Consider the following 230,686-nt stretch of genomic DNA (forward strand, 5'->3'; position numbering starts at 1 on the left):
AAGCTTCTGCCAGAATTGTACCCAACCACAAAAAGTAGAACCAGAAATAAACAATCATCCAGCTTAAGTTCGTTGCTTGACACAGTATTAACAAAGCAATAAAGCTAGCAAATGCCCGTTGAGCAGTTCTTTTCCCTCGCAATGCTGGTTGCCAAAAGAACCATAAAGTTATTGATACAGCAATGGCAAAGAATGCGAATCCAAAGATTCCGTGTAAATACAGAATTTGCGCGTAAGTTGAAAAAGTTCCAAGCGGAAGTTCAAAAGCTCCGTTACCCCAGGTGACTGTTCGTTCGACAATTCCCCACCCAATCCAAGGTGACTCTTTCCAAGCTTTAAGAGTCGCAGCCACAACCAAAGCTCGGTCTTTTGATGAATCAGCTCGAGCACCATTGAAAGTTTCCATAGGTTTGTCTAGTAACTCGGTTACTTCCATCCCTATGAGGGCGCAAATAAAACAAATGAGTGTCGAGAACCAAAGGAATCCTTGACGTGCTGAGGCTTTGCGAAAGCAAATGACTGCTAAAAGTGCTAATGGGAAACATATCCACGCTAGCCGACTTTGAGCAATAATTAACGTTGCAGTGCAACCTGCTAAAGCATATTTACGTAGGTATTTATCTGCTTCACCAAAGCACATAAAAAAGCATAAAAGCGCACAAACTCCTAGAATGGGTGGATCTGCAGTGTAAAGTTCTGTCCGGGCTAGAGGAAGCCCAAAAAAGGGTTGAAACACTGCAAACTTAACCATTAAACTGAGTTTATCCCCTGGAATTGCTTTAGCCAAAGGCGGCATAATAGCCTTCTGTGGACCAGTCCCAAATAAGATGAGGATCTGAATGCCAAGAGACACTAAGTAACCAGCTGTCATCCAAGAAACAGCTCGTGTCACAACACTCATTCTAATACGATGCCAAAAGGGCAGTGTTAGGCAAGAAAAAACTAAAAAGTAACCCTTTAATAGGGTTACCATGAGGGCAGCGCTTTTCATGGGGTTAAAGCTGATTGACGATAACCCCTGAATGTTAGTCCAGAGTACTGCGATACTCAGTAATAACCACGTCCAGTTACAGAGTGGTAGCGATCGCTTAACAAGTTTGTCTATATGAAAATCATAAGCTAGCAAATAGAGAGCAACACCAGGATAAAGCAGAGTCTGTACCCCTAAGACCCACCAAAGTGGCGTTAGCACAATCGTCCAATAAACCACTCGTTCTGCGTGCGACAGATTTTCTAATTTGCTTTCTGCCTCTAAGAGAATTAATTTCTTAGGGAATATGTTAAACATTTAAATTTTTGGTTAATTCCTCTTTTAAAGAGTATGAATTTCTTTATACTCTTCATATTGTCTTCCGGCAACACCTGCTAACATTCCTAAACTGTGATAAATATATAGTAAAGTTTTAACACCTCGGTGTTGTCCCATAATAAAGGACAGAGGAATAAATAGTATACCTTTGATAATTCGCCTAATTCCCTTGTAAATACAACGAGTTTTAACTATAATCGAGGGTTTTAAATCTATCTCACAAAAACTCTCTGTAATGCCAATTCGGTAACTCCGTTGCAGCAACCATTTTAAATTGGTGCGACTTTGAGGTATCCACTCATGTACCAAAGCATTATCTGCCCACACTATTTTATAGCCTGCACGTTGCAATCGCATAAAAAAGTGCCAGTCAGAACCACCAGAAAGCGCCAAACGCTCATCTAGTAACTTATCTTGTTCTCTAAAAACTTCTGCACGAATCAGTGTATTGTTGTTAGCAGCACTTTTCAGTTCATAACCTGTAGGATAGCGGGGACGCTCAAAAAATTCTCCTTTGGCGAGCCAATGAGGAATAGCATGGGCAAAGTAAGGTATAATTCTTCCCCAAACAACATCAGCATTGTATGCAATTTGGACATACAAAAGTTCATCAAGCCAATTGGGTTCGGGAACTTCGTCATCATCAATAAAAGCGACAAAGTCTATATTTTCTGCAATAGCACAAGTAATAGCTTTATTTCGTGCAAAGGGAATACCCCGGCGTGGTTCAACATAGCACTTTAAAACCCATTTAAATTCTGAACTGATTTCTTGACAGAATTTACAAGCATGACCGATTGAGTCATTATCAACAACAATAATTTCTATGTCAGGGGTTTCACAGTGATGGAAAGTTAATTGATTAAGACCATCTAACAGGCGCTTTAATCCACCGGGACGCTGACAAGTATTCAAGCAGATGGCGACTCGCATTTTCCTCCTCAGGTTCTAAAACCCACTTAGGTGAGCTAAGGTAAGGCGAATAGAATTCGCTACTACACAAACGAAGTCCGCCTACGCGGACTACTCCCTTTCCGCTATAAGACTACCGAACAGATGTTCCTCTTTCTTTGCGCTCTTTGCGTCTTTGCGGTTCATTTAATTAGGTAATCTTCAAGTGGGATAGGAGTAATCGAGAATTCAAGTTTTAAAACCCACGTAGGTGAGTTTTACTTGTATAGCCGAATTCTATTCGCCAAGGCAAGTATTTTTATTTGCTGTTCCATTTAGTGACTAAACGTTGTGCAATATTACCTAATAAATATTGATATTGTAAAAATTGTTTAGCAGCTAATAAGCGAACCAAAAATAAATATATAATGAGAAATAAGATGGGTTGTATAATTTCAGGAAATTTTAGAGAAACTACAATTGGTAAAAGTGTTATTAAAGGTGCTTTAAACACAAAAATTAAGAACTTTTTAGAAGACCAGTTTAATTGACGACAAGCCTCCCACCAACAGTAAATAGTCCAAAGAATTCCTAAAACTACAGCAACCGCGATACTGACACCAATAATTCCTTTTATCCTTGCACCGAGCACAAAACTTAATACAGCAACAGGAGCAATGCTAAGGCTGAGTTTAGCATTAACTCCCGGTTTCCCTTTGGCAGACAGCATGGAAAAAAGCTGACTGTTTATCAGGCGAGAGTAAGCGAAAATGAGCAATCCTGGAATAACCGTACAAACAGGAATCCAGTGGGTTCCAAAGAGAAAGGAAATGGTTTGTTGGTTAACAACTAAAAAGAATAAGGCGTATAAGGGAGCCGCTAGGAAAGAAGTTTGTTCAATAACTTTAACCAAAGCGTTTTCTCGCTGTTGATCATCTTCTAATTGAGCAAACACCGACATCCCAACTTGACTCATCGCCTGAGAAAGAATAGTTGTTATCGCCATTGTTAACTGGTAGGCAAGATTGTAGAACGCAAGACTAGTTGTTCCTAGAACGACGCTAACCACAAAATTGTCACAGTTATAAATAACGAAATATCCCAAGCTGAAACCAGTATTGCCTAAACAATAAGACAAAACTTCCCATCTGACCTCTGAGTAAATACGCAAATTGAATTTCTGTTTGGCATAATGATGCATAAGAAGGCACCCTGTTATCCAACCTGCCGTATCTCCTATGACAAATGACCAGTAACTTAAACCCAGTAAGGCGCTCCCAATTGTGGAAAATACTCTGACGAATGAGGCAATTAGGTTAGAGTTTGCTAACTCTCGATACTGCATTCGTCTTCTCAAAACTCCTTCATGTACGGACTGAAATGAGGAGAGTATGAGGTTAAAGCCAAATATCAGGAGTATCCATACTAGGTCTGGTATGCTGTAGTAGCGTGCTGCTATTGGGGATATTAACCCAAGCACTACAGCTAAAAAGCATCCAATAATTAAACTGATGGTGTAGGTTGTATCTAAATAACGCTTATCTTCAACGCCCTTATAAACGATGAAAGATCCAGATGTGCCTTGGTTAAATAGATTTCCAAAAGCCCAGAAAATGTAAGCAGTACTGATAACACCAAATTCAGCAGGAAGCAACAGCCTTGCTAGTAGTAAGTTACTGAATAAGGCTAGGAAGCGTGTTGCGATCGCTCCATAGGTCGCCCAAAATCCATTTTTGAGTATAGCAGACAACTTCATGGCTACTTTTGAGTATACCTCGCTGAACCAAGCGCTTGTCGGATTCCTAGCTTAGCGAGTGGTGCCAAACGCACTGCTAGTAAAGTCAATAGCGATCGCGGATCGCGGTAAAAAATCGACCAATTACAAGCTAGAGCCTTGTCAATAAAGTGACTGGCTTGGTCGAGATTGCCTCCTTGGAGAGATAATCTTGCTAAGTAGCGATACATATAAGCGTAGGCAGTCGGTAACATTGGTTTTACCAATTGTGGCGATCGCTGATAAGCGCTTTGAATAACCTGTTCGGTGCATCGCTGCATTTGTGCTACATTAAACGAAAGACCGGATGGACGAACGCGATAGTAACACAGAGTACTCTTTTCTCGGTAAAATTGCCATTTTCGGGTTGTTGCGACTCTCAACCAAAAATCAATATCTTCCGAACTGCGTAAGGTTTCATCAAATTCACCGACTTCATTGATTAATGAACGGCGGAATACTGCGTTAGAACCATGACCAACAAAGTTCTTACAAAGTAAAGCCAGCAGTGGCTCGGAATGAACGGGCTTACCACTAAGGTAAATGGGTGTCGGTTTTCCATCGTCACGAATTGCCTGAGATGCACTGTAAACAACCCCGACTTCTGGATGATGGTTTAGTGTTGCTACATGACGGGCTAGTTTATCTGAGTGGTAAACATCATCTCCATCTAGTAAGGCGATATATTCTCCACGTGCATGACGGATACCGTGATTGCGTGCTGATGATAAACCTCCATTTTGTTTTTGCCATAACTGAAAGCGCGGATCGCTTTTCACGTAAGGCTTAACAATTTCTGCCGTGTTATCAGTAGAACCATCATCAACAATCAGAACTTCAAATTCTTTAAAAGATTGATGTTGTAGCGATCGCAATGCATCTTCAATATAAGAACTTACGTTGTAGGCTGGGACTACAACACTAACTTTAGGGATAAAAACCATAACTACATTACACCCCTACACTCTCGTACCCTGAACCCTCTGAAGGAGTTTGGTTAGGTAATGGCTTGGGTTTCTTTGTTAAGAGAAGACGTAACCAAGTCCGTTTCTCTGTAGGAATCAGCCACATACCCAGACACAAAAAAATGTCCGTTAGTTGAGGTCTGCCAAAACGAATCGCTTCCCATAAAAGCAGGAAAAATGCTTTCCAATCACGAGTACGAGCAGCTCGCGCACTCACTTCTGCCAAAATAAAAGAGGAATAAGCGCGAGGAGTCACTAAGTCGCGTTTTGCTCTAATCCAGTCTAATGAAAATTGCCAATTGTTGCTGCTACTTAAAGTAGGACGTGCATCTCCTATATACCAAATAGAGAGAACTTCTGGTACAAACTCGACTCCTACCCCCTCTACACTCATGGCTCGTAATATCCAGTCCCAATCATCGTGTCTTTGAATCGTAGTGGAAAAAGGAACTTTTTCTAATAACTCTTTTGCTGTAAAAATGGTTGAAGATTGAATAAGCCCTTCTCCTTGAAATAAGGTCTTGCGAACAAACAAATATTCACTCAATGCCTCTGATGGCTGAGGAAATCTTCTAGGCCAAATAGAATCTCCTTGAGGTGTTTGAGCTTTCAAATAACAGGAGATAATAGGAAACTTATACTGGGAAAGCCTAGCAGTTTCAAGTTGCATTTCTAATTTTTGGGGCATCCATTCGTCATCGTCATCTAAAGAAGCAACCCATTTGGCAGAAGCTGCAGCAATTCCAGTATTTCGTGCTACACGACAACCTTGATTGGTAGGCAATTCTATCGCTCTCAGTCTGGAGTCATCAATTTCTGATAACACAGTCTGAGTTTCTGGCTGCGGACCGTCAATGACAACGATGACTTCGATTTCTTTGAGGGTTTGTGCTAGAGCACTCATAACCGCTCGTTTAACTAACTGGGGTCTGCGATACGTAGGGATAACTACGCTGACTAAAGGTTCCAAGTCAATTCCCTCCTGATTCTTTTCTTAAAAATAGCAGTACTAATATAACGTCTGTTTTCTTTATTCAAAGAAGCTTTGTTCCCAGACGCTAGGGATTGTAATGCGTGGTCATTATCTCGGATAAATGCACTTATAAGAGTTTAAAAACCTGATATTTTTTTTAGAGAACAAGCTAATAACAGTTATGGCACTTTTTTTCTAAAGTGGCATCCCAAATATTTCGTAATTTGAAAACTTTTTTTCAAATTGTGCTTGAAAATCAACAGCTATTCTAGATTAATAACTTTGTCAACCGAAAAAATACGGCTATGCTTGACTATTGCTCAAACCTTTGAGGAGGATAGATAAAGATAAAATTGCTTACCTCATACCAATGGAAACAAAAATGGGATAGCTAGTTGGGTGAAATTAAATCTAGGCAAGGCTTTCTCAATCCAAAATCCAAAATCTAAAATCCAAAATCGTATTAAATTGATGGGCTACTAGAATACAGTACAGGTGCAACTGATACGGGGATTTCCTGTTCTTGATTGCGGTTGTTGAAATTTAAGTACGAGTTACTAACAGGAACAGCAAGTTCTGGATTGAAAGTGTCAATTGATGGCAAAAGTTCTACTCGTAGTGGAGCATAAAGCTTGCCCAAAGCAACCTGCAGCGCAAAAGCTGGATTACCAAGCAAATAACGTGCTGCCAAACGTTTTGGTTCGCGGCACAAACGATACAGCCACTCTAAACCTAAATCAGAAAGGGTTGATGGGCAATCAGGTACAACACCTGCAAGTCTGTCAATCACTGCTCCACCAAGCAAAATGGCATTGACATCTAAGCGAAGGCGATGCTCGTACACCCATTTTTCTTGAACTGGCATTCCCATACCCACTATTAATATGTTGGGTTTTTCTCGATTGATTTTCTGAACGACAGCTTGGTTCTGCTGTGAGTCTTGCTTGTCGAAATAGCCATGATGTCCAGCAAACTTAGCATTGGGATACTGCTTTCTGAGATTTTCTAGTGCTGTTTCTAAATACTGAGGTTTAGTCCCTAATAGAAATACGCTCAATCCTTTTTCGTTACACTTCTCCAATAATTTGGGCATCATCAGTGTATAAGAAGCTCGATACTCCAAAGGTAAGTTTAACCCCATGTAACTAATTGCCTTTAAAATGCCAACGCTGTCACAATTGACTATTTCCGAACTTTGGAGAAAGTTATAATACCAAGGAAGTTGCATTGAAAGATTAAAACTGTGTACGTTGTAATTCGCAACAGTTATTTTTTTGTTAGAAACACAAGCTGTATATATAGCCTCTACAAGAGAGGGGATAGTCATACAAGTAATGCGACGTTCTAATAAATAAATATTGAGATTTGGTAATTCCTGAACTTTGTTTTTCATTCTCATTCTTATGATACCTTTAGTTTTATTGGGTTGTTGCGAGATTAAAATAATTGAGATAAGGAACCAGATAGGGTATTGAGGGCTAAGAACTTTGCTTTAAGATGCATACTAGCTTAGTTTTCATTGAGAGTGCATCAATAGTTACTCGGAACTTGACTATAAATCTACGTGAAAGATGACTAAAAAAAGCAAGTATTGCCCTGATGATGAACGATGGCAAACTCCAGTACAATACTTAAGCTTTGTCTGTGTAAGCTTAAAATAATACTCTTATTACGGAAAGTACTTATTATTTTTTTTAATAAATGACGCAATTAACGATGAAATATATGCAATGTTTGTTTTTTTGTTGCCATTATCCGTTAAATGTCTATGTCTGTGTCCGTTGATTTTGCACTTCATTTCTTTGATGCTTCTTATGAACGTCTCAATCAAGTGCAATCTTTATGTATTTCTTCTATGTTTTTTTTAAAAAATATAAAATAATGATTAAGAAACTTTCAATTCTTTGAAAGACTCAGATCCCCGACTTCTTTAAGAAGTCGGGGATCTTGTTTCTCATATAATACAAGACGGGCAAGGATGCCCGTCCCACATTCTGGAGAAAGGCAAGGATGCCCATCCCACATTCCGGAGAAAATTTGTTTTTTGCAGTTGCCTAACTGCTGATTGGCACATTACTAAATGCCCCAGTGTCCGGCACAAAAATATCTAGGCTGTTAACACCTTCGGGAATCCGCAACCATACGTAAGCATCAGCAGAAGCTTTGGGACGAAGCGAAGACAGAGAAACGCTCCCCGTCGATCGCTTCAAGTCCACTCCCTTGTAAGTTTCACTTGTATCGGGGTTTCGAGCTGTTGTGTTAGAAACTCCAATCTGTTCGGTAGGGCTGACATCGTCTGTAGCAAGACGACGAATACGCATTTGTACGTTAACTACATCTCGATTTCCAGTTTCGGGATCTTTAATCCGCTTGACTGACAGTAACGCTACTTGTGCTTTCTTCCCAAAAGCGGGCTGTACAAATTGACCGGGTTGAATGATAGCAGATGCAGTGGTTTTTGATTCTGCAGTTGCAGTTGGAGATGGAGACGGAGTTGCTTCCCGTGATGGCGGGGATGTATTACTCGAAGCAACTGTACCAGTCCCCTGAGTTGAAGTTGTTTGGTTAGTAGCTGTAGCGTTATCGTTTCTAGTATTGGCAACATCTATTGTTTGTTGCAATGTAAAAACTTGGTATGCTGCATAGCCACTACACAACAAAGCCAAAGTTGAAAGTAAAACCGCTACACTAGACAAAAATGTACTCACACGACTACCTCTGATTTATGCTTCTACATATACAGGGTTGTTAACCTTTTAATTCTGTCACGTAAACTACCCACACTGACCTTGCGGTACAGTGTGGGCTTTTAGTAGCCCTGAAGAGTCTGTACTGAGTTCACAATACAAACCGTTCGAGCCTCTGGGCGGGTTTACAAAAACAGCCCCAATAGCAGCAATATTTTTTGCTCCATTTAGATCGGCATCACCACTCCAAGAACAAGCGTCATTGGTACATTTGAAGCGTTTATCAGAACGAATTCCAATACGCATACAGCAATGGCAAGTCTGACTCGTATAAGCAGGAGGTACAGCGATCACCTCTACCCCCGCCTGAATACCTTTGTACTCCAGAAAAGAACGCAACTGATAAAAAGCCCAAGAGTTAGAACGTCTACGTTCGGTTTTGTTTCTGGGTTTTTGGTTGGTTCTTTCCCGTATGCCAGTTAAATCTTCAATTGCCACTGCTGCACTCGCTGTCAATGCGTTCTCAATAATATGCTTGCTAATGTTGTGGTTAAGCCATTGTTGATAACGTCTCTCTTTCCCCGACAGCCGTTTCAAAATCTGTCTCGTCCTACGACGAGTAGACCTTGTGCCTTTCGAGGCTTTCTTTTGGAGCGACGCTCTCACTCTGGAAAACTTATCTCTAACTTTATTAATTTGTTGACCGTCCCACTGATCGCCATTGCTAGTTACTGCAATATCACGGCGTCCAAAATCAACACCAATAACGTTATCAAATTGAATGGTCGTAGGAGGTTCGTCTTTGATTTGAATGTGGATGTAGTAATTACCATCACGATGCTTGCATAATTGAGCAGAAGTAGGTTTTTTGCCTTTTAGTTTACCACGTTGATAGTTCCCTACATCGATTTTGATGTGTTCTCTCCCATTTAGCAAAGTTAAGCTAACCGTCAAATCTTTCTCTCTGAATGCAAAAATTCTGGCATCGTAATCGACCGATGTTGGCTTAAATGCAATAACCGGTTTACCTTTCTGTTTAGCAGTCTTGCGATTAGCTCCGACTCTGGCACAAGCACGCACAGCCAAATTTGCACTCAATCCAAACAGAGAGCGAATCTCGTTATATACCATATTTTGAATGGTCGTTTTGCTGGTTACTTGTGGTTTAACTTTTTCATTAGCGTAGTTGCAAGCATCCGCAAAAGCTTTAAGAACCAATTCGATCTCTTCCACCTGTTTAGACGTGGGGTTGAGTTTACAAACAATTGTCAGCACTTGTTCCATGAGTTCGACTTTCTCACATATGACTAACATTATAGACTATAATCTGTCGTGTTGTGTTCCAAGATATTGTTACTCGGACACCCCTTTCCCGCGTTAATCTACGATTAACATAGGTCGAAGGGTGTACCTCGTTTTTAACCCGCAATTCCTGAGGCAGCGCGTTGGGCGGGTTCCCCGACTTGAAGCGCCTGCCGTCTCGCCACTGAACGGAGTACCGTTACAGTGGGAGCCTCGTTGCGGCAATAGGTGATGAACACTTTTCGGTTAAGCTGAAATTAGAACTGTGCTTCAGCTGATTCTTGCAATAATCAAAAAATGACCTCAGACCCAATTATCTATATCCTGTAGCATCAGGAGGTTTGCCAACCTCCTGTACTTCCTGCATATAACGAAAAGCATCGGGCTGAGAGCCGTCGAGATCCGTAAAGCCATAGATTTGTGCTAGTTGACCGCTAGAAAGAGACTGACCATTCCATCTAGCTACCTCCGAATCGCCAGCCAGATGAGCGATCGCACGCCCGATGTAACGCGGTGTTTCAGAAATGATGAAGTGCGGATCTTTTGCGATCGCATCCCGCCAATTTGCTTCACTCACTCCAAAATGCTCCAGCATAATCTCAGATCTCATCCAGCCTGGAGTCAAAGCCACAGCGGTGCAGTTATAAGGTTCAAGCTCTTGAGCGATCGCCCATGCCATACGTATTACAGAAGTTTTGGCAAGGTCATAAAAGAGTGAAAATCGATAACGAGTGCTGTTGTATTCAGCCGTACCATCCGTAATTTCCACCACTAAAGATCCTGGACTTTTGATTAAAAGCGGCAGTACAAAGTGACTGGTAATAATGTGAGTGTCAATAGCCAACCTTAACATCCGTAGTCCTTTGTCCAAAGAGTACTTCCACACAGGAGTGTTCCACTCTGCCAAGTATTCCGCCCCCCAAATATCGTTAACCAGAATATCCAAACGACCTTGCTCGCCTTCGATACGAGTTACTAGTGCTAGCACTTGCACGGGATCTAAATGATCGACTCGAACGGCGATTCCCTGTCCACCTGCTTGATTCACCAGATTTGCGGTTTCTTCAATCGTTTCAGGACGGTTGTATTCCGAGCGGTGAGTACTTGTGGTGCGTCCAGTGACATAAACCGTTGCTCCAGCCGCACCCAGTTCAACTGCAATACCGCGCCCTGCTCCGCGAGTCGCTCCAGCAACGAGTGCAATCTTATCCTTTAATGGCTGCATAATTAACCTGCTCGATAATTTTTGTCTTTATTGCAGCATAAGTACTATTTCCTGACACCTGTTGTCATATTTAAGGAGTACAGTAAAAAAAGAAAAAAGTATATCTCTTTTTATCTCTTGCTATGCGTGCTGATCGCCTCCTCTCCATCCTGATGCTGTTGCAAATTCATAACCGTCTGACAGCACGGGATTTAGCAGAACGATTAGAAGTCTCCGAACGCACTATTCACCGAGACATGGAAGCGCTCAGCAGTGCTGGGGTGCCAGTAGTGGCAGAACGGGGTCAAGGCGGCGGTTGGAGTTTGCTCGACAACTACCAAACGACACTGACTGGATTGAACCTTGGAGAGATTCAAGCACTGTTTTTGCCCAAGCCCGGTCACTTATTAGCTGATTTAGGCTGGACTCAGACATTTGAGGCAGCTCTGCTTAAACTTTTAGCAGCTCTACCCTCTGCCAATCGTCAGCAAGCAGAAGCCGTTAGCCAACGCATTCATCTCGATCCAACAGGCTGGCATCGGTGGGAAGAAGAAATGTCAGCGTTTCCGATTCTCCAAACAGCAATCTGGCAGGAACGACAAATACATCTAAGCTACGAGCGTGGCGATGGCAAGATGGTAGAGCGATTGGTCAATCCTTTGGGGCTGGTTGCCAAAGGTAGCGTCTGGTATTTGGTTGCAGCAGTAGACGAGGAGGTGCGTTCCTATCGGATCTCACGAGTGCGCCGTGCCACGATTTCGTCTTGCCCTTGCGCTCGTCCGGCTAATTTTAACTTAGCCGAGTATTGGCAGCGATCGACGGTTGAGTTCCAAACCAATCTGCCTCAATATAGAGTTAAAGTACGCATTGACCCAGAGGTTATGCCTCGGTTGCGATATGCTGGGTACTTTGCACGTATAGAGCAGATCGACTCTCCGGATGCTGATGGCTGGATTCCCGTCTCGATTCGCTTTGACTTGGAAGCAGAAGCTTGCGCCTACGTATTGGGGTTTGGCACGCAAATGGAGGTGATTGAACCACCTCAACTGCGCGATCGCATTTTGGAACACGCACGTGCAGCGATCGCATTCCACACCCATTCTCCTTCAGTTGACTCCTGACATCACGGAGGCAACAAGTTCCCGTTCTTTACGGAAATGCTTGACGATTTGCTGGGGATTACCGACGATGACAACACTGGAAGGTACAGATTTACGAACAACGCTTCCTAAACCTACCACACTGTCTTCACCGATGTGTACGCCTTTCATCACCGTAGCTCTGGCTCCTATCCAGACATTGCGTTCTATAGTAATAGGTGCCGACGCTTTTGGTCCTGCGGGATAGTGACGCATCTCAGGTTCTAAATTGTGATAATCACTATCTGCTAAAAAACAATCAGAAATCAAGCATTCATCGCCAATGCTAATCGAGGTTTCACAACCTATATATGTACCATTAAGCAGCACTTGCTTACCAATGACAACGTTTCCTGAACCGTAAATCGAGACTTTTTTACCCAAACGGCAGCCAGAACCGATAGTCACTTGAACGCTTCCAAGCACCTGTAAAGAACCTTTAATGGCAACTCCTTTGGCAATTTTAACATTTGGATATCGCCATTGGTAAAACAATCGCTTGAGTTCAAAGTAGTTTTGGGACAGTTTTTTAAGAAAAGGAAGATTTAAGTTTTTCATAATTTGTCCTTGAGTTTCCTTAAGTTAATGAGAGTTATAGCGTTTTCTAGTCTGCTGAGGTACAGAGTTATCTGCGTCCATCTGCTACAGGGTGCGGTTAATTATTTCTTCCTATACCTCACGTTCATTGGGAATTGCTATATTCAACCAGATATGATTGGCAATTCAAAATCTAAAATTCAAAATCGAATTACGTGTTCACTAAGGAAGAATCAGAGTGATAAGAGTAAGGCTTCTTCTTACTTTCCACTGCATTCACAACTAAACCTAAAATTTCAACATTATGTTGAGAGAGTTGTGCAAAGCTTTCATTTACAGAGTTTTTGTAGCTGCTATCGGGACGGACAACAAACAGAACGTTGGAAATAAGAGTAGCCATCAAAGCTGTTTCACTCGTTAGACTAACGGGCGCACTGTCAACGATAACGTAATCGTAATTTCCTCTAGCCTCACAAGCTGTTAATGCTTGTTCAAAGCGTCCTCGTTTGATAGTTTCTACAATTTTGCCTCGTTTGGGTAAAGTTGGCAGTAAATCCAGGTTTGGTTGTATCGATCTTTGCAATTGCTCTATTGTGGAATCTTCGGCGTAACCCAAACTGCGGCTGAGTTCTGCACTCCGAAAATCCCCATCCACTAGCAGCACTCGAAAGCCTAAATCTACTAAACCGTAAGCTAACCCTATGGCAACTGTTGTTTTCCCTTCTCCTTGAGTAGCGCTTGTGACTAATAATCTACGATTATTGAGAGGTTGTAAGCTGATAGCAGAAGCAAGGCGTTGAAATTCAACTTCTGAAACAGAAGTCATTTCAATTTTCGGATCTGAATGCTTGATCCGAGGAATACTTTGCACGATCGCAAATTTTTGACCTTGTAAATCTTTGAGATTTAACAGAGGGTTGCGGCTTTCCAGGAATAATACCAAAGCTATGCTACCGATAATAGATGCTAGCAAAGCATTGACTGCCATTAAGAGAAACTTTGGACTGACAGGTTTAGGATCGACTTGTGGCGCATCAAGAACCTGTATATTTGGGTAAGCATCAAAAGCGTCAATGTTACTTTGTTGTATCTGGGCAATTAAGCCTTTATACACACCTTCAGTAACATCCACTTGCCGTTGTAGTTCTACCAGCCTAGCCTGATTTACTGGGAAAGACTTTAAGGTTGTTTGAAGCTGGGTAATTTGATTGTTAAGTTGTTGTGCTTGTCGCCGTTGTGCTGTAGCTTCGCTTTCAGCAAGAACCTGTTGTTGGATTAAAGCAGCGCGACCTTGTGAATCAGTCGCCACCGTAGTATCTACTTTTGTACCTGCAGATGTTTGTCTTATATGTTCTTGAATTTTTCGCTGCAATGATTCCCGTTGTGCAAGCAAAGTTTTCACTTCTGGATGTACGTCAGTAAAAATAGCTTGTTTTTGACGTAAAGACGCTTCTACTTCAGACAATTGTTGTCGGACAAATTGATATTCTTTATTTTCACCTAAACCTAAAGAGCGAATTGCTTCATTTGGTGTTAGGCTCAAACGGATTGATAAAGCTTTTGCTCGATTTTCACTTGCCTCAGCCGTAGCTAACACTTGTGCTCTCACAGTTGTTAGAGTACTAATTGAATCCACAATTCCTTTAGCTTGGTCTTCATTATTAATTAAACCACTAGACTGCTTAAAAATTGTTAGCTTACTTTGCGCTTGAGCTAACTTTAACTTTGCTTGTTCTAGTTCTATTTGACTGAATTTTTGCCGCGTTCGACTATTCGCTTGTCGCAATTCATTAAGGCGATTTTGATACGCTTCTGTTATAGCGATCGCTCTTTGATTGGCTAATTTTGGACTGGAACCACTTACAGTCAGCAACATAATAGTAGACTGCTCCTGAGGTGTGACTTTAAATAACTGCCTATATCTAGAAATACTATTAAATTTGCCCCTTTCAGGGTCAGAAGCTAAAACTTTCTCTAACAACGTATCGCTCGTTAAAATCGATGCTTGTACGTTGAGAGGATTGACTTCAGAAGAAAATGCAGAATCTCCATTTCTTAGAGAACCAAGAGTTCCTAAATTGGCATCAAGATTACTTGTTGTTTTTGGCAGAATTAGCTGTGTTTTAGCTATCCAAACTGGTTTTGCATTAGACACTGCTACTGCTGTAGCCAATACCACAAGAACATTAAAAGCTATTAAAGATTTCCAGTGTTTAGTTGAAATGGTAACTAATTTGTTCATAACTATTATTGTTGGTCATTTGTCATTGGTCATTTGTCAAAAATATGGGGATTTATAATGCTTAAGTGCTGATTTTTATTCGTTCTGGTTTAGGAGAGTGTAGGAGAGCTATTTAATTAGACATCTCCAGAAATTAATTATGCATTACCCGAAAGTCTTGGTAGGGGCGCAAGGCATTGCGCCCTTACATCTTTTCTGGAGATGTCTATTGAGTATTTTTTTGATAATTGCTCCCATGAAGACAAAGAATTATGTTGTGTTTCTGCAAGAATTGCACCCAGCCAAATAAAGAAGTACCAGAAATAAACGGTCATCCAAGTCAATGTTGTTGCTTGGCACAATATATACAAAACTACTAAACTAGCAAATGCTAAAGAACAGATTTTATTACCTTGTAAAGCAGGTTGCCAAAAGCTCCACAAAGTTAATGCTAAAGCAGCGATAAAGAAGATGAAACCAATAGTTCCGTGTAAATACAAGACTTGCGAGTAAGATGAAAAAGTCCCTAGAGGAAGTTCAAAGGCTCCATTTCCCCAGGTCACCGTCCTTTCAACAATTCCCCATCCTATCCAAGGGGACTCTTTCCAAGCCTCTATTGTAGCTTCGATAACATACTCACGATCTTTTGATGAATCAGCACGAGCGCTATTGAAAGTTTCCAGTGGTTTAGTCAGTAATTCAGTTAAGGTCATCCCTACAAGACCGCAGATAAAAGAAATAAATGATGTCGCCCACAAAGAACTTTGCCGAACCAACCCACTTCGGAAGCCGTTCATAATCAGAAATGATAGAGGAAAGCAAATCCACGCCAAACGACTCTGGGATATGATGAGCGTTGCTAAAGACCCTGCGATCGCAAATTTCCGCAAGCGACGGTCTGTTTCACTGTAGGAAACTAAAAAACTCATAAGAGCACAAACCCCCAAAATAGGAGGGTCTGGAGTATAAAGCCCTGTTCTTGCTAACGGGATGCCGAAGAAAGGCTGAATAATAGCAAACCCAACCATTAAGCTCATTTTGTCACCAGGAATGACACGCGCTAACGGTGGCAAAAAAGGAAGTTGTGGACCTACAGCAATCAATATGAGCAGTTGAATGCCAAGAGTTATTAAGAAACAAGCTGCCATCCAAGCTACAGCCCGTGTCACCACCTGTACTCTAATTCGATGCCAAAAGGGTAATGTAAGACAACTAAAGATCAGAAAGTAGCCTTTAAACAGGGTGACTAAGGTAGCAGCAGTCTTCATGACCTCAAAGTTTATCTGGGATAGACCCTGGATACTAGTCCAAAGTGCTACCAAGACCATACCTAACCAAGCCCAGTTACACAAAGGCATTGAGCGTTTAATCAGTTTATCTAGTTCAAAATTAGTTGCTAACAATATAGTTGCAACTGTTGGGTATAAAAGAGTCTGCAAGCCTAACAACCACCAAATAGGTGTGAGTACAATAGTCCAATACAGTACCCGTTCTGCAAATGACAGGTTATCTAATTTGAAATTGGTCTGTAGGGGCTTTGGTTTGCTAGAAGAAAGATTAAACATTCAAAGTTTCCAATGTGAAATAGGCAGGGACTACAACACTAACTTTAGACAGAAGAGCTATTGAAAAACCTTGAGATAGATGCATTCCTAAAAATTATAAATTTGACTCCTTTCTCAAGCTTTGATTGTGGTGGATTTACTTAACAACAGTTATGACACACATATTGTGAAAAAATCTTGCGGAAAACAATCTAAGTATTTTTATTTTTGATGAAGCTTAATTGTTCATAGAGCTATGATTCGGGTTTTATTTGGTGCAGAACATAATTTTATCATTTTATTCTTAACTTCTAGACCTCTTTGTGTAAAGCCTTTATCAAAGATAATACGTATTTCTTTTCAATTTGACCAAGCATTGTTAAACTGTATTTTACAAATCTTCGTTGTTTTTTAAAATTGTAGTTTGTCATCCGTAAGATTACGGTTTTTGACTGCTAAGAAGATGAAAAAGCCCTCACCCCCAACCCCCTCTCCCAACGGGAGAGGGGGCTTGTTAATCGATAAATGTGTATTCTTATAAGCGCAACAGCTTATTTACTCCTCTTTTGTCCCAATATTACTTATTTTAATAAACCGCAAAGACGCTAAGGACACGAAGAAAGAGGAAAAGAAGACAGATAATATGACGTTCGTTTGATTAAGTAGCTATCATGTACTTCTAAACACCAGAAAAGATGAAAATGGCAACGGGCATTGGATTTTTCTCCAACCCCTATTTTTAAGCTAGCCCACAGTCACCTTAACACGGGGAGCGGAAAATAATGAGACATTCTGAATCTGTTTTCGTTAATAAATATAAAATCTTTTGAGAATCTTACGTAAAATATCGAGTTGACTCCGTTATTTTCTATAAATGCTTAATTTTTACGCTCCTATAATGTAATGCCAAATTATGAACTTCAAAGTTTTACTCTGTAGCAGTGTCATAACAATTAATGCTTTAGCTATTTTGCCAGTCTATGCTCAACAGCTAACTCCACAACAAGCCCAGATTGCACGGGAACGACTAAGGTGTATCATGCTGGGTCAGGGTGGGGATCTCAGTGAGCCTTTATCTGGTGAATTGCAATATTTACAACTAAGAAGGTTAAATCCACAACTAGCAGACAGGTGCCGTAATCTCTTGAAGGGTATTTTTCCTGGACAGTACCTTCCTAATAGAACGAGAAGACCTGTCGTGAACCCATTTCCTCCTGGGTCACTCATCAAGGAACAGAACGTCCCACTTATTAATTCTACTCCTGCAACTCGTTGACTGGTGTGGAGCGGACATTTTCATCTAGAGTGAAATTCGCACAGTTTTAACTAGTAGTACAATCCACAGCCTATCATTTATCCTAAAGCGCCGATACGTATTCAAAAAGGAGGCAAAAAACCCGGTTTCTCTCTCCTGCAAAGCTTGATATCTCGTAGGCTCAACTCGAAGAAACCGGGTTTTTGTGATTTCTGTACCGATGCTCTATAAGAATCGTACTTGATTCTTGCTCAGTATACTGAGAACTAAACCTTTGAATGGTAAGTTCTTCACTCATTTGGTTTTTCAAAAATCAAATAATACTCCTATAGATTGTGCTCTGTTTGTTAATTTATTGATGAAATAATTAATATGCTCAGTAGTTGACCAGATTTGTGTTGTAGTACAATGCATCTAGCAAAAAAACCTAGACCTAATAATTAATTAATAACAATGTGAAAAAAATCCTGATTTTGTCAGCCAATCCCACAAATACAAATAGGTTACGTTTGGATGAGGAAGTGCGTGAAATCCAGGCAGCGCTAGAGCGGGCTAGAAGGAGAGACCAGTTTGAAGTCATTACACGCTGGGCAGTACGTCCAAACGATTTGCGACGTGCATTATTAGATTGTAACCCGCAGATTGTTCATTTTTCTGGACATGGAGCAGGCGCTCAAGGATTAGCTCTCGAAGACGACTCAGGGGCAATACAGCTTGTGAGTTCACAAGCGTTAACACAACTATTTAAGCTGTGCAAAGGTACAATTGAGTGTGTTTTACTGAATGCCTGCTATTCACAGGAGCAAGCTGAAACAATTCTTCAGCATATTGACTGTGTGATTGGCATGAAGAAGGAGATCGGAGATAGAGCCGCAATCACCTTTGCAATAGGATTTTACGACGCTCTGGGGTATGGAAGGTCGCTCAAGGATGCCTATCAATTTGGTTGTAATGCGATTGATTTAAGTAACATTCCAGAGTCACTGACACCAGTACTTAGAATGAGGGAGAGAGAAATACGAAGTAGTCAAATAATAAATTGGCTACCAGAATTTATCCTCTCATCTATTCACCTTTCTAGCAAGAAGAATATTTTACTTTCGGCTGGTTTGTTCGCAATAATGATACTTTGGGGTGCGGGTTGCTATGCCCCTGGAGAGCCATTCCTTCGATTAGGACTAGGTATTGGTTTAAGTTACTACTTTCTTAATCTCAAAAGAACACGTTTTGTGCAGATTAGAAACCTCATCCTAGCAGCCGCGATCGCAGGCTTGATATTAGGTCTGTCCTACAGTCTATGGATAACGCCACCATCTAGCGGCGGTACTCCTCTTATAAATTCACAAGCAACTCAATGTCCTAAGACAGAAAGTGTAGTGACCTCAATTATTCTTTTTGTCTTTTGGCTAGTGACTAATTTTTTTGGTATAGTTACATTCCTTCAGTTTTATAAATGAAAGTACTTATACAGGTTTTTTCCATGAAGAAGATTAGACAGAGGAAGGAATTGCTAACGCTTTGGTAAAAGCAGGTGTTCTTAAAACTAATATTGTGCTAGCTTTTCATCCTCCTCAAGTGCGGACTAATACTAGTTTTGCCGTTGCTTAATAGGATCGCCACAACTGACCTTAGTTCTATTCTTGGCAAGTTGACTTGGGATGAACTGGTGATGTTTTGGTAACTCCCTTCCCGCTACAAAATTACCGATTTTCTTCTCTTTCTTCGTGTCCTTTGCGTCTTTGCGGTTCATTCAGATTAGATAACAATACTGCAAGGGATACGATCATTGAGGTGTCAGAACCCCGGTTTCAAGGGAGAAACCGGGGTTCTAATTTTCGCTTAGGAGAGTAGGATGCTTTCAGAAAGTTGAATATTTTTTGATTTGAAAGCTCTATAATTATGCAAATTTTTTCACAGTGGCTAATAGTTTTCTTGTAAAACCGCCTCTGGTGTTTGGATAGAAAATTTGATTTGTAATATTCTCAGCCATCGAGTTTGGAACCAAGAACATGAGTACAAACCACGAAGCTAAGACTAATTTTCGCGACCAATGATAATCACAATAGACTAAAGAAACAATTAATCCTTGCCAACACAGATTTAATAAACTATCTGTCAGAGGATAGTTCTGGCGATCTAACTTCAACACTATGATTCGATTCATCATATGCAGTAAATCCCTTGATTCTACATAAGAAATATCAAGAGAATATAAAGCCCGTGCCAATTCTCGTTTTTTTGCATGTACTTTGGCGGCTCCAATAAGTTGGCGTCTGAGCTTAGTTAAATTAATCTTGGTAGTGCGAAAATTATTTTTGCCATGGACTCTATAAAATCCACCTATTTCATCTAACGAGACGACTGTGCCAAACATAACACTTAAGTTATTTAAATAACGGTCAGCAGATATGCGGTACACATCTTCTGGCATAGGTAACAGTTGTCGAAGCATAGTTGCTTTAAATGCATTTCCACTTGTTGGGGGCCAAGTATAACTCCCAAATTTAAATATTTGTGGTTTTAAATCTCCATTAGGCATTTTGCAACTACTTAATGGTACGATTTCTCCCGTAGGTTGGCTGTTGACATCAATGACTTGTAACCTGTATTGAACCTTGACAACATTTTGGTTTGCTTGAAAAGCTAATACCACCTTCTCAACAATATCAGGTAAGAGTACATCATCACTATCTAGAAAAATAATGATTTCTCCCTTGGCGATCGCAAACCCTGCATTAAAAGCTGAGGCTTGTCCACCATTCGCTTTTAAAACAGGAATGACTTTATCTTGATAGCTGTTAATAATTTCTGCCGATCTATCTGTAGAACCATCATCTACTATGATAACTTCAATATTAGGATATGTTTGGTTCAAGCTACTTTCAATAGCCTCTGATAAAAACATATCGTAGTTGTAATTATTGATTAAAATACTAACTAAAGGTTGCTTTTTCACAATGACACCTCGATGTAGGTTTTGAGAAAAGGTTATTCATGCTTTTCAGAAACCCGGTAACTTCTGCGAAACCGGGTTTCTATTCCGGTTTATTTGAAATCTATATGCTAGTTAACGAGTCACTACACAGTTTTTTATCGCTCGCTCCGTCTTTTATTTAATCGTTGAACAAGCTTACTAGCAAAACCTTGATAAGTTAAAAACTGTTTGTGAGCCACAAATCTTACCAAAATACCATAACTGACAAGAAAGACAAATGGCTGGAAAAGTGCGGGAGCGCTTAAAGAAAACACAATAGCTAATAATGCGATCGCACTTGGTAAAAAGCAAGGAATTAAAAACTGCTTCAATTGCCAGTCCATAGCTCTACAACCTATCCACCAACTGTAGAGAGTCCAAAAAATTCCTAACACCAGAGCAACGGCGATACTGACCCCAATAATTCCTCCGTAACAAGCACCAATTATAAAACTCAAAATGGCTATTGGTGCTATTTGAAGGTTAATTTTAGCATTAAGCCCTGGTTTGCCTTTTGCAGATAGCATAAAGAACAGAGCAACGTTAATGAGACGAAAGTAGGCAAAAATGAGTAACCAAGGAATGACAGAAGAAGAAGCAATCCATTTAGTTCCAAATATCAGAGAAATTGTATGCTGGTCAATGACTAAAAAGAATAAGGCATAAATAGGAGCAGTAAGGAAACCGATTTGTTCAACAACTTTCAGTAGAGCGTTTTCTTGATGGCGATCGCTAGGTAATTGAGCAAAGGTTGACATACCAACTTGACTAAATGCTTGATTGAGTATTGAGTTGAGCGCCATCGTCAATTGGTAAGCAAAGTTGTAAAAGCCTAAATTAGTATTCCCTAAAAGTTTAGCAATGATGAAGTTGTCACAGTTAGCATTGAAATAAAAACCTAAGCTAGAGCCTGTACCTCCAAGACAGTAAGACAAGACCTCTCCTCTGATGTCTGGATCGATCTGTAATTGAAATTTATGCTTGACATGACGTTGAGTTAGAACGCATAGCGTCAACCAAAAAGCCGTATCTCCAATAACAAATGACCAGTAACTCAAACCAACGAATGCACAAAAGGCTGTAGAGAAGACCCGAACCATTGAAGCTATTAAGTTTGCGTTGGCGAGTTCTCGATACAGCATTCTTCTAGTCATGATACCTATGTAAATTGACTGAACAGAAGCTAATATCAAGTTAAATGCAAACCCAATGAGTATCCCAACCAAGTTTGGCTCGCCGAAAAAACTAGCGATCGCGGGGGATGCTGCAACCATTCCCAAAGCCAAAACTAACCCAATGCTTAAACCAAGGGTGTAAGCTGTATTAACATAACGCTTGTCTTCAATACCTTTATAGACAAGAAACGATCCTGCTGAATCTTGAGAAACAAACAGATTTACAAAAGCCCAAAAAATGTAGGCAATGCCAATTACGCCAAATTCAGACGGGAGTAACAGTCTTGCTAGCATGAGGTTGCTGAACAAGGATAGCATACGTGTTGCGATCGCTCCGTATGTTGCCCAAAACCCATTTTTGATAACTGAAGAAAGGTTCATGAGGTAAATTCTGAGGAGATCTGGTTAGCTCCCCAACTTCTTAGAGAAGTCGGGGATCTTTATTTAACCAATAGAGCGTCGAATGGTTGGTTGAGCGATTGGTGCAAGAAACACAGCAAATAAAGTCAGCAGCGATCGCAAATCGTGATAAAAAATTGACTTATCAAATGCTAAAGCTTGCTCAAGAAAATAACGTGCTTTTTCTGAATGACCTCCTTGAAGAGACAAGCGGGCTAAGTAACGGTGCATATAAGCGTAAGCTGTTGGTAAAATAGGCTCAACCAACTCTGGGGAACGAAGAAAAGCATTCCGAATCACCTGTTCGTTATAATGCTGCATCTGCGCTACATTAAATGAAAGTCCAGAAGGGCGGACGCGGTAGTAGCACAAAACTCGTGATTCGCGCTCGAATTTCCATTTCTGTGTTGCTGATACTCTCAACCAAAAATCAACATCTTCAGAACTGCGTAAGCTTTCATCAAATTCACCCACCTCATCCACTAATGAGCGGCGGAATACAGCATTAGAACCATGTCCCACAAAATTCTTGCAAAGTAAAGCGAGGAGTGGATTGGAGTGGACTGGTTTACCACTTAAGTGCATGAATGTTGGGCGTCCGTCGTCACGAATTGCTTGTGAAGCACTATAAACTACACCCACATTTGGATCGCGCTTTAGCCTTGCTACATGGTTAGTTAATTTGTCTGGATGGTATATATCGTCAGCATCTAACAGGGCTATGTATTCTCCACAAGCGTAACGAATGCCATAATTGCGTGCTGATGACAACCCACCATTTTGTTTTTGCAATAATCGAAATCGAGAATCCTTTTCTACGTAAGGCTGAACGAGATCTGCTGTACGATCGGTGGAACCATCATCAACAACCAGCGCCTCAAATTCCTGAAAAGATTGGCGCTGTAGCGATCGCAATGCATCTTCTATATAAGAACTCACGTTATAGGCGGGGACTATAACACTGACTTGAGGGATACTAACCATTGAAAAACTCTTTAGATAAATGCACTTCTGTACGTTGAAAAACTGATTCATTAGTTTTTTAACTAATACTATTTATTGCACATAGTCTGAGGAAATTAACGAGATATATTTGTTTTTTTGATAAAGTCTTAGTTGATTTATAAACTTAGCATAAAAAGATTGATGTTCGTCTTCTAGAAGCAGCTTGTAAGCGTTTTATTTTGTTTTTTTATTTTTCTTTAGTACTTAATCACGAAGAAATACGTATAGCTTTTTGACACGATTAAATAGTTTTAATTGTTACTTTAAAAAACAACTAGTTTCTTAAATTTTCATATGCTGTCAACAGTAAAATTACGGCGATCGCATCCCTTTTTGGTTTGTGTCTGGATGATAGCCGTGAAATCGCATTAGATGCTGGTAAAGCTATCCTCCAGCTTGTAGAACAAAAACATGAATTTAAAGCATCGGACTTCATCTCTACTCTTGCTAATACTAAGATTTTAGGAGTACGCCAAAACTGCTTAAAAGCATTAATTCAAGTTGTAGAATCAGGTGGAGAGACGACAGAATCAGATATTTTCGATATTTGTCAAATTTTGAAAAATGAAAAACTGCCAGAACTTGTACAACCACTTTATAGTTTAGCGATCGCTTGGATTGAACGAAATGATTCTATTACAGATGAGTTGGCTTGATGAAATGTTAAACAATGAAAGGATTCCTCAAGAAGTCAAAAATCTCATTATCAGAGAACGGGAAGGGTGACAGAATAATTCATAATTCGTAATTAAGAGATGATTTATAAAGTAGGTTGGGTTGAGGAACGAAACCCAACATTTAATCGAATTATGGGGTGTCATTTCGTTCTACCCAAACCACACAATACATTTGGCGATTTAAGATTTACCTGAAAACGGGAAAAGAAGTTTGGGTGCTTGTACACATTGAAATGCAAAGTCAAGAGGAAAGCGACTTTGCTCAACGAATGTTTATCTATAACTACCGCATCTATGACTATTACAAGTGCTCGGTTGCTTCCCTAGCAGTTCTGGGAGATGAGCGTAGTAATTGGCGACCAAATCAATTTGGATATCAGTTATTTGGTTGTGAAGTTGGGTTTAGATTTCCGATAGTAAAATTGTTAGACTATCAATCGAGGTGGTCAGAGCTAGAAGCCAACCGCAATCCCTTTGCAGTGGTAGTGATGACTCACTTGAAAGCAAGACAAACCCGTAATAATCGTACAAAAAGTCTTCAGTCGAAGCTAGAGTTGACTAAACGACTATACGAGTTGGGCTTCAGTCGGGAAGATATAATTAACTTATTCAAGTTAATCGATTGGATCATGAGCCTCCCTGAGGAATTAGAGCAAGAATTTTGGCAGGAATTTCGGAATTTTGAGGAGTCTAAAAGTATGCCGTATATTACAAGTATCGAACGACTTGGAATTCAAAAAGGTAAACAGGAGGGACTACTTGAAGGTATATCCTTATGGTCAACGAAAGAATGAGGGTTTCAGCCATTGCCTGACCCCCTCAGATGCTTATTAATAATAAAAAAGTTATAAGTTTATCTTATTAAGAAAGATCGCCATACATACTTAATACGATCGCCTGTAAGGAAACCCAACAAATGTCTGTAAATGTTGGGTTTCGTTCCTCAACCCAACCTACTATAAATTCTCCACAAGCGTGGGGTGGGTGTCCTCGCGATTGACCGATGCGATACGGCTTCAGTGCGATCGCCAGTTATAAAACCGACCTGCTTTACTTGCAAACTGCTCTTTTAACAAAATCTCATTTAGAGATATTGCAATCCTCGGATACCAATCTTATATTAAATTGCCTAGACAGCCTTGTTCAAGCAGATACTTTGCTGACTCAACTTAAACATAGACTACTTATCGTAACAGATAAAGATTGTGCAGCGCTTGTCGAACTGGGATTGCAGCGCGAAGTACGGGTTACACTTGAAGACCATAGCAAAACTATCAACTGGATTTGAGTTTTTAGCAGTTCGACATCCGCTGCTGGTGAGGGTGATGGTTTAGGAGTTGATGCAGGTAGCCCAGGAGTTTGCGCGATGAACAACATCCAAACTTTCCAAAACCAAACTCCAGTTAAATTAAATAAACTTTGCCAATCCATATCTTCTCTATATTTAGTACTTGTGTCACATCACTAACAGTATATAGTGGTATGATAAGCTACAGATGGTCAGTGATCGCCGAACTACAGCATAGCAGCAAATCGCACTTTCATTCCTCTAACATCCGCTCCATCTGTTCTCACATGATTAAGAGTCAATAATTGACGAGTTGGGGAGTACTTGAGGGAGAGTTAGTTCGCTTTCGTGCATTTGCCTTTACCCCCTTTTTGACTACTGTATCGGCGATCTAGGGGAGTTGGGAAGCAAAGCCTACACTTATGTCATTTTAAAAAGTCTCGTATTGTTTGTATTTCAAAGATTTGTGGAATCATTATAGGTATAAAAGAAACAAAAAGAGGAACACATGGTTAAACTTAATATTTCTGAACTACAAACCATCAACGAAATCGAAGATATCAGCGATAAAGATTTGGAGTCTGTGGTAGGTGGAGTAGGGAGAAAAATACCCCTAGTCAGCGTCAAGGGATTATTAATCAAGAAATCAACATACCTCAACCGCTTACCAGTATGAAGTCTTATACCAATTTTCTGTAAGCTTACACATTTTTTTACCCCAGACAACCTCCCCTTATCAAGGGGAGGAGCGGTTGATTTTATGCAGCTTCATATCGAAATGGTATGAGCAAAACCAAAATCCTTGGAGAAAGAAAAATTTTTCTACTCCCTACTCCCTACTCCCTAACCCCTAATTAACCCAAACCAGTATTCCCAGATAAAGCTAAGAAAGCATCTGGTATCATAGATTGCTGACCGTTACTGTAAACTTCTATGTCTAACAAATCATTAGATGGGTTAGAAAAAGATGGTAGGGTTCCCATAATTCTCTTACCAGAAACAGAGGTAAGAGTTGCGTTTTGTCCACCAATTTTGACTGTGGTATCCGCTAAACTACCAAAGTTAACTCCACCAATAATAAACTGACCACCACCTGTAGCAGCAGCACGCCATCTGTCGATATCAAAGGCTTTCATCCCAACTATGGATGAATCGTTAGGAGTCGCAACTGTAATCGCGTCTTCAGCAAAATCCATACCAAAAATGACACCTCCGGGACCAACTTCTATATCTAACCCATCGGTAACACCAGTGAGGGAGTCAACTTTTTGTACTTGTCTGCCATTTGATGAGAGACTAAAGTTATAAAGCTGTTTGTTCCATTGCTGAGCGAATAAGTCTCCGCGCAATTGGTTGTTGAATGTCGTTGCTCGATATTCAACAATTCCATTGGTTGAGGGACTCATCGTTGTTAATGGAGCAGTGTATACTCCTGGAATACTTGCTTGAGATGGTCCATAAAAAACGTTCTGACGGTCGTCTTCGCTTCCGCGATTTCGATTGGGATGACCGTAATAATTCCCTTCTTCCACCAAGTTTAGTTCATCTGGTGTACCATAGGCAGGTATTTCAGTGGTTGCGGAAGTGGAGAGGCTACCAAAGCCTTTATTGTGTCCGTTATCTGTGGCATACAGTATTCCTTTTGTAGTAAATGCCACATCGTAAGGATTTCGGAGACCGCTAGCATACACAGATACATCCACGCCAGACGCGACCTTTGCTTCATCTCCAAAGACTTGGCTGTCTTCTGCGTCGAAGGTTAATCCACTGGGTGGTTCAAAATCAGGTGGTAAAACATACTCAATCTGACCATTGAAGTTGGCTTTTGTAATGTCGGCTTTGAGGATAGCGGCTGTAAACGGAGACTCTGGAAGACCGCCTATGCTGCTATTGGGAACACCACCATTGGTATTACCACCAACTGCAATGTACAAATTACCTTGATTATCAAATGTCAAGCCATTAACCCCGTGGTCATGGTTTGAAACTGGTAAACCCGTAATTAAAGGTTTCACAACTGAAAAATTGGGTCCTTCGAGAACTGAAACCTGACCGCTATATTCTGAAAGTTCAGTTTCAGGGAAGCTACTTCCACCATTACCGTAGAGTTTACTGTGGGATACGTAAATTTTCGGAGTCGAGTCAAAAGGATTGAAAGCAATACCTAAGATATCAGAATTAGGCAGACTCATCAGAGTGTTGATGATTTGTGTGCCAATCACATTGTAGTTGTCATCAAAGGTATATGCTCGAATTTCACCACTGTAAGTACCTACGTACAACCTACCATCTGGACCCCAAGCACCTGTGGTGGGGTCGCCTATTGCAGCGACTTTTTTCTTTGTGAAATTGATGGGAGGAAGTTCATTATCAATGACCTTAACCGCAAGATTGGAAGCGCTCAGGCTGCTGTAGTCACTATCTGCACTGGTAATCGTGTGAGCAATGTTGACTGTTTGAGCACCTTCTGCTAGGGTGTCGTTAATCGCATTGACTGCGATCGCTTGAGCAACATTCCAGTTATTAGGAGTGAAGGTAACGCTTGTTTTGTCAGTACTGATTTGGCTGTCTGTCGTCAAATTGATGGTGACATTTGCTGTGGGTTTAGTATTGAGAACTATTGAGTAAGTATCATTGTATCCCCCTTCCATAACTTCAGTACTGCGTGCAGTCTGATGCAGAATCATTCTTGGACCGGTGAGAGGGATAACTTCTAAAGCAGCAAGTGCAGCGTTGTCAAAGCTGGCGGCAAAATTAACATTAAGCTTGCTATCAGTCACAGTAATTTCTGGGAAAGACAAAGCAAGAGCAGAATTCTTACCAGGGAAAAATGCGTTTTTGGATTGTCCAAAAATATCTAGGTTATCGTATACTTGCTCGCCCTCAAGAGAAATATCGAAGACCCTCTGACCATAATCATTCCAGTAAGATTCAGCAAAGTGCAGATTCACAAGGTAATTGCCATTTGCCACAGGGATTTCGTAAGCTAAGTTTTTGGCAGTACGGTGCGTTTGATAGAGGGGATCGTCGTCAGTTTTTGCGATCGCCGCACCTGTAGTAAAGATTGTACCGTTAAGGAAATGCTGATCTGGACTCCAAACATTACCAGCAAGATCGGTGTAAGCTTGCTGAGCACCAACATCAATACGAATCGTTCCTGGTGTCGGGACTGGGCTATCGTTATCTGCAATGGTAACTGAGACATTTGGAACGCTCAGGTTGCTGTAATTGCTATCAGTACTACTGACAGTGTGAGTGATACTAGCTGTTTGTGCTCCTTCGACCACAGTATCATCAACAGCCGTGAGGGTAATAGTTTGAGCCGTATTCCAGTTATCAGGGGTGAAGGTAACACTGGTCTTATTTGCACTGAGTTGATTGCCAACAGCTAAGTTAATGGTGACATTTGCTGTGGGTTTAGTACTGAGAACCAGAGAGTAAGAGTCAGTAGCTCCCCCTTCCGTCACACTCGTGCTACCTCCTGTTGGTTGTACAAGGACGCTTGGTGTTGGCGTACCAACAGGGACGATTTCTATGGCATCAATTTTGGCATTATCAACACTAGCCACAAAGCTTAAATTCAGAACACCGTCAGTGACGATCGTCTTGAAAGACTTATCCAAAGCTTGATTTTTCGCGCCAGATTCCGCAAAAATATCTAAGTTATCAAAGAAGAGTTGATTTTCCGCACTGACATCGAAAATTCTTTTCCCTGCGCTACCCCAATAAAGTTCTGCTAACTTGAGGTTAACAGTGTATTCCCCGTTGGCGACTGGAATCGCGTAATTGACAGTTTTACCAGTACGCTCGTTTTGATAAAGGGGATCTTCCACAGTGTTGGCGATCGCAGAAGCATAATTTTTAGCAGTTCCGCCAGAGAAATATTGGTCTGCACTCCAGAGAAGACCTGTGGTATCAGTATAAGCTTCACCACCTGTATTAATCCGAATCGCTCCCGGTGTTGGTGCTGAATTGTCGTTATCTGCGATGGTGACGGAGACATTTGGAACGCTCAGGCTGCTGTAATTACTATCAGTACTACTGACAGTGTGAGTGATACTAGCTGTTTGCGAACCTTCGACTACAGTATCATCAACAGCAGTGAGGGTAATAGTTTGAGCAATATTCCAGTTATCAGGGGTGAAGGTAACACTGGTCTTATTTGCACTGAGTTGATTGCCAACAGCTAAGTTAATGGTGACATTTGCTGTGGGTTTAGTACTGAGAGCTAGGGAGTAAGAGTCAGTAGCTCCCCCTTCCGTCACACTCGTGCTACCTCCTGTTGGTTGTATAAGGACGCTTGGTGTTGGCGTACCAACAGGGACGATTTCTATGGCATCAATTTTGGCATTATCAACACTAGCCACAAAGCTCAAATTTAAAACACCGTCAGTGACGATCGTCTTGAAGGACTTATCCAAAGCTTTGTTTTTCGCGCCAGATTCCGCAAAAATATCTAAGTTATCAAAGAAGAGTTGATTCTCTGCACTGACATCGAAAATGCGTTTCCCCGCACTACCCCAGTAAAGTTCTGCTAACTTGAGGTTAACGGTGTATTCCCCGTTGGCGACTGGAATTGCGTAATCTAATATTTTTCCAGAACGCTCGTTTTGATAGAGGGGATCTTCCACAGTGTTAGCGATCGCCGCCGCCGTACTATAGAGTTTACCATTCAAGAAATATTGGTCTGCACTCCAGAGATGACCTGTGGTATCAGTGTAAGCTTGACCGCCCGCATTAATCCGAATCGCTGCTGATGTAGGTGCTGGGCGATCGTTATCTGCAATGGTGACGGCGACATTTGGAACGCTAATGGTGTTGTAATTGCTATCACTACTACTGACAGTGTGAGTGATACTAGCTGTTTGCGAACCTTCGACTACAGTATCATCAACAGCAGTGAGGGTAATAGTTTGAGCAATATTCCAGTTATCAGGGGTGAAGGTAACACTGGTCTTATTTGCACTGAGTTGATTGCCAACAGCTAAGTTAATGGTGACATTTGCTGTGGGTTTAGTACTGAGAACCAGGGAGTAAGAGTCAGTAGCTCCCCCTTCCGCCACACTCGTGCTACCTCCTGTTGGTTGTACAAGGACACTTGGTGTTGGACTACCAACAGGGGTGATTTCTATGGCATCAATTTTGGCATTATCAGCACTAGCCACAAAGCTTAAATTCAGAACACCGTCAGTGACGATCGTCTTGAAGGACTTATCCAAAGCTTGATTTTTCGCGCCAGATTCCGCAAAAATATCTAAGTTATCAAAGAAGAGTTGATTTTCCGCACTGACATCGAAAATACGTTTCCCTGCACTACCCCAGTACAGTTCTGCTAACTTGAGATTAACAGTGTATTCCCCGTTGGCGACTGGAATCGCGTAATTGATGGTTTTACCAGTACGCTCGTTTTGATAAAGGGGATCTTCCACAGTGTTGGCGATCGCAGAAGCATAATTTTTGGCAGAACCGCCAGAGAAATATTGGTCTGCACTCCAGAGATGACCTGTGGTATCAGTATAAGCTTCACCACCTGCATTAATCCGAATCGCTCCCGGTGTTGGTGCTGGGTTATTGTTTGGACTTGCAGCAAGCTGTACAACTTGTACGGTAGAAAGCAAACTTGTTGAACCATCTGATGCTTTTGCAACCGCAACAATATGGTTGCGACCTCCATCAGCATGAGAATTTGTTAGGGTGATTGGAATATCAACATAACCTGCTGCTCCAATAGTAACAACCTTCTCATTTACAGAAATAGCCGAGTTAGCTTCAAAAGGATCTAAATCGAACCCGCTACCATTATTTGTAAATAAACCAGCCTCCATGACCAACAGGTTAACTGAAGCTCCCTGAGAACCATAGACTCGAACTGTTTGATTAGCTTCCGATACAGTTGATTGTGTTGAAGTCAAACCCAGGACTTCCAATGTAGGTTTAACAGGAATATTTGGTTGAATAATGACTTGTGAACCATCTGAACTGTTAGGAATTCTGTAAGTCTGTCCCGTGTAGCTAGTATTATCACTAAAATCAACCGTGACTGTAGTACCTACAAGCTCTAACCCAGAAACACTACCAGATTCATTAGGACCGGGTGCAGGTAAACCTTTGATACTTGTTGGATCGACATCAATAGAAAAAGTAAAAGTCTTACCAGGATCGAATCCATTAAAAATAATCTCTAAAGCATCAAACCCACTATCGTGAGCTTTGAGGTAGTTATAAGAAACATACCCCGTACTCCCTTCATTATCTACCGTGAAACCTTTAGCTGTGCTATCGCCAGCCGTTCCATAAGGATCGAAGATTAAATCTGGCAGAATACTAGAACTCAAATCAATAAGTACCCGATTTATTTTCTGTCCAGTTGTTGAGTTGTTAGTAATTTTAAAAGAAGAAGCCGTATAAGTACTTGTGTTAATGCCACTACTAGACGGATCTATAGTAAATAGAGCTTTGTTAACCATAGGATATATGCTGTCAAAAAATGTTCTGATGTAATATCTATTTTCCAAATAAAAAATTTAAAAATCTATATGTTTACTCTAAATTCAAAAATTCTATATAGAAAAAATAAAAATATTTTAGATGATATAACAAAAGTTCGATCCCCGACTTCTCAAAGAAGTCGGGGATCTGGATACTCTAATAGAAAATGAGATTTCAGTTTTTTAGTCAAACTCAAATCTCAATAACTATACAAGGGAAATCAATAATTATCTGCGTCCATCCGCGTTCATCAGCGGTTGTTAATTCTTAAATCGCTGACAAAATATTGCTATCTAAAAGATCCAAAACCTTACTATCTTTATTTAAATCAAACTTTCTAGCAAAATAAGACTGACTTTGCGCGATCATTCCAAAATCATCCGCCGTTAACAAGCGCGGACGACCATTTCGAGAGCCAGAAAAATCAATATAAACCTTGTTATCATTGCACAAGTTGAATAAACCACTGTTGAGCAATACCGTTTGAAGGAAAGACTCTTCTGGTACATTAACTCCCTCATAGAAACTCACAATATCTGGACGCAATAGGTAAAACTTATACAAGTACTCCACACATCTTTTAGATAAAGTACAGAAGAAAGAGCCGCCATAACAGATAAAGTCTTCATTGAAAGGAGTAGAACTTTTTACACCAAACATACCAAAAGCAATATTAAGCCTCACAAAAGGCTGTATGTAATTAAGAATTTTTACTGGTGCAAGCAAATCCTTGCCCCAATCAGGTAGTTTAGCGATAGAAGGGAGTTGTTGGTATTTGTAAAAATAGCGCGAATACCCCTCTCTAATACTCCAATGGCTTTCTGGAGAAAGAACATTAAAATATTCTAAGAAACCATCATACCGTGTCTCAGCCAGAAGATTATGCATTTGTGAGAGATGCTGGGTAGGATAATCTTGTCCAGAGAGATTTATTAACCAATCAAAGTCGATATTGTTTTGGAAAAGCCATGATACAGCATTCATATATCCATGAATGATGGAAAAATTGCCTCGTCCCCCCAACCCAGGAATTACCTTGACATTTTGCAAATCATTCAGAACTTCTAAATTCAAATTAGAACTAGAAAAATCATGACTCACAATGATAAAAGAATTTGGACTTATTTGTTTAATAGTCTTTATCAAGCGATTAATTTGCTCTGGATTTCTATGGCTTTGAATGAGATAACAAACGCGCATTTAATTCTCCTTTTTAAGGTCTATAGCATCGGTACAATAATCTCAAAAACTCGGTTTCTTTAAGTTGAGCCTACAAGATATCAAGCTTTGCAAAGGAGAGAAACCGGGTTTTTTGCCCCCTTGTAGCTGAATATTTGAACGTGTAAAAAATTTTTGGTTCTATATCTCAGGTAGACATTGCTTTGACTTTCTTCGCTAGAAGGTGGCGCAACGAATTACGTTGTTCTGGAGAGATAAACCACATACCCAGACACAGAAGAATATCCTTAAGCTGAGGTTTACCAAACCTAACTGCCTCCCACAGCAGTGGAAAAAGTGCGTTCCAATCACGTGCTTTAGCAGCCCGTGCGCTAACTTCTGCAAGGATAAAAGAGGAATAGGCTCTTGGCGTGACTAAATCTCGTTTTGCTCTAATCCAATCTAAAGAAGCTTGCCAAGGATTGTTCTTACTCAAGCTCGGACGCGGATCTCCCACATACCAAATCGAGAGAATATCAGGCACAAACTCGACTCCTACTCCTTCTACAGAAGATGCCCGCAACAACCAATCCCAATCATCATGTCTCTGAGAATTCACCAAAATAGGAACTTTCTGCAGTAATTCTTTGGATGTAAAGATGGTTGAAGATTGAATCAGCCCTTCTCCTTGGAACAAAGTATTACGAACAAACAAGTAGTCACTTATTGCTTCAGATGGTTTGGGAAGCCTTCTGGGCAAGATAGCATCGCTTTTAGGTGAACGAGCAACTAAGTAGCACGTAACAATAGGAAACTTGTGCTGAGAACTTTCTGCAGCTTTCAATTGTAACTCTAACTTTTGAGGCATCCATTGGTCGTCGTCATCTAAAGAAGCAATCCATTTGCCACTAGCAGCATCAATACCAGCTTTACGAGCCGCACGGCAACCTTGATTGGTTGGTAATTCTATAACCTTCAGTCGGGAGTCTTTGATCTGTGCTAAAGCAGCACAGGTTGCTGGATCTGAACCATCAATCACAACAATGACTTCTATGTTGTGAAGAGTTTGTGCTAAAGCACTAATAACTGCTCGTTTAACTAACTGCGATCTGGAATAAGTGGGTATGACCACACTAACTAAAGGTTCCAAGGTAATGCCTCCTGATTCTTAGTCCGTGAAACAATAAACAGATACGAAAAATTTTTGTATAGAAGGACTTCCAAATAAAAAATCTCTCAAAATTTCTTGTGGTGCGGTGCTCACAGCCCGCCACTAATACAGGACGGGCGGGGACACCCGTTCCACAAGATGGATCATTGATTTCTTGGAAAGCCCTAAAATGGACGCATCACTTTTAAATTGATGGAGAGCTAGAGAGAATAGTTGCGCCTACCTCTTGATTTTGTTGAGTTATTAAGCTTAAGTACAAGTTGCTCACTTGAACATTACGTTCTAGACTGTAACTGCCAATGGGTTGCATTGGTTGTACGCGTAATGGAGGTGCATACAACTTACCTAGAGCGATATGGCAAGCAAAAGCAGGATTACCAAGTAAATAGCGTGCTGCCAAGCGCTTTGGTTCGCGACACAAACGATAGAGCCACTCCAAACCTACATTAGAAATAGCCTGCGGGCAATCTGGAACAGTGCCTGCAAATCTGTCAATAATGGCCCCTCCAAGCAGGATGGCATTGACATTTAAACGGCTGCGATATTCGTAAACCCATTTTTCTTGAATTGGCATGCCCATACCCACTATTAGAACGTTGGGCTTGTTTTGATTGATTTTCTGAATTACGGTTTCATTCTGCTTTGCGTCTTCTTTATCGAAATAACCGTGGTGTCCAAAAAACTGAATATTTACATATTGCTTTCTGAGGTTATCTAGGGCTGCTTCTAAATACTGCGGTTTTGCTCCTAGCAAAAATACACTCAATTTATGTGTGTTACAGTGTTCGAGTAATTTTGGCATCAATAGCGTATATGAAGCTCGATAATCTAGAGGTAACTTCACCCCCATATAATCAATCGCTTTTAAAATGCCAACACTGTCACAGTTAACAATTTCCGAACTTTGGAGAAAGTGATAAAACCAAGGTAATTGCATCGATAGGTTAAAACTGTGAACATTATAATTTGCTACAGTTATTTTTTTTCCTTGCATATATGCCGCATGCACTGCATCTACAATCGACGATACAGTCATACAGGTAATGCGACGTTCAAGCAGATACACATCTAGATTTGGTAGATTTTGACTTTTGTCATTCAGAGACATCATAACACCCCATTTCTTGGTTAGTTTTTGAAAATAGGTTTCAGTTCAGTAGATAGAATGTATATTTAAGTACCGTTACCAAATGGCTTAAAGTCTTGGAGTTAAACGGTTCCTTAAAGCATTGATAGTACTTAAAGATATACTAGGTACTGAAGCTTAAGTGTTTTCAGCCTTAAGAGAAGCTTCAGATTTAAGCGTCTCATTTGTTAGGTTTCCTTCTCAATCGGAAATTGCTTATTTGGATTCTTAATTAATACTAGATACTTCAGTAAAAAGTCTATCTGTTTTTGCAAGTATTGGTCGAAGGTTTATATTTTTTTCCTTTTTTTAAAGGATGAATGAAATATTTTGCTTTGTTAATAGCTCATGATATCCGTGTACCATCAGTACTTATAATTTACTGATATAAATACGAAGAATTTGTAAAAGAAATATCTATAAAAGTGCTTGTTTTTAAAGAAAATATAATTGGTACTTACGTATGTTTGATTTATTAGCTAAATCTTAATAATTGAGTTTTTTGATGAAAAATTCACAATTCAAGTAAGATTGCTATGTATGCTCATGTCATTCCCTTATTGACTGCTCTATAAACTCAGATAATGTCTAAAAAAAGTTTTACTAGTTTCCTGCTGCTGTTTCTTGGTACCCAGGTTAGTTTTTCTTTAGAAGCCGTTCACGCACAAACACAAGTTGTACCAACAACAGACACTGCACGATCCATTTGTCCCGCTCAACTACAAGCGTCTATCAATGCTGTTATCGATCGCCCGCTTCTGCGTCGATCGCGTTGGGGTGTTCTAGTACAACCTCTGGCTTCCACCCAAACTCTTTACAGCCGGGATGCCCAAAAATATTTTACTCCAGCTTCTGTTGCCAAACTTCTCACAACAGCCGCCGTCTTGCAACAACTTGGTCAGGATTTTCGCTTTCGCACATCTATATATAGCGATCGCGATGGCGTTTTGCGTGTTGTTGGTAGGGGAGACCCCAGTTTAACCGAGACTCAGCTTGCAATCCTAGCAAAGCAATTGAAGGAAAAGGGTATCCGAGATATTAAACTTTTGATTGCTGATGATAATTATATTCAAGGAGATATTGTTCATCCTTCTTGGCAGTGGGAAGATATACAGTCTGACTATGGAGCGCCCATTAATAGCTTAATCTTAAATCAAAATGTCTTTGGCTTAAAGCTCCAACCGCAAATTGTTGGCAGACCTTTAAATGTTACCTGGACTGACACTGATGAGGAGAAACAGTGGCGGATAGTCAATCGCTCAGTCACAACAGCAGAAAATCAACCCTCCTTTATTAATATAACCCGTGACTTCAAAGGCTCAATCTTACAAATTCAAGGACAATTGCCAGTCAACTCCGAACCAGCATCAGTCAATTTACCTGCGATCGCCCCTGCAGAATATTTTTTGCGCCGCTTTCGGAGTGTTTTAAAAACTGAAGAGATAAACGTCGCACAGACATTTGTCTCACCTTTTAGTAGGAAATACAAAGAAGAACTGGCTGCTGTAGATTCTCCGCCTCTATCAGAATTGTTAGTTGAGACAAACACTAACAGTAATAATCTTTTTGCTGAGTCTTTACTGAGGGCGTTAGCTATCAAAAAACCACCGTCTCAGAACCAAGCAACTGCTGATGCGGGATTAGAATTGATGAAAGTAAGCTTAACCCAGTTGGGAATAGATTCAGCAGGCTACTCCATAGTCGATGGTTCGGGATTATCTCGTAAAAACTTGATCAGCCCGGAAGCTTTAGTCCAAACTTTACAAGCAATGGCAAAATCTCCAGCAGCATCAGTGTACCGAGCATCTTTACCCGTTGCAGGTAGAAGCGGGACTCTCAAAAATCGCTTTCTTAAAACACCTGCTGAGGGAATTGTACAAGCAAAAACAGGTACAATGACAGGTGTTGTTTCCCTTGCCGGATATGTCAATGCACCTAACTACAGCCCTGTTGTTTTCAGTATCATGGTGAATCTGACAGAACAACCTGCAAGAGTTGTTCGCCAAGCAATGGATGAAATTGTGGTGATGTTAGCTCAGTTACAGCGGTGTTAAACCTCTGGCAACTTACCAAAGTTATAATAGTGCTGTTTGGGCTGGGAATGCAGCAGTAACAGGTATTATGTTAGCGTGGTTATTGATTGATGAAACCAGAACAAAAGGTTAAGGCTGAGCCATATGACAGAAGCTAGAAATGTTCTTGGACAACAACTGGAAATATGCTGTACCTCGCCAATGACTGGTTATTACCGGGATGGCAAATGTAATACAGGGGGAGGTGATTTTGGTGCACACGTTGTTTGTGCTCAAGTCACAGAAGAGTTCTTGGCATTCACTCAGTCTCGGGGTAACGATTTGAGCACTGCTGTTCCCACATTTAATTTCCCAGGTTTAAAACCAGGTGATAGATGGTGTTTGTGTGCATCTCGGTGGAAGGAGGCTCTAGACGCAGGCGTCGCACCACCTATAGTTTTGTCAGCAACTCACGCATCTGCTTTAGAATATGCTTCTTTGGAGGAATTGAAGCAGCACGCCGTTGAGTAGCCAAATAATGGAGTAAAGCGTAGCCAAACACTATATTTGTTCACTTTTTCAACACCATAGTCAGGGTGTCTTCTTTAGTCCCTGTACTCCTTACCGTGCCAAATACGAAGAACGAAAAGCGTCTCGCCTTCAAGGAGGTAACGAACGACGTAATTCCCGGCGATCAGCTCACGCACGTTTTCCAGATCGGGTACACGACGCCCAATCTCAGGATGAAGCACAAGCTTTCCTATCGCTTGCCTAAGTCGTAATGAGACCCGCTCCGCCGCTCGTGGGTTGTTCTTGGCGATGAACTCACGAAGTCTCACCAAATCATCTACCGCACTTTGCGAAAATTCGAGCTTCATATCTTGGGAGCTTTGGTTTCACCCGTGGTTCCCCAGGTAGCGAGCCACTCCATCACTTCTTCGCCAGAGACGACCCGACGTGCTTCGATGTCAGCAACGGCGTCTTCGGTCTCTTCCAACATCCGAAGCCTTCGTTCTTCACGCATGATGTACTGGCGAAGCGCATCGTTGATGATCCATCCCTTTGTACGCCGTAATCGGTCAGCGGTGACTTCGAGCTTCTTTTCAAGATCATCATCCAGACGAAAGCTTGTAGTGCTCATAAACACTCCGTAAATGCAATATACTACCTTGCATTATAACAGGGCAAGAGAACGATTGAAAAGACATCTACTAGCTGTTTGCTGGTTATTTAAGCCTGATGCCATCGTCAGAATCATTTTTACTCGTTGAACTTGTTGCTGTGAACTGCTATGCCGTTTCAGAATTTGGTTAAGAATACTTTGTTGTCTGTCACTCAGTACAATTGGCGTTGGTTTCGATCCACGCATATTTCCTCTCTTTTAATGGTTATTCTCACTTCTCAAGAGTATGATAAACTGTCGAAGTATTTTTGCCCAGTGCACTAGTCTCCGAGTTGGGGGATACGCTGTCACCATTGCACCTACGGGATAAGACTTGGCTTTTATTGCCTCACCTATATGATTGTACAGTTGTCTTGGTTGTGGGATTTTTTTCCCTGAACCGCTCGTGGCTAATCCTCCAAATCCTTATTGGATAAGGTTTCTAGCCAACGAATCGCACTATATGTTACAGTTTACAAATCGCAACGCGAGAAAAGAACGCTTTTACACGCCTCTCTCCAGACTCGTCCGGACTATTTACCGGATACCATGTCCACACATTTCTAATAAACAAAGGTAGTATACCTTCAACCTTCTTTTTCTCAATATTCTCAAATAATTCAGGGTTATTCAGGTAACTACCTTCTTCATCATACCACCCAACGCGAGAGACAAAAACTCTCCAAGCTTTTTCGTCATCATTTGTCCATTCGGTACTAAGACCCGGTCGTCCTACCTTTAACCAAATTTGCTTTTGCACGCTAAAACCAAAACGTCCACCTGAGTTTTTTACCCATAGCGAGTCAATTTCTTGAAGGTTTTGGCAGGAGAAGTTTTTGATGGATTCTTCATTCAGAGAACTTTGTTCTTCTCTATTAGCAACATAGAACATAAGCCGAGCCATTCCTCTATCAGCTTCCTGCCATTTTTTGTTTACAAGAAAGTTATTAAGTTCATCTAGATAGTGTTCTTTTAAAGATTCCTCAACCTGGCTCTTAAGCTTTTTATCGCCATTATATTGTGAGAGTAAAGTGATAAACTCTCGATGCAATGCCTCTATATTTTGTTTAGATAAAATTTTGATTTGCATATTTTGAAATGAAGGACTGACATTAGCTATTTTGTTTCCTCTTTGACCTTTTAATTTCAGATTTATCAGAATGTTATAAGCTGATTTATATGCATTAATTGCTTGCAGAGTTTTATCTTGTTCTTTAAATAAATTCCCTTGTGTCTTGAAAGTTAAAATATGGATTTGTGATGCTTCATTAGAATTATTACCTTGTAAATGTTTCCATTGTTGTTGACTCTCTTCTAGATATTTTTCTGCTTCTTTTAAATCCTTTGATTTCAGCTTTTGATAAGCATAAGATATGCCAGCATAAAGAACCGCTTGCCTGAGTTTGTGGTCTTTTATATTCACAGATTGACCTGCTTGTGAAAATAATTCTTTTGCTTCAGTATCCGAACCTTCAGCTTCAAGTTCTCCAGCCTTTTTAGCAAGTATTTCCACTGTTTGAAGGTATTTATCGCTATCTACAACTTGTTTTTTAAACTTCTTGTATTGTTCTTGAGTTTTATTGAACTCCTGTTGAAAACGTTCTTTGTCTCGCCTAATTTTTATAATTGTAGCTTCTAACTCTTGTCTGCTATTTTCAACTGCTGTCAACTGATTATTACTCTTTACTAGTTCTTGATTTGATTCCTCTGCCTTTATTTTTAATTCTCGTGCTTTTTGGTCTAATTGTTTTCTTTGAGTATCTGCTTGAACAAGTAATGCTTTTTTCGTCTCTAATTCTTTCTGGACAGATTGTTGATTTTTAATAGCATTTTTTTCGCGTTCTACCGCTTTTCTAGCTCTAGAATCGATTACTTTCTCATTTTCTTCTAACTGTTTGATTGTATTCTGTGCTTTTGTAACTTTTTCCTGTTCTTTTGCTACTTGATTATTTGCTTCTACAACATTTTTACTAGCAATTAATCCTACAATCGATGCTCCCAATAAAGCCAAAACTAAAACAACAGTCCCATTCTGGGTATCCGCCGAGATAACGGTAAAATGGGACATTTTGTAAACTTTTGTTGCGTAACGTAGTTTAGTGATTTACTAAATTACCCAAAAATGGTTTAGAGAGATTCAAATTTTTGCACACTAATATCAACTCTTCGCGCTATTTGGTCTCTCACACTTGCCCATAGATGAGCTTTTTCGGGAATAATTTCACAAGAGAGGAAACGCTCAATCCGGTATTGAAACTACGTAAAATCAAGGGTTTTCAAACATTTGCGTTACACATCTTTACAACGTGTTCCATTTTGCGGGTATCTCGGTGGCTACCCTTATTGGGACTTAGACAAAAAGTAGAATGTAAAGATTTATTTGTCCGACGCTCGCTTTGACTACCCGCAGGGTTTATGTCTTGTCGATTGCCTCGTTAATGCTATACTAACAGCAGGTAGCTGTAATCGTCAACAGGTAACTGTAAGAATACCAATTAATACTAAGGTGTAGTAATCTAGGGTAATTAAGCGTAGAATTAACTACTTATGCCTAATGTCCCTAAAAGAGACCGCCCCAGAGTGCAATTTGTATGCGACCAGTGGATTAAAGAATATCTTGACCTATGGGCTAGTTCAGAAAACCGATCTACAAGTAACTTGATTGAAACTATAGTTTTGGATGCAGTGACAACGAAACAGGCACAGGGAGAATTACCACAGCCACCTAAGCCGCCAAAAAACAAGGAGGACAAATGACCAACGCAGGACAACCACCAACCACTGAGGAACGACTCAGCCGTTTAGAAACACTGTTTGCCAACGTTGGCGAAACAGTGCTAGCCCAGAATGATGCCATTGCTGCTATGGGTGCTAACGTCAACGGTCAAAGTAACACCATTGACGTTCTGGTTGCTAACATCCAGCAACTTACCGAAAAAGTAGATACACTAACGGGTAACGTTAATACCGTTGCACTACGAGTAGATGCATTAACTACCAATGTTGCTGAAGTAACCAATCGTGTTGATACTCTAGCCATACAAGCAGAGCAGGATAGAGCGCAGGCAGCCCAGGACAGGCAGCAAGCCGCAATTGACCGCCAAACTTTTCAAACCGAAATTCGACGGATTTGGGATTATTTGCGCGACAGAAACGGTGGTAGCAGTCCGCCTAGTTAGTCTGGAAAGAGGAAGAAACGGAAGCGATCGCACATAAATGATTACTTGTCTCAGGTCAGTTTTAAGATAGTAGCAAGCAACACATTGAAACATGAGTGAAGAAATAACAAAAGCAATAAATAAACTGGTTTCTCCACTTCGCCTCGATCTTTCATCGTGCATTGATTTAATCAAAAAAGCTAATCTTTCAAGCGGTTCTAGTTTTCCTGGTGCTGTGATGTCAGGGTGGGCTGCTGCCACCCGAAGCGATCGCGCAAATATTCCCAAATCTGCCGTATTTCGTTACGAAAATTTTGACGGTCGATAGCGGCTTGCTGGCGATCTTGGGCTGCTTGCTCTGCCAAGTTGTTGATATTGCGGTTAGTCTGTTCGCCTAGATTATTAAGATTTTCGGTAAGTTGCTGAATATTCGCTACCAATACATCAATAGTGGCGTCATGTCCGACAACTGTTTCGCCAACGTTGGCAAACAGAGTTTCTAGACGGGTTAGCCGTTCCTCAATGCTTTGTGGTTGTGGTGGTTGTCCTGCATTAGTCATTTGTCCTCCTTGTCTTGCTCTTGACGTTTATGAATGTAAACTGCACTGGTTGTGATGTCACATCAGACCATAAGTAAGAGTTTTCTCCTTCTAAGCAACGGTTATGAGCTGCTCTAACAACAACACCCGTATTCAAAATTTTATCTAACTCAAGAAAAATCTCCGCAATATCCCCTTCCCTATCAAAAACATGAATTATTTTAGTGAGGCAGCCACCAGTTGGCATTTTTAAGTCAGCAAACAATTTCTCGATTTTTTGGAATGCTTCTACCCATCGATAAGATTCTTTCAACTTAAAATCCTGTTTTCTTTTAGCAAGGCGTTCTTTTTTTAATCGCTTTTTTTTTCTGAGTTAGTATTTCCCCCTCATGGAGAAACTTTCTAGCCATTTGATCGGAAATGTCCTTCGTCAGAATCTCATACTCGCAGACCAGATTTTGCTCCCGCAAGTCAAGAGTTATAATTTTTATGATATCTCTTGGAGGTAAATTCTTGTTGGAGTGAACCGCGTCGTAAAATTTTTAAACTTTTGCCTTTTGCAACTCATCTAATATCCGCAAAAGTCTATTTTCGCCCTCAATTTCAAAAACTTCCAACATCATTTACCTACCTCAGCCGTTCTCAATTTTTGAAATTCCCAATACTTGTCTCGCTCTTCCGGAAGTGGATCGCTTACTTGGAATAATTCTGTATTAATGGGAGTAAACAGATTTTGATGAATATGATGCTCTACAACACTTTCTTGTCCTGGTTGAATACTAGATATATCAATATAGAGTCCACTTTCCCAAATTCTACCTTCCTCTGTTGGGTCTATTGCTCTCATACCAATAGTCAAATATGGCAGGATAAGATTTGAGTTATTTTTAACGGCTATCTTTAGAGTTCTATTTTCATCAAATCCAACTACTTGCCATTGGAATTGCTTTCTTGCTATAACTACGGCCTCTTCTTCTTTTGTAAATGGCTTTGGTCCATTCCATATCTCCTCCCATTTTGAATCTGTGTAAGCGTCACGCGCATCCTCACATCTAATAGTCAGCCATTCCTCGAAACTATCAGCTATTTTTTCAAATCCTTCATCAGTACACTCATAAACAGGTGACTCTTTACCTGGTATTAATAGAGAATATTTAAAATATGCTTCTGAGTCATTAAAGAAACCAATATGCAAAACTTTTTCTCCGCTTTTGAGGATTTTGTCCTGGGGAGGGTTGAGTATACCAACTTGGTAATAAGCGTTTTCTCGGTAAAGTTTTGCTCTACCAAACTTGGAGAGAAAAGCTACATATGATGGTGGTAATAATGAATAGATATCAGATGGCATAGACATTGCTATATCTACTTCTTCTCCTGGCGTTTTAATAACATGAAATTTCCTAGTTTTAATTTCACTAATCTCTTTTTCTAACCATTCGTACATTGTTGTATTGCTCTCTTATGTCATATTGGTTAACTAACAAATAACATAAATTTGCTGTATAGGTTTGCCTCTAATCAAAAAATAATTTTCACTCACTAGTAGTCCTTCTTTTACCGAATCTTTGCTGGTCTGTTTCCCCGGTTACCGGGTCTGGAATCATGTGTTCAGAAGAAGAAGCAGAACAGGAATTTCGCCAGCACTTAGGACCGGCTACAGACAACTGCAAGGCGTCACACATTAAGATTCGGGTGGGACGAAACCGTAACTCATGGGTGAAAAACTGTGTAGCGATTGGTCTATCGAGTGGATTTGTGGAACCATTAGAGTCTACTGGCATATTCTTTATCCAACACAGTATTGAAGAGTTAGTCAGCCACTTCCCAGACAAAACCTTCAATGAGGAGTTGATGAAAAGCTACAACAAAACTATCGCTGAGTGCATAGATGGTGTTCGCAACTTCTTGACGCTCCATTACTGTGCTAGTGACAGAGCAGACACACCGTTCTGGAAGGCAACTAAGCACGAGATTGTTGTTCCGGAAGAATTGCGCGAAAGATTGCGGTTGTGGAAAAATCGACTGCCAAACAGCAAGAACATCTATCCGAACTATCATGGTTTCGAGTCTTACTCTTACTCTGTGATGTTACTGGGACTCAATTACAAACCACAAAACAGTCTACCTGCTTTGGATCATATCGACGAACGAAACGCGATCATTGCATTTAATGCCATTAAGCAAAGAGCCGAGCACCTGAATGCTACTTTACCATCTCAGTATGAATACTTAACTTACGTGATTAAGTCTCAAGAGCGATCGGAGTATCTTAGCGAAAATGAGTTAGCTCTCTCACTTGCTAGAAGTTAAGTAGCTCTAAGTTTCTTTTCCCCTAACATCATTATCCATCATAGATTGCAACCATGCATGAAATTATTACCATTTACGGCAGCGCATTCCAGTCTTCTCGCTCTAATGCAATATTGAAATATGCCGAAGAGCTAATTGCCAAACATGGATTGGAAGCAGGATCTATTACAGTGCGCGACCTACCATCAGAGGATCTGATCTACGGCAATTTTGAGAGTCCAAAGTTGAAGGAACTACAGCTTCTCATCAAGCAAGCCAGGGCGGTTATTATTTCCACACCTGTTTACAATTCCTCCTACACAGGAGCGCTCAAAGCTTTGCTAGACTTGATGCCACAGTATGCCTTTGCTGGAAAAACCATCCTACCAATTGTAACAGGTGGGTCAATCAACCATTTGCTCTCAATTGACTATGCTATGAAGCCTCTGTTCTCAGCAATGGGAGCCACCCACATTCTTAGAGGTGTTTATGTCGTTAGCTCACAAATCCAGTTTAATGAGCACGGGCATATTCAATTAGACAGCGAGATTGAAGAGAGACTGCAAGTTTCTATTCAGGAACTTGTCAGTACTATGAAGCAGAAGCAATTGGTTAGTGGGTAGCGTTCTTCAGCATCTAGCCGCAGTAATTGAGTCTGAGTGCAAGACTCAATTGATAGAAAGGTGGGTTCGGCAGTTATAGTATGTTAAAAGCTAAAGTTTCTGCCAGATGTTTGAGAATTTGCGATAATTCGATGAAGGTCATGTTGTGAAAAACACGCCATTCTTCGGGGAGAATCGCAATCATCATCCCTCTGTAAGTACCCTTGATTTCGTCGGCTAAGGGATTTCCAAGAAATAAATTATCCCATCTTGTGGGACGGGCAAGATGCCCGTCCTTTATTAGTGGCGGGTAAGATGCCCGCACCACAAGAAATTTTGGGATATTTTTTTATTTTGAAGTCCTTAAGCGCAGATTCATCTGTGTCAATTGAACCTTCAAAACCTTGTCCTAACAAAGATTATCAGTAAGATTTCGTAGTATGTAGAGATGCGCTGTATGAAGAGTCTTTACATTAAGGATAAATTTTTTATAAATTTTCAGCGTTTTTACTCAGGAGCTTCAAGCGTAGTAAAGCTATCTTGTATCTTGTATCAAACATCATTTGTAAACAAGATGAGAACCATACAAGAATATCTTCAAAAAAAACAAGATAACTTACGTACAAATCATTTGTTTCAGCATTTGAAGTGGAGTAAACATGACTTGGATGACTTTGCTAGATTATCTGAAAATATCAGCTTTTGGGTAATGTCTTTCCAAGATTTATTAAGAATCAATTTAGCAAAGATTTCTGATCCAGAGTATTATAAGTTTATCCCAATACTGCTCGGTTAAGGGAAAGTGAAGCCTAAAATTCCGAAGAAACTGTTCTCGTTTTATTTACGAGAACAAAAATGAGAGAAATTTGTATAAATGAACCCACAAGAGATGAGCAAGTATCTCTCAAGAATGTTTATATTTAATTGAAAAAATCTCTAAACCTTGTCCCTTTTAATTTTCTATCTAGTTCAACTATCTTCTACTACTAGATGATGTCAACTAGCGGTTGTAAAAATTGTAAAAGATAGTTGTTGCCGGGGAGTATAATTATTTCTATGACATCGTTTTTTAGTTTTAAATTTAGAACGAGTTTTCTTGATTACCCTCGGATTAGTTCTGCCTGAGGTTGGTGGTATTTGTAAGTCTAAGATTTCCCAGATTAACCAGCTAAAATATATATTCATATTCTCAAGAGAATGATTAACTTGCTGTTGAAACTGAGGAATAGCACGTCTGACAACTCTTAGAGAACTGGTAAAACTTAAACTTAGGGGAGATATTCCCTTGATTGCTGCACTTTGAAACATTAAATAACGTATACAATAGTGTCCTAGTAACCAACCATAAATTTCTTGGATAACTTCACGAGGATTCTTCGAGCGGATAGGAATTTTACGACCGTTCAGATGGACTTTTAACTCATCCAAGGTGTTCTCAGCTTCCCACCGTTGATGGTATTCTTGGGCTAAGAGCAATGCAGGAAAAGTTGAAATATCCATCAAATCAGTTACTAAACGATACACCTTTTCTACACCCTCAACTTCAATAATATATTCAATGACACGAACAGGTATTTTCGTCGCTCCCTTCTTTCTTGACTTTCCATCAGGAGCAAGCCAACTTAGATAGGAACCATCAGGAAAAGCTTTAACAAACTCAAATTTTACATGAGATGGCACGCGACCAAGAATATGACATTTTTGTTTGATTGCAGCATGAATCATTTTAAATGAGTGCAGTCCTCTGTCCCACATTAACAACATACTCTCCTCAACACTTCTTAATAGCTTTAAAGCTCCTTTTCTCTCTCCAATTCGATATGGACAACAAAATATGTCGATAATTAAATGAGTTCCTGCTTCGACTAAAAAAGTTAACCTAGCTTTGGGAAAAGCCGGATTTGTACCAGGACGAGAACCAGGGTAACCAAATACTTTAGCATTAGTTTCTGTATCAGGAACATCAAAAACTGTGCCATCCAAAGCCATTATTCTCAGTCCACCCAAAAAAGCACCTGGTGTTTTAATTGTTGCTAAAGGTTTTGCAACAATTTCAAATAAACGAGTCATAACAGCAGCACCAATTCGTTGTCTAGCTTCACTTATTGATGAAGATGTTGGTATCTTAAAACGTCTCTTAAAGGGGATTTGCAAAGAATTAAAACCCTGAATGAGATTTTTCAATACATCCACGATTGAATCGGAGGACCAAAAACTCATGGCGATTACTAGAGAGATTACTACGTGTGTAGGAAGTATTCTTTGACGCCGTGCGGTACTACTCGTTGTTGTAATCGCTGCCATAATCGACTCGGTAGGGATGATCTGGTTAAGAGCCAGCAGTAATTGTGCCCGATTTAGGATTTGATTGTTGAATTCAAAGTTAACTAGCATCATTAGCACTCAGTTTTGAAGTGAAATTTCGTATAAGATAATATTGATTAAAACACTTTTTGTTCTCGTAATCTATTCGAGAACTCTATCTTTCCCCAATTCCAATTGATGCCTACGAAAACTGACGATATTATTGCCAGAGCCGAACTCTTACAGCAAGCGATCGCTACTCTACAACTACAAATTCAACAAATTCAAGCTTCAGGAGAAGTTGCACCCGAAGGTTGTTGTGTCCTGCGCTACCAGGCACGCGGTCAAAAAGGAACTTACTGGTACTATAAGTTGCACGCTCAAATGCCGATTTTCCCTACGCAAACTCCTAATAAATTAAGTAAATATAAGCATTTGGGGAAAGCTGGAAGCCCCGCTCATATTGATGCTGTTATGCAAGTTACACGAAGAATGCAAATCGACACCTTAAAAAATACGATTCATTCTCTCAGACAAAACTGGATAGATTTGTACGAAAGTCTCAAAGACAAAAAATAACCTTGCCCATCCGCTTTCAGTTATCGTTTTTAATACGCGAACACATTTGACACTGTTTTACCCTTTATTTCCCTTAACCGAGCAGTATTGGGACTACTCTCCATTGGAGGTGTTGGTAGTACTTCCAAAACCTATGGTCCCGTTGTTGCTAATGTGGTTGAGATGAACGTCGTCACAGGAAGTGGTGAATGTATCAAATGCAGTCGCACGCAAAAACCCGAATTGTATGATGCAGTCTTAGGCGGATTGGGAAGATGCGGTATTATCGTCAGCACCACCTTGGAGTTACGCACAATAAAAAAATACATTCGTACTTTCCATCTGCTTTATGACTCTCTTGATGCTTGGATGCATGACCAAGTCTTGTTGGATAAAAGCAACCAGATAGACCATCTTGAAGGCTTTTGCTGGTCTTCTGCTAAAGGTATCCGTAACACCCCTAGTGGTAAGCGCTTCTTTACCCATTGGCTTTATGGATTGCAACTTGGCGTAGAATATGATACTACAGCACCTTGTTTAAGCGACGTACTGAAGGGCTTGAATTATTGCCAGCTAATCCATACTGAAGATGAAGAAACCGCAAGTCATGTTTTTCGCTACCAACCCCGCTTTGATATGATGCGGGAAACGGGTGCATGGAACCAAACTCATCCTTGGATAGATTGTTTCATCAGTGCTAAAACTTTGGCAGAAATCCTACCCGAAATTCTTGATATGTTACCCCTCAGTTTAGGTGATGGACACAGAGCCATAATGGTTGCATCCGATCGCCTACCTTATCTCTTTATGATGCCACCAGAAGATGATATCTTGTGTTTCGCTATTCTTCCCGTGGCTGTTGCAACTCATGATACCAACAGTCTTGATATCTTAGAAAAAGTTCATCAAATGCTCTTAAATGCAGGTGGAAAACGCTACCTTTCTGGGTGGCTTGGCAGATCGGATTTTAATTGGAAACAGCATTATGGCAACCGTTATGATACTTGGGTGACATTGAAGCAAAAGTACGATCCAGAGCGGATATTTGCCTAGAGCATCAGCACAGGATTTCAAAGCTGGCTAAAAAACCTGGTTTCTCTCTGTGGTCAAGCTTGATAACTTATATACTCAACTCGAAGAAAGCGGGTTTTTGGTATTCCTGTATCGACGTTCTCGGTGTCACTTCTACTTTTCAAAAAAACTGGACTTGGTTTTGTTAATACGGGCAATTAATGGGAACCCTAGACCTAGAAGTAATTTTAGTCTAAAACTAAGGCAGTGGCAATTTCCTACAATTTCCAAATTCCGGGTTACAATATTCTAGAAGTTATCCACTCTGGAGGCAATACTAGTATCTATGGTGGTACTGTAGTTGCCACTCATACCCCCATTGTCCTTAAAGTTTTACTAGATGATTACTTCTCCTTAGAAGCAATTGCCCGGTTCAAACACGAATACTCTATCTCAGCTAAACTTGACCATCCTAATATTGTCAAAGTTTTAACTTTAGAAACTTACGATAAAAAATTGGCACTGGTTTTTGAAGATTGCGACGGCATCAGTCTCAAAAAGTATCTCGAATCCCACAAACCTTCTTTGCAACTGACTCTTCAAGTTGCAGTTGCGATCGCCAGTGCCCTCGCCTACATTCATGACAACCACATTATTCACAAAGACGTTAAACCATCCAACATCATTATCGCAACAGTAGGAGGTATGAGGCACAAGAGAGATCCCTTCTGCACTCAACCGTCTACCTTAATTATTAAACTGACTGACTTCAGCATCGCCTCACGGTTAAGCAAGGAAACACCACAACTTGTCAACCCCAACCAACTAGAAGGAACACTGGCATATATGTCGCCAGAACAAACAGGACGAATGAATCGTAACCTGGACTACCGCAGCGACTTCTACTCATTGGGCGTTACACTCTATGAAATGCTAACCGGACAATTACCTTTTACCAATGATGAGCCTTTGGAATTGGTACACGCCCATATTGCAAGACAACCAACACCAATCCAACAGCTTGTACCAAATGTCCCCAGCACTGTCGCCGCCATTGTCCACAAGTTAATGGCAAAAAATGCGGAAGATAGATACCAAAGCGCCAAAGGATTATTGGCTGATTTACAGCAATGTTTAGAGCAGCTTAACACTACAGGCGCGATCGTTGATTTTACACCAGGTAAAGTTTATAATTTAAAAATTTTGACAGCGATCGCTCAAAAGCAACTCCAAGAATCGATAGGAATTGGATTGCAAACTCTCAAGAAACTAGAGATAGACTTTCCTGAAGAGCCAACTGATGAGTTCGTGAATCAGGTACTGGTAGAAACAGACTCCTTGATTCTCAGAAATAATCTTCAAAGTTTACTTAATTTACCTACAATGACCGATCTAAATTCCATAGCAGCTATGGAAATTTTAGATACAATTTCCACTGCGGCTTATTCAGTCTCTCCCAAGCTGATGCTATTAATCAACTTGTTGCGAATAAAATTATCTTTACTACATGGAAACTGTTCTTCTTCTGCTATTGCTTATGCAGCTTATGGACTTATTCAATGCGGTGTGCTTAATGATTATGAATTGGGCTATGAATTGGGAAAAATAGCACTTGATTTAGCATCAAATATTAATCAAGTTATCCATTCTTTTATTTTTACGATTCTCTCACACAACTTGTTCTATATAACTCTCAACCAGACTCAGAACAAAAGCATATAATTAGCCAAGTACAAACCACTCAAGAAAAAATGAAAAAGTGGGCAGAATTAGCCCCTATGAATTATTTACATAAATTCTATTTAATAGAAGCAGAAATATATCGATGCCAGGGTGAAAACTACCAAGCAATGGATTATTATGACCGTGCTATTACCCTTGCACAAGCTCAGGGCTATATCCAAGAAGTTGCTATTGCTAACGAACTAGCTTCTTTATTTTACTTAGAATTGGGTAGAGAAAAAATAGCTAAAGCCTATATACATGAAGCTCACTATAGCTACATCCGTTGGGGAGCAATAGCAAAATCTTCAACCCGTTTTTTACGACTAAGCCAGTTGGGAAAGGGACGGGATTAGGTTTATCAATAAGTTACCAGATAGTCACAGAAAAGCATGGAGGGAGTTTAGAGTGCATATCATCGCCGGGAGATGAGACAACTTTTATAATAAAAATTCCCTACCTATAATGTAAGTTTTTCGCGTAAATGCTCAAGGATGCTATACGATTTACGATCGCTGCTACTGCAATCATTGGTAAACCCACCAGCAAACAGAACAACCATTGATTTAAGTTTAATGGTGTAGTATAAAATAAATTGTTCATCAAACTCCACTGGCTAAAAATAATTTGCAAAACTACAGTACAAATGATTCCAGTGATAATTGCTCTTGCATCTTCTATCTTTTGTCTGATTCCACGAAGATTATTGATAATGGCAACCCCTAATTTGCTAATACTTAAAAGATAAAAAATTCTTCCTACAACTAAAGCTTGAATTGCCATAGTACGAGCTAAGTCAATATTTCCTGTGGTTTGCTCTATCCATTCAAATACACCAAAAATTAAAATCCAATTAAAGACAGAAATTATCAGGATGCGTCGTACTAAGCTTTTAGAGAGCAATGATTGATTGGGATTGCGTGGTGGTTGTTTCATCACCTCCTCGGATTTTGGTTCAAAAGCTAAGGGTACAGTCATAGTTATAGAATTCACCATGTTTAGCCACAGCACTTGTAAAGATAAAATGGGTAACTCTCTAGCAAGCAGTACACTAATCAAAATCGTCATCGATTCACCACCGTTAACTGGAAGAATGAATGCGATCGCTTTAAGTAAATTTTGGTAAACTGTTCGCCCTTCCTCAACGGCTGCTTCTATCGAGGCAAAGTTATCATCTGTCAAAATCATGTCTGAAGCCTCTTTGGCAACTTCAGTACCAGCACCCCCCATTGCAATCCCAATATCTGCTTGTCTGAGGGCTGGTGCATCGTTGACACCATCCCCCGTCATGGCAACGATTTCACCTTTAGACTGTAGTGCTTCAACAATACGAAGTTTTTGTTCTGGTGCAACACGAGCAAATACCACCCCATCTTCCACTGCTGTAGCAAGTTCGTGTTTTTCTATTTGGGCCAGTTGACTTCCTGTAAAAGCAGGAACTTTACCATTTTTGTTAAACCCCATACGAGAAGCAATTGCTGCTGCAGTCACAGCATGATCTCCGGTAATCATCTTGACTTTAATCCCAGCTTCTTGACAAGCTTGCACTGCCCTTACCGCTTCTGTTCTGGGTGGATCGATCATTCCTTGCAACCCTAAAAAAATCAAATCCTGTTTGATGTCTGTATGCTCTACTCTCTCATGAGATTCTGACACGTATTTCTTTGCAAAAGCTAGCACTCGTAAACCTTGATGTGCCATCGTATCAACTTCTTGATGCACGGTTTCTGCCTCTAAGGGAGTTAAATTTCCTTGAGAGTCCAGCATTTGTTGGCAGCGATTGAGAATAGCTTCTACCGAACCTTTAACATAAATAGTTCTTAGTAAAGAGTTTTCTTTACTCCCGCTCTCATGCAAAGTTACCATGTACTGAAACTCAGATTCAAATGGAATAGCATCAAGCCGGGGCATTTTCTGTTCGATGTCGGTGCGAGTGAGTCCAACTTTACTCGCAACAGCAACTAATGCTCCTTCTGTCGGATCGCCAAAAACCTGCCATTGGTCATGTTTTTTTTCTATGTGGGAATCATTACACAACAACCCAGCTATTAAGCATTCTTTAAGGGCGGGGGCGTTCTTCCAATTGACTGGATTTTCATCTAGTAAAATTTGTCCTATAGGAGAATAACCCGTACCAGTCACTATAAAGTTTTTGCCTCCTGCATAAATAGCTTGTACTGTCATTTGGTTTTCTGTTAGAGTCCCTGTTTTATCCGAGCAAATAACAGTAGCACCACCGAGGGTTTCTACTGCGGGTAACTTGCGAACAATAGCATGACGCCGTGCCATGCGGGAAACACCTATTGCCAAGGTGACTGTCACCACAGCTGGCAATCCTTCTGGAATGGCACTGACTGCAAAAGCAACAGCCGCTTCAAACATTTCTGCCCAAGAGTAGCCATATCCCAATCCAACGGCAAATACGAGTGCTGCTATTCCTAAAATGACGTACAGCAGGGTTTTGCTAAATTTATCAAATTTACGAGTTAAGGGAGTTTTTAAACTGGTTCCTTGTTCCATTAACTGAGAGATGCGCCCGGTTTCCGTTGCTTCTCCAGTTGCAACAACTACACCTCTACCACTACCAAACGTAACAAAGCTGCCAGCATAAGCCATATTTGTACGTTCTGCTAAAGGTGTGTCGGGGCGGAGAGATTGCGTATCTTTTTCAACAGCAACAGATTCGCCAGTGAGGGCTGATTCATTGACTTGTAAATTTCGTGCTTGTATAAGACGTACATCGGCTGGAACTTTATCTCCAGATGCAAGGAGTACTATATCTCCTGGGACTAGTTCAGTAGAAGGAACTTGTACCTTTTCACTGTTGCGTAGGATGGTTGCGTTTGTTTCAACTGAAGAAGCGAGAGCAGCAATGGCACTTTCTGCTTTAGATTCTTGTACAAAACCAATAATGGCATTAATCAGCGTCACACCCCAAATCACTCCAGCATTCACCCACTGTCCGAGTAAAGCCTTAATTGCACCTGCAACTAGCAAAATGTATAACAGAGGTTGATGAAATTGCAAGAGGAATCTGACAAAAGGGCTTTTTCCTGGTTTGCCCTTAAGTTCGTTAGCACCAAAATGCTCCTGCCGTTTTGTCACCTCGGCAGCAGTTAAACCTGTTTCTAGATTTGTGTCTAAATGTCGAGCAATTTCCCGCTCAAGTAGATTGTGCCATTGATGTTCTTGTACTTGACTTGTGACTGATGCTGCCATATTGTTTGCTTCCATACGATTACCGGACAGAGCCGATTAAAAACATAAGCGTGGCTGATGAGTGGGGATATTTTAATTATTTTTAAGGTATGTCATATGCACATCTTTAACTGATACACAGCAGAGATGCCATTAATTCCCACTATCAAATTATCTAAAGAGAATTTAAAAGATAAATGTGATTAAAAAGTGACGCAAGATAAGCAAAGAGGTTAAAGCCATTTTATTTTTATGCCTAAAAAAAATTTTATACAGTTATAAACTAGTACAGATAACCAGTACCTTTATCCCTATTTTCACAATAATTATATGACATATCTTGGAATGCATCTAGAAACCTGGTATCAAGTTCTCACGGAACCTTTGACTTTTTCAGTGTTGTTTACGGCTCCGATAACTGCTCCAGTGCCTGTTTTCCTCATAATTATGGCAATTATGCTAATTGCTCCGCTCTTATTTGAGCGGTTTAAACTTCCTGGAGTTGTTGGGTTAATTTTAGCAGGAATGGCTGTCGGTCCTTATGGATTACATCTTTTAGAAAGAGATAAAACAATTATATTGTTGGGTACAGTAGGATTACTCTTTCTGATGTTTATGGCAGGACTGGAAACTAGTCTGAATGACCTCAAGTACAATGCTGATAAAGCTGTTATCTTTGGAATGGCTACTTTTGTTCTTCCAATGATGTTTGGTACAGTAGCAATGCTACTTTTAGGGTATTCATTTCTAGCTTCTATATTGGTAGCATCTTGTTTTGCTTCTCACACACTATTGGCATTACCAATAGTGAGTAAGCTAGGAATTATGCGAAGTCAGGCCATAACAGCAACTTTGGGAGGAACTTTAATTACAAACGTATTGGCGCTTTTAGTTTTGGCAATTGTTGTTAAAGCAAATCAAGGTAGCCTTAATCTAAGTTTTTGGTTATTTCTGATTCCATCTTTAAGCATCTATACTTTTGCTACGCTCTGGGGAGTGCCTATAGTGGGACGATGGTTTTTTCGTCGTTTTGGTCATGATGAAGGAGCAGAATTTACATTTGTTTTGGCTACTTTATTTGTGGTTTCCTATGCAGCAGAATTGATTGAAATTGAGCCAATTATTGGGGCTTTTCTAGCTGGGATAGCTATTACTCAACTCATTCCTCAATTGAGTCCCTTAATGAATCGCATCCAATTTATTGGTAACACCTTATTTGTTCCATTTTTTCTCATTTCAGTAGGAATGCTTATCAATCCTACCATTTTGATGAGCGAACCTCGCTCTTTGTTAGTGGCGGGAGTGATGATAGTTACAGAAGTTATTAGTAAATTTTTGGCTGCATGGGGACCGGGTAAGTTTTTTGGTTTTAAATTTCCCAGCATCATGGTTATGTTTGGTCTTTCAGTGGCTCAAGCAGCATCAACATTGGCGGCAATTACTGTAGCTTTCCAGATTAAACTTGTAGATCAAGTTACTGTTAATGGCATTATTGCCATGATTTTAGTCACCTGTATTGCTTCACCTTCTATAACAGCACGTTGGGGTCAAGGTATCAAGTTAGATGACAGAACTTCAACGGATGATGGAAAACAGCCATCGGATAATCCCTTTGCCGCAGATCGAAATTTACGTATTTTAGTACCTGTTGCTAATCCTGATACTGAAAATAATCTACTTCAATTGGCTCTTATTTTGGCTAAAAAAACTGGGGGAACTTTACTACCTTTGCATATTATTCTTGATAATCAAGAGCCAAGAACGCCGGATATTAAGGCGCAACAAAACCAATTATTAGCTGCGGCAGAAACTGCTGCTCATGCTGCTGTTACAGCAGTTGAAGCGATTGGTAGAGTTGATGACTCAGTTGATAAGGGAATTTTGCGAACTGCTCGCGAACGCAATGCTGATGTTATTGTGTGTGGGTGGAAAGGTTTCTCCACTTATACAGAAAACTTTTTTGGTAGTGTGATTGATAATGTTGTCAATCATACAATTGTGCCAGTTATTATCGCTCGGTTTTCTCATCCTATTAAAAGTACAAAACAAGTTTTTTTAGCTTTTACTGAAATTGAGATATCATCTCCTGTTTTTCAACATTCAGTATCTCTAGCACAAGTTCTGGCAGTAGAACTTAAAGGATCGCTACAACTCTTACACGTGTTGCCCCGTACTCGGCATATACCTCTTAATTTAGAAGAAATGGGTTTGAATTCAGAAGTTTCTGTTCAGCGAGTACGAGGAAACTTTATTCATAAAATTTCTATGGTTGTAGGGAAAGATGATTTGCTGGTATTAACTGCTGGCACTCATTCCGATACATTGGGATTGCCGAGTGTGGGAATTCAACCAGAAGCGATCGCACGCTCTCATAGAGATATTTCTTTAATTGTTGTTCATTTTCCTCGATAAAGTGTTAATGAAAAGAAGTGTTATCCCACTTATCTAAAACATCTTGAAATAAAACTTTTTCTATCCAGGTTTTTGCAACTACAGCTAGAGGTATTGCCATTAACAATCTCAAGGCTCCAAAAAAAGTTGTAAACAAGATTTGAGATGTTAGAGTCACAGCAGGTAGCATTGCTACCTGTTTTGCCATGTTGAAATTGTGCGTTAACGCTCGTAAGGAGAAAGAAGGAAGAAGGAAGTTGTATCCCCATCAATAAATTGAGGGGATTTTCAGAGTGAAAAACCTTTATGAATCCATCAATAAATTGAGGGGTTACTTAACGCTCGTAAGAAGGAAGAGGGAAGACCGAAGTTGTATCCCCATCAATAAATTGAGGGGATTTGAAATGGCAAGAACAAAATCTTACTTTTCCATCAATAAATTGAGGGGCTTCTACCTTAGGAAGGAGGAAGAGAGAAAGAGCAGACGGAAAATTCTTTCCAACTTCGGCCTTTCTTCTTCCTCCTTCCTTATTTTCGGTGAAAGTCAGACAAAGTGGACAAGCCTTCCTGGGATTGTAAGCCAGAATACAGATCGCCCTTGTTGTTTATAAGGCTTGTCCACTTTGTCAGGGATTAATGCAGGGGCTTTTGACCCATTTGTCAGAAGAAAGAGAGTTAGACTTTGAGATATAAACGAAAATCCCAACCTTCTTCCCTCTTTCCTCTTCCTTCTTCCTTATTTTGGTAAAAGGCGGCACTATCAGCCAGATAAAGCTAACCAAAAATGCTATTAAGATAAAAAGACTTAGAAAAACTGCTAGAGAACGCTTAATATGTAACTTTTGTATTTGTAGAACAAGCTGATTTAATGCAGTTGCTAATACGATCGCTGTAAACAGCAGCAAAATCAGTTGCCGAATTTGCCAAAGAATATACAAGCAAGCTACTAAAGTAAAGAAACCAATCCATTGTCCAAGTTTCACGGGTATTCAAATACTCTACAAAAACGACTTGCAAAAAAGCCAGTAAATAGTTTCCATAATTTATAGATAAAAAATGTGAAGAAAAAGTGAGCGCAAATAATATTACTGCCACAGCAATTAGATATCACTTTTGAATCACATTTATTTCTAATACTAGACAAGTAAGTCAGCATGATTAAAGTCAACTGGTGAGGAGCATCATTAAGTCAAGCTTTCAGGTGTCTTTACACTTTGTCATGAAGTCATGTAGTTAGGTTTACTTGCGCCTAAGTAAGTCGATTGAAATCAACTATGTTACGAAACGTAAACAAGTTTCAAAACTATTTGCATAGCAAACAAGCAAATTCTATTCATAATTTTTTTGGAGAAAAATCACTATGCCGTTAAAGTTTTTCAGTTTTGATTCGACTCGTTGTACTTTCGTAAGTGCTGTCACTGCACTAGCAGTTGGGCTAGTTTCTTGCCAACCACCAACCCAAACCCCAACCACTACATCTCCTGAAACTACACCAGCACCAGATACTGCTACAGGTAGCACGACTGCTATCAGTGGTGCAGGTGCTTCGTTTCCAGCCCCTCTATATCAGCAATGGTTTGTAGAATACAATCGACAAAATCCTAATGTTCAGATAAGTTACCAATCCATTGGAAGTGGTGCGGGGATAAATCAGTTTTTGGCTCAAACTGTAGATTTTGGAGCGACTGATGCACCACTTAGTGCGGAAGAACGCCAAAAGTTTCCAGCAATAGCTACCAATCCAAAGAATAGAGAAATTAGGATGATTATATTGATAACTGAATAGGACTTTTCCCCCAGAGAAATAGCTGGTGAGGTTAAACTCATCCGCAGAATACTTGCAATACGCTGGCTCCAGTATCTTGTTAAAGGAAATAAATCTGTAATGTAAATAATCGTCCCCAACCACAGTCCAACACGTACTAAGAAGAGTGTCAAGTTGAGAAATACTTCTATTCCTTTAGGTTGCGCCCCTGTCTCCGGATTATTAGCTGCCTTTGGTATCAGTCGTTGCAGCCAATAGCGCCATATAAAACCCAAAATTCTGTGGAGTGCGATCGCTCCCAATACAGATAAACCTGCAAATAACAGCGCTCTCCAAAGATAACTTAACCTTCGTTCTTCTTGACCTTGCGAAATTGCTTCACTAATCTGTTGTACCCAAATTTGAGCCTGTTCTTGTTTACTTCTGCCTGTAGGAGTATCTTCTTGGGTTACTGTGAGCAAGTGACGACTGTTGACCCGAATCACAGGTAACTGATTACTTTCCACAATCTCCACCTTTACTGGTTCAGAGGAACGGACAGCCTGTCTTAAAATCACGTTGGCTTCAGTAGCGCGATTTTCGGCACTAAATTGTTCAGTTTCGCTGACTTCAAATAACCGACGACCATCCAATGTAAGAATAGACGTTGGTCGCTCTTGGGCTTGCACCAGCATATGACTTGTTGAAAAGCATACCAATGCGATCGTCAAGACCATGATAGAGATGAAGGTAGTAATGCGAAAGCGACTCATAGACTAGAAACTCTTTCCTAAGTACTCTGGACAGTAAACGGTCGATTCTTCAGTATTTTTTACATCTCGTATATAAATAACAATATTAGTGTGAATTGCAAAAAATAGAATCTCCCTAAAGACATTGATATACATTGCTCGGAGACAAACTGCTTATCAATTAATTGTTTAATTTTGAGCGGCTTCTATCTAGTTGTACTGATAAGGCAACTAAATGAAGTCGATTTTTTCTCTTGCAGTCACTTTTTCTTCACATTTGTTACCAATACTGAAAACCATTAGGGCAAAGTTGCTCAACTGTGCCGTCAAAAGTGGGAATGACCAAATCACCTTTTTGCTGTCACAGTGACAACAGTTCATTTTTTCCTGACCTCCATATTTTTAAGCTTTCTTCAAGCAATCAATGGAGGTTAAGGATTTTTGATCGATTGCGTCTTTACGTGTAGCTAGCTAAATAAAGGAGACATAATTGTGATGAAAGGTTTAAAAGGCAAAAATGTATTAGTGACAGGTGCGAGTTCGGGGATTGGGCAAGCAATTGCAGTGAGATTTGCTCAAGAAGGGGCAAATGTTGCCATAAATTACCGCAAAAGCCCTGAAGATGCTCAGGACACAGAAGAAATGATAGAAAGGGCTTGTGGAGAGATTCAAGGGTGTGGAGTTGAAAATATTTTAGTTCAAGCTGATGTCTCTAAAGAAGAGGATGTCGTCAACATGGTAGGTACTGTTGTGGAGAAATTTGGCAGTTTGGATATTTTGATTAACAATGCAGGGATTCAAATTGAAGGAGCAGCCCATGAAATTAAAATTGAAGAGTTTGACCGAGTCTTTGCTGTAAATCTCAGAGGTGCCTACATATGCGCCCGTGAAGCGCTCAAGCATTTTCTTTCACGCAACGGTGGTGGTGTCATTATTAATATATCGAGTGTTCATGAAATCATCCCCAAACCAAAATATGTTGGATATTCCGTAAGTAAAGGGGGTATGGAAAACTTAACACGTTCCTTAGCTTTGGAATATGCAGATAAAAATATTCGGGTGAATGCAATTGCGCCAGGTGCAACCATCACACCAATTAATAGATCGTGGATTAACGATCCAGAAGCAAAAGCGGCAGTTGAACAAAAGATTCCTATGGGTCGTGCGGGAACTTCAGAAGAAATGGCAGCATCTGTAGCTTTTTTAGCATCAGATGAAGCTGCTTATATAACTGGGCAGACCTTATTTATTGATGGAGGATTGACCCTTTACCCCAGCTTCAGAGAAAATTGGTCGTCATAAGAAAACTGACAATGTTTGAACTAGAAAAATTGCTAATCGCTATATGTTAATACTGAATTTCTTACTGACTTGGTTAGTTGCTACTGCATCGCTGTTAATTACAGCTTATATCATACCGGGCTTTGAGTTTGATTCTTTTAATACCGCTATAGTTGCTGCCCTAACTTTAGGACTAGTCAATGCATTTGTTCGACCTATTTTTTTCATTTTAACCCTTCCTCTAACCATTTTAACGTTAGGCCTATTTCTATTTATCGTTAATGCGCTAATGCTTTGGTTAGTAGGAGGTCTCGTTCCTGGTTTTCTAGTTGCTGGTTTTGTACCTGCTTTGTTAGGTTCAATAGTTCTGACTGTTGTTTCTACAGTGTTAGAACTAGTCGTCAAAAATGCTACTTAAAGTTTTTTGTTTTTCTGCAGCAACGTCACTTTCTCTTCACATTTATTGCTTATGTTAAAAATCATAGCAGGACAGCTTGAGTACCTCTGGAACAAAAAGTGAATAGTTAATTCACTTTTGTTGTAACAGTTGATATCCTCCACGACACCTATATTCCCGTATATGTTTCGGGAGTACGGGTCTTTTTTATAATTCTTAGTTATTATACAAGTTCAGCTAATTTAGCAACCCTAAATCACTTTCAAGAAACAGGGAGTGGGGAGTTGGGAGTGGGGAGTGGGGGAAAGAGTGTTTCTTTCATTCGTAGCGGGTGGTGCGCCACCCGTGGGGCTGCTCTTAAGAAACATGGGGAGATGGGGAGATGGGGGAAAGAGTGTTTCTTTATTGGGCAGCATGATGATAGAACTATTAATCATCTCTTGCACCCTTGTCCACGCTGCCGATACCGATCCTTGAAAATTCATCGCACCTTTTTATTATGGATATTGCTACAAGTAATATTAAGGAAAATCTCAAAAACAACCTCTATCTAAAGTCATTATATTTTAGATTTAGAACTCCTATAGCAATCCGTGTAGGAGTTACAAACAGTTAGATCCCTGACTTCTTGGAGAAGTCGGGGATCTGGATCGCTGAGTGTTTACAAATCAGATAGGATTGCTATATTCATAATAAATATATTGCTTTAGCTAGATGAAAAAAATGCTAAAATCTAGAAATGTTAAACAACACATAGCAAAAAGTTTAGTGCCGTTTGCATATTTGCTGAATTTTTAGCTATAATTTCCCTTTGTATAGCCAATTTAATCTACATCATCAACTTTTTCTTCCCGTTTTTGGGAAAAAATATGTTACAGCTGATTCTTGTTGTAATTTTTGTGATTAGCGGTTCGGCGCTTTGTTCTAGCGTAGAAACGGCGCTATTCTCTGTATCTACTTTAAAAGTACGCCAATTAGCTCAATCACACAACCCTTCGGCAGTGGCACTTTTGGCGATTCGTGAAAATATGAATCGACCGATAGCCACCATTGTGATACTCAACAACATCTTTAACATCATTGGTAGTATCCTGACAGCGAATATTGCCGCTCAAGTCTTAGGAGATATTTGGCTGGGTGTATTTTCAGGGGTATTGACCTTCTTGATTATTATCTTTGGTGAAATCATCCCAAAGACAATTGGAGAACGCTATGCAGAACAATTAGCTGTAGTTGCAGCTTTACCTGTTACCGGGCTTTCCATTGTCTTCACACCTCTAGTTTGGATTCTCGAAACCGTTACTGCACCCTTCACTAAAGGTAAGAAACGACCGACAACGAATGAGGCTGAAATCAAGTTATTAGCAAGTATCGGTCAACAAGAGGGGATGATTCAAAGGGATGAAGCAGAAATGATCCAACGGGTGTTTCGATTGAACGATTTAACAGCATCTGATATAATGACACCCCGAGTCATACTGACACACATACGTGGAAATATGACTCTTGCTGAGGCAAAAACGGACATCATCGCTTCACAACATACCCGAATTATTGTGGTTGATGACTCTATCGATGAAGTTATTGGATTTGCTTTAAAGCAGACTTTGCTAACAGCAATGGTAGAGGGGAAAAATCATCAAACAATTGCTGAACTGTCCCGCAAAGTTCGCTTTGTGCCTGAAACAATTAAAGCAGACAAACTTCTGAAAGGTTTTATAGACGCTCACGAACATCTAGCAGTGGTAGTGGATGAATACGGAAATGTTGCTGGTGTCGTTACCTTAGAAGATGTGCTAGAGGTGATCACGGGTGAAATCGTAGACGAGACTGATAAAACTGTGGATATGCGAGAGATCGCAAGGAAGAAGCGAGAAAGAATGCTGGAATCTATGGGCATCAAATAGCTGTTTTTATTTTTTAAATCATGAAAACAAAATCATATATTAAAACTCAAGTTCGACACAATCTTTGGCTTGAAAGATTTACGTTTCAAACTGTCCAAAATCTTCTGGGGAAATACCTATACTGCAGTCTTGAATTTGGAAAAAAATCTCGTCGCTGTATCATAATATGAGTGATAAAAAACAGTAATTAATTCTTACTTCTTTGTTACCGTCACATTCTATTCACATTTATCCTCAATTCTAGATATAGAAGATCCTTTCATACTTATCCTGAGTTAAAAGCCCAAATTCCTCAATTTGGCTTTTGACTCTTTATAGCCTTTAATGTGTAGTAGATATAAAATCCTCTGAAGGATAGGGAGCGTTGATTATGGCTGGAATCGTTTGGACTTGGTTAGTGACTGCTGTCAGTTTTTTGATTATTTCTAGATTACCAATTGGAGTTGAGGTTGATAGCTTTGGTAAGGCACTAATTGCTGCTGCTGTTTTCGGAATTTTGAATGCCATTCTGGGTCCGATTTTGACCTTTTTTACCTTTCCTTTTATCATCCTTACGTTGGGTTTATTCTTCTTTATCCTGAATGCGATCATCTTTGGATTGGCGGCTTACCTAGTTCCTGGTTTTCGATTAAGATGGGGTATATGGAGTGCTTTGCTTGGTTCATTCTCTTTAGCAATTATCAATTCCTTATTGAGACTTATAGCGCCGATGACCTAATCAATCATTGATATAGCAATCCTAAATGATTCATGAAAAATCCATTTTAGGAAGTAAAGCGTCAGCACCCTGCACTAAAGTAGTAGGGCTTCATGCCCCAAATTTTAGTTAGCTGACCAGTCTAAGTTCTTAACTGAACTACGTTTAGAGCAAGTGCTAAAGTTCATTCACACCTACGAATGTATGAAAAGGATAGGTCTAAAAGAAGCTGGATTCCTCCTTATTGGACTGGGAATTATTGGACTGCTGATTATTTACCCTATTCAACTTTGGTCTGACCTACTTGATACATGGCCGCGATGGCCATTTATTTCACTTATTATTGTAGGAATTTCTACTTTAACTGTTGGTATACTAAAGGACTATTTAGACAGTAAGTAGGGTTGAAAAACCAATAGAGCAATGGCATTTATTTCGGCAGTGTGACGAAGTAAAAATTTTGGCTAATAACAAGTATATTTATGACTGGCATACTCTTATTCATTATTGGTCTAGGGATTTGTTTTTTAGGTTTAAGAACTAAAGATGAAATTAATCGCATAGCAGCCTTGGTAGCTGGAGCGATCGCTCTAGTTTGGGGATTTGCTCTCACTCCCTTATCATTCCAATTGCTCATTGAAATTGTCTCAGTGTTTGCAGCTTTTTTGGTTTGTATGCGTTGTTTAGGTTGTGGTTCATCACGTTAAGTATTATCCCATCTTGTGGAACAGGCGAGATGCCCGCCACACAATTCAATTACAAATGTATTACAATCAATTGAGAACTGCTATACAAGAAAACTTATTTAATTTGGTAACGCACTAAGTGACTGATATCTCTACGAGATAGCCCTAGTTCTTGTGCAATCATCGCTTCTATCATGTTGACTTCAGTTATGGGAAATTCAAATTCTAATTTAGTGAGTAGATCGCTAGCAGTCATAACTTTAACAAAACTAACTCCTCGCTCCTTATGAATTTCAGCCTTAATGATTTGCACGTTGATAGGAATATCCATCATAATTACTTTATTATTTTTTGATTTTCCTTCTTTAGCAAATAAGTCTAATTGTTGCAAAAGTACAACTTCTTGTAAATTTGAAGGTATATTGGGTATTTGAAACTCTATTCTTTTTAATACGGGATTGGCCACTTGAGTTTCCACTTTAAGTAAACCCACATCTTGCTCTATATCAATTATATTCACTGCCAAATTCAGCTTTAAATAAACATATAATTGTGTATCTGCTTGTAACTTGTCTAGCGTGCTATAAGGACTACTTAAGATTTTTCTTGTGAGAATTCCCCCCACCATCCAAAAGGTTACTCCTAACAGGAAAAAAGGAAGTATTAAAAGGAGAGTTTGAATTCTTCTAAAACGCAGGATTTGTAAAATGTATTCTGGCATATTTGGAACTCTTAATTGAATAAAAGTTGCTAAAAAATGATGTTAATTTCCTCAAAAATTGAGCTTAATAAGTAGTTTAAAATAAAAAAATATAAGAACCCAAATCTTATGATATTTACAATATATTAAGGTCATCTTTATGGGAATTGGTATGACTTTTGGGGGACGTAAAATGTCTAAAAATTTATTACCTTAAGTAGAGTGGAATTCAGAAACTTTTCACAGGCTCAACATATGCGGATCTTAATTGTAGAAGATGACTCCGAACAATTGGAACCATTACAGGGTATACTGTCGGAAGCAGGATATATTGTGGATGGAGTTGAAGATGGGGAAACTGCACAATGGCTGTTGTCCCAAAAGCAGTACGATCTACTAATCATAGATTGGATGTTACCATCAATCAGTGGTTTAAGTTTGTGCCGCCAGTATCGTCAAGCAGGTAAAACCGCACCTGTACTGATGCTAACTGCTAAGGATACCACTTTAGATAAAGTAACAGGTTTAGATGCGGGTGCAGATGATTATTTGGTTAAACCAGCAGATCTTGTGGAACTTCTGGCGCGGGTACGTGCATTGAGCAGGCGATCGCCTCAATGGCTCGGAGACAGCCTCCAAGTAGGAGATTTGCAACTGCACTTAACTCGGTTAACACTAGAACGGGGTCAAACAACTGTAGAATTATCACCTCGCGAGGCTCAACTGCTAGAATATTTGATGCGTCACCCCAATCAGGTTTTAACCCGCACTCAAATTGAAGAAGCATTATGGGAATGGGGAATGGAACCTGAAAGCAATGCTCTGACTGTACTTGTTCGCAAATTGCGCCATCGCATGCAGCTAGTGGGTGCAGCAGACTGGATTAAAACTATCTATGGTATGGGTTATAGCTTGAAACCGTAATGTTCAACCGCAGCCGTTGCAATCTTGCTTGTTGGTTCACCATAACGATGGGTGGTATTTTGGTTGCGTTTGCAGCAGTGGTTTACTACTTGGAAGTCATTGAGTCTTTAGAAGAACTGGATCGATTGCTCTACACAAAAACGAGGGTAATGGCTGCAAGTGTAAAATATGAGCTTCACAACGGTTACAGAGAGGTAGACTTAGAGAATGTGCCGCTTTTGGGGACTAATACACAGCCACCCCTTGACAACCAACTCGTGTATGCACGTTGGTATAATGCCCAAAAGCAACTCGTACAATTTTTTGGTGCAACTCCTGGGGAGCAACTTGCAACCACAAATGGCTTTGACACCATCAAATTCAGTTACAATCGCGTGTGGTTGCGTCAAGTCACATTGCCTGTATACCAAAACAATGCCTTAATTGGTTATTTGCAAGTAGCAATGCCACTGACTTCTATTGAAAATGATTTAGCTAACTTCAGGCTGATTTTGTCGATTTCAGTACCGACAACTTTAGGTATCATCGCCTTTGCTGGTTGGTTTTTAGGTGGACAAGCAATGCAACCAATTCGTGAAAGCTACTCCCAACTACAGCGCTTCACAGCTGATGCTTCTCATGAATTGCGATCGCCTTTAGCTGCGATGATGAGCAATGCTCAATTTGGTTTACTCTCAACATCGAAAGATCCATCTCAACAACATCAGCGATTTCAAAAGATTGTTGATATTGCTAAGTCCATGAGTCTTTTAGTAGATAATTTGCTCTTTTTGGCACGACATCAAGATCGAATTCCTGCTGAGATGTTAGATGAAGTTGATTTGAAGATTCTTTTAAAAAAGCTAGTTGATGATTGTGCAAAACAAGAAACCGCACAACATATCAGTTTATCTTGTGAATTCCCTTCTGAGAGCATAACCGTGCAAGCTGAAAAAGATTTACTGCCAATTGCAGTTATGAATCTTTTAAGTAATGCATGCAAATATACTCCTTCTGGAGGAAAAGTTAAGTTGCGGCTGTTTACCCAATCACGCCAAGCAGTTATTCAAGTAGCAGACAATGGTGTTGGAATTCCTGAAACTGATTTACCCCATATTTTTGAGAGATTTTATCGAGTCGATAAAAAGCGATCGCGCAAAACAGGCGGGTTTGGTTTGGGGTTAGCTATAGCCCAACAAATAGTCCAAGTACACGGTGGTAAAATTAACGTTAAAAGTGTTGTTGGACAAGGGACAACTTTTCAAATTGTTCTGCCAATAACTAAAGTATAAAGTTTTGTCATTTTCTGCTCACATTTCTTAAAAAGAATGGAGATAACCACATGAAGAAAAAAGATTATGAAGACGACTTTTTGGAAATATTTTCCGCTTATCGCATCATCGCTAGCTATTGTTACGAGTAGTTTGCCAGCTCGCGCACAGAAGCAAAATATTACATCGGATCGCGAGGCTCGTTCTGTGAATCATGTCACATCAAATATGTCCAAGCAGGTAAATAGTGCATCTGCATTAATTTCTCCACCAGAAACTTCTCAAGCAGCACCCTTACCAAGAGTCTCTCAGCCCGAATCATCCTCAACATCAACTTCTAAAACCAGAGTTGCTCAAGTTATTTCTCCAGGAAGAGCAACAAGATCTGGCCCTAGTTATATTGGTGTTGCTGGTAATATTGGTTTAACTGGCGATACGGGTATAGGTGAAGGTGCGTTTACATTGATTAGCAAGCTCGGACTATCACGCAATTTCTCTGTACGTCCTGGAGTTATCTTTGGAGACGATCCAGTCTTTCTCGTACCGCTTACTGTAGATTTTCCTCAGGAAAATTTAGAAATTACCCAAGTGAATGTCGCACCCTATATTGGTGGAGGGGTGGCAATTTCTACAGGTAGAGATAGCACTGTTGGTGCATTAATTACTGGTGGTGTTGATGTTCCTTTATCCCCACAGATTACAGCAACGGCTGGTGTCAACGTCGGCTTTATTGACGACACTGACGTAGGGTTGTTAGTAGGAGTAGGTTACAACTTCTAAGATAATTTCGGAAAAAACGAAAAAGTTATCTTCCTTGGGCGGGTAGTTCAAACTGTCCTCACTTTCAACAATAAAAATAGTTATACCATTCATGGGAGGTGGGAAAAGCCGTTCAAATACACTGACCAATGCTTTGCTCGTACAAGCTGTCATAACACTTTTTTTGGTGGTGTTGGGAACTGTAACGCGCAGAGGCTTTGAAACAATGGTGGATTTTACTGCTCCCATTTTTTGGTTCTTTTTTTTACTGAGCAGTTTCTCACTGTTAGTTTTGAGAGTGCGGGAACCAGAGCGAGAAAGACCATTTCGAGTTCCTTTTTATCCCCTGACACCTCTCTTGTTTTGTCTTTTATGTGGTTACTGACTTTACTCTAGCCTCGCATATACTGGTATCGGAGCAATGATAGGAGTGGCTGTGGTGCTAGCTGGTGTGCCTCTACTATTTATAGCCTGTCATCGTCAAGGTTAAGGCAACATTTCTATACTGTCATAACAAATGCTGAAAATACTGATCGCAATTGTAAGCGTGACTAGCTTGATATTAATGGGTTGTACGCAACAGCGTAATTTTGAAATAGAAGCCCAAATACCTGCTTCCGTCGTACAACCCCAACAAAGAGAGGCTGATGTACCTTACGTATCAACGCCGGAAGAAGTGGTTAACCAAATGCTCAAAATGGCAAATGTGTCAAGCAAAGATGTGTTATACGACTTGGGTAGTGGTGACGGGCGAATTCCAATTACTGCTGTACAGAATTATGGCGTAAGTCGTGCAATTGGTGTAGAAATTAATCCTCAGTTGGTGCAGCAAAGTCGAGAAAATGCCCAAAAGCAGGGAGTGAGCGAGCGCGTAACTTTTTTACAACAAGATCTTTTCCAAACCAACTTGAGTGATGCAACAGTAGTCACGCTGTATCTGCTACCTAGAATTAATCGGAGACTGCGACCAAAGCTGTTAAAAGAGCTTAAGCCAGGTACGCGTATAGTCTCTCATGATTTTGACATGGGGAACTGGAAACCAGATCGTGTCCTACAGGTGAAAGGACCAACTCGCAGACATACAATTTATTACTGGGTCGTTCCAGCAAAAGCTACCATCAATCCTTTAAAATAAATAAAACGGGTTTATCGATTGTCAAAACATTTGTAGAGGTATTGCGATAAATTATGTGTTGGCGATGGCGAAGCCGTGACGACTCCACACATTCCCCTGGGTACAGGGTGAATGTGGGCTTCTTAAGAAATTAGGAAGTACGTCATTAGCCTAGGTGGTTCGTTACGCAAGAAATCACCACGTTTAACCAGAATATATAGGTACTTCAGAATACAGAGAGTAGCGTCTCGATCCCTAGTTCTGAACTCTACGACCAGTGATTAAACATTTCTACAGGAAGAGGAAAAGTGTTGCTGGTATAAAACCTGGATAAACATTGGCAAAGGGAACCACGCTGTAAGGCGATTACCTGTTTATTAGGAATACAAATCATGAAAGTCTACGTTGTCAACAAACACGGCAAACCGTTAATGCCTACGACTCCCCGTAAAGCTCGGTTGCTTTTGAAGGAAGGGAAAGCCAAAATTTATTGTCGCGCTCCATTTACCATTCAATTAATTTATGGTTCTAGTGGTTATACTCAACCAGGAAATTTAGGGATTGATGCAGGTTATCAAAATATTGGGTACAGTGTAGTCAACGAGAAAGAAGAATTAATTGGTGGTGAAGTTCAGATGTTAAAAGGTGTGTCTGAACGATTGACAGAACGAAAAAAATACCGTCAGCAAAGAAGAAATAGAAAAAGATATCGTGCGCCAAGATTTGATAATCGTAGGCGTAAAGACAATTGGCTAGCACCAAGTATTCAGCACAAACTAGATACTCATCACAAAATCATTGATAAAATTCAGAAAATAGTTCCAGTCAAAAAAATTACGATTGAAGTAGCTAGTTTTGACATTCAGAGAATAAAGGATGCTGAAATCCAAGGTGTGGGTTATCAACAGGGAGAAAAATATGGCTTTGATAATTTACGTGAATACATTTTGCACAGAGATGGGCATAAATGTCAAAACCCCAATTGTAAAAATAAAGATGTCAATCCAATATTAGAAGTACATCACTTAGGGTTTTGGAAAGAAGACAGAACAGATAGACCTGCCAACCTGATTACCTTATGTAATAAATGCCATGCATCCAAAAATCATAAAAAGAGTGGTTTCCTTTGTGGATGGGAGCCAAAGCTGAAGTCATTTAAAGGTGAAACCTTTATGACAACAGTTAGATGGCGTTTGACTAATGATGGACGATATAGTTCAACTTATGGCTACATCACCAAAGGCATTAGAAGAGAATTTAAAATAGAAAAATCTCATCACAACGATGCATTTGTTGTTGCAGGTGGTACTATTCAGAAAAGAGTAGAATCATTAATCCTAGAACAAATTAGGCGAAATAAGCGCTCGATGGAGCAGTTCTATGATGCCAAATATATTGATAGTAGAGACGGCTCAACTAAATCTGGTTCGGAATTATCCTCAGGTAGGAGAACTCGCAACAAACAAAAAAATGGTGAAAACTTGAGACTTTACCGGAAACACAAAGTATCAAAAGGGCAACGTCGAATTAAAAAATACCGTTACCGATACCAACCCAAGGATTTAGTTCAATTTGAAGGTCAGGTATACGAAGTTATTGGAATGCAAAACTTAGGTACTGGTGTGAAGTTGAAAAACTATCCTGGTGTCAAAAATAAGGTGGTTAACGTTAATAAAGTCAATCCTGTTAAAAGGAGATCTGGTTTATGTCAAATCGTGCCGTAATTGGCAATTCCTCATCGACTTCACTCCCGCGTTAACCTACGGTTAACATAAGTCGGAAGTCAATTCGTCATTGCCCCAAGATTCATCTCATCATTCCTCTGAGTACAGAGTGAATGAGAGGCTTCTCTTGGATTAAGCTAAAAACTAAGATACAACAATACCTTATATGGCTGATAACAATCGCTCGCAGTGGGACTTGGGCAGATTTATTGAAACTCTAACCTACTTTGAGGTTATTCCTTTTCTTAACTGGATACAAGATTTATTTCAAGGTCGCCCCATTCATAATAAAGACAGACTTGATGGAGCAAAACAAGTGGGCGTTATACTGGTAGCTGGTGCAACGGGTGGTCTGGGAAAACGTGTGGTAGGACAACTCCTCCAACGGGGTTATAAAGTACGATCGCTAGTCCGAGACATAGACAAAGCGCGATCGCTCCTTGGCAATGACACGGAATTAGTAGTTGCGGATATTACAAAACCTGAAACTCTCACTCCTCTGATTGCGGCTAACATCCAAGCCGTAGTGTGTTGTACTGCTGTGCGCGTCCAGCCTGTAGAAGGAGATAGCCCAGAACGGGCTAAATACTACCAAGGTGTTAAATTTTACCAACCAGAAATTGTCGGCGATACCCCAGAAAATGTTGAATACCAAGGGGTAAAAAACTTGGTAGAAGCTGTAACAAAATATCTGCCAAAAGCAGGCGAACGAGTATTATTTGATTTTACAAATCCATCTACAGAACTCAAAGAGACTTGGGGCGCAGTGGATGATGTCGTTATGGGTGGAGTCAGTCAAAGCAACATTCAACTTGTAGAAGGGACATCTCTATTTTCTGGCTCCGTTTCCACCGCCAACTCAGGAGGATTTGCGTCTGTTAGAACTAAAAATTTTACCCCAGGTTTTGACTTATCTGGCTGTGAAGGTATAGAGTTGCGCCTCAGAGGTGATGGAAACCGTTATAAATTCCTCCTACGTACCGAGACACAATGGGATGGTGTTGCTTATAGCTATTCTTTTGACACAGAAGCTAACACCTGGATGAATATTCGCATTCCTTTTGCAGATGCGATCGCAGTTTTTCGCGCCAAAACACTCCCAGACTATCAGCCCATTGATACTCGTAAAATTTGCTCGTTTCAACTCATGCTGAGCAAGTTTGAATACGACGGTGGATTAAACCCCAAATTTACACCAGGTGGTTTCTCTCTCCAAGTGGAATCCATCAAAGCTTATAGCAAGCAAGTGTTACCACAGTTTGTCCTTGTTAGTTCTGCAGGTGTGACTCGTCCCGGAAGACCGGGAATTAATTTAGATGAGGAACCACCCGCCGTGAGATTAAATGACCAACTCGGAGGAATTTTAACTTGGAAATTAAAAGGAGAAGAAAGTTTAAAGCAAAGTGGAATTCCTTACACAATTGTGAGACCGTGCGCTTTAACTGAGGAACTAGGGGGTAAAGAGTTGATTGTCGCCCAAGGTGATAACATCAAAGGAAAAATCAGCCGTGACGATGTTGCTAAGCTTTGTGCAGAAGTCTTGCAACAAAGTCAAGCATCTAATGTTACATTTGAGGTAAAACAGGGAGAAAAGATTGTTAGTTCCATCAACTGGCAAAGTCTATTTTCTCAACTGAAACCTGATTAAAATTCATGAAACGTGTCTGGCTGGTAGTATCGGTACTGTTTTTAGGAATTTTCATCTGGGGTGGTATACTGTCAAACACCGTATCATCCCAGCAGTATGATTCTCGTGTCTCTAATTTGGAAGCGGATTTGAATCGTTTGGAAACTAGAGTTATACGTATAGAATCGTTACTCAGTCAAAATCGTCCCGTACCTCCTACAAGTACAACCAAAACCCCATCATCGTCATCGCCATCGCAAAAAACCGTTCCACCACAAGATCGCGATCTTATGTTCGATAGGCTTGCTACTTTGGTTGTAGAACTGAAGCAGCAAGTCAATGCGTTACAGGGACGAGTCACAAAATTAGAGAAACGTTCTGTCTTGTAACTAAGTAGCCAAAAATAAGAATTATTTGGAGTAATCTGGGGTTAATCGGACTTAACCGACCCCAGATTACCTTGCTCATTTGAGCACTCCCAAAACGGGGTTTAGTTTGCCTCGACACTGCTTAAGCTCCACAACTTAATTTAATTGAACGTTTTTGGAAGTTTATTAGAAATGAATGCCTATACTCTAAGTACTATGCCAATTTTACCGATTTTAAGACGGCAATATCTAACTGTATTGCTACTGCTAATACTGATAATCAGAAAAAGTTAGATAGCTTGTTAACTCTCAAATTCCAGACCTTTAAAAAAGTCCAAGTTTTAGCCGTTTAGAGTATACATCCAATGAAATTGAGTGCAATTATATCTTGTGGGATGGGCGTCTCGCCCGTCTTCTTGCGTCCATCAAAATAATGTTACATCCAATGAAATTGAGTGCAATTATATCTTGTGGGATGGGCGTCTCGCCCGTCTTCTTGCGAAATTGAGCAAGTCACATTCATCATTGGCGGGTAGGTTTCGGGAATAGTCACTTTTTGTGAATAATCTATTTGGACAAATTAAACCGTAAAAACAAGCATATACATTCAGTGCTCATAAATTTGTAAAAAGCTGTATTATAATTTACTGTCCATCATAAGTAAAACTTTGTAAGCACCGATAGAGTCTTCTCTATTCTCGGTGTTTTTAAGTTCGCTTTACTTTTTTTAAGATTAATGACAGTGTTCTTTCTAAAAAATCAAAATGTAGCTTTGGGCTTGGCTCTATTAGCCATTATTTTTCTTTCTCAGTTCAACTTTAAAGCGACTGACCGTGAAATTCCAATTTTGGGTTTTCACGGTATTTTAGATGACAAAGCACCCGTGATTTTTGCTCCTGAAGAGTCACTGCATTACCCGCAGCAAGACCTAGAGGAACTCCTAGAGGACTTAATTCGTAATGATTACTGGTTTTTAACGACTCAAGACTTATATGACTTTTTCTTAAAAAGAGTCAAAAAAATTCCTAAAGAATATTTAAATAAAAAGCCAATTATGTTGTCAATAGATGATGGGCATAAAACCATACATACTAATTTACTACCTATTCTGTATAAACTAGAGAAAAAATACAATAAAAAAATCAAAGTTGTTTTATTTATTAATCCAGGTACTTTTCCCAAGCAAAAGAGGAAATCCTCAACTCATTTAGGATGTCAGGAATTAAGAGAGGGCTTAAAACAAGGTTTTTATGATATTCAATCTCATGGAATGAATCATAAGAATTTAACTACAATAAGTTCTCAGGAAATCGTATATGAGCTAGTGCAATCTCAAACAAAACTACGAGAATGTACAAAAGATTTAGATCCACAGAAAACAGTAGCATCTCATTTTGCTTACCCCTATGGAGCTTATAATCAACAAGTCAAGTCGTATGTATCTAAATATTATGTATCGAGTTATCTCTATAATGATAAGATATTAAGTCTGGTCTGTAGGAAAAACTTTTATGAAATCCCTCGGTTAACTGTTAGTCGAGGAACATCATTTCTCGAACTTATTAGAAAGTCTGGAGGTATGTATCAACTGAAGAATGAGGCAAAATGTCAAGATACAACGCCAGCAAAAAATAAGAAAAAATTATAGTTCAGTGATGTATTAAAGTTTCTAAATTCTGTTTGTACGATGCATGCGCTAAAGCGCAACTACGAACAGATAATTCTTATTTGCGCGGACTTACTTACAATCAAAATTTCTATGCAGCAGAAGAATAGTATCAATATAACTAGTCCAAAACGTTTCTACACTTTAGATGCGTTGCGTGGATTTGCTATTTTAGCCATGGTTTTATCAGGGACTATTAGTTATGAAATATTACCTGCTTGGATGTATCATGCTCAAAAACCACCACCAACTCATACCTTTAATCCTCAGTTAGCTGGGTTAACTTGGGTAGATATTGTGTTTCCACTTTTCCTGTTTTCTATGGGAGTAGCTATTCCTCTAGCATTGTCGAATCGCCTGACTCAAGGATTTCCGATCGCACAAGTTCTTATATATATCTTTAAAAGAGGATTTCTGTTAGGTTTGTTTGCAGTTTTTCTGGAACATTTTAGACCCTTAAGAATCAATAATAACCCAACTGAGCAAACCTGGTGGATAGCTTTGTTAGGTTTTTTTCTACTCTTTTTTATGTTCCTTCGATGGTCTGTCAGCGAACAATTCCAGCAGTACACAAGATGGTTAACTTTTGGTGCTTGGTTGGTAGCAATAATATTTGTTTTTTCCCTGCAATACCCTGAAGAAAGTGGATTTTCGCTGCTGAGAAATGATATTATCTTGGTTGTTCTAGCTTATATGGCGGTTTTTGGTGCGATCGCTTGGTTCTTCACCAAAAATAATGTATTGCTGCGTTTGGGATTGCTAGGTTTCTTGATAGCTATACGGTTCTCAGCCACTGTTAAAACGAGTTGGATTTCTGCACTTTTAGCAACATCACCTATTTCCTGGATGTTGCGATTGGATTATTTAAAGTACTTGTTTATCGTTATTCCCGGAACTATTGCAGGAGATTTGATTTTAAAATGGCTGCAAGCAGGAGTCACAGACACAGATGAAAAAAGGCGAGTCACCTGGGTGCGATCGCGTTTCTATGGCATCATTATCCTAATGTTAGCGATCTGTGTGAGCTTGCTAGTTGGTTTACAAGCAAGATGGGTGGAACAAACAACATTACTCAGTATAATTTTAGCTTTCATCGGTTGGTTTTTATTTGTCAATCCAGTTTCTGAAACAGAAAAATTGCTAGCATCTTTTTATCAGTGGGGCGTTTATTGGCTAGCTCTGGGCTTACTGTTTGAGCCATTTGAAGGAGGTATTAAAAAAGACCCTTCTACCTTAAGTTACTATTTTGTGGCAACATCAATTTCACTTTTTCTCTTAATTATTTTCACTATATTGCTAGATGTGCTCAAACAACGAAAGTTACTGCAACTTTTCATTAATAATGGGCAAAATCCCATGATTGCTTATGTAGCCTTTGCCAATCTACTTTTACCGATTTTTAAGTTAACAAAAATTGAAATGTATATTGTAAAATATACAAATACTCCTTTAACAGGTTTTCTGAAAGGAGTTTTGTATACGTTGATAATTGCTTGCTTTGTAAGTTGCTTGAGTAAACTCAAGCTTTTTTGGAGAACATAATAGCTTATAAATCGAGGTTTTAGCTTTGTTTCTACCCCACCCTAGCCCTCCCCTTGGAAAGGGAAGGGAATTCAGATATCTAATTTCTCCCGTATCAAGGGGGGATTAGGGGGGGGTAAATTCAACTTGTGCGTACACTGCCCACCCAACTCTCCTTCATAAAATTTAACAAATGAATTCTTGCTCCAAATGTGCCATATTGTCGGATAATTGGGTGTGCAGAAAAAGTGCATAAGTTAAGCCTACTTGCACCCAATTAAAGGAGTAGTGGCTTTGCCTCTATGCTTGTTTCCGTTCTGTTGTGTGTGGGCTAAAACCCACACATTTCATCAGATCGTCGTTCCAGCTCGCTAGCGATTCCCCCTAAAGGAAGCTCGCATTAAACTAGCACGCCTAGATCCTCAATCTACTATTTTACCTTAGAATACGCTAAAACAGTGACCAGCGATCAGTGATCAGTAAGCTCCCTACTCCCTACTCCCTACTCCCTACTCCCTCCCAATGATTATTTGGTAAGCAGGTAGGTATTGAGTTAGAATAAGCGATCGCAAAGTTAGTAAATAGCCGGGAGACTCACCGGAGGTGCCATTGTCCAAATTTCTTTTGAAAATACTGTGGTTAGACGATAACGTCGCATTGGCAGTCGATCAAGTTGTAGGCAAAGGCACAAGCCCTTTGACTAAGTACTTTTTCTGGCCAAGGAATGATGCCTGGGAAGAACTCAAGAAGGAACTAGAGTCCAAACACTGGATTACTGAACTGGATCGAGTAGAACTACTTAATAAAGCCACAGAAGTTATTAACTATTGGCAAGAAGAAGGTAGAAACCGTCCGATGGCTGAAGCACAGACGAAATTTCCTGAAGTTACTTTTACGGGTAGCGCCTGATCTCAAAATAAAGAGAAGTAACTGGTAAAGGTTTCATGGAATAAGTTGGAATATTAGCCACATCAAAACTGCCCGTGCATGACCTGAAAAGATATTTGACAAGGTACATTGCATGGGCAGTTTTTGGCTGTGTCTTGTATACGGGACAGGGTGCTGCTTCTTGTGGGGTGGGCATCCTTGCCCGCCTGTTTAATAAGACGGCTTGCTTGTCTGTTTTACAAGACGGCTTGCTTGTCTGTTTTACAAGACGGCTTGCTTGTCTGTTTTACAAGACGGGCGAGACGCCCGTCCCACAAGAGCAAAATTGCTTTTCACAAGAGCAAAATTGCTTTTAGGTGAAATCAAATCAATCCGCCAGCAGCCTGAAAACGAGCACGGGCGCGTTTGTAAGCTTGGGTTGCTTGGATTTGTGCTTGTCGATCGCCTTGCTGTACCTGATTCAAACGAGTTTCTGCTTCGCCAAAAGCACTCCGGGCTTCCTCTAAGTTAATCGAGTCACCACGTTCGGCACCGTTAACCAGAATTGTCACTTCATTTTGCTCGACTTCAGCAAAACCACCCAAGAGGGCAATAGCTACCCAGCCCTGATTGCGATCAGGACGTACTCTCATGACACCCGTATCCAATGCGGTTAGAAGTGGCGCATGTCCGCTAAGAATACCGAGTTGACCAGTGGTACTTGGCAAAACGACTTCTTCCGCCGCCGCATCCCACACTGTTTTATCTGGGGAAATTACACGAACAGTCAACGTCATAGGTTAACTCAGTCATTACTAATATTTATTCAGGGAGTAGTGAGTAGGGAGTGGGGAGTCAAATGCCCTACTCCCTACTCCCTATTCCCTATTCCCTACTAGCCTTTCAGCTTTTCAGCTTTAGCGACGGCTTCTTCGATATTACCGACCATGTAGAACGCTTGTTCTGGTAGGTCATCCAATTCACCGGCAAGAATTCTCTGGAAACCTTTGATAGTTTCTTCGAGCTTCACGTACTTACCAGGAGAACCGGTGAAGACTTCTGCTACAAAGAAGGGCTGGGACAAGAAACGTTCTACTTTCCGCGCACGTGCTACGGTGAGACGGTCATCTTCAGACAATTCATCCAAACCAAGAATGGCGATGATGTCTTGAAGCTCCTTATAACGCTGGAGAGTAGACTGTACTGCACGAGCGGTGTCGTAGTGTTGGTCACCAACAATGTTGGGTTGCAACATGGTGGAAGTAGAACCTAGTGGGTCTACCGCCGGATAAATTCCCTTAGCTGCCAAACCACGAGACAGTACTGTTGTTCCATCCAAGTGAGCGAAGGTAGTAGCAGGTGCGGGGTCGGTTAAATCGTCTGCAGGTACGTATACCGCTTGAATTGAGGTGATCGATCCTTCAGTGGTAGAGGTAATCCGCTCTTGCAAGTCACCTACGTCAGTACCCAATGTCGGCTGATATCCTACCGCAGAAGGCATACGTCCCAATAGAGCCGATACTTCCGAACCTGCTTGCACAAACCGGAAGATGTTGTCAATAAACAGCAGTACGTCTTGCTTGTTTACATCTCGGAAGTACTCTGCCATTGTTAGTGCTGACAGACCAACCCGCATTCTTGCTCCGGGTGGTTCGTTCATCTGACCGTAAACCAAGGCGATTTTCGATTCACTGGGGTTATCTTTATTGATAACTCCAGATTCAATCATTTCGTTGTATAGGTCATTGCCCTCACGGGTGCGCTCGCCCACTCCACCGAATACAGACACTCCACCGTGTTCTGTAGCGATGTTGTTAATCAATTCCATCATGATGACGGTTTTGCCTACACCAGCACCGCCAAACAGACCGATTTTCCCACCGCGACGATAGGGAGTCAGCAGATCAACAACTTTGATGCCTGTCTCAAACACAGATGGCTTGGTTTCCAAGTCAGTAAGTTTGGGTGCAGAGCGATGGATGGAGGACTTTTCTTCAGTACTTACGGGTCCCTTGTTGTCTACAGGTTCGCCAAGGACGTTGAAAATTCGACCCAGCGTGGCTCTACCAACTGGCACGCTAATAGGAGCGCCAGTATCGACAACGTCCATTCCACGTACCAAGCCATCTGTGGAACTCATGGCAACAGTCCGTACCTGGTTATCACCTAGCAGCTGCTGCACTTCGCAAGTAACAGAGATGTCTTGTCCGGCTTCGTTTTTGCCTGTAATGGTCAAAGCGTTGTAGATTTGTGGCATTTTACCGCCAGGAAATTTAACATCTACAACCGGACCAATGACCTGGGTAATGTAACCAATGTTTGTTTTTTCTGCAGTGGTGACCATGCTGAGCCTAATTAATTGAAGCTATATTCCAGATAAGGTCAAGAAAGACATAAGATATTCCAATGTCATCTTCAAGATTAGCACTGAACGAGTCCCTCTCTGCGGCTTAAATTTATCCTTAAAAATTTGGCTTTGTTGTCGAAAATAGGTTATTGGGGTGTCATGCGTTGACATCTTGAAACTGTTATGATATGATTATCGTTCGCATACTGAATTTCAACAAAGCTAAATGTTAACAGCCAATTTTTCTGCCAACAAACATCTGGCTGCCTAATGACACTTTCTTCTTTGTGTAAGCATTGAGCCAGCCCTAACAGCACCCAAGGCTAGCAAGCCCAGCATAGAAGATGCTTCGGGGACAGGGGTAGGAGTTGCTTTCAGGGGAATAGGAGCTACTGTGGCGGGAGCAAGATTTACTTTAATTTCTGCTTTAATCTTTTTGTCAATAGCACTGTTGAACTCCTCAAATGTTGCTGCTTCTATCAAGAAAGCAGGACTTCCATCACCATTGATACCACCAAGAATTTCTTCTTGATAAAACTTTTTAACAAGAGGATCGCTACCAACAATGATACCGTTGATAGCGTCAATGCCTTGAGCAAGGGCCAGATTCCGGACAGTTGCTGTATCTGTTCCGTCATTTTCTGCTCCATCACCAGATACATCTATAACTTGCCGTGTTCCCTCAAAATCATTATTAAAGAATTTTGGAGTTGCAAAAGCGATCGCAGAACCAGGAGCCGTCACGCCAAAAAATTGACGTGTTGTAGCATCAATAGCGTTAGCAAATTGTTGTGCAGCTGCTACGCTATCGATAAGAGTCCATCCTACGGCTTCTTGCTGCTGTTGTGCGTTAGACCAATAGATTACGTTGACTGCAATCTTACCTAATGAGCCTTTAGATATAAAGTCGTTGAAAAGATTGGGATTTAAAAAAGTATTTACATAACCCTTTTTTTGCAGGTCAAATTCATACTCGCTAATGCTTCCCGATACATCTACGAGTAAAGACAATTCTGTGTCTACTGGGGTGAGAGTAGCTGCTTGAGTGCTTGTTGAAATAGCTAAAACTGACAAACCGCAAGATACTGCTGTTAATGTTGCGCGAACAAAATTGAAAATTTTCATATTTAACCTTATGACTTCAAGAAAGCAGACTTTAATGAGAAATTTTGGATTTTAGATTTGAGATTTTGGATTGAGAAAGTTTTACCTATAGCATCGTTAGATTAATCTCCAAAAACCGATAACTTTATCGTTGAGCATACGAGATATCAAGCTCGATCGCAGAGAAAAATCATTTTTTTGCCTCATTTTTGACTACTTTATCGGCGATCTAGACTTTACTTTATCCAACTATCTGTCGCATTCTTTTTTTGGCGTTTTTGAATAACAAACAGTATGAATTGCCATCATTCCCAACCCTTCTCCAAAAGGGATTCGGGAGCTAGAATTCTTGTCTCCTCTCCCAAAGGGAGAGGGCTAGGGTGAGGGCAAATCTTGCTACAGTACTGAGTTTTTTCATAAATCATGTATGATTCCTATAGACTACTATCATTTTTTTTTAAATACTATGTTTTTTACTGAGATTTATACAAAAATTACATTTACAATCATCTAAAATAATGTAAAAAAACAGTCATACTAAAGCTTTGAAAACATTTTGGGAAAAACTAACGGTATAAAACTTTGTAAAAATAAAGTTTTTTCTTTAAAGAAATTTAATTTGATAACTTGGTATTTCCTAGACGAACACTTAAAAAAAATATAAAATTATACCATTTTTAAATTTTTACACTGATAAAAAGTGAAAGGCTATTCAGAGCCTTTTAGAAAAGGCATTTCATAACAAAAGTAAAAATTTTATAAATTTAAGTTTTCAATTCAAATAAAGTTAAGACTAGTTGGTCTCGATCGCGGATCTGCGCTGATGATTGCGAAAGATCCATTTGAACTATAATGAAAATGCAAATACTAAAACCATTCAACTACCCCCACTGCCCACTCCCTACTCCCCACTCCCTTGTTCAAGATAGTTTGTTGTTTTGCAATCCAACCTCCTGCTTATGAACATCTCGTCAGCGCGACAGTATTTTTACAAAGAAGTTCAGCAGCCTGATGAGTACATCGACTTAGCAAGGACAGCTTTGTATATTGCACAAGAAGAGTATCCCTACCTCGATCCGGAAGAATACCTCAACGCCTTGGATACAATGGCATTGGAGCTACAAGAACGACTACCGCAGGAACGCTATCCTCTAAAAATTCTTCAGACTATTAATCAGTATCTCTACGATGACCTTGGATTTGCTGGTAATCAAGAGAACTACTATGACCCCCGTAACAGCTTCTTAAATGATGTGATTGACCGGAGATTGGGCATTCCCATTTCTTTGGCACTCGTTTACTTGGAATTGGCAAGAAGAATTGATTTTCCTATGGAAGGAGTGGGAATGCCAGGTCATTTTCTGATCCGACCTAGCATTCCGGATATGGAAATTTTTGTTGATGTGTTTAATGGTGGTGACGTCATGTTTCCTGAAGATTGTCAGGAACTGCTCAGTCAGATGTATCAACAGCAGGTAGCGCTAAAACCAGAATTTTTTCCTGTTGTGAGCAATCGGCAATTCTTGGAACGAATGCTGAAAAATCTGAAATATATTTACCTCAATCAACAAAATTTGGAAAAATCTTTGGCATCGGTGGAACGAATTTTAATGCTTTTTCCCGAGCAAGTACAAGAATTACGCGATCGCGGTCTTTTGTGCTATGAACTTGGTCGGTTTTCTCAAGCTACAAGAGACTTAGAGACTTATTTGGCACAAAGCCCCAATGCTCGAGATGCTCATATTATCAGGCACATACTGTCTCAGTTGGGTAGATAGTTGATAGTCGTTAGTGTTAGTTAATAGTTGTTATTAGTGGTCACTGGTCACTGGTCACTGATTACTAACCCTTCTGCGACTAGTTTTAAACGACGCAGTTGAGCTTGCATATCACCTTTTGTCCAATTTTCAGCAAAGCTTTTAAAGCCCCAACTGACTATAGGGTTGGGGATATCAAATTCAAACCTGTTCAGCAGTTGTGTTCCCTTGTCTATGGGTCGGCATTCCCAGCGATCGCGCCCTTCAAAAAAACCCTGAAATTGCCAGACAACCAAACCGGGTTGTCTCTCCACGATTGTACTGTGTAACGTGGGTTTGAGAATTGGTGTTTGAATAATGAACAAGCTTTTGCCACCAATTTCAGTACTCCACTGACCTAAAGGTTCACAGCGTAAAGCAGGGTTGAGCCAGCGATGCATAAGAGTTAGGTCGGTAATGCATCGCTCCACTACTGTAGCTGTCGCATTAATTTGAATTGATTGTTCAAAAACTTGAGACATTGCACAACTGTTACACTACGTCTGCACCTTGAGTATCGCATGACCAGTGACCAGTGACCAGTGACCAGTGACCAGTGACCAGTGACCAGTGACCAATAATAAATAACACAGTCAAAAATTTTTCTTGATATCAACTCATCTGTATGGTTTTACTGGTAATCTACTGGCAAAACACTGTTACGCATCAGGGTTAGTGGTTGTCTTTACAATCCATACTGCAGATGCATCTCAAGTGTTTTTTGTTATAAAACTTAACCTTTATTTCAAAAAACCATGAACGCAACTTGGCAAACAATATCCCAGGTGATAAATGTTGGTTTTTCGATGAGGGTCTACCCGTTGGTTGCACAATCTCCAACCTTGCCATCTGAACAAGTTGATGGATTTGATTACTTACAAGCAACTCTGCAACAAGTAATCCAGTTTCTGCCTCGGTTAGTAGGGGCGGCGTTGATTTTGTTAGTTGGTTGGTTGATTGCTGCAGTTGCTAGATCTGTAACTCGTTCCCTCCTCAACCGCACGAATATAGACAATCGCATTGCCTCAGGAGTCACCGGAGTGGAATCTCCCCAGGTTGAGGGAATTATCTCCAACGTAGTCTTTTGGGCTATCCTCCTGATAACGGTTGTTGCAGTTCTAGATACGCTAGAACTGAGGGTTGCTTCTCAACCTCTGAATACTTTTCTCAATCAGGTTGGGGACTTTTTACCCAGGTTTGTTGGTGCTGCTGTTATCTTCGCAGTCGCTTGGTTAGTGGCTAGTCTGGCAAAGTTGATAACAGTACGGGCGCTACAAGCATTGCGGTTGGATGAACGATTAAATCCACCACAAGATAATAATGCTCCCAGTCTCAATCAGATATCATTGAGTGAGACAATTGGCAATGCTTTGTACTGGTTTATCCTTTTGGTGTTTCTCATCCCCGTGTTGGATAGCTTGGGGTTGAACCAGGCATTGCTACCAGTACAAACTCTGGTTACACAAATTATTTCCATTCTTCCCAACATCTTAGGTGCAACACTTATTGCGGCTATTGGCTGGTTTGTCGCTAACATTGTCAGACGGATTGTAACTAATCTACTGATGACAACAGGGATTGACCATTTGGGAAGTCGGTTTGGATTGAGTGCAGCTGCAGGAACGCAATCGCTATCGACGATTATTGGTACGATTGTCTACGTGCTAATTTTGATTCCTGTGGCTATTGCTGCACTGAATCAGTTGCAGATTCAAGCGATTTCCTTACCTGCGATCGCAATGCTGCAACAGATTCTCAACGCCCTGCCATCAATATTTACAGCCGTAGCAATTTTGCTGATTGCTTACTTTTTCGGCAGGTTTGTATCGGAGTTAGTTACCAGTATCCTCACAAGTATAGGTTTTAACAATATTTTCTCGGTTTTAGGTCTGCCATCACCGACCAAACGAGTTGTTATTCCAGAAGAACCTACACCCTCTGCGATACCAAACCGCACTCCTTCAGAATTTGTCGGCGCGATCGTTTTAGTCGGCATTATGCTGTTTGCCACTGTTGCTGCAGTGAATATCCTGAATATTCCCGCACTGACAACACTGGTGACGGGGATTGTGATTATCTTGGGCAGGATTTTAGCTGGCTTGGTTGTCTTTGCTATTGGGTTGTATTTGGCAAATTTGGCTTTTAGCATTATTGCTAGTTCTGGCGATCGCCAAGCACGAGTTTTGGGTCAGGCCGCAAGGATTGCTATTATTGCCCTAGTATCTGCAATGGCACTGCAACAAATTGGCGTTGCTAGCGATATTGTGAATTTAGCTTTTGGGCTTTTGTTAGGTGCGATCGCAGTTGCTATTGCCCTAGCATTTGGTTTGGGCGCTCGCGATATTGCTAGAAACCAAGTTCAAGAATGGCTGGACTCTTTTAAAAACAAGAGTTAAGGAACTTTCTTCTCTGTGCTCTCTGTGCCTCTGCGGTTCAAAAATAATTTATTTAACCACACCAGACGCAGAGTACACAGAGGTAAGAGGTGAAGCAATACTACTCGCAATACTGCTCGGTTAAGAGAAAACGAGAACCCCGGTATCTTTAAGATACCGGGGTTCTGGCAGCTCAACTATCCTTAACCGAGTCGTATTGATACGACTCGGTTAAGCGAAAATTAGAAACCCGCTTCAGTTGCTTATATACTTCGTCATCATTACGCTTTCCCACCAAAATTATCTCAACCAAATCCGCATCAGCATCAAAGCGATAAACAATACGGTACTCTCCAGAATCTACACGATAATACCCTGTATAACCAGTACTTCTATCCCGCTCGCAGATTACCTATTTAAATGAACCGCAAAGACGCAAAGAGCACGTTCGCGAAGCGTCTCGAAGAGAAGAAAGAGGAGAGGCGGAAAGGGAGTAAAATGTTGTAAACGAGCCAATTGCTAAAAAAAGAAAATCTAGCAATCCTAAATCATTTGCAAAATTCTCTCTTATCTCTTTTCTTTGCGCTCTTTGCGTCTTTGCGGTTAAAAATTTTTACAACTTAAATTAGGACTGCTATAACAAAACATTAACGCACAGTACAAGTAGTAGGCGATCGCGATTTAAAGGTACTGATGTGTCACCAACTCACACGAAGATGCACTGGATGCTTACGAAAAGGCACTGAAAATTGATAAGAATTATTACGAAGCTTTACTTGGGAAAGGAAATGCATTAATGAATTTAAAGAAACCTCAAGAAGCGCAGGAGTCATATAACAAGGCTCGTGAATTAGGTTTTCTCCCGAACAACCAACAACCGGAAAGTAAAGCGGCTGCACAACTCCTATTGCAATCTTTGGTAAATAAATGAAGTTATTGTGGTATGATCTTTGCAGTCCAAGGTCGAGAAGTTCAACTTTCGTCTTGAATAAGGCCAGGTAGAAGAAACTGTTTGCCAAAATGCAAACAGAACATGGGAAATCAGAGAAGAGTAAGCTGTAGTTAATCTTAATTCAAACTTGAGTGAGGAGTAGGTGAACTGGAGCAATCCAGAGGAAATCGACCGACTGACCCCACCATCAACTGTGCAAATAGTATCAAGCCTTTATCAATGCGTCAATCGAATTTCGGCTAATGACCGGGAATGCATCAAAGAGTTCACAAGGAACTTACACATATGCTTATTCAAAAGAAGAACGCCCAGAATACCAAAAAGTTGTTTAAAAGGTTGGCTTTGATTGTAGGAATCGCTGGTGTCACTACCTTCATCAGTTTTCCTGTGTTGGCCAAATTTTATCCTCCCTTGGCACTTTTTCAACCTTCTGCTTATCGCAGCTATCCTTCCTATCGTAACTCCGAAAGGAACATTGCTGACACCCTGACAGAGGATAGCAAATTTACCAGTTTTGTTTATGAATTGAAACAAGCAGGTCTTCTGGATGAGTTGAAGCAAGACGGACCTTTTACAATTTTTGCTCCGTCTGACGAAGCCTTTAATGCTTTATCCAAAGACATCTATCAGCGATACAGCCAACCAGAAAATCGGCTTAAAGTGCTTAAATATCATTTGGTTTCACGCATCATCACTGAGAAAAACTTAAACGGCGCAGAAATACCAACGGCTGTTGGTAAGAGTGTCAAAGTTACTGTTGGCTCTGATGGTACAGTCAAGCTGAATAATGCTGTTGGTAAGCCTCCCTCTATCCAAACAAAGAATGGTGTGATCGTTGAAATTGATCGCGTACTTTTACCTCCTGGATTCTAATACTTGATCGAAATAAGGAAGAGGGAATAATATTAATACTTCTTCCTTCTTCTTTCTTCCTTCGTTAATATGCTACTGCCAATTTCCTACTAGAATGAAAGGTGCCCAGAAATGTGGATGCCTATACTGCTCGTATTTCTCAATAATATTTAGTTGAGATCTTCTGAGTGCTTCCGCTTTATTTTGGTCTGTCTTTTTTGCTTCTTCTAGCTGAGTGTAGAATTCACTCATGATTGTAGCAGTCGTTTCATCTACGACTGACCATAATGTTGCCAGCGTACTACGAGCACCAGCCCGCACTGCTACTCCAGCGAGTCCCAACGTCGCCCGTTTATCTCCACTTGCTGTCTTACAAGCACTGAGAACTAGCAACTCAATAGGTTTATTCTGATACAAAGAATTGTTCTGCAATAACTGACCTAACTGATTCACATTGATACGGCTATCCCAAGAAAGGATAAAGGTTTTTTCAGGGCTGGAGCTAAACTCACCATGAGTTGCTAAGTGAACGATGGGAGGAACACGAGAAGCAAGAATCTGTTTTTTGAGTTGCGTGCTCGTAAATTCTTCGTTGAGAATCAACCGTTGTGAGATTCCAAGATTCTTAATTTGTTGCAGTTCATTTTCTACATTGCTCAATTCTTTAAAATCTTTATGTGGCTCAAACTCCTTACGAATTTTACTGAGTCCTGCGGTAAAAGCTTTTAACTCAACCTTCGAGATTGGTTTTGGATCGACTAGCTGCAGACCGGGCGTGACAGCAATGGCATACTTTTGTATGAGATACTGCTTACCATCAAAAAGGATGGACATGGGAATGTTTCGCAAGTCTCCATCTAACACGAAGGCTAGAGTTGTGACATGACTGTTGTTTAACTCGGACTCTATTGGTTTAATCAGCCAGTTATACAACTTGTGGTACTGTATGCGGGCAATTTCCTCAACGCTGACAGGATCTATCAGGGAACGTTGCACCTCGTCTAGAGTTTTCTTAAATTCTTCTGGCTCAAGTGACGTTGTATGAAAGATTAAATTTTGCTGTTGGGATAGGCTTAGAATAACCGTTAATTTGTTTTGCGAAACAATTGTGTAGATAATTCCTGCCTTTTTATCTAGGTTATCAATTTGTTGGGATTTTTCCTGTACACAAGCTTCTTTAAAAAAGTTATTAATTTCAGCTAATTGAAGAGACTCAATCACTTTACGAGCTTGTACTATCAGTTTTTGGCTTTCTTCACTTTTTCCTGCTGCTTTTAAGGTATCAGCATATCCTATGTCTAAATCGACTAACTCTCGGTAAATTGGTTCAACACTTTTCTGAAAAGAAAATTGCACTTCTGGATTAATTGTAACTAAATCCTTGCGTAATAATTGCAGAGCTTCATAGGCATTGGTGTAAGATGCGATCGCTTCTGGAATATCTCCTTGAGCCTTACGTATTTTTCCCAACTGTCTGAAATGCTGGTAAGCTATATCTGGTGCATTAAAAGTTGAATCAAGACTCAAAGCTTGTCTGGTCAATTTTTCTGCTTGGGGCAAATTTTGTATGGTTTTATCCGTATACAATCTACCCCGATTTCCCAAAGCATAAGCCTCGGCTCTTTTGTCCCCTAAACGCTGCGCTTGCTCGACTGCTCTAGTTAGAATTCTATTCACATCGTTCAAAGTTGGCAGTTGGGAATGAGTTTTAAGCTGAAAATTACTTTCTTCAGCTAGTTCGATAAAGTTCTGAGCAAAGTTGATTTGGAGGTAAACTCCCGTGCGACTTGGGGGTAGGTTATTGAGTTGAGGGTTGAGCGATCGCCATAATTCTTCTGCTTCGTCCCATCTCTCCAGTTTCATCAATAAACTGAGTTGATTCAGTTCGGCTTGCTGTCGTATAGCTGGTAGTGGGGACAAACTAACTGCCTTTTTATAAGAGTTTAAAGCTTTTTGTTCATAAGACTGTATTTCGCCACGAGCCTCTTTGACTGTAGCTAAATCTCGTTCCGTATTTCCTAAACTCAGATATGTCGCAGCTTGCTCTTGAGGAGAATTCAATTTTCCAGCTAAGTTTTTACTGGTTTCTAAAATGATTTCAGATTGATCTAACTGCCCTTCTAATCCCCTCAATTCACCGAAGCTTCTCAATGCTACAAGTATAACTAAGCTAGGAGATTCAGTTGGGGCAATTTTTTTCAGTTTTTTTTGCAATTCCTCTAAAGAAATTTGATTGAAATCCTCACAATTTTGAACATCAATGACTTTGTTTAAAACTTGTAATAAGGTATTGCAAGCACGAGGATAAAGACCCAAATCTTGCAGCGCTTGAGCTTGATTAATTGTGCTTCTAGCCAACTTCTCACCCTCACCTATTTGGCTGTATATCTTAGTAGACTCCTGCCAACTTTTGAGAGCATTTGCTGACTGTCCTAACTCCCTTTGTAAATATCCTTGAATATTTAAAGTTTGAGCTTGAATTTTTAATTTATCTTTTCCTTGTTGAGTTTGCAGAAGTTTTAAGCTGTCTTCGATAGCTTTTGTTGCTTTATTCCACTGTCCTATTTGTTGATAAGTCAAAGAGAGATTGCTCAACGCCATTGCTTGATTTAATCCATCCCCTTTAGCCGCAAAAACATCTGCTGTTTTTTCCCACGTGATCGCTGCTTTTTGGAACTGTCCGGAGCGGTATAATTGGGTTGCCTCACTCACTAACTGTCCTGCATCTTGTTGAGATTGAACAATGGGAGTTGGTGAAGAAACTTTGGCGATAACAGGTGAGACAGTTGAGAGGGTAAATAATAAAGCTGCGAGAAAAAGGGAACGCTTTCTGTAGAGCTTTTTAAAGAAATTTTGCAATTTCCAGAATATGGTCTGCCGATATGCCATGGTCGATTTCTCCTGTCAATAGGGGTTTTCACGCAAAAGACGCTTAGGGATGTCCAAGAAATAAATCTTCCGAATTGTGGGGCGGGCGTCCTCGCCTGCCCTCTTGCCAACGGGCGGGACGCCCGTTCCACAAGAAATTTTTGGAGATTTTTTTATTTGGAAGTCCCTTAACGTACAGCACAACTGGTAGGCGTGAGAGTTCGTAAGGGGCGTTGTGCGCCGATGGTAGTGGGATCGTAAGCTGTCAGCACGACTTCACCTTTTTCGTTAAATACCCATCCTTGAGCTGGTACAAACTGTTTAAGATTTGGGCTGGTGGATGACAAAGTTGTATGAGTTGTACTTGCAGAATTCTGAGCAGTATTCACAGGCTCAACTAAATCAACTTGTACATTGTTGTTGTTGACAGTTTGAACGGGATTAGTCGGCAAACCACCACGCCCAGTGACAATAAATCGACTACCGACACCGCGTTGACATGGATTCTGGGCAATCTCTTTTGAGGGGTCTGTGACTTCTTCAGGTAATTCTACCAATCCGCGATTGGGATCGATTTCGGTATTGAGTTGCACGGAACCTTGTTGCTGCGGCTGTTGTTGGGAAATGGCAGTGATATCACTTGTCGGGACATTATTTGGATCGAGTCTATTCGGATCGAATTGCTCAAGCTGTTGTCGGCTAAGTGGGGCGATTCCCAGCAATGCACCTCTAATGGAAATATTTCCACCCCTACCTTCAAAAGCATTGGCTGTGATGTCGCTATTTTCTTGGGGAAAAGCAATGATTACGCCATCAGGAATATTGATAGTGATGTCACCGCCGTCACCTCTACCCTGTGCTTTGCCTGCAGTGGCAGAAATTTTACTTCCACGACGCAAGATGAGTAAGTCTTGCAAATTCAGCTTGATATCACCACCCTCAGCACTTTGGGTTTCTGCGGTAATCTTGGCATTGTCCAATCTGAGAATTCCTGCCCCAATTACAATGCTTCCGCCCTTTCCGTTCCCGCCACTATCCACGGAGATTCTCGCTCCATCGCGCAGACTCAACTCTCTGGGATCAATATCAATGCTACCACCATCGCCTTGAGAGTCTTTCGCAGTGCTCGAAAAGAATCCACTATTACTGCCAGAAATGAAGATGCGATCGCTCACCCTAAAGATAATATCACCTGCTTTGCCACTGCCACTGGTGGATGTGGTGACCTGTCCACCATTAGTTGCTTCAAAAGTCTTGGCGTTAATTGTAATGGTACCACCGTTTCCTGTAGAACCAAGGGCGTTAGCAAATATCCCACTTTCGGGACCCTGATTATTTACAATATCCGTAGGTGGACCAAATCTTGCTGCTTGTTCAATTCGTCGATTGAAGTTGGAGTCAAAACCAAAGAGGGTAATACCCTCAGAGATAGTCAGAGTGATGCTTCCGGCATCTCCATTACCCCGAGTAGTTGTGAGCACTTGTCCACCATCTACAGATGTAAAGGTTTTGGCGTTAATTGTTATGTTGCCACCATTACCATTATTGGAAGTAAGTGCGTTTACAACTGCACCGTCTGCGATCCGAAAATCACCAGTGGTAACGGTGATATTTCCTGCAGCCTGTGGCTCAGTATTGGTTGTTCCTCTTTCAGCACTGGCAAACAATCCACTTGAGAACCCCGTGATTGAGAAGAGACCGGGAAATTGAACAGAACTATAGCCCGAAATATTAACAAAATCTTTAGTATTGATCTCAATATTTCCTGCTTTTCCTCTTCCTCCATTTAGACCATTTCCTTCACGGAAAACAACACTACCTATCAGACCGCCATTTGTTAGGGTCAGCGATCTTGCCTGTATATTAATATTACCAGCAATTCCTTCGCCTCCCTGTTCTACATTACTTCTAATGTTACTCCTTGTAGTGAGTGTGACAGAGCCATCAATTTGCAGTGACACTTTTCCAGCATTTCCCTGACCAAAAGTAGCAGTACTTAGCACGCTAAGATCGTTCATTGATAGGGAGCCAGCTTTTATGTCAATGTTACCTCCATTACCTGTTGCTTTCTGCCCCACTAAGCTTGAAATTTGATTAAAAGAACCAGAATCGGTTCCTAACGTAGTGAATCCAAAGAGATTAACAGCGTTGCGGACATCAATATTAATGTTTCCAGCATCCCCCGTGCCAAAAGTACTGGCGCTGATTTGTGCGCCGTTGCTCATCAACAGCGAGCCATTTTCGATAGTGAGATTGATATCACCACCATTGCCTGTCGCCCCTGTGTCTACGTAGCTAGCTATAAGACTGGGTAAGCTACTCACACTACTGACTCCGTCAAGTGTCACATCACCACCCCGGACTGTAACATTTACATCTCCAGCTTCCCCTTTGCCTGCCGGACGACCAGCTTGTGCTTGACGAATTATGGTTTGCAGTTGCCCGCCACTATTGAGAGATAGAGACTTGGCTGTGATATTGATTATACCCCCCTTGCCATCACCGCCTGCTTCTATATTGCTGAAGATGTAGCTGTCACCCGATAGAGCGACAGAACCACTCTCAGTCCGCACGTTGACGTTGCCAGCATTCCCCTTTCCATAAGTACTAGCGCTGATTTGTGCGCCATTACTCATCAACAGCGAGCCATTTTCGATAGTGAGATTGACATCACCACCATTGCCTGTTGCCCCTGTGTCTACGTAGCTAGCTATAAGACTGGGTCGTAGTTTATTAACACTACTCACTCCGGCAAGTGTCACATCACCTCCACGGACTATAACATTTACATCTCCAGCTTCCCCTTTGCCTGCCGGACGACCAGCTTGTGCTTGACGAATTATGGTTTGCAGTTGCCCGCCACTATTGAGAGATAGAGACTTGGCTGTGATATTGATTATACCCCCCTTGCCATCACCGCCTGCTTCTATATTGCTGAAGATGTAGCTGTCACCCGATAGAGCGACAGAACCACTCTCAGTCCGCACGTTGACGTTGCCAGCATTCCCCTTTCCATAAGTACTAGCGCTGATTTGTGCGCCATTACTCATCAACAGCGAGCCATTTTCGATAGTGAGATTGACATCACCACCATTGCCTGTCGCCCCTGGGTTTACTTGGCTAGCTATGAAACTGGGGAAACCATTCACACTACTGACTCCGGCAAGTGTCACATCGCCACCACGGACTGTTACATTCACATTTCCCGCATTCCCTTTACCTGCAGGACGCTGATTCTGCGATTGACGAACTATGGTTAGCAGTTGCCCGCCACTACTAAGAGATAAAGACTTTGCTGTGATATTGATTTCACCCCCTTTGCCATCACCGCCTGCTTCTATATTGCTCCCGATGATAGCGTCCGTACCTAGGGAGACAGAACCATTCTCCGCCCGCACAGTTACGTTGCCAGCATCGCCCTTTCCATAGGTATTGGCATTGATTTGTGCGCCGTCACTCATATTGAATGAGCCTTTGTCAACGGTGATATTGATGTTGCCGCCCTTGCCTTCATCCCCGGATTCTAGAGTGCTAAAAATTCTCGTGTTACTACCACTGAGGGAGACACCATTTTCAGCTCGCAAATTAACATCCCCAGCATTCCCCTTGCCAAAAGTATTAGCATTAATTTGAGCACCATCACTCATAGTGAGCGAGCCTTTGTCAACGGTAATATTGACGTTACCGCCCTTGCCCTCGCCGCCTGCTTCTATATTGCTAACGATATTCGTGCCACTACCAGTGAGAGAAACACCATTCTCAGCCCGCACAGTTACGTTTCCTGCATTACCCTTGCCAACAGTGCTGGCATTTAAGAATGCGCCACTAGTCATTGAGAGCGAACCAGCTTTAATATTGATGTTGCCAGTATTACCAGTAATACTGTTGATATTGCCACTGTAGCCAGGAGCGTTGACAACAGTGCCGCGAATACTACTTTGATCGGATATTGTTACTGCTCCTGTTGCATTGAGCGTAATATCTCCTGCTTGAGCACCAGTAAGTACCGTAGGTGACAAGCTTATCCCACCTCGCACTAAACTCTCTCCACTAATCTCTATATCTTTGGCGTTGATGCTGATATTTCCACCACCGCCACCGCGTACATTAACTTCACTCGAATTCTTCAGTCGGACATCGGCTCGCGCTACATTATCGGGAAAATTTAACTGTAAAGTATTACCATCAAGCCCGATATCACCCGTTCCTCTGACTCCTCCTAACTCGATTCGACCACTTTCAGTTAATAGTACTCCTTTATTCAAAAGCACGTCACTACCCACGAATGCTAGAGATTTTCCTGATGGGATTTGAAGACTTGATTGAATGGTGATGTTTACCGGATTTACCGTATTGACTGGATTGTCTCGAAAACGCAAACCTGTGGGAATGTTTACGGTTAACAGTTGTGGTGGAGCTAGTTTGTCGGCAGCGCTAAACTCAAACTGGTTGCCAAATAGTAAACTGTTTGCCGTACTTCCTAAAAAGGAACCGCCCACGTCTAATTTGGCATTTGGTCCAAACACAATGCCATTGGGATTGATGAAAAATAAGTTAGCACTGCTCAGCACGCCGAGCGTCCCTTGAATATTCGATAGGTTTCCCCCTGTGACTCGACTGAAAATATTCTGAATGCCATTTTCCGGATTAAAGTAGACTCTCCCGTTGGCATCGACGTTAAATTTCTCAAAACTGTGGAACAGACTTGTCCCGCGAGTCGCACCACCATCAATGCGATCGCCAAGACTTCCTTTGACATCAACATTCTGATTGACAACAGAACTTTCACTACCTAAGGTGTTGTCGGGAATCACTTGTTGCGCCCTAGCAGTGGTGACAGGTACAAGACTTGCAAGAGAGCACAGGGGGAAAGAGAAGAACAAGAGCGATCGCTTAAATAGTTTCATGGTGGATGCCTAATCTTATAGTGTTTTTTAGTCAAAAGAATTCTTAAAAAGGGCTGTAATTGACTGAAAAATAAAAACCTTTCTCTTGTAGAGTCCTATCTCTCGACTCAGTGTTAATCAACGGAATACCATAGTCAAAGCGAGCATTCAATTTGTCGCCCATTTGCCATTGCAAACCCAAACCAACACCAAGTAAGGTATTGCGATCTGGATCTGAATTGCTTTCATCGGAGCTATTCCAGCCAATGCCAAAATCTACAAACGGCACGGCTTGCAAAATGCCTTGGATATTTTGTACTCTTAAAACAGGTAACCTAACCTCTGCAGATGTAAAAAACCCATTATCGACCAAAAGCCGATCTTGCCGATAACCTCGGACACTTTGCAAACCTCCTATGCCAAATTGTTCTAAAGGTACCAAGGCTTTTGTTGCTAACTGTAGGTCAGAGCGTAATACCAGTAAAGTGTCTCGTGCTAAAAGCCTGACATACTGTCCTTGTCCCCGCCAAGAGAAAAACCGACTATCGGGAGGATTGTTGTTGAGAGTGGCATCAAACCACCCGACTCCAACACTAAACTGGGAACGCAACGCAAAGACTTGTTGCGAACTGCGCTGTATATATTCCTGAACAAACCGCAGTGCTGATATACGAGTTTCTCCATTTCTGTCAGCCCCAGGTGAAAGTTGAAAGCCCTCTCCTTCAAGTTCTGTCTGACTTTGCTGCCGCACTATGTTAAAACCTAATGCAAATTCTTGGTTGGGAGTTTGAATAATCGGTTGGCGGAAACCTAAATCTATGTAAAAAGAATCACCTGTAATGTCTGCTTGGTCGAAGGGTGGTTCAACGATAGAAGTGTCTGTAAATCCACCAGCCAGACTAATAGTCCCATTCCGGGGATTGATCGGTACTGTATAGCTCAGGTCAAGGGAATTACTCCCATCAGTATTAGTATATATTGCACCAAAGCGATCGCCAAAACCAAACACATTGCCTTCGCCGATCCGGATACCACGTCGGAAACTACCTACACTTGGAGCACGTGCATTATCAACAAATAATTCTGTCCGGAAGGAGTCTGCTTCTACAACCTTCACTTCCAGTACACCCTGCTCCAAACGAGATCCAGGCGACAATTCAGCCGAAATATTTTCAATTAAGGGGTTCAGTTGCAATAGTTGCAGGGCTTTTAGCAGGCGGTTGCGATTGAAAGGTTGAGATGCGCCAAGTTTCAATCGACTGCGTATGTAGTTTGGATTTAACCGTCGATTCCCCGTGATTTTTATTTCCTCCACTCCGCCTTCAACAATCTGAACTTTAATCACCGCTCCCTCTGGTAAAAAGGTTTGCCCTGCGGGAATAAAAGCACCAGAATTAATGTATCCTTCCTCAACGTAAAGCTTTGCGATCGCAGCTTCTACTTCCAGTAGTTTGGAAAAGGTGATTGGTTTATTGATGAATTCGGCTGTAATTTTGCTTAATTTTTGATTGCTAAATGCTGTGTTACCTTCAAACTCGAACCTAATAACTCTGATACTTCCGGGAAGATCGGGACGTATTTCTGACGGAGAAGGTGTTGTGGGAGTGATATCAAGTGGAGTTTCTGGTGGTGGTTCTGGGGGGGGAATTGGCTGTGGTGGTGGTGGTACCGGAGTAATGGGATTTGGTGGAACCTGAGATAGAATAGTAGGCGGTACGGTACTGCTATATGCAGGTTCTGAAGTCTCAAATTGAGGAGGAGGTAAGGTTTTAGTTTCCTTGAGACGTTCAACTGGCAAGCCTTCAGCCGAGGCTTTGCAAGCATAAGAGGTGATTAGCACTTTCAAAATCAATCCAGCGACTAGATTGAGTTTCAACCAACTGAGTACTTTGCCCCGACTCATGGTAGTATGCACTCCTCAGTCAAATTGTTTAAAGTAAAGAGCGATTGCCTTATTATACCGACTTAAATATAATTAATCTATCCTAAGGAATATCTACCACATATTCCTAATTTATATCTCCTTTTTCATAGATAATTTTTTCTTATCAAGAAACAGAACGTCTCAGATGACTCCCGTGCTTAACTCTCTAGGTTAAAACCTTACTTTTGACCAATGCCCAATCCCTATTTTTATTCGTCCTGGTGTACGCAGTTCATAACAGCTACTTATTATATGTTGTCTACCTGTTTAGCTAAGAACTATACTTACATATTTAAAGATTAAGTCATATGACCGAAGAATTACTGGGTGGACGTTACGAAATTATCCAAGAATTGGCACGAGGAGGTTTTGGTGTAACGTATTTGGCCAGAGATACTTTATCATCCGATCCTCCTTGCGTTGTCAAAAAACTAAATCCTCAAATTGCTGATATTGAAGCAGCAAAGAGATTGTTTCAAAGAGAAGCCCATATTCTTAATTATTTACAGCAAAGTCAACAAATACCAAAGTATCTTAACTATTTTGAAGAATGTCAAAATTACTACATAGTTCAAGAGTATATCCAGGGCAAATCTTTAGATAAGCTTATGGATCGGCGATGGCCTAAAGAGGAAGTTATTAATTGTTTACAAGAAATTTTATCAATCTTAAAACATCTTCATCAAATAAATATCATACATCGCGATATCAAGCCGTCCAATATCATGAGAAGAGATATCGACCGAAAGTTTGTCTTGATTGACTTTGGTGCAGTTAAACAACTGTACCCAACAGGCTCATTTTATCACCGACCTTACAACCAGCAGTTACCACCTCATACTATGATTGGAACGCCGGGATATGCTCCACAAGAGCAGTTAGAGGGAAGACCGGGCTTAAACAGCGATATCTACGGCTTGGGTATGACAGCAATTCAGCTTTTAACTGGATTAGAGCCGAAGAATATAAGGCGGGATAGACAAAACGACAGGGTGATATTTCCTGACGGAATTGATAGCAGTGATTCCTTAGCCACTATTTTGACACAGATGGTATACACCAGTTCCGAACGTCGTTACCAGTCTGTTGTAGAAGTTTTAGAAAATTTGAATGCGATCGCGCTAAAACAAAACAGTCATCCTCAGAATGGAAATACACCATCAATCCAATTCTCCCCTTCCCTATTGCCATTTTTTCCTCAAAACAATATTAAAACTCGACAAGTTACTTCACGGTTTTCTTTAAAACTTTGGTATATTCCCATCATACTAGCAGTGTTAGGGGCTATTGTAGCTACTCTAGAATTGATTAACCCATTTATCCGACCCTTTTATTACGCAGAGCGAGGTAATCAGTTACTTGAGATGCGTCAACCAGAAGCCGCTCTGGAACAATTTGAAAACCTCATAGCAATGAAACCAAACTCAGTTGAAGCTTGGAAAGGTCGAGGTGATGCTCTTTTAAGCTTAGGACGTGATTCAGGAGCCCTAGGCTCATATGATAAAGCTCTCTCTCTGCAACCCAATCATATAAAAACTCTCAATAATAAAGGTAAGGTTTTCTACAGATTACGTAGGTATAAAGAAGCCTTAGATATACATGAAAAAGTCCTGACAATTGACCCTAAAGATACTGAAGCTTGGAGTGGTAAAGGCTTATCTTATATGGGTATGCAACAGTATAAGGAAGCATCGGATTCCTTCGATCAACTCAGGCAAATTAGACCTGACGATCCGAAAATTTGGTACGAAATAGGTTTGGCTACAGAACAGTTACAGGGACCACAATTTGCTAGAGAACATTATAAAGAAGCATTAGAATCTTACAACCTTTTGCTTAAAAGAAAGCCAAAAGATTTAATTGCTTGGACCGATCGAGGAACTGTTTTACTAAAGTTAAATCGTCCTAAAGATGCACTGGCTTCTTATCGAAAAGCACTCGAAATCGATCAAAATTTTTATGAAGCTTTACTTGGTACGGGCAACGTACTTTTTTCTATGGATGTAGAAAAACGTGAAGAAGCCCTTTCTGCTTTTGATCGAGCCAGTAAACTCCGTCCGCAAGATTATCAAGTTTGGTATAGTCGGGGAATGGTACTGGCGCAATCCTTTAAAGATCATCAAGCAGCATTAGAATCTTTTAATAGAGTCATTGACTTGAGAAATGATTTTTATCCTGCTTGGCAAAGCAAAGGACTAGCACTACTAGAGCTACAACGCTACAATGATGCACTAGATGCTTTTAACAGAGCCAAAGACATAGAACCAAAGAACCCTTATATTTGGGCTAATCGAGGGTATGTCTTAGAAATGCTAATGAGAACTCAAGAAGCTCGCGAGTCATATGACAAAGCAGTTGAATTAGGTTTTCCCCGCGAACAATTAGAGAATTTGAAATGATTGAGGCGACTAGAAGTTGCGGCTATACAAACCCTCGTCCGCAAGGCAAGGACTAAGGGATTTCCAAGAAATAAATTACCACTACTTGTGGTACGGGAGCATCCCAATTTGGAAAAAACACCTGGCGATGTTCGTAATCGCGGCTATACAAGCTAAGTCCGCCTGCGCGGACTAATACGAAGTCCACGTAGGTGGACTTTGTTTGTATAGCAAGAGAATTCCATTCTGAGGGCAAATTGCCAAAACGGGATGCTCCCTGTGGTACGGGCGTCCCCGCCCGTACTTACTATACTAATGACGTGCTGTACAACCCCTGTTGCAATCTTTATGGAAGGTGTGCAAAAATCTTATTTATAATGGAAAGATTCCCGGAATTATCTATAGGCGAGTTGTAGTTATGACTGCAATAAATATCCAGTTTGTCAAAGCGGGCATTTGAGCGATCGCAACATTTCTTAATTTTTAATCCTGCATAAATGGAGATTAAACAACTGAATAAATATATGGGAGTACAGCTTTTGGAGCTACACTTCCATCACAAAGACAGCTAGTACCGCTTGGCGTTCGTTAAAAGTTAAAGATCCAATGTCAAAAAGCTTTTAGATTGGACTTTTTGGCTGTTTTAAATGGTAGCTTTATATCTGTCAAGCCGTGCTAGGGCTTAATGCATAGATTCAAACATTTGTCAATGCTTAAGTCTCGTACTTGGTTCAAAGTTAAAAAAACTATCAGCAGTTTACTTGGGACTGACATATGTTTATGAAGACTCAAAATTCAAATGCATCAACTAGCAAAGATTGGTTCAAAAAACTAGCTTGCGTTGTAGGAATCACTGGTGTTACGACTCTCATCAGTATCCCTGTATTTGCTAAATTCTATCCCCCTTATGCTTTGTTTCAACCTTATGCGGCGCGGAGTTACCCCTATCGGAACTCCGAGAGAACCATAGCTGATACTCTTGCACAAGAGAAAAAATTTGCCAATCTTGTCTATGAATTGAAAGAAGCTGGTTTGTTAAACACCCTGAAGGAAGGTGAATACACGCTTCTCGCACCAACCAATGAAGCATTCAAAGCACTATCAAAAGAGGAGTATCAAAAGTATCGCCAGCCAGAAAATCGTGCCAAAGTCTTAAAATATCATTTGGTTAACGGTTTAGTTGCAGCCAAAGACCGAGAAGTGAATGGTAAGGAAATTACAACTGTAGAAGGTCACAAAGTCAACGTCACTGTTGCTTCTGACGAAACAGTTAAGCTCAATGATGCAACAGGGCTGCACCCTTCCACCAAAGCTAAGAACGGTGTGATTATTGAAATCAACAAGGTGCTTTTACCTCCTAATTTTTAGTTGAGAGGCTTTGCAAGAAAGATCCCCGACTTCTTGAAGAAGTCGGGGATCTGATTACTCCCTTGTTCTTTCTGTAAGAGGATGTTTGAAAAGTCTCAATTAATACAGCCTTAGCGATTGGAAATCGCAGCTATACAAGCAAAACCCACCTACGTGGGTTTTAATATCTTGATTTTCCGTTAGTCCTTGCCTTGCGGGCTTCATTATGTTTAGTAGCTCATTATATGAGACCAGAACTTTTCAAACATCCTCTAAGGAGATCGGCTATTACTAAGTAGCAGACGACAAGTTTGCTAATTATGTTGATGAATGTAGTTACTTTACATTTTTGAGAAATAACTTCTCAAAAAGAACCTTTTAAGAAAAACTAGAAAACAAATAAAAAATTTTAAATTCAAAATTTGAAATTGATTGCGAGACAAACTATGCGATCGCAGTTTCTCATAACCATACCTCTAGTCAGCTTGGGGTGGATTGCTTCTATAAACACCGCCAAAGCGCAAGTTGTTCCAGATAACCAAATCACCCCAGATAACAGTATCGGGAATGAAAGTTCCGTCGTGATTCGCAATGTTGAGATTCCTAGGATTGATGGTAGTACAGTTCGCGGCGATCGCATTGATGGTGGTGCAGTTCGCGATACAAACCTGTTCCACAGTTTTCAGGAATTCAATGTCGGTGAAAATGGAAATGTCTATTTCAAGCCAGCAACTAACATTCAGAACATTTTAACTCGAGTTACAGGAACTAATCCCTCGAACATTCTGGGCACGTTAGGTGTGGTGTCGGGTAACGCTAACCTATTCTTCATCAATCCCAATGGCATTGTGTTTGGACAAAATGCACAGTTGGATCTGAGAGGATCATTTTTGGCAAGCACAGCCAGCAGTTTCAAGTTTCCGGATGGGAGTGAGTTTAGTGTTACCAATCCAACTGCACCATCACTATTGGCAATAAATATTCCTAATGGCTTGCAGTTTCGGGAAAATCCGGGAGCAATTCGCGTCCAAGGAACGACGGGTAACGCTCTCACCTTCAATGTAAATACTTTCGAGTTTCAAAGAAATCAAACTCCTGATGGTCTTAAGGTGCAGTCCGGTAAAACTCTCGCCCTTGTGGGAGGTGGCGTGACACTGGAAAGAGGGAATCTAATAACAGACGGAGGAAGGATTGAAGTGGGGAGTGTCGCTGGTTCTAGCCTAGTCAGTCTAACGAGCGCAGACAAAGGCTGGAGGTTGGGATACTCCGGTATGTCTTCCTTCCAAGACATCCTGCTGTCTCAGAAGGCATCAATAGATGTCAGTAGTGAGGAGGGTAGTGGGGAGATCCAAGTACAGGGCAGAAACATAAAACTTACCGATGGTTCAGCCATTTTTGCTTTTACTGGGTCAAAGTCAGGAGGAACTGTGAGTGTGAATGCCTCTGAGTTACTGGAAGTAACCGGAGTGTCGGCGAATGGTTCGGTTCCCAGCACTTTATATACCGCTGTCTTCCCAGAAACTCAGGGTACTGGTGGCGATTTAATTCTGGAAACAAAGCGGTTCATCGCCCAAGGAGGGGCACAGATCGGAGCTGATACCTATGGTGTAGGGAACGCCGGTAACGTGCTGCTTAAAGCCTTTGAAACCGTGGAACTACAAGGCACCTCAGCAGATGAGATTATACCCACCGCATTAGGTACGGTTGTTCAGGTAGGAGCCACGGGCGCAGGTGCCAATTTAACTGTAGAAACACGACGGCTCAGAGTTCAAGATGGGGCACAGCTAGTGACTTTTACTTTTAGCCAGGGGACAGCAGCCAACATAGTAGTGAAAGCTTCTGAGTCAGCTGAATTCATTGGCAAATCGAGCGCCTTATCTAGTTCAGTCAACCCTGGTTCAGTCGTACCAGAAGCCAAAGGTAATGGTGGCATTATCGACCTGGAAACTCCACAGTTAATTGTTCGGGATGAGGCTAAAATAACCGCGAGCAGTTTAGGTGAAAATTCAGGTGATGCTGGTGACCTTAAAGTCACAGCTGGTTCCATACGTCTGGACAAAGGAATTATAGAAGCTGTATCAAACTCAGGAAATGGGGGGAATATTAACTTGGCAGTGCAAGATCTCTTGCTGATGCGTAACAGCAGTCTAATCTCTGCTGACGCAGGCACAGAGGCGACTGGCGGTGGTAACGGTGGCAACATCTTTATCAATAATCGCCCCGGTTACCGAGGCTTTGTGATTGCCAGACCCAATGAAAACAGCGATATTACCGCTAATGCTTTTACGGGTCAGGGCGGTCAGGTTGTTATCAATTCAAATGGTATTTATGGGTTTGTGTCACGCAGCAGTCAAGACTTAGAGAGGTTGCGTCCAAATGATTTGCGTCCAAATGATTTTGGCCCAAGAGAGATACCTACTAATGACATTACTGCCATTTCGCGACAAAATCCGTCTTTGAGTGGCACTGTCACTCTCACCACCCCAGAAGTTGACCCCAAGCGGGGGTTAATTAAATTGCCAGAGAATGTCATAGACCCCACACAGATGATTGCCCAAAACCCATGTCAACGGGGTGTAGGAAGTGAATTTATTGTCACTGGACGAGGCGGATTACCACCTAGTCCCAATCAAATTCTTGGAAGTGACAATGTTCGCGTTGATTTGGTAGAGCCTGTTGCCAACACAAGGAATTCTAATAGTACAACTCAGAATCAGCAATCTCCCAGTTCAACAATCAAACAGATAGTACCTGCCAAAGGATGGGTTTTTAACGAAAAGGGTAAGATAGTTCTCACAGCATATGACCCCACCAGCACTGGCTTCCAACGCTCCTGGCAAACACCTGCAGCTTGCCCTGCATTTTAACGCTCTTTCATCACTAAGCGCCAGAGGATAATTATGCCCAGTTTCTTGATTACTGTACTGAACACTTTACTTGAGCAAGCCCTTACTGAACTAAAAAAGTTACCACTTAGCCAGCAAGACGCTATGGCTAAAAAGATTTTGGAGGATTTAGAGGAACTAGAAGATGAAAATCGATGCGATGAAGCTTTTTCTCGTTCTTCAGATGCATTGGCAAAGTTAGCAGGTATAGCAATGGCAAGGTATTATGCTGGTCAAACTGAGGAATTAGACCCAGACTCATTGTGAGTCGCATTACACCAGAATTTCGGCAAGCCCGTGAGATGAATCGCTATCTGCAAGAGCAAGCCGATCGCTATGCCCAAATTTCACTGAGCAGTTTCGACACTACAACTGCTAAGTGCTTTTGGCGATCGCTGTGAGACAATTTGATCGGGATTGTGAGCGACAAGAACGATTTTACCCCTTTCATTAAAGACCCATCCTTGAGCAGGTATGATTTGTTTAGCAGTAGAACTAGGACTAGGTGAAGACTGAATCTTAGTTGCGCTATTGGAATTCCCCGTACTAGCGACAGGCTCAAGCAAATCAACGCGAACATTCTCACTTCCCAGAACTTGATTGGGGCTTGGTGGCAAACCTCCTCGTCCAGTCACAACAAATCTACTAGCAACACTTTGCTGACACGGATTTTGGGCAATCTGCTGTGTAGGATCGACCACAGTCTCTGGAAATTCTGCTAATTCTTCACTGGGATCGACCTCTGGGTTATTGATTTGTATTGCACCATCTAAAGTCGGAGCTTGGGAAAAAGCAGCAATGTCACTCGTAGGTAGCTTATTTGTCACAGGTGGACTATTTATGTCTAGTGGAGCTTTTTCCGCATCTTGCCGAAGTTGGTCAATCTGCTGTTGGCTAAGTCTAGCTATTCCAAAAACACTGCCTCTAGTGGTAATGTCTATTTTACCAGCACTGCCTTGGCGAGCATTGGCTGTAATATCACTATTCCTCAAGCCTACTAGATTGCCAGTGTTAATAGTAATACTGCCTCCCGTAGCTGAACTTCTGGCGTCAGTAGTAATGTAACTATTACGATTTAAAATTAAGTTGCGGGAATTTAGGGTAATGTTACCCTCTCCACCTTCACCTGCAGTCAAGGCACGGATAGATGCTTCTTTGTCTAATTTAATGTCTTCAGAGGTTGTAACTGTGATATTGCCTGCTGAACCTTGGCCTCTATTGGTAACAGAGAGGCTACCACCGTTAGTAAGGGAAAGCGATCGCGCAGTGATATTAACGTCACCTCCTGAGCCTTGTGCATTGTTTTGTACAGCGCTCACAACAGCACTCTTGAGCACACCTTCTAATTGAGTGGATCCCTCCCCATCAATGGAAATGTTGTCTGTAGCATTAATTGTAATGGTGCCACCACTATTGCCTGCATTCTGATTACTAAAGATCCCACTAGCTATTTGAGCACCGTTTTTGATGTCAAGGTTGTTTGTTGTGACTGAGATATTCCCCGCATTGCCATTGCCAGTGCGTTCTACGTTACTGAACACCCCACTTCTATTGAACGGAGTTGCACTGTTATCTAAGGTAAAGCGCTCTCTGGCAATTATGGTGACGTTGCCTGCGTTGCCTATTCCTGCAGTGACAGAACTGATTTGTGCGCCATTGGCGATCGCTAAGGAGTTGGTATCAATTGTGATGCCACCAACGCTACCCCTTCCTCTACTATTGTTGTTACCTGCAATATTGTTAAAAATGCCTGTTAATTGTTGCGTCCCTGTCAACGAAACTTCTTTGGCAAGAATCTCCACCTTTCCTGCACTTCCGTTTCCCGTTGCCAGAATGGTAGCAAGGATTTGAGAGCCTGAGACAGAGAGTTTATCAGTTTTGATGATCACATCGCCCGTGTTTCCAGTTCCGCCGTTATTATTTCTAATCACACTGCCGCTACTGACATTCACTGACTCTTTGGCATCAATCTCAACATTCCCTGTCCGAGTGTTATTGACAATTCCCGTTTGTATTCCCGATTCAATCAAACTCCCCGAAACTGCTAAATTTTTGGCGTTGATGCCTATCGAGCCTTCGCCGCGATTGTTGACATTGACAGATGATACATTACTCAGCGAGACATTGCTGCGCTCTACTCCTTCTGGAAAAGTCAATCGTAGATTGTTGCCATTCGCCTCTAGTTTGACTTCACCTGCGGTTGCGAGTCCTCCCAACTCGACTCGACCATTAGGCGCTCGTAACACACCACCATTGAGAAGGACTTCACCTCCTACCAATGCCAAAGATTTGCCGGGACTGACGTTCAGACCAGGGTTTTGGGCATTATTGAAGACTCCAGAGTCAACACGGATGCTGGTAGGATTGTTCCGAAATTGCAAGCCATTGGGAATACTCACGGCTAACAGTGGTGGTGCTTGGGGATTTGTGGCGCTAAACTCATTGCCATCAGGAAACTTGAAACTGCTGGCTGTGCTGGCTAAAAATGAACCATTCAAGGCTAATCGGGCATTTTCTCCGAAGATGATGCCATTGGGGTTAATGAAAAATAGGTTAGCGTTACCTAACACACCCAAAACTCCAAGAATGTTCGAGGAACTAGTCCCTGTCACGCGAGTAAGAATGTTCGCAATGTTATTTGCTGGTGCAAAGTAAGCTCCTTTTCCTGCATCTATATTGAATTGTTGAAAACTGTGGAACAGAGTTTCACCGCGAGTTGCACCACCAGAAATGCGATCGCTGGGAGTTCCATTAATCACAACATTGGGTGTTACAACCGAAATTTCAGCGCCTAGTGTGTTATCTGGAATGATTTGCTGTCCTCTTGCAGGAGTCATCAATGCAAGGCTTCCTATGACGCATAGAGGTACAGTGAATAAAAAGAGTGCGTGCTTACCCTGTGACATCATTATAATTCCCAATATCTTAAGGTTTAAAGTGGCTAGAGATTTGTCTACTTTAAATTTGAGGAAATAATGCCTTTGTGATTAATTTAATTATTTAATAGGTATTTTGTATTTTACCATGCTCTCCGTCTGAGTTGATTGCCTACTTAGCCTGCCTTGACAAGCTTTGTTTGTGTAGCCAACGACTTCTATTCGCTAAGTATTGTTGCAAAAATGAGAGATTTTTTTTATAATTGGGGATTTTAATATGAGGTTTTTGTTAAGAAATAATAATTCTAGAGAAATAAAAAACAAATTGATTTTTTATTTTTTAGAAATTATCCAAAACTCTTGGAAATTTAAAAAGTCAGATGAAATACAACTTTAATATTTCTTTATAATTTTTTTATATAACAATTCTATCTGATTTGTGAAAATTCATGGTCTCCAGATCCCCGACTTCTCAAAGAAGTCAGGGATCTAACTTTTCAGTAATTAATTTGCAGTTTTATTAAATCAGGATACAACATCAGTCTATTTTAATATTTAAAGTTTTGTTGAAATTTATATTTAAAGTCAGGATAAATACTTAAAGCTATAAATAGCCGTTTTTAGTTAGTTTCTCTGGATTTGAAAGCATTAATATGAAGATTGTGTAAATTTCTATCAGTAGTTATACGATGTTGTAAATTCATATCGCAGAATATAAAGTGAAGAATTGACAAACAGATTATGGGTCTTCTACATTTCATAAGAGGAAACACATGATATACAGCTTTCATCCGACAACACACTAATAAATAGTTTCTACAATCCAAGATATCCCTAGTTTCTCAAAAAACGTATATTAGTATACAATGCAAAGATTGTTGTTACAGAATTTTAGTTGTTCAAATTCTTTGGCTAAAACCATTCTTTACTTTTGAAACAGCTTTGATAATCATGTACATCATGACTTTAAGTTTTCGGCTTCACAGACAGTGAGATTTCCAATAATGAAAATTAGCTTTATTCTCACCTGAAATAGAAGTTCAAGCGACTTTGAGGCATAGCTGTCGCTTTGGTTTCAATGGGTATAGTTGGAGCCTTGGTTTGGATGCAATTTTCGTGCAAAATCTTCAAGGTATTTCTGAAAAAAATAACTCTGAAAGGAGAATTTGATGGTACTTAACGAGAGTTCAAGCGAAGCAATTTACGATTCGATTCCGTTAGAACGGAATACATCTCCTATTTCTCGAGACTTGCTAGACCTGTATGAAGAGTTTCAAAAATATAAAGGTGATACACCTTACTATCAAGGTGATACACCTGACTATAAAGCTAATGCTCCTTTCCAGAGTAGTAATGATTTACTCTTGCTTGATGAAAGCTCCACAAGAGTTTTCATCAAGATTACAAACAGTAACGTTACCGCTCTACTACAAACTTTGAAAGAGTTTGGTTTTGATGATACAGGTGTAGCACCAGAACATAACTTACTTGAAGGCTTTTTGCCAATTGACTCAATTCTTGACCTCAAAAACCTAGCAGAACAGCGTTTTTCACAGAATAACTCAATTCCCGAGCAACAGAACGGAGAAGAACAAAAAGAACAAAGCTTCGTTTTCTTCTCAACAGTAGAAACTTCGCAAGCTTCGTTTGATGATGGTGGCGCAGTTGCTGGAACAGGTAATGGTGTAACCGGAAAAGTAACCAGTCAAGCTGATATCATTCAACAAGCAAGTCGAGTACGCAATGCTCTACCTCAAGGTTTTGATGGATCGGGGGTAAAAGTTGGTGTTTTAAGCGACAGTTACAATGTCTTAGGTACAGCACAAGCGGATATAGACTCTGGCGATTTACCTGCGAATGTGACAGTATTCCAAGAAGGTGGTCTTGCTAAAGAGCGATACACTGACGAAGGGCGAGCCATGTTGCAACTCGTTTATGACTTGGCTCCTGGTGCTGACCTTAGCTTTTCTTCAGTATTCTTAGGTGAAGTAAATTTTGCCCAGCAAATTCGCGATCTCGCTTTTAAAAAAGACCATGCAGATATTTTGGTAGATGACTTCATCTACTTTGATGAACCAATTTTTCAGGATGGTATTATCGCTCAAGCGATTGATGAAGTCGTAACTCAATACGGCGTTTCCTACTTTTCTGCAGCTGGTAACTTTAACAGACAAGGATACGAATCCACGAAATTTGCAGGTCATTCAGATTCTGCGGGTATTCTTGCAGGGACATATCATGATTTTGACCCAGGTCATGGTGTAGATACCCGTCAACTCATTACCCTTGCGCCCAATCAAAAAATTGTTCTAACACTGCAGTGGGATGACCCCTTCTATACAGTTAACAGTGTTGATACGGATCTAGATATTTTTCTACTAGAGCCAGGAACAGGAAAGGTACTCGCTAGGTCTGATGATAATAACATTGAAAATCAATTACCTAGCGAAACTTTTTCCTTCACCAACCATAATCACTCCGAGTTGCACGCTGAGGTCGTAATTCGGCTAAGTGAGGGGACAGAACCAGGACGCATAAAATACATCAACTATGAGTCTGGAGAAGACAAAATCACCTTCAATGAATTTGGCACTGGTAGTTCCACAATTGTTCCCCATGCGGCTGCAACCAATGCGAGTGCAATAGGAGCGGTTAACTATTTTGACCAAGACAACCCAGCATACTATCCGGGCAAAGATCCAGAAGACTTCTTTACTTCGGTAGGTCCAACAACTATCTTATTTGAACCTAAGGGAGAGCGCCTAGAAAAACCTGAACTCAGGCTGAAGCCTGAACTAGCTGCGATTCAGGGTGTTGACACTACGTTTTTTGGTGAAGACATTGATGGCAATGGTTTCCCTAACTTTTTTGGAACTTCGGCTGCGGCTCCTCATGCGGCTGCGATCGCTGCTCTCGTAAAACAAGCCAATCCCGATTTCACACCAGAGCAAATCTACGAGAGACTGGAGTCAACAGCAGAGGATATTTACGTTTCTGGTAGAGACAATGTCACTGGATTTGGTTTAATTAACGCTTACGATGCTGTTTTTGGTCCAGTTGTCGCTGCTTCTCCCAATTTCGTTGATAACTTTGACAACGGGGATCTCCCACGTCGTTACGCAATTGACACTAACGGTGCAGGAAGAATTCGAGTCACTGACAGCAAAGATCCATTAGGTTCGGGACAAGTTGTATTAGATACTTTCTTAAGCCCTGCTGCTAGTGAAAAGCTCAATCCTCAAGGTTCTCTTAACGAGTTGATTTTGAACATTAATGCTGATGGTGCATCAAATGTCATACTCACCTTTGACCAAAAAGAATTTAACGATGCAGACGATCCTATGCCAGATGCTTTCACTGGCTCATTTAATGCGGATGGTGTCGCTCTGAGTGTGGATGGTAAAGATTGGTATCGCTTAGTTGACTTAACTGGTGTCAATTCAACAAACGTATACAACAATAACTCTGTCAATCTAAGTGAATTCGCTTATAACAGAGGATTGACTTTGGGTGAAAACGTGCAAATTAAGTTCCAGCAGTTTGGTCATTTTGCCAGCCCTGATGGTGGGTTTGCCTTTGACAATATCTTTGTCACTGCTGACACTCATAAGCCTCACCCTCATCATTGTCACGAATTGGCGGTTTATGCTTAGGGATTTCGGCGTTGCTGAATCAAGGTATGAATCTTAGGTTAAATCCTTAAGATTTGCCCTCACCCTAGCCCTCTCCCAAAGGGAGAGGGGACAAGAATTCTAGCTCCCTTCTCCCTTTGGGAGAAGGGTTGGGGATGAGGGTAATTCATACTGTTATTCAGTAACCTAGATAATGACTACAATTAGTTAAGAAAAGTTTTTGGATCGACAGTTGTGATTTCAGAAAAACGGCTGAAATCGTTTGTATTGAAAGTCAGTAGATGAGTTAGATTGTGGACAATCATAGCAGCAACCAATCGGGTATCATGTGCAGGTTTTCCCAGGACTTGATAGTTGACTACCAAATTTTCCCATGCTAAAAAAATTGCCGACTCATCTGGCTTTAATGTAAAAAGACTCTTGAGTTGAGCTAATTCGTGTAAAACACTTGTGATAGATAGCCCCAATCCATTAACCGTGGTGGGACGTGTAGCAACAACCCAAAACTCGATCAAGTTTTGTGGAATAACACAAAGTTCCTCACCTTGCTCAAGCAACCTCTTTACAGCATGAACGGCAGTTTTATGCATCGGATGAGTTTCTTGAACACTCCTTAGTAATACATTTGTATCTACTAGATAACTCATAACATTTCATCTTCTCTGGTATAAATACTCTCACGACTGATTGCTTCATCTGAGAGAGGCGGTGCTTGTATCGAATGGCTTTTTGCCCAATTAACAAATGCAAGAGCGCGTTCCTGAGGCGAACGAGCGATCGCGACTGATGGTTGTGAGGGAATCAACAGACCTTCGATAGCCATTTGCAAAAATTCTTCTACTGATATGCCTTGTACTGCGGCTTGAGCAATTAACTGAGCTTCAATCTCTGGTTTCAACGTAATTACGATCGCCATAGTACAACCTTCCTATTGAAAATACTGAATTTTTTCATCTTTGCCTGCTTCCGACTCAATACTAATCGTATAAGAATTTTTGTGGGTTGGGATCACTGTGGAGAAACTCAACAAATGCCTGTAAATGTTGGGTTTCGTTCCTCAACCCAACCTACGTATTTTCGGATTTTTATGCTTAACCGAGAGGTGTCAGAACCCCGGTTTCTTTAAGAAACCGGGGTTCTAATTTACTCCCCACTGTATCGGCGCTCTCGCTCCCTTCTCCCTTTGGGAGAAGGGTTGGGGATGAGGGTAATTCACTGCCAATTGCCAACCAAAACAAATGGTGCCCAATAATGGGGATGGTTATACTCCTTATCTTTGAGGAGAGATAGTTGTGCGAAACGCAAAGCTTCTGCTTTACCTATATTGTTCTTCTTCGCTTGCTCTAGCTGACCGTAAAATTCCGCCATGAGATTAGCAGTACTTTTATCTTCAACTCGCCAGAGTGTTGCTAATGTACTGCGAGCACCAGCCCGAACTGCAACTCCTGCTAACCCTAAAGCGGCTCGATTGTCCCCAACTGCTGTCTCGCAAGCACTCAGAACCAAGAGTTCAATGGCTCCATCTTGATATACAGTGTTGCTCCGCAGCATGTTACCCAACTGTTTGACATTAATGCGCCTGTCCCAAGCAAGAATAAAGGTTTCATCTGCTTTTGAGCTAAATTGACCGTGAGTCGCTAAGTGGACGATAGGAGGGATGCGAACAGCAGCAACTTGTTGTTGGATTTGTCTGCTTGTAAATTGCTCGTTAAGAAGTAGCCGATCTGATATTCCAACTTTCTGAATCGTTTTCAACTCTAGCTCTACGTTCGTTAAAGGCTCAAAATCTGATTTAAATTCATCGCTGACTTGGCTAAGCCCTGCAGTGATTGCTCTTAAATTGATTTGTGCAATTGGTTTGGGATTGACAAGCTGTAAAGAAGGGGTGACAGCAATAGCATACTTTTGTAATAAATACTGGTTGCCATCATAAAGCACTGTCATGGGAATATTTCGCAAATTTTCATCTAGCACAAAAACCAGAGTTTTAATTTTACTATTTGTTAACTCTGTTTCTAATGGTTGAATCAGCCAACTATACAACTTCTTGTAATATTCGTTGGTAAACTTACTCACTTCACTGTCAGGGCTTTTCAAAGAACGTTGTATCTGTTCTACCGTTTCCTGAAACTCTTCTTGCTTAATCGGTGTTGTATAAAGACTGAGAGTTTTTTGATTGGGTAGACTGAGAATAACATCTAATTGGTTGTTGAAAACAATTGTATAAAGAACTGCTGTTGCGGGGTCTACTTCATCAATTTGCCTGGGAATTGATGTGACACAAGCTTCTCTAAAAAAGTTGTTGAGTTCGGCAACTTGCAGAGATTCTATCACATTTCGAGCTTGAATGAGCCGTTCCTTTGTTTGCTCATTTTTCCCTGCTTGTTTGAGAGCAGCTGCATCTCTCAAATCTAACTCAACTAACTCTCGATAAACTGGTTCAACACTATCTCGGAAGGAAAACTGAAACTCTGGGTTGATTGCTACTAAGTCGTTGCGTAGCGACTGAAGCGCGTCATAAGCTTTGGTATAAGCGCTAATCGCATCTGGAATATCTCCTTGTGCTTTTCGTATCCGTCCCAACTGTTGGAAAAATGGATAGGAAATATCGGGAGACTCAAAAGTCGATCCTAAACTCAAAGCCTGTTTTGTCAATTCTTCAGCTTGAGATAAATTTTGCGTTGCTCCTGGCAATTCATACAATCCGCCCCGATTCCCTAAAGCATATGCTTTGGCTCTTGTATCTCCCAAACTGTCAGCTTGTGCGATCGCTCTAACTAAGATTTGGTCAATTTCATCTAACCTGGTTTGTTGAGCGTTACTCTTCAGCATGGAGCTATCTTTTTGAGCTAACTGAGTCAGGTTTTGAGCCAGATTAATTTGCTGATAGACTCCGGTATGACTGGGGGGAAGCGTGCTGAGTTGGAGAGAGAGCGATCGCCCAATCTCTTGTGCTTGTTGCAAGCGGCTAGGCTCATTCAGTTCTATTAAGAAGCTCAGTAAATTCAGTTGTGCTTGTTGTTTTGTAGATGATGCTGAGGAAAGCTCGGCTGCTTGTTGATAATATTTTAATGTTTGTTCTTCATACTTTACTTTCTCACCTACAATCACTTCTGTTTGATAGATATCTCTTGCTGTGTTACCCAAACTCAAATAAATAGCAGCTAATTCCTGAGAAGATTTTAATTGTTGAGCTAAGTTTTGGGCAGATGTCAACATGATTTCTGATTTCCTTAGCTGTCCCTCGGCTCGCATCACTTCCCCAAGACTTCTTAATGCTATAACCGTTGGTAGAGAAGACTGTTGAGGAGTGATTTTTTGAAGATTTTTAGCGACATCATCCGAACTGAGATTGCTGAAATTTTCACAAGTTTGAGCACCAATTTCTTTCCTTAAAACTTCTAATAAAGTATCGCAAGCACGACGATAAAGACCGCTATCTTGCATGGCTTGAGCTTGGTTAACTTTGCTCTGAGCTAACTTTAACGGCTCGTTGATTTCACCGTATATGCGAGTTGCTTCTTGCCAAGTTTTCACAGCCTCTGCTGATTTACCTCTCTCTTTTTGTAAAAATCCCTGAACATCTAAAGTTTGAGCTTGAATTTTTAAGGTTTCCTTTCCTTGTGGCTGTTTTTTTAATAGCGCCAAACTTTCTTCAACTGCTTTTGTTGCCTTATCCCACTGTCCCAATTTTTGATAAGTCAAAGAAAGATTACTCAACGCCATTGCTTGGTTTAATCCATCTCCTTTGCCAGCAAAAAAAGCGGCTGTTTGTTCCCATAAAGCTGCAGCTTCTGCAAATTTTTCATTGCGGTAGAGCGAACTTGCTTGGTTAGCTAACTGTTTTCCATCTTGTTGAGATTGAACAATGGCGGTTGGTTCGGGAATTTTAGCAGCAACTACAGGCGCGATTGATGAGAGCAGAAAGAGTAGGGCTGCAAGAAAAAGAGAACGCTTTTTATAAACTCTTCTTAAAAAACCTTGTAATTTTTTGCCAACCCCAGGATGCATATTCACTTTTTGTTCCTCCTGTCAACTGATACCATTTTGGATTTTAGGTTTTAGATTTTGGATTAAGAAAGTCATATCTAGACTTGATTTACTCCCTTCTGGCTACAAGATGACTGATTTTCTTCTCCTCTTTCTTCTCTTTCTCCTCTTTCTTTGCGCTCTTTGCGTCTTTGCGGTTCATTCAAATAGGTAATCTTCTGACAGGACAGGAGTAAGAAATCCCTAAAAAGGGCTGAAATTGACTGAAAAATAAAAACCCCTCTCTTGCAAAGTCCTATCTCCATCTCTCGATTCAACATCAGTGAGTGGAATACCGTAATCAAAGCGAGCATTTAATCGATCTCCCATTTGCCATCGCAAACCCACGCCCACGCCAACCAAAGTATTCGGGTTTCGATTTTCTCGACCAGAACTATTCCAACCAACACCAAAATCGACAAAAGGCGCAACCTGTAGCAAGCCGTCTAGATTACGCACTCGCAAAATTGGGAATCTGACTTCTGCTGAAGCTAAAACACCGTTATCAACCAAAAGCTCATCTTGTCTGTAACCCCGAACGCTTTGCAATCCTCCCAAACCAAGTTGCTCTAAAGGGACTAAAGCTCTTGTTGCTAGCTGAACATCAGTACGAAAGACAAAGAGTGTATCTTGTGCTAGCGATCGCACGTACTGTCCTTGTCCCCGCCAAGAGAAGAAACGACTATCGGGGGCTTGAGTTCTCACACTAGAGTCAAACCACCCGACTCCAAGATTAAATTGAGAACGAAGAGCAAGCACCTGTTGGGAACTCCTCTGCGTATACTCCTGATAAAACCGCAGTGCTGATACACGGGTTTCTCCGTTATCATCGGCTCCTGGCGATAGGAAGCTGTAACCTTCTCCTAAAAGTTCCGTCCTACTTTGCTCTCGTGACAAGGTAAAACCTAGAGCTAATTCGCGGGTTGGTGTTTGAATGATGGGCTGGCGGAAACCCACATTTACGTAAAAAGAATCTCCTTTGAGATCTATATCATCAAAAGGCGGTTCAATCACCTTGGCGTCTGTAAATCCGCCTTGCACAATGATAGAACCATTGCGAGCATTCACTGGTGCTGTGTAGCTGAGGTCGAGGGTGTTGCTACCATCCGTATTAGAGTATGCCGCAAAAAAGGCATCTCCAAAACCAGAAACATTACCTTCACTGATGCTGATTCCCCTTCGGAAACTTCCTACACTAGGGGTACGACCATTATCAACAAATAATTCTGTTCTAAAAGAATCTGCTTCTACAACATTAACTTTTAAAACGCTCTCTTCCGGACGCGAACCTGCAGACAGTTCAGCCGAAAGATTATCAACTAAAGGGTTCAGTTGTAACAATTGCAGTGCTTTTAGCAGACGATTCCGATTTAAAGGTCTGGAAACACCAAGTTTAATGCGCCTGCGGATATAACTAGAGTTTAAGCGACGTGTCCCTGTAATCTGGATTGCTTCTACTCCACCTTCAACAATCTGAACTTTGATGATCGCTCCTTTTGGTTCTAGTTCTTGTCCGGTAGCAATGACAGCACCAGAATTGACATACCCCGCATCAGTATAAAGCTTTGTAATTTCAGTTTCTACTTGCAGGAGTTGAGAAAAGGTAAGGTTTTTATTCAGGAATTTTTCTGTAATCTTTCTTAACTGCTCATCACTAAATACTGTATTCCCTTCAAACTCAAATCTTTCCACGCTGATCCCTCTGGGACTTCCAGGAGTCTCCTCAATCGGGCTTGGTGTTGGTGGAGTTATATCCAGTGGCGTTTCTGGAACTGGCTGTGGGATGGGAACTGGCTGCTCTGGTTTGGGAGGAAGTGGCGCAGGAAGTATGGAATCTGGAACCCTGGGTTGAGGATTTTCGGTAGGATTTTGAACTTGAGATAAAATAATAGGCGATACTCTATCTTTTGCCGTAGAATTCAGTATCTGAGATTCAGAAGGAGGTAAACTTTTTTTACTTAAACCTTCATTATGTGAGCTTTCAGCCAAGGCTTCGCACGCATATGATGCTATCGACACCTTAAGTAGCAAGGAAATAGCTAAATTGAGTTTCAATAAACTGGGCTGTCTGCCCATAACCATAATCTTTTGCACTCCTGTGTAAAAGTTTATTTGTGGATAGAACCCGCTACAATCAGCCGTATTCTGTCTCTTGCAATCCATATCTAATGAAATATTTACCACGGATTGTTTTTTCACTCACTATAACTGTAATCTGTTGTACTTATTTATTGGCGGTATGTAGCAAAATTTAAAAATGACTTCCCTACTTAAACCGGCTAGAATCTTAGTTCTAAATGTATTGAGTGTCCTTGACATATTTAAAAAATTGTTCAAGAACAATAAAGTAAGTGAGGTATAAAAGACTCAAAGCCCCCATATAAAGAAATGTAAAAATATGATGGCAATTTTAACTGACTCTAGCTGTTTAGCTACAAATAACTAACTAAACAAGACTAACTAGTATAAACAATGACAAAGCAAACGGAAGGATTAATAGTTGGACGTTACCAGATTGTCAAAGAGATCGCACGAGGGGGCTTTGGTGTCACATATTTAGCTCAAGACACTCTGTCTTCCAACTCTCCTTGCGTTATCAAAAAGCTCAATCCTCAAAGTGCTGATATTGAAACAGCCAAAATCTTGTTTCAAAGAGAAGCCCACGTTCTCAATCATTTGCAAAGAACTCAACAAATACCAAAGTTTCTGAATTATTTTGAAGAAGGAGACAATTACTACCTAGTTCAAGAATATATCCAAGGAAAATCTTTAGATAAATTGCTAGATCGGCGATGGCCAAATCAAAAAGTTATTCACTTTTTGCAGGAAATACTTTTTATCTTAAAATCTCTTCATCAAATAAATATTATTCATCGAGATATTAAGCCATCAAATGTTATTAGAAGAGATGAAGACCAGCAGTTCATTCTCATTGACTTTGGTTCAGTTAAACAATTAGATCCAAAATACTCATATTCAAAAGCAGGACAACCATTGCCTACCCATACAATGATTGGGACTCCAGGATATGCACCGACAGAACAAATGGATGGTAGACCCAGTTTTAACAGTGATATTTATGGCTTGGGAATAACAGCAATTCATCTCTTAACTGGAATACATCCAAGAGATTTAAAACGAGATGAACAAGATAATGTGATATTTCCTAAAGGAATAGACACTAATAATAAGTTATGCGAAATTCTCACAAAAATGGTATATTTCAGTACGGAACGTCGCTACCAAACAGTAGATGAAGTCATTGAGCATATAAATGAAATCACAATTCAACCAAACGGAGCCCTGAGAAACTGGACGGGAAATTTAGCAGTCACCAGAATTGAACCACAATTCTCAATATCTCGCCACGAAAGAACGCTAGCACCGTTACAAAGATCGTACAAATATTCATACATCATCATTGGAGTTTTAGCGCTCAGTTTTACCATTATTGGTATTGAATTCTTTATCTATCCATTCATCCGACCAGCATATTATTTATATAGAGGTGAGAGTTTAATTAAATCGCGTAAGCCAGAAGCAGCTAGCGAAGAATTTCAAAACTTCATCGATCTTAAACCAACTGCTGGTGACGGATGGAGAGGAAAAGGGGATGCTCTGATGATTTTAGGGCGATATTCAAGTGCCTTAGCATTTTATCAGAAAGCACTTTCCCTCGAACCCGATAACTTAAAAATCTTAAATAATACAGGTAGGGCATTATATAAATTAGGGCAATCTAAAGAAGCTTTAGAAACTTATGAAAAGGTCTTACAACTTAACCCCAATGCTGACGATCTTGCTGAAGCTTGGAGTGGGAAAGGTATAGCTCATATAGGTTTGCGACAGTATCAAGAAGCATCAAAAGCTTTTGAAGAATTAAAGCAACTCAGACCAGATAAACCAAACGTTTGGTATGAAACGGGACTAGCTGTAGAACAATTACAAGGACCTCAAGCTGCTAGAATGTACTATAGAGATGCCTTAGATGCTTACGAAGATTTTCTGAAGAAAAATGGTAAAGATCCAATTTCATTGACTGTTAAGGGAGACACTTTACAAAAATTGAATCGCTATGAAGAAGCACTTAACTCTTATCGAGAAGCACTGAAAATCGATGAAAATTTTTATGAAGCTCTATTAGGTAAAGGGAATACGCTTCTGACTTTACAAAAACCTCAAGACGCATTCTGGGCTTTAGATCGAGCTAGTAAAATCCGCCCGCAGCAAAATCCTCAAGTTTGGTTTACGCGAGGGCTATTGCTGACTCGCGAATTTGGAAAGCATGAAGAAGCTATAAAATCTTTTGATCAAGCGATTAAGTTAGATAATCAATATTATGATGCTTGGCAGGGAAAAGGATTAGCACTATCCGATTTAAAACGCTATGAAGCAGCTTTGGCAGCATTGAACAAAGCTAAAGACCTTGCACCGAATAATGCTTTGATATGGGCTAATATATGGTCTGTCTTGCAAGAGTTAGGAAAAACTCAAGAAGCTGAGCAAGCATATCAAAAGGCTATTGAACTGGGGTTTCCTGCTGAAGAATTGGAAAAATCACGAAAAACACCTTAATCGTGGTCTAAGGCTATAAAAAAGACAGCTGAGTTGCCGATTGATTAATCACATAAGCAACGGGTTTATTTGTTTTTCTTACATGACCTTCCACAACAGCTTTGTCTAACCAATCCTGCATTTGTGATTGTCTCACATTCAAGGATTCGGCAAGACATTTCACGTTGTTTGGTTGCTGTAGACGATCGAGGATCAATGGCAAGACAGCTTCATATATAATGTCCTTTGTGCGATCGTCAGCGTTTTGTAGGTGAGAGTGTGCGATCGCGTGAGGTATCTGTACTGGTTCATCCAAAGATACAGATGTTGCCAAAAGTTCTTTTAATGAAGTATTCCAAGGTTCTGACGGGAAAGCTTGTGCTCCTTTGTCATGCAGTTGGCGAATACCTTCTGATGCACTTGGATGCATCCGTATAAAAATCGGTATATCTCTCATTTTTTCCAAAGCTTCCACCGCCCCAGCCCAAGTACCGCCCTTCCCCAGTGACGAACTGACAACAAGAGCATAATCTGCTAAAGCGTAAATATACTTATTCCGTCCCATTGCGTTACCAGCATTGAAACCAGCATCAGGGTCGTAACTAGAGATTAAGGCAAGTCTACCTTCTTTAATACTGGAACGATACTTACCATTAACAGACGCTTTTGTCAAACTATCTGCTACTACGCCGATAGATGTTCCCCCAGATTCCAACACACCTAACATTGCTGCTTGGTCTATTCCACGCGCCCCGCCAGATACCACCTGGATGTCATGAGTAAAGCAAGTTTGTGCAACTCTTTGAGTATAGCTGAGGCTTTCCTCATCCACATCACGAGAACCAACAATTGCCAATCCTCCCCTTGATAACAATTCAATATTGCCAACCCCATAGAGAATTGCGGGTGCGGAATGTCTCAGTCTCTGCTTGAGACACTTGGGATAGTTGCTATCACCTCTTCCCAAAACCCATAGCCCCTGATTTGTCCATTTCTCTACTGCCAAACTCAGCATCGCACCTCGTTCCAATAAAGTCAGTAACCTCTGGGGGTGAAGTTTCCGACTGGTTATTGTTTCTAAAACTTCTTGTGCTGTTGGTTCCAGTAAGTTTGCAGGACGCATTTGATGTTCTCGCAACCAGTCAGCTAAAGAGTTATATTCACTCAAGGTGAGAGGTTGAGGTTCAAGTTGACGATTTTGCCCAAAACTAGCACATAACAGTAAGATGGCTTGAGTATCTGGTGACAGCACGTGATTTAACATGATTTTTTAATCACCTCGATCGAAGGTATTCAGTGCTAGTGCTAAAGGAAAAACCTCACCACTTCCAGCACGACGTAAAAGTGCTGCAACAACAGTAAAAGTCCAACGCGAATCAACCATATCATCTACCAAGAACACCGAACCTCCCATACCTTCCCAAGAGTCAATAGCAAAAGCACCATCTAAATTTTTAGCTTGTTGGTAACTGTTGCTCATGTGTTTTTGTAACTGAGTCGGGCGAATTTTCCGCACGACTGGTATAAAAGGGATACCTAATTTTTCAGCCAATCGTTGAGCAAAATTCGGTACAAGCTCTGGACGATTCAAAGAAGGAACGGAAGTCACCCAAGTAGGAACGGGCTGAGGTTGCCAACGTTGAATCATTTCAAAAGCACCTTGCACCAGTGTATCGTCAAAACAATCATTCTGATATTTTCCCTGCTTGACTAACTCTCCCCAACCAGAATCGCCCCAGAGAGAGAGTGCTCTTCCCTCTTCGGCTTTTAAATTATCTTTAATTTTTCCCGAAAAACTATAACTTGGAAGTGCTTGTGAGACCCACATTTTACGTGGTTCCAGAATTTGGTCGCTGCGACGCAAATACTGAATAGCTTGATTGACAAGTTGGATGGAAGGGTTGGATGGAAATAAAGGTTCACCCAAGCACGCAGCGCACTTACCACAAGGCGTGGGATTTGGATCGTCTAATTCTGCTGCAAGAAAAGACATGAGACATTGTTGAGCTTGCATATATGCCAACATTTGAGCTTGTTCTTGACGGCGAATTTGTGTTAATGTTCTGATTTTTTCTTCATCTAGCTGATAATTTATTGGGGTTGCATACCATTTTGAATCTTTTTTAAGAACTGGGGCTGGAGATTCCAGAGAAAGTAGTTTCAACACTTTATCAATTTGACTTTTAGAGAGATTGAGGTGCTGTTCCATCTGGGGAACAGAAAGCCCGTTTTCTGCTTGGTTGAGAACATTTAAAACTTGTTGTGTATGCGTTTGTGGGGGAAAAGCTGTATTGATAAAATAGTTAGTAATTTCATCATCTTCATGACCGCTAAGAAGAATACCATAAGCTTTTTCCACTGCTCTCCCTGCTCGTCCCACTTGCTGGTAATAATGAATAACAGAACCAGGGCGTTGGTAATGAATCACAAAACCTAAATCTGGTTTGTCGAAACCCATTCCTAAAGCAGTTGTAGCAACCAAGGCTTTGATTTCATTGTTTAGCAGTTGTTCTTCTAATGTTTCACGAATAGAACTTTCAATTTCACTATGGTACGCTTTGGCATTGATACCTTGCATTTTTAACCAACCAGCAACTCTGTCAGCATCTCGCACTGTTAATGTATAGATAATACCACTTCCTGGTATTTTAGGCAGCTGTTCTGCTAACCATGCCATTCGTGCGGCTGGACTAGGGATAGAAATGTTTTGTAAATGCAAACTTTTTCTGGTTAATGAACCTCTGAGTACACGCAAGTTGCTTCCCAATTGAGTAATAATATCATTGATGACTCGATTGTTAGCTGTCGCTGTGGTCGCCAGGGCTGGAATATTTGAAGGAAGTGCTTGTAAAATTCTAACAATTCTGCGGTAATCAGGACGAAAATCATGTCCCCAGTCAGAAATACAGTGGGCTTCATCAACAACAAATAAACTGATGCGTTGGGAAAGTGGCAAAAGAACCTTTTCTCGAAATTCATCATTGGCTAATCTTTCTGGAGAAATCAACAGAAGATCTACTTTTCCTGCTAACAATTGGGTTTGTACAATTTCCCATTCTTCTGTATTACTGGAGTTAATTGTGGCTGCTTTGATGCCAATACGTTGTGCTGCTGCAATTTGGTTTCGCATTAAAGCGAGTAGTGGCGAGATTAACAACGTACAACCAGCATTTTGGTCTCTGAGTAAGCGCGTTGCTAGAAAATAAACTATACTTTTTCCCCAACCAGTCCGTTGAACAACTAATAGACGCGATCGCTGCTCAACTATCTCTTCGATAGCTTCCCACTGACCGGGACGAAATTCGGCTGTTGTGTCATCAAGTGCTTGACGGAGAAGCAACAGTGCTTTTTCTTGATTTTTAGTCATTATAAATACTCAGTAATTAGTGACTCTTCTGTTTTAGCATCAGAAATCACCATTACCAATATCTTTGACAGTAAAGTGATTTACGTTTAACCAAGAACGGAGTTCAATACTACTCCAATAAGCGGAAATTAGAACCCCGGTTTCTTTAAGAAACCGGGGTTCTGACACCTCGATTACCGAGCAGTATTGAAGTCACTCTGCTACTCTATAACTAAGCATAAAATTGAAATCACGATGGCATACAACGAATTTACTTGGAGTAAAGCAAAACAGGATTTTGGATTAACTGCGATCGAGGGCGTGCGCTTTTTTCCTGTGATCGCTCCTGTTGCTCCAAGTAAACTACTTGAGCAACAACTAGAACGCAGTCTACCATGGGCGACAGCAACCGGGAATGAAAAAGCTCGCTCTGAGGGAATTATCAATCCAATTTTGCTGGAGGTGCGTGAAATTTTGAACCGTCAAATTAGCGTGTTTTCTGGTGAAAAGTTCGATGTGGATGCTCATGTTGGTTTGAATGGATACTGTGATTTTTTAATCAGTCGATCGCCAGAACAAATCGAAGTGGAAGCTCCAGTAGTAGCGATCGTTGAAGCAAAGCAAGAAAACATCAAAACCGGACTGGGACAATGTGCAGCAACAATGGTAGCAGCACAACGGTTTAATCAAAACAAAAACTTATCTATTCCTGTTGTTTATGGCAGTGTCAGCACGGGAACACAGTGGCGATTTCTCAAACTTGAAGGTAGTACCCTAACACTCGATTTTATGGATTACCCAGTTCCACCTGTTGAGCAAATCCTCGGTATGCTGATTTGGATGATTCAGCAAGGCATCTGAAGCTTTTGAAGTCACAAGTTCGACACTATAATTTTATTGGTATAATTATGTTACGAGATATTAATATTTTAAATTATCGTTGTTTTAAAGATTTCTACATAGATAATTTAGCACGTGTCAATCTTATCGTAGGTATGAATAACAGTGGCAAAACTAGTTTGCTAGAAGCTATCTATTTATTAGTGAACCAGGGCAAAATTCATCGGTCTTTAATTGAAATGCTAAATAGTCGTGGAGATATTGATAAACAGTTTAATCAAAATTTATTCAATCAATCCTTACGAGTCTATAATGAAGAAATTAAGAATATATTTCAAGGGTATCAAATTAGCTCTCACCATCCAATTCGCATTATCTCTCAAAACCAATATCCATTGTCACTGGCAATTGAACCCCAATTAAGCGATCGCAATCTTTTAAACCCTGAAAACTTTGAAATTGTTTTTTCCTATGGATTACAGCTTGAAAATCAGATAATTATTTATAGCGACGGAACTATTAGAGGGAAAGATGAGCCATTTTTAAGCTCTAATCATTCCAGTCAATTTCTCACTATCAGTACTCTAAGTTTTGGTAAGATGGCTGAGTTATGGAACAGTATTTTATTAACTCCTAAAGAGAACAAAGTTGTAGAAGCTTTACAAATTTTAGAGCCATCTATAGAACGAATTGGTTTTACCAGTCACCAGACTTCTAGGCATAGTATTCTACTTAAGTTAAGTGGAAATTCCAATCCTATTCCCTTAACAAGTATGGGAGATGGAATGCGCCGTATTCTTGCTATAGCGATAGCAGCAGTCACAGTGGAAAATGGTTTTTTGCTTGTGGATGAAATTGATCCAGGATTATACTATCAAACTCAAACCGATATGTGGCATTTTGTTTTGGAAGTAGCAAAACAGCTTAACATACAGGTATTTGCCACGACCCACAGTTGGGACTGTATAACTGCATTTGCAGAAGCCGTTGCTCAATTGGAAGATCGTTCTGTTGGGAAACTATTTCGCTTAAGTCGGCGTGATGAAAATATACGTGCTGTTGAGTATACTCCTGATGAATTATCTATTGCTGTCAACCAAAGCATAGAGGTGCGTTAATGCCAAAAGCACGAAAACCTCCTCCAGTAAAGCCGCAGCAGTTAGTGGTTGAAGGAAAAAATGACCGTCACGTCATCTGGGCTTTATGCGAACAACATCAACTACCAGAAACTTTTTCTGTAGAAGTCCCTTTTGCAGAAGATGGACAAGGAATTGAAGTGCTTTTGGCTGAGTTACCAATTAGACTTAAGCAAGAAAACTTGCGTACATTAGGTATAGTGATTGATGCAGATCGCGATTTGTCAGCACGATGGCAAGCAGTACGCCAACGCTTCAATGAAAATGGCTATTCACTTTTAGCGATCGCATTTGTTGAGTGGTTGAAGCGTTTATTTGCTTAACTACAACGTTGACTCAAAAATCTAGTTGTTGCTCAAAAAACTTACTTGAAGTACTCTTTCTTCGTGTACTTCGCGTCTTTGCGGTTCATTTAATTAGGTTATCGCCCTTGCGGAATAGCAGTATTTATCTTGTGGGATGGACTTTGATGCCCATCCCATATTACAGCAGTTTTCACCTAAATGAACCGGGGCGCAATGCCTTGCGCCCCTACCTTAAGGATACAGACCCCGGTCTTGAAGTGCTTGAGCAACGCGACCAACACCCAAAGTATATGCTGCTAACCGCAGAGGTATGTGACGTTGTTCGGATTGTTGCATGACTTGACGGTATGCTTGCACCATCAGCAATTCCAGTTCCCTATTGACACGATCCTCATCCCAAAATACATAGGACAGACCTTGCACCCACTCCAGATAACTCACCACAACACCACCAGCATTGGCTAAAATATCTGGTAGCACCATGATACCTCTATCTGCCAAAATTTCATTTGCCTCAAGAGTGACAGGACCATTAGCCGCTTCTGCAACAATCCGTGCTTCTACCTCATGAGCGTTTTTCTCTGTGATTTGATTCTCTAACGCTGCAGGAACCAAAACATCACAAGGCAAAGTGAGTAGGTCAGCATTAGTAATTGGCACTGCATCTGGATACCCAACAATACTTTTGTGGTTCTGTGCTGCATAGTCTTTTAAATCAGGAATATCCAGCCCGATATCTGAATAAACACCTCCAGAACTAGTAGAAACAGCAATAATCTTTGCTCCTGCTTGGTGCATCAATAAAGCTGCGGCTGCACCTACGTTCCCAAAGCCCTGAATTGCTATTCGCGCTCCTGCTAGCGACTTACCTATATCTGCTAGCGCTTCACGTACAACAATCGTGGTACCGCGTCCGGTTGCCATTTCCCTTCCTCTGGAACCACCTATGGAAATCGGCTTACCAGTGACAACTCCCGGTACGGCATGACCTACATTCATAGAATAAGTGTCCATCATCCATGCCATCTCACGAGCAGAAGTTCCCATATCTGGGGCGGGGATGTCTTCTGATGGACCGATATCTTTAATTAACTCCGTTGTATAGCGGCGAGTAATTCTTTCGAGTTCTCCAACACTATAGAGTTTTGGATCGATGGCAATACCTCCTTTAGCACCTCCATAAGGCAAACCAACTAGCGCACATTTCCAAGTCATGAGCATCGCAAGTGCTGAAACTTCTTTTAATGTGACAGCCGGATGGTAACGCGTACCGCCTTTGTAAGGACCTAAAATGTCGCAATGTTGTACCCTATGCCCAGCAAGAACTTCAACCTCTCCATTATCCCTTTTGACGGGAATCGAAACTGTAATGACTTTGCGTGGATGTCTCAGAAGCTCCAACAGACCCCGATCCAAATTCAATTCTTTTGCAGCCTGTTCTAGGTAGCTACAGGCTTGATCGAATGGACAAATATGCGCGGGGGTTGCAGCCACCAACGGTATCTCGCAAGAGGAAACCATAAAATTTTCTCCTTATAGCGGTATTTTCGCTCTTTCAGACATATACGATGGTTTACCAATTTGAAAAAAGAATGCTACAGATAGTTGAATGAAATTACGTCCCATAAGGCTTTTTCAATCCAAAATCTAAAATCCAAAATCCAAAATGGTATTAGTTCCCGAAATAACTCTCACATGGGGTCAAATCTATGCGTTTTTCCATAGTTTTATCGATTATTTGCAATAGCAATTGTTGAATTGGGATATTTGTCCCAACCAAACCGATATAAGCACACACATAGCTCCAACTGTTTTCAATCCTTGGCGATTGTTACAGTATTCGGAGGGTATTTGGTAGTATATCCTCCAGCACGCAACATCACTTTTCAAGCCCGACTGTGCAACAAGTAGTGTTGGTTTATACTGGAAGAAATTGGTTTGTCAAGATTCGACCACATTTGATGGAACTATGCTTAGCGTATCCTTTTTTTCTAAAAAAATATCATTTTTGTAAATTTCGTTACAATTTTCTTTGATCCCTTGTGCTTTTAAGTTGAAAATAGGAATTTTTGCTGCGTGCGGTAGGTACCAACCCGAATTCATAAGATTGATATTGTGCAAAGTGGTTTACAAATCTTGACTTTGCCAAATAGCAACAAAACTTTACTTGATTTTTTTCTTGTTTGTGAGGAAATCTATTGTTTCATTTAAACAACGGTTTATTTATCAAATAACAGTATTCTATACTAATACTTAAGATACGAACCATGTCAATGGTACTCTTGAACAAGAGAGACAAGAGAAAATTTTTATAATAAATCCAAAATCCAAAATCCAAAATCCAAAATCCAAAATTGGATGTATTTGGAGACACCAATACAACCCAGAACAACAAAGCGTCAGTTCTTTTCGTTCTGGATACTCAAATGCCCCCTGCAAAGAGGAACAGAAAAACCATGCCAAAGTATGAGAGACCAAAAACCCCAGTTTTCGATAACGTTGAAGATGAGCGCCTTTACCGCAAGCAACACCTAGCTGCTGCCTTTCGTGTATTTGGGCGTTTTGGTTTTAGTGAGGGTATAGCAGGTCATATTACAGCCCGCGATCCAGAATTCACAGACCATTTTTGGGTAAATCCGTTTGGCTTAAACTTTGCTGACATCCGGGTTTCAGACCTCCTCTTAGTTGACGCCGAGGGAGAAGTTGTTAAAGGCGAAGGTACTGTGAATCGAGCTGCCTTTGCCATCCATTCCCAAGTGCATGAAGCACGACCTGATATTGTCGCTGCTGCACACGCTCATTCAATTTACGGTAAAACTTGGTCAACTTTTCATCGCTTACTCGATCCCCTAACTCAAGATTCTTGCGCTTTTTACGAAGACCACGCACTATTTGACGACTATACTGGCGTTGTGGAAGACCCTAAAGAAGGTAAGCGCATTGCTCAAGCATTGGGTAACAAAAAAGTAGTTATTTTAAGTAATCACGGTCATTTGACAGTAGGTCACTCCGTTGACGAAGCTGCTTGGTGGTACATTAGCTTTGAGCGCTCGTCCCAAGCTCAGCTATTGGCTCAAGCTGCAGGCAAACCCCGACTGATAAAACCTGAAACCGCACGCCTCACACGCACTCAGGTGGGAACCCATGTAGCTGGGTGGTTCAGTTTTCAGCCAATCTATCAAAAGACGGTACGCGAAGAACCCGATCTGCTGGAGTAGAGGTTGCGATCGTATCCAACTTTTTATTGTAGGATGGGCATCCCCGCCCGTCCTACAAATTGTGCGGGCGAGGACGCCTACCCCACAAGATGCAATACTGCTTTGATAAATCTCTTTAGATAGGATGAGGCGTGCAATCTAGTAACCAGTCTTTTATTAGCGATCGCACCAGTGGTCGGATACTACATATTAACAACTTAAACATTATTCGGTGAAATCAACATTGACTTATGCAGAATTTAGGTTAAATTAATTCCCTACCAATTTTAAAAATACTTTACAATTCCAAATTCGGCATTTTGGCAATTATGTTAACTGTGGGATAAGTAGTATAAATATGTTCTTGCTCAAAGAAGCTCATTGCAAGACTAAAGCCTCCTCTTCCCGATGAGCTACCAGGTTTTGTATTTAGCAACGATCAAGAACTGCTAAACGTGATACCGTTCTGATGTGTGTATCACGGGAGTCAGGAATCAGGGTTCAGGGAAGAGTGATTTTTTTTTGCTTGGGTGTCAGATTTTCTCTCGAATAATTTTAATTGAGAAAATTTTACCTCAGCATTTATAGCAGTCTTTTTTCTAATTGGTATAAATTGAGATTTAATATTCACTACAGTATTGTAGTGAATTTGCTGAAGCGTACAAGTCATAATTATTTTTAACATTTTGCTTTCCTGTTCTTCTCTCTGAAGCTTGTAAATGGAAGTAGAAAATTTAGATTTTCAGGGAGCATCCTGTGAACATTAGTGATGAGCGTGGCAGTGGCAGATTCTACTTTTAAAAAGTTATAATGCTAAAATTAGTTTGAGTCTCTGGTATTTACAGGGGCATAATTCTATTGGGCGTTGTTTGAGGAGATCTTGACTCTCCAGTTGGCTGGAGAGTTTAAAATGAGAGTGGTGACTCTCTCATGAAATGGTACAGGGTGGTCAAGTAGGTATGTTAGTTCAAGAGACGCTAAAACAAATAGGCGAAGTTGCTAAAGAAAGTGGGGTTCCTATTAAAACTATCCGCTATTATGAAGAGCTTGGTTTGCTTAAGGCTTCGGGTAGAACTGAAGGTGGCTTTAGATTGTTTAATTCTGAGGTATTCTCACGTTTGAAATTTATTAAACGTGCTCAAAATCTTGGGTTAACTTTATTGGAAATTAAAGAATTTTTAGATGTTCATGATGATGGGTTTATGCCTTGCGATCGCATAAAAGTTCAGTTGAAAAATAAGCTGTCAGCTATTGATGAACAAATTCAGCAATTATTTATCTTAAAGTCTGAGTTGGAGGGGCTGCTTTCTGATTGGGAAAAAATAACCGAACCAAGCGAGCAAACTATTTGTCCTATTCTTGAGCGGAATTAAACAGATCCTGTCGCAATCAGCGCTCCTGCTATCAACGGTTAATAGATAGCACTGATAGAACTCAAAAGCGTCTCCAAGTGGAGGCGCTTTTTACATTCAGATTCATCTTTTTTCAAATCTACGTTCCACCGCTGGCCCAAAGAATTTAAAAATGCTAAATACATCACTAACGATCGCAGATCGCATCTTCTGCTACTACATCAATGTTACCAGTCACATTCAGGTAGCTCGAATCTCGAATATTCCGGGCTGGTACGCCCGACTTGTTCCCCATTCTACCACCAAGGTTCTACACGGCAGTCCCCTAATGTATCTGCGCGATCCCAAACTTTACTGCGAAACCTTGCTAAAATACCTGCTATCCTAGTACGGGATTGCACAAGTTCTTCTTCTCCTCTTTCTTCGTGCTCTTTGCGTCTTTGCGGTTCATTTAATTAAGTAATCTTCGAGCAGGATAGGAGTATCAATCATTAGCCACTTTCCATTCATCAATGTTCCAGAAAACAGATCCTAAACTAGAATATTTGATCGGCTCAATGCGATCGCGCACTGCTTCAAATGACATGGGATTCACCAGGCAAAACTGAACTCTATTTGCCGATCACTAAGTTTCTGCACTTTTGGAAAAGCTTCTTTGTTGCCAATACGTAAAAAATCTCTCCAAAATGTTGGGTTTCGTTCCTCAATCTAACCAATTCGGTTAAATGTTGGGTTTCGTTCCTCAACCCAACCAATTCGGTTAAATGTTGGGTTTCGTTCCTCAATCTAACCAATTCGGTTATCAATTTGAGCGCGTTGCAAACTTCCAGAGAAATCTACATACACAGTTTTCCAATCTGTAAATACGTCCAAGACAGCAGTCCCCGCTTCTCGATGTCCGTTACCAGTTTGTTTAACACCACCAAACGGTAAATGCACTTCTGCACCAATCGTGGGACCGTTGATATAAGTGATACCTGCTTCTAGATCGCGCATAGCCGTGAAAGCACGGTTGACATCGCGAGTATATATAGAAGATGAAAGACCGTAAGGTGTATCGTTAAGGATTGCGATCGCATCCTCAAAAGAGTGTACCTCTATCAACGCCACTACAGGTCCGAAGATTTCTTCACGAGCAACGCGCATTTGAGGAGTGACACAATCTAAAATAGTAGGCTCAAAGAAATAACCGTTTTGCAAACCTTCCTCAGTTGCGATTTCTCCACCCATTAAAACCTTTGCTCCCTCTTCACGGGCAATATCTAGATATTTGCTCACGCGTTGGAGTTGCTTTTCATTCACAATCGGACCAACATCAGTATTGGGGTCAGTACCAGCACCCAAGCGTAGCTGACTGGTACGTTCTTTCAGCATATCGGTAAATTTCTCTTTGATATCGCGATGTAGCAGCAGACGACTTGTAGCAGTACATCTTTGACCGGCAGTTCCAAATGCACCCCAAACAGCACCATCCAAAGCAAGTTGCAAGTCCGCATCTTCCATCACAATTTGGGCATTTTTACCACCCATCTCCAGACACACGCGTTTGTGAGTGCGCCCGCAAGTAGAGCCGACAAAAGCACCCGTTTCAGAAGAGCCAGTAAAAGAGACTAAGTCAACATTAGGATGCTCAACTAAAGCTTTCCCCACTTCCTCTCCCACTCCATGCACCAAGTTGATAACACCTTCAGGTAAACCAGCCTCTGCAAAAATTTCGACGAGTTTAGTAGCACAAGCAGGAGTATCTTCTGCAGGTTTGAGAACTACAGTATTACCACACACCAAAGCCGGCATTGCTTTCCAACAGGGAATAGCGACTGGAAAATTCCACGGTGTAATCAGAGCACAAACCCCAACAGGCATTCTGACTGTCATGGCGAACTTATTGGGCATTTCAGACGGTGTCGTTTGCCCAAATAATCGTCGTCCTTCGCCAGCACTGTAATAGGCACAATCAATACCTTCTTGAACATCCCCCCGTGCTTCTGCCAGAGGTTTACCCATTTCCCTACTCATCAATTGAGCAAGTTCTTCTTTATACTTCCGCAAGAGTTCTCCGACTCTTTGAACGTATTCTGCTCTTGCTGGGGCAGGAATGAGTCGCCAACTCCGGTATGCACGACGGGCAGCAGCTACGGCTGTCTCAACATCAGTTGCTGCCGAACGCGGAAAAGTGGCTACAACTTCACGACTAACCGCAGGATTGCGGCTTTCTAAGGTAGCACCCGATGCAGCGTTTACCCACTCTCCGGCGATGTAATTACGGCAAGTTAAGGGATGACTCATTTTCTACACCTCCGGGTTGTAAGATTTTGGACTTGAGATTCTTGGAAATACAACTGATTGCAACTAAAGCGATCGCAGAAAAAAGTCGTGGTTTAGCAACAGTCAACACAGGTGACCGAATGATTCGGTCAATAAGGCTACGTACTAACTACTGTGGCTTGTCCTTTTGCCAGAGTGGGTAAGATAGACAAAACTTTAGGTGCTAAAGGCTTCAGATCTGCCAATCGGTTGGAGGGTGCCTGTAAAACAATCACAGTGATATCGAATTGTGGTAGATTCTGCTGGAATGACAAATTACGATCAACCGTGATGAAAACATCAAACTCTGTTTGTGCAAGCGCAAGAAGTTGACCATTCTTAATTCCTGCCCACCCCATCTGCGGAACTGTTTTCACTTCATAACCAACAAACTCCCTTGCCAGTTTGCGGTCAATACACTCATCTAAAAGGAGCTTCATGCTATGCCACCACGCCAATGATCTGTTTTTCTGCCTCTTCCAGCAAGGCAATAACCTGCTCTCTGGTTACAGTTGGAAATCCATCTAAAAAATCGTCTATCGATTCTCCTGCTTTGAGATAATCTAAAAGTGTTTGTACAGGAACTCTAGTACCAGCAAAAACTGGGGTGCCGCCCATAATTTCAGGGGATACGTTAATAATTGGGGAGTCTTTAAGCATAAGTCTTTAACCTCCGGTCTTTGTGTATATATAGTTGCTCAACGGCTTTCTAATACATCGGATGGTAATTCAGTAAGTTCTACCTTACCGTGCATATAAACTTCTTCAATTGATTGCAACATTAATTTTTAACCTAGTTCATATTCGTCAGTTCTCTTATACGTAACAGAGTTCCTAAGTCATTCTATTACTTCGGGGCTACCTGTTTCCCACGTTATTTAGGTGTAAATTATCAACCTGTTTTTCACTACTGAGTTAAGAAGTGCTCTGAAGTAATTTTCCGGTCTTCTGTCCAATGTCTCAACGTGTCTGGTTGCTAGCCAACACATTTTATAGTAACATGAAATATATTATTTGCTTGTTGGAAGCCTTATCAGATCAATGCCATCACTGCAGATGGGGAACCAGAACCATCTTTTAATCTAAGAACCCCAATGACCAGTGTAGTTCCCTTTGGTGGTAACTGGTCTAAATTAGTCAAATTCTCCAACACAATACGTGGTTCTTGCAACACCAAGCAGTTAGTTGCAAAAGTAGTCTCTTGTCCTGCATCTACTCCATGAGTATCAATTCCTACTCCCGCAATTTGACGTTCTTCCAGCAAAAACCTTGTTGCATCGCTTCCAAAACCAGGAAAATGCATCCCGCCTTGAACATCCCGATTAAAAAAAGCACGTTCATCCACCCATTTTTCTTGCCAACCTGTATAAAGCAATACCACACAATTCCAAGGAATCTCTCCGTTTTGCTGTTCCCAAGCCAGAATATCATCCACAGAAAGAACATAATCAGAATTACCAGCTGCTTGCTCACAAATCTCAATAACCACAGCTGGTACAACCAACGACTCAGCAGGATAGCGATCGCAACCCACACCATCACGGTAAAAGCTACTAGGAGCATTCATGTGAGTCGCACTGTGCTCTCCCAAAGAAAACCGTCGCAAGTAATAACCATCCTTATCCAACTCCGCCACCGTTTCAAATTCAACAGGTGGATCGCCCTCCCACAGAGGAATCTTACGATCAATAACATGACTTAAATGCACCACCCGTGAATAAATAATACCTCTCCCTCCTTCTCCGCGTTCTCTGCGTCTCTGCGGTTCATTAAACAAATCTTGCTTTCGCACCAACCTTCCCAAAGTAGCCTCCATAACAGCAGAAGTCTGACCTGTCACAGTAAACACCAGCGCCTCACGATAAACCCGTTGTGCATTATGATGACTGTAAATAGCACCACCACTAGAAACAGCGATCGCTGCATGAGAAATTCGAGCTGCTAGATCGATCGCCCAAGCCCGCAGTTGCAAGCGTTCAGTAAAAGACAAGTTCGAGTTTTGTTGTGCTGCTCGAATAGCAGCGCGACAATTGCTAAGTTCTTGCTGAAGACTTTCAAAAGCATCCCTAATAAAACGCAGTGATTTTTTCTTTGCAGCAAACTCCAAAATCTCCAAACCACCAAGAGCACATCCTGTAGCCAAAAAAGTTGCACGAAGAACATTATTCTGATCATTTTCATGAATCCAGCCAGCAGGTTTTATAAAAACAACACCTTCTGTAGGCAAAAACCAGTCAGTCAAAGTTGCTGTGACAGTATTAGTAGATGTCATTGCAGCAAGCTGTGCGGGCTGTGAAAACGTGAGCGCACCTCCTAAGGGTTGATGTGTTTCCACTAAAGGGACTATACCAAAAACAGAGCGATCGTCAGGTAAAGTAGCAGCAACAATAAACTCGCTAAAAAGGTTCCAACCTGTGACCCAAGGTACAACTCCATTGAGTTGATAACCACCCGGTACTGGTACTGCAACAACAAGTGGTTCCCCTTCACGTCGTAGCTGAGAAAAACCAACTCCCAGTAAAACTTGACCGTCACTCATATAGGGAAGGTACTTCTCTTGGAGAGAGGCGTTGTTGCTAGCAACAAGCATACCAGCAGCACTTTGGTGTTGGGTTTGCAAAAAAGCTAGAGCACCAGAATATTGGGCTACCAGTTCTTGAAAGCTACCGAATACTTGCTCGCTGACCTCTTTGCTACTCCAACGGTATGGCAGTCGTAGGGCTAGCAGCCCCAACTTTCCCAAACCTTGCAGTGCATGAAATAAAGCATTGGAGTTACAGTCTATCTCATTCGCCAATGGTGCTACTTCTTCAAGCAAGAAAGACCGGGCTACCTTTAAAATAGAATGAATATCGTCTAGAGTTCCTTGTTCAACACAATCCATAGGAATTGGAGAGATGCATTACAACTGCCAGCTATATCTGTATGACGATCTCTTATTTTTCACTGCTGTTTTCGCTGTAAAGAACCCCTCCAACTCCCAAAATTAATGGGTTTTGGAGGGTTCAAATGTTGCAGCAAAAAGTGAATTATTAATAAGTTAACAGCTTAAAAGTAAATTTAAAATTAAGAAACCGTTAATTTTTAGTAAAGATATTCTTTAAAATGCACGGCACTTATGAAAATTTTCCCCTTTATATGTATTTAATTTTACAATATCTTATAAGTATAACTATGGGTGGTTGTAAAAATTGCAGAAATACGTTATTGGTTTAAAATTTCCTCAAAAAGACCTATTTTTTTATTTATGACTCTTAAGAGTAAAAACGTAATGTTTGAATAATGACAAATTATTTTCTTATAAAGTAATAAAACATACTAACATAAACAACTGTATTTTACAATCAAAACTTGGTAGCCAATTAATAAGCTTACACTAGTGGCTTTACTTATGTATGGTTAACTGTTAATAGTTAGATGTCAAGACCACATTGTAGGGGCGCGGCGGCCTTGCGCCCCTATGGTTAGAGAGAAACCGGGTTTCTCAACAACGGACTATCCATCAAAACAAAATTGACCTACTGTACCGGCGCTCTAGTAAGCAATCCACTCTGGAGGAACTGTGTCTATAGGAGTTTCAGAGGTCGTTGTCCCATTGACAGTCCAAATGAAATTTTCACCAGTGTTGTAATTGCGCCAGAACACATCACTCTTACCATCGCCGTTGTAATCCCCAACTTTCGGCTGTCTAGCCACATCAGTTGCAGGCAAGAATGCGGCAGTAGAAACTGTTGTGCCATCCATTAACCAAGCAGTGTTCTCACCAGTCGTTTCATTGTGCCAGAGAATATCAGTTTTACCATCGCCGTTAAAATCTCCAACACTAGATTTCCAAGAGAGGTCAAGCTTTGGTACAGAACCAGAAGTAATGAAAATACTATTCATCAACCATACGGTGTTCTCACCTGTTTGGCTATTGCGCCAGAGAAGATCGGTTTTGCTATCGCCGTTAAAATCACCAAGGGTGTAGCTATCCCAAAACGGATCTAATGATGATAGGGCATATTTTGAGGTGTTAGTACCATCCATAAACCAAACGGCATTTTCCCCAGATGCCGTATTGCGCCAAAAGATGTCATTTTTACCATCGCCATTGAAATCAACAATACTAGAAGTCCAAGATAAGTCCGCTGCATCAATAAAAGCAGAGGTAAGTACTCTAGTGTCATCCATCAACCAAGTCGCGTTATCACCTGTTTGAGTGTTGCGCCAGAAAATGTCGCTCTTACCATCGCCATTGAAGTCAGCAATACTAGCAGTCCATGCTGGATCGATTCTGTCCAAATAAACTTCAGAGGCAATGTTTACCCCATCCATTATCCAAATGAGATTCTCCCCTGTTGACTTGTTACGCCAAAACACATCTGTTTTCCCATCACGATTGAAATCTGCATAGGAAAAGTCCCAAGAAAAATCTATCTGTCTGGGGATGGATGCATTTGCTACCCTTGTGCCATCCATCTGCCAAATAGACACTTCATTGGTTTGGGTATTACGCCAAAATTTGTCAGTTTTGCCATCACCGTTAAAGTCAGGAACTATTGCTGCATTACTGAATTGAGAATTGGGATTTGGATTAGGGCTTGTTGCTGTTGTTGTTGCAAGCATTGAATCTGACAAATCGCTTAGCAGAGTTTGTGACGATCGCCCCCAATCGAAAGTAGTATCTAGAGCATCTGTAGCTACAGAATTATTGTAGATTAGCAGAGACGAAAGTTCACTAGTACTTTTAGAATTGACGGTTTTAGATTCAAACATAATGTTTGGTTATGACTAGTGTTCATATTTTTTTTAACTGCTTTTTTATAATGTTTCTGTTAAAAGGTAACATCTGATAAATTCTGATGTGTAAAAGTTGCGCTTTATGAGGGGAGTGGGGAGTAGGGGAAAAGAAATTTTCAGATGTTTTGGTGTACGCAGTTTATGATGGCTACTGACTACTAAAGTTATACCAAGTGGAAAAAAGAATGAGACAGATTGTTGGGTGAAACTAAGTCCAGTAGGACTTTATCAATCCAAAATCTAAAATCTAAAATCTAAAATGGTATTACCATTTCTTACAAAATCTGACTTATCCAACCCATTAGAGTCGCAGTTTTCAGGACTTTTTCGTACTGCGCTAAAAGAATAAATAGCTTAACTTTAGTTATAGAGAAGAGCAAACATTATTGATACTTTCACGTCTTAACTATGAAGCTTAAGCTATTTACTTCTTCATTTTTAATGATTTCTCTTATTGTTGCTTCTGGAATACAAGCCGCCGAAGCAACAAAAGCAACAGACACTTTTAATAAACAAAACTATAATCGCAGTGTTTCTTTTGATAGGATTTTTTCTGTTCTCGAAACAGGAGATCGCACTAAAAAAGAATCAGCTAAAACCCCTTTAACACCAGACATAACAAAGATTGATAGGGTTAGCAGTGGTAATAAGTTACAGAGTTACAACCCACAGCCGATTATAATAGCCATACGGTGCAAAAGCCCGTGTAAAACTGAAATTTGAGCAAGACAGAATTACTTTTACCACAGCTACAGTATGTATTTGCTTGAGAAAAATACCGCTTCATTAACTTGAGTGTTTCCAGTCGCTCAGTTGTTCGCACTCTTGCTGTTTTATTGGACGCGGACGTATTGGTCTTAGAGGAGTACCAATGTCCACGCAAGAAAAAGACTTTTGTCTCTTCTTAGAAGATTGTTGTTTGTTAGGGTGAGTTTGTGTAGTTGTCATAATATTTACCTCTATGTTGCCAATCTGGGGCTTGTGAATCTCATCGCATCTAATGAATTTACCATCAATGCTTGAACGTTAATCAGTATTCCCAAATTTCCATCAATTATCACTCTATCTGAGGTAATTTCCGGAAAAAATCCGAGAAATAGATTTAGAGATTCACCGATCTACATTTGATTGAGTGACATAACTGCACCAGTTTGAGGACAACAGAGGCAATATCGCATTATAGCTTACTCCCTCAGTTATTGTGCCGACTGCCCGCAAATCATTAAGTCACGGGACTCCTGTCGGATTCGCCCCAAACTTGCCGCTTCTTGCAAGGACATAAAAGCATCGAAATCTTCTACGTCATACTTTGTTTGCAAAAGTTTTCTCAACTGTTCTTCCGCAGTAACGGTAAGATATCCAGTTGCTATGACTTGTTGAACAACCTCACGAATTAGCATCATACTCCCAACCTATGTAGTGAAATGACTACAACTTCCCATATGGTCATTTTCGCTTTTTTCAACAAATCTTTACAATCCCTCCTTCGATAGGCTTTATTTCTTCACTAAAACTTTACAAACAGTCCCAAGGTAGAGCAATGACGAATTTTTATCAATTTCCGCTCTTATTTTTGTTGGGGTGCGGCGACTGCTGCGTATCAAATTGAAGGTGCATATCAAGAAGGGGGGCGCAAACCCAGCATTTGGGATACTTTCAGCGCTACTGAGGGAAAAGTGCTTAACGGTGATACAGGTGCTGTCGCTTGCGCTCATTACCATCGCTACCAGTCAGATGTAGAACTGATGGCAATCCTGGGAATCAAACACTATCGCTTCAGTATTGCCTGGACTCGTATTCTTCCTGATGGTCGCGGTACAGTCAACGAAGAAGGTATTGATTTTTACAAACGGTTAGCAGATTGCTTACACGAGCATGGCATCGCTCCTCACGCTACCCTATGTCATTGGAATAGCCCTCAAACATTAGAGGATTTGTACGGTTCTTGGCAAAGTCGCCAAATGGCAAATGATTACGCCGATTATGTGAAAGCACTTGTCAAGCGGTTGGGATCGCGTATTAGTCCAACAACGCATCCCAAAAGCTAGTTTTGAGTGGTACGCAGAGTGTATCCGTCAAAACAGTGTCGTTTGATGCAAAGTTTGGAAAAGTCTACAAGTGGCTACAGGAAGCAACCCTAGTTATTCACTGAAGGATTGCGAGCAATGTTAATCATTGCATTCCATGTACTATACCCAACAATTCGTTAAGGGTCTCTAACTTTATGACCAGCGAAAGAATTATTGATTGGTAGTTGCTAAAAGCCTTCTTATTTCTGCCTTCATGTACTAGAGCATCGGATCGGTACAGTATTCAAAATGGGGGCAAAAAAAACCGGGTTCTCTCCCTTGCAAAGCTTGATATCTCGTAGGCTTAACTTAAAGAAACCGGGTTTGTGATATTACTGTACTGGCGCTCTAGCTACTGAAATGCCTGTCGAAATTCTCTTACAGCTTGAATATGCTTTGGTATATTAATACACCTTTCTAACAACACCATATCTAATTCGGGAAGCACTTCAGATTGATTAATCTTTTCATATTTCTCTTGGTGTAGCGCATACAGCGATAAATTGCCATCTTGCCAAAACCAAACTTCGGAAATTTTGAGACGCTTGTAAGCTTCTAGCTTATCTATACCTCCACTGGTAACAACAACTTCGATCGCTAGATCGGGACGTTCCCTATTTGGTCCAAGTTCATAAGACAGATCAGCTTCGCGCTTCACTAGCCCGACTTCGCTTTCTAGAGTCATCGAACCAGTCGGGGTATAGTCAATCTCAGAAGCTTCCAAGAAGATGTCTAACAAGTTGGAAATGCGTTGTTTAACGGTTTCGTGTTTTTTTCCTGGCATCTTACGAATTTCTAATGTTCCGTCTAAAAAGGACAGCCGAATGCCAGGACGGTCTAAAAGTCTTTCAACAACCTTGAAATCCTGCCATTTTAGTCCATCTATAAGAATTGGCTCTGTTACCCGATCTACTGTTGTTACAATCATGGTGCTTTCAAAAGTGGATTTCCTTATTTCAATTTAATCTGATTAAATTGGGCGTTGCTGAATAACAGTATGAATTACCCTCATCCCCAATCCTTCTACCAAAGGGATTCGGGAGCTAGAATTCTTGTCCCCTCTCTCTTTGGGAGAGGGCTAGGGTGAGGGCAAATCTTAAGGGTAAAACTTGGATTCATACCTTGATTCAGCAACGCCTTAAATTAAACTTCTCAAATCAGAGTTTTTATTATCAATTAATCATTGACTTAGATCCCCGACTTCTTCAAGAAGTCGGGGATCTGGAGGGATCTGAGAATCTTACAGCCCATCAAAGTTCATCTAAAACTCAACCATCAAACTTGCACTCACACTAACACAATTTCGACCTCTGCGGATAGCTTGATGAAGTGCGCTTTCAGTGGCATCAATGAGCATTTCCGGAGAACTTTCGTGGCTTGGTGTAATACTTGCTACTCCCAAACTGACTGTCAGTACGCGGGCTGGGAATCCACCAAATACAGAGCGTTCATATTCAATTGCCAATGCAATAACACCATCTCTAATATTACTTGCAACGCTAAGAGCAAACTCAGTACTTAAAAAAGGCACAACTATAGCAAACTTTGCACCTTCATAACGTGCTATAAAATGACCTGGGTATTCTTCCACGCGATCGCGAATAGTATTTGCAATCAGTTGCAAACACTCATCACCAACTTTATATCCATAGGTTTCGTTGAAAAACTTAAAGTAGTCTACTTCACACAGCACAAGAGATACTGGCGAAATCTCTTTTGCCCACTCCTTCCAGTTGTTTTCTAGATACTGACTGAAGTAGTTCCTAGTCGCAAACTGAGTAAGTTCATCAATATGATTTGCGTATCCTATTGTCTGTAATTTTGTCACTAACTCTTCGGTTTCAGCAACATCTGTTGTATTCTCTTGCTGCAACTGCTCTCGAAAATAGAGACGGTACAATTCACAGCTAGGCTTGGCCCAATTCCCATTAAGCTCAATGAGTCCCATGCTTTCTAATTGAAAAGCCGCGATCGCATCTAATTGTACACTTTCATTGGAATTAACCACCTGTTGAAGAGCCGATACCAATTCTGGTGCTTTTTTAATAACAGCTAGATTGCTCCGTAGATAGTCGCTGAAAATTCCGCCTGACGTGGGGGCTGTTTGCAGTAACTCCTCAATAGTTATCTCTTTCCGCTGCAAATAGTAGAATGCAAGGTTCAAGAGATAGGGATGCCCAGATAACATCTTTATAAGTAACGCAAGACTTTGTGCGCTCTTTTCACCACTTGCCCAATTTAATCCGTAACGCCGTGCTAAATCCCGTGCTTGCTCTGGGGTAAATTTTGGTAGCGTGATTGTTTGTCCAACATTAAAAGGGGACTGATTGAGATTTAGTGGAACGTATATTTCCGTAGCATGAGCTACAACTAATCGCCATTTTTGCCAAATTTTCTCTTGCTTTGCTAGTTCATGCCAAAACCGCAGCATTGGTATGAAATCTTTAGCAATATTTAAGTGCTCAAAAACTCTGTTCACTTCGTTTAAAACTATGACAACCGCACTATCAATTTGCTTTAATATGTAAGCTTCAAAATATATCTTACTGCTAACTTTACTTCCCATCTCCTCATCCCAGTAATCGTCTAACTTAGGATTGATGTTCAATTGTCTGCTAACGTTAGCGCAAAACCATCGTAAAAACTTGTCGAGAGAAACAAAGATAGATTCATCTGCTTCTTGAAAGTCCAGATAAACTGTTTTATACTCTATAGTCTTTGCATATGAAACAATCCGGTGTAATAAAGAGCTTTTCCCCATTTTCCTGGGTGCTTTAATTCCTATCACACACCCAGGTTGATTAATTTTTTGATAAGCAATTTCTTCTACTGGGGGACGGTTAATGTACAGAGGAGAAGTCAGGGCTACAGGACCGCTAGGATATTGGATGTCTGTATTTATAATTACAGATTGTACATCTTTACTTTTTTGCGTTTTATCTATAACTTTTGGTTCTCGTTTAGCTTCTTTTTTCTGCCGATCAATAGAATTTGTTTCGATCTGATTCAGCACTAAATGCAGATTTTTCTTTGTGACTCTCTGCCCTACTGTATCTGAAATATCCTGCCATAACTGGGAACCAACTTCTTTAATGTAATCGCTGGCGTAACCCGAAATTTGAGCCATTTCATTGTAAGTTTTTCCCAACCAAGATTGATGTAAGACAAACTTTTCAATAGAACTGAGTCGTCTTGGCAGTAGAGACTGCTGTATCGCTTCTAAAATTTGATCGACCTCCATAGGGTGGCAAATCTGTGGCAGAGTATTCATATAGCTATACGTACTTTTGATGTACATCTACGTACCCCTGTATACAATATAAATTCGATAGATGCTACTACACAAGTAGATGGACGCAGACAAACATAACAACTAAGTAATTTTTTGTATCAGTATTTTGGTACTTATTCTAGTACTAGACTCTGACTCATGTTTAGACTTTTTACTAAGTCTTTATGAAAACTTTAAAATTTATATTAAAAAAAATTGATACAATTTTCATTTTTTTCTCTGAAGTTTTACTGATTTTTAATATTTGTACAGTACAGAATATAGCATATTGAATACATATTGAATCAGGAAATTATTTACCTCACTTTTCCTGCTTTTTAGACTTTTATAGAACTATGGGACTCCTATTTGATTTTTGAACTATACGTAGGTAGGGCAATGCCAACCTTACAGTACTGAGATTTGTTCATAAACCATTTATGCTTACTATAAGCGATCTTACTTAGATTATACAAACTGGAAATCTAAAACCGCATATTTAATATCTGCCACTAGGTATAAGAACGAGATCTATCATTTCACCAACGGCTAAACCACATCCAGCGATCGCACTCAACAGTAAAAATGTATCTTTTCGATTAAACCCAGCAAAACGAAGTTCCATCTCTGCCAGGAGTGTAGTTGCCAGAGGCAAAACAATGAACGTCACGAAAATTGACCAAGTTGCAACTAGTGCAATAGAGGCGCTTAAAAACAAGACTACAGTTAAAGCTCTAGAACCAAATCGAATTAATCGTTCCAACCAGGCAATAGTTCTCCAAGCTATAGCTAACACTAAAGCTGCAACAAAAGCCCCCACCAGCCAAGCAACATGGTGAGCAGACAGATACCATCCCAACCAAGCATAAGTTAGCCACAGCAAGACTAAAGACTGCCAGGGAATTTTGTGGAGAAACTCATTATTCATAACTTACTTTCCATCAATTACGAGAGTTATAATAACCGACTCTTACTTTTCTGATGTTTCTTACTTTCAGGAAAATAAGCATTGGGCATTGGACATTAAGCATTGAGCTAAAATTGCTAACAATGTTCCCAGTGATAACTATGAGTTCCCCACCAATTTCGTCTATCCTCACCGAACGTGTCTGCTTCCGCCCGAATAATCTTCATACCAAAGCCAAGCAGTTCATCTGGTTAAAAATGGGGTTGGGATTTCTCAGTCTTGGGCTACTAGCCCCCTTTCCTTCCTTGGGTGCAGAACGGTTGACTCTCTCTTTTGGTGTTTTGGGACGCTCTATTCCTATTGGTTCTTTGGAAGAATACGCAAAAACAGGTAAAGTTGATGATGAACTCGCTGCATACACCCAGTATGCCGATAAAAAGCAACTCACCCAGTTACGTGAGGTGTTGCTGACACCCATTCCCCTTACGGCTGTACAAGTGTCTCAATTTCTTTATACACCAATTGGTGAAACGTTACTGAAAAATTTAGGAGAAGTGGTACAGCAGGATTCTGGCATTAGTGGATTTTATGCAATTCGGGCATCATTAATTCTTGCCGCAGCAGAGCCAAAAGGTTTAACATTATTAAATGTTTTAAAAAGATTTCCCTCTAGAACCATTTCGATTAATTTACCTCGCAGTTTGGAAATAGCAGCAGCATTCGAGAGGTTGGTTAATCAGACTCAAAGAGCGATCGCGCTCATCAACCAGCAATCATCTCAAGAAATAGCCAAGACTTTTGTAGCAGGTGAAGTCTCGGTAAGAGAATTGTTAAAACCGGGTAACTTTAAATGGCAAAGACGCACTATCATACTTAACGACCTATCCCGGACTCGGACTTTTCCGGCTGACATATACTTACCACTGACTTCAGTTTCTCGTCCAGTCATTGTGATTTCCCACGGGCTTGGTTCTGACAGAACAAGTTTTGCTTATCTAGCTGAGTATCTTGCTTCCTATGGATTTGTTGTTGCGGTTCCAGAGCATCCTGGTAGTAACACCGAACAGTTGCAAGCCTTATTATCTGGTAGAGCAAATGAAGTCGCTGGTCCTCGAGAGTTTGTGGATCGCCCTTTAGATATCAAGTACCTACTGGATCAACTAAACAGCTTATCTCAATCAAATCAAGATTTTAAAGGACGCTTGAATTTAGAGCAAGTAGGTGTAGTGGGGCAGTCTTTTGGAGGTTACACGGCGTTAGTGCTAGCAGGCGCACCTATTAATTTTGATCGACTTAAGAAAAGTTGTCCAGCTTCACCAAATGCACTCAATGTTTCTGTCCTACTTCAGTGTTTGGCTGTTAATTTACCACCAGTTACTTATAACTTATCAGATTCACGGGTAAAAGCTGCGATCGCAATTAACCAGATTGACAGTACTATTTTAGGTCAAGCCAGCCTCAGCAAGATTAACATTCCAGTCATGATAGTCTCTAGCGGTTCTGATACTGTTGCTCCAGCGCTTCCAGAACAAATTCAACCCTTCACGTGGTTAACAACCCTAAATAAATATTTAGTTCTCATGAATAATGCCACGCATTTTTCAACAATCGCCGAATCCCCCAATTCTGCTATTCCAGTTCCAGAGCAAGTTGTGGGTCCAAATCCTGCCCTAGCCCGTCGCTATGTCACAGCTTTGAGTCTTCCCTTTTTCCAAACCTATGTTGCCAATCAGCCAAGTTACCGTCGTTTTCTCAGCGCAAATTATGCTAATGCGATCGGTCAGCAACCATTACCACTCAGTTTGGTGCAGTCTTTGGACTTGAACTCATTTGAATCAGTATCCCTCAAATAAGTTACCCCAAGTATGTGACCAAAATTGTGTGACTATTACCCCAACTTCAGTCTTGCTAATTTACTAGCAGGGGTTAGGGTCAGAAGCGAGGGAAAAACCCAATGCCCAATGCTCAATGCCCAATGCCCATTTTCATTCGTTGATCTCTGCAAGCAATTTATATTGTTGGGAGACCCCGTAGCGATGGATATTAATGGTAGAAAACCATTATGCTGCTTCTGAGATGGAGGGCGAGTGGATATACGAAGATAAATTGCTCTCAGAAAACGTCTTGCAGGGCATAAAAAACACTGCCATGTTGACAGAGCGCGATCGCTCGCAATGCTGCAATTCGCAAGCATACCGTGAAACCGGGCAAACCAACATAAAACGCTTTGAAACTGAAGGAGAAAAAACCATGCGAAACGATGCACTGTTTGAAGCTCCCTTGCCCCATATGGCTTCTTATAATGGCACTGCCTATGCTGAACCGGAGTTTGAGTTTGACAATGAATGGGAAACAACAGGAGACAGCAACTATAGTAACTCGGAGCTTGAGGACGAATGGGAAATAGAAGGAATGTCTGCCTACACCGAACCTGAATTTGAGGATGAGTGGGAAATGGATGGAATATCCGCTTACTCCGAACCGGAGTTTGAGGATGAGTGGGAAATAGATGGGGAAAGTGAGTACAGAAACTTAGAATTTGAAGATGCAGCCGAGTATGAGGCTCAGAAAAAGACTAAGAAAAGAACGGGCAGATTCTTGTCTTTTCTTAGAAGGGTTGGGAGAGGACTCAAAAAAGTTGTACGAAGGGTGGTGCCGATTATCGGAAAAATGGGTGGGGCACTTGTTGGTGGTCCTGCGGGCAGTGCTATAGGTGGTGCTGTGGGAAGTGGACTAGCCAAAGCTCTTAAGGAAGCTGAGATGGAAGTTGCCCAGATGGAAGCAGAGTTTTTTGGAATGAACGAAGCCGATGCAGAAATTGCCTTGACTGAGGCTGCAATGGATGCAGCACTAGCAGAAGTTATGGCTGATCGAGCAGCATCAGCAGAAACCGATGCAGAGGCACAAGCAGCCATCGCTACTACCTTACCAGCCGTCATTTCCAGCGTGCAAGCCCGCGAACTCCTCCGTTATATGCCCGCACTGGTACAATTCTATTCATTATTGGCAAAGATACTGTTGGATCAAGGTGTTGTAGGAAAGCAATTTCTACGGACTTTTCCTCACCAACAGCGTATTGTAGCTAGAGTTTTAACCAAGGCAGCTCGCAAAGGCGAACCAATTAATAGTCAAAAAGCTGTAAAAACAGCATCAGCGACAGCTCAAAAGGTGATGAGTTCTGGTAGAGCTACTAAGAAAGCGATGATTAAGAATGTAGCAGTGCAGAGTCGTGCTGCACGTCCTGCTGGTGCTCCACGCAAACAACGAGTCAGTAACCGAGAAAGTGAACCATACTGCCCAACCTGTGGCAGTCGATGAGAAACAGGTTCAGGTGGTTTAGTTTTGAAGCATGAGCCGGGAGGCTGCACAATGGTACGTTTATCTTCTCCAGCCCAATCGCGGTTACAATCTTCTACTTACCCGTCGTTCGCATCCGATCTACCCCGCAATCTGAAAGGATCTGCCACTCTGGGTGAATACCGTCTGCTGGACAACTGGCTGAATATCCAATCCATTAATTTAACCCGCCATGCCAAGTCCCTACGTCCTTTTGAAAGAGATGAATTTGGCACATCACCAGCTGCTCCTAGCGAGGCTCATATCGAAGCTGTTAACCGTTTGCTTGATAAGTTCCGCGTCAAGTTGATGGAAATGGCTCGTTGGGTAGAAGCATCCGTAAATGCTGCTCGCCGAGAACCAACACTCGAACGCTTACAGATGTTTCTCGATCGCAAACAACGTGCCAGTAACAGAGTTGTGTATGTAGAAGGGATCTGGGACTTCTATTTTGACCTGTTTGTTCAAAGGCTTTCTAGCTTTGGCGAACGGTTGCGAGCAGTAGACCGAATTGCCATTGGATGTTATGAAAAAGTCTACACTGGCTTGGGTATTGCCAAACCAACCCCGACTCTATTGCCGTTTAGTTATGCAGATAGTGGTTTTAGTCCCGCTACCTTTCGTCGGGGCGTCCCCTTACAAAAGTTACGGTTCAATCCTAACCTGTTCCCTCTGATCGTGTTGCCCCAGCATCGCCTGGATAACGTTTGGGCGCTGTCGAGCGTGTTGCACGAAGTGTCGCATAACTTGCAAGCAGATTTGGGTTTGTGGGAAGAAGTGCCTGCTCGCATCTATCAACGTCTAATTTTTGAAGGGTACTTCCCCAGAAGAGTGGCGCGAACCTGGGCAAACTGGCACAAGGAAATGATGGCAGATATGTTTGCCTTATTGTTGGGCGGTCCTGCTGCAGTGGAATCTTTAATGGATGTAGTCGGTCGTTCTACTAGCGATACCTTACGGTTCAATCCCGAATCTGTCCACCCTACCCCATACTTACGAGTGCTGATTAATCTGATTCTGTTACGTCGTTTGGGTCTAAATCAGATGGCAGCAGATTTGACTCGCGTGTGGAAACGGCTATACCCTCGCATAACTGCTAGTGATATTCCACCTGTGTTTATAAAAACTTTCTATCCTGCTGCTGAACTGGTAGTAGATACAATGGTATTTCAGAGATACCACCAATTTGGTAATAAGTCAATGGCACAGGTGGTGGCATTTGGTCCAGAGCATATGGGCATTATCGAGTTAGCAGGTCAGCGTCTAGCGGTAGGACGAGACCCCGGTACAATTCCCGTTCGACTCATGATTAGTGCTGCTCGGTTTGCATTAGATCGGCAGTTAGCCGATCCCCAAAGCATTACTGACAATTTCTACCGCATTTTAGGGAGACGATAATCAATGACAGAACTAAGTACTCAAGCTTGGGAAAACTATAACAGGCTACGGTTAAAAGCGATCGCATTCCAGGAGAGGGTCGATCGATTGGGCGATGGCTATACCCCCATAAAAGCACTCATCAACGATTTGGTGGCTCGGCAACTACCAGAAAATCCCACCAGTACTGAAGAAATCGTAGAACGGCTTCAGTCGATAGAAAACTATATGGCAGCACAACGATTACTTATAGAGGCTACACCACTGGAGGTAGAAGCGAAAGAAGCGATCGCTCTCACACACCAAGAACTACTTAACAGTTGGCAGATATTCAAAGCATCGTTGCCAGAATGGGATATTTCCCAACGCATCTTTCTAGATGGCTTGAACTCCCTCTGCTCAAACGAATTATTTTTAGATTTTATTACCGATTGTCAAGCTCGGATGTGGACAATGCGGTTGCTAGCTCAAGAAAGATTACACTTAAACAGCGATGAAACTAAGCGATTAGTTGAGGCATGGGGAGAGGCTGTTCGCACCTTTGTAGAAGATGCTCGCAAAAAATCTGAAAAGAATGGTAAAGTCCAACCCGGTCAACCAGAAACCTTTGTCCATTTCTTCTGTATCCGTGATGAATTGAACATACTTTACGACAGGTTTTCTAGTGTTATTACTTAGTATCCTCTTCATCCCATGACTATCAACAAGCCAGAGACTCCTTATCATGAATAATTTACTTCTAAGTCGTAAACGCGCTCAGCAATTAAAAGCCCTGCGGGGCGGACTAATGATTCAACTTTATCCTACTCAACCAATAGGCACGGTTGACGAACAAGGAAATTTGCTGTTAAGTGATTTACTCAGCAGTTTTAAGCGTTATGCCGGGAATCAACAGACTGCCTATGATAATGGTTCGGTGCAAACTAGTTCGACTAGTCATGTTAACCAGTTAGAACGTCAAGTAGAACGGGCGATCTCCCAGGTATTAGGACGATCTCCTGGACGGGGTGCTACCAATTTCTTCAATGCTCTGAATGCGGCTTTTCCCAGAACTAATGATGACAAGCTAGCTACCCTACCATCCCAGAGTCAGATGGTGCTTTATAGTACTGACGGCAAAGGAAAGGAATTGCTGGGCGAGCTATCCACTCAGCAAGCAGCACTATACCGTCAGGCAAGTATTATCATGGCAGATGCCTTGAAAATTATTGAGCGATTAAGTTCGTTTATACCTCAAGCTGATACAGAAAGAGTAGAAGCCTTGCGATCGCTGATAACTTCCCAAATCAAAGTTCTGGTTGAAGAGTTTCGCTGGGTAGACGAACCCCGTCCAGCACGGGTAGAAGCTTATCTTCGTTCGCTCAACGACAACGTAGCGGAATTTGGCAGACAAGCTTTTTTGAACAATCCCATGCTAGCGGTTAACATCAATGATGAAGACCAGATAACTCAGTATGAACTGCTCAAAACCTACATCCAGATGCTGGAGCAAGCTTGGAATAGATACGCTAGCAGCAGAGCGAATCAAATCTCCTCACTGAGCGAACGAATCGATCGCGCTCGCGTATTGTTACCAGTATTATCACAGGGAAACACTGACTTTAGTAATGCTTTGGAATCGGTAGGTCTCAGCGACAGCGAACGCCGTTCCCGTGCTAGTCGATTCAGCATCTTAACAACATCCTCAATTGAAGATGGCAGAAATCCTCAAACCGCCTCCAATTTGAGTTTGTGGCTACCAGATATTACAGTCAGCGATCTCATCGATTGGCTAGATCGCTTTGCCAATATGGAAGCCCCCAGCAACCTAGACAATACCTATGGTATTGACTTTGTTACCGACCAAGCAGACCGATTATTCTGGACGATTGCCCCAATTGTTGCCCACCTCAAAATCTGGACACCCCTCAACTCCTCTAGTCGGTCAACTTTAGAACAGATTCTCTCAAATGAGCGGGTAACATGGGCATTGGATAACTTACTCAACCAGCTAAATGAACTGGCAAACCTAGCAGTATAGTTATCCCAGCGCAATCAGACCTCCATTAGGAAGACTACAGGAATTGATTTATGGATATTACTACAGCCGCCTTGGACGGGTTAAACGATCGAGTTGCTGCACTACTCCAAGAAACTCTCGCGCAACTTGGTCCAGAACTAATTGCTAATCCCGACTTAGCAGAAGTGCTGAACCGCATGGTAGACGACCAAATCAAGCAATTTGCTGCTACCCAAAACGGTAAAGCACCAGCCCCTGATGCTGGGCTAACTGACCTCATCGGTTTGAGTAAGGACGCTCCTAACGATCTGGGCAATACTCATATATCTGGGGGAGTAGTGGATTACGACGATACTGTCACTAGCGATCGCATCCTCTCTACTGCCGACCTCTACTACATATATATGCACGAACGTCTGGGTGTGTTTCGGGTGATGAACAAACTACAAGAACTGTTCCGGGCTGGAACATTGCGAATTTCCAATGGAGAAGGTGCTTATGGGCTTTATCGCTTCGATAAGCACAACATTTTGCGCTATCACCAGCGCGATCGTTTACGAGCCTATCGTCGTGTTTTCGGTTATACTAATGTCGATCCCGGACCTAGTGCTCGTCCCAATCCTCAGTTTCATGGTTTGTTTGTCCACTTCATTAGCGAAACCGCTAAGTTTTGGCGAGATAAGCGGATTAGTGAAGTGATTCGAGAACGGGCGACAGATCCGACCTTTGGATCGATAGCGATCGTCCGTCGATGTGGCTTGGATGTACGGAATAACGTCAAGAATTCTTCTTATGGTTACATCAATGTGCTACGGGTAGAAACCAGTCAGGCATTGGCAGAAGCTTTTAAAGTTTTGGAATCCGCCGATGTACGCTCTCAATTTGGTGCCAACAATGCTTGGGAACTCATCGAACTAGTGCTGTGGCAATACTTCCATGAGTCAGTACACGCTAGTACGATGAACCGAATGGCGATTGCTGGACGAGAAATATTGCGCTGGCTAGCCCAACCTTATGTATTGCAAAAGAACCGCACTGATTTTGAAGCTTTGTTGTTCCGCATTGCTGAGTATGCCGAAGAGTGGATTTCCAGCGAGAAAGGTATGCGGATGAGCCGTCCCACCCCACCACCCCGGAATGTTTATATACCTGGAGCACCACCAAATGGTCAACGTCGAGAGCCAGTTGTGGCGCGATCCAAAGGTCTTAAACCTGCTTCCAGAGTAGTTGGTTAAAGCAGCATTCAGTTGGAACTGTAATACAAATACTTACTCTAACGATTGGCTTTCAGTAAAGAGCTGAAGATGCCCGATGTTACGTCTTTCTCTCCTAGTTCTATCGGTCTTGTTCTGCTCATAAATCATTGGCAGATAGTTTAACGCTCGCCTCATCCTACTCAATAGCCAGGTCAAATACAGAGGTCTTAAAAATGAAATTACAAAGTCAATGGCTATTTGAAACTCCTTTCCAGTTAACAGTAGACAACAGTATTCTTTCCTCCCCTAACCTGGAGAATGAACATGAATGGCTGTTGTTTAAAGAACCTTTTACTTCTGAGAAAGCCCACCTCATTGAATTTGAAGGGATGACTCTATCCTCATGCGAACCAAGAAAATTCAAGAGAGACAGATTGAATGTCGTCAAATGGTGGAAAAGAACAACTCCAGGTAAACGCGAGATCCCCAAAGACAAAAAATTGGCTATTCTTTCTCGCGGTCGGATTCGTCTACCGTTTGAAAACATTAGATGGCTTTTAGAGCAAGGAAAAAAAAGAAACATTGAATGGATTAAAAAACTTCCTGATAATATTGCTATGCTCTCTCCAGAAGTGGATGTTACAGTCGAATTGTGGATGGCAATCAAGGGACGAGTGACGTCAGCAGAAGACGAAAAAATATTTTCTGAATGGAACAAGGATCGCTTACAAGAGCTAACAAGTTGTGGGTATATGCTTGGAAGATCGTACAAAGCAAATCAAAAAAAACTTGTCGAATCCAAACTGAACTTAGGGAGCTTAGGGCTAAATCTTGATAAACTGTACAAAGCAGGTGGAGTGAACTTCTCAGGGTTACCTGCTAGCAAAGATGCACCTTTCATAGAAGTGTTTCTTCTTTACGTTTACATTACTTTTCCTACCACTTTAAAGAAATTTTTGAAGCTCTCGACAAAACCACCTACAAAAGAAGAGCAGAGAAAGCTGTTAGTCAAAAAGCTACTTAAAGTAAGTAGTAAAATTCCCACTTTCGATCCCGATCCTATTAGAAGAGAACGTGTTCTTTGCATACTGAGAAAACTGACATCGGCAATTGTCGATGGCGAGAAAATTGATGACATCTTTTGTCGTTTTCCTGGTCAAGCGGGTCGTCCACTTTGCACACATTTTATTGATGAACTCATCGAAAGCTATTTATATGAAAAAGATGATAAAAAACTTTGGTATGGTATCAACACACTATATCAGGAAATGATCGAACCAATGAATCATTTTAATAGACAATTACAATCTCAACTAATTGAACCTGGACCATACGATCCGAAGAAAATTGTATCTAAGTCTGAAGAATGTAAACAGATACTCTATTTCCTTAAAAAAGCTAAAGATAAACGAAGTATTTATTCTTGTCTCAGATCTTGGATCTTAAAGACGTTTGAAATTTGTGATGTTTAAGTGAGAGCCTAAATTCTAGTCAATCATTAGCACCAAATTTTTCATCTCCCCATGATTATTGATTGTCACTGCCATGCTGGAAAAGGAGACTTACTCACTGGTCCTTGGGATACTGATGCACCTATTGAAACCTATCTCAAACGGGCAAAAGTGGCAGGAATTGAAAAGACTGTCATCTTTTCTCCCTTTCACAGCAACTACCGTCAGGCAAACGCCAACACGGCACGAATTGTGGAACATTATTCAGGGCGTTTCATCGGGTTTGCTTTTGTCCATGCAAAGCGCGATCGCGGACGTATTTACCAGATTGTTGAAGAATCAGTCGTCAAATGGAGGTTTCGCGGTATCAAGGTGCATCGTATGGATGGAGCGGTTACCCGTGAAGTGTGTGAAGTTGCCCGCCAATTTCATCTGCCCCTGCTCTACGATCCCGTCGGTGAAACCAATCTGATTGACTTACTAGCTCCCCAGTATCCAGATGTCAATTTCATTATTCCGCACTTGGGTAGTTTTGCTGACGACTGGCGTGCCCACCTGCGGGTAATTGACCAGATTAGTCGTTATCCCAATGTCTATACCGATACATCGGGAGTGCGGCGATTTGACTATTTGATACAGGCAATAAAGCGGGGCGGTGCTCATAAAGTGCTGTTTGGTACAGATGGTCCTTGGTTACATCCGGGTGTTGAACTGCACAAAATTCGCTTACTGGGTTTGCCACCAAACCGAGAAGAACTAGTGCTGGGCAAAAACCTGTTGCGATTGATCGGCCAAAAACGATCGCCTAATCAAGTTGAACTGATTCGCGATCGCTGCTTTCCACTTCACAGGTAAACCAGAATGGCAACGCTTTCATCACAACTATCGATAACCGTAAGCCAGAAATCCTGGTCTTGTGTCCTCGATCCGAGTTTATTGCTGTCCCCTTACGGATTATGGGTTGTTAAATCTCTAGGAACAACTATAGAACTGTGGGTTGCACGCGAACTCTGGCATATGCTGGACAATACCCACTTCTACCAACAACAACCGGAATCTATCATCATGCAAGCAGTGCTAGAGCACTCGCTCGAAATTCAGTCCACGGCTCGTCAGGAAGTCATTGAGGTGTTACAGGATTGGGAATCTTTCAAGCGCAATACTAATTTAGCCAACTTAAAGCTGTTCTGGGTTGGAGATAATCCTGGCGAATCATTTCTACCTCCCAACACCGACTCCCGGCTTTTGCAACATTGGGAATTCCTAGCACATTCTCTGGATCTTCAAATCAATCAACATAGCTCAATTAGTAACGTGCTAGCGTCAGCATTTCGTGACACTATCTCATTGGCTACTGCTTTAGATTTAGCGTTTATCTTAACCTATCAACGTCCGGAAGATGGGATGGAATGCCCCCCTGTGATTTGCACCGCTTTGGAAAGCTGGGGAATTCCCTGTCGAGCAATTAATCCTTTAGATCCTCTCGCTACGATCGAACGGGAGAATCTTCGTCATCTCATCGTTAAAGCTGGATTCTCAAAGTACTTATGGGCAGGATTAAACTTAGCTGTTCTCTACCTAGTGGTGCCATCAGCTTTTTCTATTGGTTGGAGAACCGATCCGCGAGAAATCTCCTCCTTAGACAGGAAAAAGTGTGTGGAAAATACTGCACCAAACGCTGATTTCTGGAAGGGGTCTCAAGGGTTTTGGTATCAAATTTAAAGTTAGCTTGAGTCAGTAACTTTGGTAGTATTATCCTCAAATTTTTGTGGTATTTTTTTGATAAAATGTAATATTATCAAGTTTTTTGATTAAATTTTAAATATTTTTACAAAAAAAACAAAACTTCTGAAAAAGAAGCGTCTTGCTTTGAAGATCTCTATCAAAGCTGATACCAAAGGTATAGCCATGAAAGAGCCACAACAGGAATTTCCTCAGACTGAGAAAATAGATATTAATTCTGTAGTTCCCAAGATTATAGGCGAATTTCATCTGAAAAACTATCATTATTTGGTGATTCATCTTGAACATAACATTGAAAATTCTACAGAAGCTAATTTAACTCTTTCTGCCAAAGTTTCACTGACACCGGAAATGATTCAGTTTGCTGTCAATGGAGAGCTTTGTGCTATCGTGGTGTCTGAGAGTGACCGTCTAGATACCAAATCAGACATTTCCCTTCTTTTAACAGAGCGAGAACTTCAAATCGTGAAGTTGGTTGCTTTAGGAAAGCCTAACAAGCAAATCGCCAGTCAGCTTTACATTAGTGAATGGACTGTCTCTACTCATTTACGTCGAATTTTTGCCAAGCTTGGTGTGGATAGTCGGGCTGCAATGGTACATCGATGTGCTTCACTACTGACTTAATATTTACTTAGTGCTATTCTATACTAATTAATCTGCCCAGTGTTTGGCACGAGCGACTGCTTTTTGCCAAGTTGCAAAGTTGTCTAAAATTGAATCTTGTGCGATCGCAGGTTCAAAGACTCGCTCAATCTGTCGTTGATTGACTAATTCCTCATAAGAATTCCAAAATCCAACAGCAAGCCCTGCGGCAAATGCAATTCCTTGAACCGTCATTTCTCGCATTGTGGGACGTTCAACTGGAATTCTTAATAAATCTGCTTGAAACTGCATGAGAAAATTGTTCTCGCAAGCGCCACCGTCTACACTCAACCGCCCAATAGGAATACTGTTAGATTTATTAATCGCTTCTACAACTTCTAAAACTTGGTAAGCCACTGCTTCTAGGACAGCACGTACCATATGTTCCCGTTGTACTCCTGCAGTAATGCCGAAAAAGGCTCCCCTAGCACTCATATCCCAATGAGGTGCGCCGAGTCCGCTAAATGCAGGTACAAAGTAAACTCCACCATTATCTGCAATGCTATTTGCGATCGCTTCTGTTTCAGCAGATGTTGTTATAAGCTTCAGACTGTCTCGCAGCCATTTAATACAAGCCCCACTAGTAAATATACTTCCTTCTAAGGCATAGCTCACATCTAATTTTCCATTTGAATTTGTTTGCGTCCATGCCACAGTACTTATGAGTTGGTTCTGAGAACGTACAATTTTAGTGCCAGTGTGGGCTACCAAAAAACTTCCCGTACCGTAGGTACATTTCATGAGTCCTGGACGATCGCAGCCATGTCCAAACAAAGCGGCTTGCTGATCTCCCAAAATAGCAGTGATGGGAATTTCAACACCAAATAAACTGGCATCGGTGACTCCAAATGTTCCCAGGCTGGGTTGAATCTGGGGTAGAATTTGAGTGGGAATCTTAAACAAATTTAACAACTTTTCATCCCAATCACAGGTTACCAAATTCATTAACATCGTGCGACTCGCATTACTGTGGTCAGTAGCGTACACTTTTCCACCTGTCAGTTTCCATAGTATCCATGTATCAATTGTGCCTGCTAAAACGTTTGTAGTTGGAAAGTTTTCCAATAGCCAAGATAGTTTTGTCGCTGAAAAATAAGCATCAATAATTAACCCAGTACGCTCGTAAATCTCCTGAGAATAACCGCTTTCTTGTAACTGATGACACAGGGGAGCGGTACGCCGATCTTGCCACACTATTGCTTTTTGGATTGGTTGTCCGGTGGTTTTGTCCCAAATTAAGCAGGTTTCTCGCTGTACTGTCAATCCAATAGCAACTATTTCATTAGGGGTGATTCGAGCATCTTGAATTGCAGTTTGAATGACCCAACAAGTTAAGCGCCAAATCTCCTCCGGATCGTGTTCTAGCCATCCTGGCTGTGGGTAGTATTGTGTCAATTCTTGGTATGCTTGCCCGATTATACGACCACTGCGATCGAACAAAAAAGCGCGATTACCTGTTGTGCCTAAATCTAATGCCAGGACGTAACCCATGGATGCAATACTACTTAGTTAAGGTCTATCAGTTAAGAGTATCAGATATGTAGAGAACAGCCATGGCGCGTCTTGACAAATCGAGAACAGCCATGGCGCATCTGTTTACTGTTAAGATCCGGTTTCCCGATCCTTTGCACCGTTTTTCTCCCGTTTCAGGCTTTCTTCTAAGGCTTGAATTTGCTCTCTACGGGCTTCCAACTCTAAAGAACGGCGGGCTAGGTCTTGATTTTGTAATGTTAAGTTTTGTCGCCACTGTTCTGCTCGCTCAGTTTCCTGTTGCAAGAAATCTGGTGTAATACCATTGGCGAGGTAGGTCTTTACCAGATTCAGCACCCAATGAGTGGCTTCTTCCAAACTTTCGATATCACCTGTGGGGGAAAGTTCCACTAAAACAAGTAGTTTTTCTGCTAGAACGTTTCCTTTTCCCAGAAGAATAAAAGCTTCTTCTGGGATCGTGACCCACATATGTTCCGCTTCCTGACGTGCCAACAACCGCAACTGAAGCTGGTCTAGAAAGTCATTTTTATGTACCTGAGCTAGATATAGCATGACGGTTGTTTGGATTATTGATTATAGCAATCTACTTGATTGCTATGCTAACCCACAAAGCCGATCGCGTAAAATCTCTGCTTGTTTTTCAGCTTCTGCCAAAGCATCTCTTGCTCCTTGTACTACATCTGGTGGTGCTTTATCGACAAATTTAGAATTGCTGAGTCTTTCACGCAAAGATTGAGCTTCGCTTTCTGCTTTGCTCAGGCTCCTTTCTAGCTTGACTCGCAACGTATCAACATCGACAACGCCTTTAAGAGGAATAACCACTTGCACCGTACCGACAACACCTGCGATCGCTTGTTCTGGTTCTTGAGGTTCAATTTGCGGTGGAGTTTCTACAGTCGTTGGAGGGAACCACTGCTCCCAGAATTTTTGTCTATCTGTTGCGAACAAGATATTCTGGAAAACAAACCATACTGAATAAACAAAACCAATAACTTCAAAGAAAGTTCCAATGAAGGGGAGATCGTCTACTGCATCAGCGACAGCGAGACCAATTCTAAATATGTAGATAGCTCCGATAATTGCTACTATTGTTACCCAATTTATTGACAAGCTTTTGCCAGAAACCGTTGCTTTCTTCGGCTCGCCAGTCATGGTTAAATTCTCCACCTTAGCCAAATCTTTAATATAAGGCTGTCCTGCATGAAGAATTTGTTGTTCCTTTGTACTTTCGCTTTGTAAATTGACTGTTATCATCGTCCCTGGTTTAATATCCGCCTCAGCCCGCAAGTTACGGATTGTACGAATTGTACCAAACAACAATTCAAACTGTTCCTCTAGAGCAGAGTCAATTAAGTTCGCATCTGCTTCCGGATAACGTTGTAAGGATAAACTTTGGTTAGAATCGGCTGGTTGCTGGGTAAGAGTATGCCAAATCTCCTCAGTAATGTGAGGCATGAAGGGATGAAGTAATTTTAGAATGCCTTCTAAAACATAAGCAAGAGTTTGTTGTGCGACACGACGAGACTCCGGATTGGCATCTTTTTGCAAGCGAGATTTTACCAGTTCAATATACCAGTCGCAGAAATCACCCCAGATAAATTCATAAAGCCCTTTTGCTGCTTCCCCCAAACCGTAATGACTGAAGAAGTCATTTGTTTGTTTGACTACTTGATTGTAGCGGGAAAGAATCCAGCGATCGCTCAATTCCAATTTTGGATTTTGGATTGTGGATTGTGGATTATCGGACTCTAATGTTGGATTTTGGATTGTGGATTGTGGATTATCGGACTCCAATCCAAAATCTAAAATCGAAAATCCAAAATCGTCTAAATTCATCATGACAAAACGGGCTGCATTCCACAACTTGTTAGCAAAGTTGCGGGCTGCTTCTACGGATGGTGATTCATCTGTTTTGCGATTGTAATCCAACCGGATGTCTTGACCTGCGCCTGCGACTTCCTTAATAAGGGTGTAGCGCAAAGCATCAGTACCGTACTTGTCAATGAGGAGCAACGGATCGACACCATTACCAGCAGATTTGGACATTTTTTTGCCATTTTCATCCAACACCAAGCCGTGGATGTAAACTGATTTAAACGGCAGTTGTCCGGTAAAATGACCACCCATCATAGTCATTCTGGCAACCCAGAAAAAGATGATGTCAAAACCTGTTACCAAAGTACTGGTAGGATAGTAAGTTGCTAGGTCTGGAGTTTGTTCGGGCCAACCTAAAGTTGAGAACGGCCATAACCCAGAAGAAAACCAAGTATCAAGCACATCTGGGTCTTGCTCTATCTTGACATTTTCACCAAATTGTGCCAGCAACTTCTCTCTTGCTTCTGCTTCTGACTTGGCGACTACAAAAGGTGTATTGTCTGAGATTTCTCCCCCCGTTTCGCTGACAGCGTACCAAGCAGGAATTTGGTGTCCCCACCAGAGTTGACGGGAAATACACCAATCTTTTAGTTTCACCAACCAGTCACGATACACCTTTGTCCAGCGTTGGGGAACAAACTCCGGAGAATTTTTCTGGTCGAGGAACTCTAGTGCTCTATCAGCCATCGGGCGAATATCAACAAACCACTGGGTGGAGAGGAGAGGTTCAACGGGAACTTTACCTCGCTCGCTATAAGGAACGGAATGTTTGTAATCTTCTACTTTCACCAAAAACCCATCAGTTTCTAGGCGAGAAACTACATTCTTTCTAGCAACAAAGCGATCTTGTCCTTGGAAGGAACCAGCATTCTCATTGAGAGTACCGTCCTTATTCATAATGTTAATAAACGGCAAGTTGTGACGCTGTCCCATTTCAAAGTCATTGAGATCGTGGGCGGGAGTGACTTTCACGCAACCCGTTCCAAAAGTAGGGTCAACTAACTCATCACCAATGATGGGAATTTCCCGATTCATAATGGGTAGAGTGAGGGTTTTCCCAATCAAATGCTGATAGCGATCGTCGCTTGGGTTGACAGCCACAGCAGTATCACCCAACATTGTTTCCGGACGAGTTGTAGCGACTTCCACATAACCAGAACCGTCAGTTAGGGGATAGCGGAAGTGCCATAAGCGACCGTCCACCTCTTTTAAGTCTACTTCCAAATCGGAGACAGCTGATTGTGACTCCGGACACCAGTTGACCAAATATTTACCGCGATAAATTAGCCCTTCTTCATAGAGACTTGTAAAAGCATGAGCTACAGCTTTAGATAAACCTTCATCTAATGTAAACCGTTCCCGAGTCCAATCTACAGATACTCCTAAACGCCGCAATTGATTGACAATTGTTCCTCCTGATTCTGCTTTCCATTGCCAAGCACGTTCTAGAAATTTGTCGCGTCCCAACTCATAGCGAGTTTTTCCTTCTGCTTTGAGTTGCTTTTCCAGAATTGTTTGTACGGCGATACTGGCGTGGTCTGTTCCGGGGAGATAAAGGGCGTTGAGTCCTTTCATTCTATGGTAGCGCACGAGGGTGTCAATGAGTGAATTGTCGAAGGCGTGACCCATGTGCAGGCTACCTGTAACGTTAGGTGGCGGAATAACTATGCAGTAGGATTGACTGTTTTGGTTGGCGTCGGCTTTGTATGTTTGGTTTTCTTCCCAGAATTTTTGCCATTTGGCTTCTGTGGAGAAGGGTTCGTAAAGACTTGGGAGGTTTGTGTTTGTTGTTGCGGTCATGCTGGGAAAACTATCAGTGGAAGGACTTTTTTAAATTTTGCCACAGGCTTTGAGGAGTGAAAGAGGAAATGAACCGCAAAGACGCAAAGAGCGCGAAGGAAGAGGTAGAAGGATTGGCTTATCAGACAATTGGAGCAGCGATTGAGGTACATCGGATGTTGGGACCTGGGTTTCTGGAGTCGGTTTATCACCAAGCATTGAGGCTGGAATTGACGATGCGGGGTATCCCTCACAAATCTAAATATCCCATAGCGATCGCTTACAAAGGTCATCAAGTTGGTGAGGGCGAATTAGATTTTTTTGTTGGCGATACTCTTGTTGTTGAATTGAAAGCAGTTGAGAGGTTAACCCCCATTCACGAGGCTCAAGTCATTTCATATCTAAAAATAACCAACCAATCCCTCGCCCTTCTCATCAACTTTAACGTTCCCATTCTCAAAGAAGGTATAAAGCGAATAATACTCTCTTCTTCTTAACTCTTTCTTCGCGCTCTTTGCGTCTTTGCGGTTCATTAAACAAAAAACGAAATTCGTCGCACCATCCTTGTAGTCATCTAAACTGCTCAATAACACCCTTTTATTTATGAAACTAAAACCCAGTTTACTTCAATTCATCGTCATCGGCATGACAATATCCCTACTAGCGTCCTGCACCAGAGTTCCAGAAACCACTCAGTCGTGCAACAATTTACAAGCACAGTCATCTTACGAATGCAATAACTCCGGTAGCGGTAGCAGTGGAATTTACCACGGAGGATCTGGGTATCGATACCGTAGTCATAAAGGTAGTTCAAGCTATTCCCCGTCTCGCGTGGGTCGTTCTGGATTTGGTAGTTTTGGTCGTGGTGCTAGCGCAGGTGGTTAAGAATATGGATATTTTTAACAGCCCTCAAAGAAAGCGGTTCTTTCAATCAATGAAAATGGGCTGGTATAATGTTTGCCCAATTGAGGAAGGAACGGGTATCCCTCTGACTGACCAAGAATCGCCATACGCTTTGTATTACTGTCACAAAGTTCCGCCACAAACCATACAAGAAATCAAGCACGCATCTGAATTGGTTGGTAGTGTTTTGATGGAAGCTTGGTCTATTGTCCGCACGCTTGATGAAGAAACTTTGCTTTACTATGGCTTTCCTCAAGATGCTATTAAGGTAGTAAAACACGATTCTCTCGCACCATTTTGTATGCGGCTGGATTGGTGCTGGAATGAAGGGACAGGTGTAAAAAAGGTTATAGAAACAAATCCTCAAACTCCTAGCTTTTGGTTTGAGTGTACTGAGGGTAATGGCAAAGTTGCTGAACATTTTGAATTACAAGACCCTGTATTTAATACTCAAAATATATTAAGTTTATCGCTCAATCAACATATACAAAGAGCAGCATTATTGCTGAATAAAAGCGTTCAGGAATGTCGTATTGCTTTTACAGCATTAAATAATGCTGAGGATTTGGGTACTATGCGATGGTTAAGTAAAAAAAATAAGCATAAAAGTGCTGTTTTACCGCTAGAGTATCTCCGCATTAAAGACGGTGAATACCTGTTTGATTCTAGAACAGGGAAATCTATAGATATATTGTTTATGTGGTATCCCATCGAATGGCTGATCTATGATACTGATGATAAGGGTGAAAGATTATGGTCTGCTCTTGAGCAACTGATTTTAGAGAAGAAAATTGTTATTGTTAACTTTGGTTCTGCTTTTGCATTGCAGCCTAAAAGTATATTTGCTTTGATTACAGATTTGGGATTGGATTTTTTTAGTAATAGAGATGCTGAAACAATTTTTGATTATTTTCCTAGAACATCAATGATGCCAGAAAAAATAGGTAATTCATACTTTGCTAAACCTATTTTGGGACGAGAAGGTGCAGGAGGATTTGCGGTCAAATCAGGCGAGGTTGCTGTTCGCAGTCACAGTAATGACCCGTGGTATACTGAACAGGATTATGTTTATCAGGAGTTATTGGAACTTCCCTCTTTAGAAATTGCTCAACAATCTATGACTGTCGTTTGGGGAGCATGGTTGTACAATAACGGTCAAGATGAATTGGTGTCGGGTGGTGTAGGAATGCGTGTTTCTGAGGGGACAATTACAGATAATATTTCCTATTGGTGTCCTATTGGATGTTAGATATAATCAGTTCATAATATGGAAAAGCAAACTAAATCTACTTCTCCTTGGGCGTTCATTCCTACTTTGTATTTTGCTTCTGGAATTCCCTATGTCATTGTCAATACAATTTCTGTCATTTTTTACAAGAAATTAGGTGTAGATAATACTCAAATTGCCTTTTGGACGAGTTTGCTTTATCTTCCCTGGGTTATTAAAATGTTCTGGAGTCCAATTGTTGATACTTACTGGACTAAAAGAACATGGATAGTTGTGACTCAATTTGCTATGTTCTGTTGTTTGGCTTTGGTGGCTTTTTCGTTACAATTGTCAAATTTCTTTTTTATTTCTTTAGCTGCATTGACTGTTGGAGCATTTATTTCTGCAACTTATGATATTGCAACAGATGGTTTCTATTTACTGGCTTTGAATCCAGGTGAACAAGCTTTTTTTGTGGGTATTCGCTCGCTTTTTTATCGCATTGCTCTTATTTTTGGTTCTGGTTTTTTGGTGGTTTTAGCAGGGATACTGGAAGAAAAGTATCTGAATAGTATTCCTTTAAGTTGGAGTCTATCTATTGGTTTATCGTCTCTAGTCTTAGCAATATTGTTTATCTTTCATCGGATTTTTTTGCCTTTTCCTGAAGGTAGCGATCGCAGACCGTTAGAAGTCACATCAAATATTTCTTTTTTTGAGATTATTTTTTCTTATTTTAGACAGAGAAAGATTGTAGCTATCTTAGCATTTATCTTGCTTTACAGATTTGGTGAGGCAATGTTGCTCAAAATAGCGCAATTGTTTTTATTGGATCAACCAGAAGCTGGAGGATTGGGATTATCAACATCAACTGTAGGTTTAGTCTACGGTACGTTTGGGGTTCTTTCTTTGATTGTGGGAGGAATTACAGGTGGGATGGTTATTTCAAAGTATGGATTGAAAAAATGTCTTTTGCCAATGGCTTTGGCATTGAATCTACCGGATCTATTCTATGTGTATATGGCTTATGTTAAACCATCTCTGCCTCTTGTTTATGCTTTAGTTTCTTTTGAGCAGTTGGGATATGGTTTTGGATTCACTGCTTTTAGTGTTTATTTGATGTGTATTTCTCAAGGGGAGTATAAAACTTCTCATTTTGCCATCTCTACAGGTATTATGGCTTTGGGTATCATGCTACCTGGGTTAATTAGCGGTTATATTCAAGCACAAGTAGGATATCTATTATTTTTTATATTGGTATGTTTGTTGACGGTTCCTGGTATGATATCTCTATTTTTTATTCCTTTGGATGAAGGAACCGCAACAGTGACCAGTGACCAGTGACCAGTGACCAGTGACCAATGACAAAGTTATGAATTATGTTTTAGGAATTGATGGTGGTGGAAGTAAAACTGTTTGCGTTTTGATGGATGAGACAGGACAAGTTTTAGGTCGCGGTGAATCTGGTGCGTCGAATTATCAAAGTATAGGTATTCAGGCTGCATTACAAGCTATTGAGTCTGCTATTTATGGTGCAGCTGTTGAGGCGCTGAAGTTGACTTCTGATATTAGGGTGAAAGCCATTTGCTTGGGATTGGCTGGTGTAGGTCGAGATGAGGATATTGAAGTTGTAGAAGGTTTGGTGCTCGATCTGCAAAATAGTGGCTTGCTTCCTATTGCTTGGGATTTGATTTGTAGAAAATACAAGAATTCTAATATTGTTATTTGCAATGATGCTTTGATTGCTTTAGTTGGAGGAGTTGGTTGTCCTGTGGGAATTGTGGTTGCTGCTGGAACTGGTTCTATAGTTTTTGGTCGCAACCATCAGGGAGATATTAAGCGAGTTGGTGGTTGGGGATATGTTTTGGGTGATGAGGGAAGTGCTTATAAAATAGCTGTGGCTGGTATGCAAGCAGCATTAAAGTCATATGATGGACGTGAGGTTTCTACCAGTCTTGTTGAGGTTTTGAAACAACATCTCGGTCTGGCGAGTATTGAGGATTTAATAGAGGTTGTCTATCGCAGGGGTTGGGGTGTGAAGGAGATAGCTGCTTTGGCTCCTCTTGTTGATGGTGCTGCTGTTTGTGGTGATGAAACTGCTAATAGAATTATTGATGATGCTGTGAAGGAGTTGATACGGGCGACTGGTACAGTTATTGATGCGATTTTTAGTCAGCGAGAACTTTTTGAAGTTGTGACTGCGGGGAGTGTTTGGTTGGGGAAATCTAAGATGCGCGATAAATTTGCTCAATCAATTCGTACTATGTTTCCGACAGCAAGAGTGATTTTTCCTCGTCATGAACCTGCTTATGGTGCTGGGTTGTTGGCGTTGCAGAGGTTGGCGGAGGAAGAAATTTCATGAACCTTACTAGGCGCAGAGGAGTTGGCTAGCAACTTGAATAAGAGAAGATTTGAAATTAGACTCCCCTCTTGCTGGTATTTTAAGGTTATTAGAAGAAGCTCAGTGTATGCCATTATTTATAATGACTTCCAACAATGTGCTCATATAGATTAAACATATTTTGGATCTCACGAGTCATTTCCTGACGTAAATTCCACGGTAATAAGACTTCAACTTTTGCTCCTAAAGCTCGTAACCATCTGATAACGTAATAATCTGTAACTCGATAATTGACTTGGTAATATGCATCGCTACTCGGACGAGATTGGAGAAGATTTAAAATTACCTGCCGATGTTCTTGGTTGAGTATATGCTGTTGAAGAAGGGGAAATATTTGCTCGTAAGTAATTTTTACAAAAGTATCATGAATACTAATTCCATCGATATAGCGCTGATGGAAGTCTTGGTCAAATCGTAATATCATTAATGATTTTTCTTTATAAAAATCACATCCCCAAGCTTCTTTTAATTTGGTGTTGATGGTTTTGGGAGTTGGTAATTGATGATTATCATTGATTTCTTTTAAAATTTGTGGAACACGAATATCTTGCCAAGATAATTCTTCTATACGTTGTGAGATAATTCGATCCAGACGATATTTGTACCAGTTAATATCATTGTGGGGAGTCGTTCCATAGGCACACAGATATTTAGCACGCTCCATAAAATAAATACAGACTGGATAAACAACGCACTCTTTAACTTGATTTTTATGGGCGCTATGGTATGTAAAAAGTAAAGGTGGAACGTTGTCATAGTTCCAAATTTCCTGCAATTGGCTTTGAATTTCATCTACAGCATCTTGTGTTGGACTAGAATCGGGAACGACATAATCAACATAGAGAAATATACGATGATTATCCTCATCTATTTCCTCCTCGGAAAATTCTTCAGCTAATACGGGTAAATTGGGGTCGAGGAAGCTAAACAAACCTAAAGTCCCTGCTAAATAAGCTTGTTTCTTCATACTTAAACTTGTTTGAGGGGTGATATTTTCCGCAATCTTCCAACTTGGGAATGTTTGCGATAAGCTGGGTACAGCGGCGCTGCCATGCGATCGCTGATAATATTTGCTTCTACCAGTATTATGTTGACTTCTTTGTAGGTAATTACGACTGACTAATAATTCAAAATCACTTTGTAAAGATTTACGAACCTGGGCAAATAATCTTTCTTGGAGAATTTTTTCCAGTTCCGATTTAGCTATGGGTATTTGTGCTTGTAAAGAATCCTGCCATTTGTCAATGGGGACTTCCAACTCTAATAGCCATTGTCTGGTTGTTTTAGTGCAAGCACAATTCAAATCTTGATGGTTAAGAATATCTGCTTGCTTCTCATCCTTGTGGGTTTCGGTAAAAAAAGCTTCACGCCAATCTGCGTAAGTAAAAGGGTCTAGGAGCTTGGAGTAGCAATTTTTGCTATATAACCACCGTAATAATGCCCATATTCTAATTGCACGTGTCAAATTTTGGCTTTGGTCGAGGGAACCCTTGACGAGTTTTTGTAAAAGGTTAAAATCTGGATAGCCTTTGAATATGGTATTCATAACAGTTTGAGCTATTTGGTCAATTGTTTATAGATTAGCAGATCTTCGGAAGGGGGTATTTCCGATGGTATGCCATAATGGGCTTGGCAATTTTGAGAGTAGATAAATTTACCGTATGAGTACATCTGAGTTTGATAAGTATAAAGTAGACCACTTGTTTTTGCTGATTGGTGAGAATCCTTTACCTAACTACGTTGCAGCAAAAATGCTGTTGAATGAAGGTGGAACTGTGTATCTAGTACATAGTACCGATACAGCAAGTAAAGCTGATTGCTTAAGCAGAAGTTTAAAACATCTAAATATACAATTTATTTCGTTAGCAAAAAAAGAAGCGGATTCCTACTTTATTTGGAACAAAATCAAAAATAAAGTTGAAGAGATTGTTAAAACAAATCCAATTCATACTTTTGGCTTAAATTATACAGGTGGTACTAAGGCAATGTCCGTCCATGCTTATCGAGGATTGTTAGATGCTGTAGGTATTCACAATCCTCAATTTAGTTATTTGGACGCTCGAAGCTTACATATGGCCTGTACCTCGTTCTTGGTTGAAAAAGAAGGACGATGATATTTCTAAGCTTAAAGAAATAAGTATCTATGATTTTAGTTATGCACAATCTAGAGATAATCTTTCTTATAAGTCAATAAATGAAGGCTTTTGCACTGTGAATGATAGCGATGTAGTGCTTTATCAAGAGCAGCGAAGAATTAACATTCACAGTATGCGAAATCGTAAAAAAGGAAGAGGTACTGAAGGAAACGGTGCTATATTTCGTTATGATGCTTTAGATGTCGAACAAGTTTTTCAAGCAGTAATTATCTGCAATACTTCGGAAGATGTAGATAAAATTAAGCCTTTATTGGAAGTAAAAGATGTTTGGTTAGGTGGCTCTCAAAGTGCCGGATATGGACATACGGAAATCAGTCATATAGAAGAATATGATAACTGGTATGAAGTAGGAAGTGAGCCTGAAGAAAGACAAGAGCGAAAACTTCTTCGCATCACCCTTCTTAGTGATTTAATTTTACGAGATAGATATGGTAATTATGTGGCGACACCGCCAAAATTATTAGTAGATGAGAATAATCAAGAATACGATCCATTAACTAAGAAACTCAAAGATTTATTAAATATAAATATACAAATCAAGTCTAGTTATGCTAGTAGCTTAGTTGTTGGCGGATTTAACCGCAAATGGGGATTACCTTTGCCACAGGTTCCTGCTTTGGCAGCAGGCAGTGTTTTTGTATTTCAATATGAAGGTAAAATTGATATAGAACTTATAAAAAATTTAGAGAATAGAGGTATTGGTGAAAGGTTAATTGATGGTTTTGGACGAGTTGCTATCAATTGGTTGGAAGAACACCCCATTTTTCTTGCCAGTTTATTTGATTCAGATACTAATTGGGATAAACCGAAGTTAGCATCAAATACAATAGACTGTGAAATAGCTCAGAAAATGGCAAAAAGATTATTGATTCAAAAGCTTGATATGAGGTTGTTAGAAAAGATTGATAGTGTTAATTTTCAAAAAAATCAATTAACAAATAGCCAAATATCGCGGTTAATGATTGTAGCTATCCAAGCTATTACTCAAGCAAACAAAAACCCTGTTTTAGAATTATTTGAGAGCTTACCGCAAAATAGTAAGAATTTATTTGATAATGCAACAATCAATAATTACTCATTCGAAAAACAAATTATTGAATGGTTGAAAAATCCAGGCAGATGGATAGATTCACAGTATTTATCAATTAATATTGCAGGCGAATTAATTTCACCAGAGAGCGTTGAAAAATTAAAATTGGAATACACTCTACGGCTCATTATTGCAATTATAAAGCAAGCTATGAAGGATAAAAAAAAGTATGACTAGAGAATGCGAAGTAAGGCATATTATTAAGCGTATAGTTGTGCGCGGTATTTTAATTCTGGATACACCGACTTGTTTAGGAAGTGGTGATATAGAAGGTGTTACAGATATGATGCTTCTGCGCGACAGTATTAGCCCCAATGCTTTACTAACAGGTACGTCAATAGCAGGAGCTTTACGTAATTATTTACATGAATATGAGTGTAATTATGCCACACACGAAAAACGTCAAAATATGTCAGCAAAACTTTTTGGTGATTTATTTGCTTATAACAATGAAATTCATTTTTCCGAAAAACAGAAATTGAAGGTAAAAGAGGATGATACACAAAGTTCTTTAATTATTAATGACGCTATCAGTAGCACTATCCCTAATATTGAAATACGGGATGGAGTCAAAATTAATAGCGTTACTCGTACTGTAGCAAATAAAGCAAAATATGATTTGGAATTATTAGAAACGGGAACTGAGTTTAATTGAAATTTTGAGCTACTTGTTGAGAAAGATGCGGATGAATATGTATTAATAAAAGCATTGGCAATAGCATTACATGGATTGGAATGCCAAAACAACTATACAAGTGGTCAAATTTCCATTGGTATTAAGAAAAATCGTGGTTTTGGTCGCTGTCATGTGGAAAAATGGCAAGTATGGCAATTTGACTTACAAAATCACGAACAGCGCACCCAATGGTTAACTTTTCCCTATTGGGAAACAAGTTTATCAGATGATTACCCAACCCACGACAATATTGCAGATGCTTTGGGTGTCACTATAGCAGAGGAAGATAAAAGACAACATCTAACTATCCAAGCTACATTTACCCTCGCAAGTCCCTTACTAATTCGTTCTGGACAAGCATCTACCAATAAAGCACCCGATGTTGTTCATTTGAAATCTCGACGGAATGGGGAAGCAAAAGCAATATTATCAGGTACGAGTTTAACTGGTGCGTTGCGACATCGTGCGGAAAGGATAGTTAATACTATTCAACAAAATATTGAAAGAGAGGCTAAAGAAATAGAACAATTTACAAATAATTTTATTGATGAAATTTTTGGAGTTGATGTAACGAAAGACAAAACAAAAGAGCCAAAAGCGAGTCGTTTAATTGTCGATGAAGTTGAAATTAATGATACCACTGACTTAGTGCAAAATCGAATTGCGATCGATAGATTTACTGGTGGTGCTTTAGATGGTGCTTTATTCAACGAGCAACCAATTTTTGGCAATGATAAAACAAAACTCTCAATTACACTGCAACTACGTAACCCACTAAAATCAGAAATTGGATTATTACTTTTATTACTTAAAGATTTGTGGACTGGCGATCTAACTGTTGGAGGAACCAGTAGTATTGGACGGGGAAGGTTGAAAGGTGAAAATGCAACTATTCAATATGGCGATAAAAATTGGACAATTGTACAAAATTCTAGTAATAAAGATTTGACTATCAATAACCCGGACGATTTGGAGCAATTTGTTACAGCTTTATATCAGGAGGTGACACCTTGAATAAGCCTAAATGCGAACATATAGAAGTACCAGTAGATTTTAATTTGCAAAACTGGTTGGAAGAACAAGGGAATACATATAAATTGAAATATTTATTAGCCCATGCGGAAGATGGAGTTATATGGGGAAAATTCCAAGATGGAAATTTAATAACAGCAGATAGTGTTTTTTCTGAATTTGTTAAATTGCGTCTATCGACGTTACAACAGTGTCGGATTTTTGGCGAAGATTCGGAATTGATGTTTTGGCAAACAGATGAGGGTTTTAAAGCTCGTTTAGTCGAAGATAAGCATATGCATCAAGAAGAATATATTCGTGAATATCAAATACTTTGGGGTACGCATGGTCAAAAACAAGAATCTGAAGGTTTTACCTTACTTTGGCATGGTAAACAGGGCTTAAGACACGCCGTACCTTTTACCGATATTGAATTAGAAAAAGATGGAAAATTAAAAAATCTAGTTCGCTTACAAGTTAAGCATTATATTGATTATGATGACGCTGGTGTTGCACGGATTTTTCTTAGTCGTTTAGTAAATCTAACTATAAAGGAAGGTAATTAAATTATGAATCCAAGACATATTAAAGAAATTACAGATCCAAATCGTATTGCTGTTGCACCTTATAATTTTGTAGAGTTACCGAGTAAGATAGTTGAAATTAAAGAAGAAGATTTACCCCAGCAAAATATTTATTCAAAAAATCGCTATACGGGTAGTATTCAATGTAAGCTCACGACTGAATCACCTTTATATATTCGTTGTGGTCTAACTAAAGAAGAATTTGCATGTGGTGCAGAATCAAAAGATTTACCTAATTTTTTCTATACCGAACCAGAGTTTAAGCATTTAAAACCTGTGCTTCCCGGAAGCAGTTTGCGAGGAATGATTCATAATCTGGTTGAAATTATCAGTTTTAGCAAAATTACAAAAGTTATAAATAAAAAACCTTTCTATCGTTCTTTAGGAGACAAAGCTCTCAAAGAAATATATTCTTCTAACTTTATTGAAGAATCTAAACTTGCACATCCTAATAATCCAAGTAAACAGATACCTTGCTATCGCTCTAAAGTTCACACTGGATTTATACGGGTAAGAAATAATGGCTATATTATCGAAGAATGTGGCTATGGGCGCATTGATAGGGTAAACATTCCCTATGATATTACAAAACCTTGTCCACCACTATATCTGGGTAAAAAGCCTGGAGTATTTCCAAATTGGAAATATCAGCATCAAAATTTATACGTTGATATTGATGCAAATGAGAAAAATTATTTTTTCCAACGTCAAGTTACTACAGATAGAAGAACTGGTAAACAAAAAGAGCGACATCAAGATATTTATCTGAGATATCGTAGCGTTAATTCTGCAAGCTTAAGGCAATCCTCCGGAATGACAGCAGCTACATTAGTAATTACAGGAGATATGCGGTACAAGCACTTGGAGTTTGTTTTTTTGCAAGAAAATCTTAAAGAATATCAGATTCCTCGTGAAGTTATACAGCGCTTTCATGATGATGATCAAATAACAAAATGGCAAGAAGATGCATTTCCAAAAGGTAAACCTAATAAAAGTCGTAAAAATGATGGACATCTTAGGGATGGAGAGCCTGTTTTTTTCCTTTTGAATGAAGATGGCGAAACCATTCGTTTTTTAGGTAGAGCGCAAATGTTTCGTCTACCTTATGATTTATCTCCCTATGATTTAATCCCTGAAAACTTATGCGATCGCTCAAAAACTGATATTGCTGAAGCTATTTTTGGCTATGTTGGTGGACAAGAAAGAAAGGAATGTCGTGCAGGAAGAGTTTTTTTTAGTGATGCAGTTTGTACTCAACCTGGCAATGTTTGGTTACAAGGAGATTTTGAAAAAACTCTAACACCAAAAATCTTAGGTAGTCCGAAACCAACAACGTTCCAACACTATTTAGTTCAAACAAGGGAAAAGCCGGAAGATCTTCAGCATTACTCACCCCAGAAAAAGGAATATCAAACAACAATTCGCGGTCATAAATTATATTGGCATAAACAAAATTTACAGATAGCAGATATTGAAGCAGGTATTAAAAAATCGGATGTTAATAAAATTGAAAAACCTAGTTCTCAGCATACTAAAATTAAACCTATAAAAGTAGGTGTTCAGTTTACTTTTGATATCCACTTTGAAAACCTCACTGATATCGAGCTAGGTGCGATACTGTGGATATTACAAAAAGCAGCAGAACCTAAATATTGTTTATCTCTGGGTATGGGTAAGCCATTAGGAATGGGTGCTGTGAAAATAGAGCATCAACTTTTACTGAGTAACCGTCAGGAGCGTTACTCGAAACTATTTAGTAGTAGTCATCAATGGTTATCGGGAGAAGATAACCAAAGCAAGACTGATTCAATATTGACAGATTGTATTAATGCTTTTGAACAATTCATCGTTAATAATATCCATCTTGATGACCATCCAGAAGGACATAATGCAGTTAAACTAAATGAGATACCTCGGATTAAAATGCTTTTGTTGATGTTGCAGTGCGATCGCCCTCCGTCATCAAATGACACTCGTTATATGACAATTGAGGCTAAGGAGTATATAAACCGTCCAGTGCTTCCAACGCCATTCCAAGTCATGGGTGAATTAGGACAAGATAAGCGGAGATTTAGAAATACCTCTAACGTAAATTTACCAAAACCTACAACAAATATTCCACTAGCTAAAGCATCTCAGCAATTTAAGGTAGGTCAAATTTTGGATGCAACGGTTTCTAATATAAAGGGAGTTAAAGTAACTTATCAATTACCAGATGGAATAAAAAAAACTACAGAAGAGCATAAAGCAGCAAAATTCTTGGAAGCAGGACAAAATGTCAAAGTCAAAATTACTGCTGTAAAAGATGATGGTAGTATCAAAAATGTAAAATATCATGAGTAACGCAATTAAAATAGATATTCCCCAACTCTTTCACATCCTCACCAACCACTATCCCTACAACTTCCAAACCCAAACTATCAACCGCATTCTTAATCTTGAAGATACCCTGCTTCGCGCTCCTACAGGTTTGGGGAAAACCGAAACCGCGATCGCACCCTTTCTATTTGCGATTTCTGATGTGGGGAACTTGAAACTCAGCGATTCCCGGCAACGGGATTGAAACTAATATGAACGCCGATTTATCACGGAAGCTAGCTGGGGCTTGAAACTCAGCGATTCCCGGCAACGGGATTGAAACCAACCTCTAGCGCGATACCTAGTTTCTAACAAGAGTCTTGAAACTCAGCGATTCCCGGCAACGGGATTGAAACAACTTACTAGAACCTACATCTATATTATCTAAAAGCTTGAAACTCAGCGATTCCCGGCAACGGGATTGAAACGAATGTCATTATTTAACCACATATCAAAATCTCGAATCTTGAAACTCAGCGATTCCCGGCAACGGGATTGAAACAATGGGTTTTTGATTCTCTATCCATTTGGTTGAGTTGACGCTCGATCGCGTCGCTAGTGCTATATTAACTAACAGGTGCTAGACTTTCAAGCACCATGCGAAAAACTCTACTAAGTGTAGATAACGGGAGAATAAACGGCACTAAATGATATGCCTTCAAAAAAACCGCAAGTAAGTATAAGGCTGGAGCATGATGAGTATGAGCATCTGCACGAATGGGCGGAATCCGAATTTCGCACCCCATCCGCGTTAGCGGCAATAATCATCAAAAAAACACTTAGCGATCGCGGGTCATCAAATTTATCTACTAATGAACTTATCGACCAAATTAAAAAGTTTCTTGCTCTGTTGCTGGGTGAACGCGATCGCAATGGCATTAGCTACGTACTACTGGGTCAAACTCTCGGCATAGATCCCGAAAAACTTCACCAACTCTTTTTATTGGTTCAAGAATGCAGAGCAGAGAAAGAGAAAACAAAACAATGATTGATATAAAGTTACTAACTTCACTAACAACCAATGCAACGATCGCTACTGAACCATACCCGCACCACAGGAGAAGTAAGAAATGACCCAAGCCTTAACCAAACAAGTAACTTTTGATGAATTTATTGCTTGGTATCCAGCAAACACGCAACAACGCTATGAACTACGTGATGGAGTAATTATTGAAATGCCGCCACCTACAGGAGACCACGAACAAGTTATTGGATTTTTAGTCGGAGAAATAGTTGGGGAATACAAACGTTTAAAACTTCCTTACTTCATCCCTAAGACAGCATTTGTTAAACCGACCAAGAGCGAATCAGCTTACTCGCCTGATGTGCTGCTACTAAACACCCCTAACTTAGCCAATGAACCTCTGTGGAAAAAAGAGTCAACTGTATCGGACGCTGCATCAGTTCCCTTAGTCATTGAGGTAGTAAGTACCAACTGGCGCGACGATTATCACAAAAAGCTTGCTGACTATGAAGAAATGGGTATTCTTGAATACTGGATTGCAGATTACGCAGCGTTAGGTGGGCGTAAGTTTATTGGCAATCCCAAACAGCCAACTTTCTCTGTGTGCCAGTTGGTTGAAGATGAGTATCAAGTCAGTCAGTTTAGAGGGAACTCGCGCATTGTCTCGCCTCTATTCCCAGACCTGAATTTGACTGCTGACCAGATTTTTCAGGTAGTAAGCCGCAATTGACTGCCAATCTTTCCAAGTAGAAACTACCACCTGCAATACGGTTCGGATAAGCACGCACCTCAGAAACCCGGTATCTTTGAGATACCGGGTTTCTCTGGTCGCCATTACTGTTAACCGATCCGTATCGCTACCACCTGGGTACGATCGCCTACGATACATAATGAGTTTGTGACGAAAGCTGAAGGCGATCGCAACCGGAATACGCCCTTTCCATAGCCATGCTATAAATAATTCAGTAAACAAACCAAGGCTCCAGTCCCAATGACAGAGCGATTAATTCTTACTAAAATGTTCAGTAATTACGCTGATACATTTATTATGTTGGGTTTAGCCCGACTTGCCGAATATGCTTTGCATAAAACAAAACAAAAAAGTTCAATTCAATTGATAGATAGAGGTACAGCCTATATTCTCCAATTCAAACAGCCTATCAATATCGAACCCATTACCAAAATCCGTTATGCTGACCCTTTTCCTGTGGTGAAAGGAAAAAACACTGATACCAACAAGATTCCTCAAGATGTGGAAATTTTTGACACGGTAGAACAAAGCAAGACTCGTAAGCTTTATCGAGATTTTCTCTTTCAACAGCGAGGAAAAATCGAAAACTCAGAGGAAGCACCTAAACCACCGGATTCACGCACTCAAAATGGTGTGTTTCTCGCACAAATGCGTTGCGATCGCAATCATAATGACCTATGGATGGATAGTTGGGAATTACAGGAAAACTATGGTGCTTTAATTGCAGCACTTTTTGAGGGTTTTAGTCAAAAAGATGGGGGAGTTGAGACAGTTGCAAAAATATTCCAAAAAAGCACGGGTTGCAAATTACCAAGTAAAGCGAGTGCTGTGAAAGTTTATTTACCAACCTCTGTACTAGGAGCAAACCGGATTAAAGCCGATAGCAATAAATTCGATCCGCAAAAAGCAGATTGGTTGAGTTTGTGGTTGATTGCTACTGGGTTATTTCATTATGGAATTGCTGAGAGGGTAAAAATAAGCGATCGCGTTTTTGATTGGAGAGTTGTAGCACTGCAACCCCATGATATCCAATTCCAAGACTATTGCAGTGTCATTAAAAAATTGCTTGTCTATAACCCACCAGGGGGAGGACATGGAATTGCTCGATTTGATGCGGAGTTAGTACTGCGGTTTTGTCAAGAATTGCTCAACCACCATTCTGTTTCCAAGGAAATTGGAGAACCGGAAAAGTCAGAGGATGATTTTGATGATTTTGACATTTCCGCTAAACCCGTCAATAAATTTGTCAGCAACTTTGCGGGAACTAATTTCGGTTCAAAAGGACAGCTATACAAACAAAGCAAAGCTACGCAGGCTATGCATTAGTCCGCGCAGGCGGACTTGGTTTGTATAGCCCCAGAATTCTATTCTGAGGGGCAATGTGCGCTCATTGGGATGCTCCCATAAAAACAGAACTATCCAATCTACAACTTACAATCCATAATTCACAAACCCAACCAAAATGTCTAACCAAAACTTCCCAGTTTATTCACTCTCCATCAGCGGTTTACTTTCCTGGCAAATTCATGCCCTCAATAACGAAGGGAACGAAGGTAATCAATCATTAACCCGCCGTTTTTATATCATCCAAAAAGGTGGAAATGAACCTGAATATGTTAACGGTGTTTCTGGCGATATGCTCAAACATATTCAATCCGAACATTTACACCGCCTTGCTTTAGAATCTGGTTTAAGTTTATCCGCAGGAGGAAAACAATTTAATCCCGATCGCATTGGGTACGATATCGAGAAAAACCTACCTATATTTACCAACAAAGATACGGATTTAGCCACCAAAACCGCCAAAATTCTACAACTTTGCACCATCAGCGATTTAGAAGGGTTTATGGTGACAGAAAAGAAAGGACAAACCCTCAAACGAGAATCAGTCATTGAATTTGGTGCAGTTGTTGGTTTACCCACCTACGTCAAAACCCAAAGCTATTTCCATGCTAAATACGGTATCGACAATCCTACTCCTTACAACGTCCAAGTGAGTTCCGGGTTGTATGCAACCGTCCTCAATGTAGAAGCATTCCGTATCGGTTACAATCCCCACAATTTTAGCTACAGCATCGACGCAACCCAACGCAAACAACGTTTAGACGCACTCCTCAAAAGTATTCTTTACACCTATATGCAACCCAACGGAGCCAAACGCAACACCCATCTACCTCACCCCGACTATTTTGAAGGAGTCATTACCGTTAGTACCCGTCGCTGTCCCGCACCCATGTTAAGCCCATTGGAAGAAAGTTACAACCGTCAAATTCTCAGCTTGGCAAATACCTTAAATAACCTCAATGGTGAAGGGACAATTCGCTGCTTTGAGTTCGATTCAATGGCACAATTTGCCGAACAAATCCAAACCATCATAGAACAAGGACAACCCTGGGAGAGCGAAAATGCCGAAGCAGTCGAATAATCCAAACTCCCCTCTCTTACGAGGAGAGAGGTTAGAGAGAGTATGGTTGACAGTCTCATACCAACCCGTGAGCCTATTCACCCTCAAACGTTTCGATGCAACCAGTATGGCAGCTCGTTCTAACCTAGTTCCCACACCCTATGCAATCAAAATGGCACTACTCAAAGCCTTACTTGAAAGCCAGGGAAAACAACACCAAGACAATTTTGATACCTGGATCGAAAGGGAATTTACTTGGATTCGGGATTTGCAAATATACATCCTTCCACCAGAACAACTAGTAGTCAATCGCAATGGTTATAAACTCAGATACTTCGACCAAATCGTAGATAAAGCGGACAAAAGTAGAACAACTCGTCCCATGCAAGACGGGTTTGTATTTCGGGAATGGATACATTTACAGGGAGAATTGCAAATTTGTGTAGGAATTCATGAAGATGAGTCAAATAAATTACAAGATAATCAACAAAATAAGTTACAAGAATTAACCAAACTTTTTGCCCAAATCAACTACTTTGGTAAAAAAGGTTGCTTCTTTCAATACTTGCCCGACCGTACCCAAACAACAAACCAACCTACCTTTATCCCCAACCCTAATGACAGTTTTACCATCCAACCAATGGATGATTTTGGTTCAAAAACCACCTTCAACCGGATAAATCCCTTTTCTAAGGACAAAGCCCAACTCGACAAAGATAGAATCATCAAACCAGGATTTTTACCCTTAAAACTTCGCTCTACAAGTGCTCGTTATGACTTCTACCAAAGAGACTGATACTCCAAAAACTACGAATCTCTGGGTCAATCAACCAAAAACCGAACCAACTTTCGCCGGACTAAGTGTAATTTTACGCCCCACTCAAATAAATACCACCCCAGTTAACTTAAGCAAATGGCTACAACAGGAAGATATTCAGGATGATATTAACCCCATCTGGATACCCCTACGCAAAACCGATGGCGTGACAAAAATTATGCCCGTACTGCCAGACGCAAATTTATACGACAATTTTATGGGGATGCTATGGAGGCAAATTGCGGGTAATAATCTGGTTGAATGGCGACAAAGACTTTATGAAATCAGTGGTGTGGAAGTTAATTCCGATTCCCTTCACAGAATTCAAATCGCTGTTAATTCAGTTCAACCCCTTCCTCCCACCCTAGCACGTGCTATCCATGCGTTGTGTTTTCGCTGGTTTGCCAACACCAGCCCAGAATTAGCCCAAATCATACACCAACAAGAAACCCTACCTCTGACAACAGGATGGGAATACTGTTCTCCTAAAAAAATCCTCCTCAAAATAAGCTTGTTGCAAAAAGAATTACTCGCTCCTTTATTGTGGGGAATGAATGCAGACTTAGGGCAGGAAATTACCATAGCAGGAATTCCCTGTCGAATGGAAGGTTGGATTGACATTACCCAAACAACTAGCTTCGAGAAAATTGCTCAATTACCAACCCAAAATACTATCGATTTGCGATTTCTCTCCCCCACCAGCTTCAAACAAATTAAAAACGTCCAACCTTTTCCCCTACCCGACTTGGTTTTCAACGGATTATTACGACGTTGGAATGTATTTGCACCAGAAGCCTTAAAATTCCCTAAAATCGAATGGAATGTGATTATTTCCGGCTACGAGCTGAAAACCTACGCCATGAAAATGGAAGGTGGAGCGGAAATCGGTGCAGAGGGATTCGTTCGATATAAATTTACAGACAGCGAACAAGCTAGAATTGCCACTATTTTAGCTCACTTTGCCATATTTGCTGGAATTGGCAGAAAAACTGCGATGGGTATGGGACAGGTTGAAATCGCATGACTGAAAATTATTTACCTCTGGCTTATCTTAACGCTTGGGAATATTGCCCGCGCCGATTTTACCTGGAATATGTGCTGGGGGAAATGGAAGATAACGAGCATATTATTTTAGGTCGCCATTTACACCGTAATATTAACGAAGAATTAGTGATTACCGAAGGAAATACCATAATTCGCCAACAACAATGGGTATGGAGCGATCGCCTGAAAATTGTCGGAATTATCGATGCGGTGGAAGAGTCAGAAGGGCAACTAGTGGTCTGTCAAGAATTAATTGACGGATAGAGGCGCTTTAATTTAATACGGGCATCAACGGTTGTAAATTGCCAATCTACTTTACCAAAATAAGGAAGAAGGAAGAGGAAAGAGGGAAGAAGGTTGGGATTTTCGTTTATATCTCAAAGTCTAACTCTCTTTCTTCTGACAAATGGGTCAAAAGCCCCTCAATTTATTGATGGATTCATAAAGGTTTTTCACTCTGAAAAATCTAGTTAAAAGTCAACAAACCATTGACCAAGTGAGGGGAATCGAAGGTTTAGCAGCAAGGGAATATTTTGCCTGTTGGCAAAAAATGGTAGGTAAACAATGGACATTCAATGGACGCAATCGCAATCCACCCACCGATCCAGTCAATGCTCTATTGAGCTTTTCCTATGCTTTGCTGAAAACCCAAGTCACTGCTGCCGTTCATCTGGCTGGACTTGACCCATATATTGGTTATTTACACGAAGTCCACCACGGACAACCAGCAATGGTATTGGATTTGATGGAAGAATTTCGCGCTCTTATTTCCGATAATATCGTGTTGGGAGTATTGAGCAAACGGGAAATTCAACCCCAGGATTTTACTGAAAGTTTAAGTGCATACCGTCTTTCCGATGCTGGAAGAAAGACTTTTTTAGACTCAGGTAGGTTCTGTGTGTAGGACTTTATTGTCTGGGGTAAGGGTTTATTGCCAAGAGTTGAACTTTATTGTTTTTATACAGAAGGGAAGACAGCGATTTAGGGTTAAACTAAACAATGTAATACACGGAGGAGGCTAATGTCAGCTTTATCGAAAACTTTTGTCAGGGAACGCAAGAATGAGGGTTTCAGCCGATGTTTCTAGATCGGGTGAGAGCGATTGCAAGCGATCGCAAAATATGCCACATACAACCCTATTGCTCAAAAAGCGAATTTTGAGGGGATTTCAGCCAATGGTGTACAACCGCTTAAATAAAGGTCTAGTAAGAGTTCTGGAAAACTTTGCGCTCTACTGACTGTTGAAACGGGACATTCAATATCATTGGACTTTAGATAAAAGGAGATGATTCTTGTCAAAAAGCGCTGATTTATCGGGGGAAGACGTAATTAGGTCTTGTGTAACACCGAATTTACCTGATAAAGAGACTCAGGCATCTTCATTAAGGAAAGAATTTGTTTTTGTAGCTCAGACAGAGGCGAGATGAAGATGGTAGAGTCATTCGTGCCACCGTACCCACAGTAATCATCTCTGACCATTTTGGTGCGTACACACCTTCTATGGCTAGCCACATCAGTAAATCTCGCAACGGTGCAGAATAGAGGACACACGCATCCAAAAGTGCCATAGGATAGGTCATGGTAGATCGTAGAGTCCCATATCTTGTGCTTCTTTGGTCAACTCGGACATGATGGCAGATTGTCGTTGTTTTTCAGTTTTTTGATAATGAAGCAGATCTTGGAGCAGTACGCGGCGATAAATCCCTACTTTTCGTGAAGGAATCGTGCCTTCATCCAATAGTTTTACCAGATAGGGACGTGAGACTCTTAAAATATCCGCCGCTTCTTGGGTGGTGAGTTCGGCACTGTGAGGCAAGATAGTTACAGGCTCACCACGGCTTACCGATTGTAGTACATCGATCATCAATTGAAACATGCCGCTTGGGATGGTGATGCGGGTATCTTGCATATCAGAATCAAGGATTGCAAGGGTGATGGGATCGGGAGGATTGGCGATAAACGCCGAGATAGCTTCTAAGGCTTGGCTTGCAAGGGTAATTGCCTCAGAGGTAGGGGTATAGGGTTCGATGGGGCGATGGGTAGCCATACACATTTTCCTTCGCACAGTGCGCGATCGTCATACTCTATAAGTCTATCGATATTCTCGAAACACTCGCAACAGTAAAAATAGTCGAAAAATTACACAATTTTTTCAAGGCGATCGCAAATTGGCAAGAGGCACTCAATCAGTATAAAAATAATCCGTCAGCTACGGCGGTTGTGAATGAAAATTTGGCGCGTGCTTACCAACAAATAGGAGAAAATAAAGCGGCGATCTCATCACTGTCGGCAGCAATTTATGACTATGGGGCAGCTGCCGATCGCTACATTCTGTCTACCCCCATGTATAACTTCAGCATTCCGGCTGTCCTCAAATCTTACATTGATTACATCGTCCGTCCCAGACGCACTTTTGCAATCGATGATAACGGGTTCAAGGGGTTAGTCACTCACAAAAAGATGCTGGTAATTACGGCTCGCGGTAGCGATTTTCGCCCCGGTTCTGCGTTTGCTTCCCAGGATTTCCAAGAACCTTTTTTGAGAACTGTATTTAACTTCATTGGCATTACGGATATTCAGTTCATCCATGCCAATGCACTCAACTCCGATCTGCGAGAGCAATCTTTAGCAGAAGCCAGAACTGCAATTCAAGATTTGGCACCTTTCTGGTAAAGTTCTTTTCCGTGCGATAATTGTGTCCTGTAAAAGCGCCTGCTATCGATCCTGATATGCTTAGAAGCAGGGTCGAGAACTTTATCGAGCGAAATGAAGGTAAACCAGAGGAAGGTCAATCATGAATCTAGAGGAGTTGCCAGGAGCAGAGTTAATCATATCAGGAATAGACGATCTTCATAATGGCGAGACGAATACAGTTGCATCTTTGTTAGTTGCGATCGCAGCAACGCGCTTAACCGAAGCAGGCTTGGATATCCCAAAAGATCGTCTAGCCCCAGAGCCTGAACTGACCTTGTGCCCTCTACGCTCTCAATGCACAGAAAGTAAGCAAGGTCGCAGTATTTCTATCCATGAGTCGCGAGTCTTTACTTGTAGAACTGCGTGAACGTCAAACTACTGAGAGCGGACGTGCGAAACTTCGCGAACGTGTTAGTGTCGAACATACTCTAGCTCATATCAGTCAATGGCAAGGAGATCGGGCTCGCTACATTGGTTTACGCAAAAACCTTTTTGATCTTCGACGTATGGCTGTTGTCCACAATCTCCACGTTCTTGCTCGTATGTCTGAAACTAATACTGTTCAAAATCTCTAATTTTATTAACATAAACTATGCCAAAGCAGCACTAAAAGAAAACGCTGAAAAACTTTCGGTAAATCTCTGGGTTGACTGCGCTCTTTGTTGTCGATATGTCACCAAATATTCCCTGTGAAAATTTTGTCTTAATACTTCAAAGCACTTCTTAAAAAAAATCAGTATTCTTTTCTACGGGTGCCTTTTTTTGTCGGTGCCAACTTAATAACGCGTTCGGCGCTTTCATCGGGGATTTTTTCTAGTATTTATCGAAGTCATTTTTTAACTTTTAGATAAAGTATTGAGTTGACAATTTACGAGAATCGAGCAATTTTAGGGAAATAGTAAATGTAAGATGTATTGATATTAATCGCGGTGAATCAGTTGTCCTTGTTGGTTTTCGCAGAGCGCTTTTGTGAAAACCCTTCAGGCACCTTTGTGAGATGCTCGCTTTTTTTCAGCTATCAAATCGACAAGATTGTATAAAGCTTTGAGGAATCTACATCACCGCTTACCCATACTATGCGTAGTTTGTCAACACCTTCTACTCGACCGGCGCTCTAGGTACGCTTTTTAAGTAATTCAGATGATATTAGATCTGAATCCTTACCTTTTTGTAAAAGCCCTTCTTTGTGTCCTGTTCTCAGCGTCTTTGTGCCTTGGCGTGAGATACATGATATTAACAGCCAAGACGAAGCAGATAAACGATTTTTGTTCATAAACATGAATTAAGAGCTACAATTAAATACATGAAGTTAATTTAACTAGAAAAATAAAATGCAAGTGTTAACACTTACTGACAAAATTGACTCTGATGGGCATTTGCGCTTAGATGTCCCAACTGAATTTCCAGAGGGAAATGTTGAAATTGCCTTGGTAATTAACCCAAATATTCAGCGAAAATCAGAACCCAAAAAATATGACTTCTCTGACTTAGCCGGAAAATTAACCTGGCAAGGTAATGCCGTTACTAACCAAAGAAGCTTGCGTGATGAGTGGTAAACATTATTTACTGGATACCAATGCCATAATTGCACTATTACAAGGTAACAGCAAGTTAGTGCAACAAGTACAAAATATCGACGATTAAGATCTACTAGCTCAAGTTTACAGCAATTTGGGACAACCTCGTAAAGCAATCGCGTGTTGTGTGGTCAACTGGTAGATAAGTCGAAAAATCTAGTCAGTCGGGATATAGAATGCATTCCAGAAAGTGCTACACAAATAGCAACAGAGTGTCGGTATTTATTATGCTAGCTTAATCATTAACTTTGGTTTGATTTTAAGTGAATTTGTTGCTTTCGTATCCTATCTAGAATCCGTTTTTCTGCTACTTCTAAGTGGTCAAGTCCTTCTAAGGATTTTTGTTTTTCCTCTCGCACTATTTCTAAATTCTTAATGAGATACTCGCCACTTAAATAATAGTCGAACAATCGCAATGATTCTTCATCTGTAAGCTCTCTCCCTGCAAATAGATTACTTCCAAGGTCTTCTACTTTATCAATCCAAGCATTTGCTTCTTCTGGGGTCATCGCCTTGTCTCCAACGCAGCTTATACTCTTCTAAAAATTGTAGCGCTTTTTCTTCTGTTAATATCATCTCTCTCGATCCATCTGGATTTTCTTCAAATCCAATACTTTCATAGGATTCAATGGCTCTAGGTATCGCAGCTACTTTGAATATTCCACTTATGTTTGAAGACCCAGAGGTTATTTCTTCAATAATATCTGCAATTAACCAAGGTGCTGCTCCTTTCCTCGTTTCTGCTATGGGTTGAGGTAAACAATTCCAAGGTGCCGAGCAAAGTATATCTATCAGTACATATTGTTGCCGTTCGTCATATAAATAAATTTCTCCAATTCTATATTCAATAATTGCACCAGCTTGGAGCATATTATCACTTACTACTCCTCTAAACATGGTTGGATTATCACGAGCATAGTCTAACAACTCAAACGACTTAGATATACAATCTCCAAATGTAGTTCCTAAAGGATTGCGTCTATCTCTACTGTAAAATTCCATCAAATAATTTTGTATTTTATCTTGCCAATATAATAGATTGCTAATTACCCTTCTATCAGCATAGTTTACGTAAGAAAATTGGTTTCTTGTCATTTCAATAGATTCGGAGAATATCAATATAGATTTTACTATATTTAACAATCCCCACTTAACAGCAATTGTTCATCCGGTAGTCTATATAATCCTTGTGGCTCCATGATTGGGTCGCTTTTTTCCAAGTCCGCGATGTTAGTTCAACATAACGTACATCACAAGTTGTATAGGCGGAAATTAATACATCACCTGGATTATTGCGTAAAGCACCAGAACCTTGCGGATATGTACTATTACTCAATAATTCCAATCAATATTTGCATTAAAACATCTAAATCATCAGGCACACGATACAAAGTAATGTCTTGAGTAATATGAAGTGGTTGTTGTTCTAATAAACCAAAACGCCAAGTATCACCTAGTGTAACTGCACCGTAAAGAGTATCTTGTTCTTCTGCTATTGCCAAAGCGATTAACTCTGCTGATAATTGAGTAAAACCTCTTGACAAATCGTCGTTTTTAGCCTCAACTACCAGAAAATTTTTACCTCTTTCATCTGCATTGATATTTCGCAGTAAGTAATCTAGATTACCTTTGAGCCAAGCACTTACCTGGAGAGGATATTCTAAACGCATTTGACACTTACAAAAACGCGCTAGTTCCGAAAGTACTGGTGCCACCATAATTTCTCGACGTGCAGTTTCGCTTGATAAAGTTACCAGTGGTAACAACTCCTCAATTTGCTGACGTAATTCAGGTAAACGTTGTGGTATGCGTTGAGAAGAGGGTAAGGTCATACGCGCACGTGAAAAGCTATAACCTAATTCCGCTAAAATATCTTCTGTTTCATAAGGTAACTCGAAGTAAGAACGAAAAGTGTAACTAGTTCCTTCTTGTAAAATTTTTGGTTTAGACATAATAAATCCAACATACAGCTATAAGAAAGCTTCCTAACTGTTCTACGTTGTGAAGCCCAGTTAGCTTAATTATAAGTATGTAACCATCCTGTTAAATCTCTGACCAACAAAAAATACATATCCACGTATTTTTGTCAAGTTCATTATTGACAAATTTTAATGCGTTTGCCCTAGAATAAGAGACAAAATATTATCCTTCAAACTTTAGATCGGCGTCTCAGACCCTTAGAGAAGTAAGCTAGTAAAAATGCTGTCATCCCCATCATTCCTAAATTCCAGTTTGCTGTAGTTAGAACTGTTGTAACAATGACTAACAATAAAATTAAAATATATTTAACCTTCATGTGTATATTCACTCATCTTCTCTTTGCGATTTAAGCTCCCTCACGCACTCTTGTGCAACACCTATAACTAGTCCTACGCTAGCACCAATTAAGGCGTATCTGTTGTGTAAGTCTTGGTAGTACTGACCTTCAAATTTCAATTCGTTAAAATTACGCTGACCAATTTGAGCAGCAGCCAAACCAATTACCGATCCCACACAAGCAGTTATAACACCTGAGAAAATGACCAGTCTAATATTCATAATTTCCTCCTATTGTGATGATTACACTTTCCATTCACCACTTCTCTCAATTCGCTGTTTCTGGTTGGAAATGCACAGAGGCGAAGTCTCTCAAGAAGGCATTCCTAGGCTCCGTCTGGGAACGAGAAATAAAAAAGCACTAGTGGTGCAAAAAGAAATTGTAGAACAGATATACAACGGTGATTGTAAATAAAATGTGATTGATCCAATCATCTGCATTCCATTTCTTAAACATTTTTGTTACCTTTATTTATAAAGGTTTTTACTGACAGTATTGTACATGATTTTTTTTCTTTAGAACGATCAACTTTACGATTGATAATATTGACCAAATGTAAAGTGGTACAAATCTTGAAATTTATATATAGAAAAAAAGAAATTGATTGATTTAGGACTTACGCGATCTCAAGGCTTTTTGGGAGTGTTACACGTTGTCGATCCCCCCAACCCCCCTTATAGCAGTTTTCACCTAAATGAACCACATCGTTGGTAGTGGTGCAATGCCTTGCACACCCTACATCTATGGTCTGTTTAGAGAATACCAAAAAATAAATTATCCCAAATCCAAAATAAACATGTAGGGGCGCAAGGCCTTGCGCCCCTACATCTGTGGTCTGTTTACCTGAAAATGGCTGTAAAAAGGGGGGCTTTGCGTAAGTCTTATGATTATTCACCCCATACTTGAAAGTAGGGGATTTACTGGTCACTGGTCACTGATCACTGACTTCAGCTGTTGCTCCACGAAATGCTGGGAGTGCTTGTTCTTTTGGTTGCTGAGGTGCATCTGAAGACCGTCCCGATCTTGGGGGCTTACCTGATTTCAAGAAGCGATCTTCTAGGTTTTTGATAACAACATATAGTACTGGAACTAAAAACAAACTTAAGACTGTTGAAATCAAATAACCACCAAACAGTGCTGTTCCTAAAGCCCATCGACTCATTGCTCCAGCACCAGAAGCTATGACTAATGGCCAAAACCCAACCAAACCAGCAAAAGCAGTCATCAAAATTGGTCGCAAGCGTTCTTCACAAGCGCGGATTGCAGCTCTGGTATAGTTCATTCCTAAAGCTGCTGACTGGTTGGCAAATTCCACAATCAGAATTGCGTTTTTACTTGCCAAACCAATCAGCATGACCAGTGCTACCTGAGCATAAATATTATTATTCAGCGTAGGCCAAACACCGCCTTGCTGGAAAATATTTGCCCGGAACACGATCGCACCTAGTGCGCCCAAGATTGCCAAAGGTACGGTAATCATGATGATAGTTGGATCGACGTAGCTTTCGTACTGCGCCGCTAACACCAAGAAAACCATGACAAAAGCTAAGCCAAAAATAATTGGCGCTGCTCCACTAGAAGATCTCTCCTGAAAGGCGGTTCCAGTCCAAGCAAAACCAAATCCTGGTTGCAAAACTTGGTTAGCAACTTCTTCCATTGCTTGGATTGCTTGTCCAGTACTGTATCCCGGTGCTGGAGAACCTTGAATTTTAATTGACGGGTAAACGTTAAAGTGAGTGACAACAGGCGGATAGGTTAATCTTTCCATTTGCACCAAAGTGCTCAATTGGATGAGATTACCATCCTGAGAGCGCACGTATAAGCGACTGATATCATCAGGATTAGACCGAACTGCTCCCTCCGCCTGAGCATAAACTCGATACAGTCGCCCACCAAGTACATATTGGTTAACGTAGCTTGCACCCAGGTAGGTTTGCATGGTGCTGAAAATATCACTCACTCGGACATTCTGCGCCTTAGCTTGGTTGCGATCGATGGAGAGTTGCATCATTGGGGTATTGAAGGTGAATTGGGTAAAGACACCTCCTAGTTCCGGTCGCTTTTGGGCTGCGGCTATCATCTTTTGGGTGTTATCGATTAGCGCCTCCATGGGAAGGGCTTGTTTGTTTTGGATGTACATCTCTAAACCACCTGTACTCCCCAAACCATCCACTGGTGGAGCATTGACAGCGATCGCAACCGCTCCAGGGATTTTTTCTCTCAACCCTTTATTGATTTTTCCCAAAATGCCAAAAATGGAATGTTCGGAACCATGACGTTCCTTCCAATCTTTCAGCTTGACGAAAAACAGCGTCTTGTTACTGGCGTTCCCCTCAAAACCAAAGCCAGCGTTACCAACAACGTGCTCAACTTCAGGGAGTGGTAGCACGACTTCCTGAGTAATCTTCTTCACTAGATCGACGCTGTAGTTGAGAGATACACCAGGTGGAGCTTCAACAATGGTGAAGAAATAGCCCTGATCTTCTTCAGGAATAAATCCTTGGGGAGTCGTTTGGTAAATCCAACCTGTTGCTACTAAACACGCAACAAATATTGGAATCACGAGCCACCAAATCCGGATCAGGAATTCGATGATTTTGACGTATCCCCCTTTAAACCAGTCAAACACTCGGTTAAACCACCGGAAAAACACACTTAAAGGACCGTGAACTTCCTGCTGTCGCCGCATGATGATGGCAGACATACTGGGAGAGAAGCTCAGGGCATTAAAGGTAGAAATAGCAATGGAGAAAGCTATAACTAGCGCAAATTGCCTGTAAACGATGCCTGTTGTACCTGGAAAGAAAGTTACGGGGATAAAGACTGCCATCAGTACCACTGATGTTGCGATAATTGCCCCTGTAAGTTCTTCCATTGCATCTAAGGCTGCTTGTAGGGGTTTCATCCCCTGTTCGAGTTTAGCTGCGATCGCCTCCACTACAACGATCCCATCATCCACCACCAAACCTGTTGCCAAGATGATACCAAATATCGTTAACTGATTTAAGGTAAACCCAAGCACATAGGCAATTGCCATGGCTCCAATCAGCGATACGGGAATGGCAAGGGCGGGAATAATAGTGGTGCGCCAATCCTGTAGAAAAATGAAGATGACAAGGAACACCAGAGCGATCGCTTCCATCAGAGTTTTAAAGGCTTCATCTAGAGAAGCTGCCACAAACAAAGTATTATCTAAGCCAATTGTCGCTTTGATTCCTGGTGGAAAATCAGTTTGTAGCTCTGCTATTTTTGCTTTAATAGCGTTAGCTGTATTCCAAGAATTCGTGCCGGGTAATTGGTAAGCTAACAAAATAACAGCTGGTGAACCGTCAAACAGAGTTGTCGCACTGTAATTTTCCGCTCCTACTTCGGCTCGACCTACATCTTTTAACCGAATGAGCGTACCATCCTGACCGACTTTGACCACAATGTCTTCGGCTTCTGCGGGAGTGGTAAATCGACCGTTGGCTCGCAATGCAATTTCATATTGTTGCTCCGTTGGGGTTGGCTGTTGACCAATTCTCCCCGCCCCCACCTGGATATTTTGTTCGGCAATAGCGCTTATGACATCTTGTGATGTTAAATTTCTAGCAGCAAGGGCATCGGGATCGAGCCAGATACGCATGGCATATTTACGTTCCCCCACAATTCTGACTGAACCTACACCCTCAATCCGTTTGATTTCATCAAAGATTTGTCGGTCAACATAGTTACTTAAAAAGATATTATCGTAAATGTATTTCCCGTTCTCGTCTTTTTCCGAATAGAAAGCATAAGCGAGCGTAATAGTTGGGGACTGCTTCTGCGTAGTCACACCAATGCGGTTGACTTCCTCTGGTAAATTTGGTTCTGCGATCGCTACGTTATTTTGGACGAGGACTTGGGCAGTGTTTCTATCCATCTCCGTAGGAAAGGAGACGTTAACAGTAGCATTACCATCATTCGTCGTCTGCGAGGACATATACACGACCCGCTCCGTACCGTTGATTTCCCGTTCTAGCACGGTGGTAACGTTTTCTTCTGCTGTTTTGGCATCAGTCCCCAGATAGTTAGCAGTCACAGTCACTTGCTTGAGAGCCATTTCTGGTAGCTTATCCAACGGGAGGAGGGGAATGCAGATTCCTCCAACTATGAGAATAAGTACAGTACAAACTGTAGTAAAAACAGGCCGCCTGATGAAAATATCCGCAATACTCATAGGATTTTGGATTTTAGATTTTGGATTTTGGATTGGGGGTTTAATGACACTTAACCTGGTCACTGCTCACTGGTCACTGATCGGAGTGCCATCCCTTAAGGTAAGAATTTGGGTGACTGCGATTTGGTCACCTGGCTTGACGCCATCAACCACTTGGTAACTTTGACCTTGAATAGCTCCTAGTTTGACTGGTTGACGTCGCACAGTCTGTTTTGAACCTGTTTTCTGAGCTACAAAGACAAAGCTCTGCGCTCCAAGGTTGGATACAGCTACTGTGGGAAGCAAAATACCCGAACGTTTGTTCCAAATAACTCTGGCGCGGACAAACTGTCCTTCTCGTAAACTGTTGCCTGAGTTGGAAAAGCGCGCTTTGGTTAAAATAGCTTGAGCACCTGTTTCTACTTCTGGTGAGATAAAGTTGATACTTCCACTGCTTAAGCGTTTTCTTGTTTTGGCATCTAAAAGCTCTACCGATAACCCCTGTCGTAGTTCTGAAGAGCGGTTGCTGGGGATTGAAAGTCGCAAGTAAAGATTGTCATTTTGAGTAATCGTGGTCAGGGTTTGACCGATGCTAACAACGTCTCCTACCTTAACCGGAAAGTCGCCTACTTCCCCGGTAATCGGTGCTAGTACCTGTTTGAACTGGAGAGACACGCGAGCAGAAGCTGTCTCCGCCTCAGATTGTCTAACGTTAGCTTCTGCTTGATTGACACTGGCTTTGGCTGCGCCTACCTGCTCCTCAGTGGCGCGGAGAGTCGCTAGTGATGTATTCAAGTTTCTTTGAGCAATGTCTAACTGCTGTTTTGCCTGGACTCCTTCAGCAACTAACTTCTGCGCCCTTTGGAACTCAACTTTTTGAAGGTCTACTTCTGCTGCATCCCTAAGTCTTTGTGCTTCTGCGGCTTTCAGTTGCGCTCGGGCTGTCATGTAAGCGGATTTGACTGAGTTAACTCTAGCCATAGCACTCAGTAATTCTGGTTCGGTGCGATCTGGTCGCAGCCGCACAATTGGCGTTCCTTGTTCGACGCGATCGCCTGACGAGACGGGAATCGATTCTATCCGACCTTGGATCTCTGGTCGCAACGAGATTCTTTGCTGGGCTTCTAACCTACCCACAAATTCCGAAACATCTTGCAGTGTAGTTGGCTGCAATGACTGCAATTTAACTGGGATTGGTTGGGGTTCGCTCGCTGTGGCTTTGGGTTTGTCCTGACTGCAGGCGCTAGTGAAGACGGAAGCAAGAAGGACTGGAAATAAAACTTTACAAGCGAATAGAGTGTCGGCTTTTTTAGGCATATTCTGACCTCAAAAGAATTTCAACTGAGGTAAAGGGAGTTATGAGTCAAAGCAAGTCTTTAAATTCCAAATAACCAGTTACGTATCCCTTATTTTGGTCACTGGTCACTGGTCACTGGTCACTGTTAGATACTACAAACTAGCAAGCGATTGAAGAAATAATTGGTCATTTTTGAACCAAAAGGAGAATTCCACCACCGTGAAGGATGACAACCAATTGGCGCAGCTAAGGTATAATCCAAATCATCGCACTTTTTCCATTGATTATCCTCACGCCATCCCACACGCTCACCGAAGCGCTCAATCATTTTATTATCTTGATTAATGGTGGTCTCAAGCGAACCACCAACGCTTTGGTAAATTTGTATTTGTACGCTGAAACCAAAGCGAGCTTGACTGTATTTTATCCACAAGTTGTCTATCACTCGCAGTTCATCACAGGGAAATTGCCTCATGTCATCTGGAGTGATGTCTCCCAATTCGGGTTCTCCCGTTATTGCCTGGATAACTCGAATAGTCTCCCAGTCGGCTTCTCTAAAGTTTCCTGCTATTAACAGTTCTTGTAGCTTTTTGTATTTGTGGAGATCGGCAACTAGTAGGAAATTATCTTCCGATTTAGCAATGCGATCGCTAATATTTGATAACAGCTGATTGAATTGCTGTAGCTGCACTTCTATCGCACTTAAGCGAGTCGTGACTTCTGATTCATGCACTTCATTAGACATTGAATTCCTCTCAGAAAGGGAGATGTTCAACTTGACTTACAAATGCTGTGTAATTTGTTTTCGAGGGGACGAGTTTGCACTCTTTAAAGTGCTGAGTTAATTGCAGCCGTAACATTTAGTAATGCTAAGAAAGCTACATTTCATTATTATAATAACTAACTCCATCTATACAGGACTGACGCAAAAATTGCCAGAAACCCTAATTTATTGAACCGCCAAGACGCCAAGAGCGCCAAGATTTTGTAGAGCGTGCGTAAGTCCTACTATAGTACGCTCTAGAGTTGCTTGCTATAAATTAATCTTCAAGCAGAGGCTTAGCCAAGCATTCTTGAGGTTTGGTACGAGCGGGAGCTATAGATTTGTTAGTGAACGGAGTTCTGATGTTGTTACCTCCCAAGGTTTTGACTTTTGTGCCATTGAGGATATCTTGACACGAATTTGCTCAAAAGCATCTACTCTCAGTGAAAGTTGAAGTGACTGCTTCTTTAAATTGCCATAACCGAACTCATAGCTTGTATTTCACGCGTTAGAGACGATTTTCTGCTTTTTCTTTATTTACAGTTGTTTAATTTGTCATGAATCTCTGACATAAAAAACTAACAGCAAGAATATACTTTTTATCGCAAGAATGTACAAGACAATCTGTGTGAAATAGTCTATTCTCAAAAAACCATAATTAGTGAAGCGATCGTCGTCATGTAACAATTCCAAGAACGTCTGATAGGACAATCGTCATGAACGCAAAACCTGAGAAAAAATACGCACTTGTAACGGGTGGTAATAAAGGTATTGGATTTGCCATCTGCAAGGGATTGCTCAATGCAGGATTTGAAGTGATTCTAGCAGCGCGTTCGCTCTCCAAAGCACAAGATGCTGCTGAAAAATTATCTTCACCATCCAACGTCAGACCTGTTGTTCTTGAAGTCACGGACGATCGCTCAATTCACCACTCTGTTCAAGAGTTATCCCAACAAATCAACCATTTAGACGTGCTCGTCAACAACGCTGCTATTTATCCAGATGAAGGTGTGAATATTCTCAACATTTCTCGCGATTTGCTGGAGCGCACTATCAACAGCAACACTTTGAGTCCCATTATTATCGTTCAAGCCTTCTTGCCTTTATTAAAAAAATCATCCAGTGCAAGAATTATTAATGTATCAAGTGGATATGGAGAGATCGGCGGTCTTTCCGCAGAAGTACCGAGTTATTGCTTATCTAAATTAGCACTCAACGGTGCTACTATTATGCTCTCTGAAGCTTTAAGATTAAAAAGAATTGCTGTTTACGCTATGTGTCCCGGTTGGGTGAGAACTGATATGGGTGGTGCTTCTGCTCCCAGGTCACCAGAACAAGGCGCGGATACTGCTATTTGGCTGGCGACAAAAGCTTCATTGAGCCAGAGTGGTAAGTATTTTCGCGATCGGCAAGAAATTTCTTATTGTTAGGACTATTAATCAGTACCAGTAAATCCGTCCAATCACTTTCAATACTACTCTCCTCAGCAGAAATTAGAACCCCGGTTTCTTAAAGAAACCGGGGTTCTGACACTTCAATTATCGTATCCCTTGCAGTATTGCGATCGCTTTCAGTAATTAGATGGATTGGTATAATAATTGATATTATGTCTACCTTAATGACTGAATAGCAAAGCCTTGGGGTCTCACCGCGTCTTCTAAATCGGCTCCTTGGAGGTTTGCGCCCAATATATTCGCATCTGTTAAATTTGCCTTCTCTAAGTCCGCATCAAATAAGTTCGCGCTCGCTAAGTTTGCGCCCATTATGTTTGCCTTCCCTAAATCTGCACCTTGCAGGTTTGCGCCTTGCAAGTTAGTTCCTTGTAAATTTGCTCTTTCTAAGTCAGCATTTTGCAGGTTTGCATTTTCTAAGTTGGCTGCTTGCAGGTTTGCATCTTTCAGCGTTGCTCCAATTAGATTGCACCCTACACATTCGTTGGTTTCTAGTAAATGTCTAACGTTTGCTGCTACAGATGTGACTGGTGCTGGTGTAGTTTGTGTAGTTGTAGTTGGTGTTAGTGTTTGAGCGCTAGCACTTGGCTGATCGAATAATGAAAAGGTGACTACAAGTACTAGAAAGACTGCTGTTACAAACCAGTTTGTTAATTTTTGGGAATTGGATTTATTCATTTTTCCTTCCAAGGCTTTAGTTTATACAAGCCACTACTAAACTTCTCATTCACCACTTTAGAAAAGTCATTCGATAAAATCAAACATTATTTTTATTCAAATTTATAATTAAAAGTGATTAAAAGTATCTTTTTGATAGAGAGATCGCCTGTATACAATCGTGACAGCTTGCAGCAGTTTTCAAATAAATGAACCACGCTATGCTCTTGTGGTACGGGCGGGGACGCCCGTATATTAAAGAGTATGGGGGATCTATAGCGATCGCACTTTGCGCGGATGTTTCTACCAATATCCCATCTCGGTTATTGCATAGTATCTTTTATTACAAATAAATACGGGAAAATCTTGTTTTTCTTGTCAAATTTGCTGCTTGCAACACGAAAATCCCAACACCTCGCAACTGCATTACCAAAATAAGGAAGAAGGAAGAGGAAAGAGGGAAGAAGGTTGGGATTTTCGTTTATATCTCAAAGTCTAACTCTCTTTCTTCTGACAAATGGGTCAAAAGCCCCTGCATTAATCCCTGACAAAGTGGACAAGCCTTATAAACAACAAGGGCAATCTGTATTCTGGCTTACAATCCCAGGAAGGCTTGTCCACTTTGTCTGACTTTCACGTAACCCCTCAATTTATTGATGGATTCATAAAGGTTTTTCACTCTGAAAATCCCCTCAATTTATTGATGGGGATACAACTTCCTTCTTCCTTCTTTCTCCTTACGAGCGTTAAGGCTGGAGGTTATTGGGCTGAAGTAGGTATATTCTAAAGATGATTTTTGCAGTATTGGGTGTGGGGGTCTTTACTCAACAGGAAGTTTTGTTGGAAAAAAGAGAACAAAGTTATATACTTATTTCTCTCAGAGAACACATTCTAGAATACTTTTCTAGCAAAGCTTTTATGAACAATGAGGAAGATTTTTCTTAAGATTAGCCCCACGAGCGATGCACCACCTGCTATGAGTGAAAAAATAAGTAAAATTCTTTTCCCCTTTACCCTTGACTCTCAACCTTGATTTTTGAAAGTCGAGAAATAACTTCTTGAGATAGTTCTAAATAAGCTAGTTTCAATGGCTTGAATTATCTAATTTAAACTTGGTAATTTTTTAGAGGCAAAAAAACTAGATTAATTCGTCAGGGTGAATAAATGGCAAGCATCAAAATTACCGAGCTGAATCCTATTGGCGCTGAGTTGTTTCAAGATTCGGAAAGCTTCCTCGATGAACTGACCGATCGGGAAATGTGGGGCGTCGAAGGAGGCGTACTATCTTTGCTCGGTTTATTAAGTGCTACTCTAAGCGAATCATTGAGTCAGACATTCGGGGCTGGCGGCTTCAACATAACAGGTCCTGACAGCGCACAAAGCCTGATTAATCTTCAGGATCTGCTTGTTATTAGCGGCGGAAAAGCACCATAGTTGAAACAAAGTGTCAGCCCTATCAGAATTTTTTTAATTCTTGATAGCCATCCATGCCCAGAATGAAAAAGCAGGCTAATGAATGCTAAGTAGCTCCAATACATTAAATGTAAGATGCTTTTAGATTCGTAGTTCGCTTTAGCGCTACAGCGCTAAAGCGAACATTTGTAGGGGCGCAAGACCACCGCACCCCTACGATATGGAAATCACCTATCAATAAATTCTATCTCAAGGACGCTGTAGCAACACCTTGAGAAAGATGCGATCACCATATAATATACGGTATCAATTAATTCGGGAGGTAAGCACTCATCATATCTCAGGAGACTCATAGATGAATTGGAAGGAAATTTGGGGGCTGCTCCAAGAAACGTATAAAGAATGGAGTAACGATAAGGCGTCTAGATTAGCAGCAGCCCTATCTTATTACACAATTTTTTCTATTGCTCCATTGCTCATTATTGTGATTGCGATCGCAGGAGCAGTATTTGGCGAAGATGCAGCCAGGGGAGCAATTAGAGAACAACTTCAAGGTTTAATTGGTCAATCTGGCGCAGAAGTTATTCAAACAGCCATAGAAAATGCCAGCCAGCCTCAAGCTGGGACTATCGCTTCTCTGATTAGTATCGTTGTTCTCCTATTTGGCGCTACTGGTTTATTTAACGAATTACAAGATTCCCTCAATACCATTTGGGAAGTGCAGCCAAAACCAGGACGTGCTGTAAAAACTATGGTTAGACAACGCTTTGCGTCGTTTGCAATGGTGGTAGCCATCGGATTTTTACTGCTTGTTTCCTTAGTCCTGAGTGCAGTCCTAGCAGGTATAGTAGGTTACTTCAGTAATTTGTTACCAGGCGTTGATTTTATTTGGCAAGTCATTAATTTCATTCTTGGTTTTGTTATCACCACTGTATTATTCGGACTCATTTTTAAAGTTTTGCCAGATGTTAAAATAACCTGGAATGACGTTTTAATTGGTGCTGCTCTTACCTCACTGCTCTTTTCCATTGGTAGATATCTTTTAGGACAGTACTTAGGAAACGGTAGTTTTGGCTCAACCTATGGTGCGGCTGGTTCATTAGTTGTGATTTTAGCTTGGGTTAACTATGCAGCTCAAATTCTCTTTTTTGGTGCTGAATTTACCCAAGTTTATGCGAGAAAATATGGTTCCCGTATTGTTCCGACTGACAACGCTATTCCTCTGACTGAAAGCGATCGCCGCAATCAAGGATTAAAATCTCAAGGCAATACACAAGTACTAACCAGAAAATCCCCTAGCGATCGCAAATCACTGTCTAAATTAGCTAATAAGTTCTTGCGAAGTATCACACCATCTAAGCGTATAAAAAGGAGAAAAGACCGCTAAGAATTGAAATAACTTGTTCGTAGTTGTGCTGTCCTGCGGTACACTATGCCTCCTGCGTCGGCACGCTACGCGAACGCGAATGTATGCATCGCAATGATATAAATACTTACTGCTGCTGTGAAAAGCGGTAGAAAAGAAAGTGTTCTCGCTCTGACATTTTCTCATTAGAAACAGTAGGAGCCGTAACACTTATTTCTTTACTGGTATTTGTTAAGACAACAAGAATCTGGAATATCAAAGGTATCGATATAGATATACAAAGTAATGTCAAAAGCCCTATAACTATTTGAGAACGATTTTTATTTGGCTTTGGCAAATCTGATGGATTGCTGCAAACTATATGGGCAGACCAAAAATGATTGTCGAATTCGTAGTCACTCATACTTGCACCCTATGTTAGCTTTCTTAATATTTAAGTCTGTCAAATTAAATTGACAAAATTCAATACTAATGGTATAAAAAACAAAATAAATGAAACCATACCAAAGTTGCGTTCAAAGCAAGAACTTTGGAAGGTGAGGTTACTATCTAAAGTTAGAGAATGAAAGTGAGGAAGTTGTGGAGAAGCAATTTTTCACTACAGCCATTTTCAGGTAAATAGACCACAGCCGTAGGGGCGCAAGGCCTTGCGCCCCTACCAACGATGTGGTTAATTTAGGTGAAAACTGCTGTACGGCGCTCAAAGAAAGAAGCTCTGGCAATTGCCAGAGCAGCACCACTCCTTGCTAATGTGTGTATCTAAGTTTACACCTAAAATGGGAAAAATTAAATCAGTGTTTTTGCTGTTTTGGCTTAAGGACTTGTTTTAACAAGATAGTGGTATTCTTTGATGTTGTTAGAGTTGTATCATTTCAGCCAAAGTTTTTAAATTGGGCACTTCTAAATCTGGGTTACTTACAGCAGGTACAGTCGCACCCAAACCTTCTTTCCCGAATCTGCGATTCACCCAAACTGTCGATAGCCCTAAAGACTTCGCAGGAACAATGTCATGGTAAATGCTACAAGCAACGTGTAGAATTTTTGTAGAAGGGATGCCAATTCGGGCGATCGCAACTTGAAAGTTTTGCTCATAGGGCTTGTAGCTTTCCACCTGTTCGGCTGTGATGACTGAATCAAACTCAACTTGTAAATGTTTAGCTGTAAAGGCAAACAAGTCATCATCGACATTAGAGATAATTGCCAATTTCAATCGCTGTTTCAGAATTTTGAGGGCTTCAACAGTATCTGGGAAGGGTAGCCAGTATTTAACAGAGTCAGCTAGCGCGGTTAACTCCTCAGCAGAAGGTGTAAAGCCGAACTGTTCGCCAAACTTTTGCATAACTCCCTGGAGAATATCTTTGTACTTGCGATACTCTCCCTGTTCGAGTTGAGATTCAAAACGTGCAAACAATTCCAGAATTCCATTCTCACTTAGTTGAATTTGATGTGCATCCAGAACAGGTTGCAGTGCTTCTATCACTCCTGTCTCCCAATCAATGAGAGTTCCATAGCAATCAAAAGTTAAGACTTCGTACTGATTCAAATCAATCATTGGGATTTTGGATTTTGGATTTTGGATTTTGGATTTTGGATTTGGTATTACATTTGCTTATGAGCACGAAAGATGAGAAAACCCGGTTTTGTCGTCAACCTTTCATAAGCTTCGGGGTAAAGCCGTTTGCACTCCTCTGTTGGATGTGGCTCAATAATTTGCTCCATAACAAACCCTGTATTGGTAAGTGCAGAAGTCATTACGCTGAGTGGACGGCGATAAAAACGCACGCACACTGGTTTACCGCCGTACCCTTCCCAAGAATCTTCTAGTAACTCCGTCGCAAAGTAGTTTTCCTTTTCAAAAAAAAGAAAATCCATAAAGGGGTGATGTGTGGAAAACTGTAGCAATCCTTTGGGTGATAGAATGCGGTGAAACTCCCTAAAAACGCTTTCCCAATCTTGAATGTAGTGAAGGGTTAAGGAACTCAGGACAATATCAAAGGAATTGCTACGCAAAAAAGTGAGGGGTTGGTTTAAATCGGCTTGGTAAACTTGAGCGCGATTTTGGAGTCTTTGTCTTGTTAAGTCTACCATCTTATTGCTGATATCAATTGCAACAACATCAGCACCGCGATTTACCAACCATTCTGCATACACTCCGCCCGCACAGCCTGCATCTAAGACTCGCTTATATCTCACTTCTGGTAACAGGGAGAACATAGCAGGTCTTTCATAATAAGCATTATAAGCATTGGACTCAGTACGGCTGACATATGCTTCTGCAAATGCTTCATAGTCATTAAATGCTTTGTTCCCCTGTATGCTATCTAGACTCATAAGACTGCCCCCCTATTTGCTACAAATAAGGCTACCAGTTAGCGTTTCGGGTTTTTCAAAATTCTATGTCCTATCTGTAAATTTTTGCAACAAAGACTTTGAGGGACTTCAGAAACCCGGTTTCTTCCAGAAACCGGGTTTCTTAGCTTGAGTGCGATCGCCTAGGTCGAAATGCGATAAACACAGCGCCGCCCACCTGTAACGATATGCTCAGTTCTTTCAACAATAGCATTCTCACCCAAAACAGTTTGGAACATTTCTAGTTCCTTGCGACAAAGCCCCGTACAAGCAGTCGCCGCAGCACAAATAGGACAGTGATTTTCAACAAGTAAAAACGAACCATCTTCCTCTTGTTGAACTTCAGCCATGTATCCTTCATCAGTTCGTTTTGCAGCTAAGGCTTCTACCCGTTCTTGGAGAGATCCATCACGCGGTACTTGCGCTTGATAATCTGCCATTTGTTGGCGAGTTCTAATTTCCAGCAAACGCTCAAGCCCTTCTTCACCAAAAGCTTCTGTCATGGAATGAAGCAGACTGACAGTCAACTCTGCATAGCCCTCTGGAAACAGATGATTCGCAGCAGAAGTTAACTGCCATATTTTCGCAGGTCGCCCCATTGAGCGCTGTTCTTCTTCGTAGGTGACTAGGTTTTCTTCCTGCAATGCATATAGGTGCTGGCGTACCGCCATGGCTGTTACCTTTAAGTAGGAGGCTAAAGCATGAGCGTCCATTGGTCCCTCTTGCTTGAGCAATTTCAAAATAGCCCGTCGGGTGCGGATAGTGGCTGATTTATTGGATGATTCACTCTTCATAAGACTAATCTAAAGAAAAATCTTTAGAAAGTCAACCAACTTGTTTAAGGGATTTCCAAGAAAAAATTCACCAATAGATATCTCCAGAAATGAGGTATCGACCCTGACTGTACAAGGTTTTTATATTCTTTGTCGGAGATGTCTAATCTTGTGGTTGTGGTACGGGCGTCCCCGCCCGTTCTATACTAGTGACGGGCGGGGACGCCCGTACCACAAGAGATCTTTGAAGACTTTTTTATTTGGAAGTCCCTAGGTGTTACAAACACTCGTTTTTCTCTACATTTCACCGCCGCTTTGGTTGACAAAATTCGATATTTCCTGCATACTATATTTAGTCGTACCATATTTGAAAAAAAAATCGATCCGCCTGCGGCGGAAAACGGTAAGAAAAAAGAATAGAGAAAAGGGTTAGAGGGAAAAGTGTAAAGAATTATAAAGTTCTCGCCCCGGAAAGCACCACCCGAAACCCGGCGTTGTCGTACCTGTAGTCCGGATGACCGTCGCTGCGAAACGCCGAACGGCAATTCCTCGGATTGTAGATCCAGGAACCGCCACGAAGCATCCGATTATCATTATCAACAGTTAATTGCCAAGAAGTACTGTTAGAAGGAGCACCCTCATAATTGTCGTGCTTTATATCAGCACACCATTCCCAAACATTACCGTGCATATCAAACAATCCGAAGGCATTTGCTACTTGAAAGCTGCCAATAGGCGTTGTTTGTTTGCGATATTTACCTTTTGGGGCAGAGCCGTAAGAATAGTTGCCGTCATAGTTCGCTAACTCAGGCGTAATCGTTTCGCCAAAGTGGAACGGTGTCGTCGTACCTGCACGGCAAGCATACTCCCACTCTGCCTCACTTGGCAGTTGGTAGTTACGTTTAGTATGTATAGATAGTCTATCACAAAACTCAACTGCATCATACCAACTTACATTTTCTACTGGTCGATCGCCTCCTTTGAATCCAGAAGGATCGGGATCGAGTTCTCGATTCACTTGCGGTAACGCTGCGATCGCTCGCCATTGTGCTTGGGTAATGGGATATTTGCCCATAAAAAACGGTTGAAGGGTAACCTCGTGTTGGGGTCCTTCTCTTTCAGAACGTTCCTCTTCCGTTTCCGGTGAACCCATGAGAAAAGAACCGCCGGGAATTGACACCATTTCTAAAGTAACGCTGTCAGGGAGATATTCTGTAAAGAATTGAGCTTGACCGGGGTGGCGAGCGATCTTTATTTGAGGTTTCTTACGCCGTCCTGACGGTTTTACCACCTCTACTGTCGCTACATCAAATACAAAAGGTTGAAGTGGTGGTAGTAGAAACCCGGTTTCTTGAGGTTGGGTTTCTTGAGATTGACTTATCTCCTGCAAAGCTATTTTAATAACTTCAAATTCACAAAATATATCCAGAGAATCTTTGACAGCTTCAATTTGATTGTAACCAGAAACACCACCATAATTGATTCTGCTTAAATATTTACCATTTTCTGTCTTCAAGCAAATTTTTCCGTTATCTAAAAATGTTACTATGAACAGAGAAGTACTTTCAATAGAGTTGTGTGTAGCGATAATGGGATTTTCAAGATTACTCCAATACTTGTCATTGTTTGCCATCAAGGCAATTCTTTTATTCTGTAAAAATATTAATTTGAAATAACATTCTCTATCAAGGACATCTTTTTCCACTTCAATAGTATTGAGATTTTGATAGCTATTACTAGTAGCTAGATTTAAATATTTGCCATTATCTGCTTTTAAAGCAATAATATCTCCAGTTTGTAGCTGGGTAATAGAGTTTAAAGCTATGAGATGTTGTTCTAATTCTTGAGAGGCTACAGTTGCTGATTTCGCTATAATACCACTGATAATGCTTGCATAATCTATAAGGTTAGGATAAGCGCTTAACTGGGGTGATAATTCTTGTGTAATCTGTAATATGCGTGCCAATTCTGATCCATTTACCAGTCGCAGGCTCGCTCCAGAATGATCCATTTCCAGAACATTTTGAAACTCCTGAAAAATCTCACTCACTACCTCTTGTCGTTTGTCATCCAGATACGCCATTGCAGCCCAACGCTGTACCTGCAACTCTTGCGAACTGATAAATGGGTTGGTTTTATTCAGATGACGTACATAACTAATCAACACGCGAGCCACATCTTGCATCGGCTTTTCACCCAATTCCTGTTTCATTTCCTTTAGCAAGTAAGCCCGAACCGCCGTATCCATTGCGTATAGTTCATACCCTACCTGAGAGCATAAATCGGAAAGTAACAGGTCTACTTCAGCTACCCAAGGCACATTGTCGCTACGGAGAAACTGAATCCGGAGAAAGTTCAGTAGTTCTGGTGTTAATAGCAAAGGTAGTGCAGCATAATACGCTAATCGCTTATAGGACGGTTGAAAACGACTCACGAATCGCTCTACCATCTGTTGTGCTCGTTGTTGTTCCCAAGTATCATCTAAACTCACTTTCTTTCTCCCTATAAATAAGATTGAAGTGGTTGACCCCGTACAATGTCTATAGCATTGCTAAGTCCTTCACGATCCATTGGGAACATGGGAACCAGCAGAGCAATCATCTTAGCCGAAGTGTCCTCCCAGCGATCTTTAGGCATGGGGTTTAACCAAGCAATCAGATTCGTCCACTGTCTAATTTTGAACAAAACATCTGTTGTAGGACGGATGCGTTCCCAGCGACTATAGCCTCGTGCTGCGCCTGCATCGCTAACAATCAGCACGCTAGTATCACTGTCACATTCTGCTAGCACATCTTTTAAAAAGATAGGCAAAGTCATGTGTGCATCCCGATAAACAACAGAAGCCGGAACATTCCGAAAATAGAACACGCCAACGTTTTGGATAGTGCTTTCATACAAAGCTGTTTCCACCAAATCACGGGTAAAACGGTGGAAGGGAACCATCGAGCCATTTTGATCGACGAGCAGTAGCAGGTGGGCATGGTTACACTCACGGCGTTGGTAAACCGGAGCCAAAAAAAATCCCTGTTGTGCTGTTTGTTCCACTGTCGTTTCTATATCCAGCACATCTTGAGGACCATCGGGTTCGGGGCGGCGCAGATACCGCCAAGTGTAAATCATTGAGCGTCGGGATACAGGCCAGTAATTTTGAATTTCAGTTATTTCTTCTGCCTGTTGTTGTGCTGCGGTTGTCATTGGTGCTTGTACTGGCAGTGGAGACAATTTTGATGGTGCAGGTTGCAACGGTACAGGGTTAGGTGTTTGGGGGGAAGCCAGAGGCGATGATTCTTTTTTGAAGTCTGAAGGTTTTTTTGGAGACGGGTTGTTTAAAGTTTCTGATTTAGGAAGAGGTTTGTTTGACTGTGGAGTCAAAGATTCCCAAATCGTCTCGAATTGAACCTGCTGTTCACGAGTCTTACACCATAATAGCTTGAGGGTGTCCCCTAGTTCTGAACCACCCCATCCCCCTCTCAAGGCTTCTTTAGCAGCTAAGTATTCACCTATACCCAAGTTAAACCCTTCGTTGTGCAGGTGGATAAATAACTGACTCAGTTTAATTTCGGGGTCAAGTTCATTCATAGGAATCGGCAATGGCGAGGAGAAACATCATGCATGATAACTTATGCAGCTGGTTCTTGGGCTGGCTGATATTTCTGCCAATCAGCCCTCAGTTTAAATAACAGTTCTCGGTAAGGAGTGCGGTTGTCTTGATACTCTTTTTTAAGAAGTTCTACCGGGTATGGGTTCTCAAACTTTGCCAAAGCTTGCAACCAGTCCAAAAATTCGCTAGTTCCGGGGTTTTTTAATAATCCTCCTGTCTCACGCAATTTTAAAAACTGTTTCGCGGCGGTTTCAACCAAATTTTCAGGCGGAGTTTCCACTTCTGGCGACATCTGATAGTGAGCCTTAACGATTGTCTGTAAACTTTCTACATCTTTGGGAAACTCTATAAAGTAGTAGATACAGCGCCGTAAGAAAGGAGCAGGAAGATTACCTTTTTCTTTATTGCTGGTAACAATAATAATTGGTGTATGCTCGGCTTCGATCGTTTCCTGGGTTTGGGGAATTTCAAACTCCCACGGGTCATCTAAAACTGTCAACAAATCGTTAGGAAAGTCTAAGTCGGCTTTATCAATTTCGTCAATCAACACGATTGCTGGTTGAGGACTTTGGAACGCTTTACCTAAGGGTCCAAATTTTCGGTAGCATTTGGGATCGCTGGGATCGCGTTTAGAACTTTGCGCTTTACCTGTCGAATTGTTCTCCACATCCTTTATCTGTACATCTTGCAACCTCAAGATGGCATCATATTCATATAATCCCTCACTAGCTTTAGTTGTAGAGCGTATATTCCAACGGTAAAAAGGCAATCCTAGTTCATATGCTACTGCACGAGCCAACTTGGTTTTGCCACATCCTGCTTCCCCCTCTAATAATAAAGGTCGCCTGAGATAAATAGCTAAATTGACTGCTTTTTTTAGCTTTGCATCAGCAACATATGGTTCAGCCGTCTGGGGAGATTCTTTATGGGCATTTTTAGGTCTGTTCTCTGGAGTTCCTTGAAATATGAGTTTGCTGTCTTGTGTCATATATTTAAGATTTTTTTAAGTTTAATAGAGCCGCCAGTGAGAAACCCGGTTTCTATATTTTACATTTTTGTCGATCCCCCTAAGGCTCTTGTCAGTTGTCCCATAAGTGCAACAGACGCTTCTGAAGGTTTGCCTTTACTATGTTTATATACAAATTTAGCAATCTGCTCTATATCTTGCTTTATATCTTCAGATCTTATAAAAGCGGTTAACCTAGAATGGTCAAGTAACCAGTTTTCAATTTCCTCTTGTTTCCATTTTTTTAACTTTAATTCAAAAATTTTCTCACAACTAAATTTTTGTTTTGTCGTCTTATATTCTAGTAAAATTTCTTTTGATACTTGATCGTCTAAAGTCATAACAATGACTACCCTTAAATTAATGAATTTTTGATTCTTGATTTTTGAAATTTCGCCAAGTAATAAAGACCAAAAATCCTTAATAAGCCAATTAAAGAAGTCCGGCAATTTATTATCTGTTTGACTTATATTTAATTCTAGAAAAATAATACTTGACTCAATATATGAATTACAAATTGTTTCGATAACTAGTTGAGAATATTTTTCTATGTCAGCTAAAGGTTTTATCTTTAGTTGTTCACCTAATCGGCTTAAAAAAAGATTTGGATTTACATCTTGAGGTTTTAAAAAGCCAATAGGCTCATAACGTTTCAGTGGAATATTGGTCATATTTAACTCTTCTAAAATACATCTAACACATAGCCTTCCTTGCATTGCAAAACTATCTTGTAACAAAAAAAAGGCTGCTTTTTCTATATTTCTTAACTTATCTATAATATCTTTAAAATCTTTTCTTGCCTCAGAAAAGTCAATACAATGTAGTTTGTCTTGCCAATGTTTATCATATTGGTTGTAGTCAGGTTGAGAAGGCTCTAATTGCTTGATTTCATCATTGATTTTTTGAATACGCTGATAGACATCCTCAAGTTGCATATCTAATTGAACGCGATCGCCTGCATTAATTGTAAAACTTAACTGCTGACTTAATTCTTGGTATTGCTTTTCCAATGCTTGATATTGTTTTTCAAGTTCTTCTCGCTTTAACTCATCAGGAGAACGAAGTGTTTGCATTTGTCTAATATAAAGTAAAATGATTGGCTAGTGCAGTGAAAATTGGGAAATTGACCCTAGTTACTAGAGCAGTAATCACAAAAACCCGGTTTCGTCGAGTTGAGCATACGAGATATCAAGCTTTCCGATAGAGAGAACCCGAGTTTTTTGCCTCCTTTTTGAATACTGTACTGGCTCTCTAGATATCATTGTTGATTCGCTAACTCGGTGTTTAGAAACCCGGTTTCTCAAAGAAACCGGGTTTCTTAGAAATCTGACAAGCTACCCAACTCATCGCTGAGTTTCTTCAGACGCTGATAGACATCCTCAAGTTGCATATCTAATTGAACGCGATCGCCTGCATTAATTGTAAAACTTAACTGCTGACTTAATTCTTGGTATTGCTTTTCCAATGCTTGATATTGCTTCTCAAGCATTTGTCTTCTTATCTTTTCAGGACTTTCTGGAGGTTTTGGAGATAGTCTTATCTCTGAATGTGTTGTCGTGTCCAAATTATCCGCAGAACTCAAACTAAAATTTTGTAATTGGGGATTTCCCGGATTAGCTTTTTTTGCTGTTTGTAACAGTTCTTTTATTTTTCCTCGAGCTTCAGCCCATTGAATAAGTTCAAACACAATTTCTTTATAGTTACTACCACAAACTATTTGGTTTAAATTCCAATCCAACTCATAGCTTAGCATCATCTCTAAATCATTCTTTCTAGGGAAAGCATCAATTAAAGCCTCACCAAACTGTTTCTTTTGTGTACCTACTAAATTCATAATTTTTACCTTTACAGGGTCAGGGATAGGTATCGGAGGTTGTGTCTTCTCTTCTGCTTGAAATAATTGACCATTAGGTACGCGCATGAAGATAACAGGTGTAGCAAAATCATGTGTCCGATATTGTGTTGCACTCAAAGCGATCGCTAAAGTAGTCCGCATCTACCCACATCGCTTCATCCAAATCGTCTAAAAAAGCAATTTGCCCAACTTCTTGGTTGTTTTGATTTTCTAAACGACCATGACCAATGAAGTGAAAAATGAGGGGTTTTTGAGCTAACACAGCATCCATAGCTTCAGGGTAAGCTTGTTGAACAATTGGGAGTAACTCAATCCTTTGCGATAAGTGTAGTAAGTTAGGTTCATAATAAATATTTGATAAAACTAAATAAACCGCACAAGCTGAAAAAGCGAGACTTTAGAAACCCGGTTTCTCAGTTTTGATGCACGGACTGCGATAGAAGCTTTTTTGGCTCCAAGTCTTTTCTACACAATTGCCATTGCCCATTCCGAACAGATAAGAAGTTTTTGTGTCATGTGTCATATTTTATGACGTTGCGTGTACCTTGTTCACTTTTTTTTCTGTGCTCTCCCAATTTCTTGAGCCAATACGAATTTAGGTTAACATCAAAAAACGTAAAATCAAGAACCCCGGTTTCTCGAAGAAACCGGGTTTCTCAGGCTACGCAGCAGCCTAGAAACTCTTATTTTTAAATAGGTTCAACCATTTATCAAAAATCGTAGTTATTCAACCAGTCTGTTTAAAATAACTTGGGCGCGATCGCGAACATTTTCTACACCATTAGCTAACCGATAAAATACTTCCCATTCATCAGCACTCACTTTTAAGTACAATTTATAACTATTAACAGATAATCTTAATTGCTGACTATTGAAATGTGAAACTTTTAAGTAGCATCCCCATGTTTCAGGAGAGCAAATTTTGACTTTCCAAGCAACATGACTAAAGTCGTATACAATGACTTCACCTACATACTGCTTGATTTTGTACCGACTATCATTAAACAATTTCTCGGCATCTTGACTTATTTCTCGACTCAGCTTACACGCATCTATAATATTCATAATTTCCTCGTTGTAGTTGATTCAAAAACAAATTTATAATCTCAAAAACCCGCTTAACTACTTTATCGGCGAGCTAGACTTCACATACAATTGATTGATTACCATCTTCACTTATTGAAAAAGAAACTTTAGCATTGATAGGACAAGTCTCAACCTCACCTGTTCTTCGGATTTCTATTGACTCAGAAAGAACGCAACCGTTAAAAATACCCTTCTCTGTAAAATCAATAGGCTGTCCTTCTTTGCAAAAGAAGTAGCTATTATTGACCCGTATTTCTGTATTTCTGCTTAAAATACATTCCGCAAGTGAGTTATTAGAATGATAACTGGCTGTACCTGATTGGCAAGCAACTGATGCTAAGGCTGGAAGTGAGTAATTTATACATATATAAAATAGTCCTGTAGTTGTTAGAAATATTATTAATAAAAACTTTTGCATAAACTCGTTCAGTAAATTTTAAATAAAATATGGCACATTATTTAAGTAATTAATAGAGTATAATTACATAAAATTTGAAACCTGGAGTCAGAGGAAAACCCGGTTTCTGTCTGCGATCGAGCTTGATATCTCGTATGCGTACAGACTAAGCATGGCTAGTCTTTACAAAGAAACCAGGGTTTTTGCCTTCTTTTTGACTACTGTAGTGACGCTCTAGAACTGCTCTTGACATTTACCTTGTGCGATCGGATGGAAAGGAAAGCCATTCAATTGCCTTAGGGTCACAATTTGGGTCACCAATATAACATTTGGTCTGTTTGTGAATTTGGCTGAATATTGCTGCGACCAGTACGAGAGTTACCAACAATAGCAACATATTTTCAACAGACTTATTTTTTCCTGCAGCCATAGCTTCTACGTTCTATCGGTGAAGCGATGATAAACGAAGTTAAGACTGCATTCTGTTATTTACTGACTATGCGGGCTGGTACGCGTGGTTGGCTCAAGGGTAATTACAAGTGGAGTGCTGGTGGAACTATTTGTTAAAATACTTACAGAACTCAATACCAATTTGGGATGCAATGGATTTGGCAACGTTTGGTGCTGGTTGTTTTTGGGGTGTAGAAGCGGCATTTCGTAAGGTAAAAGGTGTTGTCTCAACCTCAGTTGGCTACATGGGGGGTCATTTTCCCAACCCTTTGTATCTGGACGTGTTATCAAGAATAACAGGTCACGCTGAGGTCGTACAGGTAGAGTATGACCCGCAACAGGTGAGTTACGACGAGCTGCTAGAGATATTTTGGAATATTCACGACCCTACAACACTTAACCGTCAAGGACCAGATCGAGGTGAACAGTACAGGTCTGTTATCTTTTTTTACAATGCTCAACAAGAAGAAACTGCGAAACACTCAAAGGCAAAGCAACAGCAGTCAAGCAGATTTGATAAGGATATAGTAACGGAGATTGTTCCTGCAGGTGAATATTACTTAGCGACTCCAGAGCATCAGCAGTATCTTGAGAAAAAGGGACGCGCTGAATGAAAGCGTCTTTACATGACTGGAAATTTGACTGACAGACCAAAAAACCCGCAGCATTGTACATACTGCCACAGCAAGGTATTCAATAAGTTGATGGTAAAACCTCAGAAAATCCTTATTTTTTTTTGCTACTTTTCAAAGTGTGATTTTCTTAAGATATCCCGCCCACAAAGCGGGCTTTTTTTTGTATTTTACACGACTTAGCCTGAATTCACTATGTATTTTTACTAAGTTGGTCAGATCCCCGACTTCTTCGAGGATACTGTTGGCGAATGGGGGGTCAGACCCCCTATGTGGAATCAGAATCTAGAATCAGAATGGGAGCAACTGCTATAAAGTGCGGGCGTGCCCTCTTGACAAAAACATCTTTTATCTGACTGATGCGATGGTGGTATGGGGGATGTGCGCTCAACCCCATGCGGTAAACAGGCGATCGAACATCACCTCACCCGGTAAACAGGCGATCGAACATCACCTCACCCGGTAAACAGGCGATCGAACATCACCTAACCTGGTAAACAGGCGATGCCCTTTGAAAAAGGCAGCCCACAAAGGGTGGGCTGCTGTGGAAACTACATTGGTGAAGAAATATGGGGTTATGGACTTTGATGAGAGAATCAGGGGGTTTTGACTTCCATTCGTGTCCTTTGAAAAGTCAGAATGAAAAGATGACAACAGAAGTCAGTGGTGAGGTCTGAGTATGGTACTGCATCCAAAAAATCAATGGGAGATACCACAACAAACAGTGCAAGTAGCACGTGCATCGTTCCCCAAGGGTAATATGTATATGCATATGTATGATGAGATCGGAAGTATCTACTCTGATAGAGAGTTTCAAGAGCTATTTCCGGCGGTGTGTGGTCAATCAGCAATATCACCAGGAAAGTTAGCCTTGGTGACGGTGATGCAATTTACAGAGGGATTAACAGATCGTCAAGCCGCAGATGCAGTCAGAAGTCGGATAGATTGGAAATATGTGTTGGGGTTAGAGTTAACAGATTCGGGATTTGATTGTAGCGTTTTGAGCGAGTTTCGCCGCCGATTATGTGAGCATGGATTATCGAACAAACTGTTGGATTTAATGTTGGTGAGGTTTCAAGAAAAAAAACTCATCAAGCAGCGTGGTAAGCAACGAACAGACTCAACTCAAGTGTTAGCAACAATACGTCAAGTTAATAGGTTAGAGTTAGTGGGAGAAGCATTGAGAGCCGCGCTCAACGAAATTGCGGCGGTAGAGCCAGAATGGTTAACTCTGATTATTAGTGAGAGATGGTTTGAGCATTATAGCTGGAGATTTGATAATTATCGATTACCAAAAAGTCAAAGTGAGCGGGAGGAGTTAGCGCTAAAAATAGGATTTGATGGGCATTATTTACTGCAAAAAATTTGGTTTGGCTCAAGCGAAAAAAGAGAATTGCAGCAACTCGAAAGTGTAGAAATCTTAAGACAGATATGGATTCAGCAGTATACATTTAATACCAGTGGATTAGTCTGGCGAAATCCTGACAAAATCGGATTGCCACCGAATTCGATTTGTATAGAATCCCCCTATGATATAGACGCACGTAATAGTAGCAAGCGAGATATCAATTGGACAGGATATAAAGTTCATTTCACAGAAACTTGTGATGAGGAGACCCCAAATTTCATCACTAATGTAGTGACGACAACTGCTACCACTCCAGATGGGGAAGTAACTTCGGTAGTTCATGAGCAACTGGCTGCCAAAGATTTGCTCCCACAAGAGCATTATGTGGACGCGGCTTATGTGGATGCTTACCAATTAGTAGAAAGCCATGAAAATTATCAAATTTCTGTTGTTGGTCCTGTGGCTATGAATAGGTCGTGGCAAGCCAAATTAAACACGGGTTTTGATGTGAGTGCCTTTATCATTGATTGGGACAAACAAGTTGTTCAATGTCCAATGGGTTCAAGCAGTCGCATTTGGCGTCCAACTCGTGATTGCAATCACAATCCCTTAATTGAAGTTGTCTTTGACCGTAAGACTTGTGAGAAATGCCCAATGAGAAGTGATTGTACCAATGCTAAAACTGCGCCGCGAAAAATTAAGTTGCGACCGCGTGCGGAATTTGATGCACGTTGCGGAGCGTCGCCAACAACAACAAACTCCAGAGTTTCAGCGCCGCTACGCACGTCGCGCTGGTGTTGAGGGTACGATCTCTCAAGGCATTGTTCGATTTGATTTGCGTCGGACTCGATATTATGGACTAGTGAAAACACATCTACAGCATATCGCCACTGCTTGTGCAATTAATTTAGCTCGTTTTTTTGCTTGGTCAATTCGTCCAACTAAAGCTTTGACTCGCAAAAGTTCATTTGCGGCCCTGCGTGCTGAACTGGCTTAATTTATCACTGACCAGAAATTCCATCAGCACCAAAAAATTAGCTGATTACATAAATCAAACTATTGAAAAAATCACGCCAAACCCAATTTTTTCTCATTTAATTCAGCAATGAAAACATTCAGACATTCATACCTGTTTGGTCTAATTTCAATTGCCTAGTTGGTAATGCCGACGTTTTGTGGGCTGCCCAATGATATCATGTCCGGTTGCATACCCATAGTTGGGACTGACGCGGAGACACGGAGACACGGGGACAAGGGAGAAATTTTTATTATGGGCAATTAGCCGAACTTGATATGAAAAGTAATACCCCCTCCTCAACGGTAGCCACCTACCTTCACATGAGTTGGGGGTCTTAAACCCAACGAACCCGGTACAGGGCAGAGGACAGGAGCCAGAATTCCCGAATACACTCCCCAGTATGCAGAGCCACACCGTGCGCTCGCTCCGGTCGGCACTAAAACTTGTATCTCTTGCTAAACAAGGGTTTCCCGATTTGAAACCATTTCATTCATGGCTATTGCTTTTCAAATGGCATCGCCTGTTTACCGGATTGGGTGATATCCGATCGCCTGTTTACCGGATTGGGTGATGTCCGATCGCCTGTTTACCGGATTGGGTGATGTCCGATCGCCTGTTTACCGCATGGGGTTGAGCGCACATCCCCCATACCACCATCGCATCAGTCAGATAAAAGATGTTTTTGTCAAGAGGGCACGCCCGCACTTTATAGCAGTTGCTCCCATTCTGATTCTAGATTCTGATTCCACATAGGGGGTCTGACCCCCCATTCGCCAACAGTATCCTTCGAGAAGTCGGGGATCTTGTTACCGCTTCTAAAAGTTTGGACAAAGCTACCCACAAGTAGATAAATCTGTACAAACCCAACTCTACGGTATAAGTTCGCTCAACTAGAAGTGCCATTTGGCTTGGTTCCCTTGCCCCATGGCTTAGGTTCCTTGACCACTAATCCCCAGTTAGAGATACTGAAATTAATTCAGTACGAGACTTAAAAATGTATTCAGTTTTTAACAATTAGTTTGTGCTAAGTGTTTCAAGGTTTTCACACCAAGTAAGCTTTTGCATCCCGCACTAATCAAGCGTCTGAACATAATACCTCAATATCCCTAAAAAGTCAAGCTTTGGGTAAAGGTGTATCGGTTTCAATTTACAGTTTATAACCCCTCAATAAAAAATAAAGAAAACTCTTTACAAAGTCCATCTAGTTGTTTAAACTGAATTTATAAAGAAAAATCTTTAGAAAAGAACTACCAGTAGGATAGTTCTGTTTCCTGGACTGGCTGGTCACGCGATCGCCATGAAATTTCCCATATCCCTATCCAGTGCTATGAATGATAGAAGTCTTTACTTAGCAGCAGCACTTATTGGTGGCGCTGTGTTACCTGTTCAGGTTGCTCTTAACACTCTTCTGAGACGTTATGTTGGTCAACCAATGCAAGTCACTTTTATTTCATATCTTGCTGGCACTCTTGCATCGCTTGCTATTTGTTTCTTTGCCCGCTATCCAAGTCCTAGTTGGGCTTTACTATCTCAAACCTCTTGGTGGATGTGGGTAGGGGGTTGTTTGGGAACTCTCTATGTCTGGTCAACTATTTTTGCCACACCTAAAATTGGAGCAGCACTGACATTGGCACTAACAATTGCCGGACAGATGATTGCAGCGCTTTTTCTGGATCATTATGGTGCGATTGGGTTGACTAGATATCCAGCTAGCCCATTACGTATTGCAGGCATCATGTTCGTGATTATTGGGGTTTCTTTGGTTGCTGCTGCTAAAAAGTAGTACGATTTTGGATTTTGGAAGCTTAGTTATTATTACCATAAAACGGCTATGACACAAACATTTGACACCACAACAAGTAAAGATCGTTACGTTCGAGCTGCTTCTGTTGCAGATGTTCAAGCAACAGGTAGCGTGCTGATTCATATAGAAAAGCACGCGATCGCACTTTTCTACTCAGACAACAAGATTTATGCGATCGATAACCGCTGTCCCCACATGGGTTTTCCCCTTCATGGGAGTACTTGCAAAGATGGAATCGTGACTTGTCCTTGGCACTATGCTCGCTTTGATTTGGCAAGCGGTGGAACATTTGATTCTTGGGCAGATGATGTCCGTGCCTTTCCTGTAGAAATTCGGGATGGTGAAGTGTGGGTCAATTTGTCTCCCCAAGTCGATCCTACAGTTCATCAACGCCAACGGCTTCAAGATGGATTGGAACAAGGCATTTCCCTTGTCATTGCCAAATCTGTGATAGCTTTGTTAGATATGGGGGCAAATTCTACTGAACCCTTCCGACTTGGATTGGAATTTGGCACTCGTTACAACAAAGAAGGTTGGAGTACGGGCTTAACCATGCACACCTGCATGATAAACTTATTACCCTACTTAGACGCAGAAGATCGACCCCTCGCCCTTTATCAAGGACTTTCAGCAGTAGCCCGTGATAGTGGAGGTGCGCCGCCTCACTTTGTGGTTCATCCATTACCCAATTCCAGTGTTGACCTGACTACCCTCAAAAACTGGTTCCGCCAATTCATTGAACGGCGGGATAGTGAAGCAGCAGAACGTTGTGTCATATCTGCAATCCGTATGGGTGCAGAGAAAAAGCAGATAGCAGATATGTTATTTGCGGCAGCAACTGACCATCGTTATATTGATGTCGGTCACACGCTTGACTTTATAAATAAAGCATTAGAAGCGCTGGATGCTGTAAATTGGCATGGAGCGGAGAAAGTTTTAGCGAGTTTGATTTCCGGCTTAGCAAACGCGACTCGCATGGAAGAGTCAAATTCCTGGCGTTATCCAGTGGATTTGGTAGCCATTTTGGAATCTGCATTTGACCAGTTGCCTGCTGCTTTAAAGGAAGGACAACTCCAACAGGGAAGTTGGTCAAATCAAGAACAGTTGATTCCTATTCTTTTGGGTGAAAATGCCCAAGCAATAGCCGATGCATTGTTAACAGCTTTGCGAGAAGGTTGCACTGAGGAGCAATTAGCAAGTGTTGTCACTTATGCTGCAGCCCTGCGTGTTGCCCGATTTAATACCAATAACGATTTTGGAGACTGGGACACAGCCCACCATCCCTTTACCTTTGCCAATGCCGTTCATCAAGGATTGCGGCGTGTGTCTTCATTTGAGTTACTTCGAGGCGTGTTTGATGCAGCAATGAGCGTATATCTCAACCGTTTTTTGAACGTCCCACCAGCCCGACTCCCAGAGCCTAAAGACTCAGTAGAAAATCCAGAGGAATTGCTCAAACAACTACCGGAGTTGTTAGATCGGCAACAGCAAGTCAACGAAGTTGGTCGGTTAGTTGCTCATTACCTGTATAGTAGCGGCAAACCAGAACGGTTGATGGCAGTGCTTGGTAAATTAATGCTGCGAGAAAATCGAGATTTCCACGTGATTCAGGAAATAGAAGCGGCTTTCCGACAGTATTCTTTATTGGGGCAAACTCCTGCTGGTATTCACGTACTTATAGCCGCCTCTAGGTATTTAGCAGCACACTCACCGACAATGCGATCGCAAGCCCAAACCTATCAAATGGCGCATCGGTTGCACAAAGGCGATCGTTTGTTTGAAGATAAGGAGTAGGATTTAATAAAAAAGTCTCCAAAAATCTCTTGTGGTACGGGCGTCCTCGCCCGTCAGCAAGCAGGGGCGGGTGGGGTAAATTTGGGAATTATAAGTAATTAAGCGGACATAATATAACTCACCTTTTTACTCCCTTCTTTTATCGTAAGCGATTATCTGGACATGATATCAATTGCTGATATGACATTTTCTACGGATTGTAAAGATTGTTCGATTTTTAACCTTGTATGTTAATATACTTGTTTTTGGAGTGTGTGTGCTTGGGCATATTCTTTGATATTTGGGAACCCTAAACATTAACAGGTTGGGTTACGGATGATGGTAAGGTTTAAAAGTCAATTGGTCAAAGAGCTGTTCTGCCACTCACTGACTCGTGACATACTCCTCAGTATGGGGCTAAGAATTTTAGCTGTCGTGATTGTCTCGGCGGGCCTCAGCTACTTCCATTTGATGTCAACACTGCAATCCCAAACCCGCGAACAACTACAAAAGTATGTTCTGGAACGAGGCAAGCGAGAAGAAAGCCTGTTTAAACTAGCAGAAGATAATCATAAAATACTGAAACAAGCATTATTAAAACGACTAGAAAACTTGGGGAATCAAGACCCACGCGATCGATTTAACCAGTTATTCTACTTATGGTCTGATGGTACAAGACGTAACTTTCTAGAGAACCAGCCTGTCAAACAGTTCGATAGCGAGCAGTATCCCTCTGTCTTCATCGGAAAACAAGTCCCGAACACGGCGGACATTCGTCGCCGGATGCTGGTTTTTTATGAATTGACAAAAAGTTATGGGCCAGCCTGGAGGAATCGTTTTGTCGATACCTATATTATGGGACCCGAAAACTTTGTGGCCAATTACTGGCCGACTGTGCCTTGGGGAATAGAGGCGAAGGCGGATATATTCATGCCCAATGAGGAGTATTTTTACGTTTCTGACAAAAAACACAATACTGTCAGAGAAACCGTATGGACAGGTCTTTATTTTGATACTGTGCCAAAACTTTGGATGGTTTCTGTCGAAACACCAGTAGACGATCGCCTTGGCAATCACATTGCCACCATCGGGCATGATATTATTCTCAATGAGTTAATGGAACGCACCGTCAACGAGCATCTACATGGAACGTATAACCTGATTTTTCGCAGCGATGGGCGTTTGATTGTTCATCCCGATTATATGCCTCAGATTCAGAAAAAGCTGGGACAGTTCAACATCCTGGAGTCAGGTGACGCACATTTGCAGCGGATTTTTCATGCGGTCAAAACTCTGCGATCGCAGACACTGGTGATTGATAATTCCAATGACAATGAATATCTGGCTGTAACCAGACTGGATGGTCCTAATTGGTATTTTGTGACTGTCTACCCCAAATCGCTGTTAACAGAAATTGCAGCTAGTAACGCCCGTTTTGTTCTCAATGTAGGATTAATTGCCCTGCTACTGGAAATCTTGTTGTTGTTTTCTGTCCTGTACAAGCAAGTTACAATTCCCTTAAATAAACTACTTATTGCCACTGATCGGGTTTCGGAAGGAAATTTTGAGATCGATCTAAATACTAAGCTACCTAACGAATTGGGTCACTTGGCAACTTCTTTTACCAGCATGGCTAGTCAACTGCATGAGTCTTTTATGCTATTGGAGAAAAGCAATGAAGAACTGGAAGTTCGAGTTCAACATCGAACAGCCGAATTATCTCAAGTCCTTCAGGATTTGCAACAAACTCAGTCTCAATTAATCCAAACTGAAAAAATGTCAAGCTTAGGACAGCTAGTCGCAGGTGTTGCTCACGAAATTAATAATCCAGTCAACTTTATTTACGGCAATCTGACTCATGTTAACAGCTACACTCACGATTTACTGCAATTAATCGACCTTTACCAACAACAATATCCCTATTCGACAGCAACAATCCAAACTGCAGTGAAAGCCATTGACTTGGAATTTCTCAAACAAGACTTTCCCAAACTGCTCAGTTCCATGAAAGTAGGAACAGAACGCATCCAGAGAATCGTACAATCGCTACGCAACTTCTCACGTTTGGATGAAGCTGAGTTTAAAGCAGTAGACGTGCATGAGGGGATCGAAAGTACGCTGCTTATCCTGCAAAACCGCCTTAAAGCACAACCAAACTTGGATGGAATCGAAGTCATTAAAGATTACGGTCAGTTACCCCTGGTTGAGTGTTACCCAGGCCAGCTGAATCAGGTTTTCATGAATCTTTTGTTAAATGCGATCGATGCATTAGAAGCGTCAACATTCAACCAACAACCTTCAATTAATCACAAATTACAACAAAAAACCAATCCCGCAATTTGTATTGTTACGCAAGTCTTGGCAGACAATACCATCTCAATTCACATTATTGATAACGGCTCAGGAATGGATGAAAAAGTACAAGCGAAGTTATTTGACCCCTTCTTTACCACCAAACCAGTCGGCAAAGGAACTGGCTTAGGCTTATCCATTAGTTATCAAATTGTAGTGGGCAATCACAATGGCAAGCTGTACTTTCATTCTGCACTAAGACAGGGAACTGAGTTTGTCATAGAAATTCCAGTTCATCAGCCCGGTCATAACCATCCGTGAGAGAATTTATCAGCGAAAAGGTACTAGACTGGCGCTCTAGTCACTGGTCACTGGTCACTGGTCACTGGTCACTGGTGACTGACTTCGATTCCTACCTCTCCTGCTGTACATTCACCAATAACCGCAGAAAACCCATATCCCTCAGCTACGAGTTGTTCTAAAATACCAGGAGCGCTTTCTGGTGCTACAGAAAGCAACAAACCGCCACTAGTTTGAGGATCTGCTAGCAGTAAAGTTTCCCATTGAGCCAAGGAATCACTTAACCCCACTTGCTTAATTTCAGACTGATAGCTGTCCCAGTTGCGTTGTGCAGCACCTGGAAAAATACCTTGCGATGCTAAAGCTTTAGCTTCTGGTAAAATTGGAATCTGAGAAAATGAGATTTTTGCTCCTATTTCACTACCTCGGCAAATCTCTAGTAAATGACCCAGCAGCCCAAATCCCGTAATATCAGTCATGGCGTGAACATCAGGATGAGTTGCTAAAGTTGCTCCCACTTTATTTAACTGTGTCATTACCTTGAGAACTGATTCGTAAGCATCTGGTGTCAATTGACCTTTTTTCAGCGCTGTCGTCATGACTCCAATCCCCAAAGGCTTCGTCAAAATGAGCTTGTCTTTTGGTTTTGCAGTTGCATTTCGTCGCACAGACATTGGATGAACTAATCCAGCAGCAACCAAACCGAAAATTGGTTCCGGGGAATCAATAGAATGCCCGCCTGCAAGAGGAATCCCCGCTTCCTGACAAACAGCTGCCCCACCCAACATAATACCTCGAATTGCTTCCATCGGTAGAGTGTTGATTGGCATGCCTAACACTGCTAAGGCTAAAATTGGCTTTCCACCCATGGCGTAGACATCAGACAAAGCGTTTGTCGCTGCAATTCGTCCAAAATCTACTGGCTCATCAACAATGGGCATGAAAAAATCTGTTGTCAATACTAGGGCTTGGTTATCATTTAGTTGATAAACTGCTGCATCATCACTCGTTTGAGTCCCTACTAGCAGTTGCTCCAACCCTTGATTTAAGGGAACTTGGCGTAAGATTTCCTGCAATTGGGCAGGAGCAATCTTGCAGCCACAGCCACCACCATGAGAGTACTGAGTGAGGCGAATCATAACTAAACACTTTATGTTTTTTTAGGTTGAACCACTTATTAATATAATGCTAACTTAGCTTGAGAAACCCGGTATCTTCCAGATACCGGGTTTCTTTCTCTCACGATGGATTGAAATGCGATCGCAAATTTTACTTATCGCACTGGTCATCTCAAATCATATTAAGACCTGTAATAGCACTGCTCAATCCACATCCGCATTTCTTCTTCAGAACCAAAACAAGCCGAACGTCCTGTTACTGGGTCATAAGCATGCCAAGAAAAAACTTGTCCTTTGCGGTCTAACTCCTGCCAGACTTGTAATTCAGTAGCTCGAACCAGCCACGTTACTATTTGTTGCCAAGTTTTCTCGATCGCTGGCAATATTTGTTTAGAAAAATTAATACTTTTCATATCTATACCCTGAGAGAAGTAAGAACCATTACTTCTACTTTCTCGCGGGAATTTTTAGTAGAGAAGGTACAGTTTTACCGATTTGGACTAGAACAGTTGTCAAGATGTAGAACTGTTCTAGTAAAAATTGATGAAACTGTACTAGAACGAGAAAGAAAAAATCACTTATATTACAAGTAATAGTAATGTTGTAGTCTTTCAACAATGCACCATTATGAAGATTTGGTTGGAACGGGAATCAGCTAAACCCATTTATTTGCAAATACGCGATCGCATCAGTCGTCTGATCAAATCTGGTGTACTTCAACCAGGCGATCGTCTTCCTTCCATCCGCTCGCTAGCGGAAAGTTTGCAAGTCAATAAACTCACGATTATTGAGGCTTATAACGTTTTAGAGGCAGATGGAATTATTTCCGCCCGTCAGGGTTCGGGGTACTTTGTGAATTGTGTCAATCGTTCCTCTGCCAACTTAAAATCAACATTTGCGCCCGTGCAAAATGTCATCATTCCAGAGCAGGGCAGAAGCAGTTTTTTTGATATGTATACGGCTACAGTAGAAGCCCAGGCGCAGCCAGGAATAGTTAACTTTGGTTGTGGTTTTCCTCATCCACCAAAAGATATAGATTTAATTGCAAGACGAGCATTAAGACAAACTCCTGATGGCTTATTCAAATATGACTTGCCTCAAGGACAGCTTACCCTTCGCAGGCAAATTGCTCAGATGCTAATACAGCAAGGAATGGAGGTGACAGCAGAAGATTTAATCGTTACCAATGGTTCAGAGCAAGGGCTATCATTAGCGTTGCACTATTATTTACAGCCAGGAGATTGGGTAATTGTAGAAACTCCCACTTATTTTGGCGCTCTTGCGAGTTTGGAAAACTTGGGAGCTAAAATCATCGGTATTCCCATGACTGCTCAAGGAATGAATTTAGATTTACTGGAGAAATATCTCAAGAGCCATCGTCCAAAACTCATATATACAATTAGTGCTCTGCACAATCCCACAGGAATTACAACAACACAAGCACACCGACAAGAATTGCTAGCGTTAGCAGAGAAATATGAGTGTCCAATTTTAGAAGATAACGCTTATGAAGGATTGACTTTTGAATCGGCTCCTGCACCAATCAAAGCTTTTGATAAACAGGATTTAGTTATATATTTAGGAACATTTTCTAAAACTTTAATGCCTGGATTAAGAGTCGGTTACATGGTTGTGACAGGCAAGCATTTTCATAATATTCTGGAACGAAAGTTACTTCATGACCTTCATACGTCCACTATTTCTCAAGCAATTGTTAGCGAATATTTGGCTTCAGGACATCTCCGCCGTCACCTCAATCGACTGCGGACAGAAAACCTCCACACTCGCGATGCTATGCTAGCAGCATTAGAGCGTTATTTTCCCCAAGAAGCCAGGTGGACAGTACCCAAGGGAGGGTTATTTCTCTGGGTACAATTGCCAGAACATACTCCCATTCAAACAATACGCATTGAAGCTTTATCTCAAAACGTCCTAGTTCCCTGTCATTCGGTGTTTTTTCCAGATAGGAAAGGGTATCCAGCTATGCGGTTAACTTTTACTCCTTCTCCAGAAGAAATTGAGCAAGGTATCTCTGTTTTGGGTAAATTATTGAAGAAATATCTTTGTGCAAAAATTGCCAGTTGATTTAAGGGCATCTCTAAAACCAAAGGATAGTTAAATTGAATGCTTTGGGTTGACGCTTTCGGAAGTATAACAGCAGCACTCACCCGATCGCACAGTATGTTTACACAGCTTTGCCTAGTTCAATTAGCGCTCAGAGTCTTCTCAATACGACGGTCTGGAATGAGCCACAAGACCGCAACCAGAACGTACAACCCACAAGCCAACCAAGAGTTGACAAAGGAAAGTAGAATTGCTAGTGCATAGAGTACTACTGATACTTTTCCCTTAAAGTCTTCACCGACTGCAGTGGCTAGAGCAGAATCTTTTCCGTGGTGAGCAATAAGAGATCGGGTCAGGACGAAGTAGGCGACGGCAGCAAGCAGTAAGACAACTCCATAAAGAGCAACAGGCAAGGCAGCAAAATGGTTTTCGCCCATCCATCCAGTGACAAAAGGAATGAGCGATAACCAGAACAGCAAATGTAGGTTAGCCCATAGAATACGACCATTAACGTGACGGACTGCCTGTAACAGATGGTGGTGATTGTTCCAATAGATGCCGAGATAAATAAAACTCAGCACGTAGCTCAGAAATATTGGAATCAGAGGACGCAACGCTGCCCAACTTTCTCCGTGCGGAATCTTCAATTCCAGCACCATAATGGTGATGATAATAGCAATCACTCCATCGCTGAATGCTTCTAATCTCCCTTTCCCCATTGATGTACCCCCTCTTTTTCAGCTAACTTTACAATAAATTATGTCACTGCTTGGAATAAGCAGTTTGATCTCTTTTGGAAATTTGGGTACGTAGTTTGTAGGGTGCGATGGGATGGGATTGACGAGGTGCGATCGCGCTACCTGCTACTAGGCACTACTTTATACTTGACTTTTAAAAAAACATTAATTTTTATTTAATTTTGTAAAAGCTATTTTTTATACACTATTTTTACTAGAAGAGCAGAGCCTCAGCCAGTAGATTTGGTTTGCGCTTGCTAACAAAAAGTTCAATATTCCATAAAACAAGGGAATTCAATGACAACTCCAATCAAACTCACACCAATTGGTACGTATGCTACGGGGATTTTTGACGAAGGAGCTGCTGAGATTCCAGCTTACGATCCCAGTTCGCAACGCCTTTTTGTGGTTAATGCTGATAGTGTCACAGTGGATGTCTTGGATTTGAGCAATCCGAGCAATCCGACTAAACTCTTTTCAATTGATGCGAAGGCTTTTGGTGGCTCTGCTAATAGTGTTGCTGTAAAGAATGGTATTGTCGCAATTGCTATTGAGAGCGACAATACGCAAGAACCTGGAAAAGCCGTTTTTGTAGATGTTAATGGTAACTTTTTGAATGCCGTCACTGTCGGGGCTTTACCTGATATGTTGACTTTTACTCCTGACGGTAAAAAGGTGTTGGTTGCTAATGAAGGCGAACCTAATGATGACTACACTGTTGACCCAGAAGGTTCTGTCAGTATTATCGATATTTCTTGTGGAGTCGAAAATCTCACTCAAGATAATGTGACAACGGCTGACTTTCAAGCATTCAACAGCAAAGTCCATGAGTTGAGAAGTGCAGGTGTTCGCATCTTCGGACCTAATGCTTCAGTGGCTCAAGATTTAGAGCCAGAATATATTGCTATTTCTCCAGATTCCACAACGGCTTGGGTTACGCTGCAAGAAAATAATGCCATAGCCGTTGTAGATGTAGAAAGTGGTGCTGTCACTGACATTGTGCCTCTTGGCTTTAAAGACCATAATACTTTTTCCTCGCTCCAAACCTTCTTTTTTGATGAAGCTAGCTTACCTGTTACAGATGTCCCCATTGGCTTGGGACTGGTTAGTGTGAACAACGCTCTTGATGCTAGCGATCGCGATGGAGCTATTAACATCCGCAACTGGCCGATCAATGGTATGTATCAACCTGATGGTATAACCTCATTTGAAATTCACGGTCAGACCTATCTCATCACTGCCAATGAAGGAGATGCGCGTGATTATGATGGTTTTAGCGAACAAAAGCGGGTAAAAGACCTCAAACTTGACCCAACAGCCTTCCCCAACGCAAAAGCCCTACAAGAAGATAAAGCTTTGGGACGCTTGTACGTTACCAGTACTTTGGGAGATACTGATGGCGATGGCGATTATGATGAGCTTTACAGCTTTGGAGGTCGGTCTTTCTCCATTTGGGATACTCAGGGAAAACTTGTTTACGACAGTGGAGATGAATTTGAGCGCATCACAGCGCAACTCTTTCCCGAAGAGTTTAACTCTAATAATACTAGCAATGACACCTTTGATAACCGCAGTGATGACAAAGGACCGGAACCAGAGGGAGTTGTTACAGGAGTTGTAGGGGATAATACTTACGCTTTCATAGGTTTAGAGCGGATTGGTGGTGTTATGGTTTACGACATCTCCAAGCCAACCAGTCCCAGCTTTGTACAGTACATCAACACCCGTGACTTCAGCGTTCAGTTTGACGTTGATGAAGATGGAGATCCCGATCCAACGACAGAACAAGTCATAGCAGCTGGTGATTTGGGACCAGAAGGATTAGCTTTTGTCTCTGCTAACAACAGCCCTAATGGGAAGCCTTTGTTAGTCGTAGCAAATGAGGTGAGTGGTTCTACAACTATCTTTGAAATTGATCCTCTGCATTCACAAGCAGTTTTCTCAAACTCTGTTTTCCCATGTCACACAGGGTATGTTGTGAACCAAGATGGTGTTTCACCTTCAGTGGATCGTTTTTCTTTTGGGCAGTTATATCCCAATCCATTACAGTTAAATACAGGCATTGGTTCTGAGAGCGAGTTGGCGATCGCAAGTGGAATTTATAACGAAATCCCACTTACTTAGGTAACGGTGGTGCGATCGTATTTTCTTCTAGGTGCGATCGTGCCACTTATTGTAACAACAGCATCCATTCCACAAGCACTGATACCATTATTGCTCAATCCGACATCGCGTGTATAACTCTATATGTCCTCTAATAGCAGCTTAACTTTACCTGAGGCTTGCCCATTTACCGCTACTTAAATCTTGTAATGGAGGTAAATCTATTACAGCTTGTTCAAACTTGGGAGTTTCTGCAAAAATATCTTCTAAAGTCAATAAGTGAATTTTCAATTTATCGATATTTGGGAATTGTTCCAACCGTGATTGAAAACCAGATGTGTAGCCAGCGCCTGCTAACATCACACCAATATCAGCTTCATATTTTGTCAAGTACCTCCAAAACTCTGCTACTAATGAAGCATCTAGCAAATTTTTAGACAATTTCGATTGAAAATAAACCCTTTGCCCGTTAATTTCTCCTTCTCCATCTATTCCTCCATCTGCTCCTGCTTTACCTGGCTTTAATCCAAGATAAGCAGCAAACCGACGCCCAAGATCTTGTTTAACAGCTGGCTCGCAGTATACGATTCCCTGCACTAAGGCATCAATTTCTAAGTAATCCATTATTTTTTTCTTTTTCTATTTATTTTTAGTTAATTGGTCATATCGTCGCGCCTCTGCCCATAACTCAGCTGCTAAAAGCATCACTTGTGTTGTTATGGGAAGATATGCAAGAGTAACTTTGAGTTCGTCAAGTCGTCGGATACCAGCTACTTTGTTAACCCGGAGCAATTCGCGTCTAACTTCGTAGTCAGCAATTTCAGGCAACATTACTATGTATCCTCTCGAGTCAAGAGAATTAAACCAAAGTTTGCACTCCTGATATACAGGAGATATAGCTTTAGGAGTTGTCACCATTCCTAAAAGACCAGAATCTAGCAATACTATTCTGCTCATGGAATGGTTTATATTGATACAGGATCTTCTTCTAGTGCTTTACGGAGGAATTCTGCCGTTTCGGTTTGTTCCTGTTCGTCTCCTTCTTCTTGCCATTTTCTCAGCAGTTCGCTTAAAGCTTTCTGTCGTGCCGCTTTCAGTACTGGATCGGGGTTTTTTATTTCATCCATAGCTTTAGCCCAAGCATCTGATGATGCTGGCTTTTTAGCCAGACTCTCACCATATAGACGAATTATCTGAAGTAAGTTTGTCCAGTATTCTTTAGGAATTTTTTCAATTTCAAGTACTAGCGAATCTATTGATTGTTGGCTATAGTTACTACCTAAATTATGCTCAGACATAATTACCTCTTTTCTCTAAATTTTACTCTAATCTAACAATTTACAGATTCCAAGGGATTGGTCACCTGAGTGCTTCCAACAAACACAGTCGCACCACTGCTGAGACTGAAATTTACACAGGTATTAACAATCGCCCTTGCAAATTCTTCAATGGTTGGGAATTTTCAACAAAAGTTTTGACGGAAAGACTAAGGATGTTGGAATCAATGGGGATTCTCTATCGCCACTATGAGCCAACTATTCCCCCACAAGTTACCTATGGTCTTACCGAACGAGGAAAAGAACTAACCAAAGCCCTGGCTCCTTTATATAAACATACCTTACAAGCACCGGGTTATACCTCTGGTACACAGCCATGAATCTTACAGCATTGGCACAAAAAAAGAAGTTTCTGACATTGTTATTGAAATTATTGTTACCAGTGGCACTATTGACAGAAGACAATTATACAAACCCAAGCAAGTAAGAGAAGTTTGGTTCTGGAAATCTGACACCATTAGAATATTTCGTTTAAATTCCTCTGGGGAATATGAGTCCGTCGAGCGTAGCAGTTTCTTCCCAGATTTAGACCCAAATATATTACTGCCATATATCGCTATACCTGACCAGTATGATGCTGTTCAGGCATTTGAGCAATTTTTGCGATCTCAACGTCCTTGAGTTGATTTACTCCCCTAAAATTTCGGATTTTTGCGATCGTAAAGTTTTTAAACGATTGCACTTTGTACCAGCTCGATGGTTTATTTATCATAGGGACATCCCCTCTTAAAGGCACCCACCAACTATATTAGGAGGCATCCGTGTCCCAAACACCTGTAAAAATGACGGTTGAGGAGTATCTAACCTACGATGACGGTACAGACAAGCGTTACGAACTGGAAAACGGGGTATTAATAGAAATGCCTCCTGGTACTGGTAAACATGAAGCAATTATCACTTTTCTCGTCGTTCGCTTCTTTTTGGAAAAGGAACGTTTGGGATTAACATTAGAACCGCGTTCCAATGGTGTCGAGGTCATGACTAATTCACAAATTAGGCGTCCTGATGTATTAGTCATGACTCAACAACAAGCTATTTCCATTGAAAATAAATCGGCTGTTCTGAAAACTGCACCCCCACTCATTGTTGAAGTTGTCTCTCCTGAATCTATTGACCGGGATTACAATACTAAAAAATTAGAGTACGCAACCTTTGGTGTTAATGAATATTGGATTGTCGATCCATTAGAAGACAAAGTAACAGTCTGTTTACTAGCTGGTTCGGCTTACAAGCAAACAGTATTTACTGGCGAGCAAACAATTGTATCGCTGACGCTCCCGCAACTTAATGTAACTGCTCAAAAAATCTTAGCACCATCACTTTAATATACAAAAATTGAAATCAATCTTGCAATATTTGCATGAATGATGCGATAAGCCCGATACTGAACGGAAGACAGCCCTAGTTTCCGAGCAACTCGTTGTAATTCGCTGGCTTTATCTGGCATTGGCAATTACTAGACCGACATCATTGGGTAGAGAACGCCCTTGTTCTTCGTATTCTTCCTCGATCGTGTCAAAAACAAAAACAAGCTCAGCACGAGCTTCATCTAAAGTTTATCCCTAAGCATGACAGTTAGGAATTGCTGGGAGATAGGAGCATCTTCAGCTTGGAGGAAGGCAATCGCTTTTTCAGAGTTTCCTGCTAGAAAGTCAATCATTGCTTTGGGATAGAACTTCTTTTCGTTCTCAAAGGCTGTTAATTACTCCCTGAAAGTTTGGCGATCGCATCCCTAGACCGTTGCTGAAACTCATCTGACATCTGTGGTGTCCATTGTGACTGAGAAATTGACTGCGTGTTGCCAAAGAGCAGGCTCAGCAAGCAAACAATTGTGGCGCGATTGAGGTACTTAAGGTACGATTTTTTCACGAGGGAGAGACATTCCTTTGAAACTGAGCGACCACCAAACCAGATGGGTGAACTGAGCGCACTCGAACCAAGTGAAGGTGAAGGCGAGGTAGGCAATTGCTACTGCCTCTATGCCACGATAGGGCGATTTAACGATCTGCCACAGACAAAATCCTAACAGGGCAAGATAGGGTAGCATTCCCAGTAAGCCTACAGATAGATTTGTATCTAAAATCAGATTGTGTGCTTTCACTGTAGGTAGTGGTGCTGTCATGAGTTGTCCGTCCTTGTCTTGGTACTCGAAGGTAAAGTCTCCCAAACGAGTTACTTTTACTAGCTTTTTGCGGTACTGTACCTCCGGGTAAGCGACACCAAAACCATCCATACCCCATCCGAGTAAGGGACGCTTATTGATACCATGCTGTGATACCTCCCATAGGTGAACTCGGTCGGATGTGATTTGTTTGATAACTGGTAGTTTGTCAAGATGTCTGGTAGTCGTGGTGATGCCAACTACCACCAGACATGCCAGTACCGATGGGACTAATAGCTTGTAATGCGATCGTCCTAAAAGATAAGCAGTTGCTACCATCAAGGCTAATAATCCTGCCCGAGTTTGGGTCAGCAGTAGGGCAGGGATAATGAGGACACTGGCTATAGCAGCACACCGAGTGCTTATCCACTGCCACTGCCAACCCACAAGTGTCATGACTGCCGTTACTGATAGGACAAATGACGCATGACCCCTATGAGAGTACAAACCGATTGGCTGTTGGTTTTGGAAAATGCTACTGGCTAAGATATTCTCCTTGAGAAGTTGTCCTGATGTGGCAGTGTAGTCGATTTTCCAGTTAATGGCTTGGGGGAAAATACTGATGGCAAGGACGACGCCACCAATGATTAGCCCTTGGAGTTGCGATCGCCCTAGTTCTGGATGCAGTCTGAGTAGTAGAGTATTGCTGAGGGTGAAGATGGCAATCAGTACCCAGTAGAGCAACCCATCACCCATCTGTTCTTGACCGAGTAGCGATCGTAAAGGGAAGGGACTCGTAAGAGTTGAGATGAGTCCAACACCGAGAAATATCTCCCACAAGAGTTTGCTGAATTTCCAAGTTCGGGGAATCTTGAGTTGAAACCTTTCTTCCCATAGGATTAAGAAGTTGAATATGCACGTGAGAAGGATGACGAGTACTTTTGGTTGAGTCCAAATTTCCCCTCGCATCGTACCCCACGGATTTATCAGAATGATGCTGAAGGAAAACAGCAAAGTGTAAAGGTGGTTCACGACTGCTTGTCTTTACGAATTTTCATGGCTTTGACTACACCCCATGCTGCAATTGCCAGCAGCCCCAGTGCAGATGTGGATTCAGGGACAGAGATCGGAGATTCAGAATCGTCATAGCTGATATTTGCCACGTCCAAATTGCTGCTGTCGAAAAGTGACAACTTTTGGTCTTCATTCTCGTTATCAACAACTCTGTAACTGCATCCACCGCCACCGCTACTGGGGTTACAAGAAGGTGGTGGTGGGGGAGGTGGCAGTGGACATTCGCTATCAACACTTGTATTTGGGCACGAACGACGACGAACTGTATTTTTCCACCCCCACCTGATTCCATTGTAAATTGTAACAGTCCTTTTATTGCTTCCTGGAGGCGTAGTTTCTTGAACTAAGTAGAGTTGTGCATTGAAGTAAGTGTTTCTACGAGCATTGCTAATACCACCAGCATATGGTCGATCCATAAAAAAGTCTTCGCCTGCAAAACGGTAGCCTGAATAGTCATAATAAGGAGTGCTTTTTCTTCCACTATTATCGACAAAAGGAATACCAGATATGATAGGCACGCCAGGATTAGCTTTGCCGTAGTTAGCTTGCACCACCTGAATCCAGTGGAGTTTGCCCTGTCCTGGTTGGGGATCGTTAGGCTCTGGATTGTACTTTAAGTGAAAAAGAGAGCCAACTCCACGGTAAATACCTGTAGGAATGTCACTTATGGGCGTACTAGCTCCACCACACGCATCTCCAAGATTGCAAGCCTGATAAGTGACAATCTCAAAACTACCTTTTAAATCGTTTTTTGCAGGCTGAAAGTTCCATCCAAAAAAGCCTAGTTCAGACGTAAGAGACCAGAGACGAAGTGTTGTATTAAACGAAAACGTCCCACCTCGTGGAAGAAGTCCATACCATAAACTCTTATCTATTACCGTTGTGGCATCTTGACTGGGACTTACTTGAGCAAAAGACTGTTCTCTATAAAACTCAACATCAGAAGGATTTGAGGGTGTAATGGTAAACGCTACACCCGTTCCATCTGTTAATGCAATCATTAATGTGGATGCAAAAAAAACTAAAGAATATTGTCGCAGTAACATTTTCAGTGGCTCCTTATATGTTTTAGCTCTCAATGTGAGATTAGTCTTTTGGAAAATCAAAATCTAGCTTCACTTTACAGATGGACTAAATGTAAATCCACAAATGGAGTTGTTACTTGACCCGTCCAGAGTCCTTCTATTAACTTTGTATCTGTACTCACAGAACCGTACATTGTTACCATTGCCTTTAGATTGTTATACGTAAACCGGAACTGATAATTACCAAGCTTAAAAGGTTGAAAAATCCATTTACCACCTTCTCCGCTATCCATGCTAAGTCCAAGCCTTTCGCCCCAAATCCAAAAGATTTCTGCATTAGGAAAGAAGGTCACACTTTCTCCAGGTATGACAAAAGGAAAATCAGATTCTAAGGGCGCTGTGGGGCTAATACAGCCCCCTTCCAAGGAAATTGGATTATCTGGACTATTTACACTCACAATTTCTGGAAACAAGGTGAAATACAAGCTAAATCGAAGAGGAGTTGGGGTGTTATTAGTAATACGAATACCAATCTTTACAGAATATCTAGGGGAAAAATATCCAGGTGGTATTGGTAATAAAGGTTGTAATACGCACAGCAGTTTCTGCACCAAGGTTCTTTTTGGTACGTTCAACACTGGCTCCAGCACTATAGTTTCAAAACGGACGCCATCTACTTCAACAGCATTGTTATCATTCGATATACTTGATGTCATATTAACTACCCTCTCAATAACTATTACTTTTGGTTGAGTCCAGATTTCCCCGCGCATCGTACCTCAAGGGTTGATGAGAATTATGCTGAGGGAAAACAATAGGGTGTAAAGGTGGTTCACGACTGCTTGTCTTTACGAATTTTTAGGGCTTTCATTACACCCCATGCTGCAAGTGCTAGCAGTCCCATTACGGATGTGGATTCAGGGACCGAGAGGTGAGATGCGGACTTGTTATCTTTATCTGATAGAAGTTTTTGGTCTTTAGTTGAGTTAACAGCAGAGGTTCTTAAGCAACCGCCGCCACCGCTACCACCGTTGCAAGGAGGTGGCGGTGGGTCTTGCTCTTTATAACCCTTAATATTTTTCCATCCCCATTGGATGCCGTCGTAAATGACCACTTTTTTCTGACGACTCGAAGGTGGTGTTGTTTCCTTAACGAAGTAAAGCTGCGCCTCAAAGTAATTGTTATTTGCCAAGACACCTGGATATTCATCTCCATCGACATAAGGCATATCTCTAAAAAGTGTTGGAGTGACTGCTAATGACACCTCGTCAGCGTAAGGAGTATCTCTTTGGAGAAAATTGTCAACAAACCAAATATTAGGTATGAAAAAAGGATTCCCGAACACACCCGCATAACTAGCTCTTGCTACTTGAATCCAGTGAGTCTTTTCTCCTGGAGGAGGGACTGTAGGCGCTGGATCGTACCTCAAACGAAAATTAGCTCCTATTCCATTTGTACTAGGCTCAAAATTCCGATCATATGGACGTTCACCACCACAAACGTCTTCGTAACCACAAGCGAGATAATCCTCAACAATAAAACTACCTGTTAATGCTTGTTGGGATGGCTGAAAATCCCAACCAAAAAGACCACGCTCAGAAAAGAGTGACCAGATGGTAAGCGTAGTCGAAAATGATCGTGAGCCACCTAATGGAAGAGGTTGTGTCCATAACCTTGTATCTACTTCTACTGTATTACGAAATGGAGGAGAAATGCTAGGAGGTGTTGGATAATCTGAGCTTTGCCTCCAGTATTGTGTAGCACCAGGTTGGCTAGGTATAATTTTCATGGCAAAACTTTCTTGAATCGTTGCAATAATTGTTAAAGACCATACAAGCAAAGTTATGGAGTATTTCAAAGATTTCATTGTTGGTGTCCTATATATTTCTCAGTTTAAAAAACAGATATTTGACAAATTTAGAAACAAATAGCGAAGAAAATCATGTCGCTTTATTTTCATTTTATGGTTCGACAAGAGTCAATTGGACAGAAGGTAGAGTTACCCAACCTGTCCAAACTTTTTCTAATACTTCCTTCTCTAAATGAGTTGCACTTTCAGGTATTTTATATGTAACTTGAAGATGATAAAATTGGTTTGCTGTGAGTTCGCCAAAATTAAAGTAAGAATCGTTTCCAGTAAATTGTTGACGAGTTTTCCTTGGAAATGCTATTTGAAGAACATTTTTGTTCCTCCATGAAATTACCCCATTTAGACTAAAAAATGCACTTTTTCCTGATTGAACCGAATAATCAGTTAGTAGTTTTGGCTTTCCAGGGCTTATTTTTTCAGGAAGAATTTGTATTGCTCTGTTCTCATCATCTGTTAGATACATATCTATAGAACTTGGTTGATAAAAACGAAGTGAGTTGGAAGTATTGTTGATAACTTGGATACCTAGCTTGACATCAGTTTTATTTCCTGTTTGTCTATTTGGGATGGTTAAAACCGATTCAGGCATCTCTATTTTGAATCTGACTCCATCGACTTCGATAGCGCGATTGTCAGTGGATAAGGGTTGAACCAGACGAAGATTGAGCCAGGGGGTTGCTAGCATTCTTGAACTGATATCCCCCACGGTTATCGAGCGATTAATATTAGATTCATCAGACAATGTATTTTCATCGTAGGTATTCAAAATCCATCGAAGTTGGTAATTTTCTGCTTCTAGCCCATCAAAACACCAGAAAGATGTGGGGTGAAAAGAATTGGGTGAGAACATTGGAATAGTAGGAATTTTTAGCCGGAGAATATTGTGCTCCCAAAGAAACTTTGCCGGGAAATCAAAGCCGGAAGAGCAATTAGGTGGAATTTGAAAAAAAACGGCTTCCCGACCCTGATTTCGCTGAAGCAAAGTGTTTTGCTGGTTATTCGTAAAATCCGCATCAGTCACTAAACGTCTTTGTATGATTTGTCCATCTAGTGTCAAGAGTTCTGGAAGAATCGGTTGCAAAGGATGCAAACGAAAGCGAGTTGAAGTCTTGTTAAAGATACTCACACTCAATCGAATCGGCGTATTTATCCCCATCTCATTTTGTGGGATGGGATAAGCAACCTTATTAGGAAAAAGTACTCTGGGAGGTCTGTGAATGTCTAAACTGATACTATTTGATTCAGAAGATGTCATATTGGTCACCCTATTAATTGCTGTATCTTCACACATTAGCTAATTTTTTGAAGCTGAAGCTAGTACAGCTTGGCACAAGCAAACATACCCATTAAAGGTTACGAAAATTAGATGGTTTGCTTGTGTCCTTAACGGTTGGCATATTTCCGCCAATCTGTACTAGTACTTTATTACCCAAGCATCAACCTTACCTGCATTACTACCTCCCAATGCACCCCTAGTAATTCCTGTAATGTAGACATTGCCAGCAGTATCGATCGCAATATCCCTAGAAATATCATCATCAGAAGAGCCTACTTGATCGATAGATAGCTGATTACCATTAAAATCGTATTTTGCTATCCAAGCATCAATGTTTCCGCTATTACTTTTACCTAAAACAGCATCAGTGTAACCTGTAATATAGACGTAGCCAGCATTATCTACGGCGATATCATTGGAGACATCTAAGCCAGAAGTACCCAATTTTCTACTCCAAGTTAAGTTCCCGTTACTGCTGTACTTAGCTATCCAAGCATCTACAATCTCAGCACTATTTCCTCCTAAGCCACCTTCAGAACCTCCAGTGATATAAACATTTCCATTGTTATCTACAGAAACACCAAATGAGTAATCTCTGGCACTTGTACCCAATTGTTTCGCCCAACTCAGAGAACCATTGGTGTCATACTTTGCTACCCAGCTATCAAAATTTCCGAAATTATTTCCTCCTAATGCGCCCTGAGTTCCTCCGGTAATGTATACGTTACCAGCGTTATCTACTGTGATGCTATCGGAAATATCGAAGCTAGTAGTACCTAATTTTTTGTTCCAAAACAGATTTCCGTTACTGTCATATTTTGTTAGTAAAATATCAACATCATCAGCACTACTTCCTTCTGTTCCTCCAGTCACATAGACATTGCCTACTTTGTCTACGGTCAGACCAAAAGAAACAAAATAGCCGTTCATGCCCAATTCTTGTGTCCAAGTGAAATTTCCGTTGGTGTCATATCTAGTTAACCAAACATTATTTGTAGGATTACTGCTTCCAGAAGGATTACCTCCTTCAACAACAATGTAAATATTTCCGTAACTATCGACACTTATGTTACGAGAGTTGTCATTACTACTAGTACCGATCTGTTTTTTCCACGACAATGTTCCGTTAGGAGTGTATTTAGCTAACCAACTATCTAGACCTCCAGCATTTGTTCCTCCCAATGAACCTTCAGTATATCCCGTAATATAGACATTGCCAGCACTATCAACGGCAACACTATAGGAGGAGTCATCACCCGTAGTACCTAACTGTCGAATCCACTTTGAATTTAAAGTATGAGATTCTACTGGCGCAGTCGTGCTCTCAATGCTGAGATTGTAGAAGGTGCTTGCCCCACTCTCGCCAGGATAGACACGGATGTAGTAAGTGCCTGCACCTAGAGTTCTGCTGATAGATTCAGCCGCCGTGTCACCGTTAGTTGAACTAGCGATCGCATTCCCATTGCTATCAAGCAATTGTACATCAGCATTCCCACTTAAACCGTTCATGGCAAGATTTAAGTTCCTAGTAGTGTCGAGGCTGAAACGGTAGTAATCGTTGGTATCAGCACTACCCACCCAATCAGTATAAGTGCTAGTAGTAGAATTTACGGCGATTTGACGTGCATTATTGAGGGTATTTCCAGCGTAGTCATTGGGTGTAATAGACGCGCTTAAATTGTAGTTAGTGTTAGCACTACTATAGGGATAGACTTGGATGTAGTAAGTACCCGCACTTAAAGTTCTACTAATAGCTTCAGCAGTGGTACCACCCGCAGCAGAACTAGCAATGACTTCGCCGCTATCGATGACCCCATTGCTATTGC

203 protein-coding genes, 9 pseudogenes and 1 CRISPR repeat array (2 of these 213 only partly in view) are annotated in these 230,686 nt (G+C 41.0%); of the genes and pseudogenes, 108 read left to right on the forward strand and 104 right to left on the reverse strand.

Annotation, left to right across the window (positions count from 1 at the left end; genetic code table 11):
* From WA1_RS06590 to WA1_RS06630, 9 genes are all read right to left on the reverse strand, one after another.
* A protein-coding gene (locus tag WA1_RS06590; RefSeq protein ID WP_017748969.1) for an O-antigen ligase family protein crosses the window boundary here: on the reverse strand, positions 1–1,288 show its 5' portion. It extends 83 nt beyond the left edge of the window; only the first 1,288 of its 1,371 coding nucleotides appear in the window; the start codon lies at positions 1,286–1,288; the stop codon falls past the left edge of the window.
* 24 nt (positions 1,289–1,312) lie between these two features.
* The gene (locus tag WA1_RS06595; RefSeq protein WP_017748968.1) at positions 1,313–2,242 is read right to left on the reverse strand and encodes a glycosyltransferase family 2 protein; all 930 of its coding nucleotides are present in this window, start codon (positions 2,240–2,242) and stop codon (positions 1,313–1,315) included.
* A 277-nt stretch (positions 2,243–2,519) separates the two neighbouring features.
* Positions 2,520–3,956 carry an oligosaccharide flippase family protein gene (locus tag WA1_RS06600; RefSeq protein ID WP_017748967.1) on the reverse strand — a complete coding sequence of 479 codons (1,437 nt, stop codon included), beginning with the start codon at positions 3,954–3,956 and terminating at the stop codon, positions 2,520–2,522.
* Positions 3,957–3,958: 2 nt separating this feature from the next.
* The gene (locus tag WA1_RS06605; RefSeq protein ID WP_017748966.1) at positions 3,959–4,918 is read right to left on the reverse strand and encodes a glycosyltransferase family 2 protein; all 960 of its coding nucleotides are present in this window, start codon (positions 4,916–4,918) and stop codon (positions 3,959–3,961) included.
* Between the two features lie 7 nt (positions 4,919–4,925).
* Positions 4,926–5,909 (reverse strand): glycosyltransferase family 2 protein, encoded by a 984-nt coding sequence (locus WA1_RS06610; RefSeq protein WP_017748965.1) that lies wholly within the window; start codon positions 5,907–5,909, stop codon positions 4,926–4,928.
* Positions 5,910–6,375: 466 nt separating this feature from the next.
* Positions 6,376–7,305 (reverse strand): WecB/TagA/CpsF family glycosyltransferase, encoded by a 930-nt coding sequence (locus tag WA1_RS06615; RefSeq protein ID WP_017748964.1) that lies wholly within the window; start codon positions 7,303–7,305, stop codon positions 6,376–6,378.
* Between the two features lie 661 nt (positions 7,306–7,966).
* Positions 7,967–8,620, reverse strand: coding sequence for a hypothetical protein (locus tag WA1_RS06620; protein WP_017748963.1), 654 nt, complete (start codon positions 8,618–8,620; stop codon positions 7,967–7,969).
* Positions 8,621–8,686: 66 nt separating this feature from the next.
* Entirely contained in the window at positions 8,687–9,883 is a 1,197-nt protein-coding gene (locus tag WA1_RS06625) for an RNA-guided endonuclease InsQ/TnpB family protein (protein WP_026135268.1), read from the reverse strand.
* A 331-nt stretch (positions 9,884–10,214) separates the two neighbouring features.
* Positions 10,215–11,126, reverse strand: a complete 912-nt coding sequence (locus WA1_RS06630; RefSeq protein WP_017748962.1) for an SDR family oxidoreductase — start codon at positions 11,124–11,126, stop codon at positions 10,215–10,217.
* A 122-nt stretch (positions 11,127–11,248) separates the two neighbouring features.
* Here WA1_RS06630 and WA1_RS06635 point away from each other — a divergent pair, with 122 nt between their 5' ends.
* Positions 11,249–12,226: a helix-turn-helix transcriptional regulator gene (locus WA1_RS06635; RefSeq protein WP_017748961.1), complete on the forward strand. Its 978-nt coding sequence runs from the start codon at positions 11,249–11,251 to the stop codon at positions 12,224–12,226.
* On the opposite strand, the gene WA1_RS06640 is transcribed toward WA1_RS06635, so the two are convergent.
* From WA1_RS06640 to WA1_RS06650, 3 genes are all read right to left on the reverse strand, one after another.
* Positions 12,212–12,802, reverse strand: a complete 591-nt coding sequence (locus tag WA1_RS06640; RefSeq protein WP_017748960.1) for an acyltransferase — start codon at positions 12,800–12,802, stop codon at positions 12,212–12,214. The genes WA1_RS06635 and WA1_RS06640 overlap by 15 nt on opposite strands.
* Positions 12,803–12,992: 190 nt before the next feature.
* Positions 12,993–15,023: a GumC family protein gene (locus tag WA1_RS06645; protein ID WP_017748959.1), complete on the reverse strand. Its 2,031-nt coding sequence runs from the start codon at positions 15,021–15,023 to the stop codon at positions 12,993–12,995.
* 137 nt (positions 15,024–15,160) lie between these two features.
* Positions 15,161–16,567, reverse strand: coding sequence for an O-antigen ligase family protein (locus WA1_RS06650; protein ID WP_017748958.1), 1,407 nt, complete (start codon positions 16,565–16,567; stop codon positions 15,161–15,163).
* An 892-nt stretch (positions 16,568–17,459) separates the two neighbouring features.
* On the opposite strand from WA1_RS06650, the gene WA1_RS06655 reads away from it, so the two are divergent.
* From WA1_RS06655 to WA1_RS59465, 3 genes are all read left to right on the forward strand, one after another.
* A complete protein-coding gene (locus WA1_RS06655) occupies positions 17,460–17,822 on the forward strand; it encodes a hypothetical protein (RefSeq protein WP_017748957.1) in 363 nt (120 codons plus the stop codon).
* Between the two features lie 434 nt (positions 17,823–18,256).
* Entirely contained in the window at positions 18,257–19,258 is a 1,002-nt protein-coding gene (locus WA1_RS06660) for a CPP1-like family protein (protein WP_017748956.1), read from the forward strand.
* Between the two features lie 61 nt (positions 19,259–19,319).
* Complete coding sequence (locus WA1_RS59465; RefSeq protein WP_272819086.1) at positions 19,320–19,409, forward strand: element excision factor XisI family protein; 90 nt, start codon at positions 19,320–19,322, stop codon at positions 19,407–19,409.
* On the opposite strand, the gene WA1_RS56700 is transcribed toward WA1_RS59465, so the two are convergent.
* From WA1_RS56700 to WA1_RS06675, 4 genes are all read right to left on the reverse strand, one after another.
* Positions 19,390–19,551 carry a hypothetical protein gene (locus WA1_RS56700; RefSeq protein ID WP_017748955.1) on the reverse strand — a complete coding sequence of 54 codons (162 nt, stop codon included), beginning with the start codon at positions 19,549–19,551 and terminating at the stop codon, positions 19,390–19,392. The two genes, WA1_RS59465 and WA1_RS56700, sit on opposite strands and share 20 nt — an antisense overlap.
* Before the next feature lie 147 nt (positions 19,552–19,698).
* Positions 19,699–20,757: a glycosyltransferase gene (locus WA1_RS06665; protein WP_017748954.1), complete on the reverse strand. Its 1,059-nt coding sequence runs from the start codon at positions 20,755–20,757 to the stop codon at positions 19,699–19,701.
* Positions 20,758–20,891: 134 nt separating this feature from the next.
* Positions 20,892–22,331, reverse strand: coding sequence for an oligosaccharide flippase family protein (locus WA1_RS06670; RefSeq protein WP_017748953.1), 1,440 nt, complete (start codon positions 22,329–22,331; stop codon positions 20,892–20,894).
* 63 nt (positions 22,332–22,394) lie between these two features.
* Entirely contained in the window at positions 22,395–23,333 is a 939-nt protein-coding gene (locus WA1_RS06675; protein WP_017748952.1) for a glycosyltransferase family 2 protein, read from the reverse strand.
* Positions 23,334–23,692: 359 nt separating this feature from the next.
* On the opposite strand from WA1_RS06675, the gene WA1_RS06680 reads away from it, so the two are divergent.
* The 4 genes from WA1_RS06680 (at position 23,693) to WA1_RS56710 (ending at position 25,995) form a co-directional block, all read left to right on the forward strand.
* Positions 23,693–24,010 (forward strand): hypothetical protein, encoded by a 318-nt coding sequence (locus WA1_RS06680; RefSeq protein ID WP_017748951.1) that lies wholly within the window; start codon positions 23,693–23,695, stop codon positions 24,008–24,010.
* A 254-nt stretch (positions 24,011–24,264) separates the two neighbouring features.
* Positions 24,265–24,825 carry an RpnC/YadD family protein gene (locus WA1_RS06685; RefSeq protein WP_272819087.1) on the forward strand — a complete coding sequence of 187 codons (561 nt, stop codon included), beginning with the start codon at positions 24,265–24,267 and terminating at the stop codon, positions 24,823–24,825.
* Positions 24,826–25,034: 209 nt separating this feature from the next.
* On the forward strand, positions 25,035–25,319 hold the full coding sequence (locus tag WA1_RS56705) for a hypothetical protein (RefSeq protein WP_017748949.1): 285 nt from the start codon (positions 25,035–25,037) through the stop codon (positions 25,317–25,319).
* Positions 25,320–25,827: 508 nt separating this feature from the next.
* A complete protein-coding gene (locus WA1_RS56710; RefSeq protein WP_017748948.1) occupies positions 25,828–25,995 on the forward strand; it encodes a hypothetical protein in 168 nt (55 codons plus the stop codon).
* A gap of 178 nt (positions 25,996–26,173) precedes the next feature.
* Here WA1_RS56710 and WA1_RS06695 read toward each other — a convergent pair whose 3' ends face one another.
* From WA1_RS06695 to WA1_RS06710, 4 genes are all read right to left on the reverse strand, one after another.
* Positions 26,174–31,786: a malectin domain-containing carbohydrate-binding protein gene (locus WA1_RS06695; protein WP_017748947.1), complete on the reverse strand. Its 5,613-nt coding sequence runs from the start codon at positions 31,784–31,786 to the stop codon at positions 26,174–26,176.
* 289 nt (positions 31,787–32,075) lie between these two features.
* On the reverse strand, positions 32,076–33,008 hold the full coding sequence (locus tag WA1_RS06700) for a beta-1,6-N-acetylglucosaminyltransferase (RefSeq protein ID WP_017748946.1): 933 nt from the start codon (positions 33,006–33,008) through the stop codon (positions 32,076–32,078).
* A gap of 166 nt (positions 33,009–33,174) precedes the next feature.
* Complete coding sequence (locus WA1_RS06705; protein ID WP_017748945.1) at positions 33,175–34,116, reverse strand: glycosyltransferase family 2 protein; 942 nt, start codon at positions 34,114–34,116, stop codon at positions 33,175–33,177.
* Between the two features lie 205 nt (positions 34,117–34,321).
* Positions 34,322–35,248 (reverse strand): WecB/TagA/CpsF family glycosyltransferase, encoded by a 927-nt coding sequence (locus WA1_RS06710; RefSeq protein WP_148662638.1) that lies wholly within the window; start codon positions 35,246–35,248, stop codon positions 34,322–34,324.
* A gap of 599 nt (positions 35,249–35,847) precedes the next feature.
* Between WA1_RS06710 and dacB the strand changes: the two genes are divergently transcribed.
* Both dacB and WA1_RS06720 read left to right on the forward strand, forming a co-directional pair.
* The gene (dacB, locus tag WA1_RS06715) at positions 35,848–37,317 is read left to right on the forward strand and encodes a D-alanyl-D-alanine carboxypeptidase/D-alanyl-D-alanine endopeptidase (RefSeq protein WP_017748943.1); all 1,470 of its coding nucleotides are present in this window, start codon (positions 35,848–35,850) and stop codon (positions 37,315–37,317) included.
* A 123-nt stretch (positions 37,318–37,440) separates the two neighbouring features.
* Positions 37,441–37,806 carry a DUF2237 family protein gene (locus tag WA1_RS06720; RefSeq protein ID WP_017748942.1) on the forward strand — a complete coding sequence of 122 codons (366 nt, stop codon included), beginning with the start codon at positions 37,441–37,443 and terminating at the stop codon, positions 37,804–37,806.
* Between the two features lie 74 nt (positions 37,807–37,880).
* Here the strand turns inward: WA1_RS06720 and WA1_RS06725 are convergent, their stop codons facing one another.
* The 4 genes from WA1_RS06725 to WA1_RS06740 all read right to left on the reverse strand — a co-directional run bounded on the left by WA1_RS06725 (position 37,881) and on the right by WA1_RS06740 (position 40,505).
* The gene (locus tag WA1_RS06725; protein WP_017748941.1) at positions 37,881–38,153 is read right to left on the reverse strand and encodes a type II toxin-antitoxin system RelE/ParE family toxin; all 273 of its coding nucleotides are present in this window, start codon (positions 38,151–38,153) and stop codon (positions 37,881–37,883) included.
* The gene (locus WA1_RS06730) at positions 38,150–38,416 is read right to left on the reverse strand and encodes a CopG family ribbon-helix-helix protein (protein WP_017748940.1); all 267 of its coding nucleotides are present in this window, start codon (positions 38,414–38,416) and stop codon (positions 38,150–38,152) included. The genes WA1_RS06725 and WA1_RS06730 overlap by 4 nt, the downstream gene beginning before the upstream one ends.
* Positions 38,417–38,449: 33 nt before the next feature.
* Positions 38,450–38,644 (reverse strand): hypothetical protein, encoded by a 195-nt coding sequence (locus WA1_RS06735; RefSeq protein ID WP_017748939.1) that lies wholly within the window; start codon positions 38,642–38,644, stop codon positions 38,450–38,452.
* A 259-nt stretch (positions 38,645–38,903) separates the two neighbouring features.
* Positions 38,904–40,505, reverse strand: coding sequence for a GUN4 domain-containing protein (locus WA1_RS06740; RefSeq protein WP_017748938.1), 1,602 nt, complete (start codon positions 40,503–40,505; stop codon positions 38,904–38,906).
* A 479-nt stretch (positions 40,506–40,984) separates the two neighbouring features.
* Here WA1_RS06740 and WA1_RS06745 point away from each other — a divergent pair, with 479 nt between their 5' ends.
* Both WA1_RS06745 and WA1_RS06750 read left to right on the forward strand, forming a co-directional pair.
* Entirely contained in the window at positions 40,985–41,194 is a 210-nt protein-coding gene (locus tag WA1_RS06745) for a ribbon-helix-helix domain-containing protein (protein WP_017748937.1), read from the forward strand.
* Entirely contained in the window at positions 41,191–41,616 is a 426-nt protein-coding gene (locus tag WA1_RS06750) for a hypothetical protein (protein WP_017748936.1), read from the forward strand. Before WA1_RS06745 ends, WA1_RS06750 begins: the two co-directional genes overlap by 4 nt.
* A 197-nt stretch (positions 41,617–41,813) precedes the next feature.
* Here WA1_RS06750 and WA1_RS06755 read toward each other — a convergent pair whose 3' ends face one another.
* The 3 genes from WA1_RS06755 to WA1_RS06765 all read right to left on the reverse strand — a co-directional run bounded on the left by WA1_RS06755 (position 41,814) and on the right by WA1_RS06765 (position 43,578).
* Positions 41,814–42,155 (reverse strand): hypothetical protein, encoded by a 342-nt coding sequence (locus WA1_RS06755; protein WP_017748935.1) that lies wholly within the window; start codon positions 42,153–42,155, stop codon positions 41,814–41,816.
* Positions 42,148–42,447: a hypothetical protein gene (locus tag WA1_RS06760; protein WP_017748934.1), complete on the reverse strand. Its 300-nt coding sequence runs from the start codon at positions 42,445–42,447 to the stop codon at positions 42,148–42,150. The genes WA1_RS06755 and WA1_RS06760 overlap by 8 nt, the downstream gene beginning before the upstream one ends.
* Positions 42,448–42,753: 306 nt before the next feature.
* Positions 42,754–43,578: an SMI1/KNR4 family protein gene (locus tag WA1_RS06765; protein WP_017748933.1), complete on the reverse strand. Its 825-nt coding sequence runs from the start codon at positions 43,576–43,578 to the stop codon at positions 42,754–42,756.
* Between the two features lie 158 nt (positions 43,579–43,736).
* On the opposite strand from WA1_RS06765, the gene WA1_RS06770 reads away from it, so the two are divergent.
* Positions 43,737–44,444 (forward strand): tryptophan 7-halogenase, encoded by a 708-nt coding sequence (locus tag WA1_RS06770; RefSeq protein WP_017748932.1) that lies wholly within the window; start codon positions 43,737–43,739, stop codon positions 44,442–44,444.
* Positions 44,445–44,497: 53 nt separating this feature from the next.
* Entirely contained in the window at positions 44,498–45,046 is a 549-nt protein-coding gene (gene ssuE / locus WA1_RS06775; RefSeq protein WP_017748931.1) for an NADPH-dependent FMN reductase, read from the forward strand.
* A 73-nt stretch (positions 45,047–45,119) separates the two neighbouring features.
* On the opposite strand, the gene WA1_RS06780 is transcribed toward ssuE, so the two are convergent.
* The gene (locus WA1_RS06780) at positions 45,120–45,350 is read right to left on the reverse strand and encodes a hypothetical protein (RefSeq protein ID WP_158516604.1); all 231 of its coding nucleotides are present in this window, start codon (positions 45,348–45,350) and stop codon (positions 45,120–45,122) included.
* 132 nt (positions 45,351–45,482) lie between these two features.
* On the opposite strand from WA1_RS06780, the gene WA1_RS06785 reads away from it, so the two are divergent.
* Complete coding sequence (locus tag WA1_RS06785) at positions 45,483–45,821, forward strand: hypothetical protein (protein WP_066612785.1); 339 nt, start codon at positions 45,483–45,485, stop codon at positions 45,819–45,821.
* A 200-nt stretch (positions 45,822–46,021) separates the two neighbouring features.
* Here WA1_RS06785 and WA1_RS06790 read toward each other — a convergent pair whose 3' ends face one another.
* Complete coding sequence (locus WA1_RS06790) at positions 46,022–47,422, reverse strand: IS4 family transposase (RefSeq protein WP_026135398.1); 1,401 nt, start codon at positions 47,420–47,422, stop codon at positions 46,022–46,024.
* A gap of 105 nt (positions 47,423–47,527) precedes the next feature.
* On the opposite strand from WA1_RS06790, the gene WA1_RS06795 reads away from it, so the two are divergent.
* The 5 genes and pseudogenes from WA1_RS06795 to WA1_RS52360 form a co-directional block, all read left to right on the forward strand.
* Positions 47,528–47,908, forward strand: coding sequence for a hypothetical protein (locus tag WA1_RS06795; protein ID WP_017750188.1), 381 nt, complete (start codon positions 47,528–47,530; stop codon positions 47,906–47,908).
* Positions 47,909–47,995: 87 nt separating this feature from the next.
* Positions 47,996–48,940, forward strand: a complete 945-nt coding sequence (locus WA1_RS06800) for an FAD-binding oxidoreductase (RefSeq protein ID WP_272819088.1) — start codon at positions 47,996–47,998, stop codon at positions 48,938–48,940.
* Positions 48,941–49,165: 225 nt separating this feature from the next.
* Positions 49,166–50,086: pseudogene (locus WA1_RS61590) on the forward strand (serine/threonine protein kinase); the annotation flags it as partial.
* A 563-nt stretch (positions 50,087–50,649) separates the two neighbouring features.
* Positions 50,650–50,976, forward strand: a complete 327-nt coding sequence (locus WA1_RS59470; protein WP_017747804.1) for a hypothetical protein — start codon at positions 50,650–50,652, stop codon at positions 50,974–50,976.
* Positions 50,919–51,086, forward strand: a pseudogene (locus tag WA1_RS52360) (ATP-binding protein); the annotation flags it as partial. The gene WA1_RS59470 and the pseudogene WA1_RS52360, both read left to right, overlap by 58 nt.
* Here WA1_RS52360 and WA1_RS06815 read toward each other — a convergent pair.
* Positions 51,077–53,839, reverse strand: coding sequence for a cation-translocating P-type ATPase (locus tag WA1_RS06815; RefSeq protein WP_017747805.1), 2,763 nt, complete (start codon positions 53,837–53,839; stop codon positions 51,077–51,079). The pseudogene WA1_RS52360 and the gene WA1_RS06815 sit on opposite strands and share 10 nt — an antisense overlap.
* A 309-nt stretch (positions 53,840–54,148) precedes the next feature.
* On the opposite strand from WA1_RS06815, the gene WA1_RS06820 reads away from it, so the two are divergent.
* Positions 54,149–56,230, forward strand: a complete 2,082-nt coding sequence (locus WA1_RS06820; RefSeq protein ID WP_017747806.1) for a cation:proton antiporter domain-containing protein — start codon at positions 54,149–54,151, stop codon at positions 56,228–56,230.
* 4 nt (positions 56,231–56,234) lie between these two features.
* On the opposite strand, the pseudogene WA1_RS06825 reads toward WA1_RS06820, so the two are convergent.
* The 3 genes and pseudogenes from WA1_RS06825 to WA1_RS61290 form a co-directional block, all read right to left on the reverse strand.
* Positions 56,235–56,417, reverse strand: a pseudogene (locus WA1_RS06825) (AI-2E family transporter); the annotation flags it as partial.
* Between the two features lie 418 nt (positions 56,418–56,835).
* Positions 56,836–57,192, reverse strand: a complete 357-nt coding sequence (locus tag WA1_RS06830; RefSeq protein ID WP_017747808.1) for an AI-2E family transporter — start codon at positions 57,190–57,192, stop codon at positions 56,836–56,838.
* 346 nt (positions 57,193–57,538) lie between these two features.
* On the reverse strand, positions 57,539–57,730 hold the full coding sequence (locus tag WA1_RS61290) for a hypothetical protein (protein WP_017747809.1): 192 nt from the start codon (positions 57,728–57,730) through the stop codon (positions 57,539–57,541).
* A 7-nt stretch (positions 57,731–57,737) separates the two neighbouring features.
* On the opposite strand from WA1_RS61290, the gene WA1_RS62080 reads away from it, so the two are divergent.
* The 3 genes from WA1_RS62080 to WA1_RS06850 all read left to right on the forward strand — a co-directional run bounded on the left by WA1_RS62080 (position 57,738) and on the right by WA1_RS06850 (position 60,404).
* The gene (locus WA1_RS62080; protein WP_336389840.1) at positions 57,738–57,995 is read left to right on the forward strand and encodes a substrate-binding domain-containing protein; all 258 of its coding nucleotides are present in this window, start codon (positions 57,738–57,740) and stop codon (positions 57,993–57,995) included.
* A 1,205-nt stretch (positions 57,996–59,200) separates the two neighbouring features.
* Positions 59,201–60,007: a glucose 1-dehydrogenase gene (locus tag WA1_RS06845; RefSeq protein WP_017747811.1), complete on the forward strand. Its 807-nt coding sequence runs from the start codon at positions 59,201–59,203 to the stop codon at positions 60,005–60,007.
* 43 nt (positions 60,008–60,050) lie between these two features.
* On the forward strand, positions 60,051–60,404 hold the full coding sequence (locus WA1_RS06850; RefSeq protein WP_017747812.1) for a phage holin family protein: 354 nt from the start codon (positions 60,051–60,053) through the stop codon (positions 60,402–60,404).
* Between the two features lie 230 nt (positions 60,405–60,634).
* Here the strand turns inward: WA1_RS06850 and WA1_RS54715 are convergent, their stop codons facing one another.
* The gene (locus WA1_RS54715) at positions 60,635–60,868 is read right to left on the reverse strand and encodes a hypothetical protein (RefSeq protein WP_148662639.1); all 234 of its coding nucleotides are present in this window, start codon (positions 60,866–60,868) and stop codon (positions 60,635–60,637) included.
* Positions 60,869–61,252: 384 nt separating this feature from the next.
* On the opposite strand from WA1_RS54715, the gene WA1_RS06860 reads away from it, so the two are divergent.
* The 3 genes from WA1_RS06860 (at position 61,253) to WA1_RS06875 (ending at position 63,694) form a co-directional block, all read left to right on the forward strand.
* Entirely contained in the window at positions 61,253–62,290 is a 1,038-nt protein-coding gene (locus WA1_RS06860) for a hemolysin family protein (RefSeq protein WP_017747814.1), read from the forward strand.
* Between the two features lie 370 nt (positions 62,291–62,660).
* Positions 62,661–63,008, forward strand: a complete 348-nt coding sequence (locus WA1_RS06865) for a phage holin family protein (protein WP_017747815.1) — start codon at positions 62,661–62,663, stop codon at positions 63,006–63,008.
* A 461-nt stretch (positions 63,009–63,469) separates the two neighbouring features.
* Positions 63,470–63,694: a hypothetical protein gene (locus tag WA1_RS06875; protein ID WP_017747817.1), complete on the forward strand. Its 225-nt coding sequence runs from the start codon at positions 63,470–63,472 to the stop codon at positions 63,692–63,694.
* 94 nt (positions 63,695–63,788) lie between these two features.
* On the opposite strand, the gene WA1_RS06880 is transcribed toward WA1_RS06875, so the two are convergent.
* Positions 63,789–64,394 carry a hypothetical protein gene (locus WA1_RS06880; RefSeq protein ID WP_017747818.1) on the reverse strand — a complete coding sequence of 202 codons (606 nt, stop codon included), beginning with the start codon at positions 64,392–64,394 and terminating at the stop codon, positions 63,789–63,791.
* Positions 64,395–64,628: 234 nt separating this feature from the next.
* On the opposite strand from WA1_RS06880, the gene rppA reads away from it, so the two are divergent.
* The 13 genes and pseudogenes from rppA (at position 64,629) to WA1_RS54720 (ending at position 76,570) form a co-directional block, all read left to right on the forward strand.
* Positions 64,629–65,297, forward strand: a complete 669-nt coding sequence (gene rppA, locus WA1_RS06885) for a two-component system response regulator RppA (RefSeq protein ID WP_017747819.1) — start codon at positions 64,629–64,631, stop codon at positions 65,295–65,297.
* Entirely contained in the window at positions 65,297–66,568 is a 1,272-nt protein-coding gene (locus WA1_RS06890) for a sensor histidine kinase (RefSeq protein WP_017747820.1), read from the forward strand. The genes rppA and WA1_RS06890 overlap by 1 nt, the downstream gene beginning before the upstream one ends.
* A 66-nt stretch (positions 66,569–66,634) precedes the next feature.
* Complete coding sequence (locus tag WA1_RS06895; protein ID WP_017747821.1) at positions 66,635–67,327, forward strand: porin family protein; 693 nt, start codon at positions 66,635–66,637, stop codon at positions 67,325–67,327.
* Between the two features lie 88 nt (positions 67,328–67,415).
* Positions 67,416–67,796: pseudogene (locus WA1_RS06900) on the forward strand (amino acid permease); the annotation flags it as partial.
* A 27-nt stretch (positions 67,797–67,823) separates the two neighbouring features.
* Positions 67,824–68,441, forward strand: coding sequence for a class I SAM-dependent methyltransferase (locus WA1_RS06905; RefSeq protein ID WP_017747823.1), 618 nt, complete (start codon positions 67,824–67,826; stop codon positions 68,439–68,441).
* A gap of 371 nt (positions 68,442–68,812) precedes the next feature.
* Positions 68,813–70,144, forward strand: coding sequence for an RNA-guided endonuclease IscB (gene iscB, locus WA1_RS06910; protein ID WP_017750198.1), 1,332 nt, complete (start codon positions 68,813–68,815; stop codon positions 70,142–70,144).
* A gap of 166 nt (positions 70,145–70,310) precedes the next feature.
* Positions 70,311–71,792, forward strand: coding sequence for a CIA30 family protein (locus tag WA1_RS06915; protein WP_017747824.1), 1,482 nt, complete (start codon positions 70,311–70,313; stop codon positions 71,790–71,792).
* A gap of 5 nt (positions 71,793–71,797) precedes the next feature.
* Complete coding sequence (locus tag WA1_RS06920) at positions 71,798–72,160, forward strand: hypothetical protein (protein WP_017747825.1); 363 nt, start codon at positions 71,798–71,800, stop codon at positions 72,158–72,160.
* Between the two features lie 125 nt (positions 72,161–72,285).
* Positions 72,286–72,492: pseudogene (locus WA1_RS59475) on the forward strand (IS630 family transposase); the annotation flags it as partial.
* 383 nt (positions 72,493–72,875) lie between these two features.
* Complete coding sequence (locus tag WA1_RS06925) at positions 72,876–73,787, forward strand: polysaccharide deacetylase family protein (protein WP_017747826.1); 912 nt, start codon at positions 72,876–72,878, stop codon at positions 73,785–73,787.
* A 111-nt stretch (positions 73,788–73,898) separates the two neighbouring features.
* On the forward strand, positions 73,899–75,347 hold the full coding sequence (locus WA1_RS06930; protein WP_026135149.1) for a DUF5009 domain-containing protein: 1,449 nt from the start codon (positions 73,899–73,901) through the stop codon (positions 75,345–75,347).
* Between the two features lie 588 nt (positions 75,348–75,935).
* Positions 75,936–76,235, forward strand: a complete 300-nt coding sequence (locus tag WA1_RS06935) for a 30S ribosomal protein PSRP-3 (protein ID WP_026135150.1) — start codon at positions 75,936–75,938, stop codon at positions 76,233–76,235.
* Between the two features lie 95 nt (positions 76,236–76,330).
* On the forward strand, positions 76,331–76,570 hold the full coding sequence (locus WA1_RS54720) for a hypothetical protein (RefSeq protein ID WP_148662640.1): 240 nt from the start codon (positions 76,331–76,333) through the stop codon (positions 76,568–76,570).
* 6 nt (positions 76,571–76,576) lie between these two features.
* Here the strand turns inward: WA1_RS54720 and atpC are convergent, their stop codons facing one another.
* From atpC to WA1_RS06950, 3 genes are all read right to left on the reverse strand, one after another.
* Positions 76,577–76,990 carry an ATP synthase F1 subunit epsilon gene (gene atpC / locus WA1_RS06940; RefSeq protein WP_017747829.1) on the reverse strand — a complete coding sequence of 138 codons (414 nt, stop codon included), beginning with the start codon at positions 76,988–76,990 and terminating at the stop codon, positions 76,577–76,579.
* Between the two features lie 98 nt (positions 76,991–77,088).
* Positions 77,089–78,537, reverse strand: coding sequence for a F0F1 ATP synthase subunit beta (gene atpD, locus WA1_RS06945; protein ID WP_017747830.1), 1,449 nt, complete (start codon positions 78,535–78,537; stop codon positions 77,089–77,091).
* 270 nt (positions 78,538–78,807) lie between these two features.
* Positions 78,808–79,665 carry a DUF1194 domain-containing protein gene (locus WA1_RS06950; protein WP_017747831.1) on the reverse strand — a complete coding sequence of 286 codons (858 nt, stop codon included), beginning with the start codon at positions 79,663–79,665 and terminating at the stop codon, positions 78,808–78,810.
* Positions 79,666–80,603: 938 nt separating this feature from the next.
* Here WA1_RS06950 and WA1_RS06955 point away from each other — a divergent pair.
* Positions 80,604–81,422: a SirB1 family protein gene (locus WA1_RS06955; RefSeq protein WP_017747832.1), complete on the forward strand. Its 819-nt coding sequence runs from the start codon at positions 80,604–80,606 to the stop codon at positions 81,420–81,422.
* Between the two features lie 47 nt (positions 81,423–81,469).
* On the opposite strand, the gene WA1_RS06960 is transcribed toward WA1_RS06955, so the two are convergent.
* Entirely contained in the window at positions 81,470–81,922 is a 453-nt protein-coding gene (locus WA1_RS06960; RefSeq protein WP_017747833.1) for an SRPBCC family protein, read from the reverse strand.
* 273 nt (positions 81,923–82,195) lie between these two features.
* Here WA1_RS06960 and WA1_RS06965 point away from each other — a divergent pair, with 273 nt between their 5' ends.
* Positions 82,196–83,836, forward strand: a complete 1,641-nt coding sequence (locus WA1_RS06965; RefSeq protein WP_017747834.1) for a mechanosensitive ion channel — start codon at positions 82,196–82,198, stop codon at positions 83,834–83,836.
* Between the two features lie 172 nt (positions 83,837–84,008).
* Here WA1_RS06965 and WA1_RS59480 read toward each other — a convergent pair.
* Positions 84,009–84,200 (reverse strand): annotated as a pseudogene (locus WA1_RS59480) (type II toxin-antitoxin system RelE family toxin); the annotation flags it as partial.
* 336 nt (positions 84,201–84,536) lie between these two features.
* Between WA1_RS59480 and WA1_RS54725 the strand changes: the two are divergent.
* Entirely contained in the window at positions 84,537–84,746 is a 210-nt protein-coding gene (locus tag WA1_RS54725) for a tetratricopeptide repeat protein (RefSeq protein ID WP_148662641.1), read from the forward strand.
* 306 nt (positions 84,747–85,052) lie between these two features.
* Positions 85,053–85,640 carry a fasciclin domain-containing protein gene (locus WA1_RS06970; protein WP_017747836.1) on the forward strand — a complete coding sequence of 196 codons (588 nt, stop codon included), beginning with the start codon at positions 85,053–85,055 and terminating at the stop codon, positions 85,638–85,640.
* 72 nt (positions 85,641–85,712) lie between these two features.
* On the opposite strand, the gene WA1_RS06975 is transcribed toward WA1_RS06970, so the two are convergent.
* The 3 genes from WA1_RS06975 to WA1_RS06985 all read right to left on the reverse strand — a co-directional run bounded on the left by WA1_RS06975 (position 85,713) and on the right by WA1_RS06985 (position 95,276).
* Complete coding sequence (locus WA1_RS06975; RefSeq protein WP_017747837.1) at positions 85,713–88,508, reverse strand: CHAT domain-containing protein; 2,796 nt, start codon at positions 88,506–88,508, stop codon at positions 85,713–85,715.
* Positions 88,509–88,675: 167 nt separating this feature from the next.
* Positions 88,676–93,394: a two-partner secretion domain-containing protein gene (locus WA1_RS06980; RefSeq protein WP_081402856.1), complete on the reverse strand. Its 4,719-nt coding sequence runs from the start codon at positions 93,392–93,394 to the stop codon at positions 88,676–88,678.
* Between the two features lie 43 nt (positions 93,395–93,437).
* Complete coding sequence (locus WA1_RS06985) at positions 93,438–95,276, reverse strand: ShlB/FhaC/HecB family hemolysin secretion/activation protein (RefSeq protein ID WP_017747840.1); 1,839 nt, start codon at positions 95,274–95,276, stop codon at positions 93,438–93,440.
* A 329-nt stretch (positions 95,277–95,605) separates the two neighbouring features.
* On the opposite strand from WA1_RS06985, the gene WA1_RS06990 reads away from it, so the two are divergent.
* From WA1_RS06990 to WA1_RS56715, 5 genes are all read left to right on the forward strand, one after another.
* Positions 95,606–97,696, forward strand: coding sequence for a serine/threonine-protein kinase (locus WA1_RS06990; RefSeq protein WP_017747841.1), 2,091 nt, complete (start codon positions 95,606–95,608; stop codon positions 97,694–97,696).
* 753 nt (positions 97,697–98,449) lie between these two features.
* Positions 98,450–99,043: a fasciclin domain-containing protein gene (locus WA1_RS06995; protein ID WP_272819091.1), complete on the forward strand. Its 594-nt coding sequence runs from the start codon at positions 98,450–98,452 to the stop codon at positions 99,041–99,043.
* Positions 99,044–99,444: 401 nt separating this feature from the next.
* Positions 99,445–101,889 carry a two-partner secretion domain-containing protein gene (locus WA1_RS07000; protein ID WP_272819092.1) on the forward strand — a complete coding sequence of 815 codons (2,445 nt, stop codon included), beginning with the start codon at positions 99,445–99,447 and terminating at the stop codon, positions 101,887–101,889.
* A gap of 33 nt (positions 101,890–101,922) precedes the next feature.
* Positions 101,923–102,174: a hypothetical protein gene (locus WA1_RS07005; protein ID WP_017747844.1), complete on the forward strand. Its 252-nt coding sequence runs from the start codon at positions 101,923–101,925 to the stop codon at positions 102,172–102,174.
* The gene (locus tag WA1_RS56715; RefSeq protein ID WP_158516605.1) at positions 102,171–102,308 is read left to right on the forward strand and encodes a hypothetical protein; all 138 of its coding nucleotides are present in this window, start codon (positions 102,171–102,173) and stop codon (positions 102,306–102,308) included. The genes WA1_RS07005 and WA1_RS56715 overlap by 4 nt, the downstream gene beginning before the upstream one ends.
* Here WA1_RS56715 and WA1_RS07010 read toward each other — a convergent pair.
* Positions 102,255–104,744: a two-partner secretion domain-containing protein gene (locus WA1_RS07010; protein ID WP_169886885.1), complete on the reverse strand. Its 2,490-nt coding sequence runs from the start codon at positions 104,742–104,744 to the stop codon at positions 102,255–102,257. The two genes, WA1_RS56715 and WA1_RS07010, sit on opposite strands and share 54 nt — an antisense overlap.
* 1,208 nt (positions 104,745–105,952) lie before the next feature.
* Between WA1_RS07010 and WA1_RS07015 the strand changes: the two genes are divergently transcribed.
* Positions 105,953–108,436: a S8 family peptidase gene (locus WA1_RS07015; RefSeq protein WP_017747846.1), complete on the forward strand. Its 2,484-nt coding sequence runs from the start codon at positions 105,953–105,955 to the stop codon at positions 108,434–108,436.
* A 182-nt stretch (positions 108,437–108,618) separates the two neighbouring features.
* On the opposite strand, the gene WA1_RS07020 is transcribed toward WA1_RS07015, so the two are convergent.
* From WA1_RS07020 to WA1_RS07035, 4 genes are all read right to left on the reverse strand, one after another.
* Positions 108,619–109,062 (reverse strand): type II toxin-antitoxin system VapC family toxin, encoded by a 444-nt coding sequence (locus WA1_RS07020; RefSeq protein ID WP_017747847.1) that lies wholly within the window; start codon positions 109,060–109,062, stop codon positions 108,619–108,621.
* Positions 109,059–109,331: a hypothetical protein gene (locus WA1_RS07025; protein WP_017747848.1), complete on the reverse strand. Its 273-nt coding sequence runs from the start codon at positions 109,329–109,331 to the stop codon at positions 109,059–109,061. The genes WA1_RS07020 and WA1_RS07025 overlap by 4 nt, the downstream gene beginning before the upstream one ends.
* 296 nt (positions 109,332–109,627) lie before the next feature.
* Positions 109,628–112,426, reverse strand: a complete 2,799-nt coding sequence (locus WA1_RS07030; protein ID WP_017747849.1) for a CHAT domain-containing protein — start codon at positions 112,424–112,426, stop codon at positions 109,628–109,630.
* 222 nt (positions 112,427–112,648) lie between these two features.
* A complete protein-coding gene (locus WA1_RS07035; protein WP_017747851.1) occupies positions 112,649–114,526 on the reverse strand; it encodes a ShlB/FhaC/HecB family hemolysin secretion/activation protein in 1,878 nt (625 codons plus the stop codon).
* 390 nt (positions 114,527–114,916) lie between these two features.
* On the opposite strand from WA1_RS07035, the gene WA1_RS07040 reads away from it, so the two are divergent.
* The gene (locus WA1_RS07040) at positions 114,917–117,019 is read left to right on the forward strand and encodes a serine/threonine-protein kinase (RefSeq protein WP_017747852.1); all 2,103 of its coding nucleotides are present in this window, start codon (positions 114,917–114,919) and stop codon (positions 117,017–117,019) included.
* Positions 117,020–117,032: 13 nt separating this feature from the next.
* On the opposite strand, the gene WA1_RS07045 is transcribed toward WA1_RS07040, so the two are convergent.
* Together WA1_RS07045 and WA1_RS07050 are read right to left on the reverse strand one after the other, a co-directional pair.
* Positions 117,033–118,262 carry a DNA-processing protein DprA gene (locus WA1_RS07045; RefSeq protein ID WP_017747853.1) on the reverse strand — a complete coding sequence of 410 codons (1,230 nt, stop codon included), beginning with the start codon at positions 118,260–118,262 and terminating at the stop codon, positions 117,033–117,035.
* Positions 118,263–118,268: 6 nt separating this feature from the next.
* Positions 118,269–120,365, reverse strand: coding sequence for a RecQ family ATP-dependent DNA helicase (locus tag WA1_RS07050; protein ID WP_017747854.1), 2,097 nt, complete (start codon positions 120,363–120,365; stop codon positions 118,269–118,271).
* 234 nt (positions 120,366–120,599) lie between these two features.
* Here WA1_RS07050 and WA1_RS07055 point away from each other — a divergent pair, with 234 nt between their 5' ends.
* From WA1_RS07055 to WA1_RS07065, 3 genes are read left to right on the forward strand one after another with little or no spacing between them, the layout of a single operon-like run.
* Positions 120,600–121,205: a hypothetical protein gene (locus WA1_RS07055; protein ID WP_017747856.1), complete on the forward strand. Its 606-nt coding sequence runs from the start codon at positions 120,600–120,602 to the stop codon at positions 121,203–121,205.
* A 47-nt stretch (positions 121,206–121,252) separates the two neighbouring features.
* Complete coding sequence (locus tag WA1_RS07060) at positions 121,253–122,302, forward strand: AAA family ATPase (RefSeq protein WP_017747857.1); 1,050 nt, start codon at positions 121,253–121,255, stop codon at positions 122,300–122,302.
* Positions 122,302–122,643, forward strand: a complete 342-nt coding sequence (locus WA1_RS07065; RefSeq protein ID WP_017747858.1) for a DUF3226 domain-containing protein — start codon at positions 122,302–122,304, stop codon at positions 122,641–122,643. The genes WA1_RS07060 and WA1_RS07065 overlap by 1 nt, the downstream gene beginning before the upstream one ends.
* A 213-nt stretch (positions 122,644–122,856) precedes the next feature.
* On the opposite strand, the gene WA1_RS07070 is transcribed toward WA1_RS07065, so the two are convergent.
* Positions 122,857–124,146, reverse strand: coding sequence for a Glu/Leu/Phe/Val family dehydrogenase (locus WA1_RS07070; RefSeq protein WP_017747859.1), 1,290 nt, complete (start codon positions 124,144–124,146; stop codon positions 122,857–122,859).
* A gap of 935 nt (positions 124,147–125,081) precedes the next feature.
* Here WA1_RS07070 and WA1_RS07075 point away from each other — a divergent pair.
* The 3 genes from WA1_RS07075 (at position 125,082) to WA1_RS54730 (ending at position 127,562) form a co-directional block, all read left to right on the forward strand.
* Entirely contained in the window at positions 125,082–125,843 is a 762-nt protein-coding gene (locus WA1_RS07075; RefSeq protein ID WP_017747861.1) for a class II aldolase/adducin family protein, read from the forward strand.
* A 938-nt stretch (positions 125,844–126,781) separates the two neighbouring features.
* On the forward strand, positions 126,782–127,195 hold the full coding sequence (locus WA1_RS07085; protein WP_026135155.1) for a heavy metal-responsive transcriptional regulator: 414 nt from the start codon (positions 126,782–126,784) through the stop codon (positions 127,193–127,195).
* Positions 127,196–127,346: 151 nt separating this feature from the next.
* Entirely contained in the window at positions 127,347–127,562 is a 216-nt protein-coding gene (locus tag WA1_RS54730) for a DUF1830 domain-containing protein (RefSeq protein WP_148662642.1), read from the forward strand.
* Positions 127,563–127,960: 398 nt separating this feature from the next.
* Here the strand turns inward: WA1_RS54730 and WA1_RS07090 are convergent, their stop codons facing one another.
* From WA1_RS07090 to WA1_RS07110, 5 genes are all read right to left on the reverse strand, one after another.
* Positions 127,961–129,460 (reverse strand): aldehyde dehydrogenase family protein, encoded by a 1,500-nt coding sequence (locus tag WA1_RS07090; RefSeq protein ID WP_017747865.1) that lies wholly within the window; start codon positions 129,458–129,460, stop codon positions 127,961–127,963.
* A 137-nt stretch (positions 129,461–129,597) separates the two neighbouring features.
* Positions 129,598–129,918, reverse strand: a complete 321-nt coding sequence (locus WA1_RS07095; protein ID WP_017747866.1) for a DUF5615 family PIN-like protein — start codon at positions 129,916–129,918, stop codon at positions 129,598–129,600.
* A 1-nt stretch (position 129,919) separates the two neighbouring features.
* Positions 129,920–130,138: a DUF433 domain-containing protein gene (locus WA1_RS07100; RefSeq protein WP_017747867.1), complete on the reverse strand. Its 219-nt coding sequence runs from the start codon at positions 130,136–130,138 to the stop codon at positions 129,920–129,922.
* A 373-nt stretch (positions 130,139–130,511) separates the two neighbouring features.
* The gene (locus tag WA1_RS07105) at positions 130,512–132,362 is read right to left on the reverse strand and encodes a cyclase family protein (protein WP_017747868.1); all 1,851 of its coding nucleotides are present in this window, start codon (positions 132,360–132,362) and stop codon (positions 130,512–130,514) included.
* A 650-nt stretch (positions 132,363–133,012) separates the two neighbouring features.
* Positions 133,013–134,236, reverse strand: coding sequence for an FG-GAP repeat domain-containing protein (locus WA1_RS07110; RefSeq protein ID WP_017747869.1), 1,224 nt, complete (start codon positions 134,234–134,236; stop codon positions 133,013–133,015).
* A 432-nt stretch (positions 134,237–134,668) separates the two neighbouring features.
* On the opposite strand from WA1_RS07110, the gene WA1_RS07115 reads away from it, so the two are divergent.
* Positions 134,669–134,983, forward strand: a complete 315-nt coding sequence (locus WA1_RS07115) for a hypothetical protein (RefSeq protein WP_017747870.1) — start codon at positions 134,669–134,671, stop codon at positions 134,981–134,983.
* A gap of 63 nt (positions 134,984–135,046) precedes the next feature.
* On the opposite strand, the gene WA1_RS58035 is transcribed toward WA1_RS07115, so the two are convergent.
* Both WA1_RS58035 and WA1_RS07120 read right to left on the reverse strand, forming a co-directional pair.
* Positions 135,047–135,208, reverse strand: a complete 162-nt coding sequence (locus WA1_RS58035; protein ID WP_169886886.1) for a hypothetical protein — start codon at positions 135,206–135,208, stop codon at positions 135,047–135,049.
* Between the two features lie 248 nt (positions 135,209–135,456).
* Positions 135,457–135,663 carry a hypothetical protein gene (locus WA1_RS07120; protein WP_017747871.1) on the reverse strand — a complete coding sequence of 69 codons (207 nt, stop codon included), beginning with the start codon at positions 135,661–135,663 and terminating at the stop codon, positions 135,457–135,459.
* Positions 135,664–135,864: 201 nt separating this feature from the next.
* Here WA1_RS07120 and WA1_RS07125 point away from each other — a divergent pair, with 201 nt between their 5' ends.
* Positions 135,865–136,308, forward strand: a complete 444-nt coding sequence (locus WA1_RS07125) for a family 1 glycosylhydrolase (RefSeq protein ID WP_419183611.1) — start codon at positions 135,865–135,867, stop codon at positions 136,306–136,308.
* 373 nt (positions 136,309–136,681) lie between these two features.
* Here WA1_RS07125 and WA1_RS07130 read toward each other — a convergent pair whose 3' ends face one another.
* The 3 genes from WA1_RS07130 to WA1_RS07140 all read right to left on the reverse strand — a co-directional run bounded on the left by WA1_RS07130 (position 136,682) and on the right by WA1_RS07140 (position 140,528).
* Positions 136,682–137,257 (reverse strand): Uma2 family endonuclease, encoded by a 576-nt coding sequence (locus WA1_RS07130; protein ID WP_017747873.1) that lies wholly within the window; start codon positions 137,255–137,257, stop codon positions 136,682–136,684.
* Between the two features lie 333 nt (positions 137,258–137,590).
* The gene (locus WA1_RS07135) at positions 137,591–139,600 is read right to left on the reverse strand and encodes an AAA-like domain-containing protein (protein ID WP_272819093.1); all 2,010 of its coding nucleotides are present in this window, start codon (positions 139,598–139,600) and stop codon (positions 137,591–137,593) included.
* A 499-nt stretch (positions 139,601–140,099) separates the two neighbouring features.
* The gene (locus WA1_RS07140) at positions 140,100–140,528 is read right to left on the reverse strand and encodes a hypothetical protein (RefSeq protein ID WP_017747875.1); all 429 of its coding nucleotides are present in this window, start codon (positions 140,526–140,528) and stop codon (positions 140,100–140,102) included.
* A 236-nt stretch (positions 140,529–140,764) separates the two neighbouring features.
* On the opposite strand from WA1_RS07140, the gene WA1_RS07145 reads away from it, so the two are divergent.
* The 10 genes from WA1_RS07145 (at position 140,765) to WA1_RS58545 (ending at position 152,233) form a co-directional block, all read left to right on the forward strand.
* A complete protein-coding gene (locus WA1_RS07145) occupies positions 140,765–142,360 on the forward strand; it encodes an alpha/beta hydrolase (protein WP_017747876.1) in 1,596 nt (531 codons plus the stop codon).
* 193 nt (positions 142,361–142,553) lie between these two features.
* Positions 142,554–143,825 (forward strand): hypothetical protein, encoded by a 1,272-nt coding sequence (locus WA1_RS07150; RefSeq protein ID WP_017747877.1) that lies wholly within the window; start codon positions 142,554–142,556, stop codon positions 143,823–143,825.
* 51 nt (positions 143,826–143,876) lie between these two features.
* Positions 143,877–145,241 (forward strand): hypothetical protein, encoded by a 1,365-nt coding sequence (locus WA1_RS07155; RefSeq protein ID WP_017747878.1) that lies wholly within the window; start codon positions 143,877–143,879, stop codon positions 145,239–145,241.
* A gap of 3 nt (positions 145,242–145,244) precedes the next feature.
* Positions 145,245–145,898, forward strand: coding sequence for a hypothetical protein (locus tag WA1_RS07160; protein WP_017747879.1), 654 nt, complete (start codon positions 145,245–145,247; stop codon positions 145,896–145,898).
* Between the two features lie 46 nt (positions 145,899–145,944).
* Positions 145,945–147,240, forward strand: a complete 1,296-nt coding sequence (locus WA1_RS07165; protein WP_017747880.1) for a hypothetical protein — start codon at positions 145,945–145,947, stop codon at positions 147,238–147,240.
* A gap of 50 nt (positions 147,241–147,290) precedes the next feature.
* The gene (locus WA1_RS07170; protein ID WP_017747881.1) at positions 147,291–148,454 is read left to right on the forward strand and encodes a hypothetical protein; all 1,164 of its coding nucleotides are present in this window, start codon (positions 147,291–147,293) and stop codon (positions 148,452–148,454) included.
* A 194-nt stretch (positions 148,455–148,648) separates the two neighbouring features.
* A complete protein-coding gene (locus WA1_RS07175; protein WP_017747882.1) occupies positions 148,649–149,887 on the forward strand; it encodes a hypothetical protein in 1,239 nt (412 codons plus the stop codon).
* Positions 149,888–149,938: 51 nt separating this feature from the next.
* Positions 149,939–150,721 (forward strand): amidohydrolase family protein, encoded by a 783-nt coding sequence (locus WA1_RS07180; RefSeq protein WP_017747883.1) that lies wholly within the window; start codon positions 149,939–149,941, stop codon positions 150,719–150,721.
* Positions 150,722–150,727: 6 nt separating this feature from the next.
* On the forward strand, positions 150,728–151,588 hold the full coding sequence (locus WA1_RS07185; RefSeq protein WP_017747884.1) for a hypothetical protein: 861 nt from the start codon (positions 150,728–150,730) through the stop codon (positions 151,586–151,588).
* A gap of 186 nt (positions 151,589–151,774) precedes the next feature.
* Entirely contained in the window at positions 151,775–152,233 is a 459-nt protein-coding gene (locus WA1_RS58545) for a response regulator transcription factor (protein WP_017747885.1), read from the forward strand.
* Positions 152,234–152,260: 27 nt separating this feature from the next.
* Here the strand turns inward: WA1_RS58545 and glpK are convergent, their stop codons facing one another.
* The 3 genes from glpK to WA1_RS07205 all read right to left on the reverse strand — a co-directional run bounded on the left by glpK (position 152,261) and on the right by WA1_RS07205 (position 157,417).
* Positions 152,261–153,742, reverse strand: coding sequence for a glycerol kinase GlpK (glpK, locus tag WA1_RS07195; protein ID WP_017747886.1), 1,482 nt, complete (start codon positions 153,740–153,742; stop codon positions 152,261–152,263).
* A gap of 111 nt (positions 153,743–153,853) precedes the next feature.
* Positions 153,854–154,294 carry a hypothetical protein gene (locus tag WA1_RS07200; protein ID WP_017747887.1) on the reverse strand — a complete coding sequence of 147 codons (441 nt, stop codon included), beginning with the start codon at positions 154,292–154,294 and terminating at the stop codon, positions 153,854–153,856.
* 42 nt (positions 154,295–154,336) lie between these two features.
* A complete protein-coding gene (locus tag WA1_RS07205; protein WP_017747888.1) occupies positions 154,337–157,417 on the reverse strand; it encodes a valine--tRNA ligase in 3,081 nt (1,026 codons plus the stop codon).
* A gap of 68 nt (positions 157,418–157,485) precedes the next feature.
* Here WA1_RS07205 and WA1_RS07210 point away from each other — a divergent pair, with 68 nt between their 5' ends.
* The 5 genes from WA1_RS07210 to WA1_RS07225 all read left to right on the forward strand — a co-directional run bounded on the left by WA1_RS07210 (position 157,486) and on the right by WA1_RS07225 (position 161,865).
* Entirely contained in the window at positions 157,486–157,893 is a 408-nt protein-coding gene (locus WA1_RS07210; RefSeq protein WP_017747889.1) for a GxxExxY protein, read from the forward strand.
* A gap of 106 nt (positions 157,894–157,999) precedes the next feature.
* Positions 158,000–158,281: a hypothetical protein gene (locus tag WA1_RS54735; RefSeq protein WP_148662644.1), complete on the forward strand. Its 282-nt coding sequence runs from the start codon at positions 158,000–158,002 to the stop codon at positions 158,279–158,281.
* A gap of 4 nt (positions 158,282–158,285) precedes the next feature.
* Positions 158,286–159,548, forward strand: coding sequence for a glutathionylspermidine synthase family protein (locus WA1_RS07215; protein ID WP_026135158.1), 1,263 nt, complete (start codon positions 158,286–158,288; stop codon positions 159,546–159,548).
* Between the two features lie 18 nt (positions 159,549–159,566).
* The gene (locus WA1_RS07220; RefSeq protein WP_017747891.1) at positions 159,567–160,847 is read left to right on the forward strand and encodes an MFS transporter; all 1,281 of its coding nucleotides are present in this window, start codon (positions 159,567–159,569) and stop codon (positions 160,845–160,847) included.
* A 28-nt stretch (positions 160,848–160,875) separates the two neighbouring features.
* Positions 160,876–161,865, forward strand: a complete 990-nt coding sequence (locus WA1_RS07225; RefSeq protein WP_017747892.1) for an N-acetylglucosamine kinase — start codon at positions 160,876–160,878, stop codon at positions 161,863–161,865.
* Between the two features lie 112 nt (positions 161,866–161,977).
* Here the strand turns inward: WA1_RS07225 and WA1_RS07230 are convergent, their stop codons facing one another.
* A complete protein-coding gene (locus tag WA1_RS07230) occupies positions 161,978–163,450 on the reverse strand; it encodes a TIGR03985 family CRISPR-associated protein (RefSeq protein ID WP_017747893.1) in 1,473 nt (490 codons plus the stop codon).
* A 115-nt stretch (positions 163,451–163,565) separates the two neighbouring features.
* On the opposite strand from WA1_RS07230, the gene WA1_RS07235 reads away from it, so the two are divergent.
* The 9 genes and pseudogenes from WA1_RS07235 (at position 163,566) to WA1_RS07265 (ending at position 171,473) form a co-directional block, all read left to right on the forward strand.
* Positions 163,566–164,018 carry a PDDEXK family nuclease gene (locus WA1_RS07235; protein WP_017747894.1) on the forward strand — a complete coding sequence of 151 codons (453 nt, stop codon included), beginning with the start codon at positions 163,566–163,568 and terminating at the stop codon, positions 164,016–164,018.
* On the forward strand, positions 163,999–165,327 hold the full coding sequence (locus WA1_RS07240) for a hypothetical protein (RefSeq protein ID WP_017747895.1): 1,329 nt from the start codon (positions 163,999–164,001) through the stop codon (positions 165,325–165,327). The genes WA1_RS07235 and WA1_RS07240 overlap by 20 nt, the downstream gene beginning before the upstream one ends.
* Positions 165,320–165,805, forward strand: a complete 486-nt coding sequence (locus WA1_RS59485; protein ID WP_017747896.1) for an RAMP superfamily CRISPR-associated protein — start codon at positions 165,320–165,322, stop codon at positions 165,803–165,805. The genes WA1_RS07240 and WA1_RS59485 overlap by 8 nt, the downstream gene beginning before the upstream one ends.
* 54 nt (positions 165,806–165,859) lie before the next feature.
* Entirely contained in the window at positions 165,860–166,840 is a 981-nt protein-coding gene (locus tag WA1_RS59490; protein ID WP_017747897.1) for an RAMP superfamily CRISPR-associated protein, read from the forward strand.
* Complete coding sequence (gene csx19, locus WA1_RS07250; protein ID WP_017747898.1) at positions 166,837–167,403, forward strand: type III-D CRISPR-associated protein Csx19; 567 nt, start codon at positions 166,837–166,839, stop codon at positions 167,401–167,403. The genes WA1_RS59490 and csx19 overlap by 4 nt, the downstream gene beginning before the upstream one ends.
* A gap of 3 nt (positions 167,404–167,406) precedes the next feature.
* Positions 167,407–169,764, forward strand: a complete 2,358-nt coding sequence (locus WA1_RS58550) for a TIGR03986 family type III CRISPR-associated RAMP protein (protein WP_017747899.1) — start codon at positions 167,407–167,409, stop codon at positions 169,762–169,764.
* A pseudogene (locus WA1_RS54745) lies at positions 169,757–169,924 on the forward strand (DEAD/DEAH box helicase family protein); the annotation flags it as partial. The gene WA1_RS58550 and the pseudogene WA1_RS54745, both read left to right, overlap by 8 nt.
* A 26-nt stretch (positions 169,925–169,950) precedes the next feature.
* A CRISPR array of direct repeats spans positions 169,951–170,281; the repeat unit is 37 nt; unit sequence CTTGAAACTCAGCGATTCCCGGCAACGGGATTGAAAC.
* A gap of 150 nt (positions 170,282–170,431) precedes the next feature.
* The gene (locus WA1_RS07260; protein ID WP_017747900.1) at positions 170,432–170,767 is read left to right on the forward strand and encodes a hypothetical protein; all 336 of its coding nucleotides are present in this window, start codon (positions 170,432–170,434) and stop codon (positions 170,765–170,767) included.
* Between the two features lie 82 nt (positions 170,768–170,849).
* Entirely contained in the window at positions 170,850–171,473 is a 624-nt protein-coding gene (locus WA1_RS07265; RefSeq protein ID WP_017747901.1) for a Uma2 family endonuclease, read from the forward strand.
* Here the strand turns inward: WA1_RS07265 and WA1_RS54750 are convergent.
* The gene (locus WA1_RS54750) at positions 171,414–171,716 is read right to left on the reverse strand and encodes a hypothetical protein (protein WP_148662645.1); all 303 of its coding nucleotides are present in this window, start codon (positions 171,714–171,716) and stop codon (positions 171,414–171,416) included. The genes WA1_RS07265 and WA1_RS54750 overlap by 60 nt on opposite strands.
* Before the next feature lie 45 nt (positions 171,717–171,761).
* Between WA1_RS54750 and WA1_RS07270 the strand changes: the two genes are divergently transcribed.
* From WA1_RS07270 to WA1_RS56720, 7 genes are all read left to right on the forward strand, one after another.
* Positions 171,762–172,820: a hypothetical protein gene (locus tag WA1_RS07270; RefSeq protein ID WP_201789073.1), complete on the forward strand. Its 1,059-nt coding sequence runs from the start codon at positions 171,762–171,764 to the stop codon at positions 172,818–172,820.
* A 136-nt stretch (positions 172,821–172,956) separates the two neighbouring features.
* Positions 172,957–173,919: a DevR family CRISPR-associated autoregulator gene (locus tag WA1_RS07275; RefSeq protein ID WP_017747903.1), complete on the forward strand. Its 963-nt coding sequence runs from the start codon at positions 172,957–172,959 to the stop codon at positions 173,917–173,919.
* Positions 173,900–174,694 carry a hypothetical protein gene (locus WA1_RS07280; RefSeq protein ID WP_026135159.1) on the forward strand — a complete coding sequence of 265 codons (795 nt, stop codon included), beginning with the start codon at positions 173,900–173,902 and terminating at the stop codon, positions 174,692–174,694. Before WA1_RS07275 ends, WA1_RS07280 begins: the two co-directional genes overlap by 20 nt.
* Complete coding sequence (gene cas6, locus WA1_RS07285) at positions 174,672–175,739, forward strand: CRISPR system precrRNA processing endoribonuclease RAMP protein Cas6 (RefSeq protein WP_017747905.1); 1,068 nt, start codon at positions 174,672–174,674, stop codon at positions 175,737–175,739. Before WA1_RS07280 ends, cas6 begins: the two co-directional genes overlap by 23 nt.
* Positions 175,736–176,023 carry a CRISPR-associated protein Cas4 gene (locus tag WA1_RS07290; RefSeq protein ID WP_017747906.1) on the forward strand — a complete coding sequence of 96 codons (288 nt, stop codon included), beginning with the start codon at positions 175,736–175,738 and terminating at the stop codon, positions 176,021–176,023. The genes cas6 and WA1_RS07290 overlap by 4 nt, the downstream gene beginning before the upstream one ends.
* A gap of 193 nt (positions 176,024–176,216) precedes the next feature.
* Positions 176,217–176,663 (forward strand): CRISPR-associated endonuclease Cas1, encoded by a 447-nt coding sequence (gene cas1, locus WA1_RS07295; protein ID WP_272819415.1) that lies wholly within the window; start codon positions 176,217–176,219, stop codon positions 176,661–176,663.
* A gap of 157 nt (positions 176,664–176,820) precedes the next feature.
* A complete protein-coding gene (locus tag WA1_RS56720; RefSeq protein ID WP_158516606.1) occupies positions 176,821–176,997 on the forward strand; it encodes a hypothetical protein in 177 nt (58 codons plus the stop codon).
* A gap of 144 nt (positions 176,998–177,141) precedes the next feature.
* On the opposite strand, the gene WA1_RS58555 is transcribed toward WA1_RS56720, so the two are convergent.
* Positions 177,142–177,339 carry a hypothetical protein gene (locus WA1_RS58555; RefSeq protein ID WP_201789074.1) on the reverse strand — a complete coding sequence of 66 codons (198 nt, stop codon included), beginning with the start codon at positions 177,337–177,339 and terminating at the stop codon, positions 177,142–177,144.
* Entirely contained in the window at positions 177,336–177,806 is a 471-nt protein-coding gene (locus tag WA1_RS07300; RefSeq protein ID WP_017747908.1) for a helix-turn-helix domain-containing protein, read from the reverse strand. Before WA1_RS07300 ends, WA1_RS58555 begins: the two co-directional genes overlap by 4 nt.
* Positions 177,807–177,979: 173 nt before the next feature.
* On the opposite strand from WA1_RS07300, the gene WA1_RS07305 reads away from it, so the two are divergent.
* The 3 genes and pseudogenes from WA1_RS07305 to WA1_RS07315 all read left to right on the forward strand — a co-directional run bounded on the left by WA1_RS07305 (position 177,980) and on the right by WA1_RS07315 (position 180,009).
* Positions 177,980–178,432 carry an FMN-dependent NADH-azoreductase gene (locus WA1_RS07305; RefSeq protein WP_017747909.1) on the forward strand — a complete coding sequence of 151 codons (453 nt, stop codon included), beginning with the start codon at positions 177,980–177,982 and terminating at the stop codon, positions 178,430–178,432.
* A 295-nt stretch (positions 178,433–178,727) separates the two neighbouring features.
* Positions 178,728–179,028, forward strand: a pseudogene (locus tag WA1_RS54755) (transposase); the annotation flags it as partial.
* Between the two features lie 756 nt (positions 179,029–179,784).
* On the forward strand, positions 179,785–180,009 hold the full coding sequence (locus tag WA1_RS07315) for a hypothetical protein (RefSeq protein ID WP_017747912.1): 225 nt from the start codon (positions 179,785–179,787) through the stop codon (positions 180,007–180,009).
* Between the two features lie 263 nt (positions 180,010–180,272).
* Here the strand turns inward: WA1_RS07315 and WA1_RS07320 are convergent, their stop codons facing one another.
* From WA1_RS07320 to WA1_RS07355, 7 genes are all read right to left on the reverse strand, one after another.
* Positions 180,273–180,539: a hypothetical protein gene (locus WA1_RS07320; RefSeq protein ID WP_017747914.1), complete on the reverse strand. Its 267-nt coding sequence runs from the start codon at positions 180,537–180,539 to the stop codon at positions 180,273–180,275.
* A complete protein-coding gene (locus WA1_RS07325) occupies positions 180,508–181,125 on the reverse strand; it encodes a hypothetical protein (protein WP_017747915.1) in 618 nt (205 codons plus the stop codon). The genes WA1_RS07320 and WA1_RS07325 overlap by 32 nt, the downstream gene beginning before the upstream one ends.
* A gap of 233 nt (positions 181,126–181,358) precedes the next feature.
* Positions 181,359–181,982, reverse strand: coding sequence for a hypothetical protein (locus WA1_RS07330; protein ID WP_017747916.1), 624 nt, complete (start codon positions 181,980–181,982; stop codon positions 181,359–181,361).
* A gap of 352 nt (positions 181,983–182,334) precedes the next feature.
* Entirely contained in the window at positions 182,335–182,568 is a 234-nt protein-coding gene (locus tag WA1_RS07335; protein WP_017747918.1) for a hypothetical protein, read from the reverse strand.
* Positions 182,569–183,278: 710 nt separating this feature from the next.
* Positions 183,279–186,545, reverse strand: coding sequence for an efflux RND transporter permease subunit (locus WA1_RS07345; RefSeq protein ID WP_033336513.1), 3,267 nt, complete (start codon positions 186,543–186,545; stop codon positions 183,279–183,281).
* 66 nt (positions 186,546–186,611) lie between these two features.
* Entirely contained in the window at positions 186,612–187,841 is a 1,230-nt protein-coding gene (locus WA1_RS07350; RefSeq protein ID WP_017747921.1) for an efflux RND transporter periplasmic adaptor subunit, read from the reverse strand.
* A 125-nt stretch (positions 187,842–187,966) separates the two neighbouring features.
* Positions 187,967–188,566 carry a GUN4 domain-containing protein gene (locus WA1_RS07355; RefSeq protein ID WP_017747922.1) on the reverse strand — a complete coding sequence of 200 codons (600 nt, stop codon included), beginning with the start codon at positions 188,564–188,566 and terminating at the stop codon, positions 187,967–187,969.
* A 734-nt stretch (positions 188,567–189,300) separates the two neighbouring features.
* Between WA1_RS07355 and WA1_RS07360 the strand changes: the two genes are divergently transcribed.
* Positions 189,301–190,014, forward strand: a complete 714-nt coding sequence (locus WA1_RS07360; RefSeq protein ID WP_017747923.1) for an SDR family NAD(P)-dependent oxidoreductase — start codon at positions 189,301–189,303, stop codon at positions 190,012–190,014.
* 180 nt (positions 190,015–190,194) lie between these two features.
* Here the strand turns inward: WA1_RS07360 and WA1_RS07365 are convergent, their stop codons facing one another.
* Entirely contained in the window at positions 190,195–190,713 is a 519-nt protein-coding gene (locus WA1_RS07365) for a pentapeptide repeat-containing protein (protein WP_017747924.1), read from the reverse strand.
* A gap of 1,143 nt (positions 190,714–191,856) precedes the next feature.
* Between WA1_RS07365 and WA1_RS07370 the strand changes: the two genes are divergently transcribed.
* Together WA1_RS07370 and WA1_RS07375 are read left to right on the forward strand one after the other, a co-directional pair.
* Entirely contained in the window at positions 191,857–192,126 is a 270-nt protein-coding gene (locus WA1_RS07370) for a hypothetical protein (RefSeq protein ID WP_017747926.1), read from the forward strand.
* Between the two features lie 334 nt (positions 192,127–192,460).
* A complete protein-coding gene (locus WA1_RS07375) occupies positions 192,461–193,492 on the forward strand; it encodes a YihY/virulence factor BrkB family protein (protein ID WP_017747927.1) in 1,032 nt (343 codons plus the stop codon).
* Between the two features lie 106 nt (positions 193,493–193,598).
* Here WA1_RS07375 and WA1_RS54765 read toward each other — a convergent pair whose 3' ends face one another.
* The 13 genes from WA1_RS54765 to WA1_RS56725 all read right to left on the reverse strand — a co-directional run bounded on the left by WA1_RS54765 (position 193,599) and on the right by WA1_RS56725 (position 204,968).
* Positions 193,599–193,874, reverse strand: a complete 276-nt coding sequence (locus WA1_RS54765; RefSeq protein WP_148662646.1) for a hypothetical protein — start codon at positions 193,872–193,874, stop codon at positions 193,599–193,601.
* Between the two features lie 453 nt (positions 193,875–194,327).
* Positions 194,328–195,023 carry a haloacid dehalogenase type II gene (locus tag WA1_RS07380; RefSeq protein ID WP_017747928.1) on the reverse strand — a complete coding sequence of 232 codons (696 nt, stop codon included), beginning with the start codon at positions 195,021–195,023 and terminating at the stop codon, positions 194,328–194,330.
* 47 nt (positions 195,024–195,070) lie between these two features.
* Positions 195,071–195,802 carry a class I SAM-dependent methyltransferase gene (locus tag WA1_RS07385; protein WP_017747929.1) on the reverse strand — a complete coding sequence of 244 codons (732 nt, stop codon included), beginning with the start codon at positions 195,800–195,802 and terminating at the stop codon, positions 195,071–195,073.
* A 161-nt stretch (positions 195,803–195,963) separates the two neighbouring features.
* Complete coding sequence (locus tag WA1_RS07390; RefSeq protein WP_017747930.1) at positions 195,964–196,614, reverse strand: helix-turn-helix transcriptional regulator; 651 nt, start codon at positions 196,612–196,614, stop codon at positions 195,964–195,966.
* Between the two features lie 430 nt (positions 196,615–197,044).
* Positions 197,045–199,084, reverse strand: a complete 2,040-nt coding sequence (locus WA1_RS54770) for an SUMF1/EgtB/PvdO family nonheme iron enzyme (protein ID WP_017747931.1) — start codon at positions 199,082–199,084, stop codon at positions 197,045–197,047.
* A gap of 11 nt (positions 199,085–199,095) precedes the next feature.
* Positions 199,096–200,172 carry a hypothetical protein gene (locus tag WA1_RS07400; RefSeq protein ID WP_017747932.1) on the reverse strand — a complete coding sequence of 359 codons (1,077 nt, stop codon included), beginning with the start codon at positions 200,170–200,172 and terminating at the stop codon, positions 199,096–199,098.
* 41 nt (positions 200,173–200,213) lie between these two features.
* Positions 200,214–201,182, reverse strand: coding sequence for an AAA family ATPase (locus WA1_RS07405; RefSeq protein WP_017747933.1), 969 nt, complete (start codon positions 201,180–201,182; stop codon positions 200,214–200,216).
* 59 nt (positions 201,183–201,241) lie between these two features.
* Complete coding sequence (locus tag WA1_RS07410) at positions 201,242–202,273, reverse strand: hypothetical protein (RefSeq protein ID WP_017747934.1); 1,032 nt, start codon at positions 202,271–202,273, stop codon at positions 201,242–201,244.
* 245 nt (positions 202,274–202,518) lie between these two features.
* Positions 202,519–203,196: an effector-associated domain EAD1-containing protein gene (locus WA1_RS07415; protein WP_148662647.1), complete on the reverse strand. Its 678-nt coding sequence runs from the start codon at positions 203,194–203,196 to the stop codon at positions 202,519–202,521.
* Positions 203,144–203,326, reverse strand: a complete 183-nt coding sequence (locus WA1_RS07420; protein ID WP_017747936.1) for a hypothetical protein — start codon at positions 203,324–203,326, stop codon at positions 203,144–203,146. The genes WA1_RS07415 and WA1_RS07420 overlap by 53 nt, the downstream gene beginning before the upstream one ends.
* 452 nt (positions 203,327–203,778) lie before the next feature.
* On the reverse strand, positions 203,779–204,120 hold the full coding sequence (locus WA1_RS07425; RefSeq protein ID WP_017747937.1) for a hypothetical protein: 342 nt from the start codon (positions 204,118–204,120) through the stop codon (positions 203,779–203,781).
* Positions 204,121–204,193: 73 nt separating this feature from the next.
* Complete coding sequence (locus tag WA1_RS07430) at positions 204,194–204,559, reverse strand: hypothetical protein (protein ID WP_017747938.1); 366 nt, start codon at positions 204,557–204,559, stop codon at positions 204,194–204,196.
* A 232-nt stretch (positions 204,560–204,791) separates the two neighbouring features.
* On the reverse strand, positions 204,792–204,968 hold the full coding sequence (locus WA1_RS56725; RefSeq protein WP_158516607.1) for a hypothetical protein: 177 nt from the start codon (positions 204,966–204,968) through the stop codon (positions 204,792–204,794).
* Positions 204,969–205,140: 172 nt separating this feature from the next.
* Here WA1_RS56725 and msrA point away from each other — a divergent pair, with 172 nt between their 5' ends.
* The 7 genes and pseudogenes from msrA to WA1_RS59500 all read left to right on the forward strand — a co-directional run bounded on the left by msrA (position 205,141) and on the right by WA1_RS59500 (position 214,176).
* Positions 205,141–205,602, forward strand: a complete 462-nt coding sequence (msrA, locus tag WA1_RS07435) for a peptide-methionine (S)-S-oxide reductase MsrA (protein ID WP_017747939.1) — start codon at positions 205,141–205,143, stop codon at positions 205,600–205,602.
* Positions 205,603–205,936: 334 nt separating this feature from the next.
* A complete protein-coding gene (locus WA1_RS56730; RefSeq protein ID WP_158516608.1) occupies positions 205,937–206,086 on the forward strand; it encodes a hypothetical protein in 150 nt (49 codons plus the stop codon).
* A 213-nt stretch (positions 206,087–206,299) separates the two neighbouring features.
* A pseudogene (locus WA1_RS07440) lies at positions 206,300–207,965 on the forward strand (IS1182 family transposase).
* Between the two features lie 591 nt (positions 207,966–208,556).
* Positions 208,557–208,739: a hypothetical protein gene (locus WA1_RS54775; protein WP_148662648.1), complete on the forward strand. Its 183-nt coding sequence runs from the start codon at positions 208,557–208,559 to the stop codon at positions 208,737–208,739.
* Positions 208,740–209,313: 574 nt separating this feature from the next.
* Positions 209,314–209,769 (forward strand): DMT family transporter, encoded by a 456-nt coding sequence (locus WA1_RS07445; protein WP_017749408.1) that lies wholly within the window; start codon positions 209,314–209,316, stop codon positions 209,767–209,769.
* A 48-nt stretch (positions 209,770–209,817) separates the two neighbouring features.
* Positions 209,818–211,584: a Rieske (2Fe-2S) protein gene (locus WA1_RS07450; RefSeq protein ID WP_017749407.1), complete on the forward strand. Its 1,767-nt coding sequence runs from the start codon at positions 209,818–209,820 to the stop codon at positions 211,582–211,584.
* 450 nt (positions 211,585–212,034) lie between these two features.
* Complete coding sequence (locus WA1_RS59500) at positions 212,035–214,176, forward strand: ATP-binding protein (protein ID WP_017749406.1); 2,142 nt, start codon at positions 212,035–212,037, stop codon at positions 214,174–214,176.
* A gap of 68 nt (positions 214,177–214,244) precedes the next feature.
* Here the strand turns inward: WA1_RS59500 and selD are convergent, their stop codons facing one another.
* Positions 214,245–215,294 (reverse strand): selenide, water dikinase SelD, encoded by a 1,050-nt coding sequence (gene selD, locus WA1_RS07460; RefSeq protein ID WP_017749405.1) that lies wholly within the window; start codon positions 215,292–215,294, stop codon positions 214,245–214,247.
* Positions 215,295–215,455: 161 nt separating this feature from the next.
* The gene (locus WA1_RS07465) at positions 215,456–215,686 is read right to left on the reverse strand and encodes a hypothetical protein (RefSeq protein WP_017749404.1); all 231 of its coding nucleotides are present in this window, start codon (positions 215,684–215,686) and stop codon (positions 215,456–215,458) included.
* A gap of 214 nt (positions 215,687–215,900) precedes the next feature.
* Between WA1_RS07465 and WA1_RS07470 the strand changes: the two genes are divergently transcribed.
* A complete protein-coding gene (locus WA1_RS07470) occupies positions 215,901–217,358 on the forward strand; it encodes an aminotransferase-like domain-containing protein (RefSeq protein WP_017749403.1) in 1,458 nt (485 codons plus the stop codon).
* Positions 217,359–217,477: 119 nt separating this feature from the next.
* On the opposite strand, the gene WA1_RS07475 is transcribed toward WA1_RS07470, so the two are convergent.
* Complete coding sequence (locus WA1_RS07475) at positions 217,478–218,056, reverse strand: TMEM175 family protein (RefSeq protein WP_017749402.1); 579 nt, start codon at positions 218,054–218,056, stop codon at positions 217,478–217,480.
* A 315-nt stretch (positions 218,057–218,371) separates the two neighbouring features.
* Between WA1_RS07475 and WA1_RS07480 the strand changes: the two genes are divergently transcribed.
* On the forward strand, positions 218,372–220,198 hold the full coding sequence (locus WA1_RS07480; protein WP_017749401.1) for a choice-of-anchor I family protein: 1,827 nt from the start codon (positions 218,372–218,374) through the stop codon (positions 220,196–220,198).
* 147 nt (positions 220,199–220,345) lie between these two features.
* Here the strand turns inward: WA1_RS07480 and WA1_RS07485 are convergent, their stop codons facing one another.
* The 3 genes from WA1_RS07485 to WA1_RS07495 are packed head-to-tail and all read right to left on the reverse strand — an operon-like array spanning position 220,346 to position 221,475.
* A complete protein-coding gene (locus tag WA1_RS07485) occupies positions 220,346–220,801 on the reverse strand; it encodes a restriction endonuclease (RefSeq protein ID WP_017749400.1) in 456 nt (151 codons plus the stop codon).
* A gap of 15 nt (positions 220,802–220,816) precedes the next feature.
* Positions 220,817–221,134, reverse strand: coding sequence for a PIN domain-containing protein (locus WA1_RS07490; protein ID WP_017749399.1), 318 nt, complete (start codon positions 221,132–221,134; stop codon positions 220,817–220,819).
* A gap of 8 nt (positions 221,135–221,142) precedes the next feature.
* Positions 221,143–221,475, reverse strand: a complete 333-nt coding sequence (locus WA1_RS07495) for a hypothetical protein (RefSeq protein ID WP_017749398.1) — start codon at positions 221,473–221,475, stop codon at positions 221,143–221,145.
* Positions 221,476–221,669: 194 nt separating this feature from the next.
* Here WA1_RS07495 and WA1_RS59505 point away from each other — a divergent pair, with 194 nt between their 5' ends.
* Positions 221,670–221,834: a winged helix-turn-helix transcriptional regulator gene (locus tag WA1_RS59505; RefSeq protein ID WP_017749397.1), complete on the forward strand. Its 165-nt coding sequence runs from the start codon at positions 221,670–221,672 to the stop codon at positions 221,832–221,834.
* Between the two features lie 70 nt (positions 221,835–221,904).
* Positions 221,905–222,135 (forward strand): Uma2 family endonuclease, encoded by a 231-nt coding sequence (locus tag WA1_RS59510; protein WP_272819416.1) that lies wholly within the window; start codon positions 221,905–221,907, stop codon positions 222,133–222,135.
* Here WA1_RS59510 and WA1_RS56740 read toward each other — a convergent pair.
* On the reverse strand, positions 222,071–222,226 hold the full coding sequence (locus tag WA1_RS56740; RefSeq protein ID WP_017749395.1) for a hypothetical protein: 156 nt from the start codon (positions 222,224–222,226) through the stop codon (positions 222,071–222,073). The two genes, WA1_RS59510 and WA1_RS56740, sit on opposite strands and share 65 nt — an antisense overlap.
* Positions 222,227–222,275: 49 nt before the next feature.
* Between WA1_RS56740 and WA1_RS07505 the strand changes: the two genes are divergently transcribed.
* Positions 222,276–222,839, forward strand: a complete 564-nt coding sequence (locus WA1_RS07505; protein WP_026135307.1) for a Uma2 family endonuclease — start codon at positions 222,276–222,278, stop codon at positions 222,837–222,839.
* Here the strand turns inward: WA1_RS07505 and WA1_RS59515 are convergent.
* The 8 genes from WA1_RS59515 to WA1_RS07535 form a co-directional block, all read right to left on the reverse strand.
* The gene (locus WA1_RS59515; RefSeq protein ID WP_017749393.1) at positions 222,836–222,961 is read right to left on the reverse strand and encodes a hypothetical protein; all 126 of its coding nucleotides are present in this window, start codon (positions 222,959–222,961) and stop codon (positions 222,836–222,838) included. The genes WA1_RS07505 and WA1_RS59515 overlap by 4 nt on opposite strands.
* Before the next feature lie 251 nt (positions 222,962–223,212).
* Entirely contained in the window at positions 223,213–223,383 is a 171-nt protein-coding gene (locus WA1_RS58045) for a hypothetical protein (RefSeq protein ID WP_169886871.1), read from the reverse strand.
* Positions 223,364–224,647, reverse strand: a complete 1,284-nt coding sequence (locus WA1_RS07510; protein ID WP_017749391.1) for an O-antigen ligase family protein — start codon at positions 224,645–224,647, stop codon at positions 223,364–223,366. The genes WA1_RS58045 and WA1_RS07510 overlap by 20 nt, the downstream gene beginning before the upstream one ends.
* The gene (locus tag WA1_RS07515; protein ID WP_017749390.1) at positions 224,644–225,735 is read right to left on the reverse strand and encodes a hypothetical protein; all 1,092 of its coding nucleotides are present in this window, start codon (positions 225,733–225,735) and stop codon (positions 224,644–224,646) included. The genes WA1_RS07510 and WA1_RS07515 overlap by 4 nt, the downstream gene beginning before the upstream one ends.
* Positions 225,736–225,809: 74 nt before the next feature.
* Positions 225,810–226,430, reverse strand: a complete 621-nt coding sequence (locus tag WA1_RS07520) for a hypothetical protein (protein ID WP_148662649.1) — start codon at positions 226,428–226,430, stop codon at positions 225,810–225,812.
* Positions 226,431–226,546: 116 nt separating this feature from the next.
* A complete protein-coding gene (locus tag WA1_RS07525) occupies positions 226,547–227,581 on the reverse strand; it encodes a hypothetical protein (RefSeq protein ID WP_017749388.1) in 1,035 nt (344 codons plus the stop codon).
* A gap of 94 nt (positions 227,582–227,675) precedes the next feature.
* Positions 227,676–228,839, reverse strand: coding sequence for a hypothetical protein (locus tag WA1_RS07530; RefSeq protein ID WP_017749387.1), 1,164 nt, complete (start codon positions 228,837–228,839; stop codon positions 227,676–227,678).
* Between the two features lie 159 nt (positions 228,840–228,998).
* Positions 228,999–230,686, reverse strand: partial view of an SBBP repeat-containing protein gene (locus WA1_RS07535; protein WP_017749386.1) — the 3' portion only. 877 nt of this gene lie beyond the right edge of the window; 1,688 of the gene's 2,565 nt are visible here — the last part of the coding sequence; its start codon lies off the right edge, out of view — the gene reads right to left on this strand; its stop codon occupies positions 228,999–229,001.

The sequence above is a fragment of the Scytonema hofmannii PCC 7110 genome (assembly GCF_000346485.2).
Taxonomy (GTDB): Bacteria; Cyanobacteriota; Cyanobacteriia; order Cyanobacteriales; family Nostocaceae; genus Scytonema; species Scytonema hofmannii.

Coding starts and splice junctions, on each gene's coding strand:
- WA1_RS06745 (WP_017748937.1), top strand. CDS start 40,985: ATGCCTAATGTCCCTAAAAGAGACCGCCCCAGAGTGCAATTTGTATGC.
- WA1_RS06700 (WP_017748946.1), bottom strand. CDS start 33,008: ATGCGCGTTTGTTATCTCATTCAAAGCCATAGAAATCCAGAGCAAATT.
- WA1_RS07145 (WP_017747876.1), top strand. CDS start 140,765: ATGGGGTTGGGATTTCTCAGTCTTGGGCTACTAGCCCCCTTTCCTTCC.
- WA1_RS07355 (WP_017747922.1), bottom strand. CDS start 188,566: ATGTCTAATGAAGTGCATGAATCAGAAGTCACGACTCGCTTAAGTGCG.
- WA1_RS06930 (WP_026135149.1), top strand. CDS start 73,899: ATGCAGCAGAAGAATAGTATCAATATAACTAGTCCAAAACGTTTCTAC.
- WA1_RS07530 (WP_017749387.1), bottom strand. CDS start 228,839: ATGACATCTTCTGAATCAAATAGTATCAGTTTAGACATTCACAGACCT.
- WA1_RS07210 (WP_017747889.1), top strand. CDS start 157,486: ATGAACCGCAAAGACGCAAAGAGCGCGAAGGAAGAGGTAGAAGGATTG.
- WA1_RS07150 (WP_017747877.1), top strand. CDS start 142,554: ATGGTAGAAAACCATTATGCTGCTTCTGAGATGGAGGGCGAGTGGATA.
- WA1_RS07450 (WP_017749407.1), top strand. CDS start 209,818: ATGACACAAACATTTGACACCACAACAAGTAAAGATCGTTACGTTCGA.
- WA1_RS07085 (WP_026135155.1), top strand. CDS start 126,782: ATGTTAGTTCAAGAGACGCTAAAACAAATAGGCGAAGTTGCTAAAGAA.
- WA1_RS07515 (WP_017749390.1), bottom strand. CDS start 225,735: ATGTTACTGCGACAATATTCTTTAGTTTTTTTTGCATCCACATTAATG.
- WA1_RS54775 (WP_148662648.1), top strand. CDS start 208,557: ATGTCCGATCGCCTGTTTACCGGATTGGGTGATGTCCGATCGCCTGTT.
- WA1_RS56705 (WP_017748949.1), top strand. CDS start 25,035: ATGCGATACGGCTTCAGTGCGATCGCCAGTTATAAAACCGACCTGCTT.
- WA1_RS06615 (WP_017748964.1), bottom strand. CDS start 7,305: ATGAAAAACAAAGTTCAGGAATTACCAAATCTCAATATTTATTTATTA.
- selD (WP_017749405.1), bottom strand. CDS start 215,294: ATGATTCGCCTCACTCAGTACTCTCATGGTGGTGGCTGTGGCTGCAAG.
- WA1_RS07260 (WP_017747900.1), top strand. CDS start 170,432: ATGCCTTCAAAAAAACCGCAAGTAAGTATAAGGCTGGAGCATGATGAG.
- WA1_RS07230 (WP_017747893.1), bottom strand. CDS start 163,450: ATGAATACCATATTCAAAGGCTATCCAGATTTTAACCTTTTACAAAAA.
- WA1_RS07465 (WP_017749404.1), bottom strand. CDS start 215,686: ATGAAAAGTATTAATTTTTCTAAACAAATATTGCCAGCGATCGAGAAA.
- WA1_RS06975 (WP_017747837.1), bottom strand. CDS start 88,508: ATGGCATATCGGCAGACCATATTCTGGAAATTGCAAAATTTCTTTAAA.
- WA1_RS06960 (WP_017747833.1), bottom strand. CDS start 81,922: ATGTCTCAAGTTTTTGAACAATCAATTCAAATTAATGCGACAGCTACA.
- WA1_RS07185 (WP_017747884.1), top strand. CDS start 150,728: ATGGCAACGCTTTCATCACAACTATCGATAACCGTAAGCCAGAAATCC.
- WA1_RS07050 (WP_017747854.1), bottom strand. CDS start 120,365: ATGACTAAAAATCAAGAAAAAGCACTGTTGCTTCTCCGTCAAGCACTT.
- WA1_RS07220 (WP_017747891.1), top strand. CDS start 159,567: ATGGAAAAGCAAACTAAATCTACTTCTCCTTGGGCGTTCATTCCTACT.
- WA1_RS07065 (WP_017747858.1), top strand. CDS start 122,302: ATGCCAAAAGCACGAAAACCTCCTCCAGTAAAGCCGCAGCAGTTAGTG.
- WA1_RS07300 (WP_017747908.1), bottom strand. CDS start 177,806: ATGGCTACCCATCGCCCCATCGAACCCTATACCCCTACCTCTGAGGCA.
- WA1_RS06905 (WP_017747823.1), top strand. CDS start 67,824: ATGCTGAAAATACTGATCGCAATTGTAAGCGTGACTAGCTTGATATTA.
- WA1_RS56725 (WP_158516607.1), bottom strand. CDS start 204,968: ATGGCTGCAGGAAAAAATAAGTCTGTTGAAAATATGTTGCTATTGTTG.
- WA1_RS06695 (WP_017748947.1), bottom strand. CDS start 31,786: ATGGTTAACAAAGCTCTATTTACTATAGATCCGTCTAGTAGTGGCATT.
- WA1_RS06950 (WP_017747831.1), bottom strand. CDS start 79,665: ATGAAAATTTTCAATTTTGTTCGCGCAACATTAACAGCAGTATCTTGC.
- WA1_RS07160 (WP_017747879.1), top strand. CDS start 145,245: ATGACAGAACTAAGTACTCAAGCTTGGGAAAACTATAACAGGCTACGG.
- WA1_RS06815 (WP_017747805.1), bottom strand. CDS start 53,839: ATGGCAGCATCAGTCACAAGTCAAGTACAAGAACATCAATGGCACAAT.
- WA1_RS06640 (WP_017748960.1), bottom strand. CDS start 12,802: ATGAAAAACTTAAATCTTCCTTTTCTTAAAAAACTGTCCCAAAACTAC.
- atpC (WP_017747829.1), bottom strand. CDS start 76,990: ATGACGTTGACTGTTCGTGTAATTTCCCCAGATAAAACAGTGTGGGAT.
- WA1_RS06790 (WP_026135398.1), bottom strand. CDS start 47,422: ATGATGCTAGTTAACTTTGAATTCAACAATCAAATCCTAAATCGGGCA.
- WA1_RS54765 (WP_148662646.1), bottom strand. CDS start 193,874: ATGAGTGACTACGAATTCGACAATCATTTTTGGTCTGCCCATATAGTT.
- WA1_RS07425 (WP_017747937.1), bottom strand. CDS start 204,120: ATGAATATTATAGATGCGTGTAAGCTGAGTCGAGAAATAAGTCAAGAT.
- WA1_RS07390 (WP_017747930.1), bottom strand. CDS start 196,614: ATGAAGAGTGAATCATCCAATAAATCAGCCACTATCCGCACCCGACGG.
- WA1_RS07135 (WP_272819093.1), bottom strand. CDS start 139,600: ATGAATACTCTGCCACAGATTTGCCACCCTATGGAGGTCGATCAAATT.
- WA1_RS06770 (WP_017748932.1), top strand. CDS start 43,737: ATGTGTTCAGAAGAAGAAGCAGAACAGGAATTTCGCCAGCACTTAGGA.
- WA1_RS07370 (WP_017747926.1), top strand. CDS start 191,857: ATGGCAAGCATCAAAATTACCGAGCTGAATCCTATTGGCGCTGAGTTG.
- WA1_RS07055 (WP_017747856.1), top strand. CDS start 120,600: ATGGCATACAACGAATTTACTTGGAGTAAAGCAAAACAGGATTTTGGA.
- WA1_RS06755 (WP_017748935.1), bottom strand. CDS start 42,155: ATGACTAATGCAGGACAACCACCACAACCACAAAGCATTGAGGAACGG.
- WA1_RS07180 (WP_017747883.1), top strand. CDS start 149,939: ATGATTATTGATTGTCACTGCCATGCTGGAAAAGGAGACTTACTCACT.
- WA1_RS07130 (WP_017747873.1), bottom strand. CDS start 137,257: ATGATTGTAACAACAGTAGATCGGGTAACAGAGCCAATTCTTATAGAT.
- WA1_RS06635 (WP_017748961.1), top strand. CDS start 11,249: ATGCGTGCTGATCGCCTCCTCTCCATCCTGATGCTGTTGCAAATTCAT.
- glpK (WP_017747886.1), bottom strand. CDS start 153,742: ATGGGTTACGTCCTGGCATTAGATTTAGGCACAACAGGTAATCGCGCT.
- WA1_RS06875 (WP_017747817.1), top strand. CDS start 63,470: ATGACTGGCATACTCTTATTCATTATTGGTCTAGGGATTTGTTTTTTA.
- dacB (WP_017748943.1), top strand. CDS start 35,848: ATGTCTAAAAAAAGTTTTACTAGTTTCCTGCTGCTGTTTCTTGGTACC.
- WA1_RS07200 (WP_017747887.1), bottom strand. CDS start 154,294: ATGCTATATCTAGCTCAGGTACATAAAAATGACTTTCTAGACCAGCTT.
- WA1_RS06595 (WP_017748968.1), bottom strand. CDS start 2,242: ATGCGAGTCGCCATCTGCTTGAATACTTGTCAGCGTCCCGGTGGATTA.
- WA1_RS06750 (WP_017748936.1), top strand. CDS start 41,191: ATGACCAACGCAGGACAACCACCAACCACTGAGGAACGACTCAGCCGT.
- WA1_RS07020 (WP_017747847.1), bottom strand. CDS start 109,062: ATGAGTTATCTAGTAGATACAAATGTATTACTAAGGAGTGTTCAAGAA.
- WA1_RS07075 (WP_017747861.1), top strand. CDS start 125,082: ATGCCAAAGTATGAGAGACCAAAAACCCCAGTTTTCGATAACGTTGAA.
- WA1_RS54735 (WP_148662644.1), top strand. CDS start 158,000: ATGAAACTAAAACCCAGTTTACTTCAATTCATCGTCATCGGCATGACA.
- WA1_RS06880 (WP_017747818.1), bottom strand. CDS start 64,394: ATGCCAGAATACATTTTACAAATCCTGCGTTTTAGAAGAATTCAAACT.
- WA1_RS06920 (WP_017747825.1), top strand. CDS start 71,798: ATGAAACGTGTCTGGCTGGTAGTATCGGTACTGTTTTTAGGAATTTTC.
- WA1_RS59500 (WP_017749406.1), top strand. CDS start 212,035: ATGTCAACACTGCAATCCCAAACCCGCGAACAACTACAAAAGTATGTT.
- WA1_RS07360 (WP_017747923.1), top strand. CDS start 189,301: ATGAACGCAAAACCTGAGAAAAAATACGCACTTGTAACGGGTGGTAAT.
- WA1_RS07335 (WP_017747918.1), bottom strand. CDS start 182,568: ATGAATATTAGACTGGTCATTTTCTCAGGTGTTATAACTGCTTGTGTG.
- WA1_RS07275 (WP_017747903.1), top strand. CDS start 172,957: ATGTCTAACCAAAACTTCCCAGTTTATTCACTCTCCATCAGCGGTTTA.
- WA1_RS06685 (WP_272819087.1), top strand. CDS start 24,265: ATGCAAAGTCAAGAGGAAAGCGACTTTGCTCAACGAATGTTTATCTAT.
- WA1_RS58545 (WP_017747885.1), top strand. CDS start 151,775: ATGAAAGAGCCACAACAGGAATTTCCTCAGACTGAGAAAATAGATATT.
- WA1_RS07525 (WP_017749388.1), bottom strand. CDS start 227,581: ATGAAATCTTTGAAATACTCCATAACTTTGCTTGTATGGTCTTTAACA.
- WA1_RS07280 (WP_026135159.1), top strand. CDS start 173,900: ATGCCGAAGCAGTCGAATAATCCAAACTCCCCTCTCTTACGAGGAGAG.
- WA1_RS06860 (WP_017747814.1), top strand. CDS start 61,253: ATGTTACAGCTGATTCTTGTTGTAATTTTTGTGATTAGCGGTTCGGCG.
- WA1_RS58550 (WP_017747899.1), top strand. CDS start 167,407: ATGAATCCAAGACATATTAAAGAAATTACAGATCCAAATCGTATTGCT.
- WA1_RS07415 (WP_148662647.1), bottom strand. CDS start 203,196: ATGCGGACTACTTTAGCGATCGCTTTGAGTGCAACACAATATCGGACA.
- WA1_RS06970 (WP_017747836.1), top strand. CDS start 85,053: ATGCTTATTCAAAAGAAGAACGCCCAGAATACCAAAAAGTTGTTTAAA.
- WA1_RS07475 (WP_017749402.1), bottom strand. CDS start 218,056: ATGGGGAAAGGGAGATTAGAAGCATTCAGCGATGGAGTGATTGCTATT.
- WA1_RS07015 (WP_017747846.1), top strand. CDS start 105,953: ATGGTACTTAACGAGAGTTCAAGCGAAGCAATTTACGATTCGATTCCG.
- WA1_RS07365 (WP_017747924.1), bottom strand. CDS start 190,713: ATGAATAAATCCAATTCCCAAAAATTAACAAACTGGTTTGTAACAGCA.
- WA1_RS06820 (WP_017747806.1), top strand. CDS start 54,149: ATGACATATCTTGGAATGCATCTAGAAACCTGGTATCAAGTTCTCACG.
- WA1_RS07420 (WP_017747936.1), bottom strand. CDS start 203,326: ATGGATGCTGTGTTAGCTCAAAAACCCCTCATTTTTCACTTCATTGGT.
- WA1_RS07325 (WP_017747915.1), bottom strand. CDS start 181,125: ATGACAAGAAACCAATTTTCTTACGTAAACTATGCTGATAGAAGGGTA.
- WA1_RS07265 (WP_017747901.1), top strand. CDS start 170,850: ATGACCCAAGCCTTAACCAAACAAGTAACTTTTGATGAATTTATTGCT.
- WA1_RS07005 (WP_017747844.1), top strand. CDS start 101,923: ATGCCCAGTTTCTTGATTACTGTACTGAACACTTTACTTGAGCAAGCC.
- WA1_RS07095 (WP_017747866.1), bottom strand. CDS start 129,918: ATGAAGCTCCTTTTAGATGAGTGTATTGACCGCAAACTGGCAAGGGAG.
- WA1_RS06670 (WP_017748953.1), bottom strand. CDS start 22,331: ATGAACCTTTCTTCAGTTATCAAAAATGGGTTTTGGGCAACATACGGA.
- WA1_RS07405 (WP_017747933.1), bottom strand. CDS start 201,182: ATGACACAAGACAGCAAACTCATATTTCAAGGAACTCCAGAGAACAGA.
- WA1_RS07480 (WP_017749401.1), top strand. CDS start 218,372: ATGACAACTCCAATCAAACTCACACCAATTGGTACGTATGCTACGGGG.
- WA1_RS06895 (WP_017747821.1), top strand. CDS start 66,635: ATGAAGACGACTTTTTGGAAATATTTTCCGCTTATCGCATCATCGCTA.
- WA1_RS07140 (WP_017747875.1), bottom strand. CDS start 140,528: ATGAATAATGAGTTTCTCCACAAAATTCCCTGGCAGTCTTTAGTCTTG.
- WA1_RS07385 (WP_017747929.1), bottom strand. CDS start 195,802: ATGAGTCTAGATAGCATACAGGGGAACAAAGCATTTAATGACTATGAA.
- WA1_RS07035 (WP_017747851.1), bottom strand. CDS start 114,526: ATGGTTATGGGCAGACAGCCCAGTTTATTGAAACTCAATTTAGCTATT.
- WA1_RS06740 (WP_017748938.1), bottom strand. CDS start 40,505: ATGTCCCATTTTACCGTTATCTCGGCGGATACCCAGAATGGGACTGTT.
- cas6 (WP_017747905.1), top strand. CDS start 174,672: ATGACTTCTACCAAAGAGACTGATACTCCAAAAACTACGAATCTCTGG.
- WA1_RS59485 (WP_017747896.1), top strand. CDS start 165,320: ATGACTAGAGAATGCGAAGTAAGGCATATTATTAAGCGTATAGTTGTG.
- WA1_RS06785 (WP_066612785.1), top strand. CDS start 45,483: ATGAAGAGTCTTTACATTAAGGATAAATTTTTTATAAATTTTCAGCGT.
- WA1_RS06630 (WP_017748962.1), bottom strand. CDS start 11,126: ATGCAGCCATTAAAGGATAAGATTGCACTCGTTGCTGGAGCGACTCGC.
- WA1_RS06710 (WP_148662638.1), bottom strand. CDS start 35,248: ATGATGTCTCTGAATGACAAAAGTCAAAATCTACCAAATCTAGATGTG.
- WA1_RS58035 (WP_169886886.1), bottom strand. CDS start 135,208: ATGACAACTACACAAACTCACCCTAACAAACAACAATCTTCTAAGAAG.
- WA1_RS06735 (WP_017748939.1), bottom strand. CDS start 38,644: ATGCGTGGATCGAAACCAACGCCAATTGTACTGAGTGACAGACAACAA.
- WA1_RS06730 (WP_017748940.1), bottom strand. CDS start 38,416: ATGAGCACTACAAGCTTTCGTCTGGATGATGATCTTGAAAAGAAGCTC.
- WA1_RS07330 (WP_017747916.1), bottom strand. CDS start 181,982: ATGTCTAAACCAAAAATTTTACAAGAAGGAACTAGTTACACTTTTCGT.
- WA1_RS06720 (WP_017748942.1), top strand. CDS start 37,441: ATGACAGAAGCTAGAAATGTTCTTGGACAACAACTGGAAATATGCTGT.
- WA1_RS07445 (WP_017749408.1), top strand. CDS start 209,314: ATGAATGATAGAAGTCTTTACTTAGCAGCAGCACTTATTGGTGGCGCT.
- WA1_RS06675 (WP_017748952.1), bottom strand. CDS start 23,333: ATGGTTAGTATCCCTCAAGTCAGTGTTATAGTCCCCGCCTATAACGTG.
- WA1_RS06645 (WP_017748959.1), bottom strand. CDS start 15,023: ATGAACAAATTAGTTACCATTTCAACTAAACACTGGAAATCTTTAATA.
- WA1_RS06850 (WP_017747812.1), top strand. CDS start 60,051: ATGTTAATACTGAATTTCTTACTGACTTGGTTAGTTGCTACTGCATCG.
- WA1_RS06980 (WP_081402856.1), bottom strand. CDS start 93,394: ATGAAACTATTTAAGCGATCGCTCTTGTTCTTCTCTTTCCCCCTGTGC.
- WA1_RS56710 (WP_017748948.1), top strand. CDS start 25,828: ATGGTTAAACTTAATATTTCTGAACTACAAACCATCAACGAAATCGAA.
- WA1_RS07315 (WP_017747912.1), top strand. CDS start 179,785: ATGCAAGTGTTAACACTTACTGACAAAATTGACTCTGATGGGCATTTG.
- WA1_RS07010 (WP_169886885.1), bottom strand. CDS start 104,744: ATGACTCCTGCAAGAGGACAGCAAATCATTCCAGATAACACACTAGGC.
- WA1_RS59470 (WP_017747804.1), top strand. CDS start 50,650: ATGAAAAAGTGGGCAGAATTAGCCCCTATGAATTATTTACATAAATTC.
- WA1_RS06725 (WP_017748941.1), bottom strand. CDS start 38,153: ATGAAGCTCGAATTTTCGCAAAGTGCGGTAGATGATTTGGTGAGACTT.
- WA1_RS07100 (WP_017747867.1), bottom strand. CDS start 130,138: ATGCTTAAAGACTCCCCAATTATTAACGTATCCCCTGAAATTATGGGC.
- WA1_RS07235 (WP_017747894.1), top strand. CDS start 163,566: ATGAGTACATCTGAGTTTGATAAGTATAAAGTAGACCACTTGTTTTTG.
- WA1_RS07225 (WP_017747892.1), top strand. CDS start 160,876: ATGAATTATGTTTTAGGAATTGATGGTGGTGGAAGTAAAACTGTTTGC.
- WA1_RS07170 (WP_017747881.1), top strand. CDS start 147,291: ATGGATATTACTACAGCCGCCTTGGACGGGTTAAACGATCGAGTTGCT.
- WA1_RS58555 (WP_201789074.1), bottom strand. CDS start 177,339: ATGACCTATCCTATGGCACTTTTGGATGCGTGTGTCCTCTATTCTGCA.
- WA1_RS07165 (WP_017747880.1), top strand. CDS start 145,945: ATGAATAATTTACTTCTAAGTCGTAAACGCGCTCAGCAATTAAAAGCC.
- iscB (WP_017750198.1), top strand. CDS start 68,813: ATGAAAGTCTACGTTGTCAACAAACACGGCAAACCGTTAATGCCTACG.
- WA1_RS07320 (WP_017747914.1), bottom strand. CDS start 180,539: ATGACCCCAGAAGAAGCAAATGCTTGGATTGATAAAGTAGAAGACCTT.
- WA1_RS06605 (WP_017748966.1), bottom strand. CDS start 4,918: ATGGTTTTTATCCCTAAAGTTAGTGTTGTAGTCCCAGCCTACAACGTA.
- WA1_RS07175 (WP_017747882.1), top strand. CDS start 148,649: ATGAAATTACAAAGTCAATGGCTATTTGAAACTCCTTTCCAGTTAACA.
- WA1_RS06625 (WP_026135268.1), bottom strand. CDS start 9,883: ATGGAACAAGTGCTGACAATTGTTTGTAAACTCAACCCCACGTCTAAA.
- WA1_RS54715 (WP_148662639.1), bottom strand. CDS start 60,868: ATGAATTTTCAAGGATCGGTATCGGCAGCGTGGACAAGGGTGCAAGAG.
- WA1_RS59505 (WP_017749397.1), top strand. CDS start 221,670: ATGTTGGAATCAATGGGGATTCTCTATCGCCACTATGAGCCAACTATT.
- WA1_RS07380 (WP_017747928.1), bottom strand. CDS start 195,023: ATGATTGATTTGAATCAGTACGAAGTCTTAACTTTTGATTGCTATGGA.
- WA1_RS07105 (WP_017747868.1), bottom strand. CDS start 132,362: ATGGATTGTGTTGAACAAGGAACTCTAGACGATATTCATTCTATTTTA.
- WA1_RS06845 (WP_017747811.1), top strand. CDS start 59,201: ATGAAAGGTTTAAAAGGCAAAAATGTATTAGTGACAGGTGCGAGTTCG.
- WA1_RS06985 (WP_017747840.1), bottom strand. CDS start 95,276: ATGAGTCGGGGCAAAGTACTCAGTTGGTTGAAACTCAATCTAGTCGCT.
- msrA (WP_017747939.1), top strand. CDS start 205,141: ATGGATTTGGCAACGTTTGGTGCTGGTTGTTTTTGGGGTGTAGAAGCG.
- WA1_RS06650 (WP_017748958.1), bottom strand. CDS start 16,567: ATGTTTAATCTTTCTTCTAGCAAACCAAAGCCCCTACAGACCAATTTC.
- WA1_RS07030 (WP_017747849.1), bottom strand. CDS start 112,426: ATGCATCCTGGGGTTGGCAAAAAATTACAAGGTTTTTTAAGAAGAGTT.
- WA1_RS07520 (WP_148662649.1), bottom strand. CDS start 226,430: ATGACATCAAGTATATCGAATGATAACAATGCTGTTGAAGTAGATGGC.
- WA1_RS07040 (WP_017747852.1), top strand. CDS start 114,917: ATGACAAAGCAAACGGAAGGATTAATAGTTGGACGTTACCAGATTGTC.
- WA1_RS07490 (WP_017749399.1), bottom strand. CDS start 221,134: ATGAGCAGAATAGTATTGCTAGATTCTGGTCTTTTAGGAATGGTGACA.
- WA1_RS07060 (WP_017747857.1), top strand. CDS start 121,253: ATGTTACGAGATATTAATATTTTAAATTATCGTTGTTTTAAAGATTTC.
- WA1_RS06890 (WP_017747820.1), top strand. CDS start 65,297: ATGTTCAACCGCAGCCGTTGCAATCTTGCTTGTTGGTTCACCATAACG.
- WA1_RS07205 (WP_017747888.1), bottom strand. CDS start 157,417: ATGACCGCAACAACAAACACAAACCTCCCAAGTCTTTACGAACCCTTC.
- WA1_RS54730 (WP_148662642.1), top strand. CDS start 127,347: ATGCTAAATACATCACTAACGATCGCAGATCGCATCTTCTGCTACTAC.
- WA1_RS07410 (WP_017747934.1), bottom strand. CDS start 202,273: ATGCAAACACTTCGTTCTCCTGATGAGTTAAAGCGAGAAGAACTTGAA.
- WA1_RS07495 (WP_017749398.1), bottom strand. CDS start 221,475: ATGTCTGAGCATAATTTAGGTAGTAACTATAGCCAACAATCAATAGAT.
- WA1_RS06600 (WP_017748967.1), bottom strand. CDS start 3,956: ATGAAGTTGTCTGCTATACTCAAAAATGGATTTTGGGCGACCTATGGA.
- WA1_RS07430 (WP_017747938.1), bottom strand. CDS start 204,559: ATGCAAAAGTTTTTATTAATAATATTTCTAACAACTACAGGACTATTT.
- rppA (WP_017747819.1), top strand. CDS start 64,629: ATGCGGATCTTAATTGTAGAAGATGACTCCGAACAATTGGAACCATTA.
- WA1_RS07375 (WP_017747927.1), top strand. CDS start 192,461: ATGAATTGGAAGGAAATTTGGGGGCTGCTCCAAGAAACGTATAAAGAA.
- WA1_RS07270 (WP_201789073.1), top strand. CDS start 171,762: ATGTTCAGTAATTACGCTGATACATTTATTATGTTGGGTTTAGCCCGA.
- WA1_RS07090 (WP_017747865.1), bottom strand. CDS start 129,460: ATGAGTCATCCCTTAACTTGCCGTAATTACATCGCCGGAGAGTGGGTA.
- WA1_RS06915 (WP_017747824.1), top strand. CDS start 70,311: ATGGCTGATAACAATCGCTCGCAGTGGGACTTGGGCAGATTTATTGAA.
- WA1_RS07345 (WP_033336513.1), bottom strand. CDS start 186,545: ATGAGTATTGCGGATATTTTCATCAGGCGGCCTGTTTTTACTACAGTT.
- WA1_RS06765 (WP_017748933.1), bottom strand. CDS start 43,578: ATGTACGAATGGTTAGAAAAAGAGATTAGTGAAATTAAAACTAGGAAA.
- WA1_RS59515 (WP_017749393.1), bottom strand. CDS start 222,961: ATGCCAGATAAAGCCAGCGAATTACAACGAGTTGCTCGGAAACTAGGG.
- WA1_RS07155 (WP_017747878.1), top strand. CDS start 143,877: ATGGTACGTTTATCTTCTCCAGCCCAATCGCGGTTACAATCTTCTACT.
- WA1_RS06865 (WP_017747815.1), top strand. CDS start 62,661: ATGGCTGGAATCGTTTGGACTTGGTTAGTGACTGCTGTCAGTTTTTTG.
- WA1_RS06955 (WP_017747832.1), top strand. CDS start 80,604: ATGAACATCTCGTCAGCGCGACAGTATTTTTACAAAGAAGTTCAGCAG.
- WA1_RS07070 (WP_017747859.1), bottom strand. CDS start 124,146: ATGGTTTCCTCTTGCGAGATACCGTTGGTGGCTGCAACCCCCGCGCAT.
- WA1_RS07045 (WP_017747853.1), bottom strand. CDS start 118,262: ATGTTAAATCACGTGCTGTCACCAGATACTCAAGCCATCTTACTGTTA.
- WA1_RS07350 (WP_017747921.1), bottom strand. CDS start 187,841: ATGCCTAAAAAAGCCGACACTCTATTCGCTTGTAAAGTTTTATTTCCA.
- WA1_RS07215 (WP_026135158.1), top strand. CDS start 158,286: ATGGATATTTTTAACAGCCCTCAAAGAAAGCGGTTCTTTCAATCAATG.
- WA1_RS56700 (WP_017748955.1), bottom strand. CDS start 19,551: ATGAACCGCAAAGACGCAAAGGACACGAAGAAAGAGAAGAAAATCGGT.
- WA1_RS07470 (WP_017749403.1), top strand. CDS start 215,901: ATGAAGATTTGGTTGGAACGGGAATCAGCTAAACCCATTTATTTGCAA.
- WA1_RS07485 (WP_017749400.1), bottom strand. CDS start 220,801: ATGGATTACTTAGAAATTGATGCCTTAGTGCAGGGAATCGTATACTGC.
- WA1_RS56740 (WP_017749395.1), bottom strand. CDS start 222,226: ATGATAAATAAACCATCGAGCTGGTACAAAGTGCAATCGTTTAAAAAC.
- WA1_RS07110 (WP_017747869.1), bottom strand. CDS start 134,236: ATGTTTGAATCTAAAACCGTCAATTCTAAAAGTACTAGTGAACTTTCG.
- WA1_RS07120 (WP_017747871.1), bottom strand. CDS start 135,663: ATGATGCTAATTCGTGAGGTTGTTCAACAAGTCATAGCAACTGGATAT.
- WA1_RS07400 (WP_017747932.1), bottom strand. CDS start 200,172: ATGAATGAACTTGACCCCGAAATTAAACTGAGTCAGTTATTTATCCAC.
- WA1_RS06795 (WP_017750188.1), top strand. CDS start 47,528: ATGCCTACGAAAACTGACGATATTATTGCCAGAGCCGAACTCTTACAG.
- ssuE (WP_017748931.1), top strand. CDS start 44,498: ATGCATGAAATTATTACCATTTACGGCAGCGCATTCCAGTCTTCTCGC.
- WA1_RS06995 (WP_272819091.1), top strand. CDS start 98,450: ATGTTTATGAAGACTCAAAATTCAAATGCATCAACTAGCAAAGATTGG.
- WA1_RS07115 (WP_017747870.1), top strand. CDS start 134,669: ATGAAGCTTAAGCTATTTACTTCTTCATTTTTAATGATTTCTCTTATT.
- WA1_RS07025 (WP_017747848.1), bottom strand. CDS start 109,331: ATGGCGATCGTAATTACGTTGAAACCAGAGATTGAAGCTCAGTTAATT.
- WA1_RS06990 (WP_017747841.1), top strand. CDS start 95,606: ATGACCGAAGAATTACTGGGTGGACGTTACGAAATTATCCAAGAATTG.
- WA1_RS06925 (WP_017747826.1), top strand. CDS start 72,876: ATGACAGTGTTCTTTCTAAAAAATCAAAATGTAGCTTTGGGCTTGGCT.
- WA1_RS56720 (WP_158516606.1), top strand. CDS start 176,821: ATGAGGGTTTCAGCCGATGTTTCTAGATCGGGTGAGAGCGATTGCAAG.
- WA1_RS06655 (WP_017748957.1), top strand. CDS start 17,460: ATGAACTTCAAAGTTTTACTCTGTAGCAGTGTCATAACAATTAATGCT.
- WA1_RS07290 (WP_017747906.1), top strand. CDS start 175,736: ATGACTGAAAATTATTTACCTCTGGCTTATCTTAACGCTTGGGAATAT.
- WA1_RS06965 (WP_017747834.1), top strand. CDS start 82,196: ATGAACGCAACTTGGCAAACAATATCCCAGGTGATAAATGTTGGTTTT.
- atpD (WP_017747830.1), bottom strand. CDS start 78,537: ATGGTCACCACTGCAGAAAAAACAAACATTGGTTACATTACCCAGGTC.